The sequence below is a fragment of the Fructilactobacillus sp. X8R2C1 genome (assembly GCF_059900955.1).
In genome coordinates, this window is the sequence record NZ_JBWXVI010000001.1 from 1 (window position 1) to 230,686 (window position 230,686).

Sequence of the window (230,686 nt, forward strand, 5' to 3'; positions counted from 1 at the left end):
TTAATTTTAAGTTCTACAACTTAAAATTACCTTACACTTGTAATCAAAATCTTGTTCAGTTTTCAAAGATCTACTCTGACATAACGTCGTCTCATTGTACCTCAACGCCGCATATAATAATATACCATGTGGTTAATTTATTGTCAATAGAAAAGTTTGACTAATTTTAACCAAATTGTTTTGGCGCACTTAACGACAAGAACTACTATACCAAGGAAACAAAATTACGTCAAGACTTTTTTACAAAAAAAGCACTTAGATCTTTATCTAAATGCTTTTTCTAATTATTTTAGTTCAGGAGCATCAGTATGATACATCGGAACCGTGGATTTGCCACCATTCTGATCAATTAGATCAGTTTTACGTTCTTTGTCAGCCTTATCCAACTGTTCCATTGCATTCTTCGGCTTATAATTATAGTCTTTTCGATCCACAGGCTTAAATCCTTTAGGATGATAGAAACGAAGTAAATCACCATAGATAACTCTATCAGAAAGAGACAAATCACTAGTTACATAGTTCTGAATTCCATCTACTTCCTGTTGTTGTTGCTTATTCGGCTTAATAACTTGACCAGTCTTAGAATCATAGATTGTTCCCCCAACCTTAGTGTATTTAGGAGTTACAAAATCTCCATCCCTAAATGGAACAATTTGATTAGGATTATTCCCCAACAAATCATGTCCAAACTGGATCATATCATCATTCTTAATTCCTAATAAATGAAGCAGCGTTGGTAAGACATCGATTTCTCCACCATAAGTATGATCAACGTGCCCATCCAAATTATCAGCATGGATCATAAATGGCACCTTCTGAAAGTTAGCCAAATCATAGTTATTAACCGACTTTTTACCTAACATCTTAGCAATTGCAGGACGATGATTATTAGAAATCCCATAATGGTCACCGTATAAAACAATGACACTATTCTTCATTAATCCCGTTGCTTTTAGATATGCTTCAAACTCACCAAAAGATTGATCTAAATAATGAGCCGTTTGGACATAAGGATCAACGGTACTATCCCCCGTTTTAAGAGCAGGAAAAGAAACATTTTGTTTATCTAATTCATAAGGATAATGATTAGTCAAAGTGATAATTTTGGCATAAAACGGCTGTGGTAGCTTTTCAAGATAAGGAACTGAATCTTTAAACATAATCTTATCTTTCATTCCATATCCAACATTATACGAAGGTTTCTTCTTATAGTAGTTGCTATCGAAGAAATACTGATATCCCCAAGACTTATAAGTATTATCTCTATTCCAAAAGCTCGGAACATCTCCATGAAAGACAGCCGTCGAATAACCCTTTTGGTCTAAAATTGCTGGAGCCGCCTGGAAAGTATTCTGCGAACCATAAGTAACCATCGCAGATCCCTGGGGCAATCCATACAATGAATTTTCAAGCATCATTTCAGCATCTGAAGTCTTACCTTGAGCAACTTGATGGTAAAAGTTATCAAACGAAATAGTATGCTTATCACTATAAAACTTATTAATATTCGGAGTAACTTCCTGTCCATCAACTTTATAGTTGATTAAGAACTGTTGAAAACTCTCCAAATGAATAATAAAAACGTTTTTACCCTTTTCTTTCCCAAAATATTTAACGCTTGGATACGTCTGATGTTGATTAATAAATTTCTTGACACTATTCAAATCTGAAGCTTTCGCCTTTGCTCGCGTAGAACTCTCTTGGTGAGTTTGATATGCATTAAAAGCAGCGTATTCATTTAAGCCTAAATACTTAACGATATAATTATTATCAAACGTCCGAGTTAAAAGACCACTCCGATCCGAATTAGCAAGAGAATATTCTACCCCCATAAGCAAAATCGAAAGTAAAGTAATTCCAATGGCATAGCGATACTTAAAGGGACGGTAATCAATTTTAATAATCCTGAAGACTAATAGTAAGATTAAAACCACAACATCCAAATAAATCAAAAAATCCGTTGGATGAAGAATTTCCATCATACTCTTGCCCAAATTATTTTGGACGTCTCCGGTTCCTTTAATAATACCAATTGACAAGAAGTCAGAGAATTCTCGATAATATAAAACATTAGCAAACATCCAAGTCGACTGTAGAAAATCAATTATCAGCATCAGCCAATAAGAAAGCTTGCCGCGAAAGTATAAAGCAATCCCAAACAAGAGCAGTCCTGATGGAATTGGATTAACAATCATCAAAAAGGTTTGCATGCCACCCTTAACACCCAAACTAAAGTCGACGTTATAAACAACCAAAGTAGTTATCCAATATAAAACGACTACCAGCACGAAGAAACCGATAGTAGTATTAAAAAAATTACGAATGCTTTTTAATATTCGAGACATTCTAGTTTCCTCCAAAACTCTTATGACTTTCGCTTTTAAGTATTTTCCTATTCTTTTGTGCCTTTTTACTTGGCTTCATCACGAGGGCAAAGGCTCCCAAAATCAAACCTAAGTAATACGTAAGAATCCGCCACAGGATCATCGCAAGTACTAGCTTACTTCCATTAGTAATATAACTTCTAAAAATCATCTCAAAGCTATACTCAGCTCCACCTGCTCCTCCAGGAATGGGAAAAATCGAGATAATCATCACAATCAAAATGTGGAGACTGGTTACCATTACCACATTAGCATTGGTATAACCTAACGAAAGCATAATAAAGTAGGGAATTAAGTAATAAAAAAGCAATTGAAAAAAAGTGATTATGAATATTTTAGCCATCAACTTCCCTTGGTGACCAATTCTCACACTCTCTTTATAAAAGTTATCAATCTTCTTATTTAATGTATTTACTAACTTATAAAATGTAGCATCTTTTACAAACCATTTCACTGGTTTGATACAAATATTAACAAATTTTTTAGTAAATGAATGCCAATACATGATCATAAGTAGTGAGACGATCACAAACATGTGAATGCCAAATCCGAACACAACAAACCATGCCAGAGCGTGCATTTTATCAATAACGTAGTTAAAACCGATTATTAACGCAATAAAAAAATTAATTACTATCATGGCTTGGTAAACAACAAACTTCATAAGTAGTGCAGAACTAGCCCGACCACCATCAACTCCCGATTGAATTAAAACAAATAGTTGAGCCGGCTGACCACCAGATGAAAACGGAGTGATCCCATTAAAAAGTTGCTCCACTAAGGGTACCCGGATTGCATCCCGAAAAGTAAAATTAGGATCACTATTTCGAACTAACATGTAAGTAATCACGGATTCAAGAGCAAAATAAAGCAAAATGCACCCTAAAGCAACTAATAACCACCATGGATTAATCTCAACAATATCTCTTATAAGAACGCTAAACTTAATGTCTCTAGCTGCATACCATGAAATAAGTAATCCAAGGGCAATCATGATAAGTAGTGAGACTTTATTTCTCCTGGACATTCAATTACCCCTTTTTCGCCTGGTCAAAATAAAAATCATGCCAAATCTTGGCTAGATGATCCTCGGAATAATAATCAGATGCTTTAAGTGATTTTTCAGCATATGCTTTCAGAAGCTTAGGATCATTTAACAACATCTTAAGTTTTTTATCCATTTCAGCCTCATTATTTGCTGAAATGTAATACCCGTCAATAATTTTTTTATAAAGGGATAAATCCCGCAACATAACAGGAATCCCACACGAGAATGCCTCTAAAACAGACATCGGGAATAACTCATTATACGACGGTAAAAGAAATAAATCAGCCATATTATAATAATTTACTAATTCTTTACGATCAACGATTCCGGGAAAACTCAGATTTTGAGGTGGATTATCAACCAATTCTTTCAACTCAGAATATCCAGCTGTCATTTTTCCAAATGAAAATCCTCCTGCCCAAACAAATTGAACGTTTGGATTTTGCATTGCTAATTTACCAAAATCAAGAACGCCCTTTCTGGTCTGAACTTGACCGGTCCCGAGCACCGTAAACCGTTTTGTTTGATAACCATAACTACTTCTAAGAGCTTCTTTCCGGCTCTTTGAAACCGGATAAAACTCTTTTTTACTTACAAAATTTGGAATATATGTAATTTTCTTTTTATCAATCCCATATTTTTCAAGTTTAGGTATAAAAGTTGGATTTACAACGACAATATGATCCATCCGTTTATAAAAGGCAATTACATACTTATAAAAAATTTGTCGAAATGGAATAGGAATTTTTAAACTCCCCTCAAGCGTTTCCGGCAAAAAATGAACGTATCCAATCTTTCGTCCCATTTTTTTTGAAAATGTAGACAAATAAAACGTTGGATTAATGGTGTGATAATGACTAATGTTCGCTTGATTAAATTTATTAATCTCAATGTCAAACTCGTTTGGAAAATGTTTCTTTAACATCTTAATTAACTCAATGTATGCACTACCAACTCCTTGACCTTTTACTTTGTCAGCAGTTGAAAACATATCGATCTTTAACATCAACAAAACTCCTCAGTCAGATGTGTTAGTTTGCTTAGCTTTAGTTTGATCAAACTCTTTGATTGTATCATCATAAAAGCTCAACATCTGATCCACAAAATACTCAGCTGAAATTTCGTGTAATTTCTCTTCACGGACATTTTTGGAATCGGGGTATTCACCTCGGTGTTGCAAATAATCCACCGTTTCAGAAACAAACCTTTCTTCTGACTCAAACGTCATTCCAATTGATTTATCATCAATTAAGTCATCGGTGTACGGACTTCTTGCAACGACAACTTTGGTGCCAGCAGCAACTGCTTCAATGTACGTTAACCCCTGAGACTCAGAATTAGACGTAGAAACAAAAACATCTGCCATTCGATAATAATCATTGACATGATTATTATTAATTTCTCCGGTGAAAATAACATGGTCGTTAAGTTTCATGTCAGACACTTGCTTCATTAAATCATCTTCGGCAGGTCCTTCACCCACAATTACAAGCATAGCATTTGGAACTTGATCCAAAATTTTAGGTAGTGCATCGATCATTTCGGAGATGTTTTTTTCATACGCAACTCGACTAACGGAAACCATCAATGGGGTCTCATCACTAATGCCTAATTTTTTTCTAATATCAACATGGTCATTTTCTTCATAATGCTTAACGTCAATCCCAGTTGGAATAATTCGAATGGGACTCTTAACCCCATAATCAGTAAGCTTGTCCAAGACACGCTTACTTGGTGCCACCACACCGTCCATGTGATGGCAAAAAGCTAACATCATTTCTTTTACGTGCACTGGTTTTAATAATTTGCCGTTAGCAACATAGTGCAAATAATCTTCATACATTGTGTGATAAGTGTGAATACAAGGAATATTCAAATTTTTAGCAACGAACTTTCCGATAATTCCAAGTGAAAATTCAGTTTGGGTATGAACAATATCTAATTTTAATTGCTTAGCAATTTGATAAGCCTGAAATATTCCTCTGACGGCGATTCTTCTTTCGGTAAAAGAAATAAAGGGAACACTTGAAAAACGGTAAATGTCTTTTTCATCGTCATCATTTTTTTCAACGTTAGGATCAGTTGTAGTAAAAATATAGACATGATTTCCACGCCTTTCTAACTCATCTTTTAACGTTTTGATTGACGTAGCAACTCCGCTAACTTGTGGAAAGTAAGTATCTGTAAACAAACCAATATTCACGTTGTTTTCCCCTCTCTCTTTAACGTTAAACAAATGTAATTATATGGGTTTCCCGCATGGTTTGCAACTTTGTGCCTAACTACTCAAACCTAAGTAAACCATCTACTCTGGCATCTTAGAGATAAAGTCATCAATCATCTTATTAACGTCACCAGTGGTATCTGCATTTCTAACGACACTATCAGCTAACTTACTTGCTGATTTCGAATTAATTTTACTAATATATGCTTTAGTTTTTAAAATTTGAGTTGGAGTGGCTGATAATTCATCCACTCCTAACCCAATCAAAAAAGGAATCACCTGTGGATCACACGCAACCTCACCACAAACACCCACGGTCTTAGAAGCGTTATGAACGATCCTAACGACCCTTTCAATTAAACGAAGCACGGCTGGATCACAAGCTTGGTACAAATAGGAGACACGCTCATTTAAACGATCAACAGCAACCGTGTACTGAACTAGATCATTAGTGCCAATACTTACAAAATCTACTCTTGAAATGATCTTATCAATCATAATTGCTGCCGCTGGAACTTCAATCATCGTTCCTAATTGAACATCTCCAAGTTTAACTCCTCTATCAATCAAATTCTGGCGTTCTTCAGTGTAAATCGAAAGAACCTGATCCAGCTCTGAGACCGTTGATATCATAGGAAACATGATCCGAATTGGTCCATAAGCTGAAGATCTAAGGAGTGCCCTGATTTGAGTGCGAAAAACCTTGCTTTCACCTAAACTATAACGAATGGCACGATAGCCAAGAAAGGGATTCGTCTCATTATGGGAAATATTAGGCAAATAATTAACTAGTTTATCTCCACCAACATCCATTGTTCTAAAAGTTAACTGCTTTCCTTTTACTTTTGAAACAATGTTTTTGTACATCAAAAATTGTTCGTCTTCGCTCGGGAGATGGTCAGAATCCATGTAAATGTATTCGGTACGAAATAATCCAATTGAATCAGCCACAACTTCTAAAGCATTATCAACTTCATTTTCGTTACTAACATTAGCCCCCAATAGCAGAGGGTGCTCATCTAATGTCTTGGTCGATTGGCCCTTGAACTTTTCCCATGACCTTTTTTGTTTTCTAAATTTTTCAAGCTTTGTCTGGAATTTCTCGATTTCATCTGAATTGGGACTTTCAATAACGTTTCCACTACTTCCGTCAACAATCAATTGTTCATCATTTTTTAAATGATTTAGGCTGTCCTGCAACCCTAGTACAGCTGGAACGTCCATACTTCTAGATATAATGGCTGCATGAGAATTCTTGGTTCCAACAGCTGTAACAATCCCTTTAATATTTTTCTTTTGAACTTGTGCAATCTGAGTTGGAGAAATGGAATTAGCAACAATAATAACTGGCTGGTTAATAAGTGATAGATCGGGAGTATCGACGCCAAGTAGACGTCCCAAAAGCTGGTCTCTGATATCTTCAATATCATGAACCCGTTCCCTTAAATACGGATCATTCATATTCAAAAAAATAGCTGCATATTGATTGAATACACGATTCAATGCAAATGCAGCATTCTTTTTTTCTTCTGTTATGACTCTTTTAACCTCATTAATCAACTCTGGATCAGATAAAACTTCTAAATAAAAATCTAAAATATCAAGATATTTTTTAGCCATTTCAACTCTATTACTTTGTTTGATTTTTATAATAGTAGTTTTGGTATCTTGAAACGTTTTTTTAAGGCGTGCTTTTTCTTCGTCTATACCCAAAAAGGCTTCTTTATTAAAAGTTAAATCTGGTTTAGTTAAACAATAAGCTTTTCCAAATGCGATCCCATCACTAACACCAATACCCTTAAAGGTAGTCATATTAGTCGATCAATCCTTCATCTTTCATGGTTTTAGCAATTGCATCAAGGGCTTCTTTAGCATCGTCACCATCGGCTGAAATAGTAATATCAGCACCTTGGCCAACTCCTAATGACATAACACCCATGATTGATTTTAAGTTTACAGATTTATCACCATATTCAAGACTAATATTTGAATCAAATTTGCTAGCGGTCTGAACTAACAAAGTTGCTGGACGAGCATGAATGCCAGTTTCTGCCGTGATTTTGAATTGACGTTTCTCCATAATGAACGCACTCCTTTAATCGTTTATTTAACTCTATTTACAGTTTAAGAATATCAATTTATCATCTAAAAAACAAGTAATTATCATAAATCGCTTACATAATTGTTATGACGCTAATTTTCAGACGAATAATGATAGGTTAAAATGCCCTTTTCGCTGGCTTTCCCTACGATTCTTTTCCGTGTTGGAAAGCTCATAAAAGCCTGCTGAAATTTCGGAAAATCCTTTGGTTCAACCGTCAAATCTTTGATTTTTCCATCCTTTAATTGGTTTAAGAGTCCGGTAAAGTCATTTTCGTTTTTATCCATAATTATTGCCTCCTAATCGGTTTCAATGTTACCACATTAAAATAATTTCTAGATCAGTCAAAATACTTGATTGAATGTTATTAGTGCGTATAATATTCATGAATGGTCAATAAAGGTCAGACTTTCGTCTGACAATTTAGTTAAGCAAAAGGAGGCTTAAACTATGGAAGGACAAGGCTCATACGGATTTGGTAGTCTAGATGACTTTCTTCGTGCCATGCAAAATGGCCAAGTCAATGATTATCAAGTTCCACCACAAAGTGGACGCGGCAACGGCCGAAATGGTTCAAAATCAATTCTTTCAACTTACGGAACTGATTTAACTAAAAAAGCTAAAGCCGGAAAACTTGACCCAGTAATCGGTCGTGATAAAGAAACGGCTCGAGCAATCGAAGTTTTAAATCGTAGAGGCAAGAATAACCCGGTCTTGATTGGTGAAGCCGGAGTTGGAAAAACAGCAATTGTTGAGGGCCTCGCTCAAAAAATTGCTGATGGTACTGTTCCAGAAAAACTTCAAAACAAACAGGTAATTCAATTAGACATGGTTTCAATGGTTCAAGGCACAGGTATTCGTGGTCAATTTGAAAAACGAATGCAACAATTAATTAAAGAGGTTCAGTCAAACCGTAACATCATCTTATTCATTGATGAAATTCATGAAATCATGGGGGCAGGTAATGCTGAAGGTGGCATGGACGCAGGTAACGTCTTAAAACCCGCTCTTGCTCGTGGGGACTTTCAATTAATTGGAGCAACCACTCTAAAAGAATACCGTGACATTGAAAAAGACTCTGCTCTTTCAAGACGACTTCAACCAATCATGGTCAAAGAACCAACGGTTGATCAGTCCATCAAGATTCTAAAGGGTCTACAAAATCGTTATGAAAACTATCATCTAGTCAAGTATACCGATCAAGCAGTGAAAGCGGCAGCTACCCTTTCCGATCGTTATATCAGTGATCGTTACCTTCCGGACAAGGCAATTGATTTACTTGATGAAACTGGTTCCAGAAAGAATTTAACTTTAAACATTGTTGATCCAAAAACAATTGACAAAGAGATTGACAGTGCTGAAAACGAAAAGAAGACGGCTTTAGATAAAGAAGACTACGAACAGGCCGCTTACTACCGTGATAAGATCAAACGACTTCATCAAAATAAGGATAAGGGTGCTACAAGTGAGAAACACAACACCGTTACCGAAAAGGATATGCAACAAGTTGTTGAAGAAATGACCAATATCCCAGTTGGAGAACTACAAACCAAAGAACAACAACAATTAAAGGACTTAGCTCCAAATTTAAAGCAACATGTGATCGGACAGGACAAGGCTGTTGATTCAGTTGCTAAAGCCATTAAACGAAATCGAATTGGTTTTAATGGTAGCGGTCGTCCGATTGGTTCATTCCTATTCGTTGGATCCACTGGGATTGGTAAGACTGAGATGGCTAAACAACTTGCCAAAGAATTATTTGGATCCGAAGATTCAATGATTCGATTTGACATGTCAGAGTATCGTGAACCACAATCAGTTGCTAAATTGATTGGTTCACCGCCTGGCTACGTTGGATACGATGAAGCTGGCCAATTAACCGAAAAAGTCCGTCGTAATCCGTATAGCTTGATTCTGTTAGATGAAGTTGAAAAAGCTCATCCAGACGTTCTTCACACATTCTTACAAATCTTAGATGACGGTCGTTTGACTGACTCACAAGGTCGAACGGTTTCCTTTAAGGACACTGTCATCATTATGACTAGTAACGCCGGAAGCGATGCCGAAGCAAGCGTTGGGTTTACACCAGAAGCAACTGGTAAAACTCATTCTGTGATGGATAAATTAGGACTTTATTTCAAACCTGAATTTCTCAATCGTTTTGATGACATCGTTGAATTCAACCAGCTTTCTAAGAATAACTTAAATCAAATTGTCGATCTGATGATTAAAGATATGAATAACATGTTAGCGTCAAGAAACGTTCACATTGATGTTTCCAAATCGGCCAAAGCAAAAATTGTCGAACTCGGTTACAATCCGTCAATGGGTGCCCGTCCGCTTCGACGAGTAATTCAAGAACAGTTAGAAGACCAAACGGCCGACTACTTCTTGAATCATCCAGAAACTAACAATCTTGTTGCTGATACAGACAAGAACAACAATATCGTTATTAGTACTAAGTAGTGAAAGAGACTTAGATTAGAATTCTAATCTAGGTCTTTTTTTATTTCCAGAAATGGTAAAATCAATATAAACCATCTTTGGAGGAAAATTATGTTTAATTGGATGAAAAAAATCTTTTCAAAAAATAATCATAACTACAAGCATTCAAAACATCGGATGAAAAGACCAATCAGACAAAACAACGTTAAAAAGACGACAACCTCCATAGATCCATCCGAAATTTCTTTAAACAAGCCAAAATCAATTCATACCACCACTCCATTACCTGCCGAAAATCATCAATCAACTCCTAAAAAAGAGGTTATCAGAACCCCAAGTACAGTTTTTATGGAATTTGTCGATCAAAACGGGAATCAATTAAAATCAACTGAAATCATTAGTGGTTCAGTTGGCGATCCAATTAATTTCATCGTTCCCAAAATAAAAAACTACATATTAGTTAGTGTTGATGGAATGACTAAAAAAATGCAAGCAAAAAAACAACTAATCAAGTTTCATTACATCCCTAAGTTAGGCCAACCAGTTAGCGTTTACTGCTTTGATTTTGATTCATTTCGCTTGCTTCTCCCTCCCAAAATCGTGAATGGTCCATTAAACCAGCAGTTTACACTAAAGGCTCCTGTGATTCCTAACTACCAGCTTCACCTGTCGGTTGGTGACTTAAACGGTCAATTCACAAATAAAACCAAAAATATCATCTTATATTACCGACGTTCTAACTGGAAAGTGGTTCAGTCAGTCAATTATTTAGTCAAAATGAAAATTCCCACTTCCGTTTATGATTCACCGGTGCGAAAGCAAAGATACGATCAAATTTTACCAGCTGGATCAACTTGGCGTGTCTTTACAGAAATTCGAACTAATCAAGATGATTGGTTAAATCTTGGCGGATCACAATGGATCAAAAAGCGATCCACGATTCGTACCCATAACAATGACAAACGTCTAACCTAAAAAAATCCCACTCTTATTGAGTGGGATTTTTTACAAATTTTTATCCATGTTATACGTCAATTTAGAGAGTGTAAGACCCTTTTCCATCAATTCATGCATAAATTGATAGGTTCGACTCCTCATTTCTTTGACCAATTGCTGATTCTGATCTTTCAAAAATTCAGATGCGTCCTGATCATTCATATTAGCAGCTTGACCCATCGTATCTGATATATGCCCTAAAAATAACTCGTTAGCATGTTTCTTAAAATCACGATCCTGTTGAATAAAATTACTGTAATGAGATTCAACGATCATCGATAGTTTACGATACATCCAGTATGCGCTCTTATCATCCATCGTTAGAGGGGTAACCTCATAACTTGGATCAGTCTCGTCAACGTTCGCAAAAAAAGGAACATATGGACTAAAGGCGGGAATTCCAAAATTTAGCCACATAATTGCCGAACATTTATCACTTACATCATTTCTAATTTGCAGAACATGTGAATTTTGGGTTCGATTCATTGAAATTGGTCTAAACTGAGTATTCGATTCTTCTGGATCCTTAGCTAATGGATCATATTTGGTTTCGTTATAATGAGAACTCAAAATAAACTCAACATCACTAACTTCAATTTTACGGCTTGCTTTTCTAATAAACGGGAGGTCATTTGAGGTTGGCTCCTGCTCAATCTCGGGATTCAGCACCTTTTGACCATACCAAACCCGAGGTGTGTTGTAATGGTGATCAAATTCATTATGAGTTCCAAAGATGTGTCTAAAATTAAATCCCTCTTTATCAGGATTTAACTGGTACTTTTCAACAAACTCTTGTAACCCATCGGAATACATAAAATTTTCTGGATCATCAAAGTCAACCTGTTGAATCGCAACCTCATTTGCTACGACCGCATAACAATCGTCAGGAATTTGCTGTGCGACCCAGTGGTGACCAGTAACGATCTCCATGTACCAGACTTCGTTATTGTCACTAAAAAGGACCCCATTTCCCTCTGGTGAACCATACTTTTTGATTAAATTTCCCAGATAAGTAACTCCATCCCTTGCAGAATTAATGTAAGGGAGAACCATCGATTGTAAAGAATCTTCAGCCAGGCCGTGCTGAACAAGCGGATCATGAGCTAAAGCATGCTCGTTTCCATAAACACTTTCAGTGGCACTCATTGCAACATTCTTTTCATTAAATCCACTTTCAGCATAAACGCCTTCTTTTTTAACGTCAGCGTTCGGTGTCATCAAAATTCGGTAACCCGACTTTGGCATTGGGGCAGTAAAGCCGTTTTGGTTGGATTTCCAAACTTTGTCCTCGTTATGATATGCAGGTTGAACATAAAAACGTTGAGGAGTTAATGGTAAAAAGGTATCATCATTTCTAGAAATCATCGTTGACCCATCAACACTAGCGTCTTTACCAACCATCACACTGGTACAAGCACTTAACTTTTTCATAATTCATATCCACCTTTCACAAAAACTAGTTTATATCGAATATTACGTCAATTCAATCCTAAAGCTTGGCAGTTAACTTGACATCAGGATATTTATCTTTAAACCAGCGTTCTGCAAACTCATTTTCAAAAAGGAATAACGGATCCCCCTTTTGATCCCGTACTAAAATATTTCTAGACGAAGACATCTTTTCGTCCAGCTGGTCAGGGTCAATCCACCGGGCAATTTTATGCCCCATTGGTTCCATCACAACATCTGAGTTATATTCATTTTTCATTCGAAACTGAAATACTTCAAACTGAAGCTGACCAACTGCTCCCAAGATATACTGTCCCGTACTGTAATTAGTGTAGAGCTGAATGGCTCCCTCTTGTACTAATTGTTGAATGCCCTTATGAAACGACTTCTGCTTCATAACGTTTTTGACTGAAACTCTCATAAATAGTTCTGGAGTGAACTGTGGCAGCTTTTCAAACGCAATCGGTTTTTTGCCGGTATAAATGGTGTCGCCAATCTGAAAATTACCAGTATCATAAAGACCAATAATATCTCCAGCAACCGCTGTTTGAACGTTTTCACGCGTATTAGCCATAAATTCAGTAACGTTTGATAAACGGATCGGCTTCTGGGTACGATCAAGGGTAACATCCATGCCCTTTTGAAATTCACCAGAGCAAATTCGTACAAAGGCAATTCGATCACGATGACGTGGATTCATATTAGCCTGAATCTTAAACACGAATCCAGAAAATTCTGGTGCCGTTGGTTCAATTTCATTTCCTTGAAGAGTTTTGTGAGGACCTGGAGCTGGTGAGAGCTTCAAATAAGCGTCTAAAAAAGTTTTAACCCCAAAGTTAACCAACGCTGAGCCAAAGAAGACTGGTGTTTGATCACCCTTGGCAATTTTTTCTCTGCTAAATTGATTCCCAGCTTCAGAGATTAAATCCATTTCACTTCTAGCATCTTGATAAATGCTATCGTCTGCTAGTGAGTTATCTCCAATAAGATTGCCATCATCATCTAGTTTAATAAAGTTCTGACCATCCGTTTCTGGTTTATAAAGTTCAACTCGATGATCATAACGGTCGTACAGCCCCTTTAAAATTCGACCAGAGCCAATGGGCCAGTTCATCGGATAAGCCTCAATTCCCAGTACATCTTCCAATTGATCAATTAATTCCATGGGATCCTTGCTATCACGATCAAGCTTATTCATGAAAGTAAAAATTGGAATTCCACGCATTTTACAAATTTTAAATAACTTTTTAGTTTGCGGTTCAATTCCCTTAGCGGCGTCAATCACCATCACGGCAGAATCCACTGCCATAAGAGTTCGGTATGTGTCTTCTGAAAAATCTTCATGTCCCGGTGTATCAAGAATGTTAATCCTTTTTCCCTGATAATCGAACTGCATAACCGAACTAGTAACTGAAATTCCACGCTTCTGTTCAATTTCCATCCAATCTGACTTAGCAAAATTTCCACTTTTTTTAGCCTTAACGGTTCCAGCTTCCCGAACAATCCCACCAAAGAGGAGTAGCTGTTCGGTGATAGTGGTTTTCCCAGCATCAGGATGGGAAATAATGGCAAACGTTCTTCGTTTATCGACTTCTTTTTCTAGGTCTGCTTTTTTCATCTTTACTTCCTTTCTGTTATAGATTAATTGTATACCATCAAACAAACAAAAAATCCGGAAAACTCCGGATTATTTTTAACGAATTTGTTGCATCACATAATCAATCGTCTTAATCGAACTAAGTCCATCGTTAATCCGACAGAAGCGATTGTAAAATTGCATAAATTTAGGATCGTTTTCAACGTTTTCGTCTTTTAAATCAGTTGAGATTCCCTTCATTAACTCATCAGAATCATAGACGATCCTTCCAGGCAAATCTCGTTCATAATTCAAGTAAAAGCCACGCAACTCATCCTTATACACGTGATAGTCATAAGGATAGAACAAAATTGGCCGTTTAAGGTAGGCGTAGTCAAAAAAGACTGAGGAATAGTCGGTTACCAGCAAATCTGAAATTAAATATAAATCAGAAATGTTGGAATAGTTCGATAGGTCATAGACGAACCCTTTGTAATCAGAGACGTCTAATGCATTCGAAATCAAGTAGTGCATCCGTAGAATTAGGACAGTATCACTTCCAAAGTGTTGCTTGAACTCTTCCAAACTAAACGGTAGCTTAAAAGTATATTTCCCCTTGCTCTCAAACTGATTATCTCGGTAAGTAGGAGCATATAGGACAACTTTCTTGTCCCGTGGGATTCCCAATCGATCCTTAATCTTATTAATCTCAGTAGGATTATTCCCGTTAATCAATTCATCATTTCTTGGATATCCCACCTTTAAAATCTTGTTTTCATACCCGAAGGCACTTCTAAAGACCTTGGTTGAAAAATCATTTGGTGAAATCAATGCATCCCAACGATTAGCTTCTTTAACAAAGTTATCATGGTACTTATTGGTTGTCGTACCAGGCATTGAAACTCGTTCAATATCTAACCCTAACTTCTTTAATGGTGTGCCATGCCAAGTTTGAACATACGTTACATAGTCTGGTTTAACGACCCAGGCAGGAAATCTAGCATTGCTAATCCATACCTTAGCCTTTCCCATGGTACGAACCCAACGTCCCGTATTTTTAATTACATAGTTAATGTTATGGTCTTTACAAAATTGCTTTTGTGACTTTTGAATGGACCACACAAAGTTAATCTTAGGATGTAATTTTTTAAACACCTGATAGATAGCATAAGGACTATCACTCACCTGACGTCCACCAAAGCTCTCAAACACGATCGTCGTAGTAGCAAATGGTGTATGCCCCCGTTTAAACAACTTTCGTAAGCGCAAACGATTAACTTTACTTAATAAGATTTTAAACGATTTCCACAAATGCTTAGCTTTTCCGTAAAACTTAGTAAGTCTTTTTGTAGGAGACGGCCGTCTTCTTTTAATAACACGAAGTTGACCTTGCTTTCCCTCTTTTAATACTAATTCACGATTATCACCTAAGTGAGAAACGGTTTTAAACGATGAAAGCGAAACATCCATCACCAATCTTTGCTGAAAATGCTTACCATGATAGTCATACCTGATATACAAACGATATGTATCTTCATCCTTTAGCTCTTTAAGCGGAATGGTAATCGCAAAAATCCCTTGAAAAGGTGAATCGGTAATCGGATAAAGTCGTTTGCTTTGATCACTTGCTTGTTTAATTACAATTGCCATCTGATCAAGTTTTTTACCGTCAATGTGGTTAAACCCCGTTAATCGTAAATTACCGCCACCAAGCAAATTAACCGAGTTCATCACAAATTGCTTTTTAGATCGGTTCGTTCTGACATAAAAGACCGCCATGCCAGAAGGGTCAATCTCATATTGATAATAAGCATTTAACCCAATCCGCCGAACGGCATTCACGTATTCACTTTCAACTTGAATAAGGGTTCGATGGTCACTATTACCACACGAATAATAGAGTTGCCATTCAAATTCATCCTGTCCCACGGAGTCAAAGTGAAATTTATTTGGATCAATTATAATTGCTGCCTCATTGCCACTTACATCCCCTTTAAGAACAGGGACGGTGATTGAGGCTAAGCTTTCTTTTTCAATCAAAGTAACAGTTGCATCTTCATCAGCGTAACTAGGATTAATTAACTCAAATTCAGTTTTCAACTTTGTTTGTTTTGGTATAACGTTAGAAAGTATTGCTCGCATTATTTCTCCTTAATAGTTGAAAATCACGTTTTGACCAAGATATTTAGAAAAGTTAACCATATCATCCAAATCGATAAAAATGGTAGTCTCCTTACTTTCAGCATACTTATTAACTAAAGCAACGTTAAATGCTGAAATATCACTATAACGGCTTGCATTGCCATAGTCTGAAATGACATATGATCGAGCATCTGAACCTTTAGACAAATACTTCAAATTACCAAGATTAACATCATAATCGATTAAATCACTAGTTGGTCTAGCAATCTTTAAACTTGTTTCTGGAGGTGAAACAACCGAGGTTTTACTAAGATAAAAAATCTGAGCTGCTCCACCGTTACTTTGATCCACCCGACATGCCACGTCACCACGTTGATTTAAAAATTTAATTACTTGATGTTCATCATTAATCCGTTTGAAAACGGCAGTAGCCTTATCATGATTGTCATAATAAATCGTTTTGCTAACGTTATCTCCGTCATAAAAGATCACTTTGAATAAACCTGACCCAGCCAAAATTTCCTTTCGTTCAGCTCGAACCACCCCATTATGGTCACTGTAGACTTGAACGGATTGACCCTTAACCACTCTGTCGTGAACGTCAAATTGGGTTAAATCGTTATTTAAATCATGATTTTGATCAAAAATCCCACGTTGTTTACTAAAAACGTCAAACAATTGGATGATTTCTAATTGCACTTGCTGATGAAAAGAATCAGATAATTTTCTAATTAAAGTGGCCACATACTGTGATTGATCGTAGTTTAAAATGGAAATTACAACTTTAATTGAATTCCCGTCATCGATCATTCTTTCCAATCGTTCTTTAAATCGGGGCTTTTCAGCTCCATGAACTGAAGTTACCAAAAAAAGTGCTTGTTTCATTTTGCTCCCCTTAAACTAAAACATTCTAAGAAATAAAACGAAGAATCCTGGGACTTAAACTAATCTTTCCAATCCTTTTGGCTCGTGACGCCTAAATCAGACTTGATCTTAGACGTTGAAATTCCTTGGGTTCGCGGCAAATAAATCACTTTACAATACTCTTTAAGAAAGTCAAACTTACCCTTCCAATCGTCACCCATCACAAAGATATCAATCTTATGATCTTTAATATCTTGAATCTTCTGGTTCCATCCCTTTTCAGGAATTACTTCGTCAACGTAGCGGATAGCGTCTAAAATGTACTTACGATCCTCATAAGAATTATAAGCACGTTTCCCCTTTACGGCATTAAACTCATCCGTCGAAAGACCTACCGTCAATGAATCACCTAATTCACGAGCACGTTTTAATAAACGCACATGACCCTTGTGAAGCAGATCAAATGTGCCATACGTAATTACTTTCGTCATAATATCTCCTGTCAGAAGACCATAATTAATACTCCTATTTATCAACAACTAAATGTTAGCATATCTTCCATTATCGTCAATAAAATTCACGATCCATAACTAAAGTTTAATTTGGCTCATTTTCAGATGAATTAGTTTTTGCTGAATTAGTGGAGTTCGAATCGTCATGTTGAACTAACCAAATATTGTAACAATATTCAATCACAACCTTCGCAATCGCATAAACTGGAATGGCTAGAATCATCCCAAACAACCCAGCAATGTGACCAGCTGCAAGTAAAATGATAATAATAGTTAGTGGATGAATCTTTAACGATTTCCCAATCACATTCGGGTACACCAAGTTTCCATCAATTTGTTGAACAATAATGACTACCACAATTACCCAGATAACTTGCATAATATTATCTGAAAAAGCAACAAAAAGTGATGGAATAATTCCAATGTAGGGACCAACGTACGGGATGATATTACATAATCCGGCAAAGACCCCGAGCAAAAGAGCATACTTTTGTCCGATCAGAAAGTATCCTAAAGTGGTAAACGTTCCAACAAACAGACACTCAATGACTTGGCCACCGATGTAACGTGAGAGGGTATGATTCATTTTTTTAAGTAGCGTTACCGTTTGTTTCCTGTGGTGTTTGGAAAGTCCGGGAGTTAACTTTTCAATGCTTGGAAGTAGTTTGTTTCCATCCTTTAACATGTAAAACAGAATGACAGGAACTGTAATTGCCGTGATAACCACGTTCGTTGCCATCGAAATAATCGTTCCCGCACTATTCGTCAAATTGGCCAGAACTGTTTTCAAATACGATGAATATGAGGACTGAATCTTGTTAACAATGGGACGCCAGTCCACTTTTTTTAAAAATCCATAACGCGTGATTTTAGTTAGTAATTCCTGCCCTTGTTTAGCAAATTCAGGCGCTGCCCCTACCATGTTAGCCACCTGAGTAATCAACCGTGGTACAAATGAAAACGCCATGTAAACAATAACCCCAATCACAATCAAAAATACGATGGCGGTGGCCCAGGTACGATTAATGTGTTTTGTTTTTGTGATTTTTATTTTCATTAGAAGGTTAACGATCGGATTCAACATGTAATACAAGAATCCCGCTAACAAGAGTGGAACGAAGATCGTTGACACAAAAATTACAATCGGCGAAAAAACAAAACTAATTTTGGAACATAAATAAACGATTCCAACTGCAATCAGAATCTCAACCGTCCAAAAAAATAAAGCCGAATTTTTAAATCTATTCATTTGATTCACTCCAATTAATTTTCTTTTGTGTCCAAGAATTGATCAATATCATCAAGATCAAAGCCCTTACGATATAACGACTGCTTGACTTTCTGACGTCGACTCATATCATTATACTTCTTATACTTATTCCAAGCCTTGTTACCCTCTTTAGCAAGTAACTCATTTTGATGATTGACATCACTTTGAAAGTCTAATTCACTAATGATTGTATCAATATCATCAAATGAGTATCCCTTTCGGTATAAAGCCGTCTTAGTTTTTTGCATCCGTTTGTTAAAGGGATATCGCTGATTATGAGCAAAGATTTTTTGGGCCTGCTTTTTACCATTTTTAAGCGTCATTTCGCTCGAATAATTAACTGAAATTGCCTCATTTATGTATTCATCTGCAATTCCCTTTTGTTTTAAATACCTTGAAACAGCCATGGGACCCTTATTCTGTTGTTCAACAATTCCTTTAACATAGGTGTCAGCATAATGTTCATCATTAAGTAGATTAATCTGTTCTAGTTTTTCAACCGCTTCATCGACTGCTTCAAGGTTGTCTGAATATGATTTTAACTTATCTCTAACCTCTTTTCTTGAACGAGTCTGATACGAAATAAAATCAATAGCCTTATTATATAACTTTGAAACATCGTCCGCCGCCTTAATTTTGTCAATCTTACCTTGGCTTAACTCAGATCCCTTAAAGATCCCAAACTGAATCATTACTTCTTCACTCACAGGAAAAGCATAATGATCATTGACGTATACGTTATATCTCCCCGGTCTTTTTTGCGAAACAATCTTAGTGACCCTTAATTTATTTGCATTTTGCTTATCCATCAGCGCTAACTCCCATCAAATTAACAATTTGAAACTATTCTGATATACTTATTTGAAAACACTACAAAGGAAGTGGTTTCACTCATGCCAAAAGCACACGTGATTTACGCCACCATTACTGGTAATAACGAAGACGTTGCTGATATCGTCACCGAGGGACTTGAAGACCTTGGCGTAGATGTCGAAGAATCTGAAATTTCTCAAACCGACGCGGACGAACTTAAAGATACCGATATTATTGTTATATGTCCATACACCTACGACGAAGGAGCTCTCCCTGAAGAAGGGATGGACTTTTTTGAAGATTTAGATTCACTGAACCTAAAAGGAAAAGTTTTTGGAGTGGCTGGTTCTGGAGACGTTTTTTATCAAGAATATTATAACGTTGCCGTCGACGCATTTACCAAAGCTTTAAGGAAAACTAACGCTACTCAAGGAGCTAAAAGCGTCAAAATCAATCTTGAACCTGATGAAGATGACATCAAAGTTCTTGACCAGTTTTCTCGTGAACTGGTGAAATCCAGCGAAAAATAATTTAGCAAAAAACATCACCACCTAATTCTGGGTGGTGTTTTTCTTTTTGGAACGAAATTTACGTGCGCTAGAAATAATAGACCGAACGGATCCGTTTGTTGATTCAATGTTACCAGTAAAGTACTCTTGGATACTGGCATTAATAACGGCACCAAACATCAGCACGAGTCCAATAAAATATAACCACAACATCACTACTATAAAAGTTCCTAACGTCTTATAAGCGGTAATATTTCTAAAAAAGTACTCAATGATTAGCGAAAAAGCTTGTGACAAAATCATTAAACCAAGCACAGATATCGCTGATCCTAGAATTGTATAACGAATCTTGGTCTTAACACTTGGCACAAAATAGTACAAAAGCATCACAACTATGAAAGACCCAGAAATAATAAATGGAATTCGAATGGATGCAACCACTTGCGTTGCAATGGTTGAAAGATGCAGAATTGGTCTCAAGTACGTGATAATTTCTTGACCAAACCCTTGCAAAATCATTAAAACAATCAATAAGAGTACCAGTAAAAGCATCCACACAAATGAAATTAAACGATTCGTGATGGCATTCTGAGTGTCAGCTACTCCGTAAGTTCGGTTAACCGTTCGTTGAAATGCTGCCATCGCCTGACTAGCTGACCAAATTACCAGCAACAACCCAATCGATAAGCTACCACCACTATTATTATTATCAAAAGCTGACTTAATCATGGGCAAAAGCATCGTATAAATCGATGACGGAACCGCCGTTCTGATATACATTAAGATATCATTAGGATCTCCATGTAAAAGTTTAATGATGCTACCAATCATGATTAAAATTGGAAACAGTGATAAAAGGGAATAATACGCCAAGACGATGGCAGAATCAGAAACGTTCCCCATCTTAAAATGTTTCATAACTAACTTAACAAATGAAATTACTTTTTGATTTGTTTTTAGTTCCACAAGCTAGGACTCTCCTTTAAAAGTTGCCTCAATTGCAGATAAGATTTGCTTAGCTGCCGTTCCATCCCCATAAGGATTATGAGCATCAGCCATTTTTTGGTAATCATCTTGATTATCAAGTAGATCCACCATCGCATCTTTAATGGCCTTAGGATCAGTCCCAACTAATCTCAAAGTGCCCGCTTTAACTCCTTCGGGGCGTTCAGTCGATTCTCTAAGAACCAAAACGGGCTTTCCAAGTGAAGGAGCTTCTTCTTGAACCCCACCAGAGTCAGACATAATAAAATAACTCCGAGCAGCCATATTATGAAAATCAACCACATCTAAAGGTGCAATCAAATGGATACGAGAATCGCCCTTAAAAATCTGTTGGGCCATCTTTTGAACCACAGGATTAAGATGAACTGGATAAACCACGTCCACATCAGGATGTGAATCAACCACTTGTTTAATTGCCTGAAACGTTCGTTTCATTGGTTCACCTAGATTTTCGCGCCGATGCATTGTAAGTAAGATGATCCGCTGTCCATCATCAATGTTATCTAAGATCGAATGATGATAATCATCACTCACCGTTTGATGAAGAGCATCAATGGCAGTATTCCCGGTAACAAAGATGTTTGACCCCAGATGATTCTCTTTTATTAAATTTTGCTTACTTAACTCCGTGGGTGCAAAGTACAAGTCAGCTAAAACATCCGTTAATTGACGATTCATTTCCTCTGGATATGGGGAATATTTATTATGAGTACGCAGCCCTGCTTCGACGTGACCTAACATTTTTTTATGATAAAAAGCAACCACTGAAGCGGCAAACGTACTCGTAGTATCACCATGAACTAGAATAATATCGGGATTAGTTTTAGAAATAATTGGACTTAACTTAGTGATCACAGAAACAGTAATATCTCCAAGTGTTTGATCATTCTTCATAATGTTTAAATTATAATCGGGAGTGATTTTGAAAATATCGAGAACCTGCTGCAGCATTTCACGATGTTGACCCGTTACCACTGTGATTGGTTTAAACTTGTTTCGATTTCGCTTCATCTCTAAAATAATTGGAGCCATCTTAATGGCCTCCGGTCGAGTTCCAAAAACAGTCATAACTTTAATTGGTCTGGTCACATTTAATCCCTCCCATTTGCCTAGTACCTTAAGTATATCAAAAGATTTGCCCAATTCCGATGCCAAACCACTTTAAATAATGATAAAATGATATTAAACGATCTGTAAATAATTGGTAATGTACCTTTTTTAATTAAAGGGTTAATTATCAAGTACTAAGGAGTAATTAATTTTGGAAAAAATTAGTCTAATTGTTCCCTGTTATAATGAACAGGAATCAATTGAACTTTTCTACAAAACTGTAGAAAAAGTTTTTGCACAAATGAATAAAGACGGGGAAAAGTATGAGCCTGATTACCTTTTTATAAATGATGGATCAAGTGACAATACCTTTAAGATCATTAAAAATCTTCACGAAAAACATCCTGACACCGTTCACTTCATTTCATTTTCAAGAAACTTCGGAAAAGAAGCCGGAATGGCTGCTGGGCTAAGAAATGCCAAAGGCAATTACATTGCACTAATGGACGTTGATCTCCAAGACCCGCCAGAACTACTTCCTAAAATGCTTAAAATCATTCAGACCCAGGACTATGATTGCGTTGGCTGCGTCCAAACAAGCAGAAAGCAAAATCCAGTTCGAGCATTCTGTTCTTCGATGTTCTATAAAGTCATCGATAAAATGTCAGACGTTAAAATTAAGCCTAATGTTCGTGATTATCGTTTAATGTCTCGACGTTACGTCGATGCTGTAAATGAACTAACAGAATACAATCGATTTTCAAAGGGTATCTTTGCTTGGGTTGGTTTTAACACCAAGTACTTAGAGTATCAAGGGGTCCCTCGGGCTGCTGGCGAAACCCATTGGTCATTTTCACAGTTAGTTGAATACTCGATGGAAGGAATTATTGATTTCTCTGATGCCCCACTAACCTTTGCCACTTACGTTGGGATAATCTCATTTTTACTCTCACTCGTTGGGATTGCTTTTGTCGTTATCAGGGCATTATTCTTTGGAGGAGCCGTATCTGGTTGGCCTTCTTTAGTATCAATTATTCTCCTAATCGGTGGAATCCAACTCTTCTGTTTGGGCATTCTAGGAAAATACATTGGAAAAATTTATTTAGAAACAAAACACCGTCCTCAGTACATCATTAAGGACGAAGCATAGTTTAACCGAAAACCACCTATAATTTTATAGGTGGTTTTTTTATACAAAAAAATACTTCACATAAAGTGAAGTATTTTTGAATTTATTAACTAACTTAGAACATTCCCAGAATTCCATTCAGAATCAAGACCATTATTAGCCCCACAACTGAAATCACGGTTTCTAACACCGTCCAAATTGAGAAAGTTTGTTTCATAGTTAAGTCAAAGTATTCTTTGAACATCCAGAATCCAGCATCATTAACGTGTGAAGCAGCAAGTGATCCAGCACCAATGGCTAATGCCATCATTACTGGGTTAACGTTCAATGAAGACATCAGTGGCATAACAAGTCCGGCAGCAGTCATTCCAGCCACCGTAGCTGAACCTAGCGATACACGAAGAATAACGGCAACTAACCAGCCAAGGATGATTGGAGATAGTGATGAGTGCATCATGATGTTCTTAACGGCATCACCAACACCACCATCAATCAAGACTTGCTTGAAGGCACCACCACCACCAATAACCAATAGAAGCATGGCAATTGATTTAACGGAGGCTTCAATACTCTTAGAAACGTCACTCATTTTCTTACCACGATGGAAGCCCATTGACCAGATGGCAAATACTAAAGCGATTACCATGGCAATCATAGGGTTACCTAACATCGAGATAATAGCATCAAATCCTGATGGCTTAGCAACTGCTTTCCCACCATGAAAAACTAACTGGTAAATGGTATTAACCGCCATAAAAATAGCTGGTAATAATGAAGTTAAAACCGAAAGACCAAAACTAGGAGTTTCATCTAACTTGTATTCTTTAACTTCACCAAAAGCTGGCAGGCTCTTCTTGACTACGAACGCGCTCGGAACAAACTTCTCAGCAAACTTCGTAAAGACAGGACCCGCAATTAAAACAGCTGGAATTGCAACAATGATACCAAAGAGCAATACCTCACCAATATTAGCGCCCAAGGCTGTGGCAACAGCAGTTGGAGCAGGTTGTGGTGGTAAGAATCCCTGGGTTGCTGACAATGCAGCCGCCATTGGAATTCCTAGATAAACAAATGGTACATCGGCTTCAAGGGCAACCGCGAAGACGATTGGAGTAAGTAATACCAATCCAACTTCGAAGAACAATGACATTCCGATAATGAACGAAGCAATTACGATTGCAATCTGTAATCGCTTCTTTCCAAATTTGTCGATCAGCGTCTTGGCAATTCGATACGAACCACCAGAATCAGAAACCAAACGACCGATCATGGCACCGAATCCGAAGACGATGGCCAATTCACCTAATGTACTACCAATACCAGTCTTAATGGCATCGGCAATTGATGCTGGGTTCATTCCTAATCCAAGCGCAACTAAAATAGCTGTGATGATCAAGGAAACAAAAGTATTTAGCTTAAGTTTGATGATCATGAAAAGGAGAAGTGCGATTCCTAAAATCAACACTATGAAGGGCATGTATGACATTTCTTTTCCTCTTTCCAATTATTAAATTAAAACAACGCTATAAATTAATTGTATACGGTTTCATGCCAGTTTTCAACACCATCTTTTAAAATTAAGCTTCAAAATAGCATCGGCCACCTCTTCTTTTACTTAATAAAACTAGTAATGACTCCGCCAATAATGACGAAAATCATTCCAATGGTAATATATAAAAGTTCTCTTTTAGTTTTGTGTTCGTGTAAAAAGATGATTCCACCAAAGGTTGATATGACAACACACATTTGCGAAATCGTAAATCCAGTTGCTACTCCATTTAATTCAGTTGAAATCAAATAGGTTAAAGCACCAAATCCAAACAAGAAACCACTGATAATATTTTTATAGGTAGCCACTTCTTTAAACGGATTAACCTTGGTTTTAAATATTATAAAGCAGGCAAAGATAGTTCCCATCACGACCATTCCAATGGTTTGAGGGAGAAACGCTGCCCATCCATTAGTATTAGCAACTTTTGGGAATGCCGAATAGCCAACATACCCAAAAGTTCCGACGATTAAAACTAAAACACCCTTTCTAATATTAACCTGTTGCTTTTCTTCCTCAGTTTTTGGTGCTAACGTCCTGTCTTTTTTGGTAGTTAGTAAAACACCCAAAATGATTAAAATAATCGATCCGAATCCAGCTAACTTTGGAATCAAACCCGCCCATTCACCAAAAACAATTACTCCAGTTAATGAATTGCCAATCAACTGAAGACCAGTTGACACTGGCATTGATAGCGAAACTCCCATCAGTGAAAATGCCGTGTACTGAGTATATTGTCCAATTGCCCATGCCATCCCAGACAGAAGACAAAGCCAAAAAACTTCTTTTGAAATCACTGGTTGCTTAATGAAATAGACAATAACAGCAATTAAAATGGCTCCATATGTAGAACCCATTAGTTGATTAATTGGCTTTCCACCTAGCAAACCGATTGAAATTGGTAAGATACCCCAAGCAATCGCTGGTAATAATGCAATTAAAATATTCAAACTTAATCCCCCGAATTAAAATAATTTCTAACCATTCTCTTCAAGTTCAATATACTACCTTTTAAATCAAACCGATGTTCAAATTCACAAAAAAAGGACACTAAATGTGTCCTTTTTTGAAAAGATAAAATTTTAAATAAAACTTGTAATGACACCACCAAGAATGACACAAATCATTCCAAGTGTGACAAATACTAGTTCTTTCTTTGTCTTGTGTTCGTGAAGAATTATAATTCCACCAAAGGTTGAAATGACAACACACATCTGTGAAATCGTAAATCCAGTGGCCACTCCGTTTAATTCAGTCGAAATTAGATAGAAGAAGGCACCAAATCCGAACAAAAATCCGGTAATAATGTTTTTATATGAAACAGCTTGTTTAAACGGATTAACCTTGGTTTTGTAAGCACTAATAATAACAAAGATCGTTCCCATGATGACCATCCCGATCGTCTGGGGCAGAAATGCTGACCAACCATTGGTATTAGCAATCCTTGGAAAATCAGAGTATCCAATATAGCCAAACATGCCAATTACTAACAGAATTAAACCATTCCGAGTATGCTGAGCGGCATTCTCTTCAGCCGTCTTGGGTTCATTACTGCCATTGTCTTTCAAAGTTGTTAGTAAGACCCCAATGATAATCAAAATAATTGATCCAAAACCAGCTAGCTTGGGAATTAAGCCAGCCCATTCACCAAAGAAAATCACTCCGGTAACTGAAGTACCAACTAACTGCAAACCAGTTGAAATTGGCATCGTTCGTGATACACCAATTTGAGTAAAGGCCATGTACTGAGTCATTTGACCAACTGCCCAAGCCATCCCTGAAAGTAAACACCACCAAAAGTCCTGCATGGTGATCACTGGTTGTTTAAAAATAAACACAAGGATGGCAATGATTAACGCTCCATATGTAGTTCCCATCAACTGATTAACTGGCTTACCACCGATTAACCCAGTTGCAATAGGAAGGAGCCCCCACCCTAACGCTGGGAGTAAAGCAATTAAAATATTCAATATAATTTCCTCCTAAAATGTAAATCCGTGTAGAACCCATTATAATCGCCCATAAGCCCAAAAATCAATTAATTAATTGTCATCACCAACATTTGCCCAAATAAAAAACACCTCATTTAAATGAAGTGTTTTAACGCTTATAGATGACCCCACTCAGACTCGAACTGAGATCGACCGCTTAGGAGGCGGTTGCCCTATCCAGTTGTGCTATGGGGCCAAAAACATTTTCTATTCTCTCACGAATAAAAAATTTAGTAAAGAAACAAACTAATGATGATTTTTATGACTACTAGATTTGCCCTTATTTTTCTGTCTTCGTTTTCGGTGTTTATTCTTTTTTGGTTTAGCCTGGATAGCTTCGTGCACCTGTCTTTTTTTAGTCAGTGCCTGTTGTTTGATTTCTTTTTGATGCTCTAACTGTGAGTCATCAATGTGATCAACAATCTTGCCGTTGAAATAATAAATCGGTTTTAAATCGTATTCACTATTATCTAAAACGTGCTTTAAATCGCGAAGATCATGGTCATCTCCAAAATTAATTACTAACCCTGGTTCACCCATTCGGCCCGTTCGACCAACACGATGAATGTAGGTATTCGATTCATTTGGCAAATCATAATTAATCACAGCTGGTAATTTTGCAATGTCAAGTCCCCTTGCAGCCACGTCAGTCGTTAATAATAATTTAATTCTTCCCAAACGAAAATCGTCCAGCGCCTTTTTGCGGCTCTGTTTACTTTCACCTGCGGCTAATTTTTGTACCTTGCCATTTCCCTCGTGTTTGAAGAAATTAAAAGCCCGATTAAGCGTATCAGTCTGATTAAAAAATACTAATGCTTTAAAACCTTGCATTTTAGATAACCGGTTTAACATTTCATTTCGCTTGGCTCGTGAGATTTGAAAGAGGCCATGGGTTACCTTACCCCTGGTTTGATCAACATCCCTAACGTCAATTATGTCGGCACTTTTACCCATTTTTTCCTTTAGATGATACAAAACATCAGTGTCTGTAGCAGAAAAGTAGGCAGCCTGAGCATCTCTTGGAACTGCAGCAATAATATTTTTAACCTGATCTAAAGAAGTATCGTTGAGCAAATCATCAGCTTCGTCAATGACCACTGTTTCAACGTCATTAACCTTTAATTTTCGTTCATTAATCAAGCTAAGAATTCTTCCGGGAGTTCCCACAACAATCTCTGGATGTTTTTTTAACTGTTCTTGTTGCCGTTTAACGTTTGCTCCACCAATCAATGGCAAAATTTTCACTTTAAAAGGAACCGCCCAATCTCTAATCACACCTGCCACTTGCATCGCCAGTTCTTGAGTAGGTTCGATTACAATGACCTGTGTGCCAACCCCTGGCATCGAATTAGCCAAAATCGGCATTGTAAACGCCACGGTCTTGCCAGAACCAGTTGGTGATAGTGCGACAATGTCATTTTCACCCTCAATCATCGGTGCATAGACTGCTTTTTGGATTGGGGTCTGTTTTTCATATCCTAATTTTTCAAAACGCTTAACAAATTGTTCGAGCACACTATTCTCCTATTTGTAAATAATGAATTCCAGCACTATCAGCAAGACGTCCCATTAAAGCATTAACTTTCTGCATTAAATTCAGTCCTCCAACGTATCGATTTTCGTAAACAGGATTCCCTGGATGATTTATGACTTCAGCAAAATCATTTGCTTCTGGAATCATCGGATTGTCGGTATAAAGAGGAGAAATCTCACTTTCTTTACCCTCATTCATTAATTTAGCTGCCGTAAACTCACCAGCATTATCAATTAAGACCGTTTGCTTTCCACAGTAGATCTCTGATTGTTGATACGAAGTAATCACCTTACTAAAGTTTAAAGTAACATCAAAAGTACCATAGTTTAAAACAGCAACTCCACCACCATCAGCTCCGGTTTCAATGAATTTAGGATAGTACATCTGTGTTCTTGGTAATCCAAATAGAGCAACGGCATCATACACAGGATAAACTCCGAGGTCTTCCAAGGCTCCGCCACCAAATTGAAGGTTAAAGACATTCGGAACTTCACCCTTAAGAACCTTATCGTATCGAGAAGAATATTTGCTAAAAGTAAATTCTGCCCCATCAATTTTAATATCATCAATTTGATCTTGAACCGCTTTAAAAGCGGGCATGTGAATGTTCCGTGCTGCTTCCATTAAGCGAGCTTTGGGATGTTGCTTTAACGTGTCGATGGCAGACTGGAATTGATATGGTCCAATAAAAGCAGGCTTTTCAACAATGACATTCTTGTCATGCTTAAGTGCTTCAATGACTTGTTGATAGTGAATGGCATTTGGTGAAGCAATATAAACGGTGTCGAATTTGTCAGATTCAAAGAAAACCTGTAAATCATCAAAAATGTTGTCACAATCATTTGGCTGAGCAAATTTCCGCGCCGTATCTAATTTTCTTGAATAAACAGCATTCAACTTATACTTGCCAGTACTAACAGCAGCATCAACAAACTTTTGTGTGATCCAGTTAGTTCCAATTATTCCTAATTTAATCATTATAGTTCTCCCATTGCATTTCTTCATTATTTACAATATTTACCTGACCTAGATACTGATTCCACTGCTTCTGGTTCCCATTAAAAGCTACGGAATCAAAGCTTCCCTTCTGCCCATCAATGTTTAAATGATCGGAAGAATTCATGTTGATAAAGCGCACGTGCGGTTTCTTTGCATCGCTTTCACTATTTAACCAAAAAGCGGCGTGTGGAATTGATCTAAATTCTCGGTACATCTTCTCGTTAGTATTAATAATAACAGGTCGATCGTATCTCTGGTACAAAAACTGAACGAATTCATTAATCCGTTTCTTTTGTTGCTTTAAATTCACGTTGTTTTCATCATACGGATAGTAATATCGAACTTGAATGACGATTGGAAGCGTCCCGGTATTATCTTTGACTTGAGTTATAAAATTACTCTCTTGGTCCTCAATACTACTCTTAAATCCATAGGTATGATAAACCCCAATCTTTAACCCAGATCCCTGACTGCGATTGTAATTATTATCAAAATTATCGTCAGCAAAGCTTGCTCCTTGAGTAGAACGAATGTACACGAACTTTTGGCCTTTCTGTTTAAGTGCCGTAAAATCGATGTACCCATCGTCTTGATTTACCGTCACACCCTGAACTGGATACTTTTTCAAAAGCAATTCGCGATCACGATTTTTATGGGCAAAATACATCCAAATGGAAATAACGATAACTAGTAGCAGTACACTAACCAGTCCAATTAATGCCCACCTAGTTAATTTTTCTTTTCTTGCTTTTTTTCGAAGGTTGGACCGGTTAATCTCAGTCATTTGGACCTCCTCAATCATTTCTTATAATTAGTATAATTATAAATCAATATTATCACTATTTATTGATATTCGCTTGAATTCAAACGTTGATTTCAATATAATGAAAGCGTTATAAGTAGTATAATTTTTTTACTCGATCACTTAATAAAGTTGGCATGAAATCTGTCATAGAGTGCATCAACTAGCATGGAAGGGAAAGATTATAATGGAAAACGTAATTGGGGTCGACATCGGAACTACAAGTGTCAAAACCGTTTTATACGATGACAAAGGTGAAGTTAAGGGTTATTCAAACGATGGATATACTTTGTATCAAGACACTGCCGACATGGCAGAAGAAGATCCAGAGGAGATTTTCTCAGCGATGATTCAAGGTCTACAAAATGTTCTTAAAAAAGTAGACCCTAAAAAAGACACCATCAAGGGAGTTTCATATTCGTGTGCGATGCACAGTTTGATCCTCTTGGATGAGAACCACAAGCCACTCACCCGCGCAATCACTTGGGCAGATAATCGTGCCGTTGAATACGCAGATAAATTAAAAGAAAACGGCATTGGAATGGAACTTTACAAAAAGACTGGTGTTCCAACTCATCCAATGACACCACTTGTAAAGGCCATGTGGCTCAGAAATGAAAAGCCTGAATTGTTTAAAAAAGCCCGTTATTTTGTTGGTGTTAAAGAATACATCAACTATAAATTATTTGGGGTTCTAAAAGAAGACTATTCGATCGCTAATGCAACTGGCCTATTCAATATTTTTGACATGGACTGGGACGATGAAGCCTTAAAAGTTGCTGGCATCAAGCGTGATCAACTGCCTGAATTAGTAGACACCACTTATCAATTAAAGGGCTTAAACGAAGAATACGCCGATAAAATTGGAATTGATAAAGATACACCATTTATCATTGGTGCTTCTGACGGTCCTCTGGCTAACTTAGGGGTAGACGCCATTAAACCTGGTGTAGTAGCTGTCACAATTGGAACTTCTGGTGCCGTTCGTGTCGTTAACGACAAGCCAACGATTGATCCTAAGGGTCGTGTATTCTGTTACTACCTAGCTAAGAATATGTGGGTTGTCGGTGGACCCGTTAATAACGGTGGAATTGTCTTCCGTTGGGTTCGTGATCAACTTTGCTTGCCAGAAAAAGTCACTGCCGAACAGATGAACATTGATGCTTACGATCTTCTAACTGAAATTGCTTCTAAGATTCCAGCAGGATCCGAAGGGTTAATCTTCTTGCCGTTCTTGGGTGGTGAAAGAGCTCCAATCTGGGATGCTGACGCTCGTGGAACATACTTCGGTTTGACCAGAAAACACACTCGTGCCCACATGATTCGATCTGCTCTTGAAGGAATCGTGTATAACCTCTACACCGTTATGTTAGCCCTTGAAGAAGTTGTTGGCGAACCAAAGAGTATTCAAGCAACTGGTGGTTTTGCTCGTTCAGAACTTTGGCGCCAAATGTTAGCCGACATCTTTGAACAAGACGTCAACATTCCAGAAAGCTTCGAAGGTACGGCTCTTGGAGCTGCTACCCTTGGAATGTACAGTTTAGGCATGATTGACAGCCTTTACGACGTCAGCAAGTTTGTTGGGGTTACCAATACTCATAAACCAAATCCAAAGAATTACCAAGCTTATCGTGAATTGATCCCAATTTACATTCGTCTAAGTCGTCATCTTCAACCAGAATACAAGAACATTGCTAATTACCAACGTGAACATGAAAATGATTGGAAAACCGGTCCAAAAGACGAAGACTAAATCAATATCACTAAAAAGCATCCAATTGGATGCTTTTTTATTTTATGTACTGACTTCGATTTGGCCCCATGCTATAATTAACCATTACGCAAAAAGGAGTGGATCAAATGCCTCAAAGCAACTTAAAGAAAAACATTGGAATCGGTGCTGCTCTGTCAACTGTCATGGGAACCGTGATCGGTGCTGGAGTCTTTTTCAAAACTGCCAGTGTCGTATCTAATACTCATTCTGTTACTCTCACCATCCTAGCATGGATCATTGGTGGTCTTTTAACAATTTGTGGTGGACTAACGGTTTCAGAATTGGCTGCGGCCATTCCTAAAACTGGAGGAACCATTCAATACTTAAAATATACTTATGGACCGCTAACTGGATTCCTACTGGGATGGGCCGAAATCCTTGTGTATTTTCCGGCCAACTTAGCGGCTCTCTCAATTGTTTTCTCCACTCAACTAATTAATTTGTTTCACTTATCAACATCACTCTCAATTACCATTGCAATTATTTGTGCATTAAGTGTTACGTTAATTAACCTTTTAGGATCAAAAGTAGCCGGAAGAGTCCAATCTTTGACACTAATTGTCAAATTAATTCCTATCTTTATCATTGTAATTGCTGGACTATTACTCCCGAGTCACGTTGACGTATCTTTTTGGCCTCCAATCCAAAACCATGGCTCCACTAACCTATTAACTGCTTTTGGTGGCGGATTACTGGCCACAATGTTTGCCTACGATGGATGGATCAACATCGGAAGCATCGCCGGCGAAATGAAAAATCCCCAAAAGGACCTTCCTAAGGCCATTATTTTGGGTTTAACTTTTATTATGATCATCTACGTTTTGGTAAACTGGGTTTTCTTAAAAAATATGCCACTTGACCAAATTGCAGGAAATCAAAACACCGCCTATGAAGTTGCCATGAAACTATTTGGTGGCATTGGCGGAAAACTAGTGACCATTGGCATCCTAATTTCCGTTTATGGCGCTATGAATGGTTACATCTTAACCGGGATCAGAGTTCCGTATGCAATGGGTAAAGACGATCAATTACCATTTAGTAAATACTTTGCAAAACTTTCTAAACACACTGCTACCCCCTACATTTCGGGATTATTCATGTTTATGATCGCTGTCGTTATGATTTTCATGGGTAGTTTTGATATGCTAACTGATATGTTAGTTTTCGTGATGTGGATATTTAATTGCCTTTTATTCGTTGCTTTATTCATCTTAAGAAAGCGTGAACCGGAGTTGGTTCGCCCATACAAAGTACCTTGGTATCCAATTGTCCCAATTTTCGCACTAGCCGGGGGAATCTTTATCTTAGTTTCAACGATCCTGACCCAAACCGTTTTGGCTACCATTGGTATCATAGCCACTTTAATCGGAATTCCAGTTTATTACTGGCATAAAATGATGAAAAACAAAACTTCAACTGAAAAATAAAAAGAATCTAGCTCGCTAGATTCTTTTTATTTACTCTTTTCCAACACCGTTACACTTTCAACATGCGGTGTTTGCGGAAATTGATCCACTGGTTGAATTGGTTGTTTAATTTCATAGCCACCATCAATTAAAGCCTGACAATCCCGTACAAGAGTAGCAGGATTACATGAAACATATACTAATCGTTCTGGCTTCATCTCTAAGACACTAGCAATAAAGGTTGGATCAAGGCCCTTTCTTGGCGGATCAACTACCACGACATTTGGTCGAATGTCCTGCTCTGCCCACTTCTTCATCTGGTCCTCAGCCTTTGCAACCACAAAGCTAACATTATCAATATGATTTAATTTAGCGTTCTTTCGGGCATCTTCAATTGCCTCAGCAACCACATCAACTCCGTACACATGCTTAACTTTTGGTGCCATTGCCAGTGAAATTGTCCCAATCCCGCAATACGCATCAACCACCACATCATTTTTCGATAATTGCGCCTTATCGATGGCCAAAGAATAAAGTTTTTCAGTCTGAACCGGATTAACCTGGTAAAACGACATTGGTGAAATCAAAAACTTGGTGTTTAAGAGTTCATCCTTGATGTAAGCTTTACCTGATAACAGGATGTTCGTGTCCCCCATCAGTCGATTCCCGTGAGAATCATTAACATTTTGAATTAAACTATCTAAATCAGGCAACTGATCATTAATGGATTTAATAATTTCATCTTTATGTGGCAAGTTTTTACCATTGGTAACCAAAACTACCATCATCTCGCCGGTTGCTTTTCCATAACGGACCATAATATTCCTGATACAACCCTTGTGAGTTGCCTCATTGTAAGCACTAACATGATAAGCTCGTAAAACATCCCGAACCTTAATAATAGCTTCATCGATGTGAGGATCTTGAATGTAAAAGTCTTCAATTGGAATTAAATCATGACTGTGGCGCCGATAAAAACCCGTTTCCAATTGACCATTCATCTTCCTAACCGGAATCTGAGCCTTATTTCGGTATTTTGATGGATTATCCATTCCAATTGTTTGAGCAACAGCAACGTTTAAATGAGCCTTCTTAAACAATTCCTCAATCTGATGTTGTTTAAACTCTAATTGTTTTGGATATGCAAGGTGTTGTAATGGAGCAATCCCAGACTGCGTATACCGTCGATCAATTGCTTGAACTCGATTGGGACTTGGTTCGATAATCTTTTCTAATTTTCCAAAGGCGAAGTTCTTTTTAACTTTAATCACCCTGATCTGGACTTTCTCACCTGGAAGAGCATCCTCAATGAAAATCGGAAAATCGGAAACCTTACCAACCCCCATTCCCTGGTAAGTCAAATCAATCACGTTTACCGTGAGGTCTTGGTTTTTCTGTACTGGAGCTTCTTTTTTAGCGCTCATTTGTTCTCCTTACTAAAAAGTTTTGCCGTTACACGGCAAAACTTATTTTTTACTATCAGATGGAAGTTCATCGACTTTTCTGACAAACTTCTTTTCAACATTCTTGACCTGAGGAGCGACACTAGCCGACTCACTGATATCATCAGTCTTAAGGTTGGAATAAATACTAATTCGCTGCTTTAGATCGACAAACTTCATCGGAGCATCACCACCGTATTCGCCATCAAGATTAATCTGTAAGCGACTATCATCCCCAGGAAAAGCCTCAAATGTATTGGTCTTTTTGTATATAATCCTAGGATCATCAATGTGCCGACCGCCATTAAACGCTTTAGCAATTAATTGCAACATTTCAACTAAATTACCAGTTTTAACAATAATCATGGTAAATTTACCATCATCCATGGTTGCGTTTGGAACAATTTGTTCAAAACCACCCACTGAATTAGTCATGGCTAAAAAAAACATTGAAGCCTTCCCACGATATTCTCCACCATCATACTTTAATAACATCGGAACTGGCTTCACATTTGGCAACATTTCTGCTCCCTTTACCAGGTATGCAAGATACCCAAAAATAGTCTTTAAATCAGAAGGAACATTGTAAGTTAATTCTGTCATAAACCCACCAGCCGCAATATTAATGAAATAATTAGTCACTTCATCATTGTATGCTTTACCAACGTCCATCTTTGAAACATTGCCCTTAGTGATCACTTTAGCAGCTTCAACGTAATCATCTCGAGGAATGTGCAATGCACGCGCAAAATCATTGGTAGTTCCAGCGGGAATGATTCCTAATTGTGGTCGATAATCACGTGGAGCAATGCCATTAATTACTTCATTGATGGTCCCATCTCCACCTGCCGCAATGATGAGATCAAATCCCTCTTCAGATGCACGGGCGGCTTCATCACGTGCTGAATGTGGTTTGGGGGTGGTCGCAAAAGCACTGGCTTCATATCCACCATTCTCCAAAACATCCAAAATATTAACCAACTGCGGTTTTAACATTTCACGTCCAGACGTTGGATTGTAAATTACTCGTGCTTTTTTGACCATTCTTACATCACCCTATTTATCTAAAGAACCTTTCAATAATTTGTTTACAACTTGCGGATTAGCTTGTCCATGAGTTTGTTTCATAATTTGTCCAACCAAATACCCAACAGCTCGATCTTTACCATTATGATAATCATCAACTGACTGTTGATTATCTTTTAAGACCCCATCAATAATTGGTTGCAGTTTTTTAGGATCAGATAATTGGACCAGTCCTTTTTCTTCAACGAATTTCTTTGGATCTTGCCCCTTAGTAACTGCCTTAAATACTTTTTTAGCCATTTTACTTGAGATGGTATCGTCCATAATCATTTTAATCATGGTAGCCATCGCTTCAGGCGTGATTTTGGTGTCTTCCAAGTTAGCTTGATTATCGTTCAAGTACGCATTGACGTTATCTTGAAGGTAGTTAGCGGCTAATTTAGGATCAGCACCTAATTTAACCATTTTATCATAAAAATCAGACATTTCTTTGGTCTGAGTAATAACCATTGCATCATAATCAGTGATCCCTAATTCATTAACGTAACGATTACGACGTTTGATAGGCATCTCAGGCATGGATTCTTTTAATTCATTAATCCATTCATCAGAAATACTCAAAGTTGGAAGATCTGGTTCTGGGAAGTAACGATAATCATCTTTTCCCTCTTTGACACGCATTAACTCAGTTTTACCAGTAGATTCATCAAAACGACGACTCTCAGAATTAATCTGACCGCCGGACATCAACACCTGTTGTTGACGTTGTTCTTCGTACTCAAGTGATTTTCTAACATGATTAAATGAATTCAAGTTCTTTAATTCAATCTTTTGACCCAATTCTTTACTACCAATGGGTCGAACTGAGATATTAACATCAACCCGCATTGACCCTTCTTCCATCTTGACATCAGAAATTCCGGTAAATTGAATCCGTTGTCTTAATCCTTCCAGATAATCATATGCCTGTTGCGGAGTTGTCATCTCAGGCTTAGAGACAATTTCAATAAGCGGAGTCCCCTGACGGTTTAAGTCAACATAAGAATATTTTTGTTCATGGGTATTCTTACCAGCGTCTTCTTCAATATGCATCTCTTCGATTCCAATTTTTTTCTTACCATTTTTGGTCTCGACTTCAATCCATCCGTTTCTAGCAGTGGGTCTCTCGTTTTGAGTAATCTGATACCCCTTCGGATTATCCGGGTAGAAATAATTTTTACGATCAAAATGAGGGTGCTTTTCAATATGAGCATGTAAAGCTAGAGCCGCGGTGATACCATCCGCAACGACCTGCTTGTTAACGACTGGGAGCGTTCCAGGATAACCCCAGTCAATCACGTTAGTATTACTATTGGGCTTGTCCCCAAACTGTGCAGCAGATGGACTATAAATTTTTGAATTAGTTTTAAGCTCAACGTGGACTTCTAGACCAATGGTCGTTTCAAAATTCATGACTATTTACCTCCCATCTTTGGTGTTTGCTTGTGAAAATCAGTATTCTGTTCAAAAGCGTATCCTGCTTTATAAATGGTACTCTCATCAAACGGTTTCCCCATTAATTGCATTCCGATTGGCAAACCATTACTGGATCCAGCAATTTGAGACATAGCAGGAACTCCAGCCATATTGGCTGGGATCGTCAAAATATCATTCATATACATTTCAATGGGATCTTGATCTTCTACTCCAATTGTAAAGGCAGTAACTCGAGATGTTGGACTCAAAATTAAATCATGGTCAGCAAAAACCTTTTTAAAATCATTGATGATTAAAGTCCGAATTTTAGCAGCCTGTTTGTAATATTTATCAACATTATCGTAAGAAAGCGATAATGTCCCTAGCATAATCCGTCGCTTAACCTCATCCCCAAACCCTTCTGATCGTGATTTAACGTACAATTCATCAAGTGTTTGAGCATCTGATGCTCGATATCCATAACGAATTCCATCGAATCTTTCTAGGTTAGAAGATGCTTCAGCGGTTTGAAGCGCATTATAAGCAATAACGCCATATTTAGAATTAGGCATCGAAACCCAGTCAACCTTTGCACCTAATTTTTTAAACGTTTCTGCGGCATTTTTGATTGCTTTTGAAACATCAGGAGATAACTTATTAACGTATTCCTTGGGAATGCCAATTCTCATCCCCTCGACCCCATCTTTAATGTGTTCGGTGAAATCCGGAACTTCCTGTTTTGAACTAGTTGAATCGTGTTCGTCATGACCTGAAATTGCGTTTAAAACCAGAGCATTGTCAAAGACACTTCTAGTAAGAGGTCCGATTTGATCAAAACTTGAAGCCATCGCAATAAGTCCAAAACGTGATACTCGACCATAGGTTGGCTTCATTCCAACAATTCCCGTGAATGAAGCTGGTTGTCTAATTGAACCTCCGGTATCTGATCCAAGTGCAACTGGAACTTCACCGGAAGCAACTGCGGCAGCCGAACCACCGGACGAACCGCCAGGAACTTTGCTATAATCCCACGGATTGTGAGTGGTTTTAAGGGCTGAATTTTCAGTTGAACTTCCCATTGCAAATTCATCCATGTTGGTTTTACCAACGTTAATGGTACCAGCATTAGAAAGTTTCTTGGCCACCGTTGCATCATAAATTGAAGTGAAATTTTCTAGCATTTTTGAAGATGCAGTAGTTGGTAATTCTTTAGTAACGATGTTATCTTTCAAAGCCAACGGAATCCCATCTAAAATATTATTAGGATCAATCCCACGTTCATCAATGGCTTTAGCATTTTCAAGCGCTTTATCATTTAGATTATTAAAAGCATCAATGTTTTGGTCAGTAGTTTTGATGTTGTCCATGGTCTCTTTTACTAAGTCAACGGCCGAAATTTCCTTATTTACCAACATCTGGTGAAGTGAACGCAAATCCTTATCTAAATAGTTCATTATTATTCATCCTCACTTTCGTCAATAATTACTGGAACTTTAATTAAGTCATCTTGAATATCAGGAGCATTCTTTAACAAAGCATCTTGTTCGTGCCAATCTTCTGCCACGTCTTTTCTAGTAACATCAATTCGATCCGTTACCGTATAAGTGGGCTCAACACCCGATGTATCAACTTTTTCAAGTGTATCCAACATTTTCAACAAATCATTTAATTGTTGGGTGAATTCAGGTAATTCATCTTTTTTTAATTCAAGCTTAGCTAACCCAGCAATATGTTGGGTTTGTTCTTCCGTAATCTTATCAGCCATTTTATCCCCTCTTTTACTAAATCACTAAATCTTAATAGCTATTAAACACATGCGAACTGAAGGACTTTCCTCCCGCATTTCGGTTCAAATAACTTTGAATTCCATCAGTTGATTTTACGGTAATATCAATTGGTACACTGCCAGGAAGATATTTTTGAGCAGCATTCTGTAGGTATTGAGTAAAACTGATGATTTCAGTTTGACTATAAAATTGAGTTGTAATGTTAATGTGCATTCCTTGAAGTTGCTTACCCTTGTATTGAGCCTGTGCAGTAATCCCACTCAAGTTAGGGAAGAAATTTTGAACCTGTGACTTAAATTGATTAAACGCAGATAAATCATTCGTATTAGGTCCCTTAGAACCATTGGCAATCGGGAACACATATGATTTTTCATTAATTGGTTTCCATGAGTTTACAGACGTCGTGCCCGGATTGTTAACCGATGAGGCAAAGAAATTACCACCAGTCAAACTATCGTTTGGAGCTTGCTTGTACAATGCAATCACGATTGGAATATTCTTTAATTCTTTATTCTGTCTCAATCGTTTAAGGATCGTGTTAGCCATCTCCTTACCTTGTTTCTCAACCACATCATCGGGGATCTTCTGTTGATACTGGCTCCCATACTTCTGTTTAGTGTAGTAGTACACTGAATTGATCCCAAGGCCAATGGTCATACCCTTCATGGTCATTTTATTACCATTTGGAACTAAGAAGTCTTGTTCATCCATTTGTTGCAAGTACATTGGGGTTACTTTTCCCTTTTGTTGCGATGGATTTAGTCCCTCCGGGTTTTGCTTTGACTTACGATCAAGCCACTTCTCGACAGTGTCAGTAGAGATGTATTGTCCCTCCTGAAAAACATACTTATCAGTCGAAAAATTTTGCTTGGAAATTCCAAGCAAACCGTTCTGAAACCCTTTCAAGTTAAACTGATTATCATTTTGTTGAATATCAACTCCACGCGATTTACTGGTTTGATAATGTCCATCCTTAATAACACTCTGATAATTCTTACCACCAGTTTCCCCGGTTAATTGTGTATTCTTATTATTTGTATTAGTGGTACTCTTGTTAGTACTCCCACAAGCTACTAACATTAACGCGCTAGCCGCCACCATTAAAATTACTTTTAAGCGTCTCAACTTAAATTCCTCCGACTTCTTATCATTCTTTTTGCATTTCATTTTTAAAATGATCTTCATCCCAAACCGGAACCGAAAGAGATTGAGCTTTGGTTAGCTTACTACCTGCATCCTCTCCCGCAATTACTAGGTCGGTATTTTTAGAAACACTACTTGTGACATCCGCTCCATGGTTTTCAAGCCATTCACTGGCTTGACCCCTAGTTAAATCAACCAACTTTCCGGTCAATACAACTCGTTTACCATTGAAAAAGTTATCTGGTTGTACTATCTCTTCATTATTTACATAGTCCATATTAACACCAACATCAACGAGTTCGCCAATTAATTCTCTACTATCAGCGTTTTCAAAATAAGTATGAACACTATCAGCAATAACTTGACCAATGGTGTCAATTGAGGCGATTTCTTCGACACTTGATTTCATGAGAGCATCCATGGTTTTAAAGTGGGCAGCAATTAATCGCGCTGCTTTAGCACCGACGTGTCTGATGCCTAATCCAAAAAGCAATCTTTCAAGTGAATTGCTCCGACTACTATCAATGGCAGAAAGTAAATTGTTAGCAGACTTGTCACCAAACTTATCAAGAGTTAGTAGTTCATCATAACTAAGGTGATACAAGCTGGCCACATCCGAGACCATTTTTTTATCAAACAACTGCTTCACAATCTTAGGACCCAAACCATCAATATCCATTGCATTTCTAGAAGCAAAATGATTAATTTGTTCCACCAGCTGTGCTGGACACTTCGGATTAATACAACGTAAGGCAACTTCACCATCTAAGTGGACTAATTTAGCACCACATGAAGGACATCGATCTGGGATAACATATGGCTTAGAATCTTTTGGCCTTAGATCAGGAAGATACCTTTCAACCTCCGGAATAATGTCGCCAGCTTTATACAAAACCACTGTATCGCCAACACGGATATCTTTTTTCTCAATATAATCAGGATTATGAAGTGACGCTCTTGAAACGGTAGTACCGGCCAATTGCACTGGATCCATGATTGCGGTAGGAGTTACCACTCCCGTTCTTCCAACGGTCCACTCAATCTTTTTAATTTTAGTATGAACTTCTTCTGGCGGAAACTTGTAAGCAATCGCCCACTTCGGAACTTTAACCGTATGCCCAATTTCCATTTGTAAAGGAAGCGAATTGGTCTTAATCACAATGCCATCGATACCAAAGGTGAGATTATCTCTTGCTGCTGAATACTTTTTAATGTAAGCATCAATCTGATCCATATTGTCAGCCACTTGATAATGCTCATTGATGGTAAAGCCTAATTCTTTTAGTTCCTCTAAAAGTCCACTTTGAGTGGTAGCCTTTAAATCGTCATAATTAGCAACGTTATACATAAAAGTACTTAAGTGGCGATCCTTAGTAACTTTTGGATCCAATTGTCGAAGACTCCCGGCAGCAGCATTTCTCGGATTAGCAAACGTTGGTTTTCCGTCATTTTGTCGTCGTTCATTTAACTTTAAAAAGGCTTCTTTTCCCATATAACATTCGCCACGTACTTCAATATCAATGGGTCGACTTAATTTTTTAGGGATTGATGGGATGGTTTTTAAATTTTCAGTGATATCCTCACCAATTTGTCCATTTCCCCTAGTCGATCCCTGCACGAACACCCCATGCTCATAACGAAGTGAAATAGCTAGTCCATCGATCTTCAACTCACAATTATACTCAGTATCTTGAGGATAGTTGTGCTTGAGTCGAACCACAAAATCCTTAAGCTCTTGGGGTGAAAATACGTCACCTAGTGAAAGCATTGGAATCTCGTGATTGACCTTTGTAAATTCATTCGAAGTTGCCCCACCAACGTGCTGAGTCGGTGAATCAGGAGTGATAATTGCTGGAAACTTGGCTTCCAGATCCTGCAAGCGAGCATAGTTTCGATCATATTCCGCATCTTCTACGGTTGGCTGATCCTGTTCATAGTACTGTTTTCCCCACTTAATTAACTTTGGTCTTAGTTCTGAGGCCTCTTTTTTTGCTTCACTTTCATTAACCTGATCCATTGGAATCTTAAACAATCTTACCACTCCCTTACTTAATCGATTGAATTTTTGTTATGGGTGCAAATGCAGCTAATAGACGTTTAATTCCTTTTTCTGGAAAGGCAATGTCAAGTTCCATATCTTCACCAGTTCCATTAATTTTAACAACAGTTCCAGTTCCCCACGCCTTGTGTTTGACTTTATCACCAATATTCCATGACTTCTTGTCAGCACCAGTTCCTTGGGGTTTTTCGACTCGTTTGTTAGGTCGATGATATGGTTCACTAAAGGCTCGATTGGTTCGTTTATTATACTCACTACTGGTGTCAAATGGAGTCTTAGGTCCCGTTGGAATTGAACTCTCATTATCCAATACATCCGAATTAATTTCATCCATAAATCGTGACTCGGGATTATTTTGCATTCTACCATATAACATTCGTGAATATGCATTTGTCATATAGAGTTTGGTCTGAGCCCGCGTAATTCCCACATAGGCTAACCGTCGTTCTTCTTCTAACTCACTTTCCTTTTCAGTAGCTCGACTAAGAGGAAAAATTCCTTCTTCCATCCCAACCATAAAGACGACTGGAAATTCAAGTCCCTTAGCAGCATGCAAAGTCATTAAAGTCACCTGTTTAGCCGATTCATCAACATCGTCTTGAGCCGATACAAGGGCCAGATCCGCCAAAAAATCTGTCAAACGACTATCACTACTACCAGTCTGTTCATCATACTTTAAATCAGAATCTTTTGTGACAGAAAGAAATTCTTCAATATTCTCAATCCGTGTCTGTGACTCCAATGAATTGGTTTTCTTTAGATCAGCCATATATCCAGATTGATCTAAAAGGGCTTCGGTAATTTCCGTAACGGTCATATCCTTTTGCTTTTTTTGAACGTTTGATATGACATTAGCAAAATTAGCAATGGCATTTCGAGCACGACTGGAGATATTATTGGCCAAGTCAACATTTTGAGCTGCTTCTAGTAGACTCCATCCATTATCTGCTGCAAACATTCTCAACTTTTCCACACTTGAACTACCAATTCCGCGCTTAGGAACGTTAACAACCCGTTCAAAACTTAATGAATCACTAGGATTAGCAATGAGAGTCAAATACGAAAGAATGTCCCGGATTTCCTTACGGTCGTAGAATTTATGCCCACCAACCATCGTGTACGGAATATTTGATTTCAAGAAGGTCTCTTCGATTACACGCGACTGGGCATTCGTCCGGTACAAGACCGCAAAATCATTATAAGAATAATGATGTTTACTGACCTCATCTTTAATCTTAGACACCACGTAATGGGCCTCACTAGCCTCACTTTGAGCACGATAGTACGTTACCTTTTCGCCAGTATCATTTTCCGTCCACAAATTCTTATCTTTTCTTTCGGCATTGTTTTGAATAACGTCGTTTGCGGCATTTAAAATATTCTTAGTTGAACGATAATTCTGTTCCAGTTTCACAACGTATGCATTTTTATAGTCATTTTCAAAATCCAAGATATTATTCATGTTAGCACCACGCCAACCATAAATGCTCTGATCAGCGTCACCCACTACACATAAATTCTGATACTTTTTGGCAAGCATTGATACTAATTTATACTGTGCTTCATTGGTATCCTGATATTCATCGACATGGATGTAATGAAACTTATCTTGATAATAATTCAAAACCTCTGGATACTGTTTAAACAATCTAATCGTAAGCATAATCAAATCATCAAAATCGACAGCTTGGTTTTCTTGAAGTCGCTTTTGATATTCGAAATATACCTGTGAAACCACTTCTTCAAATGGACTGTTAGCTGAATGTGACTTTTGATAATCTCGTGGAGTCTGTAAATTATTCTTAGCATTTGAAATGGCACTTAAAATAGCCCTTGGATCATTCTTTTTCGGGTCTAGATCTAAGTCTTTTAAAATTCGTTTTACAAGGGTCCTTTGTTCTCCTGAATCAGTGATAGAAAAAGCACGATTATAACCTAATTTATCAATGTCACGTCTCAAGATTCTCACGCCAAGTGCGTGAAAAGTTGATACCCAAACATCGTCACCACCGACGCCAAGTAATTTACTAACACGTTCCTTCATTTCGCGAGCAGCTTTGTTGGTAAATGTAATCGCCAAAATATTCCATGGCATCACACCTTTTTTCTCAATTAGATAAGCAATTCGATGAGTGAGCACCCTGGTCTTACCACTTCCAGCACCAGCCATAATCAAAAGTGGACCTTCAGTTTGTTCTACCGCCTCTTGTTGCTTATCGTTCATTGTCTTTAGTAGGTCTGTCTTTGACACGTTAACCAATCCTCTCGCTTTGTAAATCCATCATTAATTATAGCAAAATAGAGCCGACAAATTGCCGACTCTTCAATTTTAATAACATTTAATTTTTGGTCCAAATTCCTGTATTCACAATTCGATTAAACGTCTCTTCGACCGAATTGGTTGGAATTAAAATCACTCCAACCACATCATCATCACGTGCATTACTGTGATAATTAAAATAAAATTGCCAGTTTGGTTGAAGGATTCGTTGTCTAAGAACCTGTTCATATTGCTTTTTCGTAAACAAACGAGCAACCACATCACTAATCTTATTAATCTTAGCTAATGGCAACCCTGAAATGGCCCGAAGATGTTGATCATACTCGCTGATATCAGTAGCTAAATTAAACAAAAAACCGGCATTATTAACGGTTGGATCAATGTTTGTAACGTAAATGTTTTGATCAGCCGTTACACCGAACGATACCTCAAATGAACCAACGTATTTAACATTTTTGCCGATTTGATTAACAATTCTAATCATTTCGTTAATAACGTTAGAATCTGTTTTGGAAGTATCAGTACTTACCGTTTGGAGCATGTTCCCTAAATAACTGGTTTTAACGGCGGGAAATTGTTGTAAATCTTCTTTTACTGATTTAGTAGCAATAATTGCGTATTCGAAACGGTAAGGAACGTAAGATTCCAGTATATATGGGCCCCTTTTTAACATATCAGAAGCAAGTGCAATATCATTTGATTCGTTAATAACTAACTGTTGGTTATTAGTCATGTGTCGCTGAATTGGCTTTAAAATTGCAGGATATCCAATTGAATCAATTGCCTGATAGATATCTTCCAAGTTAATAATAGTGACGTATGGTGACGTATTGACGTTAATTTGATCAAAAAAGGCCCTTTCCATCACACGGTCCTGACTAATCTCTAAAAGGGATTCGCCTTGAGGAACATAAGTATACTTTTCGATTTCACTAATAACCTGAGGATCAATGTCATTTGAAACGTATGTAACTAAATCACACTTCTCAGAAAATTCCCTTAAAGTATCAACATCATTAACGTCACCTGTAAATGCGTAATCAGATTGTCTAGCGATCTCGCTATCTGAATTAGAACTATAGGTGGCAATTTTCAATCCCGCGTCGCGGGCCACGTTAACTAGTTGCGTACTACTAAAATAGTCACCAATAATTCCAATTGTGCTTCCTGGGTAGAGTAATACTGAATCCATAGTTTAACCTCCAATAAATCTTTTGCTAAATCATTGTTTATCGTATTGATTAAGATGATACTTTTTAATGATTTTAATTATTTTGTCTGCATAAGCCGGGTCTGTTGCATATCCATCGGTACTGAGAGCCTTGGCAGAATCGACGTAATTGTCCGCCGACACAACTTCTTTATATTGCATGGGGTTCCAGTCTGTGCCATGAGCTAGTAAAACAGCATGATCTTCAATTGACTCATCCCAATTACTGTAAACGCGAAAACTTCCGTGAACCATTGCGGGTGATCCACTCGTATATTCAGTCGTGTCCAAAGTGACACTCTTTTGTCCAGCACCCGCTTTAACACCAAAAAGATTATTATATTTTGAGGCCAGAGTACTCTGGCCCCAATCTGATTCTAAAATAGCCTGAGCAAGGGTAATGCTAGTCAAAATTTTGTACTTCCGTTGCATCTCAACTGACTTCGGTAGAATCTTGTTGATAAATTCCTTATGGTGAACACTAACATTATTTTGTTCATACCGCGGGTTAAAATGAGAATTGCCTAAAATCATCACAGCACCAACGAACATGACTAACAGGATTAGCACGGTCAGGACATAAGCAACTAACTTATTTTGCTTTTGCTTCTTTTTCCTAGCCACACTAACCCTCCTTACAAATAAATTTACTGTTTAAATTGTACTACAAAAATGTTAAAAATTGACAAATGTTAATTATTCGTTTATATTTCATTAGTTGAATACAATTGGAGGTGGTCAGTTTGGCAAAGAAACACGATGAACAAACAGAGACCGAAAAATCACCCTTTGAAGTTGGCGATGAAGTATCGTTTAAACTTGAAAAGAATGATTTTACCGGTTATATTGATAAAGCTTACAATAATGCCTTTTTGATTACATTTGAATCTGATGATCCAGAAATAATTGATAAGTATCATAACAAGACCGTTATTAACCACAAAGATCTTAAAATGATTAAGCAAGCTCCACGAATTCAAAAAGATCCTGATGAGGGACCAGATGATGATTCAAAACAAGATGGTGACAAAAAATCATCGGACGCATCAAAGTAACAAAAAGCAGATCGTAATGATCTGCTTTTTTTATTTTTGGATTACTTTATTTAACGAAATAATGATAATTGGACAAACAATTGCTGTAATAATCATTTCTATCAGACCGTTGGTTCCAACTACCCCTAATAAGGCATAGATAATTTTATCAACGCTCACATGGTACAGGATTGGGGCTTGTTTTCGATTAAAAATATAAATAAATAACAGCACTAAAATTGTATTGGTCATTGAACCCAAAGCACATGCCATCACAAGTGAAAGCTTATTATTAAGTAATTTTTTTAACCACTTGTAGGAAAAGTAAGCAACTACCGGGATTAGAGCCCGCGGTAAAATGGCCGTAATCGGATTCTCAAAAACAAGTGGAGCAATTGGACTAGTAGGCCACGTAAAGGCCCTTACAAACACAATTACACCCCAGAGCGTGCCAAGAATAAAGCCATCCTTTAAACCAAGCATTAGGGTTGCTACAATCACGGTAATGGGGATTAACGTAATACTTAGTGGTCCAACGGGAATATATCCTAAAATAGGAACAAAGTTTTGAATCAAAATAATGGAAATAAAAACTGACAAAATTGCAATATGATAATTTCGTGTCTTTTTCATTTTAAATTCACCCATTTAATAAAAAAGCGCTCATGCGGACATGAGCGACAAAATATAATCTTCTGATTAACGTTTTGAGAATTGACCAGCCTTACGAGCTTTCTTAAGGCCGGGTTTCTTACGTTCCTTCATACGAGGGTCACGTGTTAATAAACCAGCCTTCTTGAGGGATTCTCTAAAGTCTGGATCAACTTCAAGTAAAGCACGTGCAATTCCTAAACGAACAGCACCAGCTTGTCCTGAATATCCACCACCATTAACGTTAGCTAATGTGTCATAGTTACCAAGTGTCTCAGTAACATTGTATGGTTGTAAAATGATTTCTCTTAAATTAGGAAATGGAATGTAATCTTCAACATCTTTGTCATTGATTACAACTTTTCCAGTACCTGGTACTAAGCGTACACGAGCAACTGAATCTTTACGGCGACCTGTGCCGGTATATTGTACTTTAGCCAATTGTGTTTCCTCCTTAAATTAGGTTCTTAATATCAAGAACTTCTGGTTTTTGAGCTTCATGAGTGTGATCTTCACCTGCATAAACGTGAAGTTTCTTAGCGATTTGACGACCTAATGTACCGTGAGGAAGCATACCTTTAACTGAAGTTTCGATAAGTCGATCAGGCTTCTCTGCTCTCATTTGACCAGCAGTAATTGACTTAAGTCCACCAATGTAAGATGTGTGGTGATAATAAATCTTGCCACTAGCTTTCTTACCAGACAATGCAACTTTAGATGCATTGATTACAATAACATTGTCACCTGTATCTACGTTTGGCGTAAATGTAGGTTTGTTTTTTCCGCGTAAAATAGAAGCAACGACACTTGAGAGACGACCTAATTCAACGCCATCTGCGTCAATAACGTACCACTTGCGATCTACTTCGCCGGGTTTAGCCATATATGTTGTATGCACTTTTAATTCCTCCATGTTTCCGTGTTTGTTCGACACCTAATAAGTTTCCGGGGCTTATCGTGGGGCAAACAATACCAGTTACAATAGTACTAACATTTCTTCTGAAAGTCAAATTCATTTTAATCATCTGGATGATGTTTTCGTTTCGAATGTTTTGGATCATCTCCTGGATAATAAACCTTTTTTAAGTACAATCCATTAGCTGGCATTGTTAAACGTGCTTCGTTTCGATCCTTCACTTTGAACAATCGTTGGATATCATGAACTGGCCGCTTTCCCCGTCCAATCTCCATCAGCACCCCAACCATAATCCGAATTTGATTATACATAAAACCATCACCATAAAACTCGAACTGCATCTCATTAGTAACTTTATCTAAGTTAGCATCAACCGAGAAAATTGTACGAACCCGACTCCCCTCCTTTGCACCGGAAGCAACAAAAGACGAAAAGTCATGTTTGCCAACGTAATCATGAATGGCCTCTTCGATCCAATCGAAATTAACGGGAAAACGCCAATGAGCAGTATAATTTCTTTTAAATGGATTGGTAAAGCGCCCTAAATCCAACCGATACAAGTACTTTTTCCCCGTTACATCATAACGAGCATGAAAGTCAGCATTAACCTTTTGCACACTTATTATTTCAATATCCAAGGGACACATACTGTTTAACCCCTTTAACATACTTTCCTCACCTAAATCATAGGGAAAGTCAAAATGGGCAACCTGACCTAGGGCATGAACACCTGCGTCAGTTCTGCCAGATCCATAAAGTAAAACATGCTTGCCACTTTTTTGGGCCATTTTGTTAATAATATTAGTTAAAGTTCCCTCCACCGTTCGCTGCTTGGGCTGCGTTTGAAAGCCAGCAAATTTAGTCCCATCATATGCAAATGTAATTTTATACCGAGTTTTCATCTAATTCCTCACTAAAATAATTACAACCGTTAAAACCATCATGACCCCTAAAGCAACCCAATCAAGGACCGTCCAAGAGACGAGCTGATAATGAGTTCGCTTGACCTCATCAGAATATCCACGAGCTTCCATGGCATCTGCAAGGTGTTCAGCATGACGAAAAGAAGAAACAAACAAAGGAATAATCAGCGACACTAAGCTTTTAGCTCGTTTCATTAATTTGCCTTTACCAAAATCGACGCCCCGTGCTCTCTGAGCATTCATAATGTCATTTAACTCATCAATGAGGGTGGGGATGAATTGCAGTGCAATTGAAACCATCATCCCAATCGTTTCAGTGGGAACTTTAACCCACTTAAGCGGTCTCAGAATCGTCTCAACTCCAAGTGCAATCATCGATGGACTGGTTGTGATGGTCAAAATAGTAGCAATCGTGATAATGAGGACCAATCGAATAAATATCATGACCGCATTAATAATTCCTGACGAAGTGATGGAAATAAACCATAAATGAAAATAAACCGTTCCGCCATGACCAAAAAACACTTGAATCAAGACCGTAAAAATAATTAGCCACAGAATGGGTTTGATCCCCTTTAGAAGCATCTTAATTCGAGAATGAGATAAGTATATCAGTACCAATGTAAAAAGCGTCATACATCCATAACTTACCCAATTATTGCACATCAAAATAAGCGTAATAATGATAACGGAGCCTAAAATCTTAAAAGCTGGATTTAAACGATGAATGAATGAATTTCCAGGAAAGTATTTTCCAAACACAAATTGATCGATTCTACTTCACTCCACTTCGTTTTTGCGTAATTTCGTTAACAACTTCATCCGCTGTTAACGGAATCTTTTTTAATCTGATGCCTCGATTAATTAAATCATAGTATATCTGAACAGAATCAGGAAGCGCTAATGAATTTTGATCGATTAACTTGTAATTGCTGAATAATTCCCTAGGAGTTGAATCAGAACACACTTTTCCATCATTCATAACCACAACACGGGTAGCATTTTGTGCCACCACATCCATATCGTGAGTAACCATGATGATGGTTACTCCATTTTTGTTTAGTTGCTTGATAATCTTTAATATCTCAGTCTTGCCACTAGGATCCAATCCCACCGTTGGTTCATCTAAAATGAGAACGGTTGGATCACATGCAATCGTTCCAGCAATTGCGACCCGACGCATTTGACCGCCAGACAACTCAAAGGGTGAACGAGAATACAGTTCTTTATTAATGCCAACAATCGAAAGCGCCTGAATGGCTCTCTTTTTTGCAACTGCTTCATTTTCGCCAAAATTAAGTGGACCAAAAGATACATCTTTTAGAACATTATCTTCAAACAGTTGTTTTTCCGGAAACTGGAAAATCATCCCGACTTTTTTTCTGAGCTCACTTAGGTTATGGTTATTAGTTTCACTGTTAATTTTGATTTTGCCAACGGTAACACTCCCTGAAGTCGGTTTCAATAATCCGTTAATCATCTGAACTAACGTTGACTTTCCGCTACCAGTTTTTCCAACAACACCCAAAAATTCACCCTTATTAATCTTTAAACTGACATTACTTAAAGCCTGTCTTTCTGATGGCAGACCGGGTTGATAGACAAAATCAACGTTACTTAAAATAATGTGCTTATCCATTGGCTCATCCCCTCATCATCCATGTACTTATCAGTAATGTCATATCCTGCATCAAGGAATTTCTGCCTTAACTTCTCACTAAAAGGAAGATCTAGATCCATATCAGCAATTAATTGATGCTTCTGAAAGAAAGCACTTGGTTTTCCGTCAAATACAATTTTATTATTATTAAGTGCTAATATCCGATCGGATTTAGCCGTCACATTGATATCATGCGTAATGGAGAGAATTGTCATATTTTGTTTTTGATTTAATTTGTTGACAACTTGATGAATTTGTCTAGTAGCTAAAGGATCTAGCATACTTGTCGCTTCATCTAGAATTAAAATTTTAGGATCAAGCACAATTGCTCCTGCAATTGCGACCCGTTGCTTCTGTCCACCAGAAAGACTACTAGGAATCTCGTCTCGATATTCCCACATTCCTACCTTTTCTAACGCCGATTTAACTTTTGGCTTCATCGCTTCTCTTGGAACCGCCCTATTTTCAAGTCCAAACGCAACGTCACTTGCTACCGTGGCACCAACAAATTGATCATCTGGATTTTGAAAAACTAAGCCAATTGCTTTTCTTGTTTCGCGGTCATTACCATGAGAGTCCAACCTGATCCCATCTACCACAATTTCTCCCTCACTAGGAGTTAGAAGACCATCAACCAGTTTGGCAATGGTACTTTTACCACTCCCATTGCGACCGATTAATGAAATATATTCACCTCGTTCGCACTGAAAAGAGACATCATCTAATACCTTATGATCATCTTCATTATTATACCTAAAAGAAAGATTGGAAACATTAATGATTGGATTCATGGAATCAGCTCTCCTATTATTAAAATTATGTATAAAAAAATCACTAAAAGATTAAGGCGCATGGAGTTAACCACATTCAAGCTAGACTTGGAAAATCCATCATCGTAACACTTTATACCTTTAACCTTAGTGATTCCTATAGTGAAATATTTATTATTCTTAACAAATATCGAAATTATTCGACAAATTGCAAGATTACCATTGGTGCACCGTCACCACGACGAGGCATTGTTTTAAGAATACGTGTGTAACCACCGTTTCGGTCCGTATACTTTGGTGCTACTTCGTCAAATAACTTTTGTAATGCACTAGTTACTTTGATACTATCTCCGTCTTCTTTTACATCAGCAATGGTGTTTTGCAAGTAAGCTGCAGCTTGACGACGAGCATTCAAGTCACCCTTCTTGCCCAAGGTAACCATCTTGTCGGCTAATGATCTAACATCCTTAGCGCGAGCTTCTGTTGTTTTGATTTGACCGTTAACAATTAAGTCAGTAGTCAAATTACGAAGCAAAGCACGACGTTGAGCACTCGTACGTTGTAATTTGCGATAACTCATAACCGGATATCCTCCTTTTTAGTCTTCTTTACGTAAAGATAGTCCTAATGCTGCTAATTTTTCTTTAACTTCATCGAGTGACTTACGGCCAAGATTTCTAACCTTCATCATGTCAGCTTCAGACTTATCAGTTAATTCTTGAACAGTATTAATTCCAGCACGTTTCAAACAATTGTAAGAACGAACTGAAAGATCCAATTCTTCAATTGACATTTCAAGCATTTTTTCTTTATGGCTTTCTTCCTTCTCAACCATAACATTGGCATTCTTTGCTCTGTCAGTTAAATCAATAAATAATTGGAAATGTTGATTTAAGATCTTAGCTGCCAAACTAATTGCATCAGAAGGTGTAATTGAACCATTAGTCCAAACGTCTAACGTCAATTTGTCGTAATCATCACGTTGACCAACACGTGCATCTTCTACTTGATAATTAACACGTTCGATTGGGGTATAAATAGAATCAACTGGTAGAACACCAATTGGCATACCATCGTTTTTGGCTTTGTTTTCTTCAGCAGAAACGTAGCCGCGACCTTTGTTGGCAGTCATGTTCATGTGGAATGTAGTTCCGTCAGCAACCGTTGCAATGTGCAAATCCGGATTTAAAATTTCAACATCACTATCAGTTACGATATCACCTGCGGTTACATCGGCTGGTCCAGTTACATTAATACTCATTGACTTTGTTTCATTGTCATCTGAGTTAATTTTCAAATTAATCTTTTTAACGTTTAAGATAATTTGAGTAACATCTTCAACTACACCCTTTACAGTTGAAAATTCGTGTAGAACACCATCAATTTGGATGCTAGTAACCGCAGCTCCTGGTAATGAAGCCAACAAGACACGTCTAAGTGAATTGCCTAAAGTGGTACCATATCCTCTTTCGAGTGGTTCTACAACTATTTCACCATAGTTGTCTGTTTCTTCAATTTTGTGAATGTTTGGCTTTTCAAATTCAATCATTGTAGTCTCTACCCCTTTCAAAACGCATTGAGTAATTTAAAACTTTAACGTTCATTAAATATTAAACTCTACGACGTTTTGGAGGACGAGAACCATTGTGTGGAACTGGAGTTACATCACGAATTGCAGCAACTTCCAAACCAGTACTTTGTAAAGCACGAATAGCTGACTCACGACCAGATCCAGGACCCTTAACAGCAACTTCTACTGATTTCATTCCATGTTCCATTGCAGTCTTAGCAGCTGCTTCAGCAGCCATTTGAGCAGCAAATGGGGTAGACTTACGACTTCCACGGAATCCCAATGCACCAGCTGATGACCAAGCAATAGCATTCCCTTGAACATCGGTAATCATAACCAAAGTGTTATTAAAGGTTGAGTGAATGTGTGCTACACCAGACTCAACGTTTTTTCTTGCTTTACGCTTACGAGTATTTTTAGTTTTAGCCATAGAAACTGATAGCCTCCTTCTTTATTATTTTTTACCAGCGATTGTGGTTTTCTTACCTTTTCTTGTACGTGCGTTATTTTTCGTGTGTTGACCTCTAACAGGTAAACCGCGACGATGACGCATCCCACGATATGAACCGATTTCTTGAAGAGTCTTGATACTCATAGTAACTTCTCTACGTAAGTCACCTTCGATTGTGTAACCATCAAGAGCTTCTCTGATCTTATCTTCTTGATCAGGTGTTAAATCACGTACACGAACGTCTTCTGATACCCCAGCTTTTTTCAAAACTTGCTGAGCAGTTGTGTTTCCAACACCATAAATGTATGTTAACGCAATAACAATTCGCTTATCACGTGGTAAATCAACTCCGGCAATACGAGCCATTAAAGTCCACCTCCTATAATTTTAATTTATTTATTTTCCTTGTCTTTGCTTGTGCTTAGGGTTTACAGGGCAAACCACCATCACACGGCCTTTTCTCTTAATAATCTTACAATGTTCACACATTTTTTTTACTGATGGACGTACTTTCATTTTTTATAACCTCCTATATGAAGGGTTTACTTAAATCGATAAGTAATTCGACCCTTTGTTAAATCATACGGTGACATTTCAACGGTTACACGATCTCCTGGTAGGATCCGAATGTAATGCATTCTGATCTTGCCAGAAACGTGTGCCAAAATTTCATGACCATTTTCAAGCTCGACCTTAAACATTGCATTAGGTAAAGTCTCTGAAACCTTACCCTCAACTTCAATTACATTATTTTTAGACACGAATAATCCTCCAAAATTACTAAACTCGTAAGTATCACTTACAAATAGACATACAAACTATAATATACCACATCACTGACATTCCAGCAATCAAACGACAATTTACTAATTTAAATTGCTTAGAATTTTCTCAATGTCGTTACTAACGTCTGCAATATCTCGATCACCCTTAACTGAATGCAAAATGCCGCGATCCTTGTAAAAGTCAATTAAAGGAGCATTACTCTTTTCATTGATTTTCAGACGATTCTTGACAGTTTCAGGTTTATCATCACTTCTTTGATAGAAGACGTGAGCACCGCAAACATCACAAGTACCATCAACTATAGGTTTTTTATATAATTTATGATAAGTTGCGCCACAGTTTTTGCAGATGAAACGACCCGACAAACGTTTGATTAAAACACTTGGATCGACTTCAATATTAATAACTGCATTCAACTCTTTGCTCATTTTCCTAGTCATTTCCTCAAGGCTTTTAGCCTGATCAATGTTTCTAGGAAAACCATCTAACAAATAACCTTTGTCAGTATCAGGTTGTTTAAGACGATCCTCAACAATCCCACAGGTAACATCATTAGGAACTAATTCACCCTTATCGATGTATTGTTGAGCCTTAATTCCCATGGGAGTTTTGTTTTTCATTGCTGCCCTAAATATGTCTCCAGTTGAAATATGTGGAATCCCATATTTTTCAACAATGAATTCAGCTTGAGTACCTTTTCCAGCTCCTGGAAGACCCATTAGTAATAAATTCATTGACATTTAAATTCCTCCACTACTTGTTATCATCCGGAGTACTTTGAATAAATCCAACGTACTCTTTTCTCATCATTAATCCTCTAATTTGTTGAATGGTTTCAATAGCAACTCCAACGATAATCAAGAGGTTAGTACCACCTAGTCCAATTGATTCGTTTAAGTTCCAAACATTTTGTGCAATCAATGGGATTAGAGAAACAATACCCAAGAACAAAGCACCAACGGTACTAAGTCTCATCAACAATCGAGAAATATATAACTGAGTTTCACGACCAGGCCATACTCCCGGAATGTAGCTACCTTGTTTTTGTAAGTTTTCCGACAATTTCTGTGGATTAACTTGAACAAACGCATAGAAGAAAGTAAATACAACAATTAAGAAGGTGTAAAACGCAGCTCCAAGTGGGGTCTGCATGTTAAACAACTTACTTAAAAATTCATACCATCCGGATCCTTGAAAGTTTTTGGTGAAAAACATCAAAATCGTTTGAGGAGTGGAAATAAATGCACTTGCGAAAATAACTGGAATAACTCCAGCGACGTTAACCTTCAAGGGAAGGTAACTGCTGTCTGGTGAACCTGATGTTCTTCTAGTATATTGAATTGGAATTCTACGTTCAGCTTGTTGTACCCAAGTAACAAAGGTAACAATAATCAAAATTACAATAATCAAGGCAATAATGAAAAGAGCTGGCTTCCAAATTTCATTCATTGGTGTACCTTCAACGTATTGACGATAAACACTCATAATTCCACTTGGCATTTCAGCAACAATTCCAGCAAAGATGATCATTGAAACTCCCTGACCAATTCCTTTGTCAGTAATCATGTCGCCCATCCACGTAGTGAGCATTGTACCAGCAGTCAAAATTAAACCAATACTAATGTAAGTTCCCATTCCAGGGTTCTTAACTAAATGAAGACTACTCAAAGCATTAAATCCAGCAGTAATACCAATTGATTGGACAAATGCTAAAACAATCGTTAACCATCTTGTTACCTGATCCAATTTTTGCCTTCCGACTTCACCTTGTTTCCCCCATTCAACGAATCGAGGAACGATATCCATCTGAAGTAACTGAACAACAATTTGTGCAGTAATGTATGGTGAAACTCCCATTGCAAATAATGAGTAATTAGTTAATCCACCACCACTAAACATATTCAATACATTAACTAAACCTGAGGATGCAACACTTTGCAAAGCTTCCGCATTGATTCCAGGCACAGTAATGTAAGCACCTAAACGGAAAACTGCCAATATAAAAAGGGTAAATAAAATCCTTTTTCTAATATCTTTTTCTTCAAAGGCATTCTTTAAGGTAGTGAACATTAAATCACCTCAGCTTTACCGCCGGCATCTTCAATTGCTTTTTCAGCACTCTTTGAGAATTTGTTAGCTTTAACAGTGAGCTTCTTAGTTAACTTGCCATCTGCAAGAACTTTAACGCCATCATTTGAGCCCTTAATCATTCCAGCTTGAATCAATACATCTGGAGTTACTTCTGAGCCATCATCAAAATTATCTAAATCAGCTAAGTTAACGATCGCTAAAACTTTTCTGTTGAAGTTGGTAAATCCACGTTTTGGAATTTGACGGTATAAAGGCATTTGGCCACCTTCAAAACCAACACGAGTTTTGCCACGAGCCTTTTGACCTTTTTGGCCACGACCTGAAGTCTTACCTTTACTACCAAGACCACGACCTAAACGAGTTCTTGATGAACGTGAACCGTTAGCAGCTTTTAATTCATTTAACTTCATTGAATTGCACCTCCCTATCTTTTAAAGAATATTAATCAACTTGTTCAACCTTAATTAAATGAGCAATCTTGAATAGAGCTCCACGAGTTGCTTCATTATCAGGTTTAATAACACTACTATTTACTCGTCCCAATCCAAGGGCCTTAACAATCTTACGTTGTTTAGGGAGACGGTGAGCAGCACTATGAACTAAAGTAATCTTTAATTGAGCCATCTTCTAACCCCTCCTTATTATTCGGTTAAGTGATCTGATGAGACACCACGTAATGATGAAATTTCTTCAGCATTCTTAAGTTCCTTAAGACCTTCAAAAGTTGCACGAATTACGTTTACTGGTGTATCAGAGCCTAAACGCTTACTAGTAACATCGTTTACACCAGCTAATTCCATAACTGAGCGAACGGCACCACCGGCAGCAACTCCGGAACCTTCTTCAGCAGGCTTCAACATAATCTTTCCACCGCCAAAACGACCGATAACTTCGTGAGGGATAGTAGTTCCAACGATTGGAACTTCAATTAAGTTCTTTTGGGCACTATCAACGGCTTTTCTGATCGCTTCAGGAACTTCTTGAGCTTTACCAGTACCAAAGCCAACGTGGCCATTCTTGTCACCAACAACAACTAATGCAGCAAAACGTAGTCGACGACCACCCTTAACAACCTTAGTAATTCGGTTGATAGCAACAACGTTATCTTCTAAGTCCAGTTTGTCTGGATTAATAAACTTTGCCATGTGCGTTATATTCCTCCTTTTTTAAAATTCAAGTCCATTTTCACGTGCTGCATCTGCAAGGGCTTGTACACGTCCGTGATATAAGTATCCACCACGATCAAAAACAACATTCTTAACATTCTTTTCAACTGCACGCTTAGCAACTAAAGCACCAACGCTTGCGGCTTGTTCTGATTTGTTGTCTCCGGAAACTTCCTTGTCAACAGTTGAGGCACTAGCTAGCGTTACACCCTTTACGTCATCAATAACTTGAGCGTAAATGTTTTTATTAGAACGGAAAACGTTCAAACGTGGGCACTCAGCAGTACCAGAAATTTTACTTCTAACACGATTATGACGAACTTTACGTGTTTTATTCTTGTCTGGTTTGGAAATCAAAATAGTCACCTCTTATTTTTTATATTGTTAAATTACTTACCAGTCTTACCTTCCTTGAGGGTAATATGTTCATTTTCATATCTAATTCCTTTACCCTTGTAAGGTTCTGGTGAACGGTATGAACGAACTTCGGCAGCAAAATCACCAACATGTTGCTTGTTGATCCCACTAATGTTAATAGTAGTGTTATCTGGAACAGCTACGGTAAGATCTTCTGGAACTTGAACTTCAACGGGGTTTGAGTAACCAACGTTTAGAGTCAAAGTACTACCTTTTAATTGAGCACGATATCCAACTCCAACTAGCTTAAGTGTCTTGTGGAATCCATTTGTAACACCTTCAACCATGTTATTGAAGTTAGCACGTGTTGTACCGTGTAGGGCACGTTCTTTGTTGTCATACTTACCAGTTGGAGTAAAGTTCACTTCGTTACCTTTAACTTGCATTTTAATTTCTGGTGAAATTGTAGCATTTAAAGTACCCTTTGGTCCTTTAACAGTTACGTTAGTACCTCTATGATTTACTTCAACACCGTCTGGAAGATCAACAGTTTTATAACCAATTCTACTCATATTAACACCTCCAATTCTTTTTTAATTTTTACCAAACGTATGCTAATACTTCGCCACCGACTTTTTTGTCTCTAGCTTCTTTATCAGTAATAACACCATCTGAAGTTGAAATGATAGCAATTCCTAAACCGTTTAAAACTTTAGGAACATCATCTGATTTAACATATGAACGTAATCCTGGCTTTGAAATTCGCTTCAAACCAGTGATTACACGTTGATTATCTTTTCCATACTTAAGGTATACACGGATAACACCTTGTTTATCGTCATCGATGTATTCCACATCGCGTACAAAGCCTTCACGCTTCAAAATTTCGGCAATGTTTCTTTTGATTTTTGATGCAGGAACGTCAACTGAATCGTGTCTTGCCATATTGGCATTACGAATTCGAGTTAAAAAGTCTGCAATTGGATCTGTCATGGACATAAACGTGAAACCTCCTTTTCAGTTTTATAATTTTACCAACTAGCTTTTTTCATGCCGGGAATTTGACCCTTATGGGCAAGTTGTCTTAAACAAATTCGGCATAAGTGAAACTTTTGGTAAACCGCACGAGGTCGACCACAACGTTCACAACGAGTGTAATTCTGTGTTGAGAACTTAGCTGGACGTTCACTTTTTTTAATTAATGATTTTTTAGCCAATATTAAACCTCCTATTTAGCGAATGGCATTCCGAATTGAGCTAACAATTCATGTGATTCTTCATCCGTATTAGCGGTTGTAACAAGTACGATATCTAAACCTCTAACACGGTTAACATCATCGTAATTAATTTCTGGGAAAATTAGTTGTTCTTTGATACCCAATGTGTAATTTCCACGACCATCAAATGATTTGTTGCTTACACCGTGGAAATCTCGAACACGTGGCAATGAAACATTAACTAACTTATCCAAGAAGTCATACATTCTTTCTCCTCTTAATGTAACTTTGGCACCAATTGGCATTCCTTCTCTAAGACGGAAACCGGCAATTGATTTTTTAGCCTTAGTTACGATAGGCTTTTGTCCAGAAATTAAACTTAATTCATGAACCGCCTCATCAAGGTTTTTAGAATTTGTTACAGCATCACCAACACCCATGTTTAAAACGATCTTGTCAAGTTTTGGGGCTTCCATAACTGATGAGTAATCAAATTTCTTAACGAGCGTTGGGAGAATATCTTCTTTGTATCTTTCTTCTAAGCGAGCTGCCATGCGATTAATTTCCTCCTTTCAATTCCAATCCTAATCGATTGGTTTTTGTGATTTTTTTGAAATACGAACTTTTTTACCATCTTTAACCACGAAGCTTACTTTTGTAGGTTCGTTAGTAGATGGATCAATTAACATTACATTTGAAGCATCAATTGGAGCATCAACGTCAGCAATTCCACCTTGGGGATTGTCTTGTGAAGCTTTTTGATGTTTCTTGATCTTGTTGATTCCTTCAACAACTACACGGTTCTTAGCAGCAATGGTTTTAACGACTTTGCCGTCTTTACCCTTGTCTTTACCACTAATAACACGAACTTTGTCACCAGTTTTCAAGAACATAATCCTGGCACCTCCTTGTTTTCCAATAGTATTAAAGTACTTCAGGCGCTAATGAAACGATCTTCATAAAATTATTACTACGTAATTCACGAGCTACCGGACCGAAAATACGGGTACCTTTAGGACTCTTATCATCGTTAATCAAAACAGCGGCATTTTCGTCGAAACGAATATATGAACCGTCAGTTCTATGTGCAGCAGACTTAGTTCTGACTACAACGGCCTTAACGACGTCTCCTTTTTTGACAACGCCACCTGGTGTTGCTTGTTTAACAGTAGCAACAATCACATCACCGATACCTGCATATCTAACTCTTGAACCACCTAGGACTTTGATAGTCAAAAGTTCACGTGCTCCAGAGTTGTCAGCAACCTTTAAACGACTCTCTTGTTGGATCATGGTTAGTGTCCTCCCTTCAACTTAAAATCAGAATACGATAGATAAAAAAGCTAGATAATAACTGCCTTTTCAACAACGTCTACTAGACGGAAGCGCTTAGTCTTAGACAATGGACGAGTTTCCATGATGTCAACAATATCGTTAACTTTTGCTTCGTTATTTTCATCTTGAACTTTATATTTCTTAGAATATTTAATACGTTTCCCGTAAGTTGGATGAGTCTTGTAAGTTTCAACGACAACAGTAATGGTTTTGTCCATCTTATCTGAAACCACACGACCTCTGTAACTTTTACGTTCGTTACGTTCTTCGCTCATAAAGTATTAACCTTCCTTTCTATCGTATTCTATTTCTTCAGTTCTTGTTGTCTAAGTGCTGTCTTGATTCTAGCGATTGTCTTTCTGACAGTCTTCAATCTAGCAGTATTTTCCAATTGACCAGTGGCTAATTGAAAACGAAGATTAAACAATTCTTTCTTGTAATCTTGTTCCTTAGCCCGCATTTCATCAGTGGTTAATTCATTAATTTCTTTAGCCTTCATTTGATTCGCCACCTACTTCCTCACGTTTAATAACTCGGGTTCTAACAGGCAACTTCATTGAAGCTAAACGTAAAGCTTCTTCAGCAGTTTCTTTGGAAACACCACCAACTTCGAAAAGAACCTTTCCGCGCTTGACAGTTGAAACCCAACCAGCTGGGGTACCTTTACCTTTACCCATTCGAACACCGATACCTTTTTCAGTATATGATTTTTGAGGGAAAATTTTGATCCAAACTTTTCCACCACGTTTCATATAACGAGTCATGGCAACACGGCAAGCTTCGATTTGTCGGTTACTGATCCAATGTGAATCAAGTGCTTGCAAACCATAATCACCAAAAGTAACAGTGTTTCCACCCTTTGAGTGACCACGCAACTTACCTCTGTGCTGTCTTCTGAACTTAACACGTTTAGGTACTAGCATGCTTATTTCCCTCCTTTTTCAGTTTTTTCCTCCGGTTTATCGGGCAAAACTTCACCACGGTTGATCCAAGTCTTAACACCGATTTTACCGTAAGTAGTATCTGCTTCATTCCATGAATAGTCAATATCAGCTCTAAGTGTATGAAGTGGAACACTTCCGTCTGAATATCTTTCAATTCGTGTCATATCAGCACCATTTAAACGACCTGAAGATTGAACTTTAACGCCCTTAGCTCCAGAACGCATAACTCTTTGCATTGCCTGACGCATTGCACGACGGAATGCTACCCGACCTTCAAGCTGACTTGCAACGTTTTCACCAACAAGATCAGCTTCTAAATCAGGTTTTTTAACTTCAACAATATTGACATGAACCCGACGTCCCGTCAATTTGTTTAATTCTTTACGAAGACTTTCAACTTCTGCTCCACCTTTACCGATAACCATTCCTGGCTTGGCAGTATGGATAGAAACATTAACACGTTTTGCAGCACGCTCAATGTCAACACTTGATACAGAAGCATCAGCGAGTCTCTTTGCTAGATAGTTACGAATTTTTAAATCTTCGTTTAAGTATGAAGCGAATTTATCGTCGTTAGCATACCATTTAGCTTGCCAACCACGGTTAACGCCAATTCGTAAACCATTTGGATTAATTTTTTGACCCACGTTTATCCCTCCTACTTTTCTGACACTACAATTGTAATGTGACTAGTTCTTTTGTTGATTGGTGAAGCAGAACCCTTAGCACGGGGACGGAAACGTTTTAAAGTTGGTCCTTCGTTAACATATGCTTCACTAACAACTAGATCTTGACGATCTAAATCAAAATTATTTTCTGCATTTGCTACAGCTGACATCAAAACCTTTTCTACAACTGGTGAAGCACCTCTAGGGGTGAATTTCAAAATTGCAGTAGCTTCTGATACGCTTTTACCTCTAATAAGATCTACAACAAGGCGAACCTTACGAGCGGCGATACGAACAGTCTTTGCAGTAGCTTTTGCTGATGTAACTTGTTGTTCAGCCATTGGTTATCCTCCTTGCTTAAACTGTTTTTTTATCTGCGTCGCCATTTCCATGTCCATGGAAAGTACGCGTAGGTACGAATTCTCCGAGCTTGTGCCCCACCATGTCTTCTTGAATATAAACTGGGACATGTTTTCTACCATTGTAAACAGCAATGGTGTATCCAATAAAACTTGGGAAAATGGTTGAACGACGTGACCATGTTTTAATTACCGATTTTTTATCTTGATCTTTTTGTGCATCGATCTTTTTTAATAATGATTGATCGGCAAAAGGTCCCTTTTTTAAACTTCGACTCATTATGAAACCTCCTCTGCGATTACTCAATAAATAAATAATTCAGACTACATCTTTGAACCTTTACGGTGTCTAACAATAAACTTGTTTGAACGTGCTTTCTTTGATCTAGTCTTCTTACCAGTTGTCTTCTTATGCCATGGAGACAATGGACTTGGGTAACCAACTGGAGCCTTACCTTCACCACCACCATGTGGGTGATCGTTAGGGTTCATAACAGATCCACGTACGTGAGGTCTTTGACCACGGTAACGAGTTCTACCAGCTTTACCCCATACAACTAATCCATGTTCATCATTACCAACACTACCAATAGTAGCTCGGCAAACTGAAAGTACCATTCTAACTTCACCAGATGGTAATTTAACTAATGCATACTTTCCTTCGTTACCAAGTAACTGTGCTGAAGCTCCAGCAGAACGAACAAGTTGTCCACCTTTGCCAGGTTTCAATTCAATGTTAAAGATGGTTGAACCGACAGGAATATCAGCTAATTGAAGGGTATTACCAGCCTTAATATCAGCATCCTTACCAGATTCAACAACGTCTCCGACTTTTAATCCTTTAGGTGCAATGATGTATGATTTAATTCCGTCTTCATAAACGATTAAAGCAATATTTGCAGTTCTATTTGGATCATATTCGATGGTTTTAACGGTTGCAGGAACACCATCATGATCACGTTTGAAATCGATAAGACGGTATCGATGCTTGTTTCCGCCACCACGATGTCTAACAGTCATCTTACCTTGACTATTACGACCACCGCTGTGAGCATTTGACTCAACTAAACTTTTTTCTGGCACGTTAGTAGTAATTTCACTATAGTCAATACTAGTCATATTACGACGGCCATTAGTAGTTGGTTTGTACTTTTTTAGAGCCACGTTATTTCCCTCCTATTCAAAGATTATTCTTCTGAGAAAATTTTAATTTCGTCAGAATCGTTGGACAAAGTAACAATAGCCTTACGACGTTTCTTAGTACGTCCAACATATTGACCTTGTCGCTTTTTCTTACCTTTTACATTCATAATATTAACTTTAACAACTTTAACGTTAAAAATCTCTTCAACAGCATTTTTAACTTGAGTCTTAGTTGCTCGTACATCAACATCAAAAGTATATTTTTTGTCGTCCATTACATCAGTTGAAGCTTCAGTAACTACCGGACGTAAAATGATATCTCGTGCTTCCATTATGCGAGCACCTCCTCTACTTGAGAAAGAGCAGCCTTTGTAATAACAACCTTGTTGTTGTTTAATACATCAAGTGTGTTAACACCTTTAGCATTAATAACTTGCACATTTTCGATGTTTCTTGCAGAACGTGCAGCATTTTCATTGTTATCTTCCAAAACTACTAATGTTTTAGTTGATGCGTCAAGTTTCTTCAAAAGATCTGATAAATCTTTAGTTTTTGGAGCCTTGTAGTCTAATGAATCTACTACTACTAAATCATCATTTGCAACTTTTTCAGAAAGAACTGACTTAACAGCTAATCTAGTAACCTTCTTTGGAAGGTGATATGCATATGAACGAGTAGTTGGGCCGAAGACAACTCCACCGCCAACCCATTGTGGGGCACGAATAGAACCTTGACGAGCACGACCAGTACCTTTTTGACGCCATGGTTTCTTACCACCACCACGCACTTTACCTCTAGATTTAACACCATTAGTACCTTGGCGTTGTGATGCTCTTTGCATTACGACAGTGTCATAAACAACGTTTTCATTTGGTTCAACGGCAAAAACAGCATCGTTTAAATCAACTGTTCCTTGTTTACTACCATCTTGTTTGTATAATGTTACGCTTGCCATCTACGGTTCCTCCTTTCTTATTTTCTTGATTCAATAACAGATGTTTTAACTGTTACTAATGATTTGTTTGCACCAGGAACGTTACCCTTGATTAATAGTACGTTGTTCTCAACGTCAGCATTAACGATTTCAAGGTCTTGAATGGTAACGCGATTGTTACCCATTCGTCCTGGTAATTTCATTCCTTTAACAACTCGGTTAATAATGACACCTAATGAACCGGGACGACGGTGATATCTTGATCCGTGGGTTTCAGGTCCACGACGTTGTCCATTTTTGTGGATGTTACCTTGGTAACCATGACCTTTAGTAGTACCCGTTACGTCAACGACGTCACCTGGTTGAAATACGTCAGCTTTAACTTCGTCTCCAACTTTGTAATCTCCCAAGTCAACATCTCTGATTTCACGAATGAAGCGCTTAGGAGTAGTTTTTGCTTTTTTAACATGACCTTGTTCAGGTTTGTTGCTTAATACTGGACGCTTGTCATCGAATCCAAGTTGAATTGCATCGTAACCATCTGACTTGCTGTTCTTAACCTGTAAGACAACATTAGGAGTTACATCAACAACAGTAACTGGAACGAGTTCTCCGTTATCAGTAAAAACTTGAGTCATTCCGACTTTTTTACCTAAGATTCCTTTTTTAGCCATGAGTACACCTCCGATATTCTGTAATTATTATAGTTTGATCTCGATGTCAACACCACTTGGCAAGTCTAACTTCATTAATGAATCAACAGTTTTAGGTGTTGGATTCAAAATATCAATCAAACGCTTGTGAGTTAACATTTCAAATTGTTCTTGAGCTTTACTGTACTTAAATGGTGATGCCAATACGGTATATAGAGTTCTGTCCGTTGGTAATGGAATTGGACCAGAAATAGTAGCACCAGTACGTTGTGCGGTTGCCACAATCTTGTCAGCAGCTTGATCTAAAATACGGTGTTCATAAGCTTTCAAACGAATACGAATCTTCTCTTTTGCCATGTTTTTCCCTCCTTCGTCTATTTTCAAAATAAGACTAGCTCCGTGGAAATTACCGGCACATCCTCGCATGGCAAAGCGGCCGGGTGTGTCGCAACCTCCCACATCAAAGCTAAATGTTGTACTAATTTTGGACAGTCTATTCCCCCAAAACCGAGTACTTAACTATCATACCCGATATTCTCTTATTTTTCAAGGCTTCTCATCACATTAAGTATAAAAAAAGTTCCAGAAACTTTTTCAATTTCTAGAACTTTTACAAAAAATTACTTTTCTTCTTTACTATTTCCACCATTTTTCTTAATGATGTCTTCTTGGATGCTCTTAGGAACAGCACTGTAATGATCAAAACTCATAACAAATGTTCCACGTCCCTGAGAAGCAGAACGTAAATCGGTAGCATAACCAAACATTTCTGATAGTGGAACCATTGCATGAATGTTTTGTGCCTTGTCTTGAGCTTCCATACCTTCAACGTTTCCACGTCGTGCGGTAACTTGTCCCATGACGTCACCCATGTATTCTTCTGGAACACGAATATCAACTTTCATGATTGGTTCAAGAATAACTGGATCAGCCTTCTTAGCAGCTTCCCTCAAAGCAATGGAAGCAGCGATCTTAAAGGCAGCTTCACTTGAATCGACTTCATGATAACTACCATCATATAATTTAGCTTTCAAATCAATCAATGGATATCCGGCTAATACACCATTTTCCATGGCTTCTTTTAGACCTTGTTCAACTGAAGGAATGAATTCTCTTGGAACAACTCCACCAACGATGGCGTCTTCAAATTCGAATCCTTTTCCTTCGTCATTTGGTGTAAATTCAATCCAAACATCACCATATTGACCTTTACCACCAGACTGACGAATAAACTTACCTTCGGCCTTAACTGGTTTAGTAAATGCTTCACGGTAGGCAACTTGGGGAGCACCAATGTTAGCTTCAACATTAAATTCACGTCTCATCCGTTCAATCAAAATGTTTAACTGAAGTTCACCCATTCCGGCAATCAAAGTTTGGCCAGTTTCTGGATTAGTTTCAGCTCTAAAAGTTGGATCTTCTTCAGATAACTTTTGCAAAGCATCATTCATCTTATCCTGATCAGCCTTAGTCTTAGGTTCAACGGCAACTTGGATAACTGGTTCTGGGAATTCCATTGATTCAAGACGTAATGGATGGTCTGGATCGGTTAAAGAATCACCAGTAGTGGTATTCTTCAAACCAATTGCAGCTGCAATATCACCTGAGAATACTTCTGGAATTTCTTGACGATTATTTGAGTGCATTTGTAGTAAACGACCAACACGTTCACGTTTGCCATTCGTAGCATTCAAAACGTATGAACCAGCCTTTAAGGTACCACGATAGACACGGATATAAGTTAAACGACCAACGTATGGATCGGTAGCAATCTTAAATGCTAATGAAGCAAATGGTTCCTTATCGTTAGCACGGATGTCAACTTGTTTGTCGTCATCATCTGGGTCAGTAGCAGTGTAAGGACGAACATCAAGTGGTGATGGTAAGTAGTCAACCACTCCATCCATCAACATCTGAACACCCTTGTTCTTGAAAGCTGAACCAGCAAAGACTGGGTAGAAATCAAGATTTAAAGTGGCACGACGAATTCCAGCTTTAAGATCTTCTTGTGAAATTTCTTTACCATCAAGGAACTTCTCCATTACGGCGTCATCAACGTCTGCAACGGCTTCAATCAAAGCATCATGACGCTTTTGAGCTTCCTCTTGCATGTCAGCTGGAATCTCATCAACATCCCATTCTGAACCTTCTTTATCTTCATCATAAACATAGGCTTGCATGGTAATTAAATCAATTACACCAGCAAAGTCAGCTTCAGCACCAATTGGCATCTGAACGGCCTGGGCGTTAGCACCTAAACGGTCATGCAAACTTTTAACTGACATATCAAAGTCAGCACCAACTTTATCCATCTTATTAATGAAGACAATTCGTGGAACAGCAAAGTCTGATGACTGACGCCATACGGTTTCAGTCTGTGGTTCAACACCGGCTTGACCATCCAAAACAACAATACCACCATCTAGCACACGTAATGAACGTTCAACTTCGGCAGTAAAATCAACGTGTCCTGGGGTATCAATGATGTTAACACGGTAACCCTTCCATTCAGCAGTGGTAGCAGCTGAAGTAATAGTAATTCCACGTTCTTTTTCTTCTTCCATCCAGTCCATTTGTGAATCCCCTTCATGGGTTTCACCAATTTTGTGGATACGACCGGTATAGTACAAGATACGTTCAGTAGTAGTAGTTTTACCGGCATCAATATGGGCAACAATACCAATATTACGAGTTTTGTCTAACGGAAATTCTCGCTTGTTAGCCATTATTTAACTCCTCTCAATCATTCACAATTTCATTATTTTAAAAAAGTGGCTAAATCGCTTTAGCCACCCACTTACAGTTAAAAACTAAAAGCTGATTACCAACGATAATGCGCAAAGGCACGGTTAGCTTCGGCCATTTTGTGAGTATCCTCACGCTTCTTAACTGCTGCACCGGTGTTATTTGAAGCATCGATGATTTCTTTTGCAAGACGTTCAGTCATGGTGTGTTCACCACGAAGTCTTGCATAGTTAACAATCCAACGTAAGCCTAAAGTAGTTCTTCGATCAGGACGAACTTCAATTGGAACTTGGTAGTTAGATCCACCAACACGACGGGCCTTAACTTCAAGAACTGGCATAACATTTTTCATTGCTTCTTCAAATACATCAACTGGATCGTTACCAGTTTGTTCTTTGATCATATCAAAGGCACCATATAAAATTTCTGATGCAGTCCCTCTTTTACCATCTAACATCAAATGGTTAATTAATTTAGAAACCAATTTTGAGTTGTAGATTGGATCAGGAAGGATTTCTCTTTTTTGCACTTTTCCTTTTCTAGGCATGTAAAAGTCCTCCTCAATAATAACTTAATTAATTGTCTATTCCTTAGGTTTCTTAGTACCGTATTTAGAACGACCTTGGCGACGATCACTTACACCCGCAGTATCTAATGCACCACGAACAACATGATATCTAACACCAGGCAAATCCTTAACACGTCCACCACGAATTAAAACAACACTATGTTCTTGCAAATTATGTCCAATTCCGGGAATGTATGCAGTAACTTCAATCAAGTTAGAAAGTCTAACACGAGCATACTTACGTAAAGCTGAGTTAGGCTTTTTAGGAGTCATAGTACCAACACGAGTTGCAACTCCACGTTTCTGAGGTGCAGGGTTCTGTGTGTTTTTCTTTTTGTAACTGTTATATCCGAAGCCTAAAGCTGGGGATTTTGATTTAGAAGTTCTAGATTTACGACCTTTACGAACCAATTGGTTAATTGTAGGCATCTAAAAAGTCCTCCCTTTCCTAATATAATATATTTTTTAAGTCCACACATCCAGGCGGTTCTTTTTTGAAGTTAAAAAAATCGCTTAGTTGTTTATAAGCACAATAAGTAGAATACCACGTAGAAAAAGACGTGTCAACAAGACTTCAATTAATTTCCGTACTTTTTGGTGGAGGTTTTGTTGATGATCATTTATTGGTTTATTGTAGGTAGCATTGTTGGATCTTTTATAAACGTTATGGTTGATCGAACCATTACGCACGAAAACTTTGTCTTCGGTCATTCTAAGTGTAGTAACTGTGGCAAGTTTCTAAAGTGGTACGAACTCATCCCGATTGTGAGTTACATGATTCAATTCGGAAGGTGTCGGACATGTTCAACTCGATTACCACTTTATTTACTGTATTTTGAAGTAACCGGAGCCACCGCTTTTACTATATTTCCACCTGTTTGTTTGGATAACATCGAAAATTTATTGCTACTTTTAGTCATGCAGGTTATGGCAGCTTTTGATTTGTTAACCTACCATTTTCCTACGGCATATTCACTGATTGCAGTAATGATAGCTCTTATAATTTCTAATCCTCCAACAAAGATGACTGGAATTTATATTATTGGATATTTAATATTGATAATAATAAATCATTACTTCCATTTCATTGGCAACGGGGATTTGGATCTCTTCTTAATCCTTTTAATTGCATACGGAATTACGGTTACCAATCTAGTCGTTTTAACCGGGTCAATCATAGCGATCATTTATGCCATCTTATTTAAAAAACGTGCGATTGCTTTTATTCCATTCATTTACATTGCCACTCTAATTATATTAATTTGGTTTGCTTAAAGTTAGAAATTAAATTATGATTAACGTAATAAGTGAAGCTCTAATATATAGTCGTAATGGGTCGACAGTCTCTACTTGGAACCATAATTCCAAACTATTAGGAAAAAAGACCCTAAACTTCTATATTAGGGTCTTTTTAAATGGGAGAGTAATCATGAAAGAATTAGAAGAAGCAATCAAAAATAAAGGCCAAGTCCTTCCTGGAAATATTTTAAAGGTCAACTCGTTTTTAAATCATCAAATTGATCCTAATTTGATGTACGAAGTTGGCAAAGAATTCGTCAAACGCTTCTCAAACGATAATATTACTAAAGTCATCACGGTTGAATCATCGGGAATTGCTCCAGCCGTTATGACTGGCTTAGTATTGGGTGTTCCCGTCGTTTTTGCGCGAAAGAAAAAGCCATCAACTTTAAACGATGCAGCCTATTCGGCTGACGTATATTCATACACCAAACAAAAAACTAACCGCATTTTTATTGAGAAAAAATTCCTTTCACCTGACGATAACGTCTTAATCATTGATGATTTCTTAGCAAATGGCGAAGCCACTAAAGGGATGATTAAGATCGTTGAAGCAGCTCAAGCCAATCTAGTTGGAGTCGGCATTGTAATTGAAAAATCATTTCAACCGGGCGCTAAGTGGATCAAGGATCATGGAATCCACTTAGAATCGCTTGCTCGTATTTCATCCCTTGATAATAATGAAGTAAGTTTTAAAAAAGATTGATTAATATGTATCAAAAAGGGAGTTCATCAATGATGAACTCCCTTTTTAGTTTAATAACTAGTTTTTACTTGAATCTTTTTGTTGCATTTCTTTTTCGACATCACTTAATGAAGTAACACCCTTGGTATCAGTCTTACCCTCTTCTTCTGGTTCAATGTTTTCATATTTCCCAACACCAGTACCAGCAGGTAATAACTTACCAATGATAACATTTTCCTTCAAACCAACTAATGGATCAACTTTACCACGAATTGCGGCATCAGTAAGAACACGAGTGGTTTCCTGGAATGATGCAGCAGACAAGAAACTGTTAGTCTCAAGTGCAGCCTTAGTAATTCCAAGTAATACCGGACGGGCCGTTGCGGGTGTTTTACCACTAATCACAGCATCCTTATTACGATCCTTGAAATCATCAATATCCATCAAAGTACCAGGGAGGATGTCAGTGTCACCTGGGTCCATAACACGAACCTTACGCAACATCTGTCTTACCATGATCTCGGCATGCTTATCGTTAACTTCAACACCCTGTCTTCTATAAACTTCTTGAACCGCAGTTAACAAGTAAGTTTCAGTTGACAAAACATCTCGAACTTTAAGCAATTCCTTAGGATCAATTGAACCTTCGTTCAAAGCATCACCACGACGAACCTGATCGCCTTCTGAAACCTTCATTCGGGCCTTAATTGGAACCTTATATTTACGAGTATCGGACTTCCCTTTAATGGTAACTTCCTTGATACCTTCAGCAGGATCTTCTTCAATTAATTCAACCGTACCAGTAACTTCACTGATGATTGCCTTACCTTTAGGATTACGTGCTTCCATAATTTCCTGAACACGAGGAAGTCCTTGGGTAATATCTGAACTACTTGCAACACCACCGGTATGGAAAGTACGAAGAGTTAACTGAGTACCTGGTTCACCAATTGATTGGGCCGCAATGGTACCAACAGCTTCACCAACCTCAACTTCGTCACCAGTAGCAAGGTTTCGACCATAACACTTCTCACAAACACCATGAGCAGTATTACATGTGAAGGCGGAACGAATTTCAACTGAATCAATTCCAGCGTCCACAATTTCTTGAGCAACGTCTTCATCGATCATTTCATTCTTTTTAACAATCACTTTACCAGTCTTAGGGTTCTTAACGGTCTTCATTGCGTTACGACCAAGGATTCGGTCATACAATGGTTCGATCATTTCGTCCCCTTCGGTAATGGCACGAACAACAAGACCACGGTCAGTTCCACAGTCTTCTTCTCTAACAATGACATCTTGGGCAACATCAACAAGTCGACGAGTCAAGTAACCAGAGTTAGCAGTCTTAAGTGCCGTATCGGTCATACCCTTACGAGCACCGTGGGTTGAAATGAACATTTCCAAGACTGAAAGTCCTTCTTTAAAGTTAGAGGTAATTGGAAGTTCCATGATTTCACCATTAGGTGAAGCCATCAAACCACGCATCCCAGCTAACTGAGTAAAGTTCGAAATGTTACCACGAGCACCAGAGTCACTCATCATAAAGATTGGGTTCTGGGGATCGAAGTTTTTCATTAATTTGTTTTGAATTTCGTCTTTGGCATCATTCCAAACACTAACAACTCGTTCATAACGTTCTTGGTTAGTAATTAAACCACGACGGAATTGTTTAGTGATGGTATCAACTTTCTTATGGGCGTTAGCAACAATTTCTGGCTTTTCCTTTAAATCAGTAATGTCAGAGATACCAACAGTCAAACCAGATTTAGTTGATTTATCATTACCTAAATCTTTGATTCGATCAAGCAGTTCTGAAGTTTCAGTAACTTGGTATTGACTGTAAACTTCAGCAATGATGTCACTTAAAAAGCCCTTCTTAAACGGTTTAACCAATTCAGCGTTCTTCAAGTGTTCATGAATGTCTTCACCAGGCTTCAAGAAATACTTGTCAGGAACGTATCCGTGCAAGTTAGTTGAAGTTGGTTCGTTCAAATAGGTAAATTTCTTTGGAAGAATCCCATTGAAAATAACCTTTCCAACCGTCGTTACTAAAATCTTATCTTTTTGATCGTCAGTAAACGGTTTGTCTGGGAAGGCGCTCGCTGGAATACCAATTCTGGTATGCCAATGAACCTTTCCATCACGGTAAGCTAATTCAACTTCATCAGGATCGTTGAATACCATTCCTTCACCTTCAGCCCCTGCTTCTTCAAGGGTTAAATAGTAGTTACCAATAACCATATCCTGTGAAGGAGTAACAACTGGTTTACCATCTTTAGGAGCCAAAATGTGTCCAGCAGCAGCCATCAATAATCTTGATTCAGCTTGAGCCTCATCAGATAGTGGAACGTGAATGGCCATTTGGTCACCATCAAAGTCAGCATTATACGCAGCACAAACTAATGGATGCAAACGCATTGATTTCCCACTAACCAAAACTGGTTCAAAAGCCTGAATTCCAAGTCGATGCAAAGTAGGAGCACGGTTCAAAAGAACTGGATGTTCCTTAATGACATCAGGGAGAACTTCAAAGACAGCGTCGTCTTGACGTTCGATCTGACGTTTAGCGTTTTTAATGTTAGAAGCTAGACCACGTTTAACTAGCGCATGCATAATGAAGGGTTTAAATAATTCCAATGCCATTGATACTGGAAGACCCATCTGACTTAGTTTTAAATTAGGACCAACGTCAATAACTGAACGACCAGAATAATCAACACGCTTACCTAACAAGTTCTGTCTGAATCGACCTTGTTTACCCTTTAATAGGTGAGAAAGTGATTTAAGGGGACGGTTACCAGGTCCTGCAACAGGACGACCACGACGACCATTATCAATCAAAGCGTCGACAGCTTCCTGGAGCATTCTCTTTTCGTTTTGAACAATAATGCCAGGAGCGTTCAGGTCTAACAATCGTTTTAATCGGTTATTTCGGTTAATAACCCGACGATATAAATCATTTAAATCAGAAGTAGCAAAACGACCACCTTCAAGTTGAACCATTGGTCGCAAGTCAGGCGGCATAACTGGAATTGCATCCATTACCATCCATGACAACTGATTGCCAGAAGTAGCAAAGGCCTCAAGAATATCTAGACGACGAACGGCACGAGTTCGCTTTTGTCCCGTTGCTTTCTTAAGCGTATCTTTTAACTCTTTGACTTCTTTATCGATGTCAACGTCGTTTAATAAAGTTCTGATAGCTTCCGCACCAATTTCAGCGTGGAAACGATTGCCGTATTCACGCTTTTTGTCACGGTATTCTTGTTCTGAAAGCAACTGCTTCTTCTCCATTGGTGTGTTACCTGGATCGGTAACAACGTATGAAGCAAAGTAGATGATTTCTTCAAGAGCCCGTGGACTCATGTCAAGAACTAGTCCCATTCGACTAGGGATTCCCTTGAAATACCAAATGTGGGTTACAGGAGCTGCTAATTCGATGTGTCCCATTCGTTCACGTCTAACTTTTGAACGAGTGACTTCAACACCACAGCGATCACAAACGATGCCCTTATATCTGACACCCTTGTATTTTCCACAGGCACATTTCCAGTCCTTAGTTGGACCAAAAATTCTTTCATCAAACAATCCATCCTTTTCAGGCTTTAAAGTTCGATAGTTAATCGTTTCTGGTTTTTTAACTTCTCCATATGACCAACTACGAATGGTCTCAGGTGAAGCTAAACCAATTTGCATACTTTTGAATTTATTAACATCAACCATTGGCGTACCCTCCTTTATTATTTATTGTCGTCATTTGTATCATTTTTTGAGTCGGCATCAGATGAAGTTGGGGTTTGTTTCTCATTTTCATCTTTCTTTTCTTTATCCTTCTCATTTTTATCATCTTGTTTTTGAGCAAACTTACTCAATGCGTTCACGTTAACAACGTCTTCGTCATCGTCCATGTCACGCAAATCAATTTGTTTGTTTTCGGCATCGAGAACCTTCATGTCCAGTCCCAATGCTTGTAATTCTTTAACTAATACTCGGAATGACTCAGGAACACCTGGTTTAGGAATTGGATCACCTTTGACAATTGCTTCGTAGGTCTTAACCCGTCCGACAACATCATCTGACTTGTAAGTCAAGATTTCTTGGAGGGTGTGTGCGGCACCATAAGCTTCAAGAGCCCAAACTTCCATTTCACCAAAACGCTGTCCACCAAACTGAGCTTTACCACCAAGTGGTTGTTGCGTAACTAGTGAGTAAGGTCCAATGGCTCTTGCATGAATCTTGTCTTCAGCCATATGGTTAAGTTTCAAGTAACCCATAACTCCAACAGCAATTCGTTTGTCAAATGGTTCACCGGTTCTACCATCATACAGAACCGTCTTACCATCAGCTGGCATACCAGCTTCCTTTAAAGCGTCGGTAATATCTTCACTACGAGCACCATCAAAGACTGGGGTGGCAACGTGAATTCCAAGCTTCTTAGCAGCCATTCCAAGATGCAATTCAAGCACCTGTCCAATGTTCATCCGTGATGGAACACCCATGGGGCTCAATAAGATGTCGATTGGGGTACCATCTGGCATATATGGCATGTCTTCTTCAGGAATAATGACGGAAACAGTACCTTTATTACCATGTTTTCCAGCCATCTTATCTCCAACTTGAAGTTTACGTTTCTGGGCAATGTAAACTCGAACCATCTTGTTTACACCGGGCTTTAATTCATCGCCGTTTTCCCTAGTAAAGACTTTAACGTCTTGAACAATTCCACCGGCACCATGAGGTACTCGAAGTGACGTGTCACGAACTTCTCGAGCCTTTTCACCAAAGATAGCGTGAAGTAGTCGCTCTTCAGAAGATAATTCAGTAACACCCTTAGGGGTTACCTTACCAACCAAAATATCGTTGTCATGAACTTCGGCACCGACTCTAATAATTCCATCTTCGTCAAGATCCTTTAGTGCATCTTCACCAACGTTAGGAATTTCTCTAGTCATTTCTTCAGGTCCCAGTTTGGTATCTCTAGTTTCTGACTCATACTCTTCAATATGAATTGAAGTGTAAGCATCATCTTTAACTAGTCGTTCGGAAATGGCAATGGCATCTTCAAAGTTATAACCCTGCCATGTCATAAAGGCAACGGTTGGGTTTTGACCTAAGGCCAATTCACCATTTTCCATTGCTGGGCCATCAGCGATAATTTCATCGGCATCAACATGATCTCCAATTTTTACAATTGGAGTTTGGTTATAGTTTTTACCACCGTTAGAACGCATAAATTTCATCAATTTGTACGTATCTAAAGTGCCATTATCACGTCTTACCCGAATTTCTCTTGCATCAACATATTCAACGGTTCCAGGATACTTAGCAATCTTAGCAACTCCAGAATCATGAGCAGCTTGATATTCCATCCCAGTTCCCACAAGTGGTGCGTGTGGTCTGATCAAAGGAACAGCCTGACGCTGCATGTTAGCACCCATTAGGGCCCGGTTTGAGTCATCATTTTCTAGGAACGGAATACATGCCGTTGCCACCGCAACAACTTGCTTTGGTGAAACGTCCATGTAGTCAACGTTCTTTGAATTAGTTTCAACGTATTGGGACTTATCACGTGCCATAACTTGATCGTCTTGAAAGGTTGCGTCTTCATTTAATGGAGAGTTCGCCTGCGCAATCACGTATTTATCTTCATCATTAGCAGTTAGGTAATCAATCTTGTCGGTAACCTTATGAGTAGTCCAATCAACACGACGGTATGGGGTTTCGATAAATCCATACTTGTTAACCCGAGCATAACTTGAAAGTGAGTTAATCAATCCAATGTTAGGACCTTCGGGAGTTTCAATTGGACAAATTCGACCATAGTGAGTGTAGTTAACATCACGAACTTCATATCCAGCACGGTCTCTAGTAATACCACCAGGTCCTAAAGCAGATAATCGACGTTTATGGGTCAATTCACCTAACGGGTTCGTTTGATCCATGAATTGTGAAAGCTGTGATGAACCAAAGAATTCTTTAACAGAGGCCACCACTGGTCTAATATTAATTAGTTGTTGTGGCGTTACCGTTGAAGCATCCTGAATGGACATTCTTTCTCTAACAACTCGTTCCATCCGTGAAAGACCAATTCGGAATTGGTTTTGAAGTAATTCACCAACTGATCGAACACGACGGTTCCCCAAGTGGTCAATATCATCAACAGATCCAATTCCCTCTTGAAGATCCAAGAAGTAATTGATTTCAGCCAAGATGTCCGCTGGGGTAATGTGTTTATAGTCCAGATCAATATTGTCATTACCAATTACAGGAACGACTTTGTCTGGATCTGTATTTGAATATACTTTAATTACTTGAACAGTAACTGGATCAGTTACGACAGCTTGATCGGAAGGATTAAAGGTGTAAGCCTTAAAATCTTTGTTAGCCAAGTACGGCTTCAACTTTTCCATCAATTCTTTGTCAATCACATCACCTTTGTTAGCAATGATTTCACCAGTATCTGGGTCAGCAAGGGTTTCGGCCAAAGCTAATCCCATTAAACGAGTCTTCATGCTCAATTTTTGGTTTGTCTTGTAACGACCAACTGGTGCCATGTCGTAACGTTTTGGATCAAAGAATCTTTGGGTTAACAAGTTTCTTGCTGACTCAGCTGTCTTTGGTTCACCCGGACGCAAGCGTTCGTAAATATCCTTTAATGATTCTTCAACACGAGAATCATCTGCATCCTTATGGACGTCTTTTTCAAGGGTAAGTGAGAGACTATCATTAGTATTTCCAAAAATCTCAGTAATTTCATCATCTGAGCCAAAACCAAGGGCACGAACTAATTCAGTCAAGGGAATCTTTCTAGTACGATCAATTCGAACGTATGAGATATTCTTTGCATCAGTCTCAAATTCCATCCAAGCACCACGGTTAGGAATCACAGTTGAACTGTAAATTTCACGACCATTTTTGTCCAGATCTTTATGGTAATAAACACCTGGTGATCGCACTAATTGAGAAACGATAACACGTTCTGCACCGTTAATGATGAAAGTTCCTTGGTCAGTCATAAGTGGAAAGTCACCAAAGAAAACATCTTGAGTCTTAATCTCACCGGTTTCATGGTTGGTTAACTTGAGAGTGACGTGTAATGGGGCTGAATAATTTGCCTCATGAGCACGTGCTTCATCAACCGTGTACTTAGGTTCCAATAGTTTATAATCAACGAAATCTAGTGAAAGCTTTCCCTGAAAATCCTCAATTGGCATAATATCTTTAAACATTTGACGCAAACCTTCGTCTAAGAACCAGTTATAAGAATTAGTTTGAATCTCAATCAAATTTGGAAGATCCAATACCTTCTTAATTCTGGAATAACTTCTACGGGTTCTGTGTTTTCCATACTTTACAATGTGTCCTGCCAAGTTATTCACCTCTCCCTAAAATTCCACGAAAAAGAAATGTTACATTTCTGTTACAAAAAGCCATATTTCTGGTTTTTGAGCAAAAAAAATCCAAAAATAAGATCTAAATCTTACTTTTGGTTCTTATAAACGCCATCACGGACAATAGATCGCAACGACTCATTTCAATTCCCAGTTACATACTCTACACATAATACAAAGAATCAAAGTAAAAGTCAATCAATATGCACAAAAACTCACAGTAAAATTTCACTGTGAGTTTTAACGTTATTTACTTAGAATTTCTTCTTTGGGATTCTTAACTTCACGTCTATTAATCGTAATCTTGTTTTTATGCGCACCGATCGTAATCTGATCACCAGGTTTGAACTTACCCGCTAGTAAGTCTTCACTCAGTGGATCTTCAACCTTATCCTGTAAAGCTCTTCGAATAGGTCTTGCACCATAAGTTGGATTGTAGCCAACTTCAGCAACTAAATCAATGGCAGCTGGAGTCATTCTAACTTTGTAACCCAATCCATTGGCACGATCAATCAGTTCTTGTGACATTAACTTAACGATTCGGTGTAATTCCGACTTAGTCAAGGAATGGAAGATCACCGTATCATCAATTCGGTTCAAGAATTCTGGTTTAAAGAATTTCTTCAACTGTTCTTGAATCGTGGCCTTCATAGCATCGTAGTTATCATCATTACCGGATTTTTCAGCGGCAAATCCAACGGTGTTCTTGTATTGCAGCTCTGTAGCACCAATGTTGGAAGTCATAATGATGACAGTATTTCGAAAGTCTACTTTTCGGCCCTTGGCATCAGTTAAGTACCCATCATCTAGAACTTGAAGTAGCAAGTTAAAGACGTCAGGATGAGCCTTTTCAACTTCATCAAGTAAAACAACTGAATATGGATGCTTTCGAACTTTTTCGGTCAGTTGACCACCTTCATCGTAGCCAACGTAACCAGGTGCAGAACCGACCATTCGGCTAGTTGAATACTTCTCCATGAATTCACTCATGTCAACTCTGATCATGTCATCTTCTGAGCCAAACATTGCTTTTGCCAAATCTTTGACAAGTTCAGTTTTACCAACTCCAGTTGGCCCAAGAAACATGAACGATCCAATGGGACGATTGGGATCTTTAAGTCCACTTCGTGCCCGACGAATTGCTCTTGCAACTGCCGAAACAGCTTCATCTTGTCCCACAACTCGTTCGTGTAAAATCTTTTCCAAGTTTACCAAACGCTTCTTGTCAGACTGTTTCAAATGAGTAACGGGAATCCCGGTCCATTCAGAAACAATTTGAGCAATATCTTCAGAATTTTCTTTTAATTGATAATTATGGGTCTTGTTAGCGTCATTTTCTTTAATGCGCTGTTTTTGGGTTAAATCAGCAATCTCTTTTTGTAACTTTTGTTCTTGCTTACGAATTGAAACCGCATCTTCAAAGCGCTGTTCCTCAATGGCTTTGTCCTTATCATTTTTAACGGAACTAAGTTTTGATTCAGCGCTTGCTAACTTGTCATCTTTTCCAGTTGAATCCAGTCTAACTTTAGCTGCACCTTCATCCATCAAGTCAATTGCTTTGTCAGGAAGGTAACGATCACTAATGTAACGACTAGATAAATCAACGGCTGCATTAATGGCATCATCGGTGATTTGAACGTGATGGTGTTCTTCGTATTTGGGACGTAATCCCTTAAGAATCTTACGTGATTCATCCTTACTTGGTTCTTCAACTTCAACCGTTGCAAAACGACGTTCTAATGCTTCATCAGATTCAATGTACTTCTGATATTCATCTAAGGTAGTAGCACCAATAACTTGAACCTGACCACGAGCAAGAGATGGCTTTAAAATATTTGAAGCATCAACTGATCCCTCAGTTCCACCAGCACCAATCAAGGTATGCAACTCATCAATAAAGAGAATGACATTGCCACTATCTTCGACTTCCTTTAAGACCTTCTTTAAACGATCTTCAAATTGGCCACGATACTTAGTGCCAGCAACCAGTGATCCCATGTCTAATTCCATTACCCGCTTATTTTGCATATCCGCCGGAACAGATTTATTCACAATTTTTTCCGCTAAACCTTCAGCAATGGCAGTCTTGCCAACACCGGGTTCACCAATTAAAACTGGATTATTTTTAGTTCTTCGGCTTAAAACCTGGATGACACGGCGAACTTCAGCGGTGCGTCCAACCACTGGATCGAGCTGATTATCTCGAGCAGCTTTAGTCAAATCACGTGCCAGCGAATCTAAAGTTGGAGTTTCGCTTTGTTCTGACTCACCATTCGAATTGTTTTCAGAAGCCATATTAGTATCTGCAACCCCCATCTTTCGGATCGTTACTTTTCGGACTTGTTCTGGGCTAACTCCCAAGTTAGTCAAAATTCTTGAAGAGAGCATCGCATCATCACTAGTTAAAGCTAGCAAAATGTGCTCAGTACCCACTTTAGTTGATCCATACTGCTTGGCAATCTTTCCAGCTAAAGCTAAAATTTCTTTCATCTTTGGAGAATACGGCAGATACGTGTTTCCATCGACCTTTAAATTACCGTATCCAGCCAACTGCTCAATTTCTTCTCTAACGTCCGCCTCGCTGACGGCAAGTTGTTGGAGAGTTTGATAAGCAATCCCATTCTTCTCAATGGTAAGTGCCAGTAACATGTGTTCGGTTCCAACAGCTTGGTGCTGGAAACTCTTAGCTTGTTCTTGGGCAATTACCAAAACGTTTTTTGCACTAGGGGTAAATAAATTATGCATATGCAAATCTCCCTTCATTTCTCTTTAAATCATAATCCATAATCAAACTAACACTCATATTTAAGCCGGTAAAGTAAAGCCTCTAAAACACTCGCTCTAACCTGATATTCCATTGCTTGATCAGGGAGCCTAATTGCCTCTTTCTTTAAAATAGCAGCAATCATGTTCTCCTCTTTCTCGGTAATGACTCCATTAGCATATAAGGTGGTTAAAATTGATTCTTCATCCTTTTCGGAAATTTCATCACCAATTGAATCAATCAAACTGTCTAGGACATCCGAATTATCCATTAAGTTGATTTTTTCAATCCTGATGTAACCACCACCACCACGTTTGCTCTCAACTAAATAACCATTACGCAACGTAAAACGTGTTTTAATTACATAGTTAATTTGCGAGGGCACCACGTCAAAATGATTGGCAATGTCTGATCGACGAATTTCGACTCGTTCTTGATCATTATCACCTAGCATATCCTTCAAATAATCTTCAATAATGTCCGATATATTACGGCTTGCCATAAACTCATCTCATCTCTGACTAATGTTGACTATTATTATACAAAGAAGATTTGTAAATTCCAAGTAAATACTCTTGGAAACCAAGGTAATAAAAAAATCGGGAAAACAAGATTCGAACTTGCGACCTCCACGTCCCGAACGTGGCGCTCTACCAAGCTGAGCTATTTCCCGATGCTTAAATATTAAAAAGTATATAAAAATCGGGAAGACAGGATTCGAACCTGCGACCCCCTGGTCCCAAACCAGGTGCTCTACCAAGCTGAGCTACTTCCCGATGAATGCACCTAGTAGGAGTCGAACCTACAACCTTCTGATTCGTAGTCAGACACTCTATCCAATTGCGCTATAGGTGCATATAAGCATTAAACGTTCACATTCATCAGCGAACATATATTATTATACCAGAAGTATCCGATTTTGGAAAAGAAAAATAAAAAAATAACCAGAAACATCTGGTTATTTTCACCACCACAATAGCACGCCCACTACTACGATAATCGTAACGACTAGAATCGAAACATAAAGCCACTCGTTTTTTAATTTGGAATCGTTTTTAACGTTAATCCGAATGTCATGACGTTTAGAAACGTGCTTTTTATTATTTAATTTGGGATCATCGATAATCTTTAAGAAGGTCTGTTGGGCGGACTTCCCTTTGGGATGCTTGAATTTAAAGTACTCACCATCAGGCTTTAAAAAACTCCCATCCACATCATCTTGAGCGTAAATGTCGATGATGTTTAAAAGCTGTTGTTTTAGTTTTGGATCAAGAATTGGCGCCGCTAGCTCGACACGGTTATCCATGTTTCTTGTCATTAAATCAGCAGAAGATATCCACAATTTAGAATCATCCTGAGTGAAGAATCCATAAATTCGACTATGTTCCAAAAACTCACCAACAATGCTTGAAACCACGATTTTTTCTTTTTTCCCGCAAATTCCAAGTTTAAGACAGCAAGCTCCTCTAACAACGAGCCTAAATGGTACACCCACTCTGGCCGCATCATAAATGGCTGAAATCACTTCTACATCAGTCAACGAGTTAATCTTTAAAAAGACTGCTCCTTTGCCGGTTCTTAAATAACTTTCTTTAACTTCCTGGATCCCATCAATCACTTGATCTTGAATTTGATGGGGAGAAGCTGATAAAACCTGATAACTGGGTTGAGCGGCATCTGGAGCTTGCAAGTAATCGAAAAATTTTGATAGGTCTTGAACATAATCATCCTTACTGGTAAAGAAACTGAGATCAACAAATCCCTTCGCAGTTTGCATGTTGTAGTTTCCCGTTCCAACCTGGATATAGCCCTTGGGGTGATTGCCCTCTTTTGTTAACACCAAACAAGTTTTACTGTGAACTTTCATGTCTTTTTTTCCAAAAATAACATGAACACCAGCATTCTTCAGTTTTTCAGTTACTTTCAAGTTGTTCTTTTCATCAAAACGAGCTCTTAATTCAACCACAACGGTGGTTTTAATTCCCTTTTGAGCGGCTTTTGCTAGTAAATCAACCACTTCAGAGTGTTTTGAAACCCGATACAGGGTTTGTTTAATCGCAACTGTTTTAGGATTTTCGACCGCTTCTTTTAAGAACTGCAAAAACTGACTAAACGAATCATATGGATATTGGATAAGTAGATCCTTTTGATCCAAGTACGAAAGGATTGAGGCGGAAGTCGGCCAAGTTCGAGGATTAAATTTTGCGTAACAATATTCTGGATAATCAGACGAATACTTACTGACGATCTCAAATAGATAAGTTAAATCAACCGGACCAGGAATCTTAAAAATAGCATTCTTTTCAATCTTAAACTTGTCAATAAAATCATTTAAGAAATCATCGTCAGTATTACCATCAAATTCCTCAACTTCAAATCGGGTTACCTTTCCTTTTTCCCGGTCAACAAGATACTGACGCATCCTAGAAATTGTTTCAAAATTATTATCCTCTTTTTCAACATCTAAGGTGGCATCAAGGTCTCTCGTGACTCTAAAGACGACCGTTCCAGTAATTTCTTTTCCATTAAAGAGACGCTTGAGGTTATGATTAATCAAATCTTCAAGTAAGATATACGTATCAATCCCGTTCGATTTAACCGAAAGCAAGCGGTTAAACTTAGAAGGAATGGGAATAATCCGAATGACTTTTTTATCATCACCTTTGACTAAGACGCCAATCGCAATTTGCTTGTTAGAAAGAAACTTTAAATCATAATTTTCATCAAACTCTTTAAAGGAAAGTGATGGTTGAATCTTCTTAATAAAGTATTGATTGACTTGATCCTTTTGTTTGTCATTAAGGTCTGCATAAGACTCAATCGAACAAACATCTCTCTCCTTTAATTCTTGATTTAATTTATCGTAATCATTGTATTGGATCTTAAAATTTTCATCATTACGATCATGAATCTGATCCAGGATCTGGCTATAGTGAAGTCCAGACTTCTTTTCAATCCCATTATCACTAAGCTCCATTTGCCCTTGAACGCTTGGAACCCTGACACTATAAAACTCATCTAAATTATTTGACCCAATTGCTAAAAACTTCAGCTTTTCCAAAAACGGAGTGAACGATTCAGTCGCTAAATTAATCACTCTTCGATTAAATAAAGTCCAACTCAAATCTCGGTTATAGCATGAGTCAACGTACTCTTCATTTCTCTTCATGTTATTTCAAATCCTTAATAAACGTATCATAATCAATCTCAACTTGTTTCATGTATTCATTAGCGAACTCAATGAATGACTTTTTGACTTTGTCACTATTTTTTAGGTAACCGATAATCATTGGAAATGTTGGTGATTGACTGTGTGCTCGTGCAAGTAAAATCACACAAACTAACACGTAATCCTTAAAAGCGTCTAAATCCAACTTATTAAGATTTACGGAACCCTTCATATCTTTAAACTGACGAACGTAGTAACTCTTATTACTAGTATTAAACCACCCTAAAAACGGATCCGAGGCAGTTTGAAGAATCAGCTGACAATCAACAATATTTTCACCCAATGAATCATTTTTGTTCATACCAATAACATTGTTTTTATAAATTGGAAGGGCTTGCTTAATCTGCAAAACCAAGTAATTATTGTTAGCGTCCTCTAGTAAAACTAAAAAGCAAAGAGTGCCAACACTTCCCACTCCCACACTGTGTCTTACAATATCAACGATCTGGAAGTTAGAGAGAAAGAAACGGATATCACTTTTAGTATGATTGTAGTAACGATCGAGTCCATCACTAATTTTTTGATAATCTTTTTTCCCAATGTGAACCGTAACCGGTTCATTATCAATAAAGCGCCGTTCCCCGTTTTTAAGAACGGTTGTATACTTTTCCACAGCGTAGTCAGAAGTACTTCTAAGGGCCTTGTTAATACTCTTAGCGGTAATTTTTTGAAACGATTTTTTAAAATGCTTCTCACCGTCTTTTAATGTACCAAAAATCTTAGAAATATTTCTGATGGAATTAGGCAATGTCAGTTTATCCATGGCTGGAATCTCCGTCATCCTGACCAAGGCACTACGATAAGCCTCCAAGACATCCCTTAAAAACGGATTAACTTCATTTGTGATGTCAAATCCTTGTTGCTTCGCGACCAATAAAGCACTTACTAGAAAACGTAATAAGTCATCTTCAAAGTGACCTACGTGAGATTCGTCAAAATCATTTAAATCGAACAAAAGTTGATGCTCTGGAGAACCATAAAAACCAAAGTTGCCAAGGTGAGCATCACCCGCAATCAACAGATTGATATCACTCATGGGAATGGTACCTAAATCATGATTCATTAGCTCAACGCTTCCCCGATAAAAAGAAAATGGATTTTTGGCCATTCGTTCTCGTTTTAATCCTAGAAGTCCACTAAGTAGCAGTGAATCACGCTCAGTCAAAATTGGTTTAATGTCCCGCTTTCTAGCTTTGAAATTCCGCATGGCTTCCATGTTGGCATCATTACTCATCTTCTCACCAACATGAATTAATTGATCATCATTCATTGAAACGTCATTAAGTAAAGCACTTACGTTATTAAGCCCATAAGGCGATTTTTTCTCGAGTTTCATATCGCTTCTCCTTTATTTGATCAATCATACCGTTATCGTAATTCTAACTTGTCATGTAAATGGAAATCAACTTATTACCCACATCACAACATCAATTTAACTCTATGATAGCGCTGTCGGACCCGTATTTCTACCTTGAATCAATATTTTAAATAAAAAAGAGAGTCCTAGTAATAGGACTCTCTTACTGTTTTAAATTTTAAATGCCGGGGACCGGGATCGAACCGGTACGGTCATCACTGACCGCAGGATTTTAAGTCCTGTGCGTCTGCCAATTCCGCCACTCCGGCAGTATGATAACAAAAAAAGCGGAAGACGGGATTCGAACCCGCGACCTCCACCATGGCAAGGTGGCGTTCTACCACTGAACTACTTCCGCATATGCCGACTATAGGATTCGAACCTACGACCTCTTCATTACTAGTGAAGCGCTCTAGCCAACTGAGCTAAGTCGGCGAAAAATCAATGCGGGCGAAGGGATTCGAACCCCCACGTCCTAAGACACTAGAACCTAAATCTAGCGCGTCTGCCAGTTCCGCCACGCCCGCATAATAATGTGTTACTGGCAATGAGCCGTGGCGGGTTCGAACCGCCGACCCTCTGATTAAAAGTCAGATGCTCTACCAACTGAGCTAACGGCTCAAATGGAGGATACAGGGATCGAACCTGTGACCTCCTGCTTGTAAGGCAGATGCTCTCCCAGCTGAGCTAATCCTCCATTGATAGATATCATTGCGATAAAGCGCAACGACAACTATTAAATAATATCATTTTGATGTTTAAGCGTCAAGAACAAATTGGTTACGCCTCAACGATCAATTCTTCTCAAACCAGTCATACAACAAATATTATTATACCGGAATGTCTTATTGATTTCTACTATTTTTGTTAAAATTTTTCATTTTTTACAATCTTCTTCATCCCATGCATATAAGGTTGAAGAACTTCGGGCACATTCACCGTTCCATCTTCATTTTGATAGTTTTCAAGGATAGCTGCAACCGTTCTACCAACGGCTAAGCCAGAACCATTTAACGTATGAACGTACTGCAATTTGCCGTTCTCATCTCTGTACTGAATGTGAGCCCGTCTTGCCTGAAAATCAAGCGTGTTAGAACAACTTGAAATTTCGCGGTACCGATTTTGAGCTGGCATCCATACTTCAAGATCATGAGTTTCAGCGGCAGTGAAGCTCATGTCACTTGACGTTAGCGTGATGACATGATAAGGCAGACCGAGTTTCTGAAGTAATGTCCCTGCTTGATGCGTAATTTCCTTTAAAGCATCCCAAGACTCCTCGGGCTTAGTAAACTGAACCATTTCAACTTTGTTAAACTGATGCAATCGAATTAATCCCCGGGTATCTTTTCCGGCACTTCCTGCTTCTGATCTAAACGCTGGGGTCAAGGCTGTGAATTTCACTGGTAACTTCTCTTCAGAAATGACTTCGTCGCGATAGAAATTAACCAGTGGAACTTCAGCAGTCGGAATCATGGTCAAGTCACTATCTTTAATCTCAAATCCAGCCTTATTTTCTAGGAATTTAGGAAACTGCCCGGTCCCAAACATTGAATCAGAATTAACCATGTATGGGGGTAAGACTTCGGTGTATCCAGCATCGGTGTTTTGATCCAAATAGAAATTATATACCGCACGTTCTAATTTGGCTCCTGCACCTAGATAGTATACGAAGCGACTTCCTGATACCTTAGCACTTCGCTTGAAATCTAAAATATCTAAGTCTTCGCCAATTTCCCAGTGGGGTTTAGGGGTGAAATCAAACTTCCGTGGTTCACCAATTCGTCTTAACTCTTTTGAACCCTCTTCGGTGAGACTAACGGGAACTTCATCAGCAGGAACATTGGGTAAATGAGCCGCAATATCATGTTGTTCGGCTTTGATAGTTTCTAGCTTTTCATCCAGCGCCTTGATCTCTTTTCCAACTTCACGCATTCTGGTAATTTGATCATTTGCGTCTTCTTTATTGCGCTTGAGCTGTGAAATTTTCTCAGATACCTCATTTCGTTCCGCTTTAAGCGACTCACTTTTAACGATTAGATCACGCCGTTCTGAATCTTTTCTAAGTAAATTGTCAATCACTTCGCCAGGCACATTTCGCTCGGCTAGCTTTCCTTTATACCAGTCTGGATTACTTCTAATCAACTTCATATCTAACATTTTAATTTCCTCCCTTAAAAGACACAAAAAGACCCTCGTCATATTGGGACGAAAGTCTTTTCGCGGTACCACCCAAGTTCCAATTAAGGCACTCGATTAATTAATAACGGTAATTGCCGTGCGGGATTGGCCGCCCGAAATACGTGCTGGAATTTTCAAATGACAATTTTCACCAACATTGTCTCTCTGTAATTCTACTTAATGGGCACGTCACGTTTATTTGTTGCGTTAATTATACAATAATCTCTGAAATTATCCTAATACTTCTTGAATTTTGTCAGAAAGTCTCTTTAAAACTTTGTTTCTGGCGTCCGCATCTTCGACAAAATCATACTTATCCCCGTTAATCCTAATCTTGGGAGACAAGTTATAATCCTCGTACCATTTTGAATATCTCTGGTTTAATTCACGATAATATTCATACAAACTACCGTCATTATCGATTTGTTCGTATTTTCTTCCACGCTTTTTAATTCTTTTAAGCATCGTATCAAAAGAAATATCAATATAAATCAGTAGGTCCGGTATTTTCTTATATTTACCGTTAGGGATCGGTTCCATCATGTTCTTTAATAAAGAATCATAAATTTGAACTTCTGTTTCAGTTGCTCGACCAAGGTCAGCATTTAGATGAAACAGTAATGAATCTTCAAAGATTGAACGATCCATCACACTGTACTTATCAGAAGAAGCTTCCTTAATGCTGTCCAAACGTTTATTTAAAAAATAAATCTGAAGCAAAAAAGCATACTTTTTTGGGTCTTTGTAAAACAACGGAAGAATCTTATTATCATCAACGGACTCATAATAGGCTGGTGAGTTTAATTTCTCAGCCAATAATGTCGTTAACGTGGTCTTCCCTGCTCCAATAGTTCCTGATAATACAATCATTTATTTGATCCCCTTAGACTAATTTAAAGAATTTGCAATTGTAATTGTACCATTTAAAAATCATGAATTTAAGACTAGCTTTCATTCTTTTTAATTTCATCCGTATAATCTTCTGAAGGCGAGACATCCACTTGATCGAGGGGAATGATATGGGTATGATGAACAAATTTGTACCCAAAATACAAGATGATAACCAACGGAACACTCATATACGTGACCGCAATCTCAAATAAGTTGAAGTGAGCAAAGGCACCAATATCTTGACCACAAATAACAACGATACACAGGATTAAAGTGATAATTGGACCAACCGGGAACCAAGTCGCATGGTATTTAAGTTCCGAAACTTTGTGTCCTTGTTTTATAAACGCCCTTCTAAATCGATAATGTGAAAGAGCAATCCCGAACCAAGCAATAAATCCAGTCAACCCGGAAGCAGCCACTAACCACATGTAAATCTTAGATCCAAAGATACTGGTCATAAAAGTCAACAACGAAATCACCATGGTTGCTAGGAGCGCTAATACCGGAATTCCACGCTTAGATACTTTGCCAAAAACTTTTGGAGCATAACCTTCATCGGCCATCGAATACAACATTCGCGTTGAGGCATACATCCCAGAGTTGGCTGAAGAAATCACGGAGGTCAAGATGACCGCGTTCATAATACTTGCAGCTCCAGCTAATCCGGCACGTTCAAACACAATCGTGAACGGACTAATGGCAACATCTGAAGCACTTGATCCCAACAAATCGGGACTAGTATATGGAATAATTGCAGCAATCACAACAATTGCCAGAATATAGAATAAAATGATGCGCCAAAATACTTCATGAATCGCTTTTGGGACCGTTTCCCGTGGGTTTTCTGACTCTCCAGCTGTAATTCCAACTAACTCAGTTCCTTGAAATGAGAATCCAGCAATTACGAAAACACTCAGAATGCCGGGAATCCCGTTTACGAAGGGAGCCTGCTTATAGGTAAAGTTCCTCATTCCAATAAAGTGACCACCCATAATTCCAAAAATGGTCAAAATTCCGACGGCTAGAAAGATAAAAATCGTGATCACTTTGATCAAAGACATCCAGAACTCAGTTTCTCCAAACGCCTTGACGGACAAGATGTTAATCAACAAAATCAGTGACAGAGCCGCTAAACTCCAAATCCAACTCGGAAAATGTGGCAGCCAGAATTGCATGACGATTGCCACCGTACTAACGTCAACCGCCACCGTAATTGCCCAGTTAAACCAGTAGTTCCAACCCATTGCAAACCCTAAAGCCGGATCAACGTACTTAGCTGAATATGTAGCAAATGATCCAGAGACTGGCATATTAGTGGCCATTTCTCCCAAACTAGTCATCAAAAAATAAACCATGATTCCCATACATACATATGCTACTAACGCACCACCGGGACCAGCATTGTGAATTGCTCCACCACTAGTCACAAAAAGACCGGTTCCAATACAACCACCAAGGGCGATCATAGACACATGACGAGACTTTAATCCCCGCTTCACCTGTCCGTTTCCATTTTTTTCAGACATAAATTCTCCTCCTAAATAATTAAGAAGAAACCCAATAACAAAACGACAAAGAAAAAGACCCTCTTGAATAACTTCCAAAAGAGTCCACAAATTCTTACTAATCGTAATCTTAGAAAGCTCTCCGTGCAACACACGACAGTCCTTGACTTATTAAATCAAAACCCAACCAATCATTTACCACGTGATCAGTTTCGGCAACTTTCCCTTTCATAAGCCCTCATCGATTAAGTGAATCTCTGGCAAATTACTGATAAAAGTCGCGCCTCTTCTTAGAATTCATATTTCATTATAAATAAAGTATAAGTGATAAGTTAACGATTATCAATCACTTTCATGAAATTAGTAAATTGTATTCTGAAAAATCTTTGTTGTACTTAGCTCCTTGGCCCACTTTACGTACCCATATTCACAAACTTGAAGCCATGTGTAAGCAATTAAGGCGGCACCAACCGTATCTGAAGGAAAATGGGCATTCAGATAAACCCGTGAGATCATCACTAGGAAAAGAACAATTGCTAAAATAGTTCTAATAATCCATTTAGTTGATTGTCGATTAATCATTGGAACCACTATGATCCACAGGACGCTAATCACTAGAAAAGCTCCTAAAACATGTCCACTAGGATAACTAAAGCCAGTGTCCCCCGGCAAATGCATTGAAGGACGGGGCTTGGCTACGATGTGTTTAATCACAAATCCAATGGCATCTCCACCAAAAACCAATACCAGCGAAAAGAATGCCGGTATTTTATACTTAAACCACCACAACAAAACAGCAATTATAAGTATCCACACAATATCCATCTTGGGACTCGCGACAAAACTAATCATTGAGAAGATGGTTTCTTCAAATGAAGACGGGTACCCTTGAATGGTTCCAATTATCATTGAATCTAAAAAGTCAACGTAGCCAAAACTCATTTTGACTCCAATCGTCAGGATTAACGATAAGAGAAACGCAATTGTTAATTTGTACGGACGACTAACGTCCCTTCCAATCATCATAAATGCCATACCTCCAAGAATTCATATAAAAAAAGTATAACATAATATCGATTAGCCGATTGAGAGAAGCACCAAAATCGCCGTGATTAGTGTGATATAATTGCACCATGAATTTTACAGATTGGAGTTTTATTAATGATTCATAGCCTTATTATCATGTTACTGGTAGGAGTTTTTGCGGGTGTTCTGGGTTCAATCCTAGGAATCGGTGGTGGGATGATCATTACACCGGTTTTAACCATCGGATTTAATCTCGACATTAAGTATGCGATTGGTGCAAGTATCATTGCCGTGATTGCTACCAGTTCAGGAGCAACGATCGCCTATCTAAAAGACAACGTCTTAAACTTACGGGTAGCCATGTTTCTAGAAATTGCTACTTCCATTGGGGCCGTTGCCGGTGCTTTACTAACTGGAGTGATCAATCCAATCTTTCTCTACATTTTATTTGGCCTGTTACTCTTCTTTTCCGGTTTAAATATGGTTAAAAAGATTTGGGGCAAACAGGTTCAAACGAATACAACCAGTGAAGATAAAATTGCAAAAGAACTCAAGCTAAATGGTTCTTACTACGATAAAAACCTAAAAAAGCAGATTGACTATAAGGTAACAAACGTTCCAGCTGGTTTAACCGTAATGTTTGGCGCCGGAATTGCCAGTGGCTTACTGGGAATTGGATCCGGTGCCTTTAAGGTAATTGCGATGGATACTTTCATGAAGATGCCACTCAAACCATCAAGTTCCACCAGTAATTTAATGATGGGGGTCACGGCAGCAGCGAGTGCCACCATTTACTTTTTTAACGGATCAATTTTGCCTCAGATCGCCGTTCCACTGGCGCTTGGAATTATCGTTGGAGCCACCGTCGGGTCACGTATAATGCAAATCATGCCTTCCAAGTTAATTCGAATTATTTTTATTCCCATCCTAATTTACCTTGGCATTCAAATGATTCTTAAAGGATTTGGGGTGAACTTCTTATCATGAGCACTCAAAATAATGTAAATCAAAGTGAGAAAAATCAAGAAACTGAAAATATTCGAATCGAAAAAATTATCGGAAAAATCATGCGTATCGGCGTGATTGTTTCTGTCATCATCATGGTCTTTGGACTTTTCTTGTACCTTGTTACCGGAACAACGGGGTTTGGCAGTCACTATTACCTAACCTCCTTTGGTCAACTGCTAAAGGGAATCATTCAATTAAAACCCTATTCCATCATGATGTTAGGCGTTTTTGCTTTAATCCTAACGCCGGTTCTAAGGGTGGTCGTATCAATCTATTCATTTTATAAAGAACACGATAAAATGTACGTCATCATTACTACCATCGTCTTCATCATCTTGATGATTAGTTTTTTCCTTGGAACGTACCTGCATCTTTAAACAATTTTAAACAAAAGCGGAATTAGACAAATGTCTAATTCCGCTTTTTTAATAATTACATTAACTTAAATAATTTTCCATCCGACTTAATGCTTCCTCTAAATCATCACTAGAAGCAGCGTAGGAAATTCGCACGTGGCCTTTACCACCGTCACCAAACGCTGATCCGGGAATTACACCAACTTTAGCGTTTTGCGCTAAATCCTTGGCAAAACGAACGTCATCATTTCCATAATTTGCTGGAATTTTTACGAAAATATAAAACGCTCCGGTAGGATCAATCGGATCAAGTCCCATCTTCTTTAGCCGGAAAATGGCCTCATCCCGATTCTTTTGGTATTCATCTCGCATCGAAAAAGCATCATCCATCCCATTCTTAAGTGCCTCAAGTGCACCATATTGAGCAGGGTCTGATGGTGAAGAAACTAAATAACCATGCATCTTATTAGCCTGAGTGATAAATTCAGCGGGTCCAACCGTGAACCCCAGTCGATAACCAGTCATTGCGTGAGATTTAGACACTCCATTAATTACAATCGTTTGATCAGGTAAATACTCTGCCAGCGAATGATGTTTAATACCATAGGTTAACTCACTATAGATCTCATCGGTAATCACAAAGAGTAAATGTTGTTTCAGAATTGGGACAAGGGCTTCTAACTGCTCTGGTGTGTATTCAACCCCCGTTGGATTATTTGGATAATTTAAGATCAACGCTTTAGCACTGGGATGATTTGAGAGTGCCTCATCCAATTCTTTAGGTGTTAAAACAAAATCAGAAGTGGACGTATCGATAAACACGGGTTTCCCACCAGCAAAACGTACTAATGACTCGTATAGGGGATAGAAAGGTGCTGGAATCAAAACTTCATCATCAGGATTAACCGTGGAAAGTATCGACGAAGCAAGCGCTTCGGTTGCTCCCATATTAACCATTACTTCAGTATCAGGATCATACTTTAAATTATATTTCTTTGCCATAAAGTTGCTGATGGCATCTCTTAAAGATTTGATTCCTTTATGAGGGGAATAATGCGAGTGATTATCTTCAATACTCTTCATCATTGCTTTTTTAACGTGTTCAGGGGTGTTAAATCCTGGTTCTCCCACTGATAGCATAATCAACCCGTCAATATCAGATATCGACTCCGAAAAAGCTCGAATTGCTGATGGTTGCAGTTGAGTTAAATTCTTGTTAAACCGATTTTGCAAGTTTTCATTTAAAGTAGGCATGTTAATCCTCTTCTTATCATCATCGTCAAGAAATTTAATCATTAAATTAAATCTCTTTTAACTAATTCTTCGCCAATTTCAACCGTATTTAGTGCAGCACCCTTTAACAAATTGTCGGATACTACCCACATGTTATAGGCATCATCATTTTCCTGGTCCGGTCGAACTCTTCCAACGTATGTATCTTCCTTGCCGGCAGCGTCGATTGGTTGTGGGTAGAGTTGTTTTTTGGGATCATCTTTAAGAGTTACTCCCGGAGCATCATTTAAAATCCTTTGGATCTTTTCACGACTGGCGGCTTTTTCATCCTTGACCGTGAAATAAACTGACTCACCGTGACAAATCTCCACTGGAACTCTAACACAAGTAGCAGTCACCTTAATATCTCCAGAATCCATATCATTCAACATGATTTTCTTCGTTTCGTGAATCATCTTCCACTCTTCGTGAGTATAACCGTCTTTTTCAAACACATCGATTTGGGGTAAAAGGTTAAATGCTAGCGGATAATGTTCCTTTTCACCTTTGACTGGAAAAATGTGAGCATCCATCTTTTTGCCATCAAGGTGTTCTTGCGCTTCATCTTTTAATTCATCAAGTCCACTCTGACCAGCACCTGAAGCAGCTTGATAAGTAGAAACAATAATTTGTTTTAACCCAAACTGTTTTCTAATCGGCTCTAACGCCACTACCATTTGAATGGTGGAACAGTTTGGATTGGCAATGATCCCATGATGATTCTCTAAAGCATCTGGGTTCACTTCTGGCACAACCAAGGGAACATCCGGGTCCATTCGAAACGCACTCGTATTGTCAACCGCAACGGCACCACGCTTCACGGCTTCCGGTAACAATTTTTTGGAAACAGAACCGCCAGCTGAAGCAAGGACTAAATCAACACCGTTAAATGAGTCGGGAGTGGCCTCTTCGACGGTTAATTCGTCACCTTGATACTCGAGCTTTTTCCCAGCGGATCTTTTAGAAGCCAACAATTTCAGACTTTTAACCGGGATACTTGATTCAGCTAACTTATCCATTAGACGTGTTCCAACGGCACCAGTGGCACCTAAAATTGCGACATTATACTCTTTCATTACTACTTGCCCCTCTATAAAATATTTTCTAATCCAACAACTAACCCATCTAAACCGTCAACTCTCTCAATGGCAACCTTTAAACCATTCATAAATGAATCACGATCAAAGGAATCTTGACGAATGGTGAGTGCTTCACCATCTCCGCCAAACAGCACCTGTTCATGAGCAACATATCCAGGAAGTCGAACGGAATGAATCGGAACTCCATCATACTCGGCTCCACGAGCACCCTTTAGGGTTTCCTCAGTGGATAAAGCTTTGGGTCGTTTCTTTCTTCCCTCACTGATTAACTTGGCCGTATTAATGGCGGTCCCAGACGGAGCATCTTTTTTATCCTGATGATGCATCTCGATCACCTCTGCATTAGGGAAATACTGAGCTGCCTCTTTAGCAAATTTCATTAACAATACCGCTGAAATTCCAAAGTTCGGCGCAATAATCCCACTCACATTTTCATTGTCCGCTAATTTTTGCAATTCAGCTAGTTGATCATCACTTAACCCACTGGTTCCAATAACCGGATGAATCCCATGATCCAAGGCAAATTTAGTGTTTGGATAAGCTGCTTTTGGAACCGTAAAATCAACCCAAACGTCTACATCTGGTCCCTTAATCTGATCAAAATCGTTATAAACTTTTACGTCTTTTGGTAAATCATAACTTTCAGGACTCAAATCGTTTGCTTTCGGGTCATATACGCCTATCAAATTAAAATCACCATTCTTTTCAATCATCTTAACGGCCTTTTGGCCCATTGAGCCACGAAAGCCTGCTACTAATACTTTAATCATTTAAAATGTCTCCTAAAGAATCAACGTCTAGTGCTTTTGCCAATTCTTTTTTCTCATCTTGATTTAGGGTTGCAATTGGTAAACGACAACCACCCACATTTAAACCATTAGCATTTAAAGCAGCTTTAGTTGGTGACGGGGAGGGATACATAAATAAAGCTTGCATCTTTGGTGTTAACCAACGTTGAAGCTTGCCAGCTGCTTTGTAATCCCCCTGATCTAAATCATCGTACATTCCCCTTAATTGCTTACCATAGACATGGGAAGCAACCGAAATCACTCCATCACCACCAAGCATCTTAGTTGCTAGTGCTTGTGGATCTTCACCACTGTAAACCAGAAAATCATCTGGAGTGTTGGAAATGATGTATTCCATATCAGGAAGTGAGCCACACTGCTTAATTCCAGCAATGTTATTGTATTCGGATAATTCCACGACCGTTTCCTTATCCATGTTCACGCCCGTTCGTCCAGGAATGTTATAGATGATGATTGGTTTATCTGAATGATCGGCAACGTACTTAAAGTGTTCCTTCATGCCCCGTTGGTCGGGTTTGTTGTAATAAGGCACAACCACCAAGCCATAATCAATCCCATCTAATTGCATCACTTTCTGGTTAAACTCAGCCGTTTGTCGGGTATTGTTTGAACCAGTTCCTGCAATTACCGGATACTGATCGCCCACAATCTTGCCAAATTCACCGTACAGTTTTAATTTTTCGTCTTCAGATAATGTCGGAGTTTCACCAGTCGTTCCGCCGACCACAAATCCATTGGTCCCCGTATCAACCAAATGTTTAATCAGCTTCTTAAGCCGTGTAATATCAACCTCACCGTAATTGCCAAACGGGGTGACGATGGCCGTTAATAAATCTGCTTTTTCTACCATGATTATGATCTCCCCTATTTTTTTGTTCCTTGTTGCATTCGATAATTCAAAAATCCGATAATGGCTCTACTTCCAATCGCAATTGCCTTTGGATTGGGGGTAAGCGTCGCCTCATGAAGCTGAGACTTTGGGTCACCAATTCCCAACCAAAACATTGTTCCGGGGATTTTTGACAACAAATAACCAAAATCTTCTCCCGTCATTGCGGGCGTCGTGTTAATAAAATCAACGTTTTTTTGTTTTTCCATGTAATCAATAAAATTACTGGTTAACTTCGGATTATTCTCGACTGGCAAATAACCGCCCTGATTCAGGTTGAGTTTAACCTGGCAGTCGTAACTCACTGAAATCCCATTAGCGACTTCTTTTAACCGCTTATCAATCAACTCAATCATTTTCTGGGTCAGACCCCGAATCGTTCCTTCAATTCGAGCATGACCAGCGATCACATTTCGAATGGTACCGGCTTCCATTTTTCCAAAGGTAACAACCCCGCCTTCAATCGGATCAACACTCCTTGATACAATCGTCTGAACCTGATTAATAAACTGACTGGCGGCCACAATCATGTCGTTTGCATCCTGCGGATAAGCAGCATGACCACTTTTTCCGATCAGGTCAACGTTGACCTCGGTTGTCCCAGCGAACAGTGTACCCATCCGACAACCGATTGCCCCAACCGGAAGCTGGGGGTTGTCATGTAGACCATAAAATTCATCTGGATGCCACTTCCCGGTAAAAATACCGTCCTCGTATGCCACCTTACCGCCATTTTCACTTTCTTCAGCTGGTTGAAAAAAAACTAACAAATTATCTTGGGGTTGATGAGCAGCATAGTAATTCAAGATACTCAACGCAACCGTCATGTGGATATCATGACCACACGCATGCATCACACCATCATTTTTTGACACAAACGTTAAATTCGTTTTTTCCTTAACTGGTAACGCATCAATATCCGTTCGGTATCCAATAGTACGCTTGGGATCAGTTCCATGGACCAGCACCAAAATCGCAGTTGGTAACTTTTCTGGTACATTAACTTCCATATAGTCCGTTTTAAACTTATCAATGACTTCTTTTAGATATTCATGGGTCTGAAACTCATGCATTGCTAATTCTGGGATTTGGTGAAGATGACGATAAATTTCAAGGAGATCATCGTCACTCAACTTGGTCGGGTTATCTGACACATTCATCACTTCCTTAAGTCGTCTTCAAGTTTAGTCTTAGACTTGGTCTGAGTGTCGATGTCCTTGATCTTTTTAGCAGGAACCCCGGCTACCATGGTATTAGGTTCAACATCATGCAAAACCACTGAGCCAGCAGCAATCACTGCACCCTCACCAACATGAACGCCTTCAATCACAACCGCATTAGCACCAACTAAGACGTTATCGTCAATTCGAACCGGTTTAGCACTAGCTGGTTCAATCACACCGGCCAAAACAGCACCAGCACCGATGTGACAATGCTTTCCAACGATCGCACGACCACCCAGGATGGTCCCCATGTCAATCATAGAATCATCACCAATCTCAGCTCCAATGTTGATTAAAGCTCCCATCATTATGACAACATGCTTTCCAATTGAGACCTGATCACGAATAATAGCACCAGGTTCGATCCGAGCGTCTAGGTTCTTGGTATCAAGTAATGGAACGGCAGAATTTCGTGCATCACTTTCAATTTCATAACTACTGATTAATTTTTTATTCTTTTTAAGAAATTTAGAAACGTTAGCCCAGTCGCCAAAAATGACACCAGTTTTGTTAGTGGTAAAATTCTCAATTCCCTTAGGAAATTTGATTTTTCCTAACTTACCTTTCAAATAAACCTTGACTGGGGTCTTTTTGTCTGAGTTAGAAATAAATTTAATGATTGACTGTGCATCTAATTGTGCCATCTTCTAGTTCTCCTTTAATTTCTTATCTAAGTGGGTCAGGTCCGCATAACTCTCACGTTGGACCGCTAACTGTGCTTTACCATCTTCAACAAACACAACGGCTGGCCGTGGATTTCGATTATAGTTGGAAGCCATTGAGTATCCGTAAGCCCCGGTGTTGAAGATTACAAAAATGTCTCCCGGTTGGCTCTTTGGGAGCGGTTGATTCTTAATCAAGATATCACCTGATTCACAGTATTTCCCGGCAATTCGGACGGTTTCAACCGGCTTTCCATCAACATTGCCTGCAAGAGCGCCTTCATAGTCTGCTTCATATAAAGCTGGCCGAATGTTATCACCCATCCCACCATCAACGGAAACGTACGACTTAATCCCGGGGACATCTTTTCTGGAACCAATTGTGTACAAACTATAACCTGCTGAACCGACGATTGAACGGCCCGGTTCAATCCAAATTGATGGAGTTGGTAAATCAGCCTCAGTCGTTTTTTCTTTAATCTCATCCACAATGGCTGAAACGAAGTCCTCTGGGGCGACGGGATGTTCTTCGTCGGTGTATTGAATACCAAAACCACCACCAACGTTGATTACTTTCGCCGTGTAATCAAAATCGTCATGCCAGTGCTTCATTACATCAACAAGTTTATCGGCAGCTCCCACAAAGCCTTCGGGTGAAAAAATCTGAGACCCAATGTGAGCATGAACCCCTTTCATATTCATTCGCTTCTCAGAAAGGACCTTTTGTAAAGCTTCATCAGCTTGTCCTGATGCCAGATCGAATCCAAACTTACTGTCGACCTGACCCGTTTGGATGTACTCATGAGTATGAGCTGAAATACCAGGGGTAATCCGTAACATCACGTCGATGTTTTTATCTTGCTCTTCTAGCACGTCGTGGAGTAACTCAATTTCATGGAAATTATCCAACATAATCGTTCCCACTCCGTTTTTGACAGCCATCGTTAGTTCGTCTTTTGATTTATTGTTGCCGTGAAAACTGACCCGTGCCATCGGAAAATCAGCTTGAAGCGCAGTGTACAACTCGCCACCGGAAACTACGTCAATTCCAGCTCCCTCTTGCTTCACAATTTGATACATTCCAACCGTGGCAAACGCCTTACTAGCATAATTAACCGAGTAACTAACTTTACGGTCTTCAAAAACCCGTTTAAATTTTTCAATTTGACTCTTGATCTTACTAACGTCATAAACCTCTAGGGGTGTTCCATATTCTTTTGCTAAATCACTGGCCTTAATCCCACCAATGTACAAATCATGATTTCTTATATCTTGCTTATCAATAACCGACTTCATCTCGCACCTCTTAAATAATTTATAAAAAAAGATCTTTTTGCTCAGGAGTTGAACAAAAAGATCTAAAAATAATTAATTTGACATTATTTGATCAAATATTCTTGAATAGCTCCCCGCAGAATATCTGCGACAGTCCGCGATTTATTAAATCACGTCCCAGCACCAGTGCCACTACTCTGACAGAGTGCTTCGGCAAACAACCCTTTCACTAACTTCTTCGACGAGTAAATCTCCATTAGCTAATCTTGTTACCTGCAACCTCTATTTAAATTTGTTAAAAATATAACCCATTTTGACCTATTCGTCAATTAATATCATCTAAATTAATAATTATTTCACATATTTTGGGTTCCAAGATTGATAAATTAAAAATTAATGCTACAATTCAACTTAATTAAATTCTTAAGGATGAATAATTCATGAAAGTAACCAAATTCGGTGGGAGCTCACTAGCTAACGGAGCCCAATTTCAAAAGGTAATTAATATCATCAAATCAGATCCAGATCGGAAGGCAGTCGTTGTTTCTGCTCCCGGAACTCGCTTCAAAGGTGACGTGAAAGTTACCGACTTATTAATCGAGTATGCTAAAAAAGTTCTTGACCATGAAGACTTTTCTGACATTCTTAATCAAATTATTGATCGCTATCAAGAAATTGGTGAATCATTTAACGTTCAGACGAAACAGATTACCCAAATTGTCTCACAGTTAAGAGAATTACCTAATCAATCGTTTCCGGATTCTGCTCATCTAATGAGTACCTTTAAAGCTCAGGGAGAATACCTCAACGCGCAAATGTTGACGATGATTCTAAACCAACTTAAAATTCCCGCAAGGTTTATGGATCCAAAAGAAATTGGTTTTAAAGTCACCGGCGACGTTGCCGATGCGCAAATCAATCCAGTTACCTACGGAAACATCAGAAGATTTCGTGACGTTAAAGAAAAAATGATCTTTCCAGGATTTTTTGGGGTCAATGATGATAATCAAATCGCTACCTTTTCAAGAGGTGGTTCCGATATTACAGGCTCAATCGTAGCTCGTGGGCTTCAAGCTGATCTATACGAAAACTTTACCGATGTCAACGCAATCTATTCGGTTGACCCGAGGGTGGTTAAAAACCCGAAAGCTATCGACGTAATGACTTATAGAGAAATGAGAGAACTCTCGTATGCTGGTTTCTCAGTCTTTCATGATGAAGCCATCATTCCAGCAATCCAGGTCGGAATTCCAATCAACGTGAAAAATACATCGGCCCCTGATTTACCCGGAACCCTGATTGTTCCTGAAAATAAATTTCAACCAACTCGCGTAATTACTGGGGTAGCCAGTGCCAAGCACTTCTCAGCACTGTACATTCATCGCTATCTGCTTAACAAACAAGTGGGTTTTACCCTTAAGATTCTCAAAATTCTGTACAAATACAACGTGTCGTACGAACACATGCCTTCTGGAATCGATGACCTGACCATTATCTTTGATAAGGCCCAACTAAATGACCATATCGTCAAAGAAATTACAAGAGAAATCAAAGATGCCCTTCATCCCGATCAAATTCGTTGGATTAATGACTATGCCATCATCATGATCGTTGGGGAGGGAATGCAGTCTGATAATCACACCATTGAAAAAATCATTCGGCCCCTAACCGACAATGGCATCTCCATTCACATGATTAATCAAGGAGCTTCCAAGATTTCCGTGATGCTTGGAACTGACATTAAAGATTCAGATAAAGCCGTCAAGCTAATTTACAGAAACTTCTTTGACAACAACCGACTAATTTATTAGGAGACTAAATTATGACTAAATTACTTAAAGTACATGGATCCGAAAATCAATTCTTTATTTTGGATCAAACCGAATTAGACCAAAAACTAACTGACTCGAAACTTAAAAAACTTGCTCAAACCATTTCAGACCCCAAAAATCACATTTTAAACGGCGCCGATGGGGTTCTGGTAGTTGATTCATCAAACCACCCCAATGCACTGGGGAAAATGCGAGTCTTTAACGCCGATGGCAGTGAAGCTTCAATGTGTGGAAACGGACTTCGGACCGTTTCTCGGTACTTGTCACAAAAGTTTGGTCAGGATGCTTTCAAGGTTGAAACCAACGATGCAGATCTAGATGTGACAAAAGAAAGCGACATTGCACCTGGGGTTCCCGCCTTTAGTGTCCAGATCTCACCAATTTCATTTGACGCTAAGAGTCTGCCCCTTGAAAATATCAAAACACCACTGTTAGATCAGCCAGTCAATGATTTCATTTCTGGATTAGATTATTCAGCGGTCGCAGTGCCTAATCCTCATCTCATTAGTTTTATGAGTATGGATCAAATTAAATCAGACGATTTAGTTAAGCTAGGCAAAATGCTAAACGGAAAAAACAAGTACTTTACGGACGGCGTCAACGTTAGTTTTGCTAACGTTATGGGTCAAAATGAACTTTTCGTTCGAACCTTCGAACGGGGTGTAGGTCTTACAAATGCCTGTGGTACTGGAATGACGGCCACCAGTCTAATTTACGAAATCTTAACTCATGATTCGGACTTTGACGAAACCGTCAATATTTATAATCCAGGTGGTATGGTAAAAACTCACATAAAACGCAGTGGGGTTCACTACGATCTTCATTTGATTGGAAATGCGACTTTTACTAATGAGTTAAATATTAGTGAAGGTGACCTAAGAAACGCCAACCTCGATAATATTCAAATCACCGATACCGGTGAGGAGCAGGATTATCAAGACTTTGTCAAACAGCTTCAAACTAACTAAAAACCACATTGGTCGCTTGTCAATGTGGTTTTTACTTTCAATTAAGATACGATTCCTTTCAAAAGATGGGTGATGTGAAAGAACAGTTGAATCGCCAACTCGGCTAGTAAGAACCCAATCGCCAACGCTCCTGCAATCATCGCGACTTGCATTAAGTAAACAAACGCTAAGTGCGTGTTGCCCGTTGCAATGTATTTCATAACTTCATACGCCTGTCCACCGGGAACAAGCGGAACTAACGCTGGAATGTTAAAAACGATGATTGGCATTTTTTTGTACCGAGCTGCCAGCATTCCCAAGATCCCAATCGTAAACGCTCCAAAGACGTTTCCACCAACGTAACCACCAAAAATCGAATTGTAGGTTAGGTACACTAAATAGCTGGCAACCCCCACCAATCCACCTAGATTAAGAGCACGCGGTGGCACGTTGATCAAAATTGCAAAACAAAGGGTGGCAACGTAAACTCCAATTATTTTCACTAAAATTTCAATCATAAACACCCCTATCCAAACCACTTCAAAGCAAGTGCCACTCCAAATCCTAAAGCACACGCTCCCATAATGGCTTCCATTGCTCTAGCTGGTCCACTAACAAGGTTGCCAGACATTAAATCTCGGACCGCATTAGTAATTTGGACGCCAGGAACAAGCGGCATCACACTCCCAATAATCATATTATCCACACCACTTCCAAGTCCCAACTTTCGGGCTAGCATGGCTAACATGCCAATTGAAATGGCCGCAGTAAATTCGTTTATAAACTCAACTTTCACGATACGATTCAAATAGTCAAAAATAATCCAACCTAACATCCCAATCAGACAGGTAATAAAGAATACCGAATAATCACCACGAAAAACCACTTCAATGGATCCTGAAAGGACCGCAGCCGCTAACATTTTCATCCAATACGGAAAATAAGTATCCAGATCACTAACGTGTTGCAATTCTTGATAGAACTGCTCTAACGTTGTCTTGTGTTCCGCAAAGCGTCGCGATAAATCGTTCACAGCCGTGATTTTTCTTAAGTCAAAAGCCCGCTTATCAATCTCAGTAATCTGAGTTTCTGAATTATCATTAACGGAAATCATAATTCCAGTAATCGTAATGTAAGTCTTCAAGTTTGGCATCCCAGCATTTCGTGCGATTCGCTTAATGGTGTCATTAACTCGTGTCATTTCTGACCCATTTTCAATCATGATTTTACCCGCCAACATACAGGTCTTAATGACCAAGTCACTATAATTACGAAAACGCGAATCCGGATCCAGTTGATTCTTCCCAAACATGCGACTCACCCCTTTTCTTTAATATTTCTAGCATATCAAAATATAAGTAAAAAATCTCATTGAGTTTTCGTTACAAAAAACTATTTTACGAATGGTATCCAGACAGATATAATTAAATTAGATTTGTAACGGTATCATACAGGAGGAAAAATATGAGTGACAATGTAAAGTTTAGTGATTTAAGTGAGCAGGGCCAAAAAAAGGTTGTTAACGATTTTGTTCCTTTCTACATCAAACTATTTAGGAACAACAACCTGGAAGTTATGAGTACTTTTGACGGTGAATCTGGTGTAATTGCTGATTTAAACCGTGAAATCGTCACTCTGAGTAATAATAGTCCACGAGACGTTGTCGCTGACATCATTGAACTTGACTATGGTGATTTCGCAATCCTTTTAAGTAAATTAAGTCAGACTTACTTTGAAAACGGTAACCCCACCACTGATTGGTCAGAATGGTATGTTAACGAAACCAATAAATTAGATCCAGACAGCACTTTATAGATCACTTTAAAATCACAAAAAAACAGTTTCTTTCTCTAGTAGAAAGAAACTGTTTTTTTATATGTCTTTGCCGTTATCGTAAAATAAATCATCATGTCTTCCCCGGTCAACTTCTGGTTGAATCGTGACATGGTCAATGTGATACTTACTCTTCAATAATTTATTAATCTTATCGTAAATTAATTGGACCTGATCTAAGGGCATATTTTTCATATTAACGTGAGCCGAAAAAACGATGCTGTTTTCATCCACCATCATCGCATGCACGTGGTGAACACCAGTCACCCCATCAATTTTTAATAGATCTTTTTTAATGGCAGCGTAATTCAGTTTGGGTGCACTTTCCATCAAAATCCCCACCGTTTTCCTAATGATGGGCCAACTCTCCCACATAATGTAAAGTGCCACTAGGATGGTCACAATTGGATCCACAATTGTCCAATTCAAGAAAGCAATTAAGATTCCACCAATAATAATTCCAAGCGATGACAACGAATCACTCAACAAGTGGAGGTAGGTGGCTCTCATGTTCAAGTTGTGCTTAGCGCCTTTATTTAACAAAAAAGCAGAAAAGAAGTTGGCCACAGTTCCGACAACTGCAACCACCAGCATTACTGGCCCATTAATTGTTTCTGGATGTGAAATTCGCTTAACAGCTTCAATAATCAAAAAAAGCGAAATTAAAATCAAAAACAATGAATTCAAGAACGCCGAAATAATTTCAGCTCGTTTAAAGCCATAAGTGTTCTGTTTGGTTTGTTGTTTTTTACTTATTCGATGAGCAATATAGCTCAATACAATTGAAATGGAATCCCCCAAATTATGGAAGGCGTCCGAAAGAAGTGACAAACTTCCCGAAAAGATCCCACCCAAAAATTCAAGAATCGTAATGACTGCATTTAATACCGTTACTTCGAAAAATCTCATTCCAGATAATTGATCATTATTCATAATCTTTCTCCTTTAATTCGACTTAAAAAATGTTCCCTGTATAGTGACTCTCTGGCATCTTAGTAAAATCATAAGCCTGGAGTTGCTCGCCGTTTTTCAGGTAAGCATGCAAACTTTCTGAGATCATTAGGTTAAGTGGTTCATCCTTTTGCTGAAAGACCACAACGGGCTTTCCCATTTGAACCCCCGCACCAATCTCATACGCAGTACCACTATCAACATTACTACCACCAAAATCAACCACAGCCACCACTGCTTTAGCTGCTTCTAGATTTTCCATGTCACGATGATAGATCTCGTTCGCCCATGGAAGGGTAAACTGTTCATTTTCAGCGTCCTGATGTTTACGTGGTGAATAAAAATCAGTCACCGTTGGATTTGCCTCTAATGCGTGTTCAACAACTTCAATTCTTTGAATTTGTTCGTTACTAAAAAATGGACTTGCTAAATAAATTTGGGCCATGTTAACTCTCCTATTTTCTGTTTAGTCTTCTACCATTCGCCATTCACCCTCACCAGCTTTTGAAATTAAATTCAAAAAGTGAAGAGCTTCTTTCGCTTGGTCCTGATCGTGTTTATATAATTCGTTTAATCCGGCACCCGTATTAACTGGTCGTGACAGATCAAACTGACCTTTTTTACCAGACTGACCAGTTGCCATTGCTACCACAATCTCGCCACTATTAACCCTGGTAACAATGAAGAAAATGGTAAAATCATCGTCTTTTTTCATGTAAGCAGGCATTGCCCAAATGTCGTCAGCAATTTGCTGCATCTCATAATCTTTGAACTTATAGTCAAGGTGATTCTTCTCATTCACCGGCTTATTAAGTACAAACATCATTTTATCAAAGGATTTTTCACCTAACTGGATGTTATCTTCCACGGAACATTCTCCTTACTTTACTAACTTTATTGTAGCAAATTTTAAAAAATTTACATACTAATTTTTGGAAATTACCTTTTCCATATCATCAGGCAACTTGGCTTCAAAATTTAACTGCCGTCCTTGAAACGGATCAAAGAAAGAAAGCGTAAAAGCATGTAACGCCTGGCGTTTAATTCCCCGATCAAGTGGACCATGATAAAGTTCATCACCAAGCAGCCGGTGACCAATCGATGTCATGTGAACCCGAATCTGATGGGTACGCCCAGTGTGAAGTTTAATTTCTAATAGTGATGCATCACTTAAGTCTTTTTTAACCCAGTATTCCGTCTGTGCGGCCTTTCCCGACGTAGTCACTTGTCTCGCAAAGTTATCACCAATTCGCCCAATTGGCTGGTCAATGAGCCCGTGCTTTTGTGTCATTTTGCCAGAAACGATTGCTAGGTATCGCTTATCAATTTCATGACGATTCAGCTCTTCATTGGCATAACTATTTGCCAAACGATTTTTAGCAACTAAGACCAGTCCACTAGTAAACCGATCCAAACGTGTAATAATGTGCGGTCGTAAATTTGCGGCCTCTTCATTTATTAAATAGCCCTTAATCCGATTCACCAGTGTATCGGATTGGTTGCTTGGGCCTGGAACAGACGTTAACCCAGCTTCTTTATTAACCACTAGCCAATTCTCATCTTCGTAAATTACATTAATTGGTTCAAAACTAACCGCAATTCGTGGATCAGATAATTCATTTGGGAGAAAGACAGAGACGACATCATCAAAAGCAACGTTAACCGATGGCTTGACGGTCTTAGCATTAATCTTAAAAGCATTTTTCGCTCGCTTTAAGTCTGCATACATCCGATGACTAATCCCATGTTGACTCAAAAAGGCCTTGAGCGATATGGGACTAGTATGAGAACTTTTAAAATTAACTTTCATGGTTTTTTGCTCCTTTGACCAAAATAAATAAGGCGATGCATCAAATGCACTGCCCTAATTAAATATTTTTCTGCGTAAAAATTTAATATCCCATACACCAACGGCTCCCATAGCTAGTAGAATAATTCCACAAACCACAAAGGTTAATGCGGGCTTATTGGAACTAAATACCGAATCAATCCCACCTAAAGCAATCGGTGCTAAAAAGATTCCACAATTACTACCAATCAACAAGATGGAAGTGGTTAAGTTCAGAGTTCCTTTGGATGAAATTTCAGTCGCAATGTTTAAAATGTAGGAAACCACAATCGCATCAAGAAAAGTTACTAGGAAAAAGCCAAGCGCCGCACTAAAGAACGAGTGTGATAACCCAATCCATAGCTGACAAAATCCACTAGCAATAATTCCGACGGGCAATAAATATTTCTTCAACTTCATCAGTGCCATACTGAAGACTATACCACCAACTAAACCAAAGATTGGCGCAATACTGATAACAACCGCTGACTGTTGTGTGGAACCAATCCCGGTTCCTTCAATAAATTCAGCAATTCGAACGGTGGCACCCACATACGTAATTTGATATCCAGCAAGTAGCATGGTCCAGAAAAGAACATCAGTATTAATCTTTGGAAAGTATTTGTTTTTTCGTTCCGCTTGATAATGTTCCACTTTTGGTGGTGACGGAACAAAGAAGAAAAACAAGATGGCAACCGGAAATGCCAAGGTATAAATTAGAAAAGCACTATGCCAGCCAAAATCAACTAGTAATGCACCAGCAACGTACGCTGAAATGGCATTACCCAACATCTCAAATCCACTTCTAACTCCCATCAGTTGATTCTTTTCTTTTCCCTTAAAGAAGGTTCCAATCAGACTAACGGCCAGTCCATTCAACAAACCAAGTCCAATTCCAAAAGCAAATCGTGAAATAAGCATTACATAATAATTAGTAACAAAAATGGGAATCACTCCAGCGATTCCGCTGACCAGCAACCCGAGTATAACGGTTCTTTTGGCACCAATCTTTTTAGCAATCCAACTACTTCCAAGCAGGAAGATGATCACTGCTAAAGCTGGCATGGTGGCAATTAACTCAATACTTGAATATGAATGCCCTGGAAATGCACGCTGCCATTGTGGTACTTCCGCTGAAACTGACAGTGATGACGCTAAAACTAACGAAACCGCCAACAACGAAAACTTCATCATTGGGGAATACTTTTTCTTTTGTTGATCCATGAACACCCACCATCCCTTGTTACTTAATTTATTACTTAATGGATCGATTATACAAAAAAAGAGTGGCAAATGAAAGCCACTCTTGCTTAATCGACTAATTAATTGTTTATTCTTTAATCTTTCCCATATGAAGGGTGAAAGCATTCACAGCCACAATGATGGTTGAAGCTGACATAATCAAGGCCCCAACGGCTGGCGAAAGGATAATTCCAATTGGAGCTAAGATCCCAGCAGCAAGTGGCATTGCAATGATATTGTAGCCAGCTCCCCACCAGAGGTTCTCAACCATTTTCCGGTTAGTTGCTCTGGCAAGGTCTAAGAAGTCAATGATATCTTCTGGATCACTTCTAACCAGTACAACGTCAGCCGATTCGATGGCAATGTCGGTTCCAGCACCGATGGCCACTCCAATGTTAGCACGTGATAAACTCGGAGCATCGTTGATACCGTCACCAACCATCATGACATCATTACCCTTATTCTGATACTCTTTGATGATTTCTTCCTTATTTTGTGGAAGTAGTTCGGACCGATAATCAATATCACCCAATTGATGAGCAACTCGCTTAGCAGCCAAGTCATTATCACCAGTGAGCATTACGGGGGTAATGTTCATTCTTCTAAGTGCCTTAATTAAGTCAATTGACTTAGGACGAAGAACATCTCCTTGGGCAATCACCCCAAGCACCTTATCATCACTTACCAAGTAACTAATCGAATTACCTTGACTAGCAAGATTATCAAATTGTTTATGATCGTAGTCCATGTGATTATCAGTCAGATACTTAGCTGTCACAATCTTATACTCTTTTCCGTCAATTTGTCCCGTTAGTCCAACTCCCTGAATGGCTTGGACGTTCTTGGCTGGGACGACGGAAACTTGCTCCTTTTTAGCCTTGGCTAGGATTCCAGCTGCTAGAGGATGACTAGAATTAGCTTCAAGATCAGCAAATTTAGTCAGAAGTTCTTCGTTACTCATATCGGAATCAGAGATTACATCATTGACTTGAAAGACTCCTTCAGTCAGAGTCCCAGTCTTATCCATAAAGACGTAATCCAAACGTTTAACCTCTTCAATTGACTGACGATTTCTGATTAACAGTCCATTCTGAGCGGCAATTGAGGTACTTCTAGCTACGACTAGTGGGATGGCTAAACCTAAAGCGTGGGGACATGCGATAACCAGGACCGTAATCATTCGTTGCAGTCCATAACTTAATCCGCTTAAAATCGTCCAAACGACCAATGCTAAAATTCCAATGATCAGGGCGCCATAGAACAACCAGCGCGAAACCTTGTCAGCTAACGTCTCCGCTTTTGATTTTTCCTTTTGAGCAGCTTGCACCATTTTAATAACTTGAGCTAGGTATCCATCTTTAGCAGTGGCGGTAACTTTGACTTGCATACTACCATCACCGTTGACGGATCCACCAATTACTTTACTTCCCTTTTTCTTAGTCACTGCCTTCGATTCACCAGTTACTAAGGCTTCGTTTACAGCACTAGTTCCAGAATCAACCACGCCGTCAGCTGGAACTTTTTCACCCGGTTGAACCAAAACAATGTCGCCAGCTTTTAACTGGTCTAGTTGAATATCCTTAGTTTCTCCGTTAGATTTAACCAAATGGGCTGTGCTTGGAAGTAGTGCAGCCATCTTTTTAAGCGCATCGCCAGCATTCATGACCGCATCCATTTCAATCCAGTGACCTAGTAGCATAATGACAATCAAGCTTGCTAGTTCCCAGAAGAAATTCATCACATGACCGTTTGGATTAATGAAGGTATTCATAATAAAAGCATACAAACTATAAAAGTACGAAGCTGAAATACCTAGTGTAATCAACGTCATCATTGCTGGAGCATGACTTTTCAACTCATTTTTGGCTCCACTAAAGAATGGTTGACCACCATAAAAGAACAGAATGGTTGAAAGAATCATTACAATCCAATCAGACCCCGGAAAGGTAATCTGAAACGGCAACTTCATCCCCATAAACGGAGAAAGTAATAAGATGGGAATCGTAATAATCAATGAAATCCAAAAGCGCCGTTTGAAGTTTCCCATGTTCATCATGTGGCCGCCGCCCATATCCATTGAACCGTTTCCCATGTTCATAGATCCATGATCCATTTTCATCGAACCATGGTCCATTTTCATTTTAGAATTACCCTTCATGTTCATTTGACTATTATCATTGTCTTTGGGGTTCATATTTTTCATATTATGGTTATCATGATTCATATTCATTTTCCCCATTGAATCATGTTTTCCATTGTCCATATCCTTCATTAAAAAGCTCCTTTCTATTGACAATCCATGCCCATATCGCCTGGTAAACAGTTACAATCCACTTTATCGGGGGCGGTTTTTAGCTTTTGGCTCAAAACTTCACCCAACTTGTGAATATCACTCTTACTAATCTTACTTTGGTTAATCAAATCCATAATGGTCTGGCCCTTACGCATGTCGCACATTTGTTCAAAAAGTTCTTCAGCACTTAGATTCATCGCATTCTGTTCGTTAACAGTGGGCGAATAAACGAAATAGCCTCCCTTTTTAGAACGAGTTAACAAACCTTTCTTAACCAATCGACTAAGTAACGTTTTAATCGTTGACTCTTTCCAATCACGTTTTTTCGCAATCGTATCAATGATTTTTCGTGATGAGCTATCTCCCATCGTCCAAATTAACCGCATAATTTGCCATTCAGCGGGCGTAATTTCTTCAATTTTTTTGGTTTGATCCAAATAATTCACCTCCAATTCATGGTTTACATCTGTAAATTCAATGTTAATCATAATCTACATCTGTAAACTTTGCAACCATTTAATCTATTTCTCAATAAAAAATCGCTCAATCATTGAATTATAACGATCGAGCGATTTTTATTTTAATATTTCCTAAGATAAACTTTATCAACGATGTGACCCACACCTTTATGAATAATAAGGTTGGCTCTTTCACGTGTTGGTAAAATGTACTCCTTTAAGTTCGGTAAATTGACGGTTTTCCAAACGTTTCCCGCCATTTTAACCGCCTGTTCTGGCTCCTCTTTTGCGTACTTATAGTAATAATTAGTTGGATCCTGAAAAGCCGTTTTCATTAACTTCTTAAAACGATTAAGGTACCAAGTCTCAATCAGATCTGGATTAGCATCGATATAGATCGAAAAATCAGTAAAATCACCAATATAGAGTTTCTGATGATCAGGAATTTGAAGCGTGTTAATTCCTTCAATGATTAAAATGTCGGGATTAGTGATGACATCATAACGATGAGGAATAATGTCATACGTTTGATGAGAGTAAACTGGTGCTTTTACTTCTTTCACACCGGCCTTAATCTTAACCAAAAATTGAATCAATGATTCCATGTCATAGCTTTCAGGAAACCCTTTACGATCAAGAATGCCCTTTTCTTTTAAGACTTTCGTTGGATACAAAAAACCATCAGTCGTGATTAGTTGCGTTTTCATGTCTGGTAATAAATCGGTAAAAAGGTATTGAAGCAAACGCGCTGCGGTTGATTTCCCCACAGCCACACTTCCCGAAATTCCGATGATAAATGGAATTTTAGGCGTTTTACGTTTTAGAAAATCACTTTCAGTAAGCTCCCAATCTTGGTAATGCTTAGAAGCCAGTTCTAATAAGCGTACCAATGGCATGTAAATATCAGAAACATCGTCAAGTGAGATCTGATCATTAAAGGCCTTTAATCTTTCCAAATTAGCCTGTGTAATTGGAGCAGATTCATTTGGATAAAACTGTTTCCATTCATTTTTACTAAATTCATAGAAATCCTTCAACAAAACTCACCTACTTGGTTACTAAATCATACTCATCTTTTGGGACGTCCTTAAACGTTGGTGATAACTCCCCAACTGAAATCACGTCCAGGCGGTGCATAGCACGACTACAAATTGTGTACACTAACTGGTCATCACGCTCCGTTGGATATTCTTCTTTAGAACCATTCCACATTACAACGGCGTCAAACTCAAGTCCCTTAGCTAGATAGGCCGGAACAACAATAACACCCTTGACCAACCGCTGATTTTCGGTTTGAATCAACGTGGATTTAATCCCATCTTTTTTTAGCTCATCATGAACTCGTCGACACTCGTCTAACGATTTAGCAATGACGGCCGTGGTATCACTCGCCTGATCATTTACCTGAATCGTATTCTTTAAAACGTTTATTCCATTATTAAAATCTTTGACAACGTTAACTTTAGGAAGTTCACCACTTCTAGCAAACGACTGGATCTTACTGCCATCTGGGATCAAATGCTTGGTAAAATCAGTGATTTGTTCAGTTGAACGATAAGACTTATTAAGTTCGATTACCTTGGTCTTCTCAGGATCAAACATCGTCTTCATTTCCCGCAAAAGGCTGTTACTACTCTCATGCGTGAAGATCGCTTGGTTGAGGTCTCCCAGTAAAGTAAATTTAGCCCTTGGAAAATTAAACTTGAGGTAAGCCAACTGAAATGGGGTATAGTCTTGAACTTCATCGACAAACAAATAACGCATGTGAATATCAGGACGTTTCCCAGATATTAAATCATACAAATAAAGATAAATTGAAATATCAGCATCACTAATTTTGCCATTCTTTAATCGCTCAATTGATTTTTCAACCCCGTCATTCCATTCTTGTTCATCAATTCCATACTTGCTCAAGTCGGTAATTCTAGGAACGTTTCTGATTAGATTAACGAACTGGCGATTGATACTAACAAATCGACCGCGAGTAATGGCCTTTCTAACGTTTCTAAAAGCGTTTTGGACAATCTTTTTAGCCAAAAAGTTATATTCCTTATCGGGATTATCCATACTTTCGCCATATTTAGCGTAAATTGCCTGAAGTTGTTGCTGGTCAAGTCCTTCAATGGTTTCTTCGACCCACTTCTTTTTCATCTCACTCCCAATGTGACGATTTAAAATCTTATTCAGTTCTTCCTTGGTAGCTTCCAAACGATTCCGTAAGTTATAGTTTTCGTTAAAACGATAGTAGATTTCACTAATATCTTCCTTAGAAATAAAGACATTATCTTCAAATTTAATGTCTTTAAACTGAAAGTTTTCCTTATTTAAATGATGAGCGTACGTTCCAACTAGATCAAAGAAATCCAAGCTGTTTTTGAAGTCAACCACCTTTTGTTGGTGTTTTTCATGAGTTTCGACAAAACGTTCACCAATGGTTTCAACCTCCAAGTGGGGAACTCGTCGGTTGGTGTATTGGTAGTACGTCATCTGAACCATATTTTGTTCCCCTAACTCGGGTAAGACCTCATTGATGTAGTCATTAAAAAGTTGGTTGGGGGAAAATAAGATTACCTGTCCAGAATTCAAATTACCACGATAACGATAAAGTAAGTATGCAATTCGTTGCAAAACAGCAGCCGTTTTTCCTGACCCGGCCGCTCCTTGAACAAAAAGCAAATCAGAATCAGTATCACGAATGATCTGGTTCTGCTCTTTTTGAATCGTGGTAACGATGCTCTTCATTTTGGTATCAGACTGATGACTGAGATTTTCTAGAAGTAAGTTGTCTCCAAGGGCTTCGTCTGTATCAAAGATGGTTTCAATCTTACCGTTCTTGATCTCAATCTGTCGCTTTAACTTGACGTCAACCTTTTGGGGACCAGCCGGTGAATCATACGTCATTTCACCAATTCCACTATCATAGTAAATACTGGAAATAGGTGCCCGCCAGTCGTACACCAGATAATCGTCAGGATTATCGGTAAATGACGCTAGGCCAATGTAAATGGTTTCAGTGTGTTTCTCGCCTTCTTCGTGAAAATCAATTCGAGCAAAGTAGGGATTTTGATCCAGCCGTTTTAGCGTATCAAGATCCCTTGCGGCGTTCTTCCAGCGATTCTCACGTTCCGAAAGTAATTGCTGTTGCTGTCTAACCGAGACACCCGTCTCCATCTGTCCACTATATGTACTTGTCTTTAAACGAACATCGTTAAAAAAGTTCTTTTGGATTTCCGATTGGTCACCCTTCGCTTTTTTAATTTTTTTAGCAGCATCGACCTCTGCCATTTCAATTTTGCTTTCAACAAAATCAAGGTGTTTCTGTTCTTCATCTTTAATTGAATTTTCCAACGGATAATCCCTCCTGCTTGCTAAACTTGATTAAATATTCTAACATATTAACTCAACTGAACAAAATATATAAACCAAGGTGATCGTAATATGGATTCAATCTCATTAGTAATTGTTCTACTTGCGGCCCTAATAACTCCATTAGTGATGGCACGATTCCACATTTCAATGCTGCCAACCGCAGTCGTTGAAATTTTAGTTGGAATCATATTAGGACCCAGTTTATTCAACATCGTTTCCGACTCAAACATTTTATCCATTCTTTCCAAGATTGGTGTGATCGTCCTACTGTTTTTGAGTGGAATGGAAATCGACTTTTCCTTATTTAAACCCAAAAACAAAAATCCCAGTGAACTAGAAAAAAAATCAAGCAAAACTGCTCCACGATTTTCATCCGTTCAACTAGCCTTTATGGGGTATGCAACGGTTATCATTCTAGCATTAATCCTAGGATACTTCTGTAAACTAACTGGACTATTCAGTGACTTCTGGTTAGCTTCAATCTTGTTTGCTACCATTTCACTTGGCGTGGTCATCGCAGCCTTAAAGGAAAAAGACGTCACTGGAAGCGCCTTTGGCCAAACCATCCTGTTAATTGCTGCCCTTGGTGAAGTTTTACCGATCTTTGCCCTGACGATCTACGCATCGGTATTTGGTTCCGACAGTAAGTCACTATGGCTCATCCTGATTCTATTTGTGGTAGCAGGTTTTTTATTGTGGTGGTTTAAACGTTTCTTCAAGGTTTCAGACCAAATCAATAAATCAACCACTCAGATTGACATTCGGCTAGCTTTCTTCATCATTGTTTTACTATCAACGATTGCCGTCTTTGTTGGATCAGAGGACATCTTAGGGGCATTCATCGGTGGAATGGTCTATAAATTACTACAACCATCCGAAACCACGAAAGATCGATTGGATTCAATCGGATATGGGCTCTTCATTCCAGTCTTCTTTATCATGAGTGGTGTTGGTTTGAATGTCAAAGAGTTGCTGTCAAACCCAGCGACTTTGGTTCTAATCCCTGTTTTCTTTGCTAGTTACATCATCGCGAAGTTGGGACTTTATCCCATCTTTAGGTTACGTTTCAATAAGCAAAACTCACTGGCTGGAATGGCCCTTCCGAGTGCAACCATCACCATGGTTCTTGCAATTCTCCAAGTTGCTAAGGGGATGAAAGTGATCACATCTCAACAGTCGGGGGCATTTTTGCTTGCAGCGATCATTACCTGTATCATTGGCCCACTGGTCTTTAACAAGGCCTTTAAAGTCGAACCAGAAACCTATCCTAAGATTAAGGTTAATTTCTTTGGGGTTAACTTAACTACCATCCCAGTCGCTCAACAACTTTCAACTGGGTGGTACGACGTTAACGTATACACTGATAATCAGGAGCACTACCGCTCCTATAACAGTCAGGCTAACGTTCATCTTGTTTCTAAGCTTGACCCAAGATTTTTAATTGACAACGGCTATTTTGACTGCGATATCGTCGTCATGGCCTACTTTGATTCCGAGAAAAGTTACGAGTTGGCCAAGTCGGCTAAAAAGTACGGTGTCAAACGGGTTATCGCTCGTTTTGAAAATCGCGATGTCCTTGATAAGCATCAAGATGAACTCCTTTCTCTAGGAGTCGAGATATATAACAACCTTGCCGTTAATATTGCCATGCTAAGAGAGTTGATTGAGGTCCCGTCAACATTTAAGATGATTGAATCTAACGAATCAGTTCTCCATGAAGTTAAACTAACTAATCCGAGTTTGGCTAACATAGCAGTCAAAGACCTTCCCTTTAGTAGTGACATTACCATTAACGAAATCTTTCGCGACCATAAACTACTTCACCCGACCGGTGAGACGATCCTAAGATTAGGTGATCAAATTATTTTCTCCGCCCAAAAGGGAACTGGAATTCAAATCAGAAGTGATTTTAACCCGGAAGCATCACAAAATTAGATTAATTAATCCACTGACTAAGATGATGTCAGTGGATTTTTTATCTGGTTCATGATGATTTACGCAAAACAATATAATGATTATTTCAAATGATTACTAAATTATACCAATTCCACCCGTCACGTTTATCTTGGACGTTAAAATATGCTAGAATTAAGCAACTAGTGAATCAGGGGGAAATAAAAATGACTTCAATCAATTTATATTTTGTCAGACACGGCCAAACATATTTGAATCGTTACCATCGTTTACAGGGATGGGCAGACTCAGCTTTAACCGATAAGGGAATCACCGATGCAATCGATGCTGGAAAACACCTTAATAAGGTTGATTTCAACAAGGCATATAGTAGTGATACCAAAAGGGCCCGTGACACCGCGGAACTAATCCTAAAGGAAAATCCATCAGGACTAGTTGAACCGATCGAAATGGAAAACCTCAGAGAAGAGAATTTTGGATATTTTGAGGGAAATGACATGGGACAAGTTTGGCACATCATTGGGGGGCCATCTGGCGCTGATTCATACAGTCAAATGATCGCCACTTATACGATGGAAAAGACCCGCGACATGATTGCTGACGCCGATCCATACGGGGATGCCGAAAATGATTCACAGTTTTGGAAACGAGTTCAAACTGGGCTGGACGAAATCGTTAACAACGCTGAAGATGGTGATGATATTCTCATTACCGCTCATGGAACTCTCATTCGAAGTATTGTTAGTCGTTTTAGTGACATCGATATTAGTGAACCCATTCAGAATGGCAGCGTCACTAAAGTTGATTATAAAGATGGCGATTATATTATCAAATACTATAACAACATTTCAGATCCAGTCTAAAGGAGTATAAATGATCGACAACTTTACTGATGTAATTACAATTGGTTTAGATTTAAATGATGCTAATTTTCAGTACTCAATGGAGGAACTTAACAACTTAGTCACCGCGAACAACATGCATAGCGTTGAAACCGTGACCCAAAAGTTGGATCACCCTGATCCAGCAACCTACTTCGGCAAAGGTAAGGTTGAATTTCTAGAACAACTCGTCAAAACGTCTGGGACAGATATCATTGTGGCAAACGATGAACTCAGTCCTAGTCAAATTCGAAACCTTGAAAAATTAACCAATGCTAAAATCATTGACCGAACTGGGCTAATTTTGGAAATCTTCGCCAATCGAGCTCGTTCTCGTGAAGCCAAGTTACAGGTCCAGCTTGCCAAACTAAACTATCAACTCCCAAGGCTCCGTACTAGTGCTAGTCAACGATTAGACCAACAGTCTGCTGGTGGCGGACTAGCTAACCGTGGTGCTGGTGAAACCCAAATTGAATTGAATCGTCGAACCATTCAACATCAAATCACGCACGTTCGTCACGAACTAAAGGAAATTGACAAATCATACGACACTCAAAGTAAAAAGCGCAAACAAAACGATTTGAAAACCATTGCTCTTGTTGGTTACACCAACGCAGGCAAATCCACGATTATGAATCAACTGGTAAAACGATTTGGTGAAAACGAGGAGAAAGAAGTTACCGTTAAAAACATGCTATTTGCCACCTTGGACACCAGCGTGCGAAAGATTGAGCTACCAAACCATAAACGTTTTCTTGCAACCGACACGGTTGGTTTTGTCAGTCAACTTCCGCATCAACTAATTCAAGCCTTTAAATCAACTTTAAAAGAGGCAAGCAACGCTGATCTCTTGGTACAGGTAGTTGACTACTCTGACCCAAATCAAGAACTAATGATGCAAACTACTGAAAAAACTCTAAGAGAAATCGGGGTCCCCGACATTAACATGATTAAGGTCTTTAATAAGGCTGATAAGAGTGGAGAAAATTATCCTGTTCGTGAAGGCAATAACATCATCATGTCAGCTCTTGACCCTGATTCAATTAATTTATTAATTGACATAATTTCTCAAAACTTGTTTAAAGATTACGTCAAAAAGACGTACCTCATCCCTTTCAATAGTGGCCAAGTAGTTTCGGACCTAAATGAAAACGAAACGGTTTATCAGACTGACTACACCGATCAGGGAACGAGGTTGAAAGTTGAACTTCCTGAAACATCGGCCAAAAAATACCAAAAATACGAAGTTAATTAATAAAATTACATTGACATTTAATATGGATCGCGGTTAAATGGTCCTATACTAATTTAAGAGAACAATATTTAAAGAAACCGCCCAAGAGAAGCCGACGTTATTCTGGAAGTTGGCTGACTAATCTTTATTTAACCACCTCTTAAAACACATTAATACACAACAAAAAGCGCTCTGAAAATTTCAGAGAATTTTGGGTGGAACCGCGCAAATTTGCGTCCCTGACATTTAGTTGTCAGGGACTTTTTTTATTCTCAAAGGGAGGAATTTTATATGAAGAAACCAAAAGAAGAGTCCAATGTAAAGTTAAACCGTTCTTTAGGAATTTGGTCCGCACTCTCACTTGTAGTTGGAACCATCATCGGAGTTGGAATCTTTGTTAGACAAGCTGCCGTTCTAAACGATGCAGGATCAGCAAATGGTGCCATGCTGGCTTGGCTAGCCGGGGGACTTCTGACTTTAGCCGCGGGACTTTCAATTGCCGAGATTGCCTCGCAAATTCCAGAAACCGGTGGACTATATGCATACATGGAAGTCATTTATAACAAGTTTTGGGGCTTCTTATCTGGATGGATGCAGATTATTGTTTATGGTCCCGCAATGATCGCTTCACTTGGAGCTTATCTTGCCATCCTATTAGGTGACTTTTTCCATATTTCACCAGAATGGAACATTCCGATAGCTATCATTGCAGTTGTTGCGGTTGGTCTATTAAATACCTTTCCCAATCGATTTGGAGCTGCTTTTTCAATTATTACCACAATTTGTAAGCTCGTCCCAGTCGCAGCGCTTATTATCTTCGGACTTTTCTTTGGTCACGCTAATGCTTTTACTCAAAGTGTTAGTGACGTCCACTCCTCAGTTGGTGGTTTTGGAGTTGCCATGTTAGCCACTCTATTTGCCTTTGACGGGTGGATCCTAGTTGCTAACCTTGGTGGAGAAATCAAAAACCCTAAAAAGATGCTACCACGTGCTATCACCTTCGGAATTTTAATTGTCATTGCCATTTATATGCTAGTTTCATACGGTGTTTTAAAAAGCATTGGTCCCGAGAAAATTCATGATCTTGGAACAAATGCCATTCCATACATGGCTAACAAAGATTTTGGAATGATCGGTGGGAAGATTTTAAGTATTGGTATCATTATCTCAATCATCGGGTGCATGAACGGAAAAATCATGACCTTTCCCCGTATCATGTATGCCATGGCGAAAGAAAATCAACTTCCGTTCTCTAAGCAGTTAGCTTACCTCAATCCAAAGACCAGAACGCCAGTGGTATCAATTGCTGCTGTTCTAGTAATCGTAATCATCATGATCTGTTTCTTTGATGCCGACCGACTCTCAGAACTATGTATCTTTACTGTCTATTGTTTTTACGTGATGGCGTTCTTCGGCGTTTTCATCCTTAGAAAACGTTACCCCGACCGAAAGCGAGTTTTCTCAGTTCCACTATATCCATTTACACCAATCGTAGCTATTTTGGCATCCCTTTTCGTAATCTGTTCAGAAATTGGATCAGACTTCTATGGAGTCGTTTGCTCACTGGGAATCGTTGCACTCGGGATTCCAATCTATTACTTTGAAGTTACTCTCAAAAGAAATAAGGCTAAAAAATAAGAGATCTCAGACGAGATCTCTTATTTTTTCTGATATGCAATTTTAATCTGAACCGCATAGTCGTCAGCTCCATCAATTAAGCCTGCTCGACCAGAAGTCTTGTATTTTCCTCCAACCAAAAAGGCTTCAGCTAGATACAACTTGACTTTATTCTTATCGATTTTTTGAATATCTTCAAAACCAGCTTTAACAATGTGGCCAACGGGTTCACAATTAACCTGATTCATTCCGGCATAGACTTCATACTTTCCGTTTTCTTCTCTTAAATCAAAGTAAGGAATTAACACCCCATCACCCAAAGCGTAGACGCGATGCTTAGGATTAGCTTTAATTTCGGAAAGGAGTGCCCGATCTCCCAGTCCATTGTAATCATCACTCGCTACTTTTTTGGTGATCATGGTATCAGCTAACTGATGAACGTTATGGCGCTCACTAATTGTCGATTCCAATTTAGCTGGCATCGTTTTTCTTTCATCAAATAAACCGTTGGCCGGAATATTACGATAACGACGACTTCCACTACGAGCCTCGGTTTGCTGATCAGTTTCTTTGGGCTGAATGTGCAACACCCTATTAATGACCGGGGTAACATCAAACTTCGCCCGTTTTTTAGTAAAGTAATACATGATGTTTAGGTACAAGAAGTACGCTAAAATCAAGACAACTAAGAAGACCAGAAATCCCCTAATCATAAAGCCATTTACAACAAAACGGTAGGCAACGTACAAAAGGTAAAAGTCGCCTAAAATCCCTAAAATTACGTAAATTCGGCTTTTAGTGTTTGTTTCAATCGTTATATATCCAAGATAATGATTAATAATATCTAGAAAACTAAACATTAATGTTCACCCCCAGGATTAGTCGTATTGGCTTGGGTATTATTCTGAGTATTGTTAGAAGTAGTCCCCGTACCGTTATTAGCATTGCCGTTATTTCCGGTATTCTGACTTGATTTTTCGGCATTTCCACCGTTATTATCAGTTGTCTTTTGATTGTTATTACCAGTCTCCGAATTATTTCCATTCGTGCTGGTCGAATTATTTTGCTCCTGTCCACCAGAAGTTGTTTTCCCTTGTTCATTATTTGGTGACTTACTATTACCATCGTTATTGTTATTATTCATATTATCTTGTTTAGCCCCAGAACTATTGGATTCATTTTTACTATTATCGTCATTAGAATTCGAGTTCTGGTTCTTAGTACCCTTATTATTATCATCATTCTTCTTAAAGTCAAAAATAGAACGTTTCTGGCTTTGATGAGTAGTGACTTTAGCACCCTCGTGGGTATTGGTTGCTTTATTGACAACAATATTAGTGGCTCCTAACGCTAAACAAATTGAAATAATGGCAAATGGAGTAAGAAATGGTGGCACTCGATTTGGCATTTAATCATCCTCTCAACGTATATTCTCTTTTGTGAAGCTTAATTATTGCACTTAAAAGTAAAGAATTTATTCCAGTCGATAAAAGATTTCTTTAAAGTTGTCTTTTTAAATTTAGTACAATTTGATCAATCTGATTCTTAGTTTGACTCCACTTCTCATTATCAATCACAATGGACCGATTTTTTAAAGCAGCTGGAAGCTTTAAATCACGCGCGTCTTCTTTACTTTCCATTCGAACTTGAATCTGAGCCAGAGTATCCCCGCGATCAATCATGCGCTTTTTAAGCTCAGCCGGATCTTTAACTTTCAAAAAAATGACAACCGCTTCTACTCCTAATCGATCCTTATACGTAATGGCACCTTTCGTGTCTAACACAATTGAAACAATGGGAGACTTTAAAAAAGCGCGATCTAACCCTTCGTATGATGATCCATAACAGTGCCCCGAATATCTTACTGATTCTAAAAGATGAAGTTTTTTAAAACTTGTCGGTGATTCAAAATAATAATCCACTCCATCTTGCTCTTGATCCCGTGGTGCTCTGGTCGTATGGGTAATCACCTTAGGAATTCCATACTTTTTCATTAAATAATCCGAGATGGTGGTCTTACCGGTGCCAGCGGCTCCAGTAATCACAATTACAAATCGTTTATTTGACATAGTGGTCCTCAATGTATTCATTGGCCTTTTTAAGTGGTGGAAGTAAGTTATCGTATGTGACTAACTTCAAAGCTTCTTCGTAAGTGCACCAACGATCCTCACTAATTTCTTCCTTCTGTCTGGTAACCGAAGTGCCAACCGGAACCTCCGTCACAAAGAAAGTTACTACTTTGTGGTGGCCATTCTTCATGTCATACTCGACCTTTACATTAAAACCATCATCAATCTCACCATGAATTCCCGTTTCTTCTCTTAATTCACGTTTAGCGGCCTGTTGTAACGTCTCGTTTCCCTCGACGTGCCCCTTGGGATATCCCCAAAAATCACTAGTTGCACTTTTTAAAAGTAAATATAGTGGTTGATTTTCCTTAAGTTGAAAAACAATCGTTCCACCGTCAATTTCATTAATCATAAAAATGCCCCATTTATTTGTTTCTTTCATTGTACCAAAAAATCAAAAACTACACTGATTTAATACTGAACTTAAGCATAATTGGTGAAAGAATCGTCGAAAGTACAATTACCATAATAATTTCGGAGTACAGTTCAGAAGCAAGCAGATGACTAGCTAGTCCAATCTGAGCGACAATGAGAGCCATTTCACCTCTTGATACCATTCCGGCACCCACTACGTTGGCATCTTTTAGGGTCAATCCAGTTAATTTCGCTCCAATTCCACACCCAATCCATTTGGTAAGAACCGCTAAGATCGTCATTACTACAACAATCAACCACGTGCTAGAGAGCCCCTTAAAACTCATCTCCATCCCAATTGCGGCAAAAAAGATTGGAATAAAGAAGGAATAACCAATTCGATTAGCACTTTGAATCACCTGATCATGAAGCGGCGTACGTCCAATTGCAATTCCAGCAAAGAAAGCCCCTAACACCGTGCTCAGATTGGCCGCTTCTGCCAGATATGCCATAATCAAACAAATGCTAATCCCCATAATCGACACGGCTGAATTGGCAGGAAGAAGGTCGGCTAACCGCATGAGCCAAGGTGCAATCCATTTAATGACAACAAAAATCAATCCAAAAAACAAGATTTGAAACGTAAACAGGACAAACAAATTTTTAGATCCTGATTCCGTCCCAAACACACTGGAAAAAACACTCAACAAAATAATTGAAATCACATCGTCAACTACCGCGGCCCCTAAAATGGTTGCTCCCGCGACCGATTTCAACTTGCCAAACTCCTGAAGCACTTCGACACTAATGGATACTGAAGTAGCCGAAAAGATCACTCCCCAAAAGAGCGCTCTTTCAATTCCTTGGCCTAGTAGTTGACCATAAAGGGTAAAAGCGACCACCGGTAAAATGACCCCACAGATAGCAACGCTAACGGCCGGCTTTAAGTACTTCTTGACCAACTCGAAATCACATTCTAATCCCGCAATAAACATCAAAAAGATGACCCCAATTTCGGATCCAACCGAAACCAGGTGATTTAAACTGACTAGGTGCAAAACCGCGGGTCCAATTAATAAGCCGGCCATAATCTCTCCTACCACCGCTGGCATCCCAATCCTTTGACTTAAAACTCCTAAAATCAACGTTGAAAGTAAAATCAATCCAATTGTTGCTAAATATTCCATATAACCTCCGTTATCCCTCAAAAAAAGCAGAGTTTGCCAATTTGACAAACTCCACTAATTTAATAAAACTTATGTTCTTTTATCATTTTCTTTGCATTGGGGTTAGGCTTGGACCTAGCTTCAAACAAGTAATAGGTAGCTCGTCTTTCCTCAAACATTTGGGCATGACTACTACGCAATTTGTAATTTCTAATTAGCGCATCACGTCCACCCTTTCTAGAACCACTGCTCATGTACTTGTACAACTCAGCATTACTCTTGTTGCTTGTATTATCAACCCTAATTACCAACCATTGAACTTGTTTCTTTCGAACCACCTTGTTAGCTGATCTCATCATTTTAGGATAAGCGCGGCTAGGAATATTATTACGTTCGAAGAAGTAATGAGTTGGATATGCACCAGAACTGGTGTAAAAACCATTTTCTAAACGACTGTAAGTTAAAAGGGTCGGTGTTCCCTTACTTTCGTCTCTAATAATCTTTCCAAACGAAACTTGAGCAGGCTGTTGGTACTCACCTTTCTTAGGATTAAGAGTAACGTATAAGTTTTGGGGATGCAACTTCGAGTAAATAAAGTTATTGTTTGATCCAAGGACAAAGGTTAAGGCCATACATAGCGTTACGAAAACAAACGTCCAGGGGAGAGCGAGCTTTCTGTTAGATTCAAAGTGTCTGATAAAAAACACCAGTACAAAGATAGTTGTCACCATGATAAATGGGAAATAAGCTAATTGATAGTACTGATAGATTTTACCAAAGGTGTGACCGTAAACTGCTACAATCGCATTTACAATCATCATGAACAAGAAAAGCGACTTTGAAATTCCATCTTTAAAGATTTCATGGTCAAATAAAACATAGATTAAGCCCAAGAGACCAAAGACCACCGTGATCGGATACTGCGTCAGAAACTTCATAAAGAATCCAGTTGCCATTAGAATCTTAGTTGGTACAATTCCCGATGAACCGTAAACGGTCATGTTAATGGTAAAGTAAACGTGGATAAAGGACTTAAAACTCCCTGTTACTAAGAAATAAATCAACCATGGAATAAGTGCGATTAAGAAGCTGAGTCCACTAAAGAAAATCAATCGCCACATTTCTTTAAAGCGACGATGGTAAACGTAGAAGATAAACATAAAGACATAAAATCCAATCCATGGACCAAGTAAAGTGTACTTCGAAAAGAAGACCACTCCGACCATGAATCCCTGAATCATCCATTCCCACCATTTGATATCAAAATCATTTTGACAAGCCTTTAAAGCAACATAAATCAAATATAAAACGGCCGGGAACACGAAGAATTCAACCGAACCACCATAGTCATAAAATGGCTGAAGCACGGAAAAAACTGGCATGAACAATGAAATTACAAATGACCAATTTTGTGACAAGTATAATCTAGCAATCTTGTAAGACATGGTCATAATAATAATCATCGCAATAATCTCAAACGGTACCATCCCAACAAGCGATCGTTTTGTGATCAGTGAGGCTAGTCCGTAAAGCAAATAAACAAATGGCCCTTTTTGCTCAAAAACATCCTTATATGGAATGATTCCGTGAAACATTGCTTTACCGACAGTGAAAAAATTATTACTGTCGGGTGAGGTATCAAAATAATAGAACGGTGAAGCAAATGACAAAAGTAGAATTATGATAATACTCATTACTACAAACGTTAAACCAAATAAATAAGGTTTAGTTTTTAGTTTTTTTAACATACATTGTTCTTCCAATCATTAAGAATTTAAGCTCACACTCAATAATAAAAGCAATTATACCACATTCCTCCACTCAAACGCGGAGACGCCAGACTTCATAACCTTATTTTAAGATTATGCTTTTCTTTTTAGTAACCAATATACTGACTTCCGATTATTGGGAGCCTTTTGTTCATGAGTGGATACGACCCGATAATTCTCTAACAGGGTTTTGGATGCTGGCCTAGTAGAATCGTGTCTGCCAAAGTATGTTTTGATTGAATCAGCTTGATTGGTCTTTACGACAATCCATTCAACCGCCTTCTTTTTAACAACTTTATTTTGTGACTCGACCATTTTAGGGTTCTTATCATACGAGATATTATTGATCTGGAAATAATACTGCGTGGGAAGTGCTCCTGAAACCGTGTACATGCCAAGATCAAGATATCCGTAGTTGAGAAGGGTTGGAGTTCCCTTACTCTCTTTTCTAATAATTTTGCCAAACTTCTTTTGCGCGGTCTGCGGATCACTAGGATCCAGCGTTTCCTGATTGTTATTCGGAAATAATTTTGATTTTTGAAAATTGCCGTTAACCCCCATGGTAAAGAACAGGACTAAAAGCGTCATCAAAACAAATGTCGAAATAAGTCGCTTATTAGGCAATGTAATTTGCTTATAATTTAGTCCTTTAGCAATTAAAACGACCAACGTTACAAGAACGTACGGCATAAACGCTAATTGGTAATAGACGTATAGGGTGTCTGGGGTATAGCTGTAAACAGCAAAAAAAGCACTCACAAACATCATACACAAAAAAATATTCTTTTCCGCCCCATGGTTAAAGACGACAAAAAGAATTAACGGAATTGCACCCAAAACAAAGAGTTGCGGTTTATCAATTAAAAATTCACTAAAAATGGCTAGTGAGCCAGCAATCTTCGTGAAAATTCCACCATTAGCTGAGGTGCTATAAACCGTCATGTTGGAAACAAAATAAACATCGTAAAAGGCTTTAAACGAGTTAGTAACGAGAAAATAAATTCCCCAGGGTACTATCGCGGCCAAAAAACCAACGCCACTTGAAAGAATCATCTTAAAAAGACTACTAAACTTTTTATGATACAAATAAACCAGCGCAAAAATAATGTAAAAAGCAATCCAAGTGCCCAACAGCGTGTATTTAGATAAAAAAACCACCCCAACTAGGAATCCCTGAACTAACCAGTTCACGTTACTAATCGCAAAATGATTGTGGCATGCTTTAAAAGTTAAATAAATGGCCGATAAAATCATCGGAAAGACGAATTCTTCCGCCAGGCCACCATAGGTAAAATACTCTTGAAACATTAAGAAAAAGGGCGTTATAAGTGCCAAAATTGAAGCAGTTGGTTTACTAACGTATAAATGAGCGGTTTTAAAAACCAAAAATAACGAGGTTGCTAACGCAATTATTTCTGCTATGGTAATTCCAATAATCGAATAGTGACTGATTAAATAAGCGAGCCCATAAAGCAGATAAACGTATGGCCCCTTTTGCTCAAAAACATCCTTGTACGGAACTAGTCCGTGCATCATACCTTTGCCTACCGTAAAGAAACAGTTAACGTCGGGCGAATAATCAAAATAATAAAGTGGGGATGCGTAACTAAACATCCCAATAAAGATTAAGGCTACGACCACAAAAGCCAAAAAATAACAAACGTTTACATTTTTAATGAAACGTTTTATACGGAACTCCATTTCCGATCCTACTCCTTTTTAAACCGTTCCCATTATATCCTAGAATAATTGTTATGTACACGTTTGAACGTGTATCACACGGGTACGTTGATTCTTCCACACTTTTTTTACCATTTTAAAGTGTTATCATAATAATTAAACTAATTAGGTAGGTGAATGTTATGAAACAAGGAACTAAAATCATTACATTAGATAATGGTTACCACCTATGGACTAACACTCAAGGGACCGGAGACATTCATCTTCTCGCCCTTCATGGTGGCCCGGGTGGAACACATGAATACTGGGAAAACACTGCGAAACAACTGAAAAAACAAGGACTAAACGTCCAAGTTCACATGTACGATCAATTAGGTTCGTGGTACTCCGACACTCCCGATTTTGATGATCCGAAGGTAGCTAACAAGGTTTTAACCTACGACTACTTCCTTGACGAGGTTGAAGAGGTTAGACAAAAACTCGGAATCGATAAATTTTATTTGATTGGTCAATCTTGGGGTGGTGCTTTAGTTCAGATGTACGCCGCTAAATATGGTGATCACCTGAAAGGTGCCATTATTTCTTCAATGGTTGATCGGATCGGGGACTATACTGACCATTTAGCTCAAATTAGAGAAAAAGCGCTCACCCCCGAACAATTAGCGTACATGAAAAAATGCGAAGCAAATAACGATTACGATAACGATAAGTATCAGGAACTGGTCGAACTCTTAAACCGTGAATATGTGGATCGAAAGCAACCCCCTGCAATTGCCCACGTCATTGATACCATGAGCAAACCGATCTATAACGCCTTTCAGGGTGATAACGAATTTGTCATCACTGGAAAGTTAAAAGACTGGAACTTTACTGATCATTTAAAGGACATCAAAGTTCCAACACTGGTCACTTTTGGTGAACACGAAACCATGCCAATGGAAACCGGAAAACGAATGGCTAAAATGATTCCAAACGCTCAATTCGTTTCAACCCCAAACGGTGGTCATCACCACATGATTGATAATGCCCCCGTCTACTACGACCATTTGGCCAACTTCATTAGACAAGTTGAAAATGGAACTTTCAACCAAAAATAAGCAAACGAAAAGACACTTCAAAATGAAGTGCCTTTTTATTTTTGGTTTAAACTTAATTTTTCAACATCAATGGTCTTGTCAACCAATCCATCATAAAAACTGGCTTCATGACTAACAATGATGGCATTCCCAGGAAATTTAATAATTGCCCGTTTTAAAGCATTTTTAGTCTCATCGTCTAGGTGATTAGTCGGTTCATCCATGATTAAGAAATTGCTTTTTACAAATTCCATCAAAGCCAATTTGACCTTAGTTTGTTCTCCACCAGAAAGCTCACCAATTGGTTTCATGGCGTTAGCAGCGTCGAGTCCACAGCGACCCAGCTGGGAACGAATCTCCTTCTGTGTCAACTTGGGATACTTATCCTGAATGATTTGCAGGGGTGTCATCTTACTATTCGGCCAGATCAAGTCTTGACTGAAATAGTTAACCTTCGCGGATGGAGAAAAGTTAGCCTTTCCCCCCTTTGCCGGAATTTGTCCGAGGATTGATTTAATTAAGGTTGACTTTCCAACCCCATTAAAACCCTGAAGCCCAACTTTCTGATCAGTATTAACGGAAAAGGTAACTGGCTTAAGTAACGGTTGATCGTAACCAACTGACAGTTGGTCAACCACTAGTGCGTTCTGGGATCCAGTATCAGCATACGGAAAGTCAAAAGAAGCCTGGATGTTACTTGAAGGTGGCTCAATCACATCCATTCGTTTTAACATCTTTTCCCGTGATTTAGCCATATTGGAATGACTTCCGGCCTTGTTTTTTTGAATAAAAGTTTTGGCCTTGGAGATCTCTTCTTGTTGTTTCTCGTACTCCCGCTGCTGGGTCATTTCTTTTTCGTCTTTTTGTCTCATGGCGGACTTGAAATCACCACGGTACTTAGTGACCTTCCCAAACGCAACGTTCACGATACAATTCGTTACTTTTTCTAGAAAGTCGTAGTCATGGGAAATGATCATCGCTGCCCCATCAAAACTATTTAAATAATCTTCCAACCAATTAATGTGAGCGGTATCCAGATAGTTAGTCGGTTCATCAAGCAAAATTACATCGGGATGCTCCAGAATTAATTTCGCTAAAATAATCTTAGAGCGTTGTCCCCCGCTCATTTCAGAAATGGTTTGATCTCTTCCAATGTCGTCAAGACCCAATCCATTAATCACCTGCTCAACTTCAGTATCAATATCATAAAAATTACGAGATTCAAGTTGTTCTTGGATTCTTCCCGCTTGTTCAAGTAACTTTTCGTCCATATTGTCGGCATATTTTACGTACAAATCGCTCATATGCTGATTCATGTTGTAGAGGTCTGAAAAGGCAGTATGCAAAAAATCAATCAGTGTCATTCCCTTTGGAATATTAACGTACTGATCTAGGTAACCAACTTTGGTCCCCTTTTGCCATTTGATGTCACCAGATAAGGGTAATTGCTTATTGGTCAAAATCTTAATCAAAGTTGATTTTCCAACCCCATTTTGGCCCACAATTCCCATGTGCTCACCTTTATTTAGCTGAAATGTAGCATCCGAGTACAGGTCTTTGTCGGCAAAACTCATACTTAGATTAGATACACTTAATAACGCCATTATATAATTCCCTCCATTATTTCATAACTTATACCGTAACACCGAATCGCAATCAACGTCAATCAGGTGAATTTGAGTGGTATAATTGTATGTACATTTTTAAAAAAGAGGAGTGCCTATGAAAATCAAAGATATTGATCACATCACCCTATTGGTAAATGACATCGAGAAATCGATGCGCTTTTACCATGAGGTTTTAGATTTACCAGTTGTGATCGAAACTGATTCTAGAATTGAATTTCAGCTGGGTCACCAACGACTCGTTTGTGTCACAAACAAGGAAGATAACGTTAAACCAGAAAATCCAACTCCTGGTTCTACCAGTTTCAGCGTGGTTGCAAGGGATCCACTTGACTCAATCCAGTCACATTTAGCCAACTACTTTATTGAAGTAGTTGCAGGACCGATCGAAAGTCAGGGACATAACGGTAAAATGAATTCACTATTTATCAATGATCCAGATAAAAATTTGATTGAAATTAGAGAGTATCAACGATAGGAATGAAAGGGAATACAACCCGGCTAAAATCCCCATCAAATAGTGTTTTTCAATTTTACAACCATAATCATTTTTGTTATATTCGTCGAATACGCAAAAAGAAAGGATACTTATGAAAAAAGAAAATTCGAAGGACAATTCAAATCAAAATGTTACTAAACCGAAAATGAGCCTTTTCAGTGTCACGATGCTGGCACTAAGCTCAATCATTGGTTCAGGATGGTTATTCGGTGCCTGGGAGGGTGCTAAAACCGCTGGTCCAGCTGCCATTATTTCGTGGATCATCGGTGCCGTTGTGATTGGTGCAATTGCGTTTAACTACATCGAATTAGGGACCATGTTCCCAGAAAGCGGAGGAATGAGTAAGTATGCCCAGTATACCCACGGACCGCTTCTAGGATTCATCTCATCATGGTCCAATTGGGTCTCACTTGTAACGCTGCTTCCAATCGAAGCGGTCGCTGCCGTTCAATACATGAGTTCATGGCCTTGGTCATGGGCCAACTGGACTCACGGGTTTTACGCCAATGGCACGGTTACTACCGAAGGGTTATTCGTCGTTTTTCTCTTCATCTTAGTGTTCACCCTGTTAAACTACTGGTCAGTCAACTTACTGACTCGTTTCACTACTTTGACTTCAATTTTTAAAATTGTGGTTCCAGTTCTTACCATTATTATGCTACTTGCTTCTGGTTTTCATCCCGGAAACTTTAACAACGTTCAAACTGGTGGATTTTTACCATACGGAACGGCTCCAATCTTTGCGGCTACCACCGTATCTGGAATCATCTTCTCTTATAATGCTTTTCAAACGGTTATAAACGTTGGTGATGAGATTACCAATCCTAAGAAAAACATCTGGCGGGGAATCGTTATTTCACTTTTAATCAGTATCATCATTTACGTCATGTTACAGTTCACATTCGTTGGTGTTATTGACCCGTCAACTTTAGCCAAATACGGTTGGCATGGTCTGAATTTCAGTTCACCATTTGCTGATTTAGCCATTATGTTGAACTTGAACTGGCTAGTAATTCTACTCTATTTAGACGCCTTCGTTTCACCCTTTGGGACCGGGGTATCATTTGTTGCTTCAACTAGTCGGACACTAGCAGCAATGACCGAAAACGGTCATATGCCAAAGTTTTTAGGTAAGATCAACCAAAAATGGGGAACCCCTAGAATTGCAATGATCGTAAACTGGATCGTCAGTTGCATCTTGGTCTCGGTGTTCAGAAACTGGGCTGTTTTAGCCAGTGTTATTTCTACTTCAACCCTGATTGCCTACTTAACTGGTCCGGTTACCCTTGGATCATTACGTCTCCACGCTCCTCACTTCAAACGTCCAGTCAAAATTAGTTTTGCTGGAATCATGGCACCACTTGCCTTTGTTCTTGCTAGTTTGGCAATCTATTGGGCAATGTGGCCTACTACCATTGAAGTCATCCTTGTTATTATGCTGGGGCTGCCGTTTTACTTCTTCTACGAAAACAAAAATGGCTGGAAAAATACCCTGACCAAGTTCCGTGGAGGAGCTTGGATGGTCGCCTATTTAATCTTTATGTCAGCATTTTCGTATATCGGATCCGCACCATTCGGTGGTCAAAACTGGATTCATTACCCATATGATTTTATCGTAATTATTGTAGTTTCATTACTGTTCTTCTACTGGGGTGTCTTTAGTTATCAGCGCACTGGTAACATGCTTAACGCTAAAAGCGTCAATGAACAGGTCGATGATGATCAGGGCAACCATTAGTTAAGTTAATGCAAAATCATAAGGATTTTGTTATAATGCGTATGCATCTTGTTTTTCTTGAAATGGATGGAGGGATTCTTATGAATAGTCAAGATCCAGATTCGAGATACGAACGTTATGACTTTAATGCCGCAAATGGTCCAAAGCACCAAAAGAAAAACTTTAAGGCTTGGCCATGGGTTTTAGGATTAGTAGTGATTGTGATCCTGCTAGTCTTTGGAATTCACTTTCTGACAAGCGGCAGTGGGAATCGGATGAATGGATCATCCACAAGTCAACAGAGTAGCAGAGCTATTCAATCAGAAAAGAAAGCAAAACACTTTAATAAGGCGGAACAAGCCACGACCAACAAGGAAGCGTCAGTAAACAGGAACCAACAAGCACCAACAAATCAAAGTGGGTCACAATCATCAAACGGAAATAATTCCAATGGAAACAACTCAACGAGTGATTCTAGTTCGATGTTTGCTACACCAAAATCATTTGACTCGGTTCAAGACGCTAAAAACTATGCACACGCTACTCAAAGCAGTTGGTTAGCAGCTGGTTACTCTAACTTTACAATTGAGCGGAATGGTCAGGGCTTTTACACCTTGCAATTTGTTAAATAAGGAACTATTTATAGTTCCTTATTTTTTTATATTCAAATGAATTTGGTATAATGAAGTGTATAGGAGGCACTATTATGAAAATTAATACTCCACTTCAAAATGGATTTTTACCTGATAAGTATACTAAACACGCTGACCCAGATGAAATGTTAGATGGTAATCCAATCATTTCATTCCCGATCAAAATCTCTGATGTCCCAAAAAACGCAAAGTCACTAGTAGTTATCCTACTGGACGACGATTCAATCCCAGTTTGTGGTTTTACTTACATTCATTGGGTGGTTGCTAACATTGATCCAAATATATCTGAAATACCAGAAAATGCTAGCCAAGATCAATCAATTAACATGACTTTGGGGAAAAATAGTTTAGCTGGTGGACTAGTACACGTTACTGATTCAAAATTAAATCAACACTACATTGGTCCTACTCCTCCCGATAAACCACACGATTATCAGTTGCATGTTTACGCCTTGGATCAAAAACTAGATTTAACCAACGGCTTTTGGCTTAATGAACTAAAGAAAAAAATGGCAGGACACGTCCTTACCAGTGCCGAACAAATTTTACCAGTGAAAAACTAAAACGGAGGCTTTCATAATGCTAAATGGATACAAACACATTCTAGTACCAGTTGATGGATCAAAAGAAGCAGAGGCTGCTTTATACAAGGCGGCAGCGGTAGCACAAAGAAATAAAGGCCGAATTGACGTCTTAAACGTGATTAACACCACTAATTATGGATACAGCCTAGGAGTTGTTGATGGCAGTGTTATCACCCAAATCGTTAATGAAGAACTTAACTATTTAAAGGATTTAGTTAAGAAAGTCAAGGACCAAACTGGCATTGACGATATTCATATCCATGCTCGGTTTGGAAGTCCTAGAGAAGTAATTACTTACGAATTTCCCAAGGACCATCAAACCGATCTAATTATGATGGGAGCGACTGGTAAGGGTCGCTTGTACCGCATGCTTGAGGGTTCAGTTGCCGGATACGTTAACTCACATGCCGCCTGTGATGTGATTATTGTTAGAACCAACATGGAGAATACCCCAATCAAATAGTTAAGACTTATTTAAACAAAATAGCTAAGCCCTTGCGCTTGGCTATTTTTTATTGCCTTTTAAAGATCAATTCATTTCAACCATCTAGCTGAATCACGTTAATTGTTATATGATGTTAGATGTTAGTGTACAAATTTAAAATAATTAAAAGGAATGTTTGCAATGCACATCAAAAAAAGAAAACACACCAAATCATTCATTGCCCTCTTTATCGTCATCGTGATCGCCATCTTCGCCGGTGGCGGTTATTATTATTGGCATAACCATGGTAGTTTTCTCAGTAAATTAGACGTTAATCAAAGCGATACCGCTACTGTGTTCATTCCCGGACTAGGTGGAAATAACATCACGACTGGTTACATGGTTGACACCCTAAATCGTTACCACCTAGCAACCAAAACCTTACAACTGTATGTGAAAAAGGATGGTACCGTTAAAACCACTAAGCAGTTCCATAAGTTTGGTGCTGATAATCCGACCGTTCAAATTGTCTTTCAGGACAATCATCATCCTTATTTTCAATCAACCCAAATGCCAAACATAATGCGCTATCTGTACAAGAAGTACCACATTCGTTCAGTTAACATGATTGGGCATTCGTCTGGGGGAAACATTATTTACTATTACCTAGCTCATTATCCCAATCTTAAAAACGTTCCAAAGGTTAAAAAGTTCATCTCGCTTGCAACGAACTATGCTCCAAACGATCCTGATGTAAAAAACCTACCAAAAGACCTTCAGATCCTTAATCTAGTTGGCGATATGAACCATTCTGGAACGGATGGCGAAGTTACAATGAAAAGTGAAATCCCAATGAAGAATCTTGTGACTGGCTACGTCAAAAGTTACAAGCTCTACGTATATCACGGAAACAGTTCCCAAGCTCAGCACACAATGCTTCACGAGAACCCATCCATCGTTAAGATCATCGCAGAATACTTCTTCACCGATAAGATGACCCAATAATTGGAGAATTTAATTAATGGCTTTAACCAATAAAAATCATTTATATCAGCTCGTGTATGTGCTAAGTTACGTTGTTTTTCTGGCGTCGTCAGTAATCCTTTTGAACAGTCAATTTAATAACGTATATTCCGCTAAAAGTTTCTTGCAATGGCAAATCGCAGGGGTAATCACGTTAATTGTCATCGGAATCCAAATCGTACTATTACTTACCAGGAGACATAACCCTAAACAGTGGACAATTATCATAATCATGGCAGTCATCTTTATCTTGTCATATCTTTTTCATTTAAATGTGATTACCAGTACCCTATTTTTATTGTTCTTATTCATGGCCAACGCTGACTTACTAAATCAAGATGCGTTTGCGACCATCGACCTTGCAACTAAACTCGTTGTTCTAGTCGTAATTTTGGCCTTTTTGATTTTACACGTCTTTCCACCACAAAATGCCATTTCATTTACAAGAGGCTCATCCACTAGATATGCAATTGGATTCACTCATCCAAACGTCTTAAGTGGTTTCATCTTAAGTATTTTCTGTTCGGCCCTCTTGTTAATACAACACAGTCGAAAAATAGTGACGTACTTCGTATATGCCTTTATTTTCGTTAGTTACTTAATCATTGCCTACCTGACTGGTTCACGCGGATTTATGGTTGCTGGAGCTATCCTAGTACTCGGATTCGCTTTGAGCTTTGCTCCCAAAATCACTCACCTACTACCAAAAATCACCTGGATCCTGGTTTCATTGACTTTCGTAGTAGGAATCGGCATGGTCGCTTGGGGTTCATCACTGCCATTATTCAACGTGTTGAATCGTGCCCTTTCTGGTCGTCCCGGACAACAGTTAACCGTCATTCAATATTTTTATTCGCCAAAGCTAATTGGACAAAATATGCCTCTGTTGGGTGCCCGGTCAAACTTGTGGGTCGATAACACGTTCCTATTCATCTTATTAAGTACCGGTTTCATTGGTTTAATGTTGCTACTGGCATTGTTTCTTGCTAGTGCTTACAAGGCTAAACAGGACGATAACTATTTCCTTTGTGTGATTTTAATTGCCCTTGCTGTTCAAGGCATCATTGAAACCCAACTTACTAATGCTTACATGTTTGCACCGTTTATTTACGCTTTTGCCCGAGTAATCCAGCCGGATCATTTTCATCAGCAGGCAATTGGGAGACACGTTAAAACCACATAATCAAAACCCATCATTAATGATGGGTTTTTTAATTGATATTAGTTTCACAAAAATATAACATGAAATAGAAAGAATTAACTAATTTCAAAGGAGGTCATAAATTTGCGTTATCTAGCATTTTTAGGCTCACAAAGTAAGGATGGCTTGACTGCTAAGTACCTTGACGCAGTTATCTCAGGTCTTCCAAAGGACGCGCAGGTTGAGACATTATTTCTGCAAGATTATGACATTAAACCAGATAATCTCAAAAACCCCAATCCAACGCTTGACATGATTGAAAAGAAAATGGAAGAAGCGGACGTCTGGATCATTGCATCTCCGACGTATTTTGCTGATTTATCAGGAGTTACCAAAAATCTATTCGATTGCATGCGTCACCGGATGGTTAAAATGAACAGTATTGGTGACACCTTACCCGGCAAGTTTAAAAACAAACACTACCTTAGTCTGACCACTTGCTTTCTCTCCTCATTTCAAAATTTCTTTACCGGTATAACCGATCAAACCTTTCGGACCATTGATAAGATCATGACCGCAGCCGGTCTAATCAAACTTGGAGAGGTCATCGGAACGCACACCTGGGGAAGTAAGGGAATTCCTAATCCTAAAAAAATTGAACTGTGTAAACGATGGGGACAAAAGATTGCCAACAAGCCACGAAAGGATGATAGTACTTTGAAACGTTATATCGAATTATTTTGTATGATTGCAGTAATGTCACTAGTGACAATGCTAATTGAAGGATTAGTTTTTGGACTGAAATTTAACGGAGAATTTTGGCTCTTCTACGTAGCATTTGTGGTTATTTTCTATGTTCTTCTAGCAATCTTGCTTCACTTCTTTACGTTCTTAAGACATCGTCGTCGTTAACTTAAAACTAAATAAAAGCGACCAATTGTTAACAATTGGTCGCTTTTTTCTAATCATCGCTTTTTTCAATTTTAATTGTATCGGAAAGATGATAGTCATCCAGTCGGTACAAATTATTGAAGAATTCGACTTCAAATGACGCCGACTCATCCGGATATTTTTGCTCCGCCAGTTCACCAGCAATGCCAACCATAGCCGTCCCTAGTGCAATTTCATGAACACTTTGATGGTGAGCGGCAACCACGCCAATGACACCATCTAAAACATCTCCAGATCCAACGTTGATTGCTAATTCATGACTGCCGTTGTGGACCACATACGTTTCCCTTCCATTCGAAATTACGTCGTCAACTCCTGAAATGACAACCGTGGAATGAAATTGTTCGGCCGCCATTTTAGCAACCTGAACGCGATCACCATTACCATCAGCAGCATCAATTCCACGACTGCCCCAGTCAATTCCGGCAATAAAGGCAATCTCACCAACGTTGCCACGCAAGACATCAATATTAATTTCACTACTAATCTTCTTAAAAACTTCCGTTCTTAATTCTGAGGCACTCACAGCAACTGGATCAACCACCACCGGCAAACGACGATTATTAGCTGCTTGACCAGCAATTATATCTAATTTAATACTATCATCGTTCATCGTCCCCAGGTTTAGGACCAAACTGTTAGCAATTGCCACCAAGTCATGACCCTCATTTGAAGAGTCACACATAATTGGTGAGCCACCAACATAACTAATTGCATCCGCTACTTTCTGTGGGGTCACCATGTTAGGAATGTCCAAAACAACGGGATTTTCCCTTCTAATTTCTTCTAAAATCGACGTCATACTATCATTTCCTCTCTAGTTTGCTAATTGTCTTTTCAACGTTAGTGCTGTCCATAATTGCTGATATTACCGCAATTCCAGCGTTTGAAACCTGATAAATTGACTGACAGTTACTTGCATTAATTCCACCAATCGCAACTACCGGTAAAGAGACCTGTCTTTGCAGCTGAACTAAACCGGAAACGCCAATTGGTGATTCAGCATCTGCCTTACTAGTAGTCGGAAAAATCGGTCCAATTCCCAAATAATCGATGCCAGTGAGGGGTTTACTACGCTCTAATTCTTCTTTGGTACTGATCGACAATCCAACTATCATTTCTGGATTATCATGAATCACCTTTTGCACGCTTTCATCACTTTGACCAACGTGAATTCCGTCCGCATTAATTTGATTAGCCAAATCCACGTCATCGTCCACAATTAGTGGAGTATGATGTTTAGTGGTTAAATGACGAAGTTTCTTTCCCATCTCAATCCTTTTCAAACCCGTAAGTGAACCTAGACCCTTTTCACGGTACTGAAAAGCTGTAACACCAGCATCTAAAGCTTGGTCAATGTGATCCAAAAATTCAGTTTCAGAACCAGCAAAATTTTGGGTACCCGCCACCAGGTATATTTGCAGCATTTTTTTATTAAATTGCATATTTATTACTCCCACATTCCGTGATTTAGGGGCCCGTGTCCATGACCAATAATCAACGGTTCTCTGATAATCTTATCCAGATAATCTTTCCCAAAGCGAATGGCAGTTTCCATACTTTCACCACGCGCTAAAGCCGCGACAATTGCTGAAGAAAGCGTGTCTCCCGTGCCATGAGTCCGAACCGTATTCACCCGTTCGGCGGTCAACCAAAAATCAGATCCATCCTTTAAAAGAACACAGTCCTTTACGATCTTATCGGTACCATGTCCGCCTTTAATCATGACGTTTTTGGCACCAGCAATTTGAATTTTTCGTGCTGCCCTTTTGATTGCTTCACCGGAAGTAATGGACTGATTCGTAATTTTTTCCGCTTCAGGTAAGTTTGGTGTTACTAAATCGGCCAATGGGATCAGTTCGTTAATCAAGGTTTTAATGGCGCCGGCTTCAAGTAGCACTGACCCTCCCTTGGCTACCATAACAGGGTCAACAACAATTTGACCTAACTTGTACTTTTTAATGTTATCTGCCACTAAATGAACGTGTTCTTCGTCAAACAAAGCTCCGGTCTTAGTTGCTTTAATATCAAAATCATCACAAACGGAAGCAAACTGCTCATCAATAATTTTTTTCGGAAGTGGATACGTATCCTGAACACCAATGGTGTTTTGTGCCGTCACTCCCACTACCACGTTGGTGCTAAACACCTGACAGGCCTGCATCGTTTTAATATCAGCTTCCATCCCTGCTCCACCACCAGAATCAGTCCCAGCAATTGTTAGTGCTTCTGGATATTGATTTATTTCACTACTCATAGTTCCCTCCTAAAAAGTTCTAAGCGTTATACATTTTGTTCCAAAAATCCAATTCATAATGACAACTATTCTGAAAAACTTGATTTGCGGTGGCCCTTTCGTTTGGATGAATTTCTGCCTGGAGATCAATAAAAGCAAAAATTTGTTTTACCTCATCTGCATCAGCGTAGAATTTGATCCAGTCACTAAATGGATTATTAATAAGGTTGGTTTTATTTAGTTCAGTAGCAACTACATAGTAAGTCCAAATACACGGTGCGAGCACGCTCAATCCAACTAGAATGGACTTAGTGCTCACGGCTTCACGCATACTTTCAACGTAATCCTTGGTAACGTTGAACATGCGGGTATCTTGAAGCTCATCATCAGTCACTTTTGCAATTTTTAACATGACCTCGTGCGGTGTGCTTTCGTTTTTAATCCCGGCAACGCAACCTGCCAAAAATCTTTTCAAATTCACATCACTTGTTTCAGTCTGAATTTGTTGAAACTGTTTAACGTAACCGTCTAAATACATTTCATCTTGTTGAACGTAGTTAATTAGCGCCTCTTCTGGTACTTTACCGCTTTTAATTCCCCTAACATAATCACAATTCATGATTTGATTCATTATTGTTGTCGCATTACTTATCAATTCATCGGTAAATTTATTTGTCATCAACTACTCACATCTCCTACACAAAAAGGCTCCTCATCATTGATGAGGAGCCTTCAATTATATTCTTAATTAAAGATCGCACGATTCCTTTCGCAGGTATTAACCAGTTCAAGTTCAATGGGTATAGTCTCAGCCACTTGGCACCCCCTCATACAGCTATTCAATTAAACTCATTATATGCTTTAAAATTTGGCATGACAATCCTAATCGACTACTTTAGCACCCAAGACGGTCTTGAAATGATTCATCGCAAACTTCTGACCCAAATCAGAAAAGGTTGCCACCCCACTTTTATGAATAACCAAGTTATAAGCAAGGTTATATCCAGCAATTGCGGTGTGCAAGACACAAATGTCGGTGCAGACACCCACCAGATGGAGAGTTTTAACGTTTCGTTCTCTCAATCTAAGATCCAGATCGGTGCCAGCAAACGCACTGTATCTAGTCTTATCCATTTGCCAAACGTTATCTAACTTTTGGTTCTTATCAAACCACTTTCCGACGTTTCCATACAACTGACGACCCCAAGTTCCCCGTACGTTGTGAGTTGGATACAACTTTGTTTCAGGACTATATGGATCATCCTTTTTATGAACATCAGTGGGAAAAATAACAAATTGACCATCATTTTTGAATTTTTCAGCCAAGTCGCTAATTGACTGGTCGAGATCTTGAGCTGGCTTCCCGGCGGTCAAAGATCCCTGATCATCAACAAAGTCATTGGTGTAATCAATAATTAAAAGCGCACTTCTTTCTTTATCAGCCATTTTTAATCTTCTTTCTTAAAAATCTGACGGCTTCTCGGGATATTTAATTTCTTTTTCAGAGCGATCTTGAGCAGCCTTTACGTATACCTTGGCAACGTTGTCAGGCTGCATTTCTTCACTACTACCGGATAGTCCTTGAATGGTAATCAAACCGACGTAAATATTATCATCTTGAACCGCATCATGAAGTGAAAAGGCGTAATCACTTAAGGCTGCTTTAGTGGCTGCCAAAGTGACATTCCCCTTGGTAGGATGAAAGGCAGCTCCACCACCAGTAATCAGAATGTTCCGGTTTTCCTTTTGATCGTCTGAAAGGCCAACAAATTGGCGAGTTGTCGTAATGGCACCAAAAACGTTGGTATTGTACATTTTCTTAATCTGGTCTAATGGTAATGAGAATGGTGTATCTAAAGTCTTATCACCCACGTTATAAACCATGGTTTGAGGAATCCCGTATGCCATTTTAATCTTACTAAACACGTTGGTTACCTGAGCTGGATCGGTAACATCAGCAGCAATAAAATCAGCTTTAATCCCTTCTTGATTCAAATCTTTAACAAACTGCTTTAACTGAGCAGCATCTCTGGCCACCATAATCGGTGTCTTGCCAGCTTCACCAAACTTTTTGGCAATTGAAAAGCCAAATCCTTTTCCAACTCCAAAAATTACTACACTTTCACTCATAAAATTCCCTCCTAAAGTTGATTCAATAAAAGTTTACCACCATTTGAGGAAACAAACCTTTTTAATGTTTGTGCTTAGTTTTAAAGCTTCTTTTAATAATCTTAACGAAATGTTAACATATTATACATGTTACAAATTAGAATAATTAGAATAATATGTACAAAAGTCCAAATACTGATGACTATAAAAGCTGAATACTTAAATTCTTTATAGGAGGTTTCTTTATGAAACTAAAATTAAACGTTTGGATAGGAATTGACGATATTATAAATGCAATTGTACTATTTTGTGCAATGTTCCTAATAATTGGCAGTTCTTTCGCAGATGCATTTGGTGGTACACAATCTCTTGGAACTACTGCAGTTATACTTAATCTTTTTGCAGTAATAGGACTAATTCTACATATCGTCCAATTACAGCAAAATCGTCGCTGGGGTAATTCAATTGTCTCCCCAATACTAGGAATTATTGGAAATGCAATTTATTTCGTTACACCACTTCTCTCAATTGTTTCTGTAGTTCTTTTAATCATTTCAGCAGTATTTGCTTTCATGCAAAAAATTGTTAAGCCTACACAAACCCCATTAAGAAAAGTCTGGTATAAAGTTTGGTGGGAATATGTAGCAATTATTATATCTATCATCGCATTCTTTTTAGTGTCTAAAGCACAGACAGGATCTGATGATCATGCCTCAAATAACGTAAACCAACATATTAGTAAAGAAATCAATAAAAACACAAACGCGACCATCTCTAAAAAGCAAAAATAATAATTTGATTCATTTTGATGGGGATAAAATCGTCACTCCTAAGGGTGTCGTACAAGTAATTAAAGAAGCAACTGGGGACACTACTGATGGAAAAACTGGAGTTATTTTTATGTATAAAATTACTAATAACTCAAACCAACCATTATCACCAAACCAGATTTTAGAAGATAATCAAATTAATGTATATCAGTCACTAAACGATTCAAAAAAACCTGCTGATTCAAGTCAAGCACTTGATTTTAATTCCCTGATGAATTCCAGCGATGATAATGCTAACAACATCACTGAATCAATTGATAACGATAACGATAATTGGAGTAAAACTAAGATTAACCCTCATAAAAGCATAACAATGAGTGATGGAAATGTCTGGAAAGTCCAAGATGACAAAACTCCATTAATTTTGTCCGTTGGTGATAGCATTCAAAATGTTGATAGTAGTAAAATTAATAAGAACAAAAACTCTTATACAATTCCATCATCACTAGAAAAGATTTCAATTAATCAATGGAATGGGTGATCATTTAAACACAAAAGGAGCCCCACTACTAAAAGTAGTGAGGCTCCTTTGCGACTTAATCTCCGTTAACTAAGTATACCAGTTTTAATAATTTTGTCAGCCCTTACATTTGCTTTCTATAAGTGTTTTGAAAATACCTGATAAGCAATATATGCGCCCCCCGAGAGTCGAACTCGGATCATGAGGACCGAAATCTCATGTGCTATCCATTACACTAAGGGCGCTTAACAAATACTATGCTATCGATAAACACAGTAAATTGCAAGTAAATTATTCATTTGCGACCTTATTTGCGCTTGCCTCAAGGTCTAACTCTAACTTTAGCGAATTGTCCTTAAAGTCGTCAATTAAACTTTGTCCTTTAGAAACGTATTTTCCAACCGTTTTCCCAGTGATGCTAACAAATTCAATTGTCTTATCATCAACCACTTTTACAGAGTCATAATGGCCTTCTTCCGCCGCATCTAGATAGGCTTGAGCTAATTCCTCGACGTTATCAAGGATCAGCTCATCCAGTGTAATCGTTTTGCCCTCTTTTTTTAGTTCGTCTAACAAATTTTTAATTTCATCCATTGTCTCTGGAATTTTTTCACTCATTTTAAACACCTCAATTTAAACAAAACCACCGATACGTGCTTATCGGTGGTTAGTTAATTATTTTTCTTTTTGCACAAATGTCTTGTTTGGAACTCTGATTAAGATGAATTGGTTAGCATCCTTACCAGCATGCATCCCCAAACCGTTCCAAAAGTTTCCTTTGTATCTCAGGGTAACCACCTTGGCCCACGCATTTTGAAAATGCTCGTCATTTAACTTGATGTTTTTATGCTTCAACTTGTAACTACGGCCAGTGACTTCAGCGTTTCCACGCGTAGTAACTACCTGAGCATTCGTACTTGGCAGTTGATACTTAATGTTCTTTAGCCAGAACGAATACTGCTGGATCGGTCCTCTATTACCTTCAACCTTTACGTAGTAGGAGCCATTCTTATCACTTTGAATAATCAATGGTTCGACTTGAGACGTCGTAATCACGTTTCGATTATTGGTTTTAGTAATATTTCTGAAGAAAGTCGTATATACCATCAAAGTCAGCAGCAAAACAAAAAAAACAATTTCGCCAATTGATATCAAAAAATTACGCCATTCAAAAGTTTTTTTATCCTCGATAATCATCTTAATTCGTCGTGATCGAATATTTTTAATCATAAAGATCAACACGATTAACACAACTATCCATGCAACTACACCTATAAGATTCCACCATGAATTCATGAAAGTATCCTCCGCTTCATTTTCCTATCTTCCCTATTCTAATTGAAAATTGATTTTTATGCCATCTTTGATATACTAAGTTTAATTAAACATAGGGGTGCCGAGTGGCTGAGATTATACCCGTTGAACCTGACTTGGACAATGCCAGCGCAGGGAAGATAAGATTGAGCTTAGATACATCAGCTGGACGTTCTCGCACTCGCGCTTGAAACGTCTTTTTTTATGGAGAATAATCAATGATAACAATTAAAAATCTATCATTTTCATATCCTGAGCAGGATAAAATTCTAAATCAGGTCAATTTAAATTTTGAACCAAATAGCATCAATCTCCTGTTTGGTCCCACTGGTAGTGGAAAAACCACCCTCTTAAAACTAATTGCTCAATTGTATCCAAAATATAGCAAAGGCCAACTAACCGGAAAAATTGACATGGATGAAAAACCAGCCATGTTATTTCAGGATCCAAACCATCAGTTTGCGATGAAGACCGTCAAAGAAGAACTCATTTTTGCCCTTGGCAACCTTCACGTTGACCCTGTTAAAATGCCCAACCGGATTGACTCTGCTTTAAAGTTTTGTGGTATTAGTGAACTTAAAAATCGGGCCATTACCACCTTGTCGGGTGGCGAAAAGCAAAAAGTTGCCTTAGCCGTGACAGTTGCGATGAAACGTCCCGTCCTTTTACTGGACGAACCATTTAGTAACGTTGATGTTGATAGCAAAAAAGACATCATCGAACGTCTAATCCAGTTAAAGAAAAAAAGTAATCGGACCATCATTATCTCTGACCACAATCTTTCTGACTATCTCGACGTGGCTGATCATTTCTTTAACGTCCAAGCTGGCTTTGTTCAAGCGGTTCCAGCTGATCAGATTAAAGATGAACTTGCAAACGACCCTAAAGAAGAGATCCACTACAAGATTATGTCAGATAACGATCCCGTGATTAATTTATTAAATTTTTCCATGACGAACGGTAATCAAAATCTGATTGAACCAGAAAACATTGACCTGTATCCCGGAATCACTTACCTAAATGGGAAGAATGGAAGTGGAAAGTCCACCTTCTTTAAGGCGCTGTCTCGCCTCCATTCGTACAACGGGGTCGTCAAAATTATGAATCATAACATTAAAAAATCATCCCTTCCCTCTCTCATGAAGTCCGAAAACCTGATTTTTCAAAATTCAGAAGACCAATTTTTAACCATCACGCTTAAAGACGAACTGACTCTAGCCAAGAAAAATGCCATCACCAAACAATGGACTGATGACCGAATTAGCGACCTCTTAAAGGCCCTACATCTTGATAATCTCTTGAATCGGGTTGTCTATTCACTAAGTGGTGGGCAAAAGAAGAAACTCCAGATCGTGATTATGTTGATTCGGGATGCGCCCATCCTCATGCTTGACGAACCATTCGCTGGTCTTGACCAAAAATCAACCGTCATTATTTCGCGGATCCTTGAGAACGAGGCTAAGAACGGGAAAACCATTATTTTTGCTTCCCATCAACGAACCGACCTCGTCGAAAATGCTGATTTCTTTATTGAACTTGCCAATCATCGATTAACTTACAAGGAGGATGTTCATGAATCCTAGTCTAAAATTCGTTTTGGTATTGATCATTGCCCTAGAAGTTTCTTTCACTACCAGTATCGTTGGTAACAGTGTGCTAATCGTCTGTGGACTCGCCTATCTCATAGTGAAACACGTAAACTTCAAGCATCTTTTGTGGATCCTTCTGATTGCCTTCATTCCTGCGGTCGGGTTACTGATATCCCAGATTTTATACGCTAAAAGCACGCACGCGGGAATCCTATTATTTACTCGGATCTACGTTTACATCGTCTATGGAGCGGCCTTCACGTTAACCACTAAATTATACGAACTGGTTAATTCGCTAGAGCAAAATCTCCGGCTCCCAAGTAAATTTGTTTATGGGGCAATGGCGGCTTTCAACCTTCTACCAGAAATTCAAACCGAAGTTAATAAGATTAAAACTGCTAGTTTGATGCGGGGAGTTAAATTACACTGGTGGTCACCGACCCTATACTTTAAAGCCATTTTATCAGCAATTCGCTGGTCGGAAAACTTAGCACAAGGAATGGAATCACATGGTTTTGTCGAAGGTCAGCCCCGAACTTTTTATCAGACCATTAAAATCACAAAGGTGGACTGGCTCGTCTTTGTTTTTAACGTCATCTTACTTCAAGTAGTTCTGCTTCTGCTCTAGTATTCTTTGTCTCAAATAAATAAATTAATGTATAATAGAGTCAAGTAAGCGAAGTAGAGGAGGAAGCAAAATGAAAATTGGAGAAGAATTTAGTCAGGTAGCAACCGATCTAATTAAATTCCAAGAAAAACATGACATCCCTGACAACCAAATGGCCGTTGACCTACACATGACGGTGGAGAGATTTCATGCCATCAAGAGTATGCAAATTCAGCCTACTCAGGATGAAGTAAAAATAATTAAGCAGTTTATTGTTCATAACAAATAAAAACGATGACTTTTATAAGAGCCATCGTTTTTTTATCCGATTTGTTGCTCAATTAGATATGAGTCAAGGTAACCAAAAGCAATTTCGTCAATATCTCCAAGATTAATGAGTTGATTATTCACAACGAATAATTTCGCTTTGTCAACGATTTGAACTGTTATCTGACCATGCTCGTACTTCACGGGAAATCCGAGGTAAGATTGGCCGTCATTCATTTTTATTCTAACCACCCGTTGAAATTTGATGGCCATTTGAATCGTGGCTTCAAATAGATTAATCGTCGAATCAAAACTTCGATCATTATTTAACACGGGTTGAACGAAGACCCCATTAGCCGAATTGATGGACACGAAGTGATTAATTAGCCGCAAATAATCACTTTTAATCACTAATTTATCAATCTCATCAATCTTAATGAGTTCATATCCACCAAATCGTCCCATCATATCAACCAACGAAAACATAACGGAATCAGAATTAACCGCTTTCACCTGACCAATGAAAAACAAATCAGAATGAATCTTCGGTATCATCACAATTCTTCTCCCTGTTTCCATGGCCGAGTACAAGTTGGCTTCAATGGCTAATTGTCCGTCGATGACTTTCGGGGCAATGTGTTTGGCAAATAAAACTGACTTAGAATCCGTTAATAACTTTAACTCGGTTCCAAGAAACTCAACCGAACGAACCAACGGTTTAATGATGGTCTTATGGGTCACATTTTCGTTGTCGAATTTATCAACAACGGAAAGGGAAAATTCAAAGTCCGACAATGAATTAATGAACCCTTCAACGGAATTGCCGTCTTGAGTTACCACCATCACCGCTTGTTGGTCGACAAATGAATTGCCCAAAATCTGGGTCAACAGATCATTTTTAGAATTAAGCTTCATTACTTCCTGCTTAGTTCCGTTCAGTTTTAATTGACGAGACATTCGGATACGTCCCTCCATCTTGGTGAGGTCCTCACTTTGAAAGTCAATATCATCGATATCTCCGTAAACAACGTAGACCAGTCCGTTAGCAAGCCCGTAATCATCGTACGTGATCAAAATTGCACCGGCAGCATCAAGGGCAACGACCACGCCAGTATAGAAGACCGTTGTATTTTGCTGGGTCAAATTTACCAATAAATTGTTATTCATCGAATACTTCAAGTCCTTAACAACTTGATTAACTGAATTATCCAAACAATCACCCGCTTCTCTAATAACATCAGTTTAATCTTATCACATGTATGGATTCGACCAAGTTTAGTGCGCTTATCATAACATAAATTTTGCGTTCTTTTTAAGCTTTCACTTTCTATTTTCATTTATTGGGCGAATGCTTTAAACTAATAGTGAGGTGAAAATATGTCGAAGAAGAAAATAGAACGTAAACAACGCCAAAACATCATCATTGATATGAATGATTTTATCATAAAATATGCCGCTACAATGTTAGGTGAAAACAAAACTAATCTAGCTCAGCAAGTCTATGAAGCCGGTAAAAACGACGTCAAAGGATTAGATAAATTATTTAACGATGCTGGCTACGGACGAAGAGAACAATACGAAGACATTGCTGAAGGATATGTTTGCAACTTCTATCACGTAATGCCTGATCAAACAAAAACTGAGGTTGATCGGCTAACCAAAGAGGCAATGAATTACTTAGGGTCTCATGCAAACGAGTTCAATCGTTGGCGTGAAGAATAAAACAACTTCGTTTGAAGTTGTTTTTTTATTGAAAAAAAGGAGGTGGAAATAGTGAATAAAGTTGGAGTCAGAGATCTCGTTGAATTTTTACTTCGAAGCGGAGATCTAAATAGTAGTCTTAGTAGTCTGAACACGGCTCAAGCTGGCACTAAAATCCACCGGAAAATTCAAAAAAATCGTCCTAGTAATTATGAAAAGGAGTACTACCTAGAAAAAGAAGTCCAGGTTAATCAGACTGATTTTCTGGTTCATGGTCGTGCCGATGGTGTCATCATGAGTGATAAATCAGCCACAATCGAAGAAATCAAAACCTCTGACATTGAGTTTAACGATATTCCAAAAAACAAAATGATTCTTTACTGGGGACAAGTACAGGCTTATGCCTATTTACTAATGACGGAACATCCCTCAATCAAATCAGTCACCATGCGGCTGACGTACGTCCAGACCCCTGAAGAAGAAATTACACAAAAGGAACGTTCCATTACATACGAAGATTCCAAACGTTTCTTTGACAACTTAATTCACGAATTTGGGGAATGGCTTGAACTTAAAGACCAGTTAAATGAAGAAAAAAGAATCACCGCCAAAAAAGTTCAATTTCCCTTCCCAACGTATCGAAGGGGTCAACATGAACTGGCAGCTGCGGTATATAAGACCGTCGCTTCTAACCGCCACCTGTTTGCAGAAGCTCCAACTGGAACTGGTAAAACCATCTCAACCCTCTTTCCTACCATCAAAGCCATGGGAAATGACCTTATCTCCAAGGTGTTTTACTTAACGGCTAAACAAAGTACTCGACGAGTTGCTGAAGACGCCATTAATCTCATGAGTAATCATGGATTACGACTTCGAAGCATTACCCTTACCGCTAAGGACAAGATTACGTTTGATGATGAACGTGACAAATCACCAGAGGATAATCCCTATATGATTGGCTACTATGATCGCTTAAAACCAGCCCTAAAGGATATTTTAAAAAATAATCACCAGATCACGCGTGACGTGGTAGAAAAGTACGCAAAAAAATACACACTTGATCCCTTTGAATTCTCGCTTGATATCAGCCTTTTTTGTGACGTTATCATTGGTGACTACAATTACTTATTTGATCCACAGGTCCACCTTCAACGCTTCTTTGAGGTGCAAGACTATCAGAATTTTTACCTGATTGATGAGGCCCATAACCTAGTCGATCGTTCCCGTGACATGTACTCAACCGAAATATCATCTGAACCATTAGAAAAAGTTATCAAGCTTCTATCAAAAAACAAGGAACAAAACGCAAAGGTCTTAACCAAGTTACGATCACTCAAACGTCAATTTAATGCAATTGCCAAACCACTAAAGGAGGATCATCAATCAGAAGTATCAATCGATGATCCACTGGATAAATTTACAAAAGCAGTCACTAACGTAGTCAAGGTCCTCCGGAAATGGATCGCAAAACAAGACGACGGTGATGACCTGGACTTGGTGCTTGATTTTTTCTTTCAGTGTACGGGATACCTCAAAATCAACGAGTACTATGGTCCAAATTACAAAACGAGAATCCTCATCAATGGTAAGAATACGACTGTTCGTCTCTTCTGTATGGATCCAAGTCACAATCTAGCCGAGACCCTTAACCTTGGTGGCGGAGCAGTGTTGTTTTCGGCCACCCTCTCACCGATGAACTACTATGCCAAGGTTCTCGGTGACGAAGACAATAGTTTGAAGTATCAACTGCCCTCCCCGTTTCCAAAAGCAAATCAGAATATCATCATCACTTCTTACATCAATACTACGTTTCAAAAACGTGACCAAAGCATCCCTAAGATTGTTGATACCGTCAACAAAATGATCAGCGGAAAAGCCGGCAACTACCTGATCTTTGTTCCATCGGGGGTGTACCTAGAAAAAATCTACGATGAATTTAACAGGCAACACCCCACGGTTAAAACAATCAAGCAAGAAGCCGGCATGAACGAAGCAGCGCGTTCCAGCTTTATCAATCAATTCAATCAGCCAAACGACCATCCTGTTGTCGGATTTGCCCTTCTTGGTGGCATCTTTTCGGAGGGAATTGACCTGGTTGGTGCTAAATTAATTGGGGTTGGGATTGTTGGGGTTGGACTTCCAGGACTTAACCCAGAAACCAACCTGATTCGGGACTACTTTGATGCCGAAAATGGTCACGGATTTGAATATGCCTATCAGCTACCGGGCTTAAACAACGTTTTTCAGGCTGCCGGACGTCTCATCCGTGGTAAGCATGATCAGGGAATCGTTGTATTAATGGATCAAAGATTTACCCAGAAAAGGTACACAAACCTTTATCCTCAACAATGGAAAAATTATCAGATTGCTCACAACCCTCATGAACTCGAGCATGACATCAAACAATTTTGGAATAATATAAAGGAGAAAAACCATGACGAAACTTGAAAGTTACCACCCAATTTTTACCGCTCACCTTGAAATGGATTGGCTGACTACCATGAATCTTGGCGAAATAACCTCACTCTTAAATGGTCGCACAATTGCCAATGTTCGCCTGGATGGTGAGTATAACCCCACTAGAACAGCCGATCTAGTTAATCTTGACATGCGTAAAATCATGAAATCTCAGGCTCTGATTTGGGGAGTGTTGGACAAAAACACTCATACTCTACTCGGAATCTTTGCCATCAGTAATTTAGACAATAACCAACCCCAGTTTTACTTTATCTTTGAGGTCGGAATTGCTCCGGATCTAATTTCCGAATTATTAAATCACATGATTAAGTTTACTTTTCAAGAATTAAAACAGCCAAACATCTCTATTCTATTAAATAATAATCAGCATAATCTTATAGGTATAATAAAAAGATTAGGTTTCTCTCAAGTAGGCCGATCCCCGAAATCCGCTAGATTTCAATTATTTCAGTGATTTCAGTTGAATTGTGTTCCATAAGCTACTAGAATGATTATTGAAATAAAAGAGTAACATTATAATGTATGGGAGTGCATATTTATGAATGAAAAAGAGAAGAAAGAAGCGTATGGGAAAGCCATGGACATTCTTAAAAGTAACAATGTCCGAATTACCCCGCAACGACAAATTATTTTAAAGTACCTTATCGATCACAATAACCATCCTTCAGTTGAGACCATCTTCCATTTTTTGGAAGAAACCTTTCCCAACCTAAGTATGGCAACTGTTTACAATAACTTACGTTTATTTAAAAAGCTTAGAATCGTGATTGAATTGCCAAATCCAGATGGTGGATATCGCTATGACTTTTACAGTCATCCCCATTTTCACGCCATTTGTGATACCTGTGGAAAAATTATTGATATTGATGATCCAAAGTTCAAGCAAATTGATAAAGACTTACAGGACGCAACCAAACAGGTTGGATTTGATCCATCAGTTTCAAACGTTGAAGTTCATGGAATTTGTAAAGAATGTCAAGCAAAGGAAAAGGACCAACAGAATCAAAACAAGAGCAACAACCAAAAAGTTGTTGAAATGTCCAAAACTTCATCAAAGGACTAATTAAAAAACTAATTTTATTTCAAAAATCGATCACCATGACATTTGTTCATGGTGCTTTTTTTATGCCTAATTTCTCTTTCGTGTTTACTATGTCAAGTTATTGCGGTAAAATAGTAGTTGAGCTAGATTATAATCATTATAAACTGGAGGAGTCAGTTATGTCAAAAATGAAAACATCGCTTGCCCAGAAAATCAACGTTTTGCGGGCTAGTGTTATGGGTGCCAATGATGGGATCCTATCGGTTGCTGGAATTGTCCTAGGGGTCGCTGGTGCATCAACTAGTAATTGGGCAATTCTAATTTCAGGTTTAGCGGGAATGCTTGCCGGAACGGTATCCATGACGATGGGAGAATACGTCTCGGTTAACACCCAGAAGGATTCACAACGTCAGGCAATTGATCTCGTTAAACAAGGCCTTAAAAATCATTATGATGACGAGTTTAACTTCGTTAAAAATAAGTACCTTAAAACCGGAATGGCAAACGCCTTGGCCGAACGAGCCACTTCCGAAATGATGCAAAAGGATCCCCTCACTACCGTGGTTCGTGAAAAATATTCATTTGATCGAAATGATTTCACTAATCCTTATGCCGCTGCCATCGCATCAATGATCTCGTTTCCAACTGGATCAATTCTTCCCCTGATAACTATTTTCGTTGCACCAGCGCAATATCGCGTGCTTGGAACCTACATTGCCATCGTCTTGGCACTTTCAATCACCGGATACGTTGCTGCCATTCTTGGAAACGCTAACCGGACTAAATCACTAATACGAAACGTCATTTCGGGATTAGTAACCATGACCGTTGCCTATCTTGTTGGTCGTTTAGTCGGATTAGCATTTTAGGAGGTAAGCAGATGCGTCTTCATTTAAAGAAACAACTAAAAGATAATAACGACAATACCATGGATGAGAAATTGAACAATCTCCGTGCTGGCGTTCTCGGATCAAATGATGGAATTCTCACCGTCGTTGGAGTTCTTTTTTCAGTTGCCGTAGCTACTACGAATCCCCTCACTATTTTCATTGCCGGACTATCGGATCTGCTTGCCTGTGCCTTTTCAATGGCAGGAGGAGAATATGCTTCGGTAAGTTCCCAACGTGACACTGAGGAAGCGGCCGTTAAAACCGAAAGCAAGCTTTTAAAAACCAATTTCGATGATGAAATGGCAAGTGTCGTTCAATTTTACATGAGCCGTGGGGTTAGTAAAGAAACGGCAACTAAAATTGCAAAGGATCTATTATCAAAAAAACCGCTTGAAACGGTAGTGAGCGTCAAATATGACCTTCAGTTAGGGAAATATCTAAGTCCGTGGAGTGCCGCTTTCTCGTCGCTGTGTTCTGCTGCACTTGGTGGAATTCTCCCACTACTTGCCATGACGCTGCTTCCCGTCGGACTTCAGTGGCCTGGAACCATCATAGCTGTCATCATTGCTGTAGCTATCACCGGATTCTTAAGTGCCGAACTTGGGAATGGTCTGGTGAAGATTGCGGTAATTAGAAACGTCATCGTGGGAATCATTACCATGATCATTCACTATGGGATCGGACAATTCTTCTAACACATTTCTCATCTTTTAACATTAATTTTAAAATAAAATTACATTACGAGAACCTACATCAGAGTAAGGACATAGAACCCGTAAAAACCGGTGTGCCGCGCTTTATAAATGGTAGAAAAGTTGACATATACGGTTGTACTTGTTAAGTTGGTTAATGTAGATATTTTTACTTTAATTGTCAGTGTTAATCGAAAGGAGGAGTTCTGTGGCTCAAAATAATAATGAAAAAATCAAAGTTGATCACATCACTAAAATCTTTGGTCCTCATATTAAAAAAGCACAAGAACTTTTATCTAAGGGAGAAGATAAGGCTCAAATTCTTGAAGAAACTGGTAGTACCGTTGGAGTTGATAATGCTAACTTCTCAATTAAAAACAACGAAATTTTCGTTATCATGGGACTATCTGGTTCGGGTAAGTCAACCATGTTAAGAATGTTTAATCGCTTGATTGACCCTACTTCTGGATCCATCTACTTAGATGGGGAAGACATCATGAAGTTTGATAAGAAACAATTACTTAACCTCCGTCGTAAAAAAATGAGTATGGTATTTCAAGGTTTTGGCTTACTTCCTAACCGTACCATCCTTGAAAATGCTGCTTTTGGACTTGAAGTTCAAGACGTTGACAAAGAAGAACGTGAAAAAAAGGCCCATGAATCACTAGAGATGGTGGGTCTTCACGGATACGACGATAGTTATCCAACTGAACTATCTGGTGGAATGCAACAGCGAGTCGGTTTAGCTCGTGCCATTACCAATGATCCTGATATTCTCTTGATGGACGAAGCTTTCTCAGCTCTTGACCCATTGAATCGGCGGGAAATGCAGAATGAATTATTGGAACTACAACGGAAGTTGCATAAGACCATTATCTTTATCAGTCATGACCTAAATGAAGCACTAAGAGTTGGTGATCGGATCATGATGATGCACGATGGCGACGTCATTCAAGTTGATACACCAGAAGACTTACTTGATCATCCTAAAAATGATTACGTTAAGAAATTCATCGAAAACGTTGATCGTTCTAAGATTCTTACCGCATACAACGTCATGGTTAAGCCAAATACAGTTAATATCGAAAAAGACGGTCCTAAGTTAGCCCTTCGTCGGATGAAGGAAGACCAAATCTCAAGTATCTTTGTTGTTGATTCACAAGACCACTTCGTTGGAATTGTCGACGCTGATGATGTCAACGAAATGATTGATAAACACGAAAAAGATCTTCACATCGCATTAAAAACAAATGTTCCAACTACTGCTCCAAGTACACCAATCGGTGACTTGTTCAATGCCATCTCTAAATCACCAATCCCATACGCGGTGGTTGATGACGAAAAACATCTGAAGGGTATTATTTTAAGAAGTGCCGTTCTTGATGCCATGGCTACGAAGAAAGGAGGAGATAACCAATGAATAGTTTGTTATCTATCGCTAGCATTGGTGCAATTCCGATTGCCAAGTGGGTCAATGACTTTTTTGCTTGGTTAACTGGATTTGCTGGTTTCTTTAATGCAATTACGCTTTTCTTAAATACCGTTATGAACGGAATCCAATGGGTTTTTGACATTATCCCAATTTGGTTGTTTATTGTCATTATCCTACTTGGAACATGGTTCTTATTTCGCAAAACAAAGCACTGGGGCTTCATGCTCTTTGAACTTCTTGGCTTCCTTTTAATCTGGAACCAAGGATACTGGCGGGACATGACTCAAACTTTGGACTTGGTTCTGACAACCTGTCTTTTAATCGTCATCATTGGAGTTCCACTTGGAACCTGGATGGCCAAAAGTAAGATTGTGGAAACCATTGTGAGTCCAATCATGTCATTTCTTCAAACCATGCCAGCCTTCGTTTACTTGATCCCTGCCGTTGCTTTATTCGGAATCGGTCAAGTTCCTGGTGTATTTGCTTCCGTAATCTTCTCAATTCCACCAATCGTCAACATGACCAACCTTGGAATTAGACAAGTCCCAAGTGAATACCTTGAAGTATCAGAATCATTTGGTTGTACCGCATGGCAAAAACTCTTCAAAGTTCAGTTCCCACTAGCAAAACCAACCGTTATGTCAGGGATTAACCAGGGAATCATGCTTGCCCTCTCAATGGTAGTTATTGCTTCAATGATCGGGACAATGGGGCTTGGAGAAGCCGTTTACTTTGCCGTTGGTAGAAATGATGTGGGTACTGGTTTTGCAGCTGGTATCGCAATCGTTATTCTTGCCATTGTTCTTGATAAAATCAGTAAAGGCCTTGGTGGTGCCAATAAAGCTGATGCAAGAGCAAATAAATAATGAATAAAAAATTTACAAAATGGATTCTAGGAATCACTTCCGCGTTACTCTTAGCGGTAACTCTAACCGCATGTAGTGTAAATCCACCAAAGTACAATCCCAACGCTAAAGTTGGACCACAAGTTAACTACACAATAACCGGAATTGATTCCGGAGCCGGAATCATGTCATCAACCACCAAGGCGTTAAACACCTATGGACTTAAGAAGGAAAAATGGCAACTTCAGGCTAGTTCTACTGCTGCCATGCTTTCATCTCTTGATAAAGCGCTCAAGTACAAACAACCAATCGTAATTACTGGTTGGACCCCGCACTGGATGTTTCAAAAGTATCCCATCAAGTTCTTAAAAGATCCAAAGAACGCTTATGGTAAGGGTGAACACATTCAAACTATCATCCACAAGGGATTTGAAAAGAAAAATCCTGGAGCAACAAAACTTCTCAGACAATTCCACTGGAACGACGAATTAATGAGTGAAGTCATGTTTAAGATTGATAAGGGTGAAAATGCTGAAAAAGCCTCAAAAGAATTCATCAATAAACACCCCGAACTAGTTAAACAGTGGCTTAACGGTGTTCCTGAGGGACACGGTCAACCCGTTAAACTGGTCCTCGTTTCCTGGGATTCTGAATTGTCATCATCCAACGTGGTTGCTCAACTGCTACGGATGAAGGGTTATAAACCAACCCTTTCAGCAATGGAAGCTCAACCAATGTGGACGGCCCTTTCAACTGGATCGGCCGACGCTTCAACTGCTGGTTGGTTGCCAACAACGATGGCACCGATGTACAAGAAGTACAAAAACAACGTTGAAATCGTTGGTACCAGTATTGACAAAGCTAAAGTTGGCTTAGCTGTTCCGAAGTACATGAAGAACGTTAACTCAATTGAAGACCTAAAAAAATAAATAATCGAAAAAAATGAGTCTCATGAACAACATTCATGGGACTTTTTTGATACCATTTAATTATGAGAAAAAATTCGAAAGGACAATGACTATGACTAACAAAGAATTTCCAATTGATAAGTCGGAACTAAAAACCGACTTCTATGACGCCATTAATGGAGCATGGATTAAACAAGCAACCATCCCGTCTGATCACTCGTCAACCGGTGGTTTCATGGATCTAGTTGATGATATCGACAAGACCTTAATGAAGGATTCAGCCGACCTATCAAGTGGAAAATTACCTGCTAAAACCCTCGAACTCGAAGAATACAAAAAGTTCTATAACATGACTAATAACTTCAAAAAGCGTGATGAAGATGGCGTTAAGCCTTTAAAGCCAGTCCTTGACCGAATCAGTAATCTGGAAAATTACAATGATTTAAACGATCAGCTCCCCGATTGGATCCTTTCTGGACTCCCAACCCCATTTTCATTGGGACTTGATCCTGACATGAAGAATGCGAAAGTGAACGCCCTCTTTGCGAGTGGACCTTCCCTTTTTATGCCAGATAAAACTTACTACGAAAAAGATAATGAAGCGGCCAAAACCTTAATGCCAATCTTCATTCAAATGACCACCAAGTTATTTGAAATGGCTGGATATAGTGAGAACGACAGTCAAAAGATCGTTGAAAATGCGGTTGAATTTGATCGTTTAATCGCCCCAAACGTCAAGTCAGCTGAAGAAGCTGCCGACTACAGTAAAATGTACAATCCAGAAAGTACCGACGAATTAGCTCGGTCAACCAATGCCTTGAACCTAAAGGAAGCCATTAACCAGTTAGTTGGTACCCTTCCCGAAAAGATCATCGTCACCGAACCCCAATTCTTTAGTAATCTTTCCGAACTTTTAACTTCATCTCACTTCCAGCTTATGAAGGACTGGATGCTTGTAAAGACACTTAATGGGTACAGTGGCACTCTCTCAGACGAATTCCGGGTAGTTGGTGGGACCTATAGTAGATCGCTCTCAGGCAAGAAGGAAGCCACTAATAAAAAGAAGGCCGCCTACTACCTTGCATCAGGAACATTTGATCAAGTGGTTGGTGACTACTACGGTAAAAAATACTTTGGTGAAAAAGCCAAAGCTGACGTTCATCAAATGGTTGATAGTATGATCGACGTATATAAAAACCGACTTTCAAACAATCAATGGTTAAGCGACGACACTAAGAAGATGGCAACTAAAAAGCTTTCTACCCTTGGAGTTCAAGTCGGATATCCTGATGAATTAGATCCGCTTTACAAGAAATTTCACGTTACCGAGGAAAAAGATGGTGGCACGGTTTTAAGTAACCTACTTAACTTTGAAAAAATTGCCAACCAAGACGAATTCTCAAAGTGGAACAAACCAGTGGAACGAGAACGTTGGGAAATGAGTGCCAACACCGTGAATGCTTACTATCATCCCTTTAAAAACATCATTGTCTTCCCGGCTGCCATCCTACAAGCACCATTTTACAGTTTAGATCAACCCGAAAGCGCTAATTATGGCGGAATCGGAGCGGTTATGGCTCATGAAATTTCACACGCCTTTGACAATAATGGTTCTTTATTCGACCAGTATGGTAACCTGAATAATTGGTGGACCAAGTCCGATCACGAACACTTCTCCAAGTTAGCCCAGAAAATGATTGACGAATTCAACGGCATTCCATTTGCGGGTGGTAAAGTTAACGGTAAACTGACCGTCTCAGAGAATATCGCTGATGCGGGTGGTCTTAGCTGTGCTGAAGAAGCCGCTAAAAATGGTGATAATACTGACTTATACCAGTTCTTTACCAACTGGGGTCGGATTTGGCGGATGAAAGCCACCCCAGAATACCAGAATCTATTACTATCAATTGACGTGCATGCACCTGCCCCACTTCGGGCATCTGTTCAAGTTAAGAATCTTGATGACTTTTACACAACTTTTGACGTAACCGCCAAAGATCAGATGTACTTAAAACCTGATAAACGAGTTCAAATCTGGTAGGATGTAAGTGAAAAATAGAACAGATGGGAGTGCATAATATGAAACTTACTGATTATATCGATAAACAAATTCAATTCTTAGACCAACAATTACAAGATGCTAAAGACAAGAGTGAAGTTAAGGGTCAATACCTCATTGAATCAAAGATTAACGAACTTCAAGCATTAAGCCGTGCCGTTGAAAAAGGTGTCGTTAACCAACTCTAATTAAAACAAAAGCGAGATCACATTAATTTGTGATCTCGCTTTTTGTTTGATTATTCAGCGAACAGGAATCTTTCAATAATTCTTGAAGCCATCTGATTGTTTAATAACTTACTGTGTTGACCTGATCTTCCGCTTACTTTAATTTCCTGATAGTCAGAGCCCGGGACAAGCTTTCTTAATTCACGAGCAGACGAAGTAGTAACTCGTCCGTCAGATTTATTTGTCTTGCTCAATTGTCCGTAAACGTTGAGGACACTCACACCTTTCGGAAAACTCTTAGAGGCATCCTTTAATTCACTAACTTTCGGGTAGCGATGGTTCATAACATCAGTTACCGGCATGATGCCCTTGTATGGTCCACCAATTGATATGAACTTGGTCAGTCGCATATGATTCGATTCTTGACCATATGCCACGGCGTTCTGATAAATCGTCAAACTTCCAGAACCGAATCCTAAAGCATTATATTGTTGATAATGGTACTTATGATTTAAATGAACGAGAATCTCATTCAGCCACTTCGCCTGAATTACCGTTGAAGCAGTATTGTCGGTAAAGTTGACCTTGATAATCGGATACTTAGCGTGTACATTTCCGTTAGGATGGTAATAAATCTTACCGTCCGGATAAACGTTAATCTTCATGGCATACTCGCCGCCCTCACGGCTAGAAGTAACCGTCAGGTGATTAGCAGCCTTGGAAGTTTTATTTAGGTCTGATACAAATAAAATGGGGGTGTGTTCGCCACGCTTTACACCATCAACGTTGATCCCAAATTCAATAAAAAGAAAACCAGCCACAACAATGGCAATTCCAATCGCAAATAAAAAAATGTTTTTCTTTGCTGCTTTTTCCAAAAAATCACTCTTCCTTTGTTCATAAATTAGGAATCCCAGTGACACAAAAATCCCGCACAAAAAATCCGGAACACGCAAGCACCGGTTTCCAAATAATAATACACAATTGTGTATGAAACATAGTCTTATTAGATTTATAGCTCATCTTGTTTTCTTCCGGCAAAAAAGAAATAAAGACAGATACCAATGATACCCAACAACAATATTAACATAACCAACCAGAAGATGCTCTTTGAAACCGCTTTATTTATTGAATGAGTCGCTGAAATTGGGTTATTGACAGTAAACCCACGTGTAAAGTTCCAGACCTTAGTTCCCTTAAATTGAGGATCATTAGAAATCATTTTTAAGTGAAGCAAATAGCGTCCGTTCGGTAATTGGTTAGCGGACTTAGGAACCAGGTAATTAAACGAACTATTAGGCGCGATTACGGCATCAAAAGTTGTATGTGAGTCTAAAGCATTCATACTGTTAATCGGTGTAACGTCAGTCTTAATCTTGGTTTTTCCAAGCACCGCCGCCCTGTCATTTGATAACTTGACTTCCATCAAATTAGGATTACTAGCATTCAGCATCTTAATCCCATTCATTTTGATGTTAGCAGGTTGTTTTCCGTGTTTTAACTGAATTCCAACCGAATATGAATACAGTGAATTGACTGGTGATGACGACTGGTTGCCATTATCTTCGACAACGTAAAGGCCACCAAGAATGGTTCCCTTGAAATCTTGAAATCGCCTGTCATTCGGAACATTTAGATTTAAAACAACGGTTTGCTTTTGTTGCGGTTGAAGTGAAACCGACTGATCGGAAGTTTTAGCAAAAGTTACCAACTTCTCAATCGGAAATTGACGGTTATTAGTTTTCTCTTTATTAGCGTAACTAATCGTAGGAGCTCCAGAAGTAGTAGCGGGATTAACTCCCAATTTAACCTTTAATGGCATGTTAGTGCTTCGGTTAATCAACTGGATTTTTAGCTGTTGTTTCATCCCAGGAGTTGCCTTAATATCGAAATAATCAGCCCTTTTTTGTTGGCCTTTCACATCTTTTATCTGAGGAAGAACTTCCAGTGGGACCTGATTTTGTGTATCGGCCTGGGTAAAAATACTTCCAAGTAAGAAGAAAAGAACAAAAGCACCGAGTGCAACCATCATCACCATTAATCTTTGAACTACTTTCATTATAACGCCACTCCAATTTCCAAGTTTAATCATTCATTACGCACAAAAGACGACAACAATTCTTAAATTATCATCGTCTTAATCATTAGTCGCCCTCAGAAGGACCGTGAGACAAGTTCCAAGTCAGCGTTCCACTAGAGTTCTGTGAATTGCCACCAAGACCCGCTTTATTATCCCTTAAAACTTCTTCATCTAGGTTCAATTTAATGTTATCCAAATTCCAAAATGTCTGATAGGTTGAATTATCTAAACTCACATCATTACTTGAGACAATCGGGGTTTCCTGTCCATTAAAGTTAATGAGGTCGGAAAGATTGTTTCCCGTTTTATTCCACTGCGTAAGTCCCATGCCACTTGGGGTACTTAATTCTTGGAGAAAACCATCACTAAGTGGGGACCCACCCAAAAGTAACGATGCATCATTTAACAGGTTTCCTTGATTATCATTTGCTGTAGCCGTAACCGATAAGTTCCAACCGTCATCATTTATTTCGCTACCAACAGAATTAGTAAACTGGGTAAAGATCCCTGGCTTCGAACTATTTGGATTGTAAGCTAACGAAGTTCCCTGCTCAGAAATTGGAACCGCCAAATGACCATTAATCGGTGACGCATTCCCACCGTTCATGTTAAATTGCATGCTTTGAGGAACCGCGTCGAGTCTTAACATTGCCGGATCATTATTGTCAGCAGGGTTGTTAGCTCCCGCAACTTGGTCACCTGGATCGACATTTTGTGGAAAGCCATTGTCATCCTGTGTTTGCGGTTGATATGGATTAATCACCCCTGGGCTATTAACACCGTCAACTGGTTCTGGGGTCTCCTTCGTGTAAAACCAGCTGGAATCATTATATCCAGCGGCAAAAGCCGTAATGGTTTCGTTCGCAGTCAGGTAGGTTTGCTGTCCGTTCTTTTTAGGCAACGTATACTTGAAGTGCCCGGTAGAATCAGTCTTAGCGACGTACTCCCTTTTGGAAATATTATCAGGAGCTTTGGGTTGAAACATTGGATATCCAAAGGCGTAACCATCATTTGGGATACTATCGTTGTTGCCAACATTGGGTTGGATATTCGGATCACCAGTTAAACTAACATACGCATTTGCATAAGGAGCACCGTTGTCATCCGTGACGGTTCCGTCAATCTGGTACGAGTACTTCGAATCCCTTGCATCATTTAAGGAATGGTCAAACTGCAGGTTACCTTCGGACTGGGAAGTCCCCACCTTTAAACGAGAATATTGATATGGATCAAACGAAGTGGGTTGAAAGGTATCATTTGGATACGACCAGCCACTAGCCGGTGATTGTTCCCAGCTCCACTGAGGCGAACCGTCATTATCATGATTAGTTAAGTTCCAAGCTGAGAATGGTTGATTAACACCAAACTCAATCTGTCCACTCCCGGTTGTACGACCGCGATTAACCGAAATAATTGGTTCGTTAACCGGATGACTATAATTACTCATCCGCAGATCGCCATACCCTAGTTTACGTAAATCAACGTTCCCAGTTAGCGACTGAATTGCCATTCTTGAGTCATTATTTTGAACATTTTTATCAATGTTTAAGGTTGGCTGTTGATCAGAACCTGGGTCAAGTTCAGCAACCTGATTAGGAGCAAAGGTAATGTCACCGTTAGCAAATATGCCTGGACGATTAGTTGCTGGGCTTCCGTAACCATGATTACTATTGACCGTTAGGGTTGAACTCCCAACATTAATTCCAGATTGAGCACTACTATTTGCTCGATTATAAGAAGTGATGGCCGTATGACCAGGCGTCATATCAATATTAACCTTGGAGTAATTACCAATACTAAAGTCATTTTGGTTATTTCCACGCCCCAGATCAAATCCAGAAGTTTGACCTGAACTGTTGCTATTACCACCACCAACTGAGTTTTTAGCGGTCGCATCCATATCGACATTGACATTGTTACCAATCGCAATCTGACCCAGATTAAAAGGTTGACCAGTATTAGGATTAGTGGGAACATTTTGAATCCGCTGATCCCATCGTTCGTCTCCCCAGTCACCAATTTCAAAATTAGGAAGAGAAGAATTGTTATTACTGGTGGTTTTAACGTTAGTTGGATTGGAACTGTCATTGCTGTCGGCAATCCACAATGCACATGCTTCCATTAGTTGTTGACCACCAAAGGAAATATTAGTATTAGTTCGCCCCATCGCTGAATACCGATTAACCTGGTTCAACCGGATTTGGCCCTTTAAAACGTCTAATCCACCATAGTTAACAAACGGTTGAGAACCGGTATACGAATAATTGGTGTAAGTTTGTACATCACCATGAATTCCACCGTTGCTATCACAAAACATCCCATAATAATTACCACCATACACGTTCAAGTTGTTAACCTGAACGTCTGGAAACTGGGATGTCCCATTCGAATTGCTTCTATTATTTCCATGCCAATCAAAACTATTACCGCCTAAATCAACCGTTGGACCATTAACGTGTTGATCGTCCGGATTACTATTAGAAGCGGTAACTTGTCCGTCGACCACCAGATTACCACTTAGACGAGAAGCAGCCTGGACCTGTCGCATTCCGGTATCAGGAGCGGCAAAATCATTTGCAATTAAAATATGATCGACGTTTGAATTCTGGATGGCCGCAACAAAACTACTCCAGTCGCCCACCGAGACAGTCGATAAATCAGCCGTTTTAATTTGCGCAGCCGACAACTTGGTGGCTGGCACGTACTTACCCGCCTTAAAATCACTTTCGTCATTCTGACTTTCTTGCATTAATTGTGTGTACTTACCATTCTTTTGGTCCATATCATGGTTACTTAAGGTTTTTGTCTTCTGGTCGTTTCCAGATGACGCCTGATCCGGATTATCACTATTTGAACTTGTCTTTTTAAACGAACTACTTTGACTAGCAGAATGAGCATGACTAGCTGATGAACTAGCTGTTTGAGGATTACTTTCGGCCTTTACTGAAGCAGAACGATTTGAACTCGTTGTATATAAGAATAGGATCGTACAAGCCACTATAAATAATATGGTCACTCCACCGAGAATTACTCGTTGGATCCATTTATCCTTTTTCACCGTTCATTCCTCCCTGATTTAAGACTTACACCTTGTGTTTTCGATGATTAAATATTACTAGAGATACCAAAATTGTGACAATCAGGCCTAACGCAACTATAATTCCGATCATAATCAAGAGTGTTCGATCTGAAAATGTCCTGATGTAGTCAACCGGACTAACGATAAATTCCCTTTGTAATTTAACGTGACTAGGTGATTCATTAACTGAATTCTTACCACTGAGATTAACGGTGGCAACGTACCTACCGGGCAATAATTGTTTATTTAGTGGTTGTTTGATCGCAAATTCACTGTTGGGGGCTATCTGACCCCTTCTAATCTCGTCGGTACTCGTCATAAGTTGATTGAACGTCACGTTCTTCAACGTTGCATTAGCCTTCACGTCATCTAACATGGCCGGTTTTTTATTGACTAGTCCAAAAGTAAACATTGCATGCTTGACGGCATCCTTCTTGAGATCGTTTTTGGTTGCTTTAATCTCACTACCTTGCGGTTTCCCTTTTCTAACCTCAATCGGGATGGTGTAAGAAAATTGATTATTAATCTCACCTTTAACTGCCGGCGCATCTTGTGTAAAAGTCACTGCGCCAAGGATTTCGCCATTAAAGTCGCGAAAATTATCATTATTTAGGTTGAGGAACATTTTCACGATCCGAGTTTGCCTGGGAGCTAACTGAAAATCACGATCACTTAACTCATTAAATGAGACCACTTGGCGCATGTTAACGGGTAATCCACGAAACTGACTTTGATTATTATTAAAAAATAACGCCAACCTAGATGATGTGGACGCAGAATCAATTCGGGTGCTAATCTGACAAGCGTTGGTTTTACTTAAATTAGTTAACGAGATGGCGATGGGATAATCACGTGCTTGGTTAGTTATAATCTGGTAGTATGAATTATCATGTGACACATGATAACTGTCATCGATCTTGACCTGGATTGGGGCCGTACTGCTCATACTAGCAGCCGAAGCCGTCAAAGTGGCCAAGACTACCACCATAAATAAGGCAATCAGCGTGATTAATAGTACTTTAACGAACTTTTTCATAATTAGGGTCCTAACTTTTTAATGAACCTGAGGAGCATAATTCCAATCAATTGTGCCGTTGTATTCATTATCTTGACTAGGGGCTTTATCATAGCCAGTAAAACTATTACTATTAAACGGAACTTCCAGGCGGAAATCTCCTAACGTCCACGCTAATTCATACACGCCAAACGAACCAACCGGAGTCATTGACTGATCAGCGGGGCCATTATTAGTATTCGACAACATTACCGGAGCATCTGCATCAGTCGTAATGGTGGTAGTTCCAATGTTGTCTGGTGACGCTGGTTGTGAGATATTATTGTACACAGCATCCCTAATGTCATATTGAAACAGTTGGGTATTCTTTAATTCAATGTACGCTCCGGGAAGGGCATCTCCATCACCGTTAACAAACCCGTTTCCATTCCCATCGGCTTCAAGCGTGGCCTTTAACTCCATTGGTCCGGTATCACCAAAGTCATGAACTTGGACAAACACAAAGTTATTCTGACTTCCATCTTTAGACGTGCTAGAGCCACTTGAAGTTAACGGACTATCCGCAAAATGTGGGTCACTGAGAGCCTGAAAGGTTAAATCTTTGGGGACATAATCGACGGCATCTTGATCATTATTCTCACCAGCCGCTCCATTAGCACCAATGTTGAAATTTTCACTTGGGGTAAAGGGATTGATGATTGGAACATTAAATCTTCCCTGCACGTTTAGGCCAACGTTGGTATTATTATTTTGGGAATAATCAATTAACCCATCGGCTTTTACAATTCTGGAAAATAGGCACACTAACAAAACCATGCTGCATAGAAAAAGCCCTACATATTTTACTTTTGCTACCAAACTCGTCGCCTCTTTTATCTCAAAGAATAAAAAATAATCTTCTTAAACAATAACTTGTTACCTAAACCCGATATCTTGCTTCATATTTTAGAATAATTATTAATTTATCACTTAATTAATTGATATTGTAACACGATCCCTCTCAATCTTTAAATTTTATAAAAATAATTGTGATGTTCTTTCACAAAGACGTCGGTTAATTTATGATTAGAAATAATAGGCCCAGTAGTGATATATTAGAGGTGTGAGATTTTAACTAAATTTGGTAATTAAAAATTATTTTTACGCTTTATTTAATTTTAATTATTGAAGAAAAAATAATTTATCCAACTAATAAAAGGAGATATTCACTTGATTACTTTAAAATCAGATCGTGAAATTAAAAAAATGGCCGAGTCTGGTGCAGTTCTAGCTGGTGTCCACAATGGTTTGAAAAAAATCATTAAGCCGGGCGTTGATACTTGGGAAATTGAAGAATTCGCTGACAAGTACATTACCGACCACGGAGCTACTCCATCAGAAAAGGGCTTTGACGGCTATAACTACGGGACTTGCATCTCAATCAACAATGAAGTTGCCCATGGAATCCCGCGTCGGGGCTTAAAATTAAAGGAAGGCGACATTGTCAAAGTTGACATGTGTGTCAATAAGGACGGTTTTGAAAGTGACTCCTGCTGGTCATACGCGGTTGGTGAAGTCTCACCTAAGATCAAGAAACTCATGGAAGTTACTAAAAAGGGACTTTACCTTGGCATTGACCAAGCTCAAGTTGGTAATCGAATTGGAGACATTGGTGCTGCCATTCAACACTACGTTGAAGACGAAAACCATATGGGTGATGTCCGAGAATTAATTGGACATGGCATCCAGCCTTCCATTCATGAGGATCCAGCTGTTCCAGCTTATGGGGTTGCCGGTCATGGAATGCGTCTCAGACCGGGCATGACCATTACCATTGAACCAATGGTTAACCTCGGTACTTGGAAAATCAAAGATGACTATGATAAAAAAGACGATTGGACCTATTACGTTAGCCAAGATGGTTCATACTCAGCTCAATACGAACACACCTTAGCAATCACCGAAGATGGTCCTAAAATTCTCACTTCTCAGGATCACGTTGCTGACGCTAAATACATGTTCAAAAAATAAAAGTAATTAAAATGGATTCGAAATCATTAAGAATTTCGGACCCATTTCTTTTTTGTTCTCCATTCTGTTGCGCTATGCTAATATGGATTTGTTTCAGACTAAATCAGGGATGAAAGGTGGACCAAAAATGAAAAAATCAATCAAAATTGTGGGAACCCTAATGGTATTATTAGTTTCAATGATTGCCTTTAGTTCTCTCACGAGCTCGACCACTGAAGCTGATCAGAAAGTTGACCCTAACATTGGTTTTCGTTATGAACACCCCACCGCCAAATACTATATTCGGAGAGGAACTCCCAAATCGTACCAAACTATCATTGAACAAGCTGCCAGAAACTGGAATAAAACGCACGCTTTTACCTGGATTCGTTCCAAAACCAAAGTTCCGACAACCATTGGTACTACCAATAGTAATACTGGCTTCTGGAAGGGCAATCGGTACGCTGGAGTTACTTTGAATCTTACTAAAACCGTCAACGTTAAAAATCACACTTATCAGTCAGGTGCCAAAATCACGCTCAATCCGCGGGTAATGAGCAACATGGAATACACTTACAAGCAGCAATTGCTAACAACCGAACACGAATTTGGTCATGCAATGGGACTTAAGCACAATCACGCTCAAGAAAGTATCATGTTCCCAAATGACACCTACTATAATTCACTTGATCCTAATCAGATTGGTCTTAGTGACATTCATGGTTTAAAAAACCTGTACAATGAAAAATAAAACAATTTTAAAGGGATGCTACTTTATGAAAGTAGCATCCCTTCCTTATTTCCATCCGTATGTTTTTAAATCCATATCACGCTTAGGTATCTTAGACACATAAGGGTTCCCTTTAACGTAGAAACGATACGGCTTGTCCGTCCAAGTTCCTCGGTCACTAACCCCAATTCGTCCCGATTCGACCACTTCTTTTGGGACTTTCACATGATCAATGTCTAAGTCAAGGGCGGTGTTACCAAGCTCAATCAAGTTCATATCCTTGTCATAAATCCCCAAGGCATCCATTAATTTTCCCGGGCCATTAGTCAATTCAAAACCATTTTTCTTACGATTTTGTTTCATCAAGTCAATCCCTTGATAAGGTTCGATTCCACGAATCAAAATTCCCTCTGGTACGTCCTTAGCCTGAGCAGCAACGTCCAAACAAAGTCGACCATGAATGGAGTAGATATAAATCGTGCCAGGAACACCATACAAGGCTTCGTTCGATGGGGTCCTTTTCCCCTGATAGGCATGCGCTGCTGAATCTCTTTGTCCCAGGTAGGCTTCCGCTTCGGTAACGTATCCGCTCATCAACCCCTTTGGAGAATGATAAACCAGTAACGTTCCAAGCATCTTTTTAGTAATCTCATCGGTGGTACCTTCATTAAAAAAATCTCTTAACTTATCTGACAAAACCCTTACCTACCCTACCTATTATTAAAAACTTTAGACTAACGAATGATAATCGTTGAAATTTTAGACTGCTTAACCAGTTTAACACTAATACTACGATTACCGTGTTCACCGGTCGCATCAGCTCCACAAATTAAGAGATCTGCCTTAAACTTGGGAGCAATGGCATCCAAGATTTCATCGTCAATGTTCCCACCAACCGAAATAATGGGAGTTACGTCCTCCACGCCAGCGTCACTTGCTCGATCGGTGTAATTACCAACCACTTCTCGTAAATGATCCCGTTTTGCTTCGATTTTACTTGGTGTTAAAGAATCATAAATATTAATATCATTATTTTCTAACACCGAGCAAATTCCAAGTGCCGCATGAAACTTAATGGCAATAGTAACTGCGTAACGAAAAGCCCGTTGCGTTGACTTACTATCGTCGGGATCAACTGTCAATAAAATCCTTTCAAATGTCAATGGTTTAAATTTTTCCATTGTCTTCATCCCCTTTCAATAACATCATATCATTAATTTTATGATTTTTAATAAAAAAATAATCAGTAGCAACCCACTGATTATTATTAACTCATTATTCTTTATTAGGATCAGGTAGCGACGCTTCACCAGCACCATTTTGAGCGTCTTCAATACTTTTTACCATTTTTTTAGCATGAATACGACGCATCTTTTCCTTTTTTTGTTTAATTCTTAAATTGTCCATTGCTTTATTTTTAAGCACGATTCCTTCATCATTTTTAACCATGTGGTAAATCGATATCAATATCATGATACATACGAACATTAATGGAAATCCAGCAATCGCACAGAAGGTCTGGATGGTACTAAATCCTCCGACAACTACTAGTCCAAACGAGAATAAGACAAAGACAACAACCCATGTCATTCGGTTAAACTGGGTTGGTTCCTGTCCCTCCTTTAACCCTAAACTTGTAAATGAGGAAACAATGAAAGCTGAGGACGAGATGGTCGTCGCCAGAAAGATAAAACACGAAATACAGTAAACGACAAAAACAATTACCTTAAAGGGCAAACTGGATAATACAGCAGTAATGACAGCAGCCTGACCCTGCGTATTCAAAATATGAACCAAGTTAATCTGGCCGGTCCTTTGTAACCATAACGAATAGCCACCAAGAATTGCATAAAAACTTAAACATCCTACTGAACCGTAACCAAGCATTCCAATCAAAGTGGAACGAATGGTTCGTCCTTTAGAAATACGAGCAATAAAGAGTCCCATGACCGGCATGTATGACAGCCACCAGCCCCAGTAGAAAATCGTTTCCAGTTTGGCAACATCCGCAGTTCCATTGGGAATGGTATTAGTCGACATGGAAACAAACTTATCAGCCAAGAGTCCCAAACTGTTGGTCTCTGAACTTAAGATATAAATAGTTGGACCAACTAACAGGACAAAGGCTAAGAAAATAATGGCTGTCCAAATATGGGCATCACTCAAACGATCAATTCCACCATTTAATCCCTTATAAACGGTCCAGGCAAAGATCACAAATAGCACCGCAAAGAGCGCAGTTTTAAGTTCCAAATTATCTGGAATCCCTAATAAACGACTTAAAACATTAGAAATAATGGGAATTTCCATTCCAACCGATGATCCAACACCACCCATAATTCCAAAGACAACCAGAAAATCAACTAGCTGTCTGGTGTAATACTTCCACCTAGCCTCACCTTGAATAAAATCAATGGCAGAGCTAAGGCGTTGTACCTTGCCGTGTTTAACAAATAGAATATAAGCAATGGCAATCGTAGCCGGGGCAAACATCATCCATGCCATTGGTCCCCAGTTAAACTGACCAAACATGTGCGCATAATTATAAGCACTCTGTGAAAATGGTTTAGCCCCAAAGGGAGGATGCTGCAAGTATCGAAGCGGATCCACCATACTCAACATTAAAATGCTGGCATCAATTGCAGTCGCAAAGACCATGCTGCCCCATTGCAAATCACTATACTCTGGTTTGGAGTGGGGCTCACCCAAGCGGATAGCACCATACTTTGAAAAGATTAACCACATAAAAAATAAGAAGTTAATTATGTAAACCACCATATAGGCCCATCCCATTTGATTAGTGATCCAATTTAGGGCTACCGCTAGTACTCCTTGCAACTTGGAACCACCAATAATCAGAATGATTGAACCAATTCCAAAAATTAATAAGGTTGGAATAAAGACGAATTTATCAATATTAAATTTTTTAAAAATAAAGAAATCCCTCCAAACGCTTTTTTCACAACAAAAAACGCTATGTATGGTGCTCATAGAGCCACTTGCATAGCGTTGTAAAGGTCACACAAATGATAATTACTTATCTTTCACTATCATTATACACAACTAAGATAATAAGTAAAATTCACTAATTATTGTCAATCTTTTTTAATACTTGAGCTGGATTTCCGACTAAAACCACATCGTCTCCAAACGATTTGGTAACAACAGCTCCAGCACCAACCACCACATTGTTTCCAAGGGTCACGCCGGGAACAATGGTGACATGACCACCAAACCAGGCATTATCACCAATGGTAATGGGAGCGGCCATCTCAACGTCTGCGATTCGCTTTTTAGCGTTTAACGGGTGGACGTTTGTATAAAGTCCACAATTAGGACCTATGTAACAATTTTTACCAAATGTAATTGGAGCCGTATCAAGCAACGTCAATCCATAGTTAGCGTAAAAGTTGTCTCCGATGTAAATATTGAAGCCATAATCAAACTCCATCCCAGTCTCAACAAAGAATCTTGGTCCGCTCTTTTTTAACAAGGATTGAATCAGTTGGTTCCGCCTCTCATTATTAGGGGTATTATTAGCCTCCTGCAACTGCTTTCGACAAAGGATCCTTCGACTAATCAGTTCTTTATCAAATTGATTATAAGATTCTCCCTTAGTCATTTTTTCTCTTTCACTCGTCATTGAATCACTCCTTTTAGGTCTTAACCTTATTATTAGGAAAATTTACATTTTGTCCATAGTTTGATTCAATTTCTCGTCCACGAAGACGTTCCCTTTATTTGTGGCGTGACCCTTCGTCCAACCAAATTGGATGTTAGGAAACTGTTTCAATAAATCATCCAATTGTTGCCAGAGTTCCTTATTTTTAAGTTCTCCGCCACTACGTTTCCATCCGCGCTTTTTCCACCCGTCAATCCAGTGTTTAGTAATGGCGTTTAAAACGTATCTTGAATCGCTGACAACCCCAACACTCTGGTCGTTAAGCTGATGATCAAACAACCATTTCAAAGCTTTCACGAGTGCCATAATCTCCATTCTATTATTAGTCACCCCATACTCACCGCCTGAATCAACGTGCTGACCGGTCGGAGCATCAATTAGGTATGCCCACGCCGCCTTATCGTTTGATTTGACGTGACCACCAGCAACATTACCGTGATTTCTGGAACCACCATCGGTAAATACAATGATGGTTGGTCGTTTACCTACTTTACTTTCCACCGGATGGCTTTCAAATTGAACCCCATATAAGTACGCACCAGCTTCTCTTTTAGTTGCAAAACTTTTATACTCAGCTCCCGAAAATCCATCAACTTGCTTTTTAGTGAGTTCCCACGTTGGATAAATTCCAGGGTGTCTCCCCTGCTTTACCGCGTAATACTTCTTATTCTTTGCCATTTTAGCTCCATTTGAATTAAAATCTTAATTAATTATTACATTTAATCATATCGTTTTGCATTTTGTAATATTTATGCGAAAATAACATACAGGAGGGGATTCATACAATGGCTGACATAGCTGCAAAATTAATTACAGTTGATCAAGCGTTAGCAATGCTCAAGGACCGTCATGCTCAAAAAAATGAACGTTTTCCCAAGTTAATGACTCCCGGTAAGTACATTCTACCAGATTACTTCTTAACTAGAAAAAGGGAAGCGTTTAAGATTAGAAAGCATACTTTCTTAAAGCGGCGCTCCCGCTCATACGTTGCTTTCGATTCAGAGAATGGTCAGACGCTTTGGTTGCACAATTTCCCTAGTCTATCAGAAGCATTATTCTGGTTAGATACCGGCCTTAAACCAGCCGATTCTGATTCAGGATCTTCATTCAAAGAATGGAAACAAGAGCATGCAAAAGAAATTGAAGGCATGAAAGACCAGCTTAGACAAATGCCAAAACCTAAAAAAAGTAAACCAAAAAAAGCTAAAAAGGGTAAAAAGCATTAATATCAAAAGTCCCGAGTTGAATTTGGGTTTTTGATTAACTAATTTCACAAAAAAGCACCGCTCAATCAAATGAGTGGTGCTTTTTTGTAGCTGCTGTGGCTGGGCTCGAACCAGCGACATCTTCATTAACAGTGAAGCGTTTCTACCAACTGAACTACACAGCAATAATGAATTACTTAATTTGTTGTTCACAAGTATACACAGTTATTAATTAACTGTCTACTGTTTTATCAAATTATTTTAAATAAAAAAAGTTCTGCGCTAAAGAAACGCAGAACTCAAGTTTAATCTATTTTCGCAGCTGCTCGTTTGGGTAAATGATAACCTTCAAAGAGTTCGATTTATCCGTTCTTGATTTTTCAAGAGCCGCTTTCGTTTCATCTAGTGGATAAAAGTTAGTTAATAGATTATCAACCTTATCAGTGTTTTTAGCTAAAATCTTTAATCCAGTCTTGTAGTTGTTACAGTACCTAAAGATCCCCATAATGGTGGTTTCATGATCAGTCATGAACGGAACATCCAGTGGCGTTTGGTCGGTTGTTGGGACACCAATGTAGGCGACTTTACCACCCCGCTTCAGTGCGTGAAGTGAAGTTTGTTCACCTGGAACTGATCCTGAAGCGTCAATGGCGTAATCAACGCCCGTTCCATTTGTGATGGTCTTAACTTCGTCTAAAACATCCGCATTTTTAATGTTAATTGCATGAGTAGCTCCCAGCTTCTTGGCGGTATCAAGTCGGAGTTGCTCGGTATCACTGACAATGATGGTGTCAGCACCATGGGCCTTTGCGGCTAAGATCGCAAGCAATCCAACTGGTCCCATCCCTGAAATCAAAATAGTAGATCCCACGTCAACTCCCAATTTCTGAGTGGCATGAACGCCAACTGATAGTGGCTCATTTAGAGTCGCCTCTTCATAAGAAACGTTTTCAGGAATGTGATAAACAAAGTCTTGTGGATAAACGATGAATTGAGTTAAATCACCATCAACTGGCGGGGTTGCCATGAATTGCATGTTAGGACAGAGGTTATAATGGCCCGTTCGACAAGCCTCACAATGACCACAGGGAACGCCCGGTTCCATTGCGACTCGATCACCACGTTTAAAGTCGGTTACTTGATCACCCACTGCTACAATCACACCAGAACTTTCATGTCCTAAGATTAAGGGTTTTTTAACCACAAAATCACCAATGTGTCCTTGGTCATAGTAGTGAACATCTGAACCACAGATTCCAACTGCCACAACTTTAATCAAAACATCAGTTGGACCCATTTTCTTTAACTTAGTGTCCTTCATATCAATATCAAACATTTTTTCTAAGACCGCACTTTTAGTGGTCTTAGGCATATTATTTTTGTCATAGTCGGGAATTTTTACATCAGTCATGATTTTCAGTCTCCTTTATTAAGAACTCATTTACAAAAATCATTTTAGGTTAGAAACCTACAACTCCCATTTTTATCATCCCATTCCCATAATTTTCACCATCATTATCACACCTTGCTCAATGGTTATCAATAAAAAAGCACAAAAAAATAGACCACTAATTATCAAAATAAATCAATAATCAGACGTCTAGTAAAAGTTAATTAGTTCAATTATTTAGCAGGTTTTTGTTTCAAAAACTTTTGTAAGTCTGCTACTTCTTTTTGTTTTGCTTTACGTTTTTTAGTGTCGATCGGACGACGACCTTGGACACCATTTGGATGACAAATTCTCATGATGAAAAACTCCTTCCAATTAAGTCTAATTCCTTAAATACATCAGCTCTTAGTATTATAATACATGGAACAGGTAAAAATCAAATCAAACTAGAATGGAGACGCAAAAAATGGCTAAAGATTATCCACAAGCAGTAACGATTGCTGGAAGCGATAGCGACGGTAGTGCTGGCGTCCAAGCTGATTTAAACACTTTCTTTGCCCGTCGGGTCTACGGGGCATCGATTATCACAGCATGTGTATCGGGTAATTCATATGGGATTCACGATAGTGTTAACATGCCGACTAGTTTTATTGACCAGGAATTTAAAGACCTCGGTAATGACTTCCACATCTTAGCTGCTAAAACTGGCATGTTATCAGACGCTAACATCATTAATACGGTCGTAAAAGATTATCAGCTCTATGACTTTGGTCCCCTCGTGGTGGATCCAGTAATCACCACCAAATTTGGTACCATGCTTTTAGAAGCAGATGCTTTTGACGCCATGAAAAACCAACTGGTTCCCATGGCAACCGTTCTCACGCCGAACTTTTTTGAAGCGCAAAAGTTGACTGGTTTAGACGTTGACGATCCTGACTTCATGGCAAAGTCAGCTCAAGCCATGCAGGACATGGGGGCTAGTAACGTAATTGTTAAGGGACGTCATGATGACCCTAGTCAGACCAAGGTTTCTGACTACGTCTTACTTGAAGACGGCAAACATTTTAATATCGACGGCCCTTATTTCACCACCGACCGTAAAAACGGAACTGGTGATACTCTTTCAGCTGGCATTACCGCTGAACTAGCGAAGGGACACACCGTTGCCGATTCCATTAAGATTGCCAAACAATACGTTGATGGCGCAATCGAAGACGAGATCCAAGTTGGTCATAAATATGGTCCAATCAATCATTGGGCAAGATAATTTAGGAATTAATATTTGTAAGACGCAAATTCATTACTTAAGGGATGAGTTTGGGTCTTTTTTTGGATTGAGCTCAATTTTCATTTGAGGCAAATTAATCATAATGTGGTATGTTCTAATTATCCAAGCTTAAATAATTTTGATTATTAATTTATTGATCAAAAAGGAAAGGAATCTTATGTTTCATGAAAGCAAACAAACCAATAAAATTATTTTTAGACATGGATAACGTGTTAGTTAATACCATCCCTGTTCTAAACCAACGGGCGAAATCATTACCAACCGGAGCTCGTCCTGATCGGATCCCTGGCATCTTTAAGGATCTTGATCCGACCGAAAATGCGATTGAAAGTGTTAATCAATTAAAAAAATATTATGATTTGTACATCCTCACTACTGCTCCGTGGAGCAATCCAAGTGCTTGGCAGGATAAGGTAGCGTGGATTCAACGCTACTTTGGTCAAGAAAAAGGAAGCCCCTTTTACAAAAAAATCACAATGACTCACGATAAGAGTCTCGTTCACTACGTTGGTGGAATTCTGATCGATGATCGTCCGTATCATGGTGCCAGTGCTTGGAACGACACCAAAACCAACAGTGTGTGGATCCAATACGGATTTGATAAACGATTGACTTGGAAAGATGATCTAGTTCCATTCTTGATTAAAATTGCCCAATATGGCAATCAAACTAACCAGTTGATTGATGCCGTCAATCAGGCTAATGATCAAAATCCAAAATACGTCGTCCACGGAAATGTAAGTACGTTTCAAAAAGAAAATTGGGAATAAGGGAGAAAATAAAATGATTACAAACAGTACTGAAATGTTAGATAAAGCTCGAAAAGAACACTATGCCGTTCCGGCATTCAACGTCAACAACCTCGAATGGGCGAAAGCCATCTTAGAAGCATGTGAAGAAGCCAAGTCACCGGTCATTATGCAGGTTACTTCTGGTGCGGCCAACTACATGGGCAGTTTTAGATTAGCCTATGATTTGATCGTGGATATGCACAATGCACTAAACATCACCGTACCGGTCTCAATCCATCTCGATCACGGAAACTACTACGACTCCATTAAAACCCTTGGAATCAAGTTCACTTCAATCATGTTTGACGGGTCTGCCCTCCCGTTAGACGAAAACCTTGAAAAAACCAAGACCCTAATTAAGTTAGCACACGCAGAAGACGTTAGTGTCGAAGCTGAAGTCGGAACCATTGGTGGTGAAGAGGACGGAGTAATTGCTGATGGTGAAATTGCACCAGTTGATTCAGCCGTCAAAATGGCCGAGACTGGCGTAGACATGCTGGCAGTTGGCATCGGTAATATCCACGGTAAGTATCCAAAGGACTGGAAGGGTTTAAACTTTGCTCATCTAAAAAAGATCGACCAAGCCCTTTATGATAATACGGGAAAGCAAATCCCATTGGTTCTCCATGGCGGCTCTGGAATTCCTGATGACCAAATCAAAAAGGCTATTCAATTAGGAATCTCTAAGATCAACGTCAATACTGAGGGACAATTAGCTTTCCACCAAGCAATGCGTGACTACGTCCACTCTGATAAAGACCTCGAAGGAAAAAATTATGACCCCCGAATCTTCTTAAAGGCTGGAACCAACGCGCTTAAAAACATGTGCCTAGACCGGATTGGAGTCTTTGGATCAGAAAACAAAGCCTAATTCATACCCGTTATCAAAATAATTAATCCATCTGGATTCACATTTATCTAAAAATGTGAATCCTTTTTTTATTCCATCAGTTCATTCATCAACTACATATAATAAAATGAATAAAGTTTAACGAACGTTAACCCACGTGATTACTCATTTTCTTACTCAAAGCCGGATATTATCCAGGATGTTTTTATTGTGAAATTTGATATTGGTAGTATACTAACCGTTAAAGAAAACGTTTTCTTTAGTTTATGAATGCTGCCATCAAGCGAATCCTAGGAAAATGGCACATTTAATAATTATGTGAAATATGGTTTATTTGTGAAAGTAAGAAGTGATAGACAAAATGAAAAAATATATTTTAGTAATTGACGAAGGAACCACCAGTGTTCGCGCTATCATTTACGATAAAAACGCAAACGTGGTATCTAGCGATCAAAAAGAATTAACCATGTATTTCCCGGAACCCGGTTGGGTGGAACAGGATGCTAACGAAATTTGGTTAACCGCCCAAGCCGTGATGGCAACCGCCATTATCAAGGGCCGGATTAATCCGAATGAGATCGCTAGTATCGGAATTACTAATCAACGAGAAACCACCGTAATTTGGGACAAAGAAAGTGGATTGCCCATTTCTAAGGCCATTGTGTGGCAATCACGTCAAACTGCCCCAATAGCCAAAACAATGATTGATGCCGGGTATAAAAGCATGGTGCAAAAGAAAACCGGCTTAATTATCGATGCGTATTTTTCTGCCACTAAAATCAGATACATCTTGGATCAAGTCTCTGGTGCCCAGGAACGAGCCGAAAATGGTGAACTTCTGTTTGGTACGATCGACAGTTGGTTACTTTGGAAACTAACGGGCGGTGAAGTTCATGCGACTGATTATTCGAACGTTTCTCGAACCATGCTATATAACATCGAAAATCTCGACTGGGATCCTGAATTACTGAACATTCTCAATATTCCTAAAGTCATGCTTCCAGAAGTCAAAGACTCATCGGGAGTCTTTGGTAAGAGTCTGCCGGAAAACTTTTTTGGTGCTTCGGTTCCCATCTCTGGAATCGCAGGCGATCAACAAGCCGCTCTGTTTGGTCACTTAGCGGTTAATTCCGGTGATGTTAAAAACACTTATGGTACCGGTTCCTTTATTGTGATGAATACGGGAAAAAAGCCCAAATACTCACACAACGGCTTATTAACCACGATTGGTTATGGAATTGGTGGTCAAATTACCTACGCTTTGGAGGGATCCGTGTTTATTGCTGGTTCCGCCATCCAGTGGCTAAGGGATCGCATGCAGTTAGTTAAAACGGCTCCCGATACCGAAAATCTAGCCAACAAGTCTAATAATCACAACGAGGTTTATGTCGTCCCAGCATTCACTGGATTAGGTGCTCCGTACTGGAATCCAGACGCGCGTGGTGCGGTCTTCGGTTTATCACGTGGAACCACCAAAAATGACTTTGTTAAGGCAACGTTACAGTCCATTGCCTATCAAAGTCGGGACGTTGTGGGTGCCATGGTAAATGATACTAATATGCCAGTCACCAACCTCCATGTTGATGGGGGAGCCTCGTTAAATAACTATTTAATGCAATTTCAATCCGATCTCTTAGAGACCTCAGTCGTGCGATCAAAAGACATTGAAATGACAGGACGTGGTGCCGCCTATTTAGCGGGACTAGCCATTGGATTCTGGAAGAATATTGATGAACTAAAAAAACTTCAGCCTGAGCCAACCATCTTCAATCCCAACATGGAAAAAGACGAAGCAAAAAGCTTATATTTGGGCTGGAAACAAGCAGTTAAGGCAACTGAATCATTTAAGCCTCAGGAGAATGAAAATGAATAACTTTTCGTATAAAAACCGAAATCAAGATATTGATCAACTTAAAAATGATGATTTTGACGTCACAATCATTGGCGGTGGCATCACTGGAGCAGGCATTGCCGTTCAGGCCGCTGCTTCGGGTCTCAAAACCGCTTTAATTGATATGCAGGATTTTGCTGAAGGAACCAGTAGTCGTTCGACCAAACTCGTTCATGGTGGAATTCGATACCTCAAGACTTTTGATATTGACGTCGTAAACGACACCGTCAAGGAACGATCCATTGTACAACACATTGCTCCACACATCCCTCGTCCTTCTAAAATGCTACTGCCACTTTACGATAATAAGGATGACACCTTCACTCCGCTAAGCGCAGAAGTCGCCATGGCCATTTACGATCATTTAGCCAACGTTTCAAAAGACAGTCCCTTTGCACACCAAACATTGTCAAAAGCGGATGCAGAGAAAAAATTACCCAACCTAAACCACAATCATTTAGTTGGGATGGGAGTCTATCTTGATTACAAAAATAACGACGCGCGCCTCACAATCGAAAACATTAAACAAGCAGTCAGTGATGGTGCCGTTGCAGTTAGTCACGTTAAAGCAGTCAACATCGAAAACGATCATAATCAAAAGATTGTAAACGTGATTGATAGAGAAGATAACACCGAATTTCCAATTAAATCCAAAATCGTCATCAATGCGGCAGGCCCTTGGTACGATGGCATTGTTAAAATGTTTGATTACGATCATAAGCAAAAAATCAGACCTACCAAGGGAGTTCACTTAGTAGTTGATCAAAGCAAACTTAAGGTGCCCCTCCCCGTTTACTTAGACTCTGGGTTAGACGACGGTCGGATGATTTTTATCATCCCAAGATTTGGAAAAACTTACTTTGGAACGACGGACACGGATTACGATGGTGATTACAGCAACCCAACCGTTAATCAAAAAGATGTTGACTATCTCTTAAAGGCCGTTAACCAACACTTCCCAAACGCTAACTTAACGACTAACGATATAGAAGCAAGCTGGGCTGGCATTCGTCCTTTGATTGAATCCGGTGATTATAACGGGAATACCACGCACAAAAACTTAAATGACGACGATCTGCACCACTTAGACACTAAAATCAATCAATACTTTAACCAACAGATTGACCACAACGACGTTAACAATTACGTTCATTCGGTAGTTTCAAACGACCAAAGTGCTTCAAGTGTTTCACGTGGATTTGAAATCAAACTGGTCGACGGTGTCATCAACGTCTCTGGCGGTAAATTAACTGATTACCGGCTAATGGGCGAAGACACGATGAAACTCGTCAAAAAAGAACTGGAACAAAAATTTGATCAACCCGTTTCATTAATTGACTCTAAAAATTACCAAATCTCTGGTGGCCACTTCGATTCAAACGACGTTAACGGCAACATTAAAAGTTATGCTGCCACCTTAGTCAACCGCGGCTTAAGCACCAAGGAAGCCATGGCGATTGCCAACCTGTTTGGATCAAACACTCCCTTAATCGCTAACTACGTTGCCAGTGGCGTCACTGCGCCAGGTTTAACTTTGGCAGAAACAAGTGTTCTTCACTACTCAATTGATCACGAAATGATCAGTCGTCCAATCGACTTCTTACTTAGAAGAACGAACTACCTCCTATTTGATTCTGAGAAAACCGATCAAATCGAGAGGCCGGTCATCGATGAAATGAGCCGCCAATTAGGCTGGGATCGAGCAACTAAAGAAAACATGACCAGGGAATACTTTAAGATCCGCCATCAGTCTCAATTAAAGAAACTAAAGGAGGCTAGTCTCAATGAGTAATCGAATCCCACTTATTTTAGCAAATTGGAAAATGAATAAAACCAGTAAAGATATTGAGGACTTCTTAAAATCATTAGAAGGTAAGTTGCCTGATAAAAACCTCGTTCAAGTTGGCATTGCGGCTCAAAACGTCTACCTTTATAAAATGGTTCAGTTCATTCAATCCCAAAAAGAGCCCATCGAAGTTTTTGCCGAAAATTTGCACTGGGCCGACGAAGGTCCGTACACCGGAGAAACGTCCCCGGTTGCATTATCAGACCTTGGAATCAATGGTTCTATAATTGGTCACTATGAACGCCGCAAGATGTTTAAAGAAACGAACGGTACAATTGGATTAAAAATCATGGGCAGCTTTCGCAATCACCTCACTCCGGTAGTGGCAATCTCAGAAGATACCTCAACCTATAATCCTGATGATCTGGAGATGTCACCCTTAACCGAAATTGCCGTTTCATTTGCTGGCATCAACAAAAAGGATGCTGAACATTTAGTCATCGCATACGAACCATCATGGTCCATCGGTGCCGCTAAAACAGCCTCATTAGCGGAGATTGAACATGCAGCACGGGTGATTCGCACCTCCCTTAAGATTATTTTTGGAAATGACACTGCCGAAAAGATTAGGATTCAATACGGTGGAGCAGTCACCCCAGAAAATGCCAAAGCCATTTTTTCATCACCAAATATCGATGGACTGTTGATTGGAAGAGCCTCATTATCTTCAGATACCTTTCTTAAAATCATCAATGACGTGGCCGAAGTTCAAAGAGGAACCTAATAATGAAATTAAAAATCTTTGGTGAACTGGTTGGGACTGCCTTATTAATCTATTTAGGAACAGGCCTCATCATTTTCAGCGGACCGTACGCTGACCAGTTAGGTCCGTCGGTTGGATGGGGTCTCACCTTATCCATTCTGGTTTATGCCACTGGACCACTTTCAGGAGCTCATCTAAATCCAGCCGTAACCCTTACCATGTATTTAACTAAAAGAATGCCCGGAAAAGAGGCGATTATTTATGTAATTAGTCAACTAGTCGGCGGTCTCTTAGGTGAAATTTGTGTCGTTTTAACCTACGTCTCACTGCTTAACAAGACTGGTGAAAGTTGGAACAAGGAAGTTAGCACTAATTATTTAGGTGGAACGGTCTTCCCCCACATCTCCGCTCCAATTGCTTTCTTCACCGAAGTTCTACTGACCACCACTTTGTTAATTGTGATCCTAGTCTTAAACCATTCTAAAACAAATATGTATGCCATTCAGTCACCAATTGCCGTCGGCTTTACCATCTTTGTTTTGGTAATTGTTGGTGGTAAGTTAACCGGCGCTTCAATGAATCCCGTCCGATCATTGTTCCCCGCTATTTTTGCTGGTGGATTAGCATTAAAATCACTATGGCTTTATCTAACAGCACCACTTGTCGGTTCGATTCTGGCAGCCTTAATAAACCAATACATTATTTCAGACCGAAGCGAACGAATTTAGTATTATAAATAAAAAAGCTCCCAAACCGGAGCTTTTAAATCAAACACTACCCACAGGGGGCTCGTCTTTAACGACGGGTCCCTTTTGTTGTCAATACCATCAACGTAAAGAGTCCTTACCATTTTTCGGGACTCCAACTTCTTCCATCAATCTCATTTTCAGCCTGTTCATTTCTTTTGGCCTGTTCTCTAACTAACTGTTTACATCCATATAACAGTGCACGATTAATAAATGACGTCTGGGTCTTAATTAATTCATCAATCTTATTAGTCGTCCATTCTTCGTTATCATCCATATTAGTCTTCCTCCTGATTCCGAATTAGGTTAATTTGTTCCTTTAAGTCATTTAAATTATCTTGACTGGTTTCCACTTCTTTAATAATTAAATCCAGATCCTGCTTATGTGATTTCATACTTCCAGTTGCCAATTTCTTTAGTTGAAAAGCCATCCACGTCTCACGTTCGTTAAAGTTAAAGGGATACTTAGCTGTCAAATACATCTGATAGTCAACAAGCAACTTTTTTTTCTCATCATACGACATGTACCCAAATTGCGAAATCACAAGTGGTGTCATAAACTTCATACCTGCTTGTCTAGCAAGGGCTTCGTATGGTGTCATAATTTGAGAAATACTAAAGGATTGACTAGCCCCCACCGCAAACGATGATTTAGGGTAGCCCACACTCGTCACGATTCCGAGTTTCTTGCCCTTTAAACGGCCATCTTCATTAGCGTACGTGTAGGCTCGACTTAAGACCTCATCCTCCCAAACTTTAAGCGATGAGGGGGCACTATACCAATAAAGTGGAAACTGAAAAATGATCCGATCAGCCTTATTTAAGAGGTCACGCTCAGCTTGCACGTCAATTGGATCACTTCCATATATTTCATCTAAACAGTGCCATGTAACATCGGCTAAATCAGCTTGACTGGTTCTTAGAAATTCCTGGGTAATTGAGTCCTGAAATTTGGGGTGCGAAACGATTATTAATGTTTTCATGCCTTCATCTTCTTTTAATTGATTAATATAAGTCTATCATATTGACATCAGTAGAATTTATGTTATATTTAAATAGATGTGTGAATGGTTTCGAGTTTCTAAGGTTTCTTGTTTTGTATTATTATGAAATGACTTCCTTTTAAGATTCAAACTAAGCAACACTGAAAAATTTATTGCGCTATGCGCTAGGAGGTTTCATATTATGAAACAAGGTACTGTTAAATGGTTTAACGCTGACAAGGGTTATGGTTTTATTACTACTGATGATGGTGATGTATTCGTACATTACTCAGCTATCAACAAGGATGGCTTCAAGACCCTTGACGAAGGCGAAAAGGTTACTTTGGACGTTGAAGAAGGAGACCGTGGTCCCCAAGCTGCTAACGTTACTCCAATGGACTAATTTTAGCCAAACAAAAAGAGTTCTGCAATCGCAGAGCTCTTTTTTTATACATATTTTTAAATTAAAAAACTAGTTAACCTTAAAGTTCATGTACTTCGATGCAAAGATGACCAATTCTTCAACGGGCTCTTCCATCCCGTCTTCTGTCCACGTTAGTAAAACTTCAGTTAAACCACCTGAAATCAACGCAATTAGCATTTTCGATGAATTGGCGCGCAACTCTAATATATCGTCGTCAACCAGATTCGTAATGTATTTTTTTAAGATTTTAAGTAGCAAATAAGACAGATCATTATCAACGATTACATCCATCATCCGCTTATTCTCTTTAATAATCGTAAAGAAAGTTGTTGCCAGGCCGTTAAAATTAGAGACCTTTTGCGCTAGTAAACGATTAATAAAGGTTGAAAAGGTTTCCTGAAATTGACCAACGATGACGTCTTCCTTGGTATGGAAGTTACGATAAAACGTCATCCGGGAAACCCCAACGTGTTTGGAAATGTCTTTCACCGTAATTTCTTGATAAGACTTAGTTTGGAGCATCTCAAACGTTCCTTCAATTATTCTCTTTTTGGCTGTTTCTTTTTTTGCCATATTTTCACCATTCGACCATAAACATGAGAGATTAACTTGGCAAATAAATAAGCGTGAAGAATGTTCTCCTCACACTTATTTATTTTTTAACGAGTCAAGTTGCGTTTGCAATTCATGATACTGATTTGATAATTCCATGTATTCAGTACTCATTTTATTATATTTATTTTCATACTGAGTAGCTCGATCGAGAGCATTTTTTAATTCGTCTTGAAACTGGACCACCTGTGACTTCAAATCACTAGTGCTCTTATCTGAAATGTCAGTACCACTTGTCAAAGCTTGAATTTTACTTTTAAGCTCTTTATTACGAGCCAATAAATCTTTGACCTGTTGTTTCAAATCTGAATCAACCATTATACTCACTTCCTAGACAATTGCATTTTAGTTGAAACCGCAGCACCTTGCAATTAAATTACTAAAATTTACTAAGTTAACGGTTTCAAGATGGGTGCAATCATTGCTCTGGCTGATTTACTCAATTGAAGTTTCTTATTGTGCATTAGCTGATGAACTCGAAAAAGGTTATTTTCACGCTGTTGCCAGTCTTTGACTGGTAGAGCGCCTTGCTTGTTTAATACTTTAATATTCATAAGCAATCCCTCCAAATACAAAATCAACTTAAATGATTAGTTCAAGTTAACAAGAATTATAATACATATTTCAAAATTAGTCATCTCTTGTAATTTATTGCCCGTATCAATACGTTTGTGCCGCCCAGCCCTTACAATCCTGTATGCAATAAGTTATAATACAAATATCAAATTAAGAAGGAAGTCTATTCAATGAGTAATTCTACCCAATCAGGCAATACTGCCGCACCACAAATGACTTGGTACGGTAAAACATTTAATATATTACTTAAAGTTTTAATGTCGTTTGTTGGTATCACCATGTTATCACTTGGTGCCACGTTACTTCGATCAAGCAAGATTTTAGGTCTTGATCCTTTTACTGCCGTTAATATTGGTATGTCAAACCATCTGCACATGTCACTTGGTTTGTACCAGTTACTGGCTAACCTGGTAATCTTCGTGTTTGTCTTGTTCCTTGACCGTCACATGATCGGAATTGGAACCATCATGAACATGGTGTTAGTTGGATTTGAGATTCAAATTTTCACTCAATTTTACCAACAAATCTTCCCGTCGGGGATTAACTTCTTCGTAATCGTTGCTAATGCCTTCTTGGGACTAATCCTATTTACGGCTGGTAGTTCAATCTACATGGCTCCTAATCTTGGTGTTGCCCCCTATGATGCCATTGCTCCAATTGTATCATCACGACTACACATCAAGTACAAGACGGCTCGTGTGATCCAAGATATCCTCTTCTTGATTGCCGCTGTCCTTGCTGGTGGCCCCGTTGGATTTGCATCAATCATCGTTGCCTTCTTTGCCGGTCCACTAATTTCCTACTGGAACAAACACATTAGTGACCCCATTGTTAACGGAATTGACGACTTCAGTGAACAGCCAACGGTTAAACACGCCGCTAGCACGATTTCTAAGGCGACGTTATCTGGGTACCATTATCTAACCCATGCTTACAACGCGACTTTAAACGTTCAGATGAACTTATCAGGGTACACTAATCAACAGTTAGGGACTCGTCTTCACGACGCCCAAACGAACATGGAAGACTCACAGAAGGCTTACAATGCTTACCGGACCCAGTACAGAATGTTGATGGCAGAAATGATGAAACGAAGCAAAAACGGTAACGTTAATCCACAATCAACTGGTAGTACTACTGATGGTGCTCCTCAAAATTCAAAAGATTCTGATGCCAATAACTCCAATGATTCCAAAAAGTAATTAAATACCCAAAAGGTCCAGCAATAACGGAGACGTTAGTTGCTGGACCTTTTTTTATTTATAATCTTGATCATTGTTCGCGCTTATAATTAGTCATTTTTAATGGCTCAACCCATTTATCAAAGTTATCACCAGTGACGTATCCTGAATCAATGGCCGCCTGTCTAAGATTCGTCTTTCCCTTTAAAGCAGCATTGGCAATTTCAGCTGCTCGATGATAGCCAATGTGTGGTGACAATGCCGTTACCGTCATCAAAGAATTATGGACCAACTCCTCCATGCGATCTTGGTTGACTTCAATCCCTTTGACCATCAAGTCCGTAAAGTGGCTTAAGATGCCTGTCAGTGACTGAACGGAATCAAGAAAACAGGATATGATAATTGGCTTATAGACATTCATTTCAAAGTTTCCCTGAGTGTTAGCAACTTCGATGGTCGTATCATTTCCCATGATGCGCGCTACTACCATATCCATGGCTTCACCCTGAGTCGGGTTCACCTTGCCAGGCATAATCGATGACCCAGGTTCATTAGCGGGAATTTTAATCTCACCGTAACCAGCTCTAGGACCACTCGCTAGAAATTTAATGTCATTGGCAATTTTCATCAGATCAGTTGCAAGCGTCCGCACAGCCCCATGAGTCATGGTAATGGCAGAATGGGAAGCTAATCCATAAAATTTATTTTCAACTTCAAACGGCTCATGATACTTATTACCCAGGGTTTGAACCATTTCCTTATCAAAGTCTTCCGTCGTATTAAGGCCAGTTCCTACTGCGGTTCCACCAATTGGTAGACCCAGTAGTGACTTCGAATTGTCCCTCACAAAATCAAGGTCGTGTTGAATGGTACTAGCCCATCCCGACACTTCCTGTCCAAATGTCATTGGAGTGGCGTCCTGTAAATGAGTGCGCCCAATCTTAACCACATCCCAATACTTTTTCTGTAAGTGATGCATAACGTCAATCAAATGCTCCAACTCAGGTAACAGCTGATTGATGGCAACCAGACTTGCAATGTTCATTGCCGTTGGAAACGTATCATTTGAACTCTGGGAATGATTAACATCATCATTTGGTAAAACATTAATCTTTGGATTAATCTGATTAGCAACGTGGGCAATCACCTCGTTCACGTTCATGTTAGTCTGAGTTCCCGATCCAGTTTGGTAAATGTGTAACGGGAAGTTTTGCATTAATTGATCATCGGAAAGACTCAACAATTTTTGGGCACCCTGCTCAATCAACTCACCCTTTTTTCGATCGATGGTGTCTTGTTTAATGCTCACCTCGGCGGCACTTGCTTTAATGTTTATGAGAGCGCGAATTACCAATACTGGTAACTTGGGTCCCACCGGAAAATTATGCCGGCTCCGCTCGGTTTGAGCACCCCACAAAGCATCCTTTGGCACCTTGACGTCTCCAAGCGTGTCACTTTCAATTCGATAATCAGACATTTTGTCATCCCCTAATTAAATATTGGGTACGACTTATCTGCTTAAGACCTGACTTTTTTCTAGTAAACGACTGATGAAATAAGTCAGCACTCCACTGAATAAGAAGACCGATCCAAGCCGGGTTAGAAACAGTAGGAGTAAAAATCCAAAATGATAATTTGCGTATCCACTTTTGATCATATCCCAAGCAAACGTAATTACCGTGGTGGTAATCGTCGTACTTATGATTCCTAACCAATCATAATGTTTATATCCCAATACGGCAAATCCTAACTCAGACGATAGTCCTTGAATTAAGCCGGATAACAAATCAGCAATTCCCCACTGACTGCCAAGGATCATCTCGACGAAGGCTCCCAGTAACTCACCAAGGGTAGCGGAAAATGGGATGCGAATGATAAACGCTGCTAACGGTCCAGCAAGCGTCCATAATCCAAAGGTGGCTTCGTTTGCAAACGGCTGCAATCCAAATGGTGTCAGTGCCACAGCTAAGATATTATAGAGAAATGAAGTTCCCCAAAAAATCACTCCACAAAAAGCACCAATCAATGTAACTAAAATAATGTCCTTTAAATGCCATTCTCTTAAAATCTTCATGTGATCTCCTCCAATAAAAAAAGTTCCTGGATCTACCCCGGGAACTTCAACACATGATTAAAAATGACACTTGTAGTGTAGTCGGATCCCTTCGCAGGTCTTAACCTGATCAGGTTCAATGGGTATTATCTCAGCCTTTCGGCACCCCAGAATTATATAATTCACTTTAATAATATACTGATTGAATGGTAAAAGCAATCAAAATGGAGATGCATTAATGCAACTCCATTTAACCTATTCTAATCCGACCCGTTTGAAAATATCATCAACGTGTCTAAGGTGGTAATGATAATCAAACGCATCGTTAATCTCTTGGTTAGATAACCGTTCATTAATCTGATCGTTAGCTTTAACTAACTTTTCAAATGACTCGCGGTTTTCCCATGACTGAGCCGTCAGTGGTTGAACTAAGTCGTAAGCCGCTTCCCGGCTCATCCCTTTATCAATTAATTTCAACATTACTCGTTGACTGTAAATTAGTCCATAAGTTAGATTCATATTTTCCTTCATCCGCTTTGGGAACACGTCTAGATTTGAAAGAATGTCGTTGAAACGATGAAGCATGTAATCTAAGAGCGTGGTACTCTCTGGTAGAATAATTCGCTCAGCCGAAGAATGGGAAATATCACGTTCATGCCACAAAGAAACGTTCTCGTAGGCAGTGGTGATTAGTCCACGCATGGTTCTGGCCAATCCACAAATGTTTTCTGATCCAATTGGGTTCCGTTTATGTGGCATTGCCGAAGAACCCTTTTGACCAGGATTAAAATGCTCTTCTACTTCATGAATCTCAGAACGTTGCAAACCACGAATCTCCGTTGCAAAATTTTCAAGACTAGTGGCAATCAATGCCAAAGTAGCGATATATTCGGCATGCAAATCACGAGGTAAGACTTGACTAGTAATTTCTTGGGCACGTAGTCCTAACTTATCGCATACGTAAGCCTCTACCTGAGGGTCAATGTTAGCAAATGTCCCAACGGCTCCAGAAATTTTCCCGGCTTCCACTCCGGCAGCTGCTTCGTTAAATCGTTTTAGGTTTCGTTTCATTTCTGAATACCAACGTGCCATCTTTAAGCCAAAGGTCATTGGTTCCGCCTGAACTCCGTGGGTTCTTCCAATTTCAACCGTATCCTTATATTTTAAGGCTTTCTGCTTAATGGTATCCATTAAAGTTAAAATATCCTGACGAAGAATCTCGTCAGCCTGCTTTAGTCTAAGTCCCTGAGCGGTATCGACAACATCAGTACTAGTAACGCCGTAATGAATCCACTTTTTTTCGGGGCCAAGCGACTCCGAAACATCGCGGGTAAAAGCCACCACATCATGGTGAGTTTCCGATTCAATCTGTGCAATACGGTCCACGTCAAAGGTCGCGTTTCTTTTAATGGCAATAATGTCAGCATCTGGAATCTTACCTAACTTATTCCATGCTTCATCAATCGCAATCTCAACTTCAAGCCATGTCTGATACTGATTCTGCTTACTCCAAATTCGCTTCATTGGTGCTCTTGTATAACGATCAATCATTTCATTCACCTCATTATAATTACAGGATAATCTTACATAATGTTTTCTTTTCAGTCAAATCAACGCCGCTACTACTTTATTATAATTCTAATATTCAATAAAACACGAACATTATTTTTAACAATATTTTGAACGTTCTTGATTTTTCCATATGTGATTGGTAAACTGTTCTTGGTCAAAAAATTCATTTACGAGGTGCTATTTATGTCTGTAACAGTTGTTGTTGGTAGTCAATGGGGCGATGAGGGAAAAGGAAAGATTGTCGATACCCTAAGTGCTGACGCAGATATCATTGCTAGATATCAGGGCGGTGACAATGCTGGTCACACCATTGTGTATAACAATCAAAATTTTCACGTTCAACTCGTTCCGTCCGGAATTTTCTATTCTGACAAGTTGGCAGTAATTGGAAACGGCGTTGTTTTGAACCCCAAGTCACTATTTAAAGAAGTCGACTATCTAAACGAACATGGTGTTTCTACCGACAACCTCCGTGTATCATCTCGTGCTCAAGTCATCATGCCATACCATCCTCTTTTTGATAAGCTTCAAGAGGAACACAAACATCATAAGATCGGGACGACTCAAAAGGGAATTGGGCCTGCTTACATGGACAAGGTTGCTAGGGTCGGAATTCGGGTGGCCGATTTAATTGATCCAGTAACTTTCAATAAGCGTTTGAAAGACGTCTTGGCTGAAAAGAACGAAATTTTGGTTAAACTATACGACCATGAGCCCCTTAATTTTGAAGAAATCTATAATGAATACGTCCAGTTAGGGAAACGATTAAAACCATACGTAACCGAAACCTCCGTTCTTTTAAACAATGAAATCGATCATAACAAAAACGTCCTGTTTGAAGGTGCTCAGGGCATTATGTTAGACGTTGACCATGGAACCTATCCTTACGTCACTTCCTCGAACCCCGTTGCCGGCGGCGCTGCCGTTGGTGCGGGAATTGGACCCAGCAAGATTGATCGGGTCATTGGAACTTGTAAAGCCTATACTTCACGTGTCGGTGAGGGACCATTTCCAACGGAACTACTAGACGAGACCGGTAACTACATCAGAGAAACCGCCCATGAGTACGGGGTTGTGACCAAGCGTCCCAGACGAATCGGTTGGTTTGACAGCGTTGCCTTAAGACACGCTCGTCGTGTTTCTGGTCTAACCCACCTAGCCTTAAACTGTCTGGATGTTTTAGACGGATTAAAAGAAATTAAGATTTGTACCGCATATGAACTAGATGGTAAGAAAATCACTTATTACCCCGCTAACTTGGATATCTTGGACAAGTGCAAACCGGTCTACGAAACGCTCCAGGGATGGAACGAGGATATCACTAATTGTGATACCTACGACAAGCTTCCTAAAAACGCCCAAAAGTTTCTTGACCGGGTTTCAGAACTTGTAGGTATCCCGTTAGTCACTTTCTCAACTGGTCCCAAGCGAGAACAGACCCATCAAATGTAAAAAATAAGACCCTGGATAAAATCCCGGGTCTTTTTATGTCAACTCTTATACATAGCGTAATTCTTTGGATGTGTGAGTAAATGGTTCATTTCCATCCTTGGTTAGGTGAATGCAATCTTCAATTCGAACTCCGGCTATTCCAGGAATGTAGATACCAGGTTCAATTGAAAAGCACATGCCTTCCTTTAAAATCATCTTATTGCCCTCCATGATTGAAGGGAATTCATGCTCACCCATCCCCATACCGTGGCCTAAACGGTGGATGAAGTATTTACCATAACCAGCCTTGTCAATGATATCTCTTGCAACCGCATCCAGGTCTTCGGCCCGAATACCTGGTTTAGCGGCAGATTGGGCAGCTAACTGAGCTTCCAAACAAACGTCATAAATCTCTTTTTGTTTGGCCGGAATTTTATCACCAACAGCGACCGTCCGGGAAGCATCAGAGATGTAGCCATTATGAACCGTTCCTAAATCAAATAATAACAGGTTATCGTTCTTAATCTTGTTCATGTCAGTAGCACCATGTGGTTCCGCCGCGTGAGGTCCAGTCTGAACCAGAGTATCAAAACTCATGTTCATAACCCCTCTGATTTTTTCCTGGTACTCAATCTCAGCAGCCACTTCTGCCTCCGTTTTACCGGCTTTAGCGGTCTCAAAACCAACTTGAAAAGCAAAGTCGGCTTCTTTTCCAGCAGCGTCTAACTGTTCAATCTCATATGGCGTCTTAATTACCCGCAGTTCACTAACTTCTGGAGCCACGTTAGTGCTAAAGTCAGCCTTCGGAAATTCAGCTTGAAGCTGTTGATAACGACTAATGACCAAGTTGTCGTCTTCAATCCCAAATCGCTTGGGATCAGGAGTTACATCACGAATGTGCTTGGCGATCAGTTTAAAGGGATCTTCATGGTCTAAGTAACCATAAACGGGATACTTCCATCCTGACTCCTTTATGGCTTCCACTTCGAGTTCTGGTGCAAACAGAAATGGTTCCGCATCAGGAAAAATAAAAAGTGCCAACACCCGTTCAACGGGATCACTACCAAAACCAGTAAAGTACTTAATATCCTCAAAATTACTGATGTAAGCAACATCAAGCTTCTTTTGGTTAACGTAGTCTCTCATTTCATTTAATTTAACCATAATAAGACCTCCTGAATTTGTTGCTAATTTTAGCATACAATTAAATTTAATCAACACAAAAAGAGAAACCTAACATCAATCGTCAGATTTCATCTTCCTAATATGTCTGGTCACATTCGGATCCAGGTTTAACGTTTGCTGGTCCCGTGTCTTTAACAAAAGGTGCCCACGTTCGTCGATTCCTGCTAATTTCCCAGTGATTTCATTATCATGATTGATCAGGGAAACTTGTTCGTTAAGCCACAGCAGCCGCTTAGTATATTGATTAATAATCCGATCATCGTCCCACTCGCGATAGACCTCGTACAAATGGTCATAAACCGAAGCAATTAACTGGTTCCTTTTAAGTGGTGGTACCACGTTTAAACTCCCCACCATTTGGTCACCATTACGTGAAAACGGCATGATCCCAATATCGAGGCCAATGCCCATGATAAAGTTCTCGGGCTCGTTATCTTCGTTACTCTGAATTTCAGTTAAAATCCCACAGACCTTACTGTCATCGTGATACACGTCATTCACCCATTTTAATTGAGTATCGATGTTGTAGACCAGTTTAATAGCGTCCGTAACGGCAATGCCAATTCCAAGCGTTAAGATACCTGGATTATCAAGATACCTTGGTTGGGCCTGAAACACCACCGTAAAATAAACGCCGTTGTTTGCAGGAGAATAAAAATGATGGCCATTTTGGCCTTTCCCCTTCGTCTGTTCGTTAGCAATGATCATGCCAGGACGATGCCAAACCTCCACTTGAGCCTCTTCGTTAGTCGACGGCAATTGGTCATAAACCTCGATTTGATCAATGGGATTACTAATTAAGCTATGAATTACGCGTGCATTTAAAATATCGTTCATGATTTATTCACTCACCTGGGTAGCAAGTGTCCCAATGTACTTCCATCCCACGTCCAAAAAGTTAATCTGGTACAAATCATCGTTTCTTCTAGCACTTTCCATGTGAGGTAATGAAACCTCAACGGACTTGGGTTTTCCGATCAATCCAACTCCCTGAAGTTTTAAGACCGCTTCCTTGATGGTCCATAATCTTAAGGCTTGTTCACCCTGCCGTTCGCCCTTTAAATTCTTTAAGTAATTAAGTTCCGCTGGGGTGAAAGCTTTGGTAATTCTGGTGTAGTCATAAGGACGAATCTGTTCTAAATCAACTCCAATTGGTTGATCAGAAATTACCACCAAAACCGCGTCATGAGAGTGAGCAATGTTAAAATGATAGCCATTTGGCACAAAATAGGGTTTCCCGTAATGTCCAAAATCAATGTCAACGTTTTTAATGGCGTCTTGTACTGGCATTCCCACCAATTTAGCTAACAAAACCCTTCCCACAAGCGTCTGTTGCTTTTTGGGCTTATCGGTGATTCCTAGGTCTTGGTAGTATGGTTGAAATGCTTTTGTGGTGATCGAATCACTTAAAAATTTAATCATGCTAATTCCTCATTTTCATTTTATTAGACCTGATTGGGTCCGAGAGATAAAAAATAAGAGTCTCACTATTTTCAACAGATACAATAGTAACACTCTCATACATCTTGGTCATTGACTAAAAATTACGGTACCTAGCAAACCGCTTCTTAAGCATCTCATCCTTTGGCATCGCATTTAGTTCTTTAATTTTTTTCACCAAATCACCACGAAAACGTTCAAAGCCATCGGCGGTATTTACTTCAGGAATAATCCGATCAATGATTCCTTCTTTTAGTAAGTCATCTGGAGTCAACTTCATGACTGAAGCAGCTTCTTTCATTCGACTAGAATCTTTCCACAAAATGGTGGCATATCCTTCTGGGGAAAGAACCGAATAGATACTATCCTCAAAAGCCCAGACGCAGTCACCAACAGCTAATGCCAGGGCACCACCACTGCCACCTTCACCAACAATCACACTTACGTAAGGAACTTTCAGTTGCATTCCCTGTAAGATTAATTGCGCAATCGTATAGCCAATCCCGTGGTACTCGGCTTCTACACCAGGATAAGCTCCAGGAGTATTAATCAAGGTAACAATTGGACGATTGAATTTTTCGGCCTGCTTCATTAATCGCAGCGCTTTGCGGTATCCGTCAGGCTCAGCCGAACCAAAGTGCCGTTCGATGTTGGAATTTAGATCCGAGCCCTTTCTAATCCCAATCAACGTCGTCGGAATTTCATCAAGGGTTCCAATCCCAGCGTATACGGCGGGGTCATCACCGTAAGCCCGATCACCATGCAATTCCATGAAATCTTCCGTAATTCCGTTGATGAGATCATCAACCCCAATCTTACCCGCAGCTCTAGCATTTATAACTCTATCCCATGTGGTTGGTTTACTCATCATTATCACCTACCCGATGCCACTTTAGAATTTTATTAAGTGCCTCTTTTAGATCGCGTCGTCTCACGACCCCATCCAAAAACCCATTTTTAAGTAATGTCTCTGATCGTTGAAAGTCTTTTGGTGGGCGCTGTTGAATCGTCTTTTCAATCACCCGACGTCCCGCAAAACCAATCAAAGCGTGGGGCTCTGACAAAATAATGTCTCCCTGCATTGCAAAACTGGCAGTCACCCCACCAGTAGTGGGATCACAGGGAACACTGACGTACAGTAAGCCCGCTTTACTGTGTTCCGCAACCGCTTCAGACACTTTGGCCATCTGCATCAGGGAATGAATCCCCTCTTGCATTCGGGCTCCTCCAGAAGCAGTAAACACAATCACGGGAAGCTTCTTTTTCGTTGCCGTTTCAAACAGCCGTGCCAAAATCTCACCCGTTGCCGTCCCAAGACTTGCCATTACAAAGCGCCAGTCCATCGCAGCCATCGCTACCTGATTTCCATCAATGGTACCAATCCCAGACAAAACACTCTCATTTAGACCAGTCACCGCGCGTGCCTTCTTCAATTTATCTACGTACTTTTCGTCGTTAAACTTTTTGGAAGCCTTTAAATCAGTATTAATGGGTGTGAAGTCGTCACACATTAACTCAATTCGCTCTTTAGCACCAATCCGAAAGGCATAGTAACAATTAGGACACTCTTTATACCTGCCAAGATCTTTCTTGTAAAAACTCTTCTGACAAATCGGACACTTAACCCAGATGTGATCGGGGATTTGGTCCATCCGCTGACTTAACTCTTTTTGACTAATACTTTCAAACCGTTTGCTTGTCATACTGCTTCATCCATTCTTTTAAGAACGTACTCTCAATGTAATTATTGTTAAAATCACCAGTTAAGAAATGCTGATCAGAAATCAAACCAATCAAGAAATCGCGATTGGTGGTGACCCCCTTCACAACAAATTCGTTCAAAATTTGCTTCATTTCGGACACGGCTTCCCGTTTTGTCGGTTTATGCACAATAACTTTAGCAATCATCGAATCATAGTAAGGTGAAATCATGTCGCCAGCTTCAACCCCAGAATCAATTCGAATGGAATCAGATTCATGGGTAAATTTCACCTGCTGAAGTTTACCAGGTGATGGAGCAAAATTATTGCTAGGATCCTCGGCATCGATCCGACATTCAAGTGAGTAACCCTTTACCTCACAGTCTTGTTGATTAAAAGGGAGTGATTGTCCTTCTGCCACTAGAATCTGAGCTTTAATAATTTCAACTCCAGTTACTTCTTCGGTAACGGTATATTCAACTTGAAGCCTAGTATTCATTTCCATAAAATAAAAATGTTCTTCTTTATCCATCAAAAATTCGAAGGTTCCGGTATTAGTATAACCAATTCCTTTAGCGGCTTTAGCCACGGTCTGTCCAAGTTCTTTGCGTTTTTCAGGGGTAATCTTGGAACATGCACTTTCTTCGATTATTTTTTGATGATTTCGTTGCATTGAGCAATCTCGCTCCGGAAAGTAGACCACGTGCCCGTGTTCATCGGCGATGACCTGCATTTCAATGTGTTTGGCATCACTTAAATCCTTTTCCATGTACAAGCGGTCGTCACCAAATGAAAGTTTGGCTTCACGCTTAGTATCACTAAAGGCTTTTTTTAATTCAGATTCACTAGTAACTTTTCGAATTCCCTTACCGCCACCACCGGCAGCAGCCTTTAACATCACGGGATAACCAGTTTCTTGGGCCACTTCTTTAGCCTGGTTGTAAGTATCAACAAAGCCATCACTACCCGGAATGGTCGGAACGCCATTCTTTTTCATTGCTTCTTTGGCATTACCCTTATTTCCCATCAGATTAATTACTGAAGCGGTGGGACCAATAAATTTAATTCCGCACTGTTCACATAATTCAGCAAAATCAGCATTTTCAGACAAAAAGCCATACCCAGGATGGAGCGCATCACATCCGCAAAGAACCGCGGAATCAATAATTGCTGCCATGTTTAGGTATGACTCATCTGGAAACGGTCCACCAATACATACGGATTCGTCAGCTAATTTTACGAATAAACTATCAGCATCAGCGGTTGAATAAACCGCCACCGCCTTGATGTTCATTTCGTGAAGTGCACGGATGATCTGGACTGCGATTTCACCGCGGTTTGCAACCAGCACTTTTTTAAACATTAAATCACCTTTTTAAACTAATATGAATTGAGTTTCTTAGTCTTCCTTAATTTCAAAAATCGGTTCATTGTATTCCACCATCGAACCACTCTTGGGCATTCGTTTAACGATGGTCCCACTCACTGGACTTTTAACCTCATTAACCAACTTCATGGCTTCAATTACACAAACGGTCTCACCTTTTTTAACGTGATCACCATCTTGCTTAAAGTCGGCCTTTTCTGGGCTTGGAGCGTAATAAAGAATTCCAACCATTGGAGCTTTCAATTGATAATTATCGGAGTCGTCAGTTGCATCAATTGACGCAGATTCAAGTTGAGCCGGCTTTCTGGATTCATTAACTGACTCACTTGCATGCAAGCTGTCGTGATCAGGAATTTTGGATAAGTAAACGGCCCTTTCATTCTGATTAATCTTAATTTCTTGTAAACTCGATTGCTCAAATTTATCAATTAATTTTTCAATATCTTGTTCATTCACTAATCTTCATTCCACTTCTTCATCGCAATTACCGCATTGTGACCACCAAAGCCAAATGCATTACTAATTGCCGTATTAACGGGCGCCTTTTTGTTATCTTCATCAACCAAATCAACGTGAATCTCAGGATCCTTATGCTTCATCCCCACATTGACTGGCATTTGATCATTTTGAAGGGCAGCAACTAGGGCAACCGCTTCAAGTCCACCAGCGGCACCTAGGGAGTGTCCCACCATTCCCTTAATGGAACTAACTTTGACGTGATCGTTATCTTTAAACAACTTTTCAATTGCCCCGGCCTCAGCCACATCATTAGCGTGTGTACTGGTACCGTGCGCATTAACGTAGTCAAGTTCACTGGTCTTAATGTGACCCTCGTCAATGGCTTCCTTCATGGCTCTAATGGCACCCTTCCCAGAGGGGTTCGGAGCAGTCATGTGGTACGCATCACTAGTAGCACCGTATCCAACCACTTCAGCCAAAATATTAGCACCACGTGCTTTAGCATGGTCATAATCCTCAAGTACAAGAGTACCAGCCCCTTCTCCCATGACAAAGCCATTGCGGTCTTTATCAAATGGCATTGAGGCATCTTCCACTTTTTCAGCGGTTGAAAGAGCGGTCAATTTAGCAAATCCAGCAATTCCAATCTCGGTGATGGCAGCTTCAGTTCCACCAGCAATCATCATCCTGGCTTTCCCTTGCTTAATTAGTTCAAAGGCGTTTCCAATGGCATTATTAGCTGAAGCACAAGCCGTCACAATGGTCTGAGACGTGTTTTCCGCATCAAAGTACATGGAAACATTTCCAGCTGCCATGTTAGCAATGGCTTTAGGAACAAAAAGTGGTGAAACTCGCTTTGGTCCCTTTTCGTGCATCTTGATGATGTCACTCTCAATGGTAGTAAGACCACCAATTCCATTTCCGTACATGACACCAAGGTCCTCAGGTTCGTAATCACCCTGTTTCAGGCCAGCTTGATCCATGGCCTCTTTAGCACTGTACAAAGCGTACTGTGAAAAAAGATCAATTCGTTTGTAGGCACGTTTATCTAAACGCTTGCTTGGATCAAAGTCTTTAACTTCAGCAGCTACCGTCACACCCGTGTTACTAGCATCAAATTTGGTAATTGGTGCAATGCCCACTTTAGAGTTGAACAAATTGTTGGAAAAGGTTTCGGCATCATTTCCGATGGGGGTGACAGCTCCCATCCCTGTTACAACTACTCGATTACTCAAATGATTTCCTCCTGTTCAAATAAATAATTTTACTGATTATTTATCGTTCTCCGCAATCTTCTTTTGAATGTAGTCAACTAATTGTTGGACGGTGTTGATGTCTTCATCACTTTCAATTTCGATGTCATATTCATTTTCAAGTCCGTCAACCACTTCAAAAAAGTCAAGACTATCAATATCAACGTCTTCCTTAAGATTAGTGTCCATCTTGATGTCTGATGCTGGTACATCAGTTTGTTTTGCGATTAAGTCCTTGATTTTGTTAAAAATTTCGTTTTGATCTGCCATAATTTATCACTCCATAATATTTTTTGTATTTAGTATCTAATTACTACGGTTCCAATGGTTAATCCCCCACCAAAACCGGTTAAAACAAGGTTGTCACCACGGTTAATCTGATGCTCCTCTACCATTTCACTTAATAGCAGTGGCTCACTCGCCGCAGCGGTATTGCCATACTTATTGATATTAACGGGAAACTTTTCCATCGATAAACCTAATTTGTTAGCAATACTTTTAATAATTCGTTCATTTGCTTGATGAACGATAAAATACTTCACATCACTTAAGCCAATGTTTGCCTTTGAAAGCGCCAGTTTGATGGACTCTGGAACCCTTTGGGTGGCAAAACGATACACTTCATGACCATCCATCTTGAAATACGGCTGGTACGTATCATCAGCGAAGTGCCCAGCCGTTAGCGAATTCCCAAGTTCTCCAACTGTTTCTAAGTCACTAGCAAGTACCTCTGACTCACTTCCATCATTGGTAGCTAGAATTCCCGCAGCACCATCTCCAAACAGGACCGCCGTTGACCGATCAGACCAGTCAATATACTTACTTAATTTCTCACCACCAATTAAAATTCCTTTTGAATGCGGCTTACTTGCAAGCAACGCATTCAAGACGTAAATTCCGTAAGCAAATCCGGAACAAGCGGCGTTCAGATCAAAGGCAACTGCATTGTCGGCATGAAGATTTCCCTGAACCGCTGCTGCAGTTGAGGGAGTTTGAAAGTCTGATGACATGGTGGCTACGATGATGAAATCAACGTCACTTGCAGAAATATTAGCCTTATTAATGAGCTTAGTTGCAACATCAGTACACATGGAAGTATTAGTCTCTGACTTAGAAATGTGACGGGCGTGAATACCGGTCCGTCGTTTGATCCACTCATCAGAGGTATCCATGATTTTAGTTAAATCATGATTAGTAACAACATTATTGGGCGTTGACCTTGCCGTTTCTAAGATTGAAAAACTACCCATTTGCGACTCCTATTACCTATTTTATTGTTCTCTTTCCTTGTTACTTACGATAAAGGTCAACTGAGCGTCGCAAGCCTTTTTATCGCCAACGTATGCCACACACGAAACTGAGCCAGCACTTCCTCTAACCTTATCAATCTTAACCTCAAAGCGTAGCACATCACCGGGCTCCACCATCTTTCTGAACTTCGCGTTGCGAATGCTACCCATATAAACCGTTTTGTTCTTAAACTGGGGCGACTTCAAAATCAGAATTGAAGCCACCTGGGCCATCGATTCAATAATTAAAACACCGGGCATGACTGGATTACCAGGGAAATGTCCTTGGAAATAATTTTCGTTAATTGTAACATTCTTGGTAGCCGTAATGGACTTGCCTGGATCCATCGCATCGACCCGGTCAATAAATAAAATCGGGTAACGATTAGGAATTAGATCCATAATTTCTTTTGCGTTCATTAAACTCAAATTATTCACCTCTATTAATCTAATTTGATTCAAGCATGGTATTTCGAGTAATTACCATGTGTTCATATTCAACAAGTTTTCGTTATTTAGCAATCAAAAACCATTCTAGTTAGAATGATTCTGACATAAAAGCCTGTCATATCAGCATTTTAAAGCAAGTATGTATCTGGTTACACTTGTTTTAATGTGTAATCATGACCAAACTCCCACCTTTGAGTCAAAAAAATCCCATAGCCGATCAACGACTATGGGATATTTAAATTAATTTTAATTTAGGCAAGTAAATGAACACCCTTGTCAACGTAGATAATGTCACCAGTAACACCGGTTGATAAATCACTAACTAAGAAAGCAGCAACGTTACCAATCTGATCAGTTGTTACATTCTCACCATCAACGGTGAATGATTGTGACATTTTAAGCAGGTCACGATGACCCTTAATTCCGGTAACAGCCAAAGTTTTAACGGCTCCAGCGGAAATTGCGTTTACTCGAATTTGGTCTTTACCAAGTTCAGAAGCAAGGTAACGCATAGCTGATTCAAGGGATGCCTTAGCAATTCCCATCATGTTGTAATCAGGAATGGCACGAGTTGAACCCATATAAGTTAACGTTAAAATGCTACCAGGCTTGTTCATAATCTTGCTGGCATAACGAGTAACTGAGATAAATGAGTACGCACTAATGTCTTCGGCTAAGTTGTAACCATCTTTTTTGGTGTTAATCACACCATTTTGAAGGGTCTCTTTGTCAGCAAAAGCAATGGCATGAATAACCCCATCGATGTTTCCAAAACGGTCATGAATTTCGGAAAAAGCCTTTTGGACGTTAGCATCTTCGGCCACGTCACATTCAACCAGTGGGAACTCTTCATCACCAATGGTCTTCTCAATACTCTTCTTTAAACGATCATTTTGGTATGTCAAAATAACCTGAGCTCCAAGTGACTTAATTGCTTGTGCACATCCCCAAGCAATACTTTTCCTATTCGCCACACCCATCACAACAACTTTTTTTCCTTTTAATAAATCAGCCATCTTCAAAATCCTCCTAGAACCAAATATCTAATTTACATCATTATATCAAAAAATTAATTCATTCATTAAAAATTTCGGTAACGGGAAAGTCGCTTAGCAACCAAATCATCCTTAGATAATGCATTTAATTCCCTAATTTTTTTAACCAGATCGTCTCTGAAACGTTCGAAACCATCAACCGTATCAGCTTCGGGAATAATCCGATCAATGATTCCTTCAGACAACAAATCATCCGGCGTTAATTTCATCACTGAAGCAGCTTCTTTCATCCGACTGGGGTCCTTCCACAAAATCGTGGCGTAACCTTCTGGAGAAAGAACCGAATAAATACTATCCTCAAAAGCCCAGACACAATCACCGACAGCCAGTGCTAAAGCACCACCACTGCCACCTTCGCCAATGATCACACTAATATAAGGAACGGTTAGTTGCATTCCTTGTAAGATTAATTGAGCAATCGTATAACCAATTCCATGATACTCAGCATCAACGCCAGGATAGGCGCCTGGTGTATTAATCAAGGTGACAATCGGCCGGTCGAACTTTTCGGCCTGCTTCATCAGACGTAAAGCCTTCCGATACCCGTCTGGTTCTGCGGAACCAAAGTGCCGTTCAATGTTAGAGTTCAGGTCTGATCCCTTTCTAATCCCCACAAACGTAGTGGCAATGTTGTCCATGGTGCCAATCCCACCATAAACAGCGGGATCATCACCATATGCCCGGTCACCATGAAGTTCCATAAAATCATCGGTAATGCCATTGATTAAATCATCAACCCCAATTTTTTTGGCAGCTCTAGCGGCCAGCACCTTATCCCATGCCGTTTTTTTAGCCATTAAGATCACCTACCTGATGCCATTTTAGTAACTTCCCTAACGTTTCTTTCAATTCAGAACGTTTAATGACATCGTCCAAGAAGCCATTTTTAAGCAACGTTTCAGCCCGCTGAAAATCTTTTGGCGGACGCTGTTGGATCGTTTTTTCAATCACCCGACGACCAGCAAAACCAATCAAAGCATGGGGTTCTGACAACAAAATATCACCCTGCATAGCAAAGCTGGCGGTCACACCACCAGTGGTAGGATCGCCCAGCACACTGATGTAAAGCAACCCAGCCTTACTATGCTCAGCTACTGCCTCAGAGACCTTGGCCATCTGCATCAAGGAATGAATTCCCTCCTGCATTCGCGCACCACCAGAAGCAGTAAAGACAATCACTGGTAGACCCTTCTTAGTAGCCGTTTCAAATAAACGAGCCAAGATCTCGCCAGTAGCCGTTCCTAGACTGGCCATAATAAAACGCCAGTCCATTGCGGCAACCGCAACTTTGACACCGTTGATCGTTCCGATTCCCGATAGAACACTTTCGTTTATCCCAGTAACTTCTCTGGCCTTCTTTAGTTTTGCCACATAATTATCGTCTTTAAATTTTTTGGAAGCCTTTAAATCAGTATTAATGGGTGCAAAGTCGTCGCACATCATTTGGATGCGTTCTTTGGCTCCAATCCGAAAAGCATAGACACAATTTGGGCATTCTTTGTACTTACCAAGTTTCTTTTTGTAAAAAGTAGTCCCACAATAAGGACATTTCACCCAAATATCATTAGGAATCTGATCCATTCTTTTGGTCAGCTCATCAGAATTCAAATTCTCAAAATCACTTTTTGCCATGTTTCTTCATCCATTCTTTTAAGAACGTACTTTCAATGTAATTATTGTTAAAATCACCAGCCAAGAAATGCTTGTCATTTAGTAAAGCAATCAAGAAATCTCGGTTAGTTTTGACCCCTTCAATGTGAAACTCATTAAGAACCCGACGCATCTTATGGACAGCCTGTTTCTTAGTGGGCAAGTGAACAATGATTTTGGCAATCATTGAATCGTAGTAGGGCGAAATGACGTCGTTTTGTCCAATGCCAGAGTCCACTCGAACTCCCTTTGTACCATAAGTCTGGTGCAAACTCGTAATCTTACCCGGCGATGGGGCAAAATTATTGCTGGGATCTTCTGCATCAATTCGACACTCCAAAGCGTAGCCTTTTACGTCACAATCAGCCTGCGTGAAGGGTAACTTTTCGCCTTCTGCAACTAAGATCTGAGCTTTAATGATTTCCACATCGGCAACTTCTTCGGTAATGGTGTACTCAACCTGCAATCTGGTGTTCATTTCCATAAAATAGAAGTTGTGATCCTGATCCATTAAGAACTCGTATGTACCTGTATTTGTATACTGGATTCCCTTGGTGGCGTTAACGACGATCTGACCAAGTTCTTGGCGCTTTGCGGAAGTGATTTCAGAACATGGACTTTCTTCAATGATCTTCTGGTGATTACGTTGAAGTGAACAATCACGTTCGGGGAAATAAACAACGTTACCATGCTCATCGGCAATGACTTGCATCTCAATGTGCTTGGCGTCGTTTAGATCTTTTTCCATGTATAATCGGTCATCGCCAAAGGAAAGTTTAGCCTCCCGTTTCGTATCCTGAAAAGCCTTAGCTAGTTCATCGTCATCAGCAACTTTTCGAATCCCTTTACCACCACCGCCGGCAGCAGCCTTCAGCATTACTGGATAACCAATTTGATGAGCGACTTCTTTGGCTTGTTCCACGGAGTCAATAAAACCATCACTGCCAGGAATCGTTGGAACACCACTTTTTTTCATGGCTTCCTTAGCATTGCCTTTATTTCCCATCAAATTTATGACCTTAGCACTTGGACCGATAAACTTAATGCCACACTGATTGCAAAGTTCCGCAAAATCAGCGTTTTCAGACAAAAAGCCATATCCCGGGTGCAAAGCATCGCAACCAGTAAGTACCGCTGCATCAACAATTGCTGCCATATTGAGATATGACTCGTCTGGAAATGGTCCACCGATACAAACTGACTCATCGGCCAATTTTACGAATAAACTATCAGCGTCAGCAGTTGAATACACTGCCACTGCCTTAATATTCATATCATGAAGCGCACGGATAATCTGGACTGCAATCTCGCCCCGATTAGCCACCAGTACCTTTTTAAACATTAAATCACCTTTCACTCACTATGATTCAACCGCAAACATCAACGTTGCATTAGCGATTTCCTGTCCGTCCCTAGTGACAACACCTTTTCCAATTCCAATATTATGTTTAACCTTTAATAAATCGACCTTTAAATGTAAAACATCGCCCGGTCGAAAGTCATCTTTAAACTCAGCTTGTTTGATTCCACCAAAAAAGGCGTTTTTACCCTTGTATTCTGGCATTGATAAGAGAGCAACCACTCCAGTCTGAGCCATTGACTCAAGCACCAACGGACGTGGCAGTGTCGGATGATTACCTTGATTTGCAAAGTACCATTCGTTTCCTGACAACATCTTAGTGGCCTCGGCTCCCTCTCCCGGGGTAATGGTGTCAATCTTATCAATCATCTGAATTGGGGGACGTTGAGGGATATAATCATTAACATTCAATGCCATAACTAATCCTCCTTAATCTCATAAACTGGTTCGTTATACTCAACCATCGAACCATTATCAACCAGACGTTTCACGATGGTTCCGCTCACCGGACTTTTAACTTCATTGACCATCTTCATGGCCTCAATGATACAAACCGTTTCACCCTTTTGAACGCGATCACCATCTTTTTTGAAGTCGGGCTTTTCAGGACTAGGAGCAAAATACAATATTCCCACCATCGGTGCCTTTAGTTGATAATTACCACTAGTAGGTGCATTCAACTGAAGCTTTTCCTGATTTTCATCCGATTTATCATCCGCCGTTTTTTCAACGTGGGTGACTGGTTTAGAATGACTGTCAATCTTGGAGAAATAAAGTTGTTGACCGTTTTCGTCAATTTTTAATTCTTGTAAGTTGGACTTATCAAATTTAGTTATTAATTTTTCAATGTCTTTTTCATTCATTATTGATTCCACTTCTTTATCGCAATGACCGCGTTATGACCACCAAATCCAAATGAATTACTAATGGCGGTATTGACCGGTCTTTTAGCATTCTCTTTATCCACTAGCCTGATATGACTTTCTGGATCCTGGGTACTGACACCAACATTCACTGGCATTTGACTATGCTTCATGGATCCAAGAATTGCCACTGCCTCAATGGCCCCGGCAGCTCCAAGGGCATGACCAGTCATCCCTTTGGTTGAACTAACCAAGACGTGGTCATTATCTTTAAACAACTTGCTAATGGCCTTTGACTCAGAAACATCATTAGATTGAGTTGCTGTGCCATGGGCATTAATGTAATCAAGGTCGGAAGTCTTGATGTGAGCTTCATCCAATGCTTGTTGCATGGCCCCAATGGCCCCTTCCCCATCTGGATCCGGAGCAGTAAGGTTGTAAGCGTCACTCGTTTGGCCGTAGCCAACGATTTCACCCAAAATATGTGCATCACGCGCTTTGGCGTGATCGTAATCTTCAAGCACTAAGGTTCCAGCACCAGCGCCCATTACGAAACCGTCCCGATCTTTATCAAATGGCATGGAAGCGTGAGCTGGATCTTCACTTGAAGAAAGAGCTGTTAGGGCCGCAAAGGCTGAAATCCCAACCGGAGTAATTGCTGCCTCTGATCCACCAGCGATCATCATTTTAGCCTTGCCGGCTTTAAGGTATTCATAAGCATCGCCAATCGCGTTGGTTCCAGTTGCACAAGCTGTAACCACGGCTTTACTGGTGTTTTTAGCGCCAAAGTAGATCGAAATATTGCCAGCAGCCATATTAATAATGGTTTCTGGGATAAATAACGGAGAAAGACGTCTGGGACCCTTTTTGTACATTTTTAGAACCTGCGTCTCGATGGTACTAATACCACCAATCCCAGATCCGTAGATGACGCCAAGATCTTTTCCATCATATTCTCCTCGTTTCAACCCAGCTTGGTCCATTGCTTCTACGGCACTGTAAAGTGCGTATTGCGCAAATGGATCTACTCGATGATAGTCTCGTTTAGCTAAGCGTTTGCTTGGATCAAAGTCCTTTACGCCGGCTGCCACGTGAGCTTTAATCTCAGAGGTGTCAAAACTAGTGATTTTTTCGATTCCAACCTTTGAAGCCAACAAATTATCAATAAAAGTCTCAGCATCGTTCCCGATTGGGGTTACTGCACCCATGCCCGTAACAACAACTCTATTACCCAATTGAATCCTCCCTTAAATAAACGGAACTACATTGTGAGTCCGCCATCAACAGTGATTACCTGTCCGGTAATGTATTGATTATTAATCAAAAACTCGATTGTTTCGGCTACTTCTTCAGCACTTCCAAAACGATGAAGGGGAATGGTATCTTCCCACCTCGAAATAATTTTGTCACTCAATTTGGCCGTCATGTCGGTCTTGATCATGCCAGGAGCAACGGCGTTACAACGAACCCCTCTAAGTGATCCCTCTTGTGCCGTCGTCTTTGTTAAACCAACAATCCCTGATTTGCTTGCCGAATAATTCGCCTGTCCCATATTTCCGTGAAGTCCCGAAATACTGGAAGTGTTGATGATAACACCAGCTCGTTTCTTTTGCATTGTCTTTAAGGCATACTTAGTCATATTAAACGTTCCAACGAGGTTGGTGTCTAACACAGCTTTAAAATCCTCTTCGCTCATCCGCGTTAAGAGTTTGTCCCTGGTAATCCCAGCATTATTAACCAATACATCGAGATGATCATGTTCATCTAAGATCTGGTTCACCATTGACTCAGCGTCTTCTTCTTTTGAAACGTCGCCAATCAAGATCTCAATCTCAGTGTCAAACTGTGACTTTAAATCTTTTACTACGTCATCACTTAATTCTCGATGAGAATTCACAATCACAAAATTATGTGGATCTTTTGCTAATCGTTTGGCGGTTGCCAGACCAATTCCTTTGGTAGCACCAGTAATTAAAACCGTGCTTTTATCATTTTTCGTTGTCATGAATTAGTCCTCCAAACCAAGTTTTGCTTGTAAATCATTCAATTTTTTCAAACTGTCAACGCTATAAGCATCGACATCTTTAAGTGTCTTTTTTGCAAATTTAGTCAGTGTGTTCCCCGGCCCGATTTCAATCAGCGTATCTACTCCGTAGTTTTTGACCATGAATTCTAGATCCGCTTTAAAGTGGGTTGGATTGACCAACTGACGGGTTAACGTATCGGAGAGATTATCCTTGTTAAACAGGTCAACGTCAGTATTGCTGATCACTGGAACCTCCGGGGTTTTAAAGGCAACATTCTCCATTCGTTTTGAAAGCAAATCACTAGCTAGTTGCATCAGCGGAGTATGTGAAGAAACGGCCACTTTTAGGGGAACGACTCGCTTTGCTCCCCGGTTCTTAAGTTTTGCACTAGCTGTTTTGACCCCAGACTCAGTCCCACCAATCACAGTTTGTTCGCTGGTATTGAAATTAGCTGGGTATGCTCCATCAACTTCGTTCGTTACGTCAACCACCACTTTGGGCTCAACCTTTAACACAGCAGCCATTGATCCTGGATTTTGCTGTCCGGCTTCATCCATGTAGTGGCTTCGGTCACGCACTAATTTTAATCCTGATTGAAAAGATAGTGCTTTAGCAGATACTAAAGCACTATACTCGCCTAAACTAAGCCCCATCATTGCCTGCGCTTTAGGAAGCTTACCAGCTAAAATCTGGTAAATTCCATAACTCAAAGTCAAAATGGCAATCTGCGTATTTTCAGGATCGTCAAAAACCTTCGGATCGGATAGATCAAGATTTAAAGTATGCGACGCGGTATCGACCACGTTTTTATAGGTATCGTTATTTTGATACAAGTCAGATCCCATGTTAGCAAACTGTTGTCCCTGCCCACTGAATAAATAACCGATTTTCAAAATTTAAAACACTCCTAAAATAAAAAACACTTTATTATTTATCGTTTTTTTCGTCAATTTGCTTTGCAACATAATCAACTAGGTCAGAAACCGTCTCCATGCCCTCGTCACTATCAATTTCGATGTCATAGGCATCTTCTAGGGCATCCACAATTTCAAAGATATCTAATGAATCTAAATCCAAGTTATCTTTGAAGTTAGCGTCCATTTTAATGTCATCGGGGTTGATATCGGTTTGGTCGGTAACAACCGCCTTAATCTTGTCAAAAATCTGATTCTTATCTGCTTTTTCAGCCATAAATAATCACTCCATTTAATAAAATTTGTTTGTCCTCAATAATTAATTATAACAGTTCCAGTAGTTAATCCGCCACCAAAACCGACAAGGGCAACTTTGTTTCCTCTTTGAATTTTACCGCTTGTAAGCAAATCTGCCAATAGCAGTGGTTCACTAGCTGCCGCTGTATTCCCATATTCATCAATATCAATTGGGAACCGACTTTTCGGCAAATCAAGCCTTCTAACAACGCTAGTAATAATTCTGGCATTAGCTTGATGCATGACAAAAACATCAATATCATCTAAAGCTAAATGAGCATCTGTTAGTGCTATTTTAATTGAACTGGGAACCCTCTTTAACGCAAAGTTAAACACTTTATGACCATCCATCTTAAAGAACCGATTTTCCTGATTGGTACTTTTCCCAAATGGTGTAACGCAGGGAAAGTGTCCAGCTGTTAAAGCTGACCCCAAATCACCATAAGTTTGAAGGGACTCTCCTAAGATCTTCGAATCAGAACTAGGATCATTTTGAACCAAGATTCCAGCGGCTCCATCACCAAAAAGCACGGCAGTTGATCGATCTGACCAGTCCAAAAACTTACTTAATACTTCCGCACCAATCAAAATCCCACAACTACCGTTCTTTTTTGCTAACAACGAATTAAGAATTGACGTTCCAAACGCAAAACCCGTACATGCGGCATCAATATCAAACGCCACCGCATTGGTAGCATCAATTGCACCCTGAACGCTAGCAGCCGTCGATGGAGTCTGATAATCAGATGACATGGTGGCTACAATTACATAATCCAAGTCTTTAGGATCAGTCCCAGAACTTTTCAAAAGCTTTTGAGCCACTTCCACGCTCATTGACGTTGTAGATTCATTAACCGCAATGTGCCGACTTGAAATGCCCGTTCGTCTCTTGATCCATTCATCAGAGGTGTCCATAATCTTAGCCAGGTCGTCATTAGTGACGACCTTTTCAGGAACACTTTTGGCGCTTGAAATAATTTTAAAAGCACTCACTACTTATCACCTACTTAATCGACCCGGTCAGCTAACGAGAATTCAAGTGTGGCCGAACAAGCTTTATCGCCATTAACTTCACTATCAGCCACCATCGTGTAGGTTCCATCGTTAACTTCTTTTAAATCAACGTGAACTTTCAAAGTGTCGCCGGGTCGAACCATGTGTCTAAACTTCACATTTTTAGTTTTGTTAAGTTTAGTAACCTTACTTTTAGGATCAACATCAAGCGATTTCAAAATGAGGATTGACGCCACCTGCGATAAGGTCTCAACAATTAAAACTCCTGGCATTAGTGGAAATCCGGGAAAATGACCCTGAAAATAATTTTCATTAGCGGTGACGTTCTTTACAGCATCGATTGACTCGCCCGGGGTTAGCTGATCCACTCGGTCCACAAATAAAGTTGGGTTACGGTTTGGAAGAATTTCTATTATTTTATCAATGCTTAACTGTTCCATATTTTCATCTCACAAAATTTAGTTTTACGTTACAAATGTGACTTTTGGTAACATCTTAACGTTTATTCAAACTGAGTGCTTCGCTACTTACTAACAGGATTTTATCCTTTGAATTATACCCAATCGCCCATCGATTTCCGTATCGATCTCCAGGAATTCCTGGGAATTTATCGGCCTCATCATTATCCATATCTTGAAGATAATCATAGGACTCTGGGATGGGAGCCGAGTAACGATCGATTCCAACACCATCAACATAGTACATCCGCCAGTGATTGGTGTCATTTATGAAATGATGCTCTTGATCATAGGAACCGGGCATAACCTCAACGCTGTACTCAAGGTAATCTGGGTTGACCAGAACAGTATGCCCATTATCCATGATTGCGGAATAATAAGTGCCATAGTCCACCAAATCTGGATAACGATGACGTTCAATCTTTTGCCGTGGCGCCAGCTCAATATCTGTCCCATCAATCACTCTCTGTTTATTAGGATGTCGTTTTTCATCGATTTCAGTTTGAAATTTTTTCAAGAATTCATTGGCCGAACCGTGCAATTTGGAAATACCATCCGAAATCCGATTTTTTCTAACCATGATACTGTCCCTCCTTAATTTTTTTACACTTGATTTTACCACATTGAAGACTAAATTCTAACGTTTGGGCACCAAGGTATCGTATACTTGCTTATAGTATAAGAGATCAAATAATCAATGAAGGTAGGTAAGAAAAATGGAATTGAAGCTTGAACGAATCTATACCAAGCCCGTCGATAAGGATGGATACCGAATCCTAGTTGATCGTCTCTGGCCTCGTGGAATCTCGAAGGTTAACGCCGATCTAGATATTTGGTTCAAATCAATCGCTCCAAGTACCGAACTAAGAAAATGGTTCGGACACGACCCCGCCAAGTTTGAGGAATTCAAACAAAAGTATTTGGATGAACTAAAAAATAATCCACAAATGCCCGGATTTATATCATTAATTTCCACCCATTTAAAATCTGGTAATGTAATTTTATTGTACGGAGCAAAGGATACAAAGCATAATCAAGCGATCATTATCTATCACTATTTGCTTGCCCAACCTGAGATTAAAGCAGTACTCAATCAGTAATGGAGGAATTTAACATGAAAACAGTAGAAATTGGTAAATCAGACGTAACGACCGTCCCACTAGGTTTAGGCACTAATGCCGTTGGTGGTCACAACTTATTTCCAAACTTAAGTGACCAAACCGGAATCGAAATCGTTAAAACAGCTTTAGACTCTGGCATTACCCTGCTAGATACTGCCTTTGCGTATGGCATGGGCGAATCAGAAAAACTAATCGGTGAAGCCATCAAGGGATACGATCGTTCTAAGATTCAGATCGCTACTAAGGGTTGTCAAAAGGTTCAAAGCGATGGAAGCGTTGTTATTGATGACTCTCCGGAATACTTAAAACAATGCGTCGAAGATAGTTTGAAACGACTTCAAACCGACTACGTTGATATCTTCTACATCCATTTTCCAGATGATCACACCCCATTAAACGAATCAGTGGCTGCTTTAAACGAAATGAAAAAAGCCGGTAAGATTCGTGCCATCGGAGTTTCAAACATGTCAATGAAACAATTAAAGCAGGCCAACCTTGACGGACTGGTTGACATTGATGAAGAAGAATACAACTTGATTGATCGCTCAGCCGAAAGGGAAAGATTCCCATATCTAAAGGAACACGATATTTCATTTGTTCCATTCTTCCCACTTGCATCTGGACTCTTGACCGGCAAGTACAGCAAAGAGACTAAGTTCCCAAAGGATGATATCAGACATGACAATCCCGACTTTAAAGGCAAAGAGTTCAAAAAGATTGTTGAAAAAGTTGACCAACTAAAGCCAATTGCCGACAAGCATGACGCTACCGTTGCTCAAATCGTCATTGCTTGGTACATCAAGAATCCTGATATCACGGTTGTTATTCCGGGTGCCAAAAAGCCAGAGCAAGTCAAAAGCAATGCTAAAGCGTTAGACATTGACCTTAGCCACGCCGAGTATGATCAAATTAACACCCTATTTAAATAGAAATTAAGAAATGAAAAGCGTTCATCAAATGATGAACGCTTTTTTGACACTTATTTACTTTTAATTTCACGGTAGAAAATGATTTGAGCCGCTGAATTCCAGAAACTAATGAAAATCATTGGAACATATACAATTACAGAAACCACCGCGGCTAAAATAGAATTACCCTTCACAACGGTTGTAACGGCTGTCATCAAAATGGTTAATACGAAATACATACAGAAAAATAACAGCTGCAGATAAAAAAAGTTCCACTTGTAACCCTTCGTTGTTTGCCAAGCATCGGTAAATGCTTGAGTAATCCCAACTTCTTTTCCGGTCTCAATTTCATCTTGATACGAATACATCCAAAGACCCCATCCAACCGACAAGATGACGCCGGGAACAATCAATAGGAGGGTTGCAAAGGCCTCTGCAAGTGTCATTAATAGTCCTACCAGAATGATGACAGGCCAATTATACTTACGATTAAAAGCCACAAAAGCATTCTTAAACTTAAAACTATCATTTTGAATACTCTTGGCGTATCCCATGGCCAGAGAGGCAGAAAATAAGATTCCCACCAGACCAACGATTAATTCAAAGATTGAGAAAAGGGCTCTTTGCATGCCTTGAAGCTTGAACAACATCATTGGATCCGAAAAAGCTCCCACGACCCCAGCTGGGATGCCCATTAAAAACATCATCCACCAGTTCTTCTTAACGATTCCCCACGACTTTGTCATTGCATTTGCAATCATATGTATTCCTCCATTTTTCGTTACTAGAATTATCACACGCCGAGTTCTTTTTGACAACGTAAAAAAAGAGAAGCAACTTGCTTCTCTTTTTGTAACTAATGATTAACTATTTAATTTCTTCGTAGAATTTAATGTTAGCCATTGAGAACCATACCATGTAAAAGATTGAAATTGCGATGGCGAGCACCGTCAAAATGACTTCAAGCACAATTGCAAAGACGGTCCATGTCAACATTGAGGCAAAGATCCACCAGAGAAGTGCACCTACCAGGACAATTACCGCGTAGGTTACGATGGCAATGATTAGGTTCAAAACTTTCAAACCAATCAGACCCCAACGATTGCCAGTCATGAGTTTCCATGAAGCTGAAAAGCCATCCATTAGATGAACTTTTTTACCAGCTCGTTGAGCATCAAAGTAGGTTAAGTAAATGAACGCTAACCCAGTGGCAACAAAGATCCAAGCAATTCCAACTAATGCTAGAATCACAATTCCAACAATGATCAAAGCGACCACTTGAGCGGTGGTGGTGTTAAAACCAAAGACTCGAGGAACAAATGAAGCACTAATAACGCCAGCGGAGGCAACAAATAATGCACCAAAAATGAAACTAATCAAATCCATAAAAGCGGCATACAGTGCTGCCACTAACCAAGTGTTTCCTTGTTTAAATGCCACAAAGGCATCCTCAAATTTAAACGTATTGGTCTCGTCACCAGTCAGGTATCCCATCGCTGCTGATTCAAATAATACAATCCCAATAATTCCAACGATGATCGAGATTAACCAGATACTAAAACTGGCACCCAAACTATAACTTAAACTCAAAGCCTCAGAATTTTGCAGGCTGCTAACCAATCCACCCAGAACAGCGGATATTAAGATCGCAGGAACAACCATTGCTAACAAAATCCAAAAATGCTTTTTGGTTACGTTAAGGGCACTTTTAATTGCTTTAATAATCATAATAATTCTCCCTTTGTTAATTTATTTACAATTTCATTATAACGAAATCTTAATAAAAACGCTATCAGTCACAACCAATAAAAAAAAGAAGCACACGCTTCTCTTTTGACTAAATTAGTCATCCCATTGGTCAACAGTGTCAACTGGAGCATCAGGATTCCCATTCCAACGGAAGTCACCGTACCAAATTGAACGCTTGTCAACGTTAAGGCTATTAATTAGGCGAATGTCATCGTCGTCAAGTTCAAAGTCAAAGATGTCAGCATTGGCTTTAATGTATTTTTCGTGAGCTGACTTTGGAATTGAGATAATGCCTCGTTGCATGTCCCAACGAATGATGATTTGTGCGGTTGATTTACCGTACTTTTCAGCAACCTTCTTAACAAGTGGATTGTTTAAAGCGGCTCCACCACCAAGTGGTGACCATGCTTCAAGTTTAATGTCATTTAAGTCACAGTATTCTTTAATGTCAGCTTCTTGTTCTAATGGATGAAATTCCATTTGGTTAACAGCTGGCTTTACGGAAGCGTGCTTCATCAAGTCTCTTAGACGACGAATGTTGAAGTTTGAAACTCCAATGGCCCGTGCTTTACCTTCATGGTAAATCTTTTCAAGAGCACGCCAGGTTTCCTTGTACTTACCATTAACTGGCCAGTGAATCAGTAACAAATCAACGTATGAAGTTTGAAGACGCTTTAATTGTCCTTCAAAAGCTTCAAGAGTTGAATCATATCCTTGGTCACCATTAAATACTTTAGTCGTTAGAAAAACATCTTCACGTTTTAATCCGTTGTCAGCCAGACCTTTTTTCAGACCCTCACCAACACCGGCTTCATTTCCATATTGTTTGGCGGTATCGATTGCTCGATAACCATCATTTAGTGCCCATTCAACGGATTGAGCGGCGGTTTTATTATCACTCTTCCAAACACCCATTCCTAATTGGGGCATTTCAACGCCATTATTTAAACGTACTTTTGATTCTAAATCTCTACTCATACTTAACACCTCCATGAACTAATTGTAGGATATCACGTTATTTATTTCATGAATTTTGTTTGTTATTTTTAGCGAGCGTCACGGTAAAATCAAGCGTTCCCTTGTTCACGACGTCTAAGATGTACTGAAATAACATCATAATCCAAGAAAAGGCCAACGTGAACGAAGTAATCTCAAAGGCTGTTAGTGAGAAGTAGTGCACAACTTGAAAGAGGATACTGGCCAGCACTAGTAGTAGTCCAATCAAATACGACGTTTTCAGGAAGTTTTTAGAAATTCCAGGCCAAAGCCAACGAATTCCAGCAATCAGAATAATAATAATCCAAACTAACGACCAGCCAAACTGAGTGTGCCAAAAATGCATCCACGGAATCTGAATGTCATTGGGAATAATCCCGATTGCAGCCACGTTAAACGCCATTAACGTCAAAAGGGTTCGTAAAATCCAAGTTTGAATGGTTGGTCTTTGAACTGATTTTAACGAAACAAACAAGAAATCAATCACAGCCCACATCAATAAAGCGGAAAAGATAATGGTCAAGTTAAACTGCCAACTGTCGGTTGCTCGACTCGTCCCCAAAAAGCTCAGATTATGGCGCCACCAGTAGCGATGACTGTTTGACGACATGGAGATCAGAACACCAGAAACAATGATTAGGTTCAAAAGATCGACTAATAAAGTTGGCGTTAGAGCCACTGCCACACTAATCATGACGTAGTTCACGATTCCCTCTAAAATGGCAATGATGATGGTCGCCGTATACACATCGAAAGTGGCGCCTTTAAAAGCAATTCCCAGAATCCAAAATACCCCAAGCAGCCCAACCAATAAACTGGCAGTAAAGGATAGAACAATCGTTGGAAAGTTTCGCCAGTAAATATTGCGATAAATGGTATTTTGTGGATTCTTGCGACTTTTAATGAGAAAAATCGTAAACAGTAAAGCACCAAAAAACAGTCCCAATACAATGGTGCCACTGGCAATCGAATATTTACCACTGATGGGGACGATCTGAAAGTGCCGATACTTAAAAAAGATCAGTGCGATTAACGCGGTCATCACCGCCGGAACCAGCGACCACCAGATCGAAACGTTCCACGAATTCGGCGTGCCATCATTAACTTTCTCTACCGTCATGCCCTGTCTTCGCAGTGTCAAGTTCAATTTGGCTCCCGGCTTAATATGGAGACGTTCAACGACCTGATTTGGGATTGCAATTTTATACTTTGGTTCCGTCATTATGATTCCTCGTTCGTTATGAATTTGAAAATAGTTTTATTCTTCTATTATAACGGACCCAGGACTAATTATTAAAAAAAGAAGCAGAATTCTATGAATTCTACTTCTTAAGTTAGTTGATAATTTTAATTTATTTGTCATCACCAGTGAAATCGAAAACAACACGGCCAACAATCTTACCAGCCTTCATGTCATCAATTACGTTGTTGATATTTTCTAACTTGTCAGTTCTAACGATTGGTTTAACCTTACCTTCAGCACCGAACTGGAAGGTTTCTCTAAGATCTTGTCTAGTTCCAACTAGTGAACCAGCAACTTTAATACCGTCAAGAACGGTCTTGTCGATGTTAAGTGCCATATCACCCTTTGGTAGAGCAACCGCAACTAAGGTTCCGTCAGGACGTAAAGCGTTAACTGATTGAGTGAAAGCATCCTTGTTAACGGCAGTAACGATTGAATCGTAAACCCCACCAACTTTATCTTGAACTTGTTGTGCAACGTTACCGTCATGTCTGTTAATCAAAACATCGGCACCATTTTCTTTAGCAGCTTCCAACTTCTTAGGATCTCCATCCACAACTACAACTGGAGCACCAAAGACGTTTTTGGCAAGTTGAACACCCAGGTTACCTAATCCACCGGCACCAACGATTTCAACCCATTTGCCGGGTCTCGTGTCACCAATCTTTAAAGCCTTGTAAGTGGTAACACCGGCACAAGTTAGTGAAGTTGCTTCAACGGGGTCCAATCCTTCAGGAACCTTAACGGCGTACTTAGCATCAACGATACATTCTTCTGCCATGGCACCGTTAACGGTGAAACCAGAGTTTTTAACGTTACGACATAAGGTCTCATTACCAGTAACACAGTACTCACAAGTACCGTCAGCTGAGTAGAACCAAGCGATTGAAACTCGGTCACCAACTTTTAAGTCGGTAACGTCGTCAGCAACTTGAGTTACACGTCCAACTCCTTCGTGACCAATGATTCGGCCCGGAACTTCACCGAAGTCACCCGAGGCAACGTGGAGGTCAGTATGACAGAGTCCACAATACTCAACTTTAACTAAAGCTTCACCCTCGTGAATTGGACGAAGTTTGACATCTTTAACATCAACGTATCCATCTGAATTATCTCTAACAACTGCTGCTTTTACCATATTAATTCTCCTATTCCCATGATTTATAGTCGTCTATCTATCAACAATTCCTATCATATAGTTAAAATTTTCACGTGTCAACAGGGAATTGTAAGCGATAACAGATTGTAATATATCCTTAAAAAACGAAGAATTAAAAAAGTGATTTATTTCCATGCCCAGGGGTCTTGATGCCATTTATTAAGTCGCTCGTACTGATCATTTTCGATTTGACCGTTGTTAAGCATTTGCTTAATTAGTTCAGGATAAGTTAACAGCGGAACAAATCTTAAATCGGCCTTGTTAAAATTATCGTCGGCATCACTAAAACCATAGGAGAAGATGGAAACTACCCCATCAACTTGATGGCCGTCATTTTGAACTGCCTGAGCCGCCTGAATCACGCTTCCGCCAGTTGAGATTAGATCATCAATCAGCACAATGTGATCATCTGGGCCTACTTTTCCTTCAATCTGTTTACTAGTCCCATGATCTTTTGGTTTGGATCTAACGTAGATCATCGGTAACTTCATTGCTTCAGCTACCCAAGCCGCGTGCGGGATTCCAGCCGTTGCCACTCCGCCAATGACCGTGACGTTCGGAAAATTAGTCTGAATTAATTGACCAAGGGCCTGATAAATCTTTTTTCTTAGTTTTGGATATGAAATCGTTAAACGTAGGTCGGTATAAATTGGCGACTTAATCCCACTGGCAAACGTAAAGGGGCGTCTTGGATTCAGTTGAACGATTTGGTCGTTAACTAGGTCCTTTAAAATTTCAGTTGTACTATGCATAACTAATCTGTCCCCTTTTTTAAATTCCATTCATCATTGTATTTTTGATAAGCCCGATAAGGATGTTCACTCTGCGTAATGGGACGTCCTACGACAATGGCAGACGCACCATCACGTCTTGCTTGTTCTGGTGTTGCCACCCGTTTTTGATCTTCACTGGCGTCGTCTTTACTTCTGATTCCCGGCACAACGTAATCAAAATCATCACCAACTTGTTTCACTAAATCGGGTAGTTCCTTAGCGGAGGTAATGATCCCCTCACAACCAGAACCTTTAGCTAACTTAGCTAGAGAAACCACCTGCTCATTCATGCTCAAAGAACAATTTTGTTCATTAGCGAGTCCCTTTTGCGAAATAGAAGTTAATTCGGTCACCCCTAATAACTCGGGAACCTGATTATGAGATTTATTACTCCCATCCACTAAGCCACGCTTAGCAGCCTTCATCATTTCACTTCCGCCAAGTGTGTGCACGGTCACATAATCAACTCCAAGTTGAGCAAGCTGAAACATACCCGCGTACACAGTGTTAGGAATGTCCATTAACTTCAGGTCTAAAAAGATTGAACACCCCTTATTTTTGATTTCTTTGACCGTCTCAGGACCGTATCGATAGAAAAGTTCCATCCCAACCTTGACCGTCAGTTGACCTGGGTACGCAAACTGATCTAAAAACGTATTTACGTCCATCTGCGTCGGAAAATCCAGCGCAATCATCATTGTCTTTTTCATTTTCTTACCTCACAAAAAAGGACCAATCACAGACGGGTGTCAGAGAATGGTCCTTTACAATTAAATTTATATCAGTTAATAAACATAATCCTGGTTTCTCTGAACCAACTTAATTAATTATTACTCTAAATATAGGGAATATCGATGGAGCCGTCAAGGTAAAAGTTCATCTTGTCAAAACAATTTTACTATGTAATAATCACTAACAGCGTCAAATAAACAAGACCAGTGAGTCTTAATTTGGAGGAAATTATGGATAAAATAAGCAATAATACTGAGCACAGCCATGCATCAATGAGCAAGAACCAGAAACTAGTCTTATTGTCGTCTAGTTCTGGCTTTGGTCTTGAAAACATGGACGTGCTTTTTCTGTCTTTTACAATGAGTTCCATCATCGCATCCTTACACATCTCAGCCGGAGCGGCCGGGTTAATTGGAACCATCACCAACTGGGGGATGCTGCTGGGTGGCGTGATCTTTGGATTTCTTGGTGACCGTTTTGGTCGAGTCAAAACGTTTACCTACACCATCTTCATCTTTGCGTTTGCGACCGCTCTAATGGGGTTTGCCAACAACATCTACTTAATCTACTTTCTAAGACTGTTGACCGGGATTGGAGCTGGTGGTGAATACGGACTCGGGATTACTTTACTAGCTGAAGCATTTCCAAAGAATAAGTTAGGAAAAATGTCATCAATTGCATCTGTCGGCGGGCAAGTCGGTGCCTTACTTGCCGCAATCCTGGCTGCCTTTGTTATTCCACACCTTGGCTGGCATACGTTGTACTTGTTCGGGCTCATTCCGATTGTCCTAATCTTCTTCGTTAGACGCCATTTACACGAGTCAGACGAGTTTCTTGAATCAAAGCAGGAACAGACCATTTCTACTGGCGAAGCCATTAAAAAATACATGTTTTCAGACTTTAAGACCGCTTATCAAAGTGTCGGTTTGATGATTATGACAACCGTTCAGATTGCTGGATACTTCGGTTTAATGAACTGGCTTCCAACCATCGTTCAAAAGCAAAGTGGCTTAAACGTCGCGGGATCCTCACTGTGGATGATTTCCACCATTATTGGGATGAGCGTTGGCATGATGGTGTTTGGCACGATTCTTGATCACATCGGACCACGGCTCTCATTTGGGATCTTCCTAATTGCCTCATCAATCATGGTTTACTTATTGGTCCTATCCCACACAACAATTGCTTTACTAGTGATTGGTGCGGTCGTTGGTTTCTTCTCAAATGGGATGTACGGCGGCTATGGTGCCGTAGTTAGTCAGCTCTATCCCACTGAGGTCAGAAGTAGCGCTAACAACATCATCGTGGGTGTTGGTCGAGCAGTTGGTGGGATGTCATCGGTCATTATCGGGATTTTAATGGATCAGTACAACCTGTACGTAGTGATGATTTTCCTCTCTATTTTATATTTAATCAGCTTTGTCACCATGATCAGCATCCCTGGCATTAAAAAATTAAGTAAAAACACTAAATTAAGTGCAAATAACTAACATTTTTAAGCCAAAAGAACTAAAATAGACATGAATAAATGAAAAAGGGGATATATAACATGGCTGATGATTTTGAAACACCACGTGTATTAGACGAAAAGATGTCAGAAGTATTTGATTGGAGCGATGACTCAATTCCAGTACGTGATGCATTATGGGATCACTACATGGAAGATAACAGTCATGATACCATGAAGACTGAATCTGATATGGAAAAGTACTTAAACATGAGCGATGACGACGTTAAAGCTGATGCTGAAAAGTTACTTAAGAAATAGTTTTTGATTCTTAGAACTCATCATTAATTGATGGGTTCTTTTTTATATAAAAAGAGATGACTGAAGTGTCATCTCTTTTATTTAGAATTAATTGTTAACGATTCGTCTTATTCTACGCCCTTAGTTGAAGATATCATATCTAGTTTTTTTAATCTGCTTCTAATCATTATAATTGTAGACAAAGCAGCTAGGACAACAATCAACGAAGCTAGAACGATACTAGTAATAGAAATAAACGGATAATAAATTATCTGACTGGTATTAAAAGTAGTTACGTACTTGGATAGGAACCAATATCCAAACGGAATTCCCAAAAGCCAACCAACTACCGTAATTGTTAAACTCTCAATAATCGTTAAATTTCGGATCTGTTTACGAGAGAATCCTAATATCTCAAGAGTAGCATAACTTCTTGACCTTTCTGTAAAACTTAGAGATCCCAAATTATAAAGAATTACGATGGTCAAAAGGATCCCAAAGATTTGAATCATCAAGAAAATACTACTCAAATTATTTACCATACTTTTAGCATTACTTTTTTGTTCTTTCAAACTAACAATCTGACTAACATCTGGACTCTTCTTAATTGAATTTGAAACGTCTTGATGATTTGTCAAAATTGACGTTGGTTGAAATTTCAACCCATTATTGGTCCACGTCTGTTTAGTTACATACATTCCTTGTGGTGCATTTGATTTAACGATGCCCTTTACTTTCAGCTTCAATTTATTCGTACTTAACGACGGTTTTATAAAAACGGTATCATTTTTCTTAACGTTAGCAGTTCTAGCAATTCCCTCAGCTAAATATATACCACCATCCTTAATTCTTTGACCATCATCGGTTTTAAGATTGATTTGAGATCCAGAACCTAAGACAGTAAGTGGACGATCAAATTTCCCATTTGGACTTAAACTAGCGTAAAACGTTTCAATCTTCTGCCCATCAGTTTTATTAACAATTCGATTAATCTCTGTCTCACTAGTCTTTTGGTTTAAATTAATCTTTTTAGCGTAGTTATACTCATGTCCATACGTTTGGTTAACCTGATTGTCCATTGAATTTTTCGTACCAAATCCAGTCATCACCAAAGCTAGTCCACCAATAACTCCGATTAATCCCATCAGCATTTGAATTTTATTACCAAGATTATCTCTAATTGACCAACGATTACCAATAGGAATTTTATTCCAAACTCGAGGAAATCTTTCGAGAAAGACTCGTTTACCATTTTTAGCAGTACTACCCTTCCTAAATGCCTGGGCTGGTGTTAATCCATGATTCACTTGCGCCGCTAGTAGTGCTGAAAAAATACATATAATTATTACTCCCACAGCAACGTAGATCGGTGTGGGAGTATAGGCAATTTGCCATAACGGAAGCGAAAACATAGATTTCTGTGAATTCATTACAAATGTTGAAAGTGCTGGAGCTACTATCAAACCAGCAATTGCACCAATTCCTCCAACAAAAAGACCATACATTGAGTAATACATGGACAATGCTATATTGGAATATCCTAATGACTGTAAAGTTGCCATGTCCTTTTGTTGCTGATCAATTATTTTTCTAATAGTGGTATACATGGCCAATACAGCTAATAGAATAAAGATAATTGAAAACAAAATTGAAAGATTACGTATTTGTTTTACTCGATCAACAGCTGTTGAGATGCCAACATCGGATTTTTGAGTTTGCAAAGTGATAAATTTACTACCAATGATATCTCTAATTTTACTTTCAGTTTTAGAATTATCACTGTCTTTAATATCGACAATATTATTAAGGGCTGGCAATTTAAATTTATTGAGCAATGTCTTTTCACTAATGATTCCATACCCATAGTTTTGTTCTTGAGGAGATATGAAATCATTGGTCCCGGTATAATACATCTTGTTCGGAGAATTTATCATACCGACCACTGTTAATTTAATGGGTTGGTTATTGAAATTAATAGTGACTTGTTTTCCTTTCTTTAACCCATTCTTTTTAGCAAACTTCTCATTCAAATAAATGCCCTTAGTATTTTTATTTATATTCTTGCCATTAGTTTGAAATGTACGAGAAATTTCTTGGGTTCCAGGAGTATCAATCTCTAAATAACGTTTATCCCCCTTTAATTGTGCCGTGGTACTAATTTCTGTTTTAGCCGATGTCTTTGAAACACGTGGAATCGACTTAATTGTATTTAGTTCTTTATTGCTCAACCCTGTCGATTGTAATGTCGATGTAGCCAAATGGGTTTCACTCGTATACTGATTAATATTTTGTTTCATACCATTCCATGTACCTTCTAAACCGGTATAAAAAAGAACACTTAGAAACGCCATCAAAAAAACGGAAAAGAATTGAGTCCAATTTTTCACAACCGTGCGGGTTAATTTCTTAAATAAAAACTTCATCCCCAATCAACCTCCTCAACTTCAAGCGGAGTTGGATTGTCAACGATCTTATCTATTTTGCCATCTTTAATATTGATAACTCGATCAGCAATTGGAGCAACTAATGGATTATGGGTGACGATCACCACGGCCGTATTTTCATTTTTACTACCCTTTAGAATTTTAAAAACTCGTTTTGAGGTTTCAGTATCAAGTGCACCAGTAGGTTCATCACAAAGAAGTACTCTGGGATCTTTAGCCAAGGCTCTCGCAATCGAAACACGTTGCATTTCCCCTCCAGATAACTGATCAGGAAAATTATTTCTTTGTTTTAAAAGACCAACCTTTTTCAAATATTCTTCCGACACTTTCTTGTACTTCTTGTTTTTTAATTGTGCCGAAATTGCCACATTTTCAAATGCCGTAAGATTAGAAATTAAATTATAAAATTGAAACACAAATCCGACAACGTCTCTTCGATAAACTGTCAATTGCTTATCTGACTCTGTGTTAATAAGATCATCATTATATAAAACTTTACCTGACGTTGGTTTATCCATCCCACCTAAGATATTTAAAGTTGTACTTTTACCGGACCCACTTGGTCCCAAAATCACCGTTACTTTATTCGAATCAATATCAAAACTAACGTCGTCTAAAGCATGAGTTGTTTCAGATCCATTTTGATAACTTTTACTGACATGTTTTAAGCTAAGCATAAGTGGTACCTCCATGATTAATTATTAGAAATGTGATAGTATCTTAATTTTTTCGCTGATAGTTGGTTTATGATATTGCTCAATAATTTTTTTAGATACCATTTCTCGACTTTCTTTTATTTTTTCATTTGCATCTATTAATGCATCACTCGTTGATACAATCTGAGGTAAGTGAAGTATTTCAATAATTTTATCTACTCGTTCATATGGTGAACCGCCAATAATATGCATAGGAATATTTAATTTCTTATAAGCTTTAAATATTTCCTCATCGGATAGTTGACGATATTTTTCAGAAACCGGTCTGTGGCCATCTGGATCCATCTCAAATTCTATTGGCAAATGAATGATTTCAGTGTAAGTACTTTTAGCATATTTATTAACAACTCTTCCATATCCATTTAAGTATTTTTTCATAAATTTATTAGCATTAATTCCTAAAAAATATTTAATTAATTGTTGGTACCAAGGCGCACCAGGATTAATCCCTATTTTGGTTCTAACAGTTCCATATATCCATTCGTTTAATACCGACCCATCAGAAATAAAATCAGTTTTTTTATCAATTAGTTTTTCTTCAGCTTTAATTCTTTCTTTGAATCTATACAGTCCCAATGCTAATAGTTCTGTCATATTCATATCTTGGAATCTTAATCCTGGGTATAACGAAGTTAAAATTTCCCTAGCAGACAACGCATTAATCATCGGAATACCAGTTGCTATTGATAGTGCTGTCGTAGTTGTTGTTTTTCCAGTAGAATAAGTACCAGAAATAACAATATGCTTCTTTTGATTATTCAAATTAAACACCATCTTTCTGCAGAGCGGTTTTTGCACTCACATAGACTAAGTCCATTTGATCATGACCTCTCATATCCATAGAAAGCCAAGTCGTATCTTTAGTAGTAATGGTCTTATCATTAACTACATCTAAAAATAATTTATCTTTTTGATTTGTCTTTAACAATTTGTTTTTATTATTAAGTTTAAGTTCTAATTTTCTAACCCAAAAATTATTAGAATCATCTCTGGAAACATCCGCCATATTGAACGCAAGAGCTTCACCAAGTTGTGCGAATACAACTAACCAAGACACAAGATATACGGACAATTTATTATCAGACATACCTTCAAAATCACACAATAAAGATTTACTAGATTTAATATTGATATCAAAAATATTATTCCTTATTTCTTTATATTTATTAAATGTATTGGGAATAGATTCCATACATTTTTCAAATAAACACTTAACTTTCATATTTCCGATACTTCCAGTTAACTTAAATAGTCTAGTTAATTTGTCCAATTCAAATTCAACTTTTATATTATTAGAAATGCTAATTGGATTTTTCCCAGTTTTAACGTAAAAATCTGTTAGTATAAAGTCATCACAATTAATCCCCAACTTAGTTAAAATCATATTAAATATTTTTATAGTAATGACTATGGAATCAATACTACTAACATGTTGTGATTGTGATACATTACCCTTAACTGACCAATTATCATATTTAGAAACCTCAACATATGACGTCCATAATCTATCTGTATTTTGAATCAATTTAACATTATGGGATATTTTTTTATACCCACTACCAAAATATCTATTTTGGTAATTCCCAAGTAAATCATCAATAGAGTCAAAGTTCATCTGTACAATCCTCCTTTTATTATTATTTGTATAATATATTTATAAGTTTAAAAATAAAAGTAGGGTAATTTTTTAAAGTATCAGCACAAAAGTAAACTGGAGGCACTTATGGAAAACAATAACATCATCGATGACTGTCCTATTCAACCAGTTGTGGACATCATTAGTGGAAAATGGACCTCATACATTCTCTGGGAAATTTACAATAAAAATAATCATTATGGAGGTATCACACGGGCATTACCTGGAATTAGTACCAGAACATTATCAACAAGATTAAAAATGTTAGAAGACAAGCAAATCGTTACGCGCAAAGTCTTTAATACAAACCCTCCCACTGTAGAATATAATTTAACTAAACGTGGAATGGATTTAGCACCTATTTTAAAGTCAATGAAGAAATGGTCAGAACGATATAAAAAATAGAAGCAAAATGACTTCCAAAAGTCATTTTGCTTCTATTTTTTATATTAAATTGTTAACGATCAGTAACCAGCTTATATCCCCGCATTGGTATCGTCTTAATTTTTCCCTTTAGTCCAACTTGATCTAACTTGCGTCGAAGTAAACTAATGTCATCTTCAATGGCATCCTCGTCAATAAAACTTCCGTTCGCCCACAGAAACGTCATCAATTCCTTTTTGGATACTAACTTATTCTTATGCTCAATGAAAAGGACCATTAGTGAAGTCTCCGTTGGAGTTAGCTTAATAGACTGTGTATTACTACTTAGTTCTCCCACTGCCGGATTTAAATTGAACCCATCAAAACTAAACCTATTACTTTTATCTGCCAAATTCTCATCTCCGATTTTATTTATTAAAATTGTCACAAAAAAAGGAAGCTACCAAGTAGCCTCCTTTTAGAGCTTATTAATCGTTGTCGTCCAAATCGTCGACAACCTTTTTATAATCTTTCATAAATTTATCATAAGCAGCAGAATCGAACTTGTCGAACTTACCAACTTCATGAAGGGTGCGTTTAATTTCATGAATGGCACGGTGTTCTTCTAACCAACGATGAACTTTGTGGCCCTCTTGTGATTCAGTGCCTTCCTTGTCCAAAGTTTTTTGTAGTTCGTTCATAATTTCTGAAATCTTATCTAATGCTTTTGTTTCTTTACTTTCGTCTGACATAACAATCTCTCCCCTTTATTTAAGTATGACATCATTATATCTTGAAACATCAGGGGTTCAAACCAATATGCTCAAGGGTTTAAGAAAGTTATAAGAGTTCTTCTTGATTCTTGTGTCGCTGGACGTACTGAAGGATGTAAACGGCCAAAATAACCAGAACGGCACCAAGGACTTCAATCCAACTGATGTGGGTGTGTAAAAAGATCACACTCAAGATAAAGGTTGCTACCGGTTGAATGGCGTCTAGTAAACTGATAACTTCTGAAGAAGTAAAGCGGGAAGCGTAGATCAGTGATGAGAATGTCAGGAGGGTTCCAAAGAGGATGATCCCACAAACACCAAGGACTCCACCCATTCCTAAGTGGGGCACGTTGGTCCAAACGGGATGATTAATGTTAAAGGCTAAACTGGCAATCAGAGTTCCCCAGCCAAGAACCACGATTGGTGAGTTGTCGTGAGCCAGTGGCCTTGGAAGCACCACGTACAAAGCAGCAGTGATTCCAGAAATGATCCCCCAGAAAAAAGAGTCAAAGGGAATGGATAATTGCGAAAGGTCCCCCTTAGTAATTGAAAGGAAAACTCCAGCTAGCGCCAAAATGAAGACCACGATGTCCATCTTCATGGGCTTTTTGTGCATGAACAGAAAACCACCCAGTAGGATGAATAGCGGTGACAGGTACTGCAAAATCGTGGTGGCAGCGGCGTTTCCAGTCTGGATACTAACGTAGAAACTTCCCATGTTGGCAGCCAAACCGAACAAACCGTATAAAACTAGCCACATGATTGATTTCCATGAACGGAAAACACTAAAAATGCCTTTTCCGTAAATAATGGCACTGACTAGTAATAATACAATGGCAGCCCCGGTAGTTCGTGCTGACAAGAACCACGCAGCTGGAATCCCAACGTTTTGTGAAACGTACTGCGTAATAACGCCAGCAACACCCCATGAAGTTGAAGCAAACGCCGCTAAACTAATTCCTTTAACGGTGTTGCTCATCTTACCCGTTTTACTTTTCATATTCTCTCCTCACAGTCTACTCTTGATCTAAATGTGACTTTGCCTCATCAATCAACTTCAAATCAACGTAATCATTTAAAAAACGTTCCATCGGTGTGTACAAATGTCGTTTTTTAAAAGATACACTAAAATCCGCCACAATGGCAACCCTTAATTTATTTTCCGTCAAAAAACTTGACCAATGCGCTGAAAATGTCCCTTAGTATGTTTCCCGATCCGCCAGGTGTGAAGTTTAAAATTACCCTGCTCATCCCTCTTAATTACGTAATTACCAGAGTCATCCAGTTTAACTGGAACCCCGGTAAAACGAATTACTTTATATTTATCTGCCATGATCTTGGCTAAAGCTTCTGTTGCTTAATATTGCGACGCTTGGAATCCTGCAAGATGTAGATGGCAAGAATTACCAAGGCGGATCCGACAATTTCCATTAAACTAATCTTGGTGTGTAAGAAAATGACACTCAAGATGAAGGTCACTACTGGCTGAACGGCATCAACTAAACTAACATCTTCAGAGGAAGCAAAATGTAAACTGTGAAGCAAACATGCAAATGGGATTACGGTTCCAATGATAACAATGGCACCAATTCCAATGATCGCACCCATCGTTAAGTGAGGTACACCAACCCAAACTGGTTGATGAATGTTAAAGACCAATCCGGCAATCAAGGTTCCCCATCCAAGGACGACGATTGGTGAATTTTCTTCCATTAATGGCCGAGGGATGACAACGTAACATGCGGCCGTAATTCCTGAAACAATTCCCCAAAGTAACGCTGGCAGCGGAATGGCTAACTGATTAATGTCACCCTTGGTAATTGCCAAAAACACCCCGACAAGTGCCAACAGGAACACGATTAAATCAATCTTATAGGGACGTTTATGAAAGAACAAAAAGCCCCCTAAAAGGATGAACAGTGGTGATAAATACTGCAAGATGGTTGCTGATGCTGCGTTTCCGTCCTGAACACTAAGGTAAAACGACATCAGGTTGGCACCTAAGCCAATGATTCCATATGCCACAATACAAATAATCGATTTCCAGTCCTTAAAAACATGGAAGATTTTTTTCCCATACATAATCGAACCAATTGCTAAAAGTAGAATCCCGGAAAAAATAGTTCTGACGGACAAGAACCATGAAGCTGGAATAGCGGCATTTTGTGAGACAAACTGCAAAACAACCCCAGAAATACCCCAAAAAGTGGATGCAAGGGTTGCCCAAGCAATGCCTTTTAATACTTTACTTTTTCCAATGCTAGTCTTTTCTTCACTCATATTTTCACCCTAACTCGGCATAAACCGATTTATTTTTTTACATATCAATTTAATAGTTTAATTTTAGGCGTAAAGAACAGGGCGGTCAATAGTCCATGTCATTTTATCTAACATAAAAAAGCGAAACCAATTTTATCTGGTTTCGCTTTTAAATTAAAAACTAATCTTCGTTTTTATCTCGTTTAAAACTCATTGGTTGATATGTTAACCGAATGGCAGCTGGTAACAGGATTGGCAAGATGATTACTAAGATAATTAAACCAATGATAACCCCGATGGCAACCTGAATCAGTGTCAAAATTCCTGATGGAATCAGTGCGGCAAACGTACCACCTAAAATCACAGCAGCAGATAATACCACTACTCCAATATAGTTGGCCGAATTAACGATTCGTTTCGCAGGCGTTCCGTCTTTGGTTTCTCGGTACCTCATCATCAAGAAGATACTGTAATCAACCCCCAACGCGATCAACATGATAAAGGTAAAGAACGGCGTGTTCCAAGTCAACATGCTCTGTCCGAGGAAAATATCCGAGAAGATCCGTGTCAACGTCAATGAAGTGAAGTACGTCAAAATTAATGTTCCTTCAATGTAAAGTGGTTGTAAAATTGAACGAGTTACAAACATCAGTGCAATCAGGATTCCGACTAACATGATGACAGCCGTTCTGAAGAAGTCTTGTGAGGCAATATCATGGGTGTCAGACATGGTTGCTGTCTCTCCCCCAATTGCAACGGTTGCATCATTTAAACTAGTTCCCTTCAGTGACTGTTTAACTTGATTTTGAACGTCCTTAACCAAGTTCATCGACTTAGCGTTTGATGGGTTATCTTTTAAGACAAAAGTGATGCTTGTAATCTTGTCATTAGAAGAAACGTAGTTGTTTAAGGCTTGCTTGAAAGTATCACTTTGAAGTACCTGATTAGGAATGTAGAACGTGTTCGCAGCCGCAGCTGAGTTCTGTAAACCGGTCAAGTATTCATTTGACTGTTGCATTCCCTTATTAATCTTACTTAGGCCATCATTTGCTTGCGACAATTGGGCTTGGACCCCTTGCAACTGTTGCCCCATCGCCTGAGCATTTGCACCAATGTTTTGAGTATCTGAGGCAATCCCGGCCAATTCATTTTGAAGACCTGACATAGAAGCGGCCTGTTGCATTTGTACCTTGGAACTAACACTTTGAAGGCCACTAGCAACAATTTGTAACTGTTGAGGACTCATTGGTGACCCCATAGCGGTGGCTTGTTGTTGCATCTGGGCGATGACTTGCTGACCGGAAGTTTGACCAGGAGCGGTACTTGCTCCACTAGCGCCTTGAATGGTCTTTAAATGATCTCCAATTGATTGTGCCGAAGCCCCAATTGCCTTTAGTTGATCAGCATTAAATGAACCACTGTTAGCCCCACTCTGAAGTTGGGTTAGACCAGCATTAGCCTGTTGCATCTTGCTGTTCAAAGTCCCCAGCTGATCGTTTAAGTAGAGTTGGTTAATTGGTTCACCACTTGGTTGGGTGACCGAAGCAACCGTCTTAATTTCCTTATTTTTCTCCAATTGACGAGTAATCCGATCAATTTCCATCATTGACTTCTCGTTATTGACCTTGTGTTTGGATTGAATATAAATCGTTGACGGTTCAGCAGTTCCCTTTGAGAAATGCTTGGATACCGTATTTAATCCTTGTTTTGAAGGCAATGAATTACTTAATTCAACCGAATTATCGTAGTTCAAGCTGCTCTTTCCCGCAAAGAAAATCAACGGCAAAGTCAAAACTAGAACTAAGGCAATCGCCATCACCGGATGTGCAACTGAATGACTGGACAAGAAGTACCAGATTCGACTACCCCGTTTCTTTGGTGACAGATTTTTAGCGGGCCAGTACATGGTCTTACCAAGGAGTGCCATAAAGAACGGATTTAATGAGAGAAGTACCAGTAATAGTACCACCACTCCGATGGCAACTGCCACTCCAGACTGGTAAATTGAGAACTTGGCCAGTCCAAGGGCAAAGAAACCAATTAGGACCGAACCACCACTGTAAAGAATGGTCTTACCTGCTCGTCTTCTGGCATCGACCGTCGCCTCAACTTTGTCCATTCCTTGTCCCAGATTATCCTTAAACCGGTCATACAGCAGGATATTGTAGTCAGTCCCAATTCCAAACAGCACTACCACCATAAAGACCTGGGTAAAGTTTGAGAGTGGAAAGCCCATATACTTCGCCAAATTCATGACGACACTCAAAGAGACAATGAAAGAAACTCCCACGGTCAAAAGTGAAATCAACGGAACGATTGGAGATTTAAAGACAATGATCAACACAATCAAAATAAAGACTGCCGCAATGATTTCGGTTTGCTTGATGCCGTCGATCATTGACTGCCGCATGTCGTCATCTAAGACATCGGATCCCGTCACGTACGACTTCAAGTTCGCCGTTTTCGCACCCTTTTTGAGTTTGTTGTTC

General features: G+C 39.2%; 237 protein-coding genes, 12 tRNA genes, 1 pseudogene and 6 riboswitches (1 of these 256 cut by a window edge). Of the genes and pseudogenes, 61 read left to right on the forward strand and 189 right to left on the reverse strand.

The genetic code is table 11. The features are described from left to right. Positions 1–284: 284 nt before the first annotated feature. From AC6UD6_RS00005 to ykzS, 7 genes are all read right to left on the reverse strand, one after another. Positions 285–2,345, reverse strand: a complete 2,061-nt coding sequence (locus AC6UD6_RS00005) for an LTA synthase family protein (RefSeq protein ID WP_500695196.1) — start codon at positions 2,343–2,345, stop codon at positions 285–287. Between the two features lies 1 nt (position 2,346). Beyond that, complete coding sequence (locus AC6UD6_RS00010) at positions 2,347–3,411, reverse strand: lysylphosphatidylglycerol synthase transmembrane domain-containing protein (RefSeq protein WP_500693602.1); 1,065 nt, start codon at positions 3,409–3,411, stop codon at positions 2,347–2,349. Between the two features lie 4 nt (positions 3,412–3,415). Beyond that, a complete protein-coding gene (locus AC6UD6_RS00015) occupies positions 3,416–4,438 on the reverse strand; it encodes a glycosyltransferase family 4 protein (RefSeq protein ID WP_500695197.1) in 1,023 nt (340 codons plus the stop codon). 12 nt (positions 4,439–4,450) lie between these two features. After that, a complete protein-coding gene (locus AC6UD6_RS00020) occupies positions 4,451–5,635 on the reverse strand; it encodes a glycosyltransferase family 4 protein (protein ID WP_500695199.1) in 1,185 nt (394 codons plus the stop codon). 102 nt (positions 5,636–5,737) lie between these two features. Continuing rightward, positions 5,738–7,468 (reverse strand): phosphoenolpyruvate--protein phosphotransferase, encoded by a 1,731-nt coding sequence (gene ptsP / locus AC6UD6_RS00025; protein WP_500695200.1) that lies wholly within the window; start codon positions 7,466–7,468, stop codon positions 5,738–5,740. 1 nt (position 7,469) lies between these two features. Beyond that, a complete protein-coding gene (locus AC6UD6_RS00030; RefSeq protein WP_500693598.1) occupies positions 7,470–7,736 on the reverse strand; it encodes a phosphocarrier protein HPr in 267 nt (88 codons plus the stop codon). 113 nt (positions 7,737–7,849) lie between these two features. After that, on the reverse strand, positions 7,850–8,044 hold the full coding sequence (ykzS, locus tag AC6UD6_RS00035) for a protein YkzS (RefSeq protein ID WP_500695201.1): 195 nt from the start codon (positions 8,042–8,044) through the stop codon (positions 7,850–7,852). 163 nt (positions 8,045–8,207) lie between these two features. Here ykzS and AC6UD6_RS00040 point away from each other — a divergent pair, with 163 nt between their 5' ends. Together AC6UD6_RS00040 and AC6UD6_RS00045 are read left to right on the forward strand one after the other, a co-directional pair. After that, positions 8,208–10,223 carry an ATP-dependent Clp protease ATP-binding subunit gene (locus AC6UD6_RS00040; protein WP_500695202.1) on the forward strand — a complete coding sequence of 672 codons (2,016 nt, stop codon included), beginning with the start codon at positions 8,208–8,210 and terminating at the stop codon, positions 10,221–10,223. A 90-nt stretch (positions 10,224–10,313) separates the two neighbouring features. Continuing rightward, on the forward strand, positions 10,314–11,177 hold the full coding sequence (locus AC6UD6_RS00045) for a MucBP domain-containing protein (RefSeq protein WP_500695203.1): 864 nt from the start codon (positions 10,314–10,316) through the stop codon (positions 11,175–11,177). Positions 11,178–11,207: 30 nt separating this feature from the next. Here the strand turns inward: AC6UD6_RS00045 and AC6UD6_RS00050 are convergent, their stop codons facing one another. The 7 genes from AC6UD6_RS00050 to recX form a co-directional block, all read right to left on the reverse strand. Further along, on the reverse strand, positions 11,208–12,629 hold the full coding sequence (locus AC6UD6_RS00050; protein ID WP_500695204.1) for a C69 family dipeptidase: 1,422 nt from the start codon (positions 12,627–12,629) through the stop codon (positions 11,208–11,210). A gap of 58 nt (positions 12,630–12,687) precedes the next feature. Continuing rightward, a complete protein-coding gene (locus AC6UD6_RS00055; protein ID WP_500695205.1) occupies positions 12,688–14,265 on the reverse strand; it encodes a peptide chain release factor 3 in 1,578 nt (525 codons plus the stop codon). Between the two features lie 75 nt (positions 14,266–14,340). Further along, on the reverse strand, positions 14,341–16,365 hold the full coding sequence (locus AC6UD6_RS00060) for a CDP-glycerol glycerophosphotransferase family protein (protein ID WP_500695206.1): 2,025 nt from the start codon (positions 16,363–16,365) through the stop codon (positions 14,341–14,343). Positions 16,366–16,374: 9 nt separating this feature from the next. Next, complete coding sequence (locus AC6UD6_RS00065; RefSeq protein ID WP_500695207.1) at positions 16,375–17,250, reverse strand: hypothetical protein; 876 nt, start codon at positions 17,248–17,250, stop codon at positions 16,375–16,377. A 59-nt stretch (positions 17,251–17,309) separates the two neighbouring features. Continuing rightward, entirely contained in the window at positions 17,310–17,720 is a 411-nt protein-coding gene (tagD, locus tag AC6UD6_RS00070) for a glycerol-3-phosphate cytidylyltransferase (protein ID WP_500693590.1), read from the reverse strand. Positions 17,721–17,826: 106 nt separating this feature from the next. Further along, a complete protein-coding gene (locus AC6UD6_RS00075; protein ID WP_500695208.1) occupies positions 17,827–18,990 on the reverse strand; it encodes an AI-2E family transporter in 1,164 nt (387 codons plus the stop codon). A gap of 14 nt (positions 18,991–19,004) precedes the next feature. After that, positions 19,005–19,820 carry a recombination regulator RecX gene (gene recX, locus AC6UD6_RS00080; RefSeq protein WP_500695209.1) on the reverse strand — a complete coding sequence of 272 codons (816 nt, stop codon included), beginning with the start codon at positions 19,818–19,820 and terminating at the stop codon, positions 19,005–19,007. 84 nt (positions 19,821–19,904) lie between these two features. Between recX and AC6UD6_RS00085 the strand changes: the two genes are divergently transcribed. Beyond that, positions 19,905–20,354, forward strand: coding sequence for a flavodoxin (locus AC6UD6_RS00085; RefSeq protein WP_500695210.1), 450 nt, complete (start codon positions 19,905–19,907; stop codon positions 20,352–20,354). Positions 20,355–20,375: 21 nt separating this feature from the next. On the opposite strand, the gene AC6UD6_RS00090 is transcribed toward AC6UD6_RS00085, so the two are convergent. Next, a complete protein-coding gene (locus AC6UD6_RS00090) occupies positions 20,376–21,299 on the reverse strand; it encodes a YihY/virulence factor BrkB family protein (protein WP_500695211.1) in 924 nt (307 codons plus the stop codon). A 3-nt stretch (positions 21,300–21,302) separates the two neighbouring features. Beyond that, on the reverse strand, positions 21,303–22,406 hold the full coding sequence (gene wecB, locus AC6UD6_RS00095) for a non-hydrolyzing UDP-N-acetylglucosamine 2-epimerase (protein ID WP_500695506.1): 1,104 nt from the start codon (positions 22,404–22,406) through the stop codon (positions 21,303–21,305). A 193-nt stretch (positions 22,407–22,599) separates the two neighbouring features. Here wecB and AC6UD6_RS00100 point away from each other — a divergent pair, with 193 nt between their 5' ends. After that, the gene (locus AC6UD6_RS00100) at positions 22,600–23,538 is read left to right on the forward strand and encodes a glycosyltransferase family 2 protein (protein WP_500695212.1); all 939 of its coding nucleotides are present in this window, start codon (positions 22,600–22,602) and stop codon (positions 23,536–23,538) included. A gap of 94 nt (positions 23,539–23,632) precedes the next feature. Here the strand turns inward: AC6UD6_RS00100 and AC6UD6_RS00105 are convergent, their stop codons facing one another. From AC6UD6_RS00105 to AC6UD6_RS00135, 7 genes are all read right to left on the reverse strand, one after another. Next, on the reverse strand, positions 23,633–24,994 hold the full coding sequence (locus AC6UD6_RS00105; RefSeq protein WP_500693612.1) for a gluconate:H+ symporter: 1,362 nt from the start codon (positions 24,992–24,994) through the stop codon (positions 23,633–23,635). Positions 24,995–25,128: 134 nt separating this feature from the next. Then, positions 25,129–26,016 (reverse strand): GRP family sugar transporter, encoded by an 888-nt coding sequence (locus AC6UD6_RS00110; protein ID WP_500695213.1) that lies wholly within the window; start codon positions 26,014–26,016, stop codon positions 25,129–25,131. A gap of 132 nt (positions 26,017–26,148) precedes the next feature. After that, entirely contained in the window at positions 26,149–27,036 is an 888-nt protein-coding gene (locus AC6UD6_RS00115) for a GRP family sugar transporter (protein ID WP_500693583.1), read from the reverse strand. 144 nt (positions 27,037–27,180) lie between these two features. After that, positions 27,181–27,253, reverse strand: a tRNA-Arg gene (locus AC6UD6_RS00120). Between the two features lie 50 nt (positions 27,254–27,303). Continuing rightward, complete coding sequence (locus tag AC6UD6_RS00125) at positions 27,304–28,572, reverse strand: DEAD/DEAH box helicase (protein WP_500695214.1); 1,269 nt, start codon at positions 28,570–28,572, stop codon at positions 27,304–27,306. A 1-nt stretch (position 28,573) separates the two neighbouring features. Further along, positions 28,574–29,569, reverse strand: a complete 996-nt coding sequence (locus AC6UD6_RS00130; RefSeq protein WP_500695215.1) for a Gfo/Idh/MocA family protein — start codon at positions 29,567–29,569, stop codon at positions 28,574–28,576. Next, entirely contained in the window at positions 29,562–30,374 is an 813-nt protein-coding gene (locus AC6UD6_RS00135) for a GH25 family lysozyme (protein WP_500695216.1), read from the reverse strand. Before AC6UD6_RS00135 ends, AC6UD6_RS00130 begins: the two co-directional genes overlap by 8 nt. 205 nt (positions 30,375–30,579) lie before the next feature. Between AC6UD6_RS00135 and gntK the strand changes: the two genes are divergently transcribed. Both gntK and AC6UD6_RS00145 read left to right on the forward strand, forming a co-directional pair. Beyond that, entirely contained in the window at positions 30,580–32,145 is a 1,566-nt protein-coding gene (gene gntK / locus AC6UD6_RS00140; RefSeq protein WP_500695217.1) for a gluconokinase, read from the forward strand. Between the two features lie 107 nt (positions 32,146–32,252). Beyond that, a complete protein-coding gene (locus AC6UD6_RS00145; protein ID WP_500695218.1) occupies positions 32,253–33,593 on the forward strand; it encodes an APC family permease in 1,341 nt (446 codons plus the stop codon). 26 nt (positions 33,594–33,619) lie between these two features. On the opposite strand, the gene rlmD is transcribed toward AC6UD6_RS00145, so the two are convergent. The 10 genes from rlmD to AC6UD6_RS00195 all read right to left on the reverse strand — a co-directional run bounded on the left by rlmD (position 33,620) and on the right by AC6UD6_RS00195 (position 46,599). Then, positions 33,620–34,996, reverse strand: a complete 1,377-nt coding sequence (gene rlmD / locus AC6UD6_RS00150; RefSeq protein ID WP_500695219.1) for a 23S rRNA (uracil(1939)-C(5))-methyltransferase RlmD — start codon at positions 34,994–34,996, stop codon at positions 33,620–33,622. A gap of 42 nt (positions 34,997–35,038) precedes the next feature. Then, positions 35,039–36,058 carry a diacylglycerol kinase gene (locus AC6UD6_RS00155; RefSeq protein ID WP_500693576.1) on the reverse strand — a complete coding sequence of 340 codons (1,020 nt, stop codon included), beginning with the start codon at positions 36,056–36,058 and terminating at the stop codon, positions 35,039–35,041. Positions 36,059–36,070: 12 nt separating this feature from the next. Then, positions 36,071–37,492: an Asp-tRNA(Asn)/Glu-tRNA(Gln) amidotransferase subunit GatB gene (gatB, locus tag AC6UD6_RS00160; RefSeq protein WP_500695221.1), complete on the reverse strand. Its 1,422-nt coding sequence runs from the start codon at positions 37,490–37,492 to the stop codon at positions 36,071–36,073. 2 nt (positions 37,493–37,494) lie between these two features. Continuing rightward, complete coding sequence (gatA, locus tag AC6UD6_RS00165; RefSeq protein WP_500693574.1) at positions 37,495–38,949, reverse strand: Asp-tRNA(Asn)/Glu-tRNA(Gln) amidotransferase subunit GatA; 1,455 nt, start codon at positions 38,947–38,949, stop codon at positions 37,495–37,497. Between the two features lie 2 nt (positions 38,950–38,951). Further along, positions 38,952–39,260, reverse strand: a complete 309-nt coding sequence (gene gatC / locus AC6UD6_RS00170) for an Asp-tRNA(Asn)/Glu-tRNA(Gln) amidotransferase subunit GatC (protein ID WP_500693573.1) — start codon at positions 39,258–39,260, stop codon at positions 38,952–38,954. A 31-nt stretch (positions 39,261–39,291) separates the two neighbouring features. Further along, positions 39,292–40,449, reverse strand: coding sequence for a CamS family sex pheromone protein (locus AC6UD6_RS00175; protein ID WP_500695222.1), 1,158 nt, complete (start codon positions 40,447–40,449; stop codon positions 39,292–39,294). Next, positions 40,430–42,448 carry an NAD-dependent DNA ligase LigA gene (gene ligA / locus AC6UD6_RS00180; protein ID WP_500695507.1) on the reverse strand — a complete coding sequence of 673 codons (2,019 nt, stop codon included), beginning with the start codon at positions 42,446–42,448 and terminating at the stop codon, positions 40,430–40,432. The genes AC6UD6_RS00175 and ligA overlap by 20 nt, the downstream gene beginning before the upstream one ends. A gap of 22 nt (positions 42,449–42,470) precedes the next feature. Next, entirely contained in the window at positions 42,471–44,735 is a 2,265-nt protein-coding gene (gene pcrA, locus AC6UD6_RS00185; protein WP_500695223.1) for a DNA helicase PcrA, read from the reverse strand. Between the two features lie 88 nt (positions 44,736–44,823). Then, complete coding sequence (locus AC6UD6_RS00190; RefSeq protein WP_500693570.1) at positions 44,824–45,957, reverse strand: ATP-grasp domain-containing protein; 1,134 nt, start codon at positions 45,955–45,957, stop codon at positions 44,824–44,826. 30 nt (positions 45,958–45,987) lie between these two features. Next, positions 45,988–46,599, reverse strand: a complete 612-nt coding sequence (locus AC6UD6_RS00195; RefSeq protein WP_500695224.1) for a glycoside hydrolase family 73 protein — start codon at positions 46,597–46,599, stop codon at positions 45,988–45,990. Between the two features lie 119 nt (positions 46,600–46,718). Between AC6UD6_RS00195 and AC6UD6_RS00200 the strand changes: the two genes are divergently transcribed. Next, entirely contained in the window at positions 46,719–47,030 is a 312-nt protein-coding gene (locus AC6UD6_RS00200; RefSeq protein WP_500693568.1) for a DUF2187 family protein, read from the forward strand. Between the two features lie 30 nt (positions 47,031–47,060). On the opposite strand, the gene AC6UD6_RS00205 is transcribed toward AC6UD6_RS00200, so the two are convergent. The 39 genes from AC6UD6_RS00205 to rpsL all read right to left on the reverse strand — a co-directional run bounded on the left by AC6UD6_RS00205 (position 47,061) and on the right by rpsL (position 69,345). Then, positions 47,061–47,642 carry an ECF transporter S component gene (locus AC6UD6_RS00205; protein WP_500695225.1) on the reverse strand — a complete coding sequence of 194 codons (582 nt, stop codon included), beginning with the start codon at positions 47,640–47,642 and terminating at the stop codon, positions 47,061–47,063. A gap of 66 nt (positions 47,643–47,708) precedes the next feature. After that, complete coding sequence (gene rpsI / locus AC6UD6_RS00210; RefSeq protein ID WP_010022758.1) at positions 47,709–48,101, reverse strand: 30S ribosomal protein S9; 393 nt, start codon at positions 48,099–48,101, stop codon at positions 47,709–47,711. Positions 48,102–48,114: 13 nt separating this feature from the next. Beyond that, entirely contained in the window at positions 48,115–48,558 is a 444-nt protein-coding gene (gene rplM, locus AC6UD6_RS00215; RefSeq protein ID WP_500693566.1) for a 50S ribosomal protein L13, read from the reverse strand. Positions 48,559–48,677: 119 nt separating this feature from the next. Beyond that, positions 48,678–49,478, reverse strand: a complete 801-nt coding sequence (truA, locus tag AC6UD6_RS00220; protein ID WP_500693565.1) for a tRNA pseudouridine(38-40) synthase TruA — start codon at positions 49,476–49,478, stop codon at positions 48,678–48,680. After that, positions 49,479–50,261: an energy-coupling factor transporter transmembrane component T family protein gene (locus tag AC6UD6_RS00225; RefSeq protein WP_500695226.1), complete on the reverse strand. Its 783-nt coding sequence runs from the start codon at positions 50,259–50,261 to the stop codon at positions 49,479–49,481. It lies immediately after the preceding gene. A gap of 13 nt (positions 50,262–50,274) precedes the next feature. After that, positions 50,275–51,138: an energy-coupling factor transporter ATPase gene (locus tag AC6UD6_RS00230; protein WP_500695227.1), complete on the reverse strand. Its 864-nt coding sequence runs from the start codon at positions 51,136–51,138 to the stop codon at positions 50,275–50,277. After that, on the reverse strand, positions 51,117–51,950 hold the full coding sequence (locus tag AC6UD6_RS00235) for an energy-coupling factor transporter ATPase (RefSeq protein ID WP_500695228.1): 834 nt from the start codon (positions 51,948–51,950) through the stop codon (positions 51,117–51,119). Before AC6UD6_RS00235 ends, AC6UD6_RS00230 begins: the two co-directional genes overlap by 22 nt. 175 nt (positions 51,951–52,125) lie before the next feature. Next, the gene (rplQ, locus tag AC6UD6_RS00240; protein ID WP_500693561.1) at positions 52,126–52,509 is read right to left on the reverse strand and encodes a 50S ribosomal protein L17; all 384 of its coding nucleotides are present in this window, start codon (positions 52,507–52,509) and stop codon (positions 52,126–52,128) included. Between the two features lie 18 nt (positions 52,510–52,527). Further along, positions 52,528–53,478 carry a DNA-directed RNA polymerase subunit alpha gene (locus AC6UD6_RS00245; protein WP_500693560.1) on the reverse strand — a complete coding sequence of 317 codons (951 nt, stop codon included), beginning with the start codon at positions 53,476–53,478 and terminating at the stop codon, positions 52,528–52,530. Between the two features lie 61 nt (positions 53,479–53,539). Further along, on the reverse strand, positions 53,540–53,929 hold the full coding sequence (gene rpsK, locus AC6UD6_RS00250; RefSeq protein WP_010022745.1) for a 30S ribosomal protein S11: 390 nt from the start codon (positions 53,927–53,929) through the stop codon (positions 53,540–53,542). Between the two features lie 24 nt (positions 53,930–53,953). Continuing rightward, positions 53,954–54,316, reverse strand: coding sequence for a 30S ribosomal protein S13 (rpsM, locus tag AC6UD6_RS00255; RefSeq protein WP_500693559.1), 363 nt, complete (start codon positions 54,314–54,316; stop codon positions 53,954–53,956). A 30-nt stretch (positions 54,317–54,346) separates the two neighbouring features. Next, positions 54,347–54,466 (reverse strand): 50S ribosomal protein L36, encoded by a 120-nt coding sequence (gene rpmJ, locus AC6UD6_RS00260; protein WP_010022743.1) that lies wholly within the window; start codon positions 54,464–54,466, stop codon positions 54,347–54,349. Between the two features lie 26 nt (positions 54,467–54,492). Beyond that, a complete protein-coding gene (gene infA, locus AC6UD6_RS00265; protein ID WP_010022742.1) occupies positions 54,493–54,711 on the reverse strand; it encodes a translation initiation factor IF-1 in 219 nt (72 codons plus the stop codon). 105 nt (positions 54,712–54,816) lie between these two features. Further along, positions 54,817–55,476: an adenylate kinase gene (locus AC6UD6_RS00270; protein ID WP_500693558.1), complete on the reverse strand. Its 660-nt coding sequence runs from the start codon at positions 55,474–55,476 to the stop codon at positions 54,817–54,819. 13 nt (positions 55,477–55,489) lie between these two features. Continuing rightward, positions 55,490–56,806: a preprotein translocase subunit SecY gene (gene secY / locus AC6UD6_RS00275; protein ID WP_500693557.1), complete on the reverse strand. Its 1,317-nt coding sequence runs from the start codon at positions 56,804–56,806 to the stop codon at positions 55,490–55,492. Then, a complete protein-coding gene (gene rplO / locus AC6UD6_RS00280) occupies positions 56,806–57,237 on the reverse strand; it encodes a 50S ribosomal protein L15 (RefSeq protein ID WP_500693556.1) in 432 nt (143 codons plus the stop codon). Before rplO ends, secY begins: the two co-directional genes overlap by 1 nt. A 31-nt stretch (positions 57,238–57,268) precedes the next feature. After that, positions 57,269–57,451, reverse strand: coding sequence for a 50S ribosomal protein L30 (gene rpmD / locus AC6UD6_RS00285; protein WP_500693555.1), 183 nt, complete (start codon positions 57,449–57,451; stop codon positions 57,269–57,271). A gap of 17 nt (positions 57,452–57,468) precedes the next feature. Then, positions 57,469–57,972 (reverse strand): 30S ribosomal protein S5, encoded by a 504-nt coding sequence (rpsE, locus tag AC6UD6_RS00290; protein ID WP_500693554.1) that lies wholly within the window; start codon positions 57,970–57,972, stop codon positions 57,469–57,471. A 21-nt stretch (positions 57,973–57,993) separates the two neighbouring features. Further along, a complete protein-coding gene (gene rplR / locus AC6UD6_RS00295; protein ID WP_500693553.1) occupies positions 57,994–58,350 on the reverse strand; it encodes a 50S ribosomal protein L18 in 357 nt (118 codons plus the stop codon). Between the two features lie 32 nt (positions 58,351–58,382). After that, positions 58,383–58,922, reverse strand: a complete 540-nt coding sequence (gene rplF, locus AC6UD6_RS00300; RefSeq protein WP_500693552.1) for a 50S ribosomal protein L6 — start codon at positions 58,920–58,922, stop codon at positions 58,383–58,385. A gap of 28 nt (positions 58,923–58,950) precedes the next feature. After that, the gene (rpsH, locus tag AC6UD6_RS00305) at positions 58,951–59,349 is read right to left on the reverse strand and encodes a 30S ribosomal protein S8 (RefSeq protein ID WP_010022729.1); all 399 of its coding nucleotides are present in this window, start codon (positions 59,347–59,349) and stop codon (positions 58,951–58,953) included. 32 nt (positions 59,350–59,381) lie between these two features. Beyond that, positions 59,382–59,567, reverse strand: a complete 186-nt coding sequence (locus AC6UD6_RS00310; protein WP_010022727.1) for a type Z 30S ribosomal protein S14 — start codon at positions 59,565–59,567, stop codon at positions 59,382–59,384. Between the two features lie 11 nt (positions 59,568–59,578). Beyond that, positions 59,579–60,121 (reverse strand): 50S ribosomal protein L5, encoded by a 543-nt coding sequence (gene rplE / locus AC6UD6_RS00315; RefSeq protein ID WP_500693551.1) that lies wholly within the window; start codon positions 60,119–60,121, stop codon positions 59,579–59,581. 30 nt (positions 60,122–60,151) lie between these two features. Next, complete coding sequence (gene rplX, locus AC6UD6_RS00320; protein ID WP_500693550.1) at positions 60,152–60,460, reverse strand: 50S ribosomal protein L24; 309 nt, start codon at positions 60,458–60,460, stop codon at positions 60,152–60,154. Positions 60,461–60,491: 31 nt separating this feature from the next. Then, positions 60,492–60,860 carry a 50S ribosomal protein L14 gene (gene rplN, locus AC6UD6_RS00325; RefSeq protein ID WP_039144780.1) on the reverse strand — a complete coding sequence of 123 codons (369 nt, stop codon included), beginning with the start codon at positions 60,858–60,860 and terminating at the stop codon, positions 60,492–60,494. 50 nt (positions 60,861–60,910) lie between these two features. After that, entirely contained in the window at positions 60,911–61,177 is a 267-nt protein-coding gene (gene rpsQ / locus AC6UD6_RS00330; protein WP_039144781.1) for a 30S ribosomal protein S17, read from the reverse strand. A 29-nt stretch (positions 61,178–61,206) separates the two neighbouring features. Continuing rightward, a complete protein-coding gene (gene rpmC / locus AC6UD6_RS00335; protein WP_010022719.1) occupies positions 61,207–61,401 on the reverse strand; it encodes a 50S ribosomal protein L29 in 195 nt (64 codons plus the stop codon). Next, on the reverse strand, positions 61,391–61,825 hold the full coding sequence (gene rplP, locus AC6UD6_RS00340) for a 50S ribosomal protein L16 (RefSeq protein WP_500693549.1): 435 nt from the start codon (positions 61,823–61,825) through the stop codon (positions 61,391–61,393). The genes rpmC and rplP overlap by 11 nt, the downstream gene beginning before the upstream one ends. A 2-nt stretch (positions 61,826–61,827) precedes the next feature. Beyond that, positions 61,828–62,493: a 30S ribosomal protein S3 gene (rpsC, locus tag AC6UD6_RS00345; protein ID WP_500693548.1), complete on the reverse strand. Its 666-nt coding sequence runs from the start codon at positions 62,491–62,493 to the stop codon at positions 61,828–61,830. Between the two features lie 11 nt (positions 62,494–62,504). Next, positions 62,505–62,855, reverse strand: coding sequence for a 50S ribosomal protein L22 (rplV, locus tag AC6UD6_RS00350; RefSeq protein ID WP_010022715.1), 351 nt, complete (start codon positions 62,853–62,855; stop codon positions 62,505–62,507). A gap of 16 nt (positions 62,856–62,871) precedes the next feature. Next, positions 62,872–63,153 (reverse strand): 30S ribosomal protein S19, encoded by a 282-nt coding sequence (gene rpsS, locus AC6UD6_RS00355; protein WP_010022714.1) that lies wholly within the window; start codon positions 63,151–63,153, stop codon positions 62,872–62,874. A gap of 44 nt (positions 63,154–63,197) precedes the next feature. Further along, a complete protein-coding gene (gene rplB, locus AC6UD6_RS00360; protein ID WP_500693547.1) occupies positions 63,198–64,037 on the reverse strand; it encodes a 50S ribosomal protein L2 in 840 nt (279 codons plus the stop codon). Between the two features lie 23 nt (positions 64,038–64,060). Then, positions 64,061–64,348, reverse strand: a complete 288-nt coding sequence (rplW, locus tag AC6UD6_RS00365) for a 50S ribosomal protein L23 (protein ID WP_500693546.1) — start codon at positions 64,346–64,348, stop codon at positions 64,061–64,063. Beyond that, positions 64,348–64,971, reverse strand: coding sequence for a 50S ribosomal protein L4 (gene rplD, locus AC6UD6_RS00370; RefSeq protein WP_500695229.1), 624 nt, complete (start codon positions 64,969–64,971; stop codon positions 64,348–64,350). Before rplD ends, rplW begins: the two co-directional genes overlap by 1 nt. Positions 64,972–64,988: 17 nt before the next feature. Continuing rightward, positions 64,989–65,624 (reverse strand): 50S ribosomal protein L3, encoded by a 636-nt coding sequence (gene rplC, locus AC6UD6_RS00375; RefSeq protein ID WP_500695230.1) that lies wholly within the window; start codon positions 65,622–65,624, stop codon positions 64,989–64,991. A gap of 27 nt (positions 65,625–65,651) precedes the next feature. Continuing rightward, the gene (rpsJ, locus tag AC6UD6_RS00380) at positions 65,652–65,960 is read right to left on the reverse strand and encodes a 30S ribosomal protein S10 (protein ID WP_500693543.1); all 309 of its coding nucleotides are present in this window, start codon (positions 65,958–65,960) and stop codon (positions 65,652–65,654) included. Positions 65,961–66,223: 263 nt separating this feature from the next. Continuing rightward, the gene (fusA, locus tag AC6UD6_RS00385) at positions 66,224–68,329 is read right to left on the reverse strand and encodes an elongation factor G (RefSeq protein WP_500693542.1); all 2,106 of its coding nucleotides are present in this window, start codon (positions 68,327–68,329) and stop codon (positions 66,224–66,226) included. Between the two features lie 95 nt (positions 68,330–68,424). Further along, complete coding sequence (gene rpsG / locus AC6UD6_RS00390) at positions 68,425–68,895, reverse strand: 30S ribosomal protein S7 (protein ID WP_500693541.1); 471 nt, start codon at positions 68,893–68,895, stop codon at positions 68,425–68,427. A gap of 36 nt (positions 68,896–68,931) precedes the next feature. After that, positions 68,932–69,345, reverse strand: a complete 414-nt coding sequence (gene rpsL, locus AC6UD6_RS00395) for a 30S ribosomal protein S12 (protein WP_010022704.1) — start codon at positions 69,343–69,345, stop codon at positions 68,932–68,934. Between the two features lie 183 nt (positions 69,346–69,528). On the opposite strand from rpsL, the gene AC6UD6_RS00400 reads away from it, so the two are divergent. Continuing rightward, complete coding sequence (locus AC6UD6_RS00400) at positions 69,529–70,191, forward strand: prepilin peptidase (protein ID WP_500695231.1); 663 nt, start codon at positions 69,529–69,531, stop codon at positions 70,189–70,191. Between the two features lie 21 nt (positions 70,192–70,212). Next, positions 70,213–70,308, forward strand: a riboswitch (purine riboswitch). A gap of 37 nt (positions 70,309–70,345) precedes the next feature. Further along, positions 70,346–70,921 carry a xanthine phosphoribosyltransferase gene (locus tag AC6UD6_RS00405; RefSeq protein ID WP_500693539.1) on the forward strand — a complete coding sequence of 192 codons (576 nt, stop codon included), beginning with the start codon at positions 70,346–70,348 and terminating at the stop codon, positions 70,919–70,921. A gap of 57 nt (positions 70,922–70,978) precedes the next feature. On the opposite strand, the gene rpoC is transcribed toward AC6UD6_RS00405, so the two are convergent. The 19 genes from rpoC to AC6UD6_RS00500 all read right to left on the reverse strand — a co-directional run bounded on the left by rpoC (position 70,979) and on the right by AC6UD6_RS00500 (position 91,250). After that, positions 70,979–74,629, reverse strand: a complete 3,651-nt coding sequence (gene rpoC / locus AC6UD6_RS00410) for a DNA-directed RNA polymerase subunit beta' (protein ID WP_500693538.1) — start codon at positions 74,627–74,629, stop codon at positions 70,979–70,981. Positions 74,630–74,646: 17 nt separating this feature from the next. Then, positions 74,647–78,285 carry a DNA-directed RNA polymerase subunit beta gene (rpoB, locus tag AC6UD6_RS00415; protein WP_500695232.1) on the reverse strand — a complete coding sequence of 1,213 codons (3,639 nt, stop codon included), beginning with the start codon at positions 78,283–78,285 and terminating at the stop codon, positions 74,647–74,649. Between the two features lie 258 nt (positions 78,286–78,543). After that, entirely contained in the window at positions 78,544–81,042 is a 2,499-nt protein-coding gene (locus tag AC6UD6_RS00420) for an ATP-dependent Clp protease ATP-binding subunit (RefSeq protein ID WP_500695233.1), read from the reverse strand. 47 nt (positions 81,043–81,089) lie between these two features. After that, positions 81,090–81,563: a CtsR family transcriptional regulator gene (locus AC6UD6_RS00425; RefSeq protein ID WP_500693535.1), complete on the reverse strand. Its 474-nt coding sequence runs from the start codon at positions 81,561–81,563 to the stop codon at positions 81,090–81,092. A gap of 97 nt (positions 81,564–81,660) precedes the next feature. After that, positions 81,661–81,734: transfer RNA gene (locus AC6UD6_RS00430), tRNA-Pro, on the reverse strand. A gap of 29 nt (positions 81,735–81,763) precedes the next feature. Beyond that, a tRNA-Pro gene (locus tag AC6UD6_RS00435) sits at positions 81,764–81,837 on the reverse strand. Between the two features lie 5 nt (positions 81,838–81,842). Then, positions 81,843–81,916: transfer RNA gene (locus AC6UD6_RS00440), tRNA-Arg, on the reverse strand. Positions 81,917–82,025: 109 nt separating this feature from the next. Further along, positions 82,026–84,230: a polyphosphate kinase 1 gene (gene ppk1, locus AC6UD6_RS00445; RefSeq protein WP_500695234.1), complete on the reverse strand. Its 2,205-nt coding sequence runs from the start codon at positions 84,228–84,230 to the stop codon at positions 82,026–82,028. Position 84,231: 1 nt separating this feature from the next. Next, positions 84,232–85,626, reverse strand: coding sequence for a DUF2252 domain-containing protein (locus tag AC6UD6_RS00450; RefSeq protein WP_500693533.1), 1,395 nt, complete (start codon positions 85,624–85,626; stop codon positions 84,232–84,234). 204 nt (positions 85,627–85,830) lie between these two features. Continuing rightward, positions 85,831–85,916: transfer RNA gene (locus AC6UD6_RS00455), tRNA-Leu, on the reverse strand. A gap of 17 nt (positions 85,917–85,933) precedes the next feature. Beyond that, a tRNA-Gly gene (locus AC6UD6_RS00460) sits at positions 85,934–86,005 on the reverse strand. A 3-nt stretch (positions 86,006–86,008) separates the two neighbouring features. Continuing rightward, positions 86,009–86,082, reverse strand: a tRNA-Thr gene (locus tag AC6UD6_RS00465). A 10-nt stretch (positions 86,083–86,092) separates the two neighbouring features. Continuing rightward, positions 86,093–86,174, reverse strand: a tRNA-Leu gene (locus AC6UD6_RS00470). Positions 86,175–86,195: 21 nt separating this feature from the next. Further along, positions 86,196–86,268 (reverse strand) — tRNA-Lys (locus tag AC6UD6_RS00475). A 3-nt stretch (positions 86,269–86,271) separates the two neighbouring features. Further along, a tRNA-Val gene (locus AC6UD6_RS00480) sits at positions 86,272–86,344 on the reverse strand. Between the two features lie 170 nt (positions 86,345–86,514). Further along, positions 86,515–87,804, reverse strand: a complete 1,290-nt coding sequence (gene serS, locus AC6UD6_RS00485; RefSeq protein WP_500695235.1) for a serine--tRNA ligase — start codon at positions 87,802–87,804, stop codon at positions 86,515–86,517. A 252-nt stretch (positions 87,805–88,056) separates the two neighbouring features. Then, positions 88,057–88,695 carry a deoxynucleoside kinase gene (locus AC6UD6_RS00490; protein WP_500693531.1) on the reverse strand — a complete coding sequence of 213 codons (639 nt, stop codon included), beginning with the start codon at positions 88,693–88,695 and terminating at the stop codon, positions 88,057–88,059. A gap of 74 nt (positions 88,696–88,769) precedes the next feature. Next, positions 88,770–90,245: an amino acid permease gene (locus AC6UD6_RS00495; protein WP_500693530.1), complete on the reverse strand. Its 1,476-nt coding sequence runs from the start codon at positions 90,243–90,245 to the stop codon at positions 88,770–88,772. A gap of 106 nt (positions 90,246–90,351) precedes the next feature. Then, positions 90,352–90,521: riboswitch (Lysine riboswitch) on the reverse strand. 63 nt (positions 90,522–90,584) lie between these two features. Next, positions 90,585–91,250: a phosphatase PAP2 family protein gene (locus AC6UD6_RS00500; protein ID WP_500695236.1), complete on the reverse strand. Its 666-nt coding sequence runs from the start codon at positions 91,248–91,250 to the stop codon at positions 90,585–90,587. A 135-nt stretch (positions 91,251–91,385) separates the two neighbouring features. On the opposite strand from AC6UD6_RS00500, the gene AC6UD6_RS00505 reads away from it, so the two are divergent. Together AC6UD6_RS00505 and AC6UD6_RS00510 are read left to right on the forward strand one after the other, a co-directional pair. Further along, a complete protein-coding gene (locus AC6UD6_RS00505; protein WP_500695237.1) occupies positions 91,386–92,237 on the forward strand; it encodes a sulfite exporter TauE/SafE family protein in 852 nt (283 codons plus the stop codon). Further along, positions 92,234–92,635: a DUF1634 domain-containing protein gene (locus AC6UD6_RS00510; RefSeq protein ID WP_500695238.1), complete on the forward strand. Its 402-nt coding sequence runs from the start codon at positions 92,234–92,236 to the stop codon at positions 92,633–92,635. Before AC6UD6_RS00505 ends, AC6UD6_RS00510 begins: the two co-directional genes overlap by 4 nt. Before the next feature lie 60 nt (positions 92,636–92,695). Here the strand turns inward: AC6UD6_RS00510 and AC6UD6_RS00515 are convergent, their stop codons facing one another. The 7 genes from AC6UD6_RS00515 to lysA are packed head-to-tail and all read right to left on the reverse strand — an operon-like array spanning position 92,696 to position 99,865. Continuing rightward, entirely contained in the window at positions 92,696–93,868 is a 1,173-nt protein-coding gene (locus AC6UD6_RS00515; RefSeq protein WP_500695508.1) for an aminotransferase class I/II-fold pyridoxal phosphate-dependent enzyme, read from the reverse strand. 41 nt (positions 93,869–93,909) lie between these two features. Next, positions 93,910–94,962, reverse strand: coding sequence for an aspartate-semialdehyde dehydrogenase (locus AC6UD6_RS00520; RefSeq protein WP_500695239.1), 1,053 nt, complete (start codon positions 94,960–94,962; stop codon positions 93,910–93,912). Positions 94,963–94,976: 14 nt separating this feature from the next. Then, on the reverse strand, positions 94,977–95,756 hold the full coding sequence (dapB, locus tag AC6UD6_RS00525) for a 4-hydroxy-tetrahydrodipicolinate reductase (RefSeq protein ID WP_500695240.1): 780 nt from the start codon (positions 95,754–95,756) through the stop codon (positions 94,977–94,979). Further along, complete coding sequence (gene dapA, locus AC6UD6_RS00530) at positions 95,749–96,645, reverse strand: 4-hydroxy-tetrahydrodipicolinate synthase (protein WP_500695241.1); 897 nt, start codon at positions 96,643–96,645, stop codon at positions 95,749–95,751. The genes dapB and dapA overlap by 8 nt, the downstream gene beginning before the upstream one ends. Positions 96,646–96,659: 14 nt before the next feature. Further along, complete coding sequence (locus AC6UD6_RS00535; RefSeq protein WP_500695242.1) at positions 96,660–97,844, reverse strand: N-acetyldiaminopimelate deacetylase; 1,185 nt, start codon at positions 97,842–97,844, stop codon at positions 96,660–96,662. Further along, positions 97,844–98,551: a 2,3,4,5-tetrahydropyridine-2,6-dicarboxylate N-acetyltransferase gene (gene dapD, locus AC6UD6_RS00540; protein ID WP_500693521.1), complete on the reverse strand. Its 708-nt coding sequence runs from the start codon at positions 98,549–98,551 to the stop codon at positions 97,844–97,846. Before dapD ends, AC6UD6_RS00535 begins: the two co-directional genes overlap by 1 nt. 3 nt (positions 98,552–98,554) lie before the next feature. After that, complete coding sequence (gene lysA / locus AC6UD6_RS00545; RefSeq protein WP_500695243.1) at positions 98,555–99,865, reverse strand: diaminopimelate decarboxylase; 1,311 nt, start codon at positions 99,863–99,865, stop codon at positions 98,555–98,557. Positions 99,866–99,963: 98 nt separating this feature from the next. Continuing rightward, a riboswitch (Lysine riboswitch) is annotated at positions 99,964–100,137 on the reverse strand. A 147-nt stretch (positions 100,138–100,284) separates the two neighbouring features. Between lysA and AC6UD6_RS00550 the strand changes: the two genes are divergently transcribed. After that, entirely contained in the window at positions 100,285–101,655 is a 1,371-nt protein-coding gene (locus tag AC6UD6_RS00550; protein WP_500695244.1) for an aspartate kinase, read from the forward strand. Between the two features lie 11 nt (positions 101,656–101,666). Beyond that, entirely contained in the window at positions 101,667–102,644 is a 978-nt protein-coding gene (dapF, locus tag AC6UD6_RS00555; protein ID WP_500695245.1) for a diaminopimelate epimerase, read from the forward strand. Positions 102,645–102,685: 41 nt separating this feature from the next. Here the strand turns inward: dapF and AC6UD6_RS00560 are convergent, their stop codons facing one another. Both AC6UD6_RS00560 and AC6UD6_RS00565 read right to left on the reverse strand, forming a co-directional pair. Continuing rightward, entirely contained in the window at positions 102,686–103,141 is a 456-nt protein-coding gene (locus AC6UD6_RS00560; protein WP_500693517.1) for a threonine/serine exporter family protein, read from the reverse strand. A gap of 8 nt (positions 103,142–103,149) precedes the next feature. Next, positions 103,150–103,935 (reverse strand): threonine/serine exporter family protein, encoded by a 786-nt coding sequence (locus AC6UD6_RS00565; RefSeq protein WP_500693516.1) that lies wholly within the window; start codon positions 103,933–103,935, stop codon positions 103,150–103,152. Between the two features lie 152 nt (positions 103,936–104,087). On the opposite strand from AC6UD6_RS00565, the gene AC6UD6_RS00570 reads away from it, so the two are divergent. After that, positions 104,088–104,438: a hypothetical protein gene (locus tag AC6UD6_RS00570; RefSeq protein WP_500695246.1), complete on the forward strand. Its 351-nt coding sequence runs from the start codon at positions 104,088–104,090 to the stop codon at positions 104,436–104,438. Between the two features lie 57 nt (positions 104,439–104,495). On the opposite strand, the gene AC6UD6_RS00575 is transcribed toward AC6UD6_RS00570, so the two are convergent. The 9 genes from AC6UD6_RS00575 to helD form a co-directional block, all read right to left on the reverse strand. Further along, positions 104,496–105,389 (reverse strand): cation diffusion facilitator family transporter, encoded by an 894-nt coding sequence (locus AC6UD6_RS00575; protein ID WP_500693514.1) that lies wholly within the window; start codon positions 105,387–105,389, stop codon positions 104,496–104,498. Between the two features lie 22 nt (positions 105,390–105,411). Beyond that, a complete protein-coding gene (locus tag AC6UD6_RS00580; protein WP_500693513.1) occupies positions 105,412–105,852 on the reverse strand; it encodes a nucleoside 2-deoxyribosyltransferase in 441 nt (146 codons plus the stop codon). Positions 105,853–105,873: 21 nt separating this feature from the next. Then, positions 105,874–106,275, reverse strand: a complete 402-nt coding sequence (locus AC6UD6_RS00585; RefSeq protein WP_500693512.1) for a hypothetical protein — start codon at positions 106,273–106,275, stop codon at positions 105,874–105,876. Positions 106,276–106,332: 57 nt separating this feature from the next. Then, positions 106,333–107,217 carry an RluA family pseudouridine synthase gene (locus AC6UD6_RS00590; RefSeq protein WP_500695247.1) on the reverse strand — a complete coding sequence of 295 codons (885 nt, stop codon included), beginning with the start codon at positions 107,215–107,217 and terminating at the stop codon, positions 106,333–106,335. A gap of 54 nt (positions 107,218–107,271) precedes the next feature. After that, positions 107,272–108,459 (reverse strand): MFS transporter, encoded by a 1,188-nt coding sequence (locus tag AC6UD6_RS00595; protein ID WP_500693510.1) that lies wholly within the window; start codon positions 108,457–108,459, stop codon positions 107,272–107,274. Between the two features lie 106 nt (positions 108,460–108,565). Beyond that, on the reverse strand, positions 108,566–110,749 hold the full coding sequence (locus tag AC6UD6_RS00600; RefSeq protein ID WP_500695248.1) for a heavy metal translocating P-type ATPase: 2,184 nt from the start codon (positions 110,747–110,749) through the stop codon (positions 108,566–108,568). A gap of 14 nt (positions 110,750–110,763) precedes the next feature. Continuing rightward, positions 110,764–111,207 (reverse strand): CopY/TcrY family copper transport repressor, encoded by a 444-nt coding sequence (locus AC6UD6_RS00605; protein ID WP_500695249.1) that lies wholly within the window; start codon positions 111,205–111,207, stop codon positions 110,764–110,766. A 143-nt stretch (positions 111,208–111,350) separates the two neighbouring features. Then, entirely contained in the window at positions 111,351–112,265 is a 915-nt protein-coding gene (coaA, locus tag AC6UD6_RS00610; protein ID WP_500695250.1) for a type I pantothenate kinase, read from the reverse strand. Positions 112,266–112,275: 10 nt separating this feature from the next. After that, positions 112,276–114,576 carry an RNA polymerase recycling motor HelD gene (gene helD, locus AC6UD6_RS00615; protein WP_500695251.1) on the reverse strand — a complete coding sequence of 767 codons (2,301 nt, stop codon included), beginning with the start codon at positions 114,574–114,576 and terminating at the stop codon, positions 112,276–112,278. Between the two features lie 90 nt (positions 114,577–114,666). On the opposite strand from helD, the gene AC6UD6_RS00620 reads away from it, so the two are divergent. The 4 genes from AC6UD6_RS00620 to AC6UD6_RS00635 all read left to right on the forward strand — a co-directional run bounded on the left by AC6UD6_RS00620 (position 114,667) and on the right by AC6UD6_RS00635 (position 120,264). Next, positions 114,667–116,532, forward strand: coding sequence for a cation:proton antiporter domain-containing protein (locus tag AC6UD6_RS00620; protein WP_500693506.1), 1,866 nt, complete (start codon positions 114,667–114,669; stop codon positions 116,530–116,532). Positions 116,533–116,717: 185 nt separating this feature from the next. After that, entirely contained in the window at positions 116,718–117,374 is a 657-nt protein-coding gene (locus AC6UD6_RS00625) for a histidine phosphatase family protein (RefSeq protein WP_500693505.1), read from the forward strand. A gap of 10 nt (positions 117,375–117,384) precedes the next feature. Beyond that, positions 117,385–118,647, forward strand: a complete 1,263-nt coding sequence (gene hflX / locus AC6UD6_RS00630) for a GTPase HflX (protein ID WP_500695253.1) — start codon at positions 117,385–117,387, stop codon at positions 118,645–118,647. Positions 118,648–118,917: 270 nt separating this feature from the next. Beyond that, entirely contained in the window at positions 118,918–120,264 is a 1,347-nt protein-coding gene (locus AC6UD6_RS00635) for an APC family permease (protein WP_500695254.1), read from the forward strand. Positions 120,265–120,284: 20 nt separating this feature from the next. Here AC6UD6_RS00635 and AC6UD6_RS00640 read toward each other — a convergent pair whose 3' ends face one another. From AC6UD6_RS00640 to AC6UD6_RS00670, 7 genes are all read right to left on the reverse strand, one after another. Then, positions 120,285–121,103 carry a DUF6681 family protein gene (locus AC6UD6_RS00640; RefSeq protein WP_500695255.1) on the reverse strand — a complete coding sequence of 273 codons (819 nt, stop codon included), beginning with the start codon at positions 121,101–121,103 and terminating at the stop codon, positions 120,285–120,287. Continuing rightward, positions 121,103–121,651, reverse strand: a complete 549-nt coding sequence (locus tag AC6UD6_RS00645; protein ID WP_500695256.1) for a hypothetical protein — start codon at positions 121,649–121,651, stop codon at positions 121,103–121,105. The genes AC6UD6_RS00640 and AC6UD6_RS00645 overlap by 1 nt, the downstream gene beginning before the upstream one ends. Positions 121,652–121,742: 91 nt before the next feature. Continuing rightward, positions 121,743–122,312, reverse strand: a complete 570-nt coding sequence (locus AC6UD6_RS00650; RefSeq protein WP_500693500.1) for a guanylate kinase — start codon at positions 122,310–122,312, stop codon at positions 121,743–121,745. Then, the gene (locus AC6UD6_RS00655; protein WP_500695509.1) at positions 122,302–122,724 is read right to left on the reverse strand and encodes a bis(5'-nucleosyl)-tetraphosphatase; all 423 of its coding nucleotides are present in this window, start codon (positions 122,722–122,724) and stop codon (positions 122,302–122,304) included. The genes AC6UD6_RS00650 and AC6UD6_RS00655 overlap by 11 nt, the downstream gene beginning before the upstream one ends. Positions 122,725–122,773: 49 nt before the next feature. Further along, a complete protein-coding gene (locus AC6UD6_RS00660) occupies positions 122,774–123,913 on the reverse strand; it encodes a cation:proton antiporter (RefSeq protein ID WP_500695257.1) in 1,140 nt (379 codons plus the stop codon). A 59-nt stretch (positions 123,914–123,972) separates the two neighbouring features. After that, a complete protein-coding gene (locus tag AC6UD6_RS00665; protein ID WP_500695258.1) occupies positions 123,973–125,640 on the reverse strand; it encodes a glycosyltransferase family 39 protein in 1,668 nt (555 codons plus the stop codon). Between the two features lie 114 nt (positions 125,641–125,754). Beyond that, on the reverse strand, positions 125,755–127,362 hold the full coding sequence (locus tag AC6UD6_RS00670; RefSeq protein WP_500695259.1) for an ArnT family glycosyltransferase: 1,608 nt from the start codon (positions 127,360–127,362) through the stop codon (positions 125,755–125,757). A gap of 161 nt (positions 127,363–127,523) precedes the next feature. Between AC6UD6_RS00670 and AC6UD6_RS00675 the strand changes: the two genes are divergently transcribed. Then, the gene (locus tag AC6UD6_RS00675; protein ID WP_500695260.1) at positions 127,524–128,438 is read left to right on the forward strand and encodes a proline-specific peptidase family protein; all 915 of its coding nucleotides are present in this window, start codon (positions 127,524–127,526) and stop codon (positions 128,436–128,438) included. A 35-nt stretch (positions 128,439–128,473) separates the two neighbouring features. On the opposite strand, the gene AC6UD6_RS00680 is transcribed toward AC6UD6_RS00675, so the two are convergent. Further along, on the reverse strand, positions 128,474–130,021 hold the full coding sequence (locus tag AC6UD6_RS00680) for an ABC-F family ATP-binding cassette domain-containing protein (protein ID WP_500693494.1): 1,548 nt from the start codon (positions 130,019–130,021) through the stop codon (positions 128,474–128,476). A 118-nt stretch (positions 130,022–130,139) separates the two neighbouring features. On the opposite strand from AC6UD6_RS00680, the gene AC6UD6_RS00685 reads away from it, so the two are divergent. The 8 genes from AC6UD6_RS00685 to AC6UD6_RS00720 all read left to right on the forward strand — a co-directional run bounded on the left by AC6UD6_RS00685 (position 130,140) and on the right by AC6UD6_RS00720 (position 136,995). Then, positions 130,140–130,520, forward strand: a complete 381-nt coding sequence (locus AC6UD6_RS00685) for a VOC family protein (RefSeq protein ID WP_500693493.1) — start codon at positions 130,140–130,142, stop codon at positions 130,518–130,520. Between the two features lie 112 nt (positions 130,521–130,632). Further along, entirely contained in the window at positions 130,633–132,279 is a 1,647-nt protein-coding gene (locus AC6UD6_RS00690) for an APC family permease (RefSeq protein ID WP_500695262.1), read from the forward strand. A gap of 80 nt (positions 132,280–132,359) precedes the next feature. Beyond that, complete coding sequence (locus AC6UD6_RS00695) at positions 132,360–132,890, forward strand: hypothetical protein (protein WP_500693491.1); 531 nt, start codon at positions 132,360–132,362, stop codon at positions 132,888–132,890. 74 nt (positions 132,891–132,964) lie between these two features. Then, positions 132,965–133,474: a YbhB/YbcL family Raf kinase inhibitor-like protein gene (locus tag AC6UD6_RS00700; protein ID WP_500695263.1), complete on the forward strand. Its 510-nt coding sequence runs from the start codon at positions 132,965–132,967 to the stop codon at positions 133,472–133,474. A 16-nt stretch (positions 133,475–133,490) separates the two neighbouring features. Next, complete coding sequence (locus AC6UD6_RS00705; RefSeq protein ID WP_500693489.1) at positions 133,491–133,958, forward strand: universal stress protein; 468 nt, start codon at positions 133,491–133,493, stop codon at positions 133,956–133,958. 162 nt (positions 133,959–134,120) lie between these two features. Then, on the forward strand, positions 134,121–134,924 hold the full coding sequence (locus AC6UD6_RS00710; RefSeq protein ID WP_500695264.1) for an alpha/beta fold hydrolase: 804 nt from the start codon (positions 134,121–134,123) through the stop codon (positions 134,922–134,924). Positions 134,925–134,940: 16 nt separating this feature from the next. Then, complete coding sequence (locus AC6UD6_RS00715; protein ID WP_500695266.1) at positions 134,941–136,125, forward strand: O-antigen ligase family protein; 1,185 nt, start codon at positions 134,941–134,943, stop codon at positions 136,123–136,125. A 102-nt stretch (positions 136,126–136,227) separates the two neighbouring features. Further along, entirely contained in the window at positions 136,228–136,995 is a 768-nt protein-coding gene (locus AC6UD6_RS00720; protein WP_500695268.1) for a flavodoxin family protein, read from the forward strand. 49 nt (positions 136,996–137,044) lie between these two features. Here the strand turns inward: AC6UD6_RS00720 and thiM are convergent, their stop codons facing one another. The 6 genes from thiM to AC6UD6_RS00750 all read right to left on the reverse strand — a co-directional run bounded on the left by thiM (position 137,045) and on the right by AC6UD6_RS00750 (position 141,400). Continuing rightward, entirely contained in the window at positions 137,045–137,836 is a 792-nt protein-coding gene (gene thiM, locus AC6UD6_RS00725) for a hydroxyethylthiazole kinase (protein WP_500695270.1), read from the reverse strand. 4 nt (positions 137,837–137,840) lie between these two features. Beyond that, on the reverse strand, positions 137,841–138,479 hold the full coding sequence (gene thiE, locus AC6UD6_RS00730) for a thiamine phosphate synthase (RefSeq protein ID WP_500695271.1): 639 nt from the start codon (positions 138,477–138,479) through the stop codon (positions 137,841–137,843). 5 nt (positions 138,480–138,484) lie between these two features. Next, the gene (gene thiD, locus AC6UD6_RS00735; RefSeq protein WP_500695272.1) at positions 138,485–139,291 is read right to left on the reverse strand and encodes a bifunctional hydroxymethylpyrimidine kinase/phosphomethylpyrimidine kinase; all 807 of its coding nucleotides are present in this window, start codon (positions 139,289–139,291) and stop codon (positions 138,485–138,487) included. A 19-nt stretch (positions 139,292–139,310) separates the two neighbouring features. After that, positions 139,311–139,949 carry a TenA family protein gene (locus AC6UD6_RS00740; protein ID WP_500695273.1) on the reverse strand — a complete coding sequence of 213 codons (639 nt, stop codon included), beginning with the start codon at positions 139,947–139,949 and terminating at the stop codon, positions 139,311–139,313. A 67-nt stretch (positions 139,950–140,016) separates the two neighbouring features. After that, positions 140,017–140,107, reverse strand: a riboswitch (TPP riboswitch). 45 nt (positions 140,108–140,152) lie between these two features. Then, positions 140,153–140,716 carry a cysteine hydrolase family protein gene (locus AC6UD6_RS00745; RefSeq protein WP_500695275.1) on the reverse strand — a complete coding sequence of 188 codons (564 nt, stop codon included), beginning with the start codon at positions 140,714–140,716 and terminating at the stop codon, positions 140,153–140,155. Positions 140,717–140,731: 15 nt separating this feature from the next. Further along, entirely contained in the window at positions 140,732–141,400 is a 669-nt protein-coding gene (locus AC6UD6_RS00750; RefSeq protein WP_500695276.1) for an SDR family NAD(P)-dependent oxidoreductase, read from the reverse strand. 224 nt (positions 141,401–141,624) lie between these two features. Here AC6UD6_RS00750 and AC6UD6_RS00755 point away from each other — a divergent pair, with 224 nt between their 5' ends. Then, positions 141,625–142,170 carry a hypothetical protein gene (locus AC6UD6_RS00755; RefSeq protein WP_500695277.1) on the forward strand — a complete coding sequence of 182 codons (546 nt, stop codon included), beginning with the start codon at positions 141,625–141,627 and terminating at the stop codon, positions 142,168–142,170. A 4-nt stretch (positions 142,171–142,174) separates the two neighbouring features. Continuing rightward, positions 142,175–142,690: a DUF5067 domain-containing protein gene (locus tag AC6UD6_RS00760; RefSeq protein ID WP_500695278.1), complete on the forward strand. Its 516-nt coding sequence runs from the start codon at positions 142,175–142,177 to the stop codon at positions 142,688–142,690. A 152-nt stretch (positions 142,691–142,842) separates the two neighbouring features. Here AC6UD6_RS00760 and AC6UD6_RS00765 read toward each other — a convergent pair. The 3 genes from AC6UD6_RS00765 to AC6UD6_RS00775 form a co-directional block, all read right to left on the reverse strand. Further along, positions 142,843–142,914, reverse strand: a tRNA-Arg gene (locus tag AC6UD6_RS00765). Between the two features lie 46 nt (positions 142,915–142,960). After that, positions 142,961–143,287, reverse strand: a complete 327-nt coding sequence (locus AC6UD6_RS00770) for a hypothetical protein (protein ID WP_500695279.1) — start codon at positions 143,285–143,287, stop codon at positions 142,961–142,963. Between the two features lie 57 nt (positions 143,288–143,344). Further along, positions 143,345–143,965: an LVIS_2131 family protein gene (locus tag AC6UD6_RS00775; RefSeq protein WP_500695281.1), complete on the reverse strand. Its 621-nt coding sequence runs from the start codon at positions 143,963–143,965 to the stop codon at positions 143,345–143,347. Positions 143,966–144,048: 83 nt separating this feature from the next. Then, positions 144,049–144,138, forward strand: a riboswitch (TPP riboswitch). A gap of 63 nt (positions 144,139–144,201) precedes the next feature. On the opposite strand from AC6UD6_RS00775, the gene AC6UD6_RS00780 reads away from it, so the two are divergent. The 3 genes from AC6UD6_RS00780 (at position 144,202) to AC6UD6_RS00790 (ending at position 146,468) form a co-directional block, all read left to right on the forward strand. Continuing rightward, the gene (locus tag AC6UD6_RS00780; protein ID WP_500695283.1) at positions 144,202–145,566 is read left to right on the forward strand and encodes an ATP-binding cassette domain-containing protein; all 1,365 of its coding nucleotides are present in this window, start codon (positions 144,202–144,204) and stop codon (positions 145,564–145,566) included. Further along, positions 145,556–146,200, forward strand: a complete 645-nt coding sequence (locus AC6UD6_RS00785; protein WP_500693477.1) for an energy-coupling factor transporter transmembrane component T family protein — start codon at positions 145,556–145,558, stop codon at positions 146,198–146,200. The genes AC6UD6_RS00780 and AC6UD6_RS00785 overlap by 11 nt, the downstream gene beginning before the upstream one ends. Before the next feature lie 70 nt (positions 146,201–146,270). Continuing rightward, positions 146,271–146,468, forward strand: a complete 198-nt coding sequence (locus AC6UD6_RS00790; RefSeq protein ID WP_500693476.1) for an LBP_cg2779 family protein — start codon at positions 146,271–146,273, stop codon at positions 146,466–146,468. 32 nt (positions 146,469–146,500) lie between these two features. Here AC6UD6_RS00790 and AC6UD6_RS00795 read toward each other — a convergent pair whose 3' ends face one another. Beyond that, positions 146,501–147,658: a hypothetical protein gene (locus AC6UD6_RS00795; protein ID WP_500695284.1), complete on the reverse strand. Its 1,158-nt coding sequence runs from the start codon at positions 147,656–147,658 to the stop codon at positions 146,501–146,503. Positions 147,659–147,823: 165 nt separating this feature from the next. Between AC6UD6_RS00795 and AC6UD6_RS00800 the strand changes: the two genes are divergently transcribed. From AC6UD6_RS00800 to AC6UD6_RS00850, 11 genes are all read left to right on the forward strand, one after another. After that, complete coding sequence (locus tag AC6UD6_RS00800; protein WP_500693474.1) at positions 147,824–148,168, forward strand: hypothetical protein; 345 nt, start codon at positions 147,824–147,826, stop codon at positions 148,166–148,168. A gap of 48 nt (positions 148,169–148,216) precedes the next feature. Further along, positions 148,217–150,595: a helicase C-terminal domain-containing protein gene (locus tag AC6UD6_RS00805; protein WP_500695510.1), complete on the forward strand. Its 2,379-nt coding sequence runs from the start codon at positions 148,217–148,219 to the stop codon at positions 150,593–150,595. Continuing rightward, a complete protein-coding gene (locus AC6UD6_RS00810) occupies positions 150,582–151,079 on the forward strand; it encodes a GNAT family N-acetyltransferase (protein ID WP_500695286.1) in 498 nt (165 codons plus the stop codon). The genes AC6UD6_RS00805 and AC6UD6_RS00810 overlap by 14 nt, the downstream gene beginning before the upstream one ends. Before the next feature lie 84 nt (positions 151,080–151,163). Then, positions 151,164–151,688, forward strand: coding sequence for a Fur family transcriptional regulator (locus AC6UD6_RS00815; protein ID WP_500695288.1), 525 nt, complete (start codon positions 151,164–151,166; stop codon positions 151,686–151,688). 158 nt (positions 151,689–151,846) lie between these two features. Further along, on the forward strand, positions 151,847–152,536 hold the full coding sequence (locus AC6UD6_RS00820; RefSeq protein ID WP_500695290.1) for a VIT1/CCC1 transporter family protein: 690 nt from the start codon (positions 151,847–151,849) through the stop codon (positions 152,534–152,536). Between the two features lie 11 nt (positions 152,537–152,547). Further along, positions 152,548–153,252 (forward strand): VIT1/CCC1 transporter family protein, encoded by a 705-nt coding sequence (locus AC6UD6_RS00825; protein WP_500693470.1) that lies wholly within the window; start codon positions 152,548–152,550, stop codon positions 153,250–153,252. Positions 153,253–153,457: 205 nt separating this feature from the next. Beyond that, a complete protein-coding gene (locus tag AC6UD6_RS00830; RefSeq protein ID WP_500695291.1) occupies positions 153,458–154,669 on the forward strand; it encodes a quaternary amine ABC transporter ATP-binding protein in 1,212 nt (403 codons plus the stop codon). After that, positions 154,666–155,547, forward strand: coding sequence for an ABC transporter permease (locus AC6UD6_RS00835; RefSeq protein ID WP_500693468.1), 882 nt, complete (start codon positions 154,666–154,668; stop codon positions 155,545–155,547). The genes AC6UD6_RS00830 and AC6UD6_RS00835 overlap by 4 nt, the downstream gene beginning before the upstream one ends. Continuing rightward, complete coding sequence (locus AC6UD6_RS00840) at positions 155,547–156,455, forward strand: glycine betaine ABC transporter substrate-binding protein (protein ID WP_500693467.1); 909 nt, start codon at positions 155,547–155,549, stop codon at positions 156,453–156,455. Before AC6UD6_RS00835 ends, AC6UD6_RS00840 begins: the two co-directional genes overlap by 1 nt. 91 nt (positions 156,456–156,546) lie before the next feature. Then, on the forward strand, positions 156,547–158,475 hold the full coding sequence (locus AC6UD6_RS00845; protein WP_500695292.1) for a M13 family metallopeptidase: 1,929 nt from the start codon (positions 156,547–156,549) through the stop codon (positions 158,473–158,475). Positions 158,476–158,513: 38 nt separating this feature from the next. Next, positions 158,514–158,681, forward strand: a complete 168-nt coding sequence (locus AC6UD6_RS00850) for a hypothetical protein (RefSeq protein ID WP_010022596.1) — start codon at positions 158,514–158,516, stop codon at positions 158,679–158,681. Between the two features lie 50 nt (positions 158,682–158,731). On the opposite strand, the gene AC6UD6_RS00855 is transcribed toward AC6UD6_RS00850, so the two are convergent. The 5 genes from AC6UD6_RS00855 to AC6UD6_RS00875 all read right to left on the reverse strand — a co-directional run bounded on the left by AC6UD6_RS00855 (position 158,732) and on the right by AC6UD6_RS00875 (position 165,692). After that, on the reverse strand, positions 158,732–159,538 hold the full coding sequence (locus AC6UD6_RS00855) for an alpha/beta hydrolase (RefSeq protein ID WP_500693465.1): 807 nt from the start codon (positions 159,536–159,538) through the stop codon (positions 158,732–158,734). A gap of 134 nt (positions 159,539–159,672) precedes the next feature. Then, positions 159,673–160,719: a WxL protein host-binding domain-containing protein gene (locus AC6UD6_RS00860; RefSeq protein ID WP_500695293.1), complete on the reverse strand. Its 1,047-nt coding sequence runs from the start codon at positions 160,717–160,719 to the stop codon at positions 159,673–159,675. Between the two features lie 85 nt (positions 160,720–160,804). Then, positions 160,805–163,798 carry a pectate lyase-like adhesive domain-containing protein gene (locus AC6UD6_RS00865; protein WP_500695294.1) on the reverse strand — a complete coding sequence of 998 codons (2,994 nt, stop codon included), beginning with the start codon at positions 163,796–163,798 and terminating at the stop codon, positions 160,805–160,807. A 25-nt stretch (positions 163,799–163,823) separates the two neighbouring features. Next, the gene (locus AC6UD6_RS00870) at positions 163,824–164,855 is read right to left on the reverse strand and encodes a WxL protein host-binding domain-containing protein (protein WP_500695295.1); all 1,032 of its coding nucleotides are present in this window, start codon (positions 164,853–164,855) and stop codon (positions 163,824–163,826) included. 18 nt (positions 164,856–164,873) lie between these two features. Next, a complete protein-coding gene (locus AC6UD6_RS00875; protein WP_500695296.1) occupies positions 164,874–165,692 on the reverse strand; it encodes a hypothetical protein in 819 nt (272 codons plus the stop codon). 351 nt (positions 165,693–166,043) lie between these two features. Between AC6UD6_RS00875 and map the strand changes: the two genes are divergently transcribed. Then, on the forward strand, positions 166,044–166,844 hold the full coding sequence (map, locus tag AC6UD6_RS00880) for a type I methionyl aminopeptidase (RefSeq protein ID WP_500695297.1): 801 nt from the start codon (positions 166,044–166,046) through the stop codon (positions 166,842–166,844). 127 nt (positions 166,845–166,971) lie between these two features. Next, on the forward strand, positions 166,972–167,574 hold the full coding sequence (locus AC6UD6_RS00885) for a matrixin family metalloprotease (protein WP_500695299.1): 603 nt from the start codon (positions 166,972–166,974) through the stop codon (positions 167,572–167,574). A 45-nt stretch (positions 167,575–167,619) separates the two neighbouring features. Here AC6UD6_RS00885 and AC6UD6_RS00890 read toward each other — a convergent pair whose 3' ends face one another. The 5 genes from AC6UD6_RS00890 to AC6UD6_RS00910 all read right to left on the reverse strand — a co-directional run bounded on the left by AC6UD6_RS00890 (position 167,620) and on the right by AC6UD6_RS00910 (position 171,913). Then, positions 167,620–168,249 (reverse strand): DNA-3-methyladenine glycosylase, encoded by a 630-nt coding sequence (locus AC6UD6_RS00890; protein WP_500693458.1) that lies wholly within the window; start codon positions 168,247–168,249, stop codon positions 167,620–167,622. A 38-nt stretch (positions 168,250–168,287) separates the two neighbouring features. Continuing rightward, the gene (locus AC6UD6_RS00895; protein WP_500693457.1) at positions 168,288–168,734 is read right to left on the reverse strand and encodes a universal stress protein; all 447 of its coding nucleotides are present in this window, start codon (positions 168,732–168,734) and stop codon (positions 168,288–168,290) included. A gap of 94 nt (positions 168,735–168,828) precedes the next feature. Next, a complete protein-coding gene (locus AC6UD6_RS00900) occupies positions 168,829–170,544 on the reverse strand; it encodes a BCCT family transporter (RefSeq protein WP_500693456.1) in 1,716 nt (571 codons plus the stop codon). Positions 170,545–170,638: 94 nt separating this feature from the next. Next, entirely contained in the window at positions 170,639–171,196 is a 558-nt protein-coding gene (locus AC6UD6_RS00905) for a sugar O-acetyltransferase (RefSeq protein WP_500695301.1), read from the reverse strand. A gap of 42 nt (positions 171,197–171,238) precedes the next feature. Next, positions 171,239–171,913 (reverse strand): ribonuclease H family protein, encoded by a 675-nt coding sequence (locus AC6UD6_RS00910; protein ID WP_500695302.1) that lies wholly within the window; start codon positions 171,911–171,913, stop codon positions 171,239–171,241. A gap of 107 nt (positions 171,914–172,020) precedes the next feature. On the opposite strand from AC6UD6_RS00910, the gene AC6UD6_RS00915 reads away from it, so the two are divergent. Then, positions 172,021–172,461, forward strand: coding sequence for a hypothetical protein (locus AC6UD6_RS00915; RefSeq protein WP_500693453.1), 441 nt, complete (start codon positions 172,021–172,023; stop codon positions 172,459–172,461). 90 nt (positions 172,462–172,551) lie between these two features. On the opposite strand, the gene AC6UD6_RS00920 is transcribed toward AC6UD6_RS00915, so the two are convergent. The 3 genes from AC6UD6_RS00920 to AC6UD6_RS00930 all read right to left on the reverse strand — a co-directional run bounded on the left by AC6UD6_RS00920 (position 172,552) and on the right by AC6UD6_RS00930 (position 174,186). After that, positions 172,552–172,625, reverse strand: a tRNA-Asn gene (locus AC6UD6_RS00920). Between the two features lie 125 nt (positions 172,626–172,750). Beyond that, positions 172,751–173,851, reverse strand: coding sequence for an NAD(P)-dependent alcohol dehydrogenase (locus AC6UD6_RS00925; RefSeq protein WP_500693452.1), 1,101 nt, complete (start codon positions 173,849–173,851; stop codon positions 172,751–172,753). Positions 173,852–174,063: 212 nt separating this feature from the next. Beyond that, on the reverse strand, positions 174,064–174,186 hold the full coding sequence (locus AC6UD6_RS00930) for a hypothetical protein (RefSeq protein ID WP_010022570.1): 123 nt from the start codon (positions 174,184–174,186) through the stop codon (positions 174,064–174,066). A gap of 110 nt (positions 174,187–174,296) precedes the next feature. Between AC6UD6_RS00930 and thiD (AC6UD6_RS00935) the strand changes: the two genes are divergently transcribed. The 7 genes from thiD (AC6UD6_RS00935) (at position 174,297) to AC6UD6_RS00965 (ending at position 181,927) form a co-directional block, all read left to right on the forward strand. Further along, positions 174,297–175,097 carry a bifunctional hydroxymethylpyrimidine kinase/phosphomethylpyrimidine kinase gene (thiD, locus tag AC6UD6_RS00935; protein ID WP_500695303.1) on the forward strand — a complete coding sequence of 267 codons (801 nt, stop codon included), beginning with the start codon at positions 174,297–174,299 and terminating at the stop codon, positions 175,095–175,097. Positions 175,098–175,282: 185 nt separating this feature from the next. Beyond that, on the forward strand, positions 175,283–175,888 hold the full coding sequence (locus AC6UD6_RS00940) for a 5' nucleotidase, NT5C type (protein ID WP_500695304.1): 606 nt from the start codon (positions 175,283–175,285) through the stop codon (positions 175,886–175,888). A 13-nt stretch (positions 175,889–175,901) separates the two neighbouring features. Next, the gene (fba, locus tag AC6UD6_RS00945) at positions 175,902–176,780 is read left to right on the forward strand and encodes a class II fructose-1,6-bisphosphate aldolase (RefSeq protein WP_500695306.1); all 879 of its coding nucleotides are present in this window, start codon (positions 175,902–175,904) and stop codon (positions 176,778–176,780) included. A 340-nt stretch (positions 176,781–177,120) separates the two neighbouring features. Beyond that, positions 177,121–178,632, forward strand: a complete 1,512-nt coding sequence (gene glpK / locus AC6UD6_RS00950) for a glycerol kinase GlpK (protein WP_500695308.1) — start codon at positions 177,121–177,123, stop codon at positions 178,630–178,632. Then, a complete protein-coding gene (locus AC6UD6_RS00955; RefSeq protein ID WP_500695310.1) occupies positions 178,625–180,442 on the forward strand; it encodes an FAD-dependent oxidoreductase in 1,818 nt (605 codons plus the stop codon). Before glpK ends, AC6UD6_RS00955 begins: the two co-directional genes overlap by 8 nt. Beyond that, a complete protein-coding gene (gene tpiA / locus AC6UD6_RS00960) occupies positions 180,435–181,220 on the forward strand; it encodes a triose-phosphate isomerase (protein WP_500695312.1) in 786 nt (261 codons plus the stop codon). The genes AC6UD6_RS00955 and tpiA overlap by 8 nt, the downstream gene beginning before the upstream one ends. Before the next feature lie 2 nt (positions 181,221–181,222). Then, positions 181,223–181,927 carry an MIP/aquaporin family protein gene (locus AC6UD6_RS00965; RefSeq protein WP_500693445.1) on the forward strand — a complete coding sequence of 235 codons (705 nt, stop codon included), beginning with the start codon at positions 181,223–181,225 and terminating at the stop codon, positions 181,925–181,927. Between the two features lie 115 nt (positions 181,928–182,042). Here AC6UD6_RS00965 and AC6UD6_RS00970 read toward each other — a convergent pair whose 3' ends face one another. Then, positions 182,043–182,222: a hypothetical protein gene (locus AC6UD6_RS00970; RefSeq protein WP_500695314.1), complete on the reverse strand. Its 180-nt coding sequence runs from the start codon at positions 182,220–182,222 to the stop codon at positions 182,043–182,045. A gap of 1 nt (position 182,223) precedes the next feature. Further along, positions 182,224–182,928, reverse strand: a complete 705-nt coding sequence (locus AC6UD6_RS00975) for an NAD(P)H-dependent oxidoreductase (protein WP_500695316.1) — start codon at positions 182,926–182,928, stop codon at positions 182,224–182,226. Positions 182,929–183,130: 202 nt separating this feature from the next. Here AC6UD6_RS00975 and AC6UD6_RS00980 point away from each other — a divergent pair, with 202 nt between their 5' ends. After that, positions 183,131–183,331 carry a cold-shock protein gene (locus tag AC6UD6_RS00980; protein ID WP_010022560.1) on the forward strand — a complete coding sequence of 67 codons (201 nt, stop codon included), beginning with the start codon at positions 183,131–183,133 and terminating at the stop codon, positions 183,329–183,331. A gap of 69 nt (positions 183,332–183,400) precedes the next feature. Here the strand turns inward: AC6UD6_RS00980 and AC6UD6_RS00985 are convergent, their stop codons facing one another. From AC6UD6_RS00985 to AC6UD6_RS00995, 3 genes are all read right to left on the reverse strand, one after another. Then, the gene (locus AC6UD6_RS00985; protein ID WP_500695318.1) at positions 183,401–183,925 is read right to left on the reverse strand and encodes a TetR/AcrR family transcriptional regulator; all 525 of its coding nucleotides are present in this window, start codon (positions 183,923–183,925) and stop codon (positions 183,401–183,403) included. A gap of 75 nt (positions 183,926–184,000) precedes the next feature. Continuing rightward, positions 184,001–184,282 carry a hypothetical protein gene (locus AC6UD6_RS00990; RefSeq protein ID WP_500693441.1) on the reverse strand — a complete coding sequence of 94 codons (282 nt, stop codon included), beginning with the start codon at positions 184,280–184,282 and terminating at the stop codon, positions 184,001–184,003. A gap of 71 nt (positions 184,283–184,353) precedes the next feature. Next, positions 184,354–184,518, reverse strand: coding sequence for a hypothetical protein (locus tag AC6UD6_RS00995; protein ID WP_500693440.1), 165 nt, complete (start codon positions 184,516–184,518; stop codon positions 184,354–184,356). A gap of 192 nt (positions 184,519–184,710) precedes the next feature. Here AC6UD6_RS00995 and AC6UD6_RS01000 point away from each other — a divergent pair, with 192 nt between their 5' ends. Beyond that, positions 184,711–185,742: a YczE/YyaS/YitT family protein gene (locus AC6UD6_RS01000; RefSeq protein WP_500695320.1), complete on the forward strand. Its 1,032-nt coding sequence runs from the start codon at positions 184,711–184,713 to the stop codon at positions 185,740–185,742. A gap of 70 nt (positions 185,743–185,812) precedes the next feature. Here AC6UD6_RS01000 and AC6UD6_RS01005 read toward each other — a convergent pair whose 3' ends face one another. The 3 genes from AC6UD6_RS01005 to purB form a co-directional block, all read right to left on the reverse strand. Next, positions 185,813–187,198, reverse strand: a complete 1,386-nt coding sequence (locus AC6UD6_RS01005; protein WP_500695322.1) for a class II fumarate hydratase — start codon at positions 187,196–187,198, stop codon at positions 185,813–185,815. Between the two features lie 33 nt (positions 187,199–187,231). Then, positions 187,232–187,795 (reverse strand): ECF transporter S component, encoded by a 564-nt coding sequence (locus tag AC6UD6_RS01010; RefSeq protein WP_500695324.1) that lies wholly within the window; start codon positions 187,793–187,795, stop codon positions 187,232–187,234. Between the two features lie 67 nt (positions 187,796–187,862). Continuing rightward, positions 187,863–187,954, reverse strand: a riboswitch (TPP riboswitch). Between the two features lie 75 nt (positions 187,955–188,029). Beyond that, entirely contained in the window at positions 188,030–189,325 is a 1,296-nt protein-coding gene (gene purB / locus AC6UD6_RS01015; protein WP_500695326.1) for an adenylosuccinate lyase, read from the reverse strand. Between the two features lie 204 nt (positions 189,326–189,529). On the opposite strand from purB, the gene AC6UD6_RS01020 reads away from it, so the two are divergent. Further along, positions 189,530–190,798: an adenylosuccinate synthase gene (locus AC6UD6_RS01020; RefSeq protein ID WP_500695328.1), complete on the forward strand. Its 1,269-nt coding sequence runs from the start codon at positions 189,530–189,532 to the stop codon at positions 190,796–190,798. Positions 190,799–190,843: 45 nt separating this feature from the next. Here the strand turns inward: AC6UD6_RS01020 and AC6UD6_RS01025 are convergent, their stop codons facing one another. The 24 genes from AC6UD6_RS01025 to AC6UD6_RS01140 form a co-directional block, all read right to left on the reverse strand. Further along, complete coding sequence (locus AC6UD6_RS01025; protein ID WP_500695330.1) at positions 190,844–191,941, reverse strand: M24 family metallopeptidase; 1,098 nt, start codon at positions 191,939–191,941, stop codon at positions 190,844–190,846. A gap of 75 nt (positions 191,942–192,016) precedes the next feature. Next, on the reverse strand, positions 192,017–192,799 hold the full coding sequence (locus AC6UD6_RS01030) for a biotin--[acetyl-CoA-carboxylase] ligase (protein ID WP_500695332.1): 783 nt from the start codon (positions 192,797–192,799) through the stop codon (positions 192,017–192,019). Positions 192,800–192,802: 3 nt separating this feature from the next. Continuing rightward, entirely contained in the window at positions 192,803–193,384 is a 582-nt protein-coding gene (locus AC6UD6_RS01035; RefSeq protein WP_500695334.1) for a 4'-phosphopantetheinyl transferase family protein, read from the reverse strand. Positions 193,385–193,499: 115 nt separating this feature from the next. Next, positions 193,500–194,270 carry a carboxyltransferase subunit alpha gene (gene accA / locus AC6UD6_RS01040; protein ID WP_500695336.1) on the reverse strand — a complete coding sequence of 257 codons (771 nt, stop codon included), beginning with the start codon at positions 194,268–194,270 and terminating at the stop codon, positions 193,500–193,502. After that, the gene (locus tag AC6UD6_RS01045; RefSeq protein WP_500695338.1) at positions 194,263–195,105 is read right to left on the reverse strand and encodes an acetyl-CoA carboxylase carboxyltransferase subunit beta; all 843 of its coding nucleotides are present in this window, start codon (positions 195,103–195,105) and stop codon (positions 194,263–194,265) included. Before AC6UD6_RS01045 ends, accA (AC6UD6_RS01040) begins: the two co-directional genes overlap by 8 nt. Next, positions 195,086–196,465: an acetyl-CoA carboxylase biotin carboxylase subunit gene (locus tag AC6UD6_RS01050; protein WP_500695340.1), complete on the reverse strand. Its 1,380-nt coding sequence runs from the start codon at positions 196,463–196,465 to the stop codon at positions 195,086–195,088. Before AC6UD6_RS01050 ends, AC6UD6_RS01045 begins: the two co-directional genes overlap by 20 nt. 36 nt (positions 196,466–196,501) lie before the next feature. After that, positions 196,502–196,945, reverse strand: a complete 444-nt coding sequence (locus AC6UD6_RS01055) for an acetyl-CoA carboxylase biotin carboxyl carrier protein (RefSeq protein ID WP_500695342.1) — start codon at positions 196,943–196,945, stop codon at positions 196,502–196,504. Continuing rightward, on the reverse strand, positions 196,945–198,183 hold the full coding sequence (fabF, locus tag AC6UD6_RS01060) for a beta-ketoacyl-ACP synthase II (protein ID WP_500695344.1): 1,239 nt from the start codon (positions 198,181–198,183) through the stop codon (positions 196,945–196,947). The genes AC6UD6_RS01055 and fabF (AC6UD6_RS01060) overlap by 1 nt, the downstream gene beginning before the upstream one ends. 36 nt (positions 198,184–198,219) lie before the next feature. Next, entirely contained in the window at positions 198,220–198,471 is a 252-nt protein-coding gene (locus tag AC6UD6_RS01065) for an acyl carrier protein (RefSeq protein WP_500693426.1), read from the reverse strand. 29 nt (positions 198,472–198,500) lie between these two features. Continuing rightward, positions 198,501–199,451: a beta-ketoacyl-ACP synthase III gene (locus AC6UD6_RS01070; RefSeq protein WP_500695345.1), complete on the reverse strand. Its 951-nt coding sequence runs from the start codon at positions 199,449–199,451 to the stop codon at positions 198,501–198,503. Positions 199,452–199,472: 21 nt separating this feature from the next. Continuing rightward, complete coding sequence (gene fabZ, locus AC6UD6_RS01075; RefSeq protein WP_500693424.1) at positions 199,473–199,919, reverse strand: 3-hydroxyacyl-ACP dehydratase FabZ; 447 nt, start codon at positions 199,917–199,919, stop codon at positions 199,473–199,475. A gap of 272 nt (positions 199,920–200,191) precedes the next feature. Next, positions 200,192–200,956, reverse strand: coding sequence for an enoyl-ACP reductase FabI (gene fabI, locus AC6UD6_RS01080; protein ID WP_500693423.1), 765 nt, complete (start codon positions 200,954–200,956; stop codon positions 200,192–200,194). A gap of 65 nt (positions 200,957–201,021) precedes the next feature. After that, on the reverse strand, positions 201,022–201,792 hold the full coding sequence (accA, locus tag AC6UD6_RS01085; RefSeq protein WP_500695346.1) for a carboxyltransferase subunit alpha: 771 nt from the start codon (positions 201,790–201,792) through the stop codon (positions 201,022–201,024). Further along, positions 201,785–202,627, reverse strand: coding sequence for an acetyl-CoA carboxylase carboxyltransferase subunit beta (locus tag AC6UD6_RS01090; protein WP_500695347.1), 843 nt, complete (start codon positions 202,625–202,627; stop codon positions 201,785–201,787). Before AC6UD6_RS01090 ends, accA (AC6UD6_RS01085) begins: the two co-directional genes overlap by 8 nt. After that, entirely contained in the window at positions 202,614–203,987 is a 1,374-nt protein-coding gene (gene accC / locus AC6UD6_RS01095) for an acetyl-CoA carboxylase biotin carboxylase subunit (RefSeq protein WP_500695348.1), read from the reverse strand. The genes AC6UD6_RS01090 and accC overlap by 14 nt, the downstream gene beginning before the upstream one ends. 18 nt (positions 203,988–204,005) lie before the next feature. Beyond that, positions 204,006–204,422, reverse strand: coding sequence for a 3-hydroxyacyl-ACP dehydratase FabZ family protein (locus AC6UD6_RS01100; RefSeq protein ID WP_500695349.1), 417 nt, complete (start codon positions 204,420–204,422; stop codon positions 204,006–204,008). Positions 204,423–204,424: 2 nt separating this feature from the next. Next, the gene (locus tag AC6UD6_RS01105; RefSeq protein WP_500695350.1) at positions 204,425–204,868 is read right to left on the reverse strand and encodes an acetyl-CoA carboxylase biotin carboxyl carrier protein; all 444 of its coding nucleotides are present in this window, start codon (positions 204,866–204,868) and stop codon (positions 204,425–204,427) included. Further along, the gene (fabF, locus tag AC6UD6_RS01110) at positions 204,868–206,103 is read right to left on the reverse strand and encodes a beta-ketoacyl-ACP synthase II (RefSeq protein ID WP_500695351.1); all 1,236 of its coding nucleotides are present in this window, start codon (positions 206,101–206,103) and stop codon (positions 204,868–204,870) included. The genes AC6UD6_RS01105 and fabF (AC6UD6_RS01110) overlap by 1 nt, the downstream gene beginning before the upstream one ends. A gap of 26 nt (positions 206,104–206,129) precedes the next feature. Further along, a complete protein-coding gene (fabG, locus tag AC6UD6_RS01115; protein WP_500695352.1) occupies positions 206,130–206,873 on the reverse strand; it encodes a 3-oxoacyl-ACP reductase FabG in 744 nt (247 codons plus the stop codon). Positions 206,874–206,876: 3 nt separating this feature from the next. Then, a complete protein-coding gene (locus AC6UD6_RS01120) occupies positions 206,877–207,788 on the reverse strand; it encodes an ACP S-malonyltransferase (RefSeq protein ID WP_500695353.1) in 912 nt (303 codons plus the stop codon). 34 nt (positions 207,789–207,822) lie between these two features. Beyond that, positions 207,823–208,086 (reverse strand): acyl carrier protein, encoded by a 264-nt coding sequence (locus tag AC6UD6_RS01125; RefSeq protein WP_500693414.1) that lies wholly within the window; start codon positions 208,084–208,086, stop codon positions 207,823–207,825. 35 nt (positions 208,087–208,121) lie between these two features. Then, positions 208,122–209,099 carry a beta-ketoacyl-ACP synthase III gene (locus tag AC6UD6_RS01130; RefSeq protein ID WP_500695354.1) on the reverse strand — a complete coding sequence of 326 codons (978 nt, stop codon included), beginning with the start codon at positions 209,097–209,099 and terminating at the stop codon, positions 208,122–208,124. 14 nt (positions 209,100–209,113) lie between these two features. Continuing rightward, the gene (gene fabZ / locus AC6UD6_RS01135) at positions 209,114–209,560 is read right to left on the reverse strand and encodes a 3-hydroxyacyl-ACP dehydratase FabZ (protein ID WP_500695355.1); all 447 of its coding nucleotides are present in this window, start codon (positions 209,558–209,560) and stop codon (positions 209,114–209,116) included. A gap of 55 nt (positions 209,561–209,615) precedes the next feature. Then, positions 209,616–210,158, reverse strand: coding sequence for a hypothetical protein (locus tag AC6UD6_RS01140; RefSeq protein WP_500693411.1), 543 nt, complete (start codon positions 210,156–210,158; stop codon positions 209,616–209,618). Between the two features lie 136 nt (positions 210,159–210,294). On the opposite strand from AC6UD6_RS01140, the gene AC6UD6_RS01145 reads away from it, so the two are divergent. Next, positions 210,295–210,678 carry a DUF488 domain-containing protein gene (locus tag AC6UD6_RS01145; RefSeq protein WP_500695356.1) on the forward strand — a complete coding sequence of 128 codons (384 nt, stop codon included), beginning with the start codon at positions 210,295–210,297 and terminating at the stop codon, positions 210,676–210,678. Between the two features lie 14 nt (positions 210,679–210,692). Then, the gene (locus tag AC6UD6_RS01150) at positions 210,693–211,628 is read left to right on the forward strand and encodes an aldo/keto reductase (protein WP_500695357.1); all 936 of its coding nucleotides are present in this window, start codon (positions 210,693–210,695) and stop codon (positions 211,626–211,628) included. Positions 211,629–211,678: 50 nt separating this feature from the next. Here AC6UD6_RS01150 and AC6UD6_RS01155 read toward each other — a convergent pair whose 3' ends face one another. From AC6UD6_RS01155 to pyrF, 7 genes are all read right to left on the reverse strand, one after another. Next, complete coding sequence (locus tag AC6UD6_RS01155) at positions 211,679–212,368, reverse strand: hypothetical protein (protein WP_500695358.1); 690 nt, start codon at positions 212,366–212,368, stop codon at positions 211,679–211,681. A gap of 106 nt (positions 212,369–212,474) precedes the next feature. After that, a complete protein-coding gene (locus AC6UD6_RS01160; protein ID WP_500693407.1) occupies positions 212,475–213,335 on the reverse strand; it encodes a hypothetical protein in 861 nt (286 codons plus the stop codon). Between the two features lie 114 nt (positions 213,336–213,449). Then, the gene (locus tag AC6UD6_RS01165) at positions 213,450–214,334 is read right to left on the reverse strand and encodes an aldo/keto reductase (RefSeq protein WP_500693406.1); all 885 of its coding nucleotides are present in this window, start codon (positions 214,332–214,334) and stop codon (positions 213,450–213,452) included. Positions 214,335–214,380: 46 nt separating this feature from the next. Then, a complete protein-coding gene (locus tag AC6UD6_RS01170) occupies positions 214,381–215,574 on the reverse strand; it encodes an AbrB/MazE/SpoVT family DNA-binding domain-containing protein (RefSeq protein ID WP_500695359.1) in 1,194 nt (397 codons plus the stop codon). A gap of 130 nt (positions 215,575–215,704) precedes the next feature. Beyond that, entirely contained in the window at positions 215,705–216,733 is a 1,029-nt protein-coding gene (gene adhP / locus AC6UD6_RS01175; protein ID WP_500693404.1) for an alcohol dehydrogenase AdhP, read from the reverse strand. Positions 216,734–216,879: 146 nt separating this feature from the next. Then, positions 216,880–217,506: an orotate phosphoribosyltransferase gene (gene pyrE, locus AC6UD6_RS01180; RefSeq protein WP_500695360.1), complete on the reverse strand. Its 627-nt coding sequence runs from the start codon at positions 217,504–217,506 to the stop codon at positions 216,880–216,882. A gap of 2 nt (positions 217,507–217,508) precedes the next feature. After that, positions 217,509–218,237 (reverse strand): orotidine-5'-phosphate decarboxylase, encoded by a 729-nt coding sequence (pyrF, locus tag AC6UD6_RS01185; protein ID WP_500695361.1) that lies wholly within the window; start codon positions 218,235–218,237, stop codon positions 217,509–217,511. A gap of 252 nt (positions 218,238–218,489) precedes the next feature. Here pyrF and AC6UD6_RS01190 point away from each other — a divergent pair, with 252 nt between their 5' ends. After that, positions 218,490–219,749, forward strand: a complete 1,260-nt coding sequence (locus AC6UD6_RS01190) for an MFS transporter (RefSeq protein WP_500695362.1) — start codon at positions 218,490–218,492, stop codon at positions 219,747–219,749. A gap of 59 nt (positions 219,750–219,808) precedes the next feature. Continuing rightward, entirely contained in the window at positions 219,809–220,027 is a 219-nt protein-coding gene (locus AC6UD6_RS01195) for a P8 family protein (protein WP_500695363.1), read from the forward strand. A gap of 107 nt (positions 220,028–220,134) precedes the next feature. Here AC6UD6_RS01195 and AC6UD6_RS01200 read toward each other — a convergent pair whose 3' ends face one another. The 4 genes from AC6UD6_RS01200 to AC6UD6_RS01215 are packed head-to-tail and all read right to left on the reverse strand — an operon-like array spanning position 220,135 to position 224,781. Continuing rightward, entirely contained in the window at positions 220,135–222,429 is a 2,295-nt protein-coding gene (locus tag AC6UD6_RS01200) for an ABC transporter permease (protein WP_500695364.1), read from the reverse strand. Next, a complete protein-coding gene (locus tag AC6UD6_RS01205; protein WP_500695365.1) occupies positions 222,426–223,127 on the reverse strand; it encodes an ABC transporter ATP-binding protein in 702 nt (233 codons plus the stop codon). Before AC6UD6_RS01205 ends, AC6UD6_RS01200 begins: the two co-directional genes overlap by 4 nt. A gap of 24 nt (positions 223,128–223,151) precedes the next feature. Then, positions 223,152–223,928 carry an AAA family ATPase gene (locus AC6UD6_RS01210; RefSeq protein WP_500695366.1) on the reverse strand — a complete coding sequence of 259 codons (777 nt, stop codon included), beginning with the start codon at positions 223,926–223,928 and terminating at the stop codon, positions 223,152–223,154. Between the two features lies 1 nt (position 223,929). Further along, positions 223,930–224,781, reverse strand: coding sequence for an AvrD family protein (locus tag AC6UD6_RS01215; RefSeq protein ID WP_500695367.1), 852 nt, complete (start codon positions 224,779–224,781; stop codon positions 223,930–223,932). Positions 224,782–224,889: 108 nt separating this feature from the next. Here AC6UD6_RS01215 and AC6UD6_RS01220 point away from each other — a divergent pair, with 108 nt between their 5' ends. Further along, positions 224,890–225,207, forward strand: coding sequence for a winged helix-turn-helix transcriptional regulator (locus tag AC6UD6_RS01220; protein WP_500695368.1), 318 nt, complete (start codon positions 224,890–224,892; stop codon positions 225,205–225,207). 52 nt (positions 225,208–225,259) lie between these two features. On the opposite strand, the gene AC6UD6_RS01225 is transcribed toward AC6UD6_RS01220, so the two are convergent. The 6 genes and pseudogenes from AC6UD6_RS01225 to AC6UD6_RS01250 all read right to left on the reverse strand — a co-directional run. Then, positions 225,260–225,577: a winged helix-turn-helix domain-containing protein gene (locus AC6UD6_RS01225; protein WP_500695369.1), complete on the reverse strand. Its 318-nt coding sequence runs from the start codon at positions 225,575–225,577 to the stop codon at positions 225,260–225,262. Between the two features lie 76 nt (positions 225,578–225,653). Continuing rightward, positions 225,654–225,917, reverse strand: coding sequence for a hypothetical protein (locus AC6UD6_RS01230; protein ID WP_500693395.1), 264 nt, complete (start codon positions 225,915–225,917; stop codon positions 225,654–225,656). An 88-nt stretch (positions 225,918–226,005) separates the two neighbouring features. Further along, positions 226,006–226,938, reverse strand: a complete 933-nt coding sequence (locus tag AC6UD6_RS01235) for a DMT family transporter (protein WP_500693394.1) — start codon at positions 226,936–226,938, stop codon at positions 226,006–226,008. A 16-nt stretch (positions 226,939–226,954) separates the two neighbouring features. Beyond that, positions 226,955–227,271, reverse strand: a pseudogene (locus AC6UD6_RS01240) (DUF7671 family protein). An 8-nt stretch (positions 227,272–227,279) separates the two neighbouring features. Then, positions 227,280–228,218: a DMT family transporter gene (locus AC6UD6_RS01245; protein WP_500693392.1), complete on the reverse strand. Its 939-nt coding sequence runs from the start codon at positions 228,216–228,218 to the stop codon at positions 227,280–227,282. Positions 228,219–228,378: 160 nt separating this feature from the next. Next, positions 228,379–230,686, reverse strand: the 3' portion of a protein-coding gene (locus tag AC6UD6_RS01250; protein WP_500695370.1) for an MMPL family transporter. The gene runs 422 nt beyond the window's last position; the window shows 2,308 of its 2,730 coding nt (coding positions 423–2,730); the start codon falls outside the window, past its right edge; it ends in the stop codon at positions 228,379–228,381.

Coding starts and splice junctions, on each gene's coding strand:
- AC6UD6_RS00005 (WP_500695196.1), bottom strand. CDS start 2,345: ATGTCTCGAATATTAAAAAGCATTCGTAATTTTTTTAATACTACTATC.
- AC6UD6_RS00010 (WP_500693602.1), bottom strand. CDS start 3,411: ATGTCCAGGAGAAATAAAGTCTCACTACTTATCATGATTGCCCTTGGA.
- AC6UD6_RS00015 (WP_500695197.1), bottom strand. CDS start 4,438: ATGTTAAAGATCGATATGTTTTCAACTGCTGACAAAGTAAAAGGTCAA.
- ptsP (WP_500695200.1), bottom strand. CDS start 7,468: ATGACTACCTTTAAGGGTATTGGTGTTAGTGATGGGATCGCATTTGGA.
- AC6UD6_RS00030 (WP_500693598.1), bottom strand. CDS start 7,736: ATGGAGAAACGTCAATTCAAAATCACGGCAGAAACTGGCATTCATGCT.
- ykzS (WP_500695201.1), bottom strand. CDS start 8,044: ATGGATAAAAACGAAAATGACTTTACCGGACTCTTAAACCAATTAAAG.
- AC6UD6_RS00040 (WP_500695202.1), top strand. CDS start 8,208: ATGGAAGGACAAGGCTCATACGGATTTGGTAGTCTAGATGACTTTCTT.
- AC6UD6_RS00045 (WP_500695203.1), top strand. CDS start 10,314: ATGTTTAATTGGATGAAAAAAATCTTTTCAAAAAATAATCATAACTAC.
- AC6UD6_RS00050 (WP_500695204.1), bottom strand. CDS start 12,629: ATGAAAAAGTTAAGTGCTTGTACCAGTGTGATGGTTGGTAAAGACGCT.
- AC6UD6_RS00055 (WP_500695205.1), bottom strand. CDS start 14,265: ATGAAAAAAGCAGACCTAGAAAAAGAAGTCGATAAACGAAGAACGTTT.
- AC6UD6_RS00060 (WP_500695206.1), bottom strand. CDS start 16,365: ATGCGAGCAATACTTTCTAACGTTATACCAAAACAAACAAAGTTGAAA.
- AC6UD6_RS00065 (WP_500695207.1), bottom strand. CDS start 17,250: ATGAAACAAGCACTTTTTTTGGTAACTTCAGTTCATGGAGCTGAAAAG.
- tagD (WP_500693590.1), bottom strand. CDS start 17,720: ATGACGAAAGTAATTACGTATGGCACATTTGATCTGCTTCACAAGGGT.
- AC6UD6_RS00075 (WP_500695208.1), bottom strand. CDS start 18,990: ATGAATAGATTTAAAAATTCGGCTTTATTTTTTTGGACGGTTGAGATT.
- recX (WP_500695209.1), bottom strand. CDS start 19,820: ATGGATAAGCAAAATGCAAATAAATTAAGGGTCACTAAGATTGTTTCG.
- AC6UD6_RS00085 (WP_500695210.1), top strand. CDS start 19,905: ATGCCAAAAGCACACGTGATTTACGCCACCATTACTGGTAATAACGAA.
- wecB (WP_500695506.1), bottom strand. CDS start 22,406: ATGACTGTTTTTGGAACTCGACCGGAGGCCATTAAGATGGCTCCAATT.
- AC6UD6_RS00105 (WP_500693612.1), bottom strand. CDS start 24,994: ATGCCCTTCATAGTGTTGATTTTAGGAATCGCACTTCTCCTTTTCATG.
- AC6UD6_RS00130 (WP_500695215.1), bottom strand. CDS start 29,569: ATGATTAAATTAGGAATAATTGGAACTAACTGGATCACACAAAAGTTT.
- AC6UD6_RS00135 (WP_500695216.1), bottom strand. CDS start 30,374: ATGACTGAGATTAACCGGTCCAACCTTCGAAAAAAAGCAAGAAAAGAA.
- gntK (WP_500695217.1), top strand. CDS start 30,580: ATGGAAAACGTAATTGGGGTCGACATCGGAACTACAAGTGTCAAAACC.
- AC6UD6_RS00145 (WP_500695218.1), top strand. CDS start 32,253: ATGCCTCAAAGCAACTTAAAGAAAAACATTGGAATCGGTGCTGCTCTG.
- rlmD (WP_500695219.1), bottom strand. CDS start 34,996: ATGAGCGCTAAAAAAGAAGCTCCAGTACAGAAAAACCAAGACCTCACG.
- AC6UD6_RS00155 (WP_500693576.1), bottom strand. CDS start 36,058: ATGGTCAAAAAAGCACGAGTAATTTACAATCCAACGTCTGGACGTGAA.
- gatB (WP_500695221.1), bottom strand. CDS start 37,492: ATGAATTTTGAAACGACCATTGGTCTAGAAGTCCACGTTGAGCTTAAA.
- gatA (WP_500693574.1), bottom strand. CDS start 38,949: ATGAACTATTTAGATAAGGATTTGCGTTCACTTCACCAGATGTTGGTA.
- gatC (WP_500693573.1), bottom strand. CDS start 39,260: ATGGCTGATAAGATTACGGAAGAACAAACCCAACATATTGCTGGGTTA.
- AC6UD6_RS00175 (WP_500695222.1), bottom strand. CDS start 40,449: ATGAAATGCAAAAAGAATGATAAGAAGTCGGAGGAATTTAAGTTGAGA.
- AC6UD6_RS00190 (WP_500693570.1), bottom strand. CDS start 45,957: ATGGATTCAGTATTACTCTACCCAGGAAGCACAATTGGAATTATTGGT.
- AC6UD6_RS00205 (WP_500695225.1), bottom strand. CDS start 47,642: ATGAAAAAGACACGAAATTATCATATTGCAATTTTGTCAGTTTTTATT.
- truA (WP_500693565.1), bottom strand. CDS start 49,478: ATGAAAACTCGGTATAAAATTACATTTGCATATGATGGGACTAAATTT.
- AC6UD6_RS00230 (WP_500695227.1), bottom strand. CDS start 51,138: ATGGATAAGCACATTATTTTAAGTAACGTTGATTTTGTCTATCAACCC.
- AC6UD6_RS00235 (WP_500695228.1), bottom strand. CDS start 51,950: ATGAATCCAATCATTAATGTTTCCAATCTTTCTTTTAGGTATAATAAT.
- rplQ (WP_500693561.1), bottom strand. CDS start 52,509: ATGAGTTATCGCAAATTACAACGTACGAGTGCTCAACGTCGTGCTTTG.
- AC6UD6_RS00245 (WP_500693560.1), bottom strand. CDS start 53,478: ATGATTGAATTTGAAAAGCCAAACATTCACAAAATTGAAGAAACAGAC.
- rpsK (WP_010022745.1), bottom strand. CDS start 53,929: ATGGCTAAAACTAAAAATACTCGTAAGCGTAAAGCAAGAAAAAACGTT.
- rpsM (WP_500693559.1), bottom strand. CDS start 54,316: ATGGCTCGTATTGCCGGAGTTGATTTACCACGTGATAAGCGAATTGTT.
- rpmJ (WP_010022743.1), bottom strand. CDS start 54,466: ATGAAAGTACGTCCATCAGTAAAAAAAATGTGTGAACATTGTAAGATT.
- AC6UD6_RS00270 (WP_500693558.1), bottom strand. CDS start 55,476: ATGTCAATGAATTTATTACTAATGGGTCTTCCAGGAGCTGGAAAAGGT.
- secY (WP_500693557.1), bottom strand. CDS start 56,806: ATGTTCACTACCTTAAAGAATGCCTTTGAAGAAAAAGATATTAGAAAA.
- rplO (WP_500693556.1), bottom strand. CDS start 57,237: ATGAAGTTAAATGAATTAAAAGCTGCTAACGGTTCACGTTCATCAAGA.
- rpmD (WP_500693555.1), bottom strand. CDS start 57,451: ATGGCTCAATTAAAGATTACTTTAGTTCATAGTGCTGCTCACCGTCTC.
- rpsE (WP_500693554.1), bottom strand. CDS start 57,972: ATGGCAAAGTTTATTAATCCAGACAAACTGGACTTAGAAGATAACGTT.
- rplF (WP_500693552.1), bottom strand. CDS start 58,922: ATGAGTAGAATTGGTTATAAAACTGTTGATCTTCCAGACGGTGTTGAA.
- rpsH (WP_010022729.1), bottom strand. CDS start 59,349: ATGTCCATGACAGATCCAATTGCAGACTTTTTAACTCGAATTCGTAAT.
- rplE (WP_500693551.1), bottom strand. CDS start 60,121: ATGGCAGCTCGCTTAGAAGAAAGATACAAAGAAGATATTCTCCCAACG.
- rplX (WP_500693550.1), bottom strand. CDS start 60,460: ATGTTCTTGAAAACTGGTGACAAAGTTCGTGTTATTAGTGGTAAAGAC.
- rplN (WP_039144780.1), bottom strand. CDS start 60,860: ATGATCCAACAAGAGAGTCGTTTAAAGGTTGCTGACAACTCTGGAGCA.
- rpsQ (WP_039144781.1), bottom strand. CDS start 61,177: ATGAGCGAAGAACGTAACGAACGTAAAAGTTACAGAGGTCGTGTGGTT.
- rpmC (WP_010022719.1), bottom strand. CDS start 61,401: ATGAAGGCTAAAGAAATTAATGAATTAACCACTGATGAAATGCGGGCT.
- rplP (WP_500693549.1), bottom strand. CDS start 61,825: ATGCTAGTACCTAAACGTGTTAAGTTCAGAAGACAGCACAGAGGTAAG.
- rplV (WP_010022715.1), bottom strand. CDS start 62,855: ATGGCTGAACAACAAGTTACATCAGCAAAAGCTACTGCAAAGACTGTT.
- rpsS (WP_010022714.1), bottom strand. CDS start 63,153: ATGAGTCGAAGTTTAAAAAAGGGACCTTTTGCCGATCAATCATTATTA.
- rplW (WP_500693546.1), bottom strand. CDS start 64,348: ATGGAAGCACGAGATATCATTTTACGTCCGGTAGTTACTGAAGCTTCA.
- rplD (WP_500695229.1), bottom strand. CDS start 64,971: ATGGCAAGCGTAACATTATACAAACAAGATGGTAGTAAACAAGGAACA.
- rplC (WP_500695230.1), bottom strand. CDS start 65,624: ATGGCTAAAAAAGGAATCTTAGGTAAAAAAGTCGGAATGACTCAAGTT.
- rpsJ (WP_500693543.1), bottom strand. CDS start 65,960: ATGGCAAAAGAGAAGATTCGTATTCGTTTGAAAGCTTATGAACACCGT.
- fusA (WP_500693542.1), bottom strand. CDS start 68,329: ATGGCTAACAAGCGAGAATTTCCGTTAGACAAAACTCGTAATATTGGT.
- rpsG (WP_500693541.1), bottom strand. CDS start 68,895: ATGCCTAGAAAAGGAAAAGTGCAAAAAAGAGAAATCCTTCCTGATCCA.
- rpsL (WP_010022704.1), bottom strand. CDS start 69,345: ATGCCTACAATTAACCAATTGGTTCGTAAAGGTCGTAAATCTAGAACT.
- AC6UD6_RS00400 (WP_500695231.1), top strand. CDS start 69,529: ATGATCATTTATTGGTTTATTGTAGGTAGCATTGTTGGATCTTTTATA.
- AC6UD6_RS00405 (WP_500693539.1), top strand. CDS start 70,346: ATGAAAGAATTAGAAGAAGCAATCAAAAATAAAGGCCAAGTCCTTCCT.
- rpoC (WP_500693538.1), bottom strand. CDS start 74,629: ATGGTTGATGTTAATAAATTCAAAAGTATGCAAATTGGTTTAGCTTCA.
- AC6UD6_RS00420 (WP_500695233.1), bottom strand. CDS start 81,042: ATGCATAATTTATTTACCCCTAGTGCAAAAAACGTTTTGGTAATTGCC.
- AC6UD6_RS00425 (WP_500693535.1), bottom strand. CDS start 81,563: ATGGCAAGCCGTAATATATCGGACATTATTGAAGATTATTTGAAGGAT.
- ppk1 (WP_500695234.1), bottom strand. CDS start 84,230: ATGAAGAGAAATGAAGAGTACGTTGACTCATGCTATAACCGAGATTTG.
- AC6UD6_RS00450 (WP_500693533.1), bottom strand. CDS start 85,626: ATGAAACTCGAGAAAAAATCGCCTTATGGGCTTAATAACGTAAGTGCT.
- serS (WP_500695235.1), bottom strand. CDS start 87,804: ATGTTAGATATGAAGTTGATTAGAAGTAATCCAGACTGGTATAAAGGA.
- AC6UD6_RS00490 (WP_500693531.1), bottom strand. CDS start 88,695: ATGATTGTATTATCAGGAACTATTGGAGCAGGGAAGACCACGTTAACG.
- AC6UD6_RS00495 (WP_500693530.1), bottom strand. CDS start 90,245: ATGTCTGAAAAAAATGGAAACGGACAGGTGAAGCGGGGATTAAAGTCT.
- AC6UD6_RS00500 (WP_500695236.1), bottom strand. CDS start 91,250: ATGATGATTGGAAGGGACGTTAGTCGTCCGTACAAATTAACAATTGCG.
- AC6UD6_RS00505 (WP_500695237.1), top strand. CDS start 91,386: ATGATTCATAGCCTTATTATCATGTTACTGGTAGGAGTTTTTGCGGGT.
- AC6UD6_RS00510 (WP_500695238.1), top strand. CDS start 92,234: ATGAGCACTCAAAATAATGTAAATCAAAGTGAGAAAAATCAAGAAACT.
- AC6UD6_RS00515 (WP_500695508.1), bottom strand. CDS start 93,868: ATGCCTACTTTAAATGAAAACTTGCAAAATCGGTTTAACAAGAATTTA.
- AC6UD6_RS00520 (WP_500695239.1), bottom strand. CDS start 94,962: ATGAAAGAGTATAATGTCGCAATTTTAGGTGCCACTGGTGCCGTTGGA.
- dapB (WP_500695240.1), bottom strand. CDS start 95,756: ATGATTAAAGTATTAGTAGCAGGCTTTCGTGGCTCAATGGGCCAAAAG.
- dapA (WP_500695241.1), bottom strand. CDS start 96,645: ATGGTAGAAAAAGCAGATTTATTAACGGCCATCGTCACCCCGTTTGGC.
- AC6UD6_RS00535 (WP_500695242.1), bottom strand. CDS start 97,844: ATGAATGTGTCAGATAACCCGACCAAGTTGAGTGACGATGATCTCCTT.
- dapD (WP_500693521.1), bottom strand. CDS start 98,551: ATGGCACAATTAGATGCACAGTCAATCATTAAATTTATTTCTAACTCA.
- lysA (WP_500695243.1), bottom strand. CDS start 99,865: ATGAAGTCGGTTATTGATAAGCAAGATATAAGAAATCATGATTTGTAC.
- AC6UD6_RS00550 (WP_500695244.1), top strand. CDS start 100,285: ATGAAAGTAACCAAATTCGGTGGGAGCTCACTAGCTAACGGAGCCCAA.
- dapF (WP_500695245.1), top strand. CDS start 101,667: ATGACTAAATTACTTAAAGTACATGGATCCGAAAATCAATTCTTTATT.
- AC6UD6_RS00560 (WP_500693517.1), bottom strand. CDS start 103,141: ATGATTGAAATTTTAGTGAAAATAATTGGAGTTTACGTTGCCACCCTT.
- AC6UD6_RS00565 (WP_500693516.1), bottom strand. CDS start 103,935: ATGTTTGGGAAGAATCAACTGGATCCGGATTCGCGTTTTCGTAATTAT.
- AC6UD6_RS00570 (WP_500695246.1), top strand. CDS start 104,088: ATGAGTGACAATGTAAAGTTTAGTGATTTAAGTGAGCAGGGCCAAAAA.
- AC6UD6_RS00575 (WP_500693514.1), bottom strand. CDS start 105,389: ATGAATAATGATCAATTATCTGGAATGAGATTTTTCGAAGTAACGGTA.
- AC6UD6_RS00580 (WP_500693513.1), bottom strand. CDS start 105,852: ATGGCCCAAATTTATTTAGCAAGTCCATTTTTTAGTAACGAACAAATT.
- AC6UD6_RS00590 (WP_500695247.1), bottom strand. CDS start 107,217: ATGAAAGTTAATTTTAAAAGTTCTCATACTAGTCCCATATCGCTCAAG.
- AC6UD6_RS00595 (WP_500693510.1), bottom strand. CDS start 108,459: ATGGATCAACAAAAGAAAAAGTATTCCCCAATGATGAAGTTTTCGTTG.
- AC6UD6_RS00600 (WP_500695248.1), bottom strand. CDS start 110,749: ATGAAGGATATGGACAATGGAAAACATGATTCAATGGGGAAAATGAAT.
- AC6UD6_RS00620 (WP_500693506.1), top strand. CDS start 114,667: ATGGATTCAATCTCATTAGTAATTGTTCTACTTGCGGCCCTAATAACT.
- AC6UD6_RS00625 (WP_500693505.1), top strand. CDS start 116,718: ATGACTTCAATCAATTTATATTTTGTCAGACACGGCCAAACATATTTG.
- hflX (WP_500695253.1), top strand. CDS start 117,385: ATGATCGACAACTTTACTGATGTAATTACAATTGGTTTAGATTTAAAT.
- AC6UD6_RS00635 (WP_500695254.1), top strand. CDS start 118,918: ATGAAGAAACCAAAAGAAGAGTCCAATGTAAAGTTAAACCGTTCTTTA.
- AC6UD6_RS00640 (WP_500695255.1), bottom strand. CDS start 121,103: ATGTTTAGTTTTCTAGATATTATTAATCATTATCTTGGATATATAACG.
- AC6UD6_RS00645 (WP_500695256.1), bottom strand. CDS start 121,651: ATGCCAAATCGAGTGCCACCATTTCTTACTCCATTTGCCATTATTTCA.
- AC6UD6_RS00650 (WP_500693500.1), bottom strand. CDS start 122,312: ATGTCAAATAAACGATTTGTAATTGTGATTACTGGAGCCGCTGGCACC.
- AC6UD6_RS00655 (WP_500695509.1), bottom strand. CDS start 122,724: ATGATTAATGAAATTGACGGTGGAACGATTGTTTTTCAACTTAAGGAA.
- AC6UD6_RS00660 (WP_500695257.1), bottom strand. CDS start 123,913: ATGGAATATTTAGCAACAATTGGATTGATTTTACTTTCAACGTTGATT.
- AC6UD6_RS00665 (WP_500695258.1), bottom strand. CDS start 125,640: ATGTTAAAAAAACTAAAAACTAAACCTTATTTATTTGGTTTAACGTTT.
- AC6UD6_RS00670 (WP_500695259.1), bottom strand. CDS start 127,362: ATGGAGTTCCGTATAAAACGTTTCATTAAAAATGTAAACGTTTGTTAT.
- AC6UD6_RS00675 (WP_500695260.1), top strand. CDS start 127,524: ATGAAACAAGGAACTAAAATCATTACATTAGATAATGGTTACCACCTA.
- AC6UD6_RS00680 (WP_500693494.1), bottom strand. CDS start 130,021: ATGGCGTTATTAAGTGTATCTAATCTAAGTATGAGTTTTGCCGACAAA.
- AC6UD6_RS00685 (WP_500693493.1), top strand. CDS start 130,140: ATGAAAATCAAAGATATTGATCACATCACCCTATTGGTAAATGACATC.
- AC6UD6_RS00690 (WP_500695262.1), top strand. CDS start 130,633: ATGAAAAAAGAAAATTCGAAGGACAATTCAAATCAAAATGTTACTAAA.
- AC6UD6_RS00695 (WP_500693491.1), top strand. CDS start 132,360: ATGAATAGTCAAGATCCAGATTCGAGATACGAACGTTATGACTTTAAT.
- AC6UD6_RS00700 (WP_500695263.1), top strand. CDS start 132,965: ATGAAAATTAATACTCCACTTCAAAATGGATTTTTACCTGATAAGTAT.
- AC6UD6_RS00705 (WP_500693489.1), top strand. CDS start 133,491: ATGCTAAATGGATACAAACACATTCTAGTACCAGTTGATGGATCAAAA.
- AC6UD6_RS00710 (WP_500695264.1), top strand. CDS start 134,121: ATGCACATCAAAAAAAGAAAACACACCAAATCATTCATTGCCCTCTTT.
- AC6UD6_RS00715 (WP_500695266.1), top strand. CDS start 134,941: ATGGCTTTAACCAATAAAAATCATTTATATCAGCTCGTGTATGTGCTA.
- thiM (WP_500695270.1), bottom strand. CDS start 137,836: ATGACGTCGATTTTAGAAGAAATTAGAAGGGAAAATCCCGTTGTTTTG.
- thiE (WP_500695271.1), bottom strand. CDS start 138,479: ATGCAATTTAATAAAAAAATGCTGCAAATATACCTGGTGGCGGGTACC.
- thiD (WP_500695272.1), bottom strand. CDS start 139,291: ATGAGTAGTGAAATAAATCAATATCCAGAAGCACTAACAATTGCTGGG.
- AC6UD6_RS00740 (WP_500695273.1), bottom strand. CDS start 139,949: ATGACAAATAAATTTACCGATGAATTGATAAGTAATGCGACAACAATA.
- AC6UD6_RS00745 (WP_500695275.1), bottom strand. CDS start 140,716: ATGGCTGATAAAGAAAGAAGTGCGCTTTTAATTATTGATTACACCAAT.
- AC6UD6_RS00750 (WP_500695276.1), bottom strand. CDS start 141,400: ATGAGTGAAAGTGTAGTAATTTTTGGAGTTGGAAAAGGATTTGGCTTT.
- AC6UD6_RS00755 (WP_500695277.1), top strand. CDS start 141,625: ATGAAACTAAAATTAAACGTTTGGATAGGAATTGACGATATTATAAAT.
- AC6UD6_RS00770 (WP_500695279.1), bottom strand. CDS start 143,287: ATGAGTGAAAAAATTCCAGAGACAATGGATGAAATTAAAAATTTGTTA.
- AC6UD6_RS00775 (WP_500695281.1), bottom strand. CDS start 143,965: ATGAATTCATGGTGGAATCTTATAGGTGTAGTTGCATGGATAGTTGTG.
- AC6UD6_RS00780 (WP_500695283.1), top strand. CDS start 144,202: ATGATAACAATTAAAAATCTATCATTTTCATATCCTGAGCAGGATAAA.
- AC6UD6_RS00785 (WP_500693477.1), top strand. CDS start 145,556: ATGAATCCTAGTCTAAAATTCGTTTTGGTATTGATCATTGCCCTAGAA.
- AC6UD6_RS00790 (WP_500693476.1), top strand. CDS start 146,271: ATGAAAATTGGAGAAGAATTTAGTCAGGTAGCAACCGATCTAATTAAA.
- AC6UD6_RS00800 (WP_500693474.1), top strand. CDS start 147,824: ATGTCGAAGAAGAAAATAGAACGTAAACAACGCCAAAACATCATCATT.
- AC6UD6_RS00810 (WP_500695286.1), top strand. CDS start 150,582: ATGACGAAACTTGAAAGTTACCACCCAATTTTTACCGCTCACCTTGAA.
- AC6UD6_RS00815 (WP_500695288.1), top strand. CDS start 151,164: ATGAATGAAAAAGAGAAGAAAGAAGCGTATGGGAAAGCCATGGACATT.
- AC6UD6_RS00820 (WP_500695290.1), top strand. CDS start 151,847: ATGTCAAAAATGAAAACATCGCTTGCCCAGAAAATCAACGTTTTGCGG.
- AC6UD6_RS00825 (WP_500693470.1), top strand. CDS start 152,548: ATGCGTCTTCATTTAAAGAAACAACTAAAAGATAATAACGACAATACC.
- AC6UD6_RS00835 (WP_500693468.1), top strand. CDS start 154,666: ATGAATAGTTTGTTATCTATCGCTAGCATTGGTGCAATTCCGATTGCC.
- AC6UD6_RS00840 (WP_500693467.1), top strand. CDS start 155,547: ATGAATAAAAAATTTACAAAATGGATTCTAGGAATCACTTCCGCGTTA.
- AC6UD6_RS00845 (WP_500695292.1), top strand. CDS start 156,547: ATGACTAACAAAGAATTTCCAATTGATAAGTCGGAACTAAAAACCGAC.
- AC6UD6_RS00850 (WP_010022596.1), top strand. CDS start 158,514: ATGAAACTTACTGATTATATCGATAAACAAATTCAATTCTTAGACCAA.
- AC6UD6_RS00860 (WP_500695293.1), bottom strand. CDS start 160,719: ATGAAAGTAGTTCAAAGATTAATGGTGATGATGGTTGCACTCGGTGCT.
- AC6UD6_RS00870 (WP_500695295.1), bottom strand. CDS start 164,855: ATGAAAAAGTTCGTTAAAGTACTATTAATCACGCTGATTGCCTTATTT.
- AC6UD6_RS00885 (WP_500695299.1), top strand. CDS start 166,972: ATGAAAAAATCAATCAAAATTGTGGGAACCCTAATGGTATTATTAGTT.
- AC6UD6_RS00895 (WP_500693457.1), bottom strand. CDS start 168,734: ATGGAAAAATTTAAACCATTGACATTTGAAAGGATTTTATTGACAGTT.
- AC6UD6_RS00900 (WP_500693456.1), bottom strand. CDS start 170,544: ATGAGCACCATACATAGCGTTTTTTGTTGTGAAAAAAGCGTTTGGAGG.
- AC6UD6_RS00905 (WP_500695301.1), bottom strand. CDS start 171,196: ATGACGAGTGAAAGAGAAAAAATGACTAAGGGAGAATCTTATAATCAA.
- AC6UD6_RS00910 (WP_500695302.1), bottom strand. CDS start 171,913: ATGGCAAAGAATAAGAAGTATTACGCGGTAAAGCAGGGGAGACACCCT.
- AC6UD6_RS00915 (WP_500693453.1), top strand. CDS start 172,021: ATGGCTGACATAGCTGCAAAATTAATTACAGTTGATCAAGCGTTAGCA.
- AC6UD6_RS00925 (WP_500693452.1), bottom strand. CDS start 173,851: ATGACTGATGTAAAAATTCCCGACTATGACAAAAATAATATGCCTAAG.
- AC6UD6_RS00930 (WP_010022570.1), bottom strand. CDS start 174,186: ATGAGAATTTGTCATCCAAATGGTGTCCAAGGTCGTCGTCCGATCGAC.
- thiD (WP_500695303.1), top strand. CDS start 174,297: ATGGCTAAAGATTATCCACAAGCAGTAACGATTGCTGGAAGCGATAGC.
- AC6UD6_RS00940 (WP_500695304.1), top strand. CDS start 175,283: ATGAAAGCAAACAAACCAATAAAATTATTTTTAGACATGGATAACGTG.
- fba (WP_500695306.1), top strand. CDS start 175,902: ATGATTACAAACAGTACTGAAATGTTAGATAAAGCTCGAAAAGAACAC.
- glpK (WP_500695308.1), top strand. CDS start 177,121: ATGAAAAAATATATTTTAGTAATTGACGAAGGAACCACCAGTGTTCGC.
- AC6UD6_RS00955 (WP_500695310.1), top strand. CDS start 178,625: ATGAATAACTTTTCGTATAAAAACCGAAATCAAGATATTGATCAACTT.
- tpiA (WP_500695312.1), top strand. CDS start 180,435: ATGAGTAATCGAATCCCACTTATTTTAGCAAATTGGAAAATGAATAAA.
- AC6UD6_RS00965 (WP_500693445.1), top strand. CDS start 181,223: ATGAAATTAAAAATCTTTGGTGAACTGGTTGGGACTGCCTTATTAATC.
- AC6UD6_RS00970 (WP_500695314.1), bottom strand. CDS start 182,222: ATGGATGATAACGAAGAATGGACGACTAATAAGATTGATGAATTAATT.
- AC6UD6_RS00975 (WP_500695316.1), bottom strand. CDS start 182,928: ATGAAAACATTAATAATCGTTTCGCACCCCAAATTTCAGGACTCAATT.
- AC6UD6_RS00980 (WP_010022560.1), top strand. CDS start 183,131: ATGAAACAAGGTACTGTTAAATGGTTTAACGCTGACAAGGGTTATGGT.
- AC6UD6_RS00985 (WP_500695318.1), bottom strand. CDS start 183,925: ATGGCAAAAAAAGAAACAGCCAAAAAGAGAATAATTGAAGGAACGTTT.
- AC6UD6_RS00990 (WP_500693441.1), bottom strand. CDS start 184,282: ATGGTTGATTCAGATTTGAAACAACAGGTCAAAGATTTATTGGCTCGT.
- AC6UD6_RS00995 (WP_500693440.1), bottom strand. CDS start 184,518: ATGAATATTAAAGTATTAAACAAGCAAGGCGCTCTACCAGTCAAAGAC.
- AC6UD6_RS01000 (WP_500695320.1), top strand. CDS start 184,711: ATGAGTAATTCTACCCAATCAGGCAATACTGCCGCACCACAAATGACT.
- AC6UD6_RS01005 (WP_500695322.1), bottom strand. CDS start 187,198: ATGTCTGATTATCGAATTGAAAGTGACACGCTTGGAGACGTCAAGGTG.
- AC6UD6_RS01010 (WP_500695324.1), bottom strand. CDS start 187,795: ATGAAGATTTTAAGAGAATGGCATTTAAAGGACATTATTTTAGTTACA.
- purB (WP_500695326.1), bottom strand. CDS start 189,325: ATGATTGATCGTTATACAAGAGCACCAATGAAGCGAATTTGGAGTAAG.
- AC6UD6_RS01020 (WP_500695328.1), top strand. CDS start 189,530: ATGTCTGTAACAGTTGTTGTTGGTAGTCAATGGGGCGATGAGGGAAAA.
- AC6UD6_RS01025 (WP_500695330.1), bottom strand. CDS start 191,941: ATGGTTAAATTAAATGAAATGAGAGACTACGTTAACCAAAAGAAGCTT.
- AC6UD6_RS01030 (WP_500695332.1), bottom strand. CDS start 192,799: ATGAACGATATTTTAAATGCACGCGTAATTCATAGCTTAATTAGTAAT.
- AC6UD6_RS01035 (WP_500695334.1), bottom strand. CDS start 193,384: ATGATTAAATTTTTAAGTGATTCGATCACCACAAAAGCATTTCAACCA.
- accA (WP_500695336.1), bottom strand. CDS start 194,270: ATGAGTAAACCAACCACATGGGATAGAGTTATAAATGCTAGAGCTGCG.
- AC6UD6_RS01045 (WP_500695338.1), bottom strand. CDS start 195,105: ATGACAAGCAAACGGTTTGAAAGTATTAGTCAAAAAGAGTTAAGTCAG.
- AC6UD6_RS01050 (WP_500695340.1), bottom strand. CDS start 196,465: ATGTTTAAAAAAGTGCTGGTTGCAAACCGCGGTGAAATCGCAGTCCAG.
- AC6UD6_RS01065 (WP_500693426.1), bottom strand. CDS start 198,471: ATGGCAGATCAAAACGAAATTTTTAACAAAATCAAGGACTTAATCGCA.
- AC6UD6_RS01070 (WP_500695345.1), bottom strand. CDS start 199,451: ATGGGTAGTTTTTCAATCTTAGAAACGGCAAGGTCAACGCCCAATAAT.
- fabI (WP_500693423.1), bottom strand. CDS start 200,956: ATGGCTGATTTATTAAAAGGAAAAAAAGTTGTTGTGATGGGTGTGGCG.
- accA (WP_500695346.1), bottom strand. CDS start 201,792: ATGGCTAAAAAAACGGCATGGGATAAGGTGCTGGCCGCTAGAGCTGCC.
- AC6UD6_RS01090 (WP_500695347.1), bottom strand. CDS start 202,627: ATGGCAAAAAGTGATTTTGAGAATTTGAATTCTGATGAGCTGACCAAA.
- accC (WP_500695348.1), bottom strand. CDS start 203,987: ATGTTTAAAAAGGTACTGGTGGCTAATCGGGGCGAGATTGCAGTCCAG.
- AC6UD6_RS01100 (WP_500695349.1), bottom strand. CDS start 204,422: ATGGCATTGAATGTTAATGATTATATCCCTCAACGTCCCCCAATTCAG.
- AC6UD6_RS01105 (WP_500695350.1), bottom strand. CDS start 204,868: ATGAATGAAAAAGACATTGAAAAATTAATAACTAAATTTGATAAGTCC.
- fabG (WP_500695352.1), bottom strand. CDS start 206,873: ATGACAACGAAAAATGATAAAAGCACGGTTTTAATTACTGGTGCTACC.
- AC6UD6_RS01125 (WP_500693414.1), bottom strand. CDS start 208,086: ATGGCTGAAAAAGCAGATAAGAATCAGATTTTTGACAAGATTAAGGCG.
- fabZ (WP_500695355.1), bottom strand. CDS start 209,560: ATGGAACAGTTAAGCATTGATAAAATAATAGAAATTCTTCCAAACCGT.
- AC6UD6_RS01140 (WP_500693411.1), bottom strand. CDS start 210,158: ATGGTTAGAAAAAATCGGATTTCGGATGGTATTTCCAAATTGCACGGT.
- AC6UD6_RS01145 (WP_500695356.1), top strand. CDS start 210,295: ATGGAATTGAAGCTTGAACGAATCTATACCAAGCCCGTCGATAAGGAT.
- AC6UD6_RS01150 (WP_500695357.1), top strand. CDS start 210,693: ATGAAAACAGTAGAAATTGGTAAATCAGACGTAACGACCGTCCCACTA.
- AC6UD6_RS01155 (WP_500695358.1), bottom strand. CDS start 212,368: ATGATTGCAAATGCAATGACAAAGTCGTGGGGAATCGTTAAGAAGAAC.
- AC6UD6_RS01160 (WP_500693407.1), bottom strand. CDS start 213,335: ATGATTATTAAAGCAATTAAAAGTGCCCTTAACGTAACCAAAAAGCAT.
- AC6UD6_RS01165 (WP_500693406.1), bottom strand. CDS start 214,334: ATGAGTAGAGATTTAGAATCAAAAGTACGTTTAAATAATGGCGTTGAA.
- AC6UD6_RS01170 (WP_500695359.1), bottom strand. CDS start 215,574: ATGACGGAACCAAAGTATAAAATTGCAATCCCAAATCAGGTCGTTGAA.
- adhP (WP_500693404.1), bottom strand. CDS start 216,733: ATGGTAAAAGCAGCAGTTGTTAGAGATAATTCAGATGGATACGTTGAT.
- pyrE (WP_500695360.1), bottom strand. CDS start 217,506: ATGCATAGTACAACTGAAATTTTAAAGGACCTAGTTAACGACCAAATC.
- pyrF (WP_500695361.1), bottom strand. CDS start 218,237: ATGAAAAAGACAATGATGATTGCGCTGGATTTTCCGACGCAGATGGAC.
- AC6UD6_RS01190 (WP_500695362.1), top strand. CDS start 218,490: ATGGATAAAATAAGCAATAATACTGAGCACAGCCATGCATCAATGAGC.
- AC6UD6_RS01195 (WP_500695363.1), top strand. CDS start 219,809: ATGGCTGATGATTTTGAAACACCACGTGTATTAGACGAAAAGATGTCA.
- AC6UD6_RS01200 (WP_500695364.1), bottom strand. CDS start 222,429: ATGAAGTTTTTATTTAAGAAATTAACCCGCACGGTTGTGAAAAATTGG.
- AC6UD6_RS01205 (WP_500695365.1), bottom strand. CDS start 223,127: ATGCTTAGCTTAAAACATGTCAGTAAAAGTTATCAAAATGGATCTGAA.
- AC6UD6_RS01215 (WP_500695367.1), bottom strand. CDS start 224,781: ATGAACTTTGACTCTATTGATGATTTACTTGGGAATTACCAAAATAGA.
- AC6UD6_RS01220 (WP_500695368.1), top strand. CDS start 224,890: ATGGAAAACAATAACATCATCGATGACTGTCCTATTCAACCAGTTGTG.
- AC6UD6_RS01230 (WP_500693395.1), bottom strand. CDS start 225,917: ATGTCAGACGAAAGTAAAGAAACAAAAGCATTAGATAAGATTTCAGAA.
- AC6UD6_RS01235 (WP_500693394.1), bottom strand. CDS start 226,938: ATGAAAAGTAAAACGGGTAAGATGAGCAACACCGTTAAAGGAATTAGT.
- AC6UD6_RS01245 (WP_500693392.1), bottom strand. CDS start 228,218: ATGAGTGAAGAAAAGACTAGCATTGGAAAAAGTAAAGTATTAAAAGGC.